Source organism: Kitasatospora sp. NPDC097691 (assembly GCF_040302665.1).
Lineage (GTDB): Bacteria > Actinomycetota > Actinomycetes > Streptomycetales > Streptomycetaceae > Kitasatospora.
This window is the reverse complement of record NZ_JBEORY010000012.1, coordinates 1-167,584: the sequence shown is the minus strand read 5'-3', so window position 1 is coordinate 167,584 and position 167,584 is coordinate 1. Positions and strand designations below refer to the sequence as shown.

Below are 167,584 nucleotides of genomic sequence, written 5' to 3'. Positions count from 1 at the left end.
TCCACCGTCCAGATGCACACCGGCTTCTCGACGGCCGCGACCCTCCACCTCGTGCCGCGCTTCGACGCGGAGGAGGTGGTGCGGCTGATGGACACCGAGGAGATCACCTTCTTCGCCGGCGTCCCGACCATGTGGTGGGCCCTGCTGGGGGCCCTCACCGACACCGTCGACGTGGACCGGATCGCCCGCAACCTGCGGATCGGTGTCTCCGGCGGCGCCCCGCTGCCGGTGGAGCTCCTCGGCCGGGTCGAGGAGCGGCTCCACATCCGGATCCTGGAGGGCTACGGCCTCTCCGAGACCTCACCGGTGGTCACCTTCTCCGACCCCGGGCGCGAGCCGCGCCCCGGCTCCATCGGCGTGCCGATCTGGGGCGTGGAGATCAAGCTGATCGACGCGGACTGGGCGGAGGTCACCGAGCCCGGTGCCGTCGGCGAGATCGTGGTCAAGGGCCACGGCGTCATGAAGGGCTACTTCAACCGGCCCGAGGCGACCGCCGCGGCGATCAGGGACGGCTGGTTCCGCACCGGCGACCTGGCCCGCAGGGACGAGGACGGCTTCTACTACATCGTCGACCGGGCCAAGGACATGATCATCCGGGGCGGCTTCAACGTGTACCCCCGCGAGGTCGAGGAGGTGCTGATGACGCACCCCGCGATCAGCCTGGCCGCGGTCGTCGGCGTGCCGCACGAGAGCCACGGCGAGGAGGTCAAGGCGTTCGTCATCCTCGAGCCCGGCGCCTCGGCCACCCCGGACGAACTGGTCGCCTGGAGCAGGGAACAGATGGCGGGCCACAAGTACCCGCGCATCGTGGAGGTCGTCGACAGCCTGCCGATGACCGCCACCGGCAAGATCCTCAAGCGCGAACTCAGCTGACCGGCAGGCAGGTTGACGGGCAGGAGGGCAGGCGGTCGGCCAGTCGGGCGGTCGGGCGCGGCGCCTACGCGGGGAAGCTGTCGATGAACGCCTCCCGGCCGCCGGCCAGGTCGAGGGGCGCCAGCTCCGCGTCGTAGTCGATCCACCACACCACCGGTACCGCGGGCGCCAGTTCGTGCAGTGCGGTGTAGATGACGGTGAGCGGCGCGGAGTGCGGCTCCCGGTCCTCGAAGGAGAAGGCGCCGTGCCGCAGGTTGTACGCCAGCTCCGCCCAGCGGCCGGGCTCGACCTCGGCGTGGATCTCCAGGAAGTTCTCGAAGGCGCCGCTCACCGTGGCGTCCGGCCAGTGGCGGCGGACGCAGTCCTTCAGCTGCTCGCCGGTGAAGGTCCACGGACCGGTCTGTTCCTGGTCGGCGCTGACGTAGAAGGTGGCTCCCACGGGGTGTTCTCGCTTCTCTCTCGGGGGCTGCGGGTCACTGTCACGGTAACGGGCACGGTCACGGTAACCGGCACGGTCACGGTACGACGCGGACGTTCCCGGTGACGCCCTTGGCGGTCATCAGGGCCTGGAAGTAGGAGCTGGCCTTGGCGTCGTTGGTGATGAGCTCCAGGTGGTTGACCTTGTTGCGGGGGTCGTTCAGCGCCGAGGCGTACTTGTCCAGCTTCTTCGCCTCGCCGTCCATGGTGTTCTCGTACGCGAACTCGAAGACGCCGTCGGCGTTGTTCAGCCGGAACGGGGACTTGCAGCTCTTCTGCTGGCCGATGTACTTGGCGTCGATCGCGGCGCCGTCCTCGGGGCGGACGCCGTCGGCGTCCATGCCCAGCTCGCGGCCGGTCTCCGGGTCGGTCACCGAGGTGTAGAGCCGGTACTCGGTCGATCCGGCGACCCGGACCTGGTAGGCCCGGCGCGCGTCGATCTTGGGGTCGCCCTTGGCGGAGGGGCCCAGGGCGGGGAAGGTCCGGCCGTCCTGCTGCATCTGCGTCATCCAGGCCCGGACGGCGGCCTGGTCCTGCGGCGACAGCAGCGGGAACGGGCTGTTCGGATCGCGGGGCAGCGGCGGCATCCCGGGGGTGACGGTGAACGGCGGCTTGGGCGCGGGGGCCGCGGCGGCGTCGGTCGCCCCGGCCAGCACGACGGCGGTGGTCGCCGCGGCGGTCAGCCCCGCGCCGACGGGGATCAGGCTCGCAGCGGCGGTGTCGACCACGGCCGCCGCCTCGGCCAGGACCGCGAGTTCCGCGCTGCCCTCGACCGCCGCGGTCATGGCAAGCGCCGCGGTGCCGGCTTCGGCGGCGATCGCGGCCTCGCCGCCGGCGGCCGCCACGTCGGACGCGCCGAGGGTGACGACGGTCAGCAGGAGGCCCGCCCCGGCGACGAGCCCGGCGGCGATCGCGAGGTCCTCCAGCGTGTCGCGCAGGTCCTCGATGTGCTGCGCGTACGACTCGCAGGCCTGGCCGAGCTTGTACGCCGCGTTGGTGAGGCTGTTCAGCAGCGGGCCCTCGGTGGCACAGCCGTCGTGCACCTTCGCCCAGTTCTGCGCGAAGGAGGTGACGGCGCCGGAGGTGCTGGAGGCGGTGACGCGCAGGACCCGCTTGTCGCCCTCGGCGCCGAGCTTGGAGACGAGCTCCGCGAAGCCCTTCCAGTCGCTCGCGGCCTGCCGGAGCTTGCCCGGATCGCCCTGCGGCCAGAACTTCTTGAGCAGGTCGTGGACGGCGCCGCTGTCGTTGTGCCCGACCGCGGAGCGGAGCTTGGCCTTGGCGACCTCCTCGTCGCACTCCGGGGCGCTCGACGCGGGGAGCTTCTGCGGGGCCATCATCGAGGCCGCGATGTCGGCGTCGGTCTTGAGGTAGTTGATCGCCATCGTGTACAGGCCGTTGGAGGTCTGGCCGAGCTGGCCGACCACCTGGGCCGTCGCGTCGACGAGCTTCTGCGCGGCCGGATCGTAGGCGGCGGCGAACTTGGTGCCGGCCTCGTCGTCGCCCGCCATGCCCGCCGTGGCGTCCATGGCGAACACCAGGCTCCGGTAGATCCGGGCGGCGGCGTTCTGCAGATCGGTGAACCCGGCGGACGACAGCAGCATGTCGGCCGGTTTGACGTGAAAGTCCGTCATGGCGTGCTCCCCCGATATTTCCGGACATTCACGGTAGCAAGCAATGCCGACCGTGGCTGCCCTCGGGGCGGACGGGAGCGGAGGCGGAAATGCGGATGTGGAAACGGAGGCGGCGGCGAAGACGGGAGCGCCGCCCGGCTCGGCCGACCCTGGGGCCGGGCGAGCCGGGCGGCGCGCCGCACAACAGTCGCGGGGCTGCGGCAGCGGTCAGCGCAGTCCGGCGAAGAGGTCGTTCTCGGGGACGGCCGCGCCGGTGGTGTCGCGGACCCGGACGAAGGTCTCCACGCCCCACAGGTCGTTGAAGCGCTCCTTGCCCATCCGCAGGAAGAAGATGTTCTCGCCCTGGCTGGCGTGCGCGGCGAGGGCGTCGAACTTCTGGTCGGCGAACTGGGTGGTGTCCACCCAGGTGCTGATCTCCTCGTCGGGGAGGCCGATCTCGGGCATCTCGCCGGCCTCGGTCTGCTCCGGCTCGTCGAAGTCCGCGCCGAACTCGCGCATGACCTCCCCGAACTTCCGCACCATCGAGTGCGGTGCGGTCGTCCAGTAGACCTTGGGCGTCATGCCGGTGAGTTCCAGCGCCGCCATCGTGATGCGGTGCGCCTGGATGTGGTCGGGGTGGCCGTAGAACCCGTTCTCGTCGTAGGTGACGACCACGTCGGGCTGGTACCGGCGCATCAGTTCGGCGAGCCGGGCGGCGCCGTCCTCGACCGGTGTCCGCCAGAAGGAGCCGGGCGCGTCATTGGTCGGCCAGCCCATCATCCCGGAGTCGGCGAAGTCCAGCAGCTCCAGGTGACTGACCTTCAGGACCTCACAGCTCGCCTCCAGTTCCTCGCGGCGCATCGCGGCGACGGCCGCCGGGTCGTGCCCGGGGTCGCCCGGCTTGACACCCCCGGGCCCGTCACCGCAACCGCCGTCGGTACACGTGACGAGGACCGTGCGGATGCCCTCCGCCGCGTACCGCGCGAGGACACCCCCCGTCCCGCTGGCCTCGTCGTCGGGGTGGGCGTGCACCGCCATCAGCGTCAACGGCCGGTCAACCATGAAAACCATCCTCCGGTCTGAAAGTGCTCGGTTCGAGTCTGCGGTACGGCGGCACGCAGCTGCCCGCATTATCGGTGCCGCCGGTGACAACCCCAAGGAATCGCTTGGGTATTCCAATGAATCCCGAGGATTGACTCGGAGTGCGGGCGGATTCGATCATCACTGCAGGGCCTGGCGGCAACCGGCTCGACCCCCGCGGCGGTGCGAACGCACGGCGGGGTCGCGCGGTGCCGACCCACGACGTGCCGAGAGGAAACCACCGTGTCCGTTCCGTCCGAGGAGCACCGCACCACCCCCGCCGAGCAGACCGACGCCGACCACCGCCGGACGGTGGCGGTGCTCGGCCCCGGGGGAGTCGGCGGCCTGCTGGCCGCCCTGCTGTCCCGCGCCGGTCACCGCGTGATCTGCCTGGCGGGTGAGCCGACCGTACGCGTCCTGCGCCGGGACGGCATCCGCGTCCGCAGCCCCCAGTACGGGGAGTTCACCGCACGGGTCGAGGCGCGCACCGACCTGCGCGAACCCGTCGACCTCTGCCTGGTGACGGTCAAGCAGACCGCCCTGACCCCGGCGGCCGAGCGGATCGCCCCCGAGGCGGTCGCCGACGGCGTGGTCGTGCCGCTGCTCAACGGGGTCGAGCACGCGGCCGAGCTGCGCCGGCGGTTCGGCGCGGAGCGGGTCGTCCCGGGGGTGGTGCGGGTCGAGTCGACCCGGGTCGCCCCCGGCGCCGTCGAGCACGGCAGCCCGTTCACCGAGATCGACCTGGCGGGCCCGGCCGAGCGGCTCGCGGACCTCGCCGGAATGCTCCGGGCCGCCGGCGTCCGGACCCGCGTGATCGAGGACGAGCCCACCGTGCTCTGGGGCAAGCTCGCCTTCCTGGCACCGTTCGCGCTGCTCACCACCCGCCACGGGCTGCCGATCGGCCCGATCAGGACCGGGCACCGGGCCGAGCTGACGGTCCTGGTCGCCGAGGCCGCCGCCGTCGGCCGGGCCTGCGGCGCAGTCGTCGACCCGGACCGCACCCTGGCGCTGTACGACGCCTTCCCGGCGGAGGCGAGGTCCTCGATGCAGCGGGACGCGGAGGCGGGCCGCGCGCTGGAGCTGGACGCGATCGGCGGTGCGCTGCTGCGGGCCGCCGACCGGCAGGGCGTCCCGGTGCCGCTCGCCGCCCGTCTGGTGGCGGAGCTGGCGGCGGGGGCCGCGACGCGCTCCTGAGCGGGGCGGCCGGGCGCCAGCTCGGTTGCCCGTAGCCCGCTCGGCCGGTCAGTCGGTCGGGTCCGGCGGGAAGGGCACCGGGTAGGCCTCGGCGAAGTCCGCGGAGCGGGAGACCTCGCGCCACGTGGTGTCGTCCGCGAGCAGCCGCCGGTCCATGGCGATGGAGCCCTCGGCCGCGTTGACCCCGAGGGGCAGGTGGTGGGGGATGTCGCGCCGCTTGGCCATCCGGACGAGGATCTCGGCGGCGCGGACGGGGTCGCCGGCGGCGCTCGCCCCGTCGCCGCCCTGCCGCAGCCGTCGGTGGACGGCGCCGACCGTCTCGGCGTAGGCCTCCGGGATGTCGTGGACGACCATCGAGGAGCCGGCCCAGTCGGTGCGGAAGCCGCTGGGTTCGACGACCAGCACCTGCACGCCGAACGGCGCGGTCTCGGCCCGCAGCACGCGGCTGAACCCGTCGATGGCGAACTTCGCCGCCTGGTAGGAGGCGATGCCGGGGGAGCCGCCGACCCTCCCGCCCACGGAGGAGAACTGGATGACCAGCCCGCCCTTCTGTTCGCGCAGCAGCGGGAGGGCCGCCTTGGTGACGTTGTAGACGCCCCAGAAGTTCGTCTCGAACTGGGCGCGGAAGTCGGCGTCCTCGGTGGTCTCGATCGGCGAGACGTTGGCGTAGCCGGCGTTGTTCACCAGCACGTCGATCCGGCCGAAGTGCGCGTGCGCCTCGGCGAGGGCCGCGCGGGCGGCCTCCGGGTCGGTGACGTCGAGCGGGATCGGTCGCACCCGGTCGCCGAACTCCTCGACGAGGTCCGCGAGTTGCTCGGGGCGGCGGGCGGTCGCGGCCACCCTGTCGCCGGCTTCGAGGGCGGCGCGGACGAGGGTGCGGCCGAAGCCGCGGGAGCTGCCGGTGATGAACCACGTCTGTTCCACGGTCTGTTCCATGCCCTTAGTAAAACACCGTTGCGGTAATAGCGCAACGCTGTTGCGGTAATACGGCAACGGTGTTGCTCTACGATGGCCGGGTGGAAGCAGCAGCAGCGGAGTTCCGGCGGGCGCGCTCGCCCGAGGCCAAGCGGCAGCGCGAGGCCTCGATCCTGGAGGCGGCCCGGGCGCTCGGCCGCGAGCGCGGCATCAGGGACGTCTCCCTGACCGACATCGCCGCCGCGGTGGGGATGCACAAGTCGGCGCTGCTGCGGTACTTCGAGACGCGCGAGGAGATCTTCCTGCGGCTGACCGCGGAGGGCTGGCGGGAGTGGTCGGACGCGCTGTCCGCCCTGCTGCGGGAGGCCGCGGACCCGGGCCCGGCGGCCGTGGCGCGGGCGTTCGCTCGCACGCTGGCGGCCCGCGGGCTGTTCTGCGACCTCCTCGCGCACGCGCCGCTCAACCTCGAACGCCACGTCTCGCTCGACGCTGTGCGCGACTTCAAGCTCGCCACGCTCGCCGCCCGCGAGCCGATCACCCAGGCCGTCCGGGGGCAGCTGCCCGCCCTGGGCGACGAGGGCGTCATCGACCTGATCGCCACCGCGGTCTCGCTCGCCGGGGCGATGTGGCAGATCGCGAACCCGGGCGCGGAGGTCGCGGCCCTCTACCGCAGCGACCCGCGCCTCGCCCACGCCGTCGTCGAGGTCGAACCCCGGCTGACCCGCATCCTGACCGCGACGATCACCGGGCTGGTCGCGGGGGCGGGTTCCGCGCAGGACTGACCGGCCCTCACGACCCTGCCGGGAGCCGACCACCGCTGGTCAGCACGGCACCTCTCGCGGATCCCGCGGGCCCGGCCGGACGGCCCGTGGAGCCGATCCTCACGATCGCTGGAGCCCGCTCGCCAGGGCTCCGGCGATGCGGTTCCCTGAATGCGGGCCGGAGAGCGCCACCGGGAGAAACCCCGCGGACCCGACCCCGTACCACCGCACTTCCAGCGGGCCCAGCCCCGCGTGAACAGCCTTCCAGGACTTTCCAGGACAGCGGATCAAGGGAGAACGCGCGTGAAGATCAGCCGGAAGCTCGTCGTCAGCGCCGTCGCCGGCGGCATCCTCGCCGGGACCGTCGCGCTCGCCGCGCCGGCCAGCGCCGAGGTCAAGCCGATCGACTGTGGTGCCGCCCAGGGCCGTGGGGTGACCGTCTACTCCGGTGGCCCGAACAACTACCACGCCGTGCGCTGCTTCGGCTTCACCGGCAGCGGCTCCCAGACGCTCAGCGTCTGGATGACCGGCACCTCCGCCGTGGGCTCGGGCGTGAACACGGGTTACACCAACTACTACACCAGCGGCGGCCGTGACACCGGTGCGCGCTTCAACCCGTGGAGCATCACGCCCTACATCGACATGAACTCGACCACGTACTCGGTCAACATCTGGTCCTAGTCTCCACCGCGGCGGGCGCCGGGTACGACCCCGGCGCCCGCCGCCGCTCCCAGGGACGGTTCGGAATGAACGCAATGCGCGGTACCACCCGACGTGCGGCCGGGCTGTTGGCCCTGGCGGTGTCGGTCTCGGTGTCGGCGGCGGCCGTCGCGGGGTGCGGGCCGGCCTCCGGCGGCGGCGCGGCGGCGGTGCCCGCCATCGGCCCCGTCACGACCGTCACGGCGGTGGAACAGATCGTCCGGCCCATCGACCGCTACCTGGTGACCCCGCAACAGGTCACCACCCTGCAGTCCGCCGCGAACGTCCTGAACGAGAGGTGCATGCGGGAGTTCGGACTGCCGCCCGTGGCCTCCGACCTCATCGGGTTCGACGAGCAGGCCCTGCGGTACGACCGCACGCACGCACCGCTGTACGGCTTCTTCGACCCGGAGCGGGCCGCCGTGAGCGGATACGACCGGGTCCCCGCGCAGTCCGGACCGGCTGCGTCCGCGCCCGCGGCCGCTCCGCCGTCGCCGTCGCCGGAGACGATGGCGGTGGAGCACGGGGTGGACCCGACCGGGAAGGCGGTGCCCGCGTACGCCGGCAGGACCGTTCCGGCCGGCGGCTGCAAGGGGGAGAGCACGCGGGGCGCCGGTGGCGCACTCCCGCTGCCGGACCCGCAGGCCCTGCCGGACCACGGCCCCGGGGTCCCCGTCGGTGATCCGCGCGTCCGCGCCGCCTTCGCCGCGTGGAGCGCGTGCATGCAGACCAAGGGCTACCGCTACCCGACGCCGCAGGACGTCCTCGCCGACACCGGACTGCTGCCGAAGACGGCCGAGGTGAACGGCGTGGTGTCCGTCGAGCACTCGGCGCGGGAGCTGAAGCAGGCCTCCGACGACGTGGCGTGCAAGCTGTCGACCAACCTGGTCGGCATCACGCTGGCCGTGCAGTCCGCCTACGACACGCGGTACGTCGAGAGCCACGGCCCGGCGCTGGCCGCCTACCGGCAGCGGATCGAGGACCGGGTCCGGGCGGCGGAGCGGATCCTCCAGGAGCAGGGCACGGCCTGATACCTCCTCGACAGCGGGCGGCCCCGGTCCCTGCGGATCGGGGCCGACCGCTCGGCGCGTGGCGGGCAGCCCGTTCAGCGCGCGTCGAGCAGCCCGGCCACCAGGGCGCGGAGCCCGTCCGGGTAGGTGTCCTCGGCGGTGATCGGCTCCCAGCGGTCCGCGACCTGCGCCAGTCGGGGCAGCTCCGCCGGGTCGAGCCCGGCGAAGACCTGCTCGCGGTAGGTCGGGCGGTCGTCCGCGGTGCGGCGACGGGCCGCCGTCGCCCGGACCACGATCTCGCCGGCGGTGTAGTACCAGATCGCCCGGTAGCCCTGCACGGCCCGGTCGAGCGGGAGTCCGCAGTCGACCAGGCCGTCGACGATCTGCTCGACGAACCACAGGGCGTGGGTGGACATCAGGTCGTCGGCCGTCAGCACCTCCACGATCCAGGGGCAGGCGGCGAGCGCCCCGTGGATCGCGGACGCCGCGGCGACGACCCGCTCACGCGGCTCGGCCGGCAGCCCGGTGGGCCGCAGGGTGCGGGCGGCGTGGTCGTCCAGCAGCAGGACGAGCAGCTCCTCCTTGTCGCGGACGTGGTGGTAGAGCGCCATCGGCGTGCTGCCGACCTCGGCGGCCAGGCGACGCATCGTCAGTTTCCCGACGCCCTCCTCGGTCACGATCCGGCGGGCCGCGTCGACGACCTCCTCGCGGGAGATGCGGGGCGGGCGGCCGGTGGCCTTGCGCGGTGCGGCGGGCTGCTGCGTCATGCCCTCCATCATCCCCTGGCGCTCGACAGCGGCGACCGGCCGGGGTAGTTTCCTTACATGTACAAAAACTCGTTACGCCCCGGCCGGGTGCTGGCGGCGGTGACCGTCGCGCAGTTCGTCTTCGCCCTGGACATGTCGGTGGTCAACGTCGCCCTGCCCGCGATCCGCACCGCCCTTGGATTCGCACCGCTCGACCTCTCCTGGGTCGTGCACGTCTACGCACTCACCTTCGGCGGACTCCTGCTGCTCGGCGGCCGCGCGTGCGACCTCTACGGCCGGCGGCGCCTGCTCGTCACCGGCCTGGCCGTCTTCGGACTCTGCTCCCTCGCAGGCGGACTCGCCCAGGAACCCTGGCAGTTGGTCGCCGCCCGCGCCGGACAGGGCGTCGGCGCTGCGGCCGCCGCCCCCGCCGCGCTCGCGATGCTCACCACCACCTTCACCGAGGGCCCCCGCCGGGTCCGCGCACTCGGCGTGTGGAGCGCGGCGAACGCGGCGGGCGGCGCCCTCGGCGTCCTCGCGGGCGGACTGCTCACCGAGTACGCGAGCTGGCGCTGGGTCATGCTCGTCAACCTGCCCGTCGTGGCGGCGGCCCTCGCGCTGCTCCCCGCGGCCGGGCCCGCCGAGGAGCGGCCCGCCCGGCGGGAACGGCAAGCCGCGCGGGAGCGGCCGGACGTGCTCGGCGCCGTCCTCGCGACCGGGGGAGTGGGCCTGCTGGTGTTCGGCGTCGTCCGGACCGAGGCCCGGGGGTGGACCGCGCCGGCCACCGTTGGCACGCTCGCCGCCGCGGCCGTGCTGCTGGCCGCCTTCGTCGTCACCGAAACCCGGGCGCCCGCACCGCTGTTGCGCCTCGGCCTGCTGCGCAGCCGCTGGGTCGCCGGGGCCAACCTGCTGGTGTTCCTGGCCGCCGCGGGGCAGTTCGCCGCCTTCTACTTCGTCTCCCTCTACCTGCAGCAGGTGCTGGGCCTGGGCGCCGCCGCCACCGGCGCCGCGTTCCTGCCCTTCTCGGCGGGGCTGGTCGCGGGCACCGTCGTCGCCACGCGCGTCACGGCGGCCCGCGGCCCGCGTGCCGCGCTCGTACCCGGCGCCGTCCTGGCCGCCGCGGGCCTGGCCTGGTTCGCCGGCATCAGGCCCGACGGCGGGTTCCTCACCGACGTCCTCGGTCCGTCCCTCGTGACCAGCATCGGCACCGGGCTGGTGCTCGCACCGGTCGCCGCCGCCGCGACCACCGGCATCGCCCCGCACGAGGCCGGCCGGGCCGCCGGGCTGCTCAACAGCTCGCGCCAACTCGGCGGCTGCGTCGGGCTGGCCGCCCTGGCCACCGTCGCCGCCCACCGCACCGGAACCTCCACCGACCCCGTCGCACTCGACGACGGCTACGCCCTGGGGCTGGCCGCTAGCGCCGTCCTCTTCGCCCTCGCGGCGGTCGTGGCGACCGTCGTGCTGCCCCGCCGCCGGCCGGACACCCCCGGCCCCCGACCCGCCACCCCGGCGGAGAAGCAACCGGAAGGAACCCCCGCATGACCACGACCCCGACCGCCGCGGTCGACCTGTTCGCCTCGGCCCTGCACATCCACCCCGACGGAAGCGTCCGGGCCGCCGGACGCCGGATGACCGGCGGCGACCCCGGCGCCTGGCAGATCGCCACCTTCCACGTCGAGACCGACGCCGACGTCCACGCCGACCACTGGGAGATGCACCCCGAGGCCGAGGAGGCGGTCTGCTGCCTGACCGGCGGCGTCCGCGTACACTTCCGCCCCACCGCGCCCGGGGACGCCGAGGAGACGGTACGGCTGACGGCCGGCCGCGCGGTCGTCGTCCCGCGCGGCCGCTGGCACCGCCTGGAGCTCGACGCCCCCAGCGACCTGATGTCGATCACCCTGCGCACCGGCACCCGCCTCGAACGGCGCAGCGACTCCCGCTGAACCCGGGACCGCCGGCCACACGGCCGCGGCTCCCCGGACGGCGCCGGGCCCGTGGTACCGCGGTACTACGGGCCCGCCGATGATCGGCCCCCGGTACCACGGTCCGGGCCGTCCCCGCCCCCTAGCGTGGAAGACCAGGGCGGTCGGGACGGCCCGGCCCCGGAGCACAGGGATGACCGATGATCGAGGCGCACCAGCTGACCAAGCGGTACGGCGAGAAGACGGCCGTGGACCGGCTGGACTTCACGGTCCGGCCGGGTACGGTGACCGGCTTCCTCGGGCCCAACGGGGCGGGCAAGTCCACCACCATGCGGATGATCGTCGGACTCGACGCCCCCACCGGCGGGACGGTCCGCGTCAACGGCCGCCGCTACGCCGAGCACGCGGCGCCCCTGCAGGAGGTCGGCGCGCTGCTGGAGGCCAAGTCGATCCACCCCGGACGCTCCGCCTTCAACCATCTGATGGCCCAGGCCCACACCCACGGCATCCCGCGCCGCCGGGTCGAGGAGGTCATCGAGATGACCGGGCTGCAGTCGGTGGCCCGCAAGCGCGCCGGGGCGTTCTCGCTCGGCATGGGCCAGCGGCTCGGCATCGCCTCGGCCCTGCTCGGCGACCCGGCCACCGTGATGCTGGACGAACCCGTCAACGGCCTCGACCCCGAGGGCGTCCTGTGGATCCGCAACCTCCTCACCGGGCTCGCCGCCGAGGGACGCACCGTCTTCGTGTCCTCGCACCTGATGAGCGAGATGGCCCTCGTCGCCGACCACCTGATCGTCGTCGGACGGGGCCGGCTGCTGGCCGACACCACCGTGCAGGACCTGGTCCGCGAGGCCGGCGGCGACGTGGTCAAGGTCGCCAGCGCCGACCCGGCCGGGCTGCGCACCGCGCTCGCCGGACCGGGAGTCGAGATCACCGGCCGGGCCGGTTCGGAGGAACTCCTCGTCAGCGGCCGCACGGCCCGCGAGATCGGCCTCGCCGCCGCCGAGCGCGGCATCGCGCTGTTCGAGCTCACCCCCCGGACGGTCTCCCTGGAGGAGGCGTTCATGGAGCTGACCCGCGACGCCGTCGAGTACCACGGCACCACCACCGCCACTGCTGCCACCACCGGCGGCACCGAGACCTCCAGGAGTGTGGCATGAGTACTGTCGCACCGAGCCCCTCGTCGTCCGCGTCCGCCGACCTCCGGCCCGCCGCCCGTCCCGCGTACAAGGTGACGGCGCTGCGCGTGCTGCGCTCCGAGTGGGCCAAGCTGTGGTCGCTGCGCTCCACCTGGATCACCCTCGGCCTGGCCCTGCTGTTCCTGGTCGCCTTCGGCCTGATCGCCGCGTCCCAGTTCAAGTCGCGGATCAGCGACGGCCGCCCGATGGACCGGGACTTCGCCGCCGCGAGCACGCTCAGCCTGTCGCTGTTCGGCACCAACTTCTCCCAGCTGGCACTCGGCGTCCTCGGCGTGCTGGTCGCCGCCGGCGAGTACTCGACCGGCATGATCCGCTCCACGCTCGCCGCCGTGCCGCGCCGCCTGCCGGTGCTGTGGTCCAAGGCCGCCGTGTTCGGGGTGATCGCGCTGCTGCTCGGCACCGTCGGCGCGTTCACCGCCTTCGTCGTCGACAGCCGGATCCTCGCGAGCACCCGTGCCGCGATGACCCTCTCCGACGCCGGGGTCGTGCGCGGCCTGCTCGGGGCCGGGCTCTACCTCGCGCTGGTCGGCGTGATCGGCGTCGCACTCGGCGCGCTGCTGCGCTCGGTGGCCGGCGGCATCGCCGTCCTGGTGGCCACCCTGATGCTGATCCCCGGCCTCACCGCGCTGCTGCCCAGCTCCTGGCAGGACCACATCGGCCCCTACCTGCCCAGCCACGCCGGCCAGGCGATGTTCGCCCTCCAGCACGACGCCGCCACGCTCTCGCCGACGGCCGGACTGGTCGTCTTCCTCGGCTGGACGGTGCTCGCCCTGGCGGGAGCCGCCGTGCGCCTGGTGCGCACCGACGCCTGACACACCCGCGGGGCCCGCGGCACCCGCGAGGCCTGAGAGACTCGGAGGGCGGCGCCGGCGAGGACCGGCGCCGCCTTCCACCATTCTTCGACGATTCCCTACCCGATCTCGAAGCGCGCGCAGACCACGGAGGTGCCACCGGTGAACGACCACGTCACCTCCACCGGCCCGTTCACCGGAGCCGAGGTCCTGTCCGGCCCGGTGTTCGCCCGCCTGGCCCGGATCGGCCAGCGGGTGCGCCAGGCCGACCGCGACCACCCGTGGGTGCTCGACGCCGCCGTGGTCGTCGCCGTCTTCGTCGTCTTCTGCCTGCCCGACCTGTTCCCCTGGCACGGTGACGGCGGCCCGCGCGAGCACCGGATCGTCCTCGCCCGGCCGCCGCTGCCCGCGATGCCGGCGCTGCAGGCTGGCCTCGTCGTCCCGCTGCTGTGGCGCCGCCGGCGGCCCACCGCGGCCTTCGTCGCGATCATGGCGGTGTTCGTCCTGCAGTGGTCGCTGGGCGTCGCCCTGCGCGCCGACGCCGCCCTGCTGGTCGCCCTCTACAGCCTGGCCCTGCAGGGCCGGCTGCGGCACCTGGCCTGGTCCTGCGGGGCCATGGTCGGCGCCATCGCCCTGGTCGCGGTGGCCGTCTCCGGCGGCGGGCTCCCCGTCGGGGACGCCCTGTTCTTCCTGTTCAGCGCCGCGACGGCGGCCGTCGCCCTCGGCATCGCGGTCCGCATCCGGCGCGCCCAGCTCGCCGGACTGCGCGAACGCGCGGCCCGCCTGGAGGTCGAACGCGACCAGCGCAGCCGGCTCGCCGCCGCCACCGAGCGCGCCCGGGTGGCCCGCGAGATGCACGACATCATCGGCCACAACCTGTCCGTCATCGTCACCCTCGCCGACGGCGGCGCCTACGCGGCCCAGGCCGCCCCCGAACGCGGCCGGGAGGCCCTGCTGCTGATCGGCGACACCAGCCGCCAGGCCCTCGGCGAACTGCGCCGGATGCTCGGCGTCCTACGGGACCAGGGCGAGGAGACCGCCGAGTTCACCCCGCAACCCGGCATCTCCGACCTCGACGGACTGTGCGCCCGCATCCGCGCGGCCGGCCCCCAGGTGGTCTACACGGCGGCCGGCGACCTCGGCCACCTCGACCGGGGCATGCAGCTGATGGCCTACCGCATCGTCCAGGAGTCGCTCACCAACGCCCTCAAGCACGCCGGACCCGACACCCTGGCCCACGTCACCCTGACCGCCGGCACCGACCGGCTGCGGGTCCGCGTCCAGGACAGCGGCCCGCCCCCCGGCGTGCGCACCCCCGGGCACCCCGGCGGCGAGGGCCACGGCCTCGCCGGCATCCGCGAACGCGCGGCGCTGTACGGCGGCAGCGTCACCGCGGGACCGGGCCCCGGTGCAGGATGGACCGTGGAGGCCGTACTCGACCTCACCCCCGACCCGACAGGCGGCCCGACGTGACCACCGTCCTCATCGTGGACGACCAGCCACTCCAGCGCTACGGCTTCCGCATGCTGCTGGAGAGCCAGCCCGACACCGAGGTGGTCGGCGAGGCCGCCCACGGCGCCGAGGCCGTCCGGCTGACCGCCGACCTGCGGCCCGACGTCGTGCTGATGGACATCCGGATGCCCGGCATGGACGGGATCGACGCCACCCGCCGGATCGTCGCCACCGGCGGCCGCTCCCGCATCCTCGTGCTGACCACCTTCGACCTCGACGAGTACGCCCACGCCGCGCTGCGCGCCGGCGCCAGCGGCTTCCTGCTCAAGGACGCCCGCCCCGAGGACCTGCTCTCCGGCATCCGCTCCGTCGCCGTGGGCGACGCCGTCGTCGCCCCCGCCATCACCCGCCGCCTGCTCGACACCTACGCGCACCACCTCCCGGTCCGCCCGCCCGGCGCGCCGCCCGCCGCCGACCCGCGGCTGGAGGCCCTGACCGAGCGCGAACGGGAGATCCTCGTCGCCATCGCCCAGGGCTGGACCAACGGCGAGATCGCCACCCGCCTCGTCCTCGCGGAGTCGACCGTCAAGACGCACGTCAGCCGGGTCCTGGCGAAGATCGGCGCCCGGGACCGGGTCCAGGCGGTGATCTTCGCGTACGACCGCGGGCTGACCCGGCCGCAGCCCCCGGTCTGAGCCCGCGCGGGCGCGCGCGTCGGTCAGGCGGGGGGTGGTCCGGCGGGCTCGTGGGTGTCCCGCGGCGGGGCGGTGGGCTGCAGCGGGCGCAGGACCACGGCTCCGAGGGCGAGCCATCCGGCGGCGAGGAGCCAGCCGCCGAGGACGTCCAGGGGCCAGTGCACCCCGAGGTAGATCCGGCTGAGGCCGACGGCGGCGGTGAACACGGCGGCCCACGCGACCGCAGCCCCGGCCGCCGCCGGGTGGGCCCGGGCGACGGCCAGGGCGAGCAGGCCGGAGCTGACGGCGGCCGTGAAGGAGTGGCCGGAGGGGAAGGAGAAACCGGACGCCTCCGTCGCCCACTCCGTCTGCGGCGGCCGGGGCCGTCCGCAGGCGTGCATCACGCCCAGCCGCAGGAACTGGCCCGCGATCAGCCACAGCACCGGCGCCGCCAGCTGCACGGCAGCCCGCCGGGCGGACCGCGGCGCGGGCGTGGCGCGGAGGTTGACGGCCCCGGCGGCCAGGGCGAGGAGGTAGGGCACCACGGCGCTGCCGAGCCGGGTGAGCGCGACGGCCACACTCCGGGCGGCCGCCGGGCGGTGGTCGGCGGCCCAGTCGACGGCCGCCCGTTCGAAGGGGAACGGCGCCCAGGCGCGGGTGGCCAGCAGCACGGCGAGGGCGGTGAACAGCACGCCGGCGACGGCCGCGACGAGGAGCCACCGTCGCCCGGCGCGGGCCTCCGGCTCGGCGGGCCGGGGCGGGCGCGCGGTCCTCGGCGATCGGTTCATCGGGCACGACGCCTTTCCTCGGGGCCGGGAGCCTGTCGCAGCCGCCGACCGGGCGGCGGCGCCGTCCCCATGGTCGCGTCGTGCACCGCCCTGCCGGGCGCAGCCACGCCACGGCCGCCGCGACGCCGACGGCGCCGGACGGCTCGTACCGCCGGCTACTCAGCCGGCCGGCGCGATGCCCGCGTGTCGTAGCGCGGAGCGCGCCGCGTGGATACCGCACCGGCCGTGGACGCCGGCGCCGGGTGGGGTGGCGGCGGAGCAGAGGTGGATGCCGGGGATGCCGGTGGCGTACGGGTCGAGGGCGGCGCGCGGACGCAGGACGGTCTGTCGGGCGGTGTTGGCGCCCGAGGAGATGTCGCCGCCGACGAGGTTGGCGTTGTGGTGCGGCAGGCGGAGGGTGGGGACGGTGGTGGTCGCCAGCACCCGCTCGCGGAACCCGGGCGCGAACCGTTCGAACTGGGCGAGGATCGCCGCGGAGGCGTCCCCGTCGTAGCCGTGCGGCACGTGGGCGTAGGCGTACACGGGGTGGACGTCGCCGCGGGAGCGGCCGGGGTCGGCGAGGTACTGCTGCGCCACCAGGACGAAGGGGCGTTCGGGCAGCCGGCCGCGGTCGGTCTCCCGTTCGGCGTGGGCGATCTCCTCCAGGGAGCCCCCGAGGTGGAGGGTGCCGGCCCGGCGGCAGTCCGGGTGGCGCCACGGGACGCCGCCCGCCACGGCGAAGTCCATCCGGAACGCCGCCGGTCCGTACCGCCAGCGTCGGTACGCGCGCCGGACCCGTGGGGGCAGGCGGTCGCCGCAGATGTCGGCGGCCGCGCCGGGGGCGACGTCCAGCAGGACGATCCGGCAGGGCGGCAGTTCGGCCAGCGAGCGCACCGGGTGCCCGGTCTCGATGCGCCCGCCGAGTTCGGTGAGCCGCGCCGCGAGGGCGGCGGTGATCCGGCCGGAGCCGCCCCGGGCGACCGGCCAGCCGCGGTGGTGCGCGGCGGCGAGGAGGAGCAGGCCGACGGCGGAGGTGAGGGGGCGGTCGAGCGGCCGGAAGGCGTGGGCGGCGGCGCCGGCGAACAGGGCCCGGGCCCGGTCGGTGCGCCAGGTGCGGGCGAGCAGTGTGGCGGGAAGGACGGCCCGTCGGCCGAAGTCGGCGAGCAGCAGCGGGTGTCGGGGGAGCCGCAGCAGGGGGCGCAGGACGTCCTCGGCGAGGGCGTCGACGTGCTCGCCGGGCCGGGCGAACACCCGTAGCCAGGCGTCGGCGTCGGGCCCGAACGCGCGGGCGGTGTCGCGGACCGACCGCACCGCCACGGCCGCCTTCCCGCCGTCCAGCGGGTGCGCCAGGTCGACCTCGGGCCAGGCCCACTCCAGCCCGTGCCGGGCGAGGTCGGGGGAGCGCAGCAGGGGGCTCGCCACGCCGAAGGGGTGCACCGCCGAGCAGTGGTCGTGCAGTAGACCGGGCAGGGTGCTCTCGCCGCTGCGGGCGCCGCCGCCGATCTCCTCGGCGGCCTCCAGCACGGTGACGGTGAGGCCGTGCTCGGCGAGCGTGACGGCGGCGGCCAGGCCGTTGGGCCCGGAGCCGACGACGACGGCATCGGTCATGTGCTGCCTCCCGACAGAAGCTCTTCCGGGACCCATGATGATCCCTGTGCGCCGGCTGGGCGGCGCGGCGCAGCGCCATGCCGGGCTGAGCCGCCGTCACTTCGCCTGCCGGGTGCCCCCCGTGTGCGTGCCGGGCCGACGGTCGACGCAGGACACGTTGTGTCCTATGGTGAACATCGTGTCCTCGCCGAGGCATGCCCGGCGGTCCCGCCGGCGCGGGGCGCCGCCGTGCGCCGCCCGCTCCGGCGCGCCTCCGTCCCGCCCCGCGGGGCCGACACCCCTGGGAAGTGAAGGAGAACCACGACATGGCCGACACGTTCGAAGCGGACAAGTCCGAGCTGGTGGACCTCGCCCACCGCCGGATGCAGGCCGCGATCCCCGACAGCGGCTGGACGGTGCGCCAGAAGCTCGCGCTGACCTGCCGCATCCTGTTCGACGCCGGGCACGACTCCGGCCTGGCCGGGCAGATCACCGCCCGGGCCGAACGCCCGGGCACCTACTACACCCAGCGCCTGGGGCTCGGCTTCGACGAGGTCACCGAGTCCAACCTGCTGCTGGTGGACGAGGACCTCAACGTCCTGGAGGGCGACGGGATGGCCAACCCGGCCAACCGGTTCCACAGCTGGGTCTACCGCGCCCGACCGGACGTCAACTGCGTCATCCACACCCACCCACTGCACATCTCCGCGCTGTCCATGCTCGAAACCCCGCTGGTCGTCTCGCACATGGACACCTGCCCGCTGTACGACGACTGCGCGTTCCTGGAGAAGTGGCCCGGCATCCCGGTCGGCAACGAGGAGGGCGAGATCATCACCGCCGCGCTCGGCGACAAGCGGGCGCTGCTGCTGGCCCACCACGGCCAGTTGGTCGCCACCGGGACCGTCGAGGAGGCCTGCACCCTGGCCCTGCTCTTCGAACGGGCGGCAAAGCTCCAGCTGCTGGCGAGCGCCGCCGGGAGGATCCAGGAGATTCCCGAGCTGCTGGCACAGGAGGCGCACGACTGGATCTCCACCCCCAAGCGCGGCCAGGCGAACTTCGCCTACTACGCCCGCCGCGCGCTGCGGTCCGGACACGGCGACGCCGTGGAGCACCTGCCCGCCGCCGCCCCCGCCCGGAAGGACTCCTGAGATGGCCGCGACCGTCCTCGACGGGATCATCGCCTACCCGGTGACCCCGTTCTCCCGCACCGACGGCAGCCCGGACCTCGCCCGACTCGCCGAGCTGATCGAGCGGTTGGTCGCCGCCGGCTGCCATGCGATCGCCCCGCTGGGGTCCACCGGCGAGAGCGCCTACCTCGACGACCGGGAGTGGTTCGACGTCACCGAGGCCTCGGTCGCCGCCGTCGCCGGCCGGGTGCCGACCGTGGTCGGCATCGCCGACCTCACCACCCGCAGCGCCGTCCGCCGGGCCCGGTACGCCGAACACGTCGGCGCCGACGTGGTGATGGTGCTGCCGCTGTCCTACTGGAGGCTGGACGAACGGGAGATCACCCGGCACTACGAGGAGATCGCCGGTGCGATCGGCATCCCGCTGATGGTCTACAACAACCCGGCCACCGCCGGGGTGGACCTCCCGCCGGAACTCCTGCACCGGCTGGTCGACCGGGTGGAGAACATCACCATGGTCAAGGAGAGCAGCGGCGACATCCAGCGGATGCACCGGCTCGCCCAACTCTCCGACGGCGCCCTGCCGTTCTACAACGGCTCCAACCCGATGGCGCTGGAGGCCTTCGCGGCCGGCGCGGCCGGCTGGTGCACGGCGGCGCCCTGCCTGATCCCCGAACTCGCCCTGGAGCTGTACCGGGCGGTGCGCGCCGGAGAGCTCGACACCGCCCGCCGGGTGTTCTACCGGCAGCTGCCGGTGCTGCAGTTCCTGACCGGCGGCGGCCTGCCGACCACGGTCAAGGCGGGCCTGGCGCTGCGCGGCCTGGACGTTGGCGAGCCCCGGCGGCCGCTGCTGCCGCTGGACGAGGAACGGACGGAGCGGCTGGTCACGCTGCTGGCCGAGGCGGGCACCGCCACGCCGGCGTGAGCCCGCCCACCCGCCGCGCGGCCGGGCGTGGGTGACGCAGGGCAGCGCGCGTCAGGGCAGCGTGGGCACCCGCTCGGACGGGCCGGCCGGGTCGTCGTGGATGACCACGAGGATCTCGGCCGGCTCCGCCCCGGTGCTCCGACAGCGGTGCGGCAGCGCGGAGTTGAAGTACACGCTGTCCCCTGGCCCGAGCCGTACGGTCCGCTCGGGGAACTCCAGCTCGGCGGTGCCCGCGTGGACGAACAGGAACTCCTCGCCCGCGTGGGACTTGTACGCCGAGCCGGTCGCGTCGGTCGGCGGGTACATCACGAACGGCACCATCTGCTTGCCGCTGAGGCCGGTCGCGATGCCCTCGTAGTGCGGGGTGCCCGGGCCTGCCCCGTCGGCGATCGGGGTGCGCTCGTCGGCGCGCACGACGGTCACCAGCTCGGGCTCCACCTCGTCGGAGAACAGCCGGCCGACATCGACGCCCAGGGCGCGGGCCAGCTTGAGCGCGGTCGAGATGGACGGGTCGCTGAGACCCCGCTCGACCTTGGAGAGGTAGCTCTTGGTGACGCCGACCTGCTCGGCGAGCGCCTCCAGACTGAGCCGGTTCTGCGTCCGCAGCACCCGCAGCCTGCTGCCCATGCGCCACCCCTCACCCGCGGAATCGTCCGGTCCATCATCCCATCGCGGACGCACGGGCCGTCGGGGTGGTCCCGGTGCCTCAGCCCTCGCGGGCGACGGCCGTGACCAGGGCGGTCAGGAGCAGCCAGGCGAGGGCGGGGATCACCAGGGTGATGACGAGCGGCCACTGGGCCAGGCACAGGATCACGCTCCCGAGGAGGGTGGCGAAGAAGATCAGGACGGCGGCGAAGGCCGGGACCGACACGGAGTCCTCGCGCGGCCAGGCGAGGCCGCACGCGGTCAGGGCCGATCCGAAGCCGACCAGCAGGGCCACCTTGAGGCAGGACAGCCAGGGGACGTCGGGCGTCGAGGCGCGGTGCCCGTGCCAGGAGACCTCGACCGGCCGGCCGTTCCAGATCTTCAGGTCCACGTCGGTGCCCACCTTCGCGTCCTTGTAGAAGGCCTCGCCGACGCTGAACACCTTGCCGGGCGCGGTCTCCCGCGTCACGGTCAGGTCGTAGCTGGTGGAGTCGCCGCTGTTGTCGACCTTCCGCGCCGTCACCCTGCCGGTCTCGTGGCGTACGCAGGGCGCGCCGGGCGCGGCGGCCGCCGTGCCGCAGTCAGGGGCGGCGCGGTAGGCCTCCACCGAGCGGTAGGCGTCCACGAACCAGCTGAAGGCGAGGGCGACGGTGGCCAGGCCCGCCAACAGGAGCAGGCTCCGGGCCAGGCCGCGGGCGATCGCTCGGTACACCCGGGGGCCCGGCGGCCTCGCGTCCTCGATCCGTGCGTTCATCGAACCCCCTCGATCCCGTCCCGGGCACCTCCCCGATGCCCAGCACGGATGATCCCAGGGAGGTTCCCGGCGGGGGAAGGCGATCCGACCTTCTTGTAACGCAGTTGTGGAATTTCTGCGGACGGGGACCGGTCGGCTCAGGCGAGCGACGCGGCGGTGGCGGTCAGGACCAGCCAGCCGAGGAGCGGTACGCCCAGGGTGACGGCGAGCGGCCACGGCGCCGGCAGGAGGAACTCGCCGCCGACGAAGGCGAAGTAGCCGATGACGAAGGCGCCGAGCGCGGGTGCCCCCCAGTCGGCGTCGCGCGACCGGGCCAGGCCGCGCGCGGTCAGGGCCGACCCCACAGCGACCACGGCGGCCACCTCCAGTGCGGGCAGCCGGCTGCTCCTCGGGTTCTCGGCCCGGTGCCCGTGGTAGGCGATCTCGGCCACCCTGCCCCGCCAGACCGTCACCTCCACGTTCGTGCCGGTCTCCACGTCGTCGTAGAAGTCCTGGTCGACGTCGTAGGTGCCCGTCGGTGCCGTCTCGCGCGCCACGGTCAGCCGGTAGCCGTCGTCGTCCTTCCGCGCCGTCACCCTGCCGCTCTCGTGCCGGGCGCAGTCCGTACCGGGCGTGGCGGCGGCCGTGCCGCAGACCGGTGCGGTGCGGTGGGCTCCCATCTCGTCGTGGACGTCGAGGAACAGCCGGAAGCCGACGGCGGTGACGGCCAGCCCCGCCAGGACGAGCAGGCTCCGCGCCAGCAGCCTGCCGGGCGCCACGGACGCCCGCCGGTAGCCGCCGGACGCCCCCGGGTCCCGCATCCACGTCTCCATCGCCACCCCCACGATCGCGTCCCGGGCACCTCCCCGGGCGCCCAGCGGGGATGATTCCAGGGCCGCCGGCCGGCGGGGAGCAACTCGGCGCCGTTGTGACGCAGTTGTGGAAGTCCGGTGACCGGACCTGCCGCACGGGCGGCGCGTTCGGGTCGGTACATTGCCGCCATGACGACCTCCGAACCGCTGAGTCCGGTGTCCCGCACCGCCCTGTCCGTCGCCCGGGTCCGGGCCTACGAGAGCTCCCGCCCCGACCCGCTCTTCGTCGACCCGTACGCCGAGGCGTTCGTCACGGCGGCCGACGTGCCGGCGCGGGCCTCCGGCCCGGGCAGTGACCTCGCCAAGGCCCTGGTCGCGCACGGCATCCTGCGCACCCGCTTCTACGACGACCGCCTGCTCGCCGCCGGGGCCGACCAGGTCGTGCTGCTCGCGGCCGGTCTCGACACCCGCGCCTACCGGCTGGACTGGCCCGCCGGAACCCGGGTGTTCGAGCTCGACCTGGCCCCGGTGCTGGCCTTCAAGGAGCGGGTCCTCGACGGGCTCGGCGCCGTGCCGAGCAGCGGGCGCACCACCCTGCCCGCCGACCTGCTGGACCGGGACTGGCCCGCCCGGCTGGTCGAGACCGGGTTCGACCCGGCGCGCCGCTCGGCCTGGCTGGCGGAGGGCCTGCTGGTCTACTTCACGGCCGAGGAGGCGGCCGCACTGCTCACGGCGGTCGCCGGCCTGGCCGCCCCCGGCAGCCGGCTGCTGCTGGAGAAGGGCGGGGACGTGACCGCCACCCCGCACGACCCGGCGCTCGCACGCATCACCGAGCTGTGGCGCGGCGGCCTCGGCCCCGACACCCACGGGTGGCTCGACCGGCACGGCTGGACCACCGCCCTCACCACCCTGGACGGCGTCGGCGAGACCTACGGCCGCCCGCTGTCGCGGCCCACCACCAGGGGCTTCATCGAGGCCGTACGGCGCGCGGCCGACTGAGCCCGCCCCGGGGCAGCCCCACCGCCGGGCCGCCCCCGAGAAGCCCCGCGCCGGGCGGGCGTCATGTCCATGCGCTGGTCGATCACCCAGTCCGGGCGCCCGCGCCTGGTGCGTGCGACCACTCGTTCCGCCTGGTCACGCGTTGCTTCAATCGCCGTGTCGATCAATCGAGGACGGTGACGGAACGTGGACCTGAACACGGTGGTGGAGCTGCGCGACGCGCGGCGGCGCGGGACCTGGCGCCAGGGGGACGCCTGGCTCGGCGGCGGGACGTACCTGTTCTCCGAGCCGCAGCCGCACATCCGCCGGCTGATCGACCTCAGCCGGATGGGCTGGGAACCGGTCCGGCTGACCCCCGAAGGCGACCTGGAGATCGCGGCCACCTGCACGATCGCCCAACTGTCGCGCTTCGCCAGGGCCCTGGACCGGCCGGCGGCCCCGCTCTTCGAGCAGTGCTGCCGGGCCTTCCTCGCCTCCTGGAAGATCTGGCACATGGCCACCGTCGGCGGCAACCTGTGCAACGGACTGCCCGCCGGGCCGATGATCTCCCTGACCGCCGCGCTGGACGGCGTCTGCACCCTGCTCGCCCAGGACGGCGCGGTGCGCGAGCTGCCCGTCGCGGACTTCGTCGTCGGCGCCGGCGCGAAGGACCTGCGCCCCGGCGAACTGCTCCGCTCGATCCGCCTGCCCGCCCGGGCCCTGGAACGGCGCACGGCCTTCCGACAGGCCTCCCTCTACGGGCTCGGCCGCTCCGGCGCGCTGCTCATCGGCACCCGCGACCCGCTCGACGGCGAGCTGGTGCTGACCGTCACCGCCTCCACCGTGCGCCCGATCCGGCTGCGCTTCCCGCTGCCGCCCAACGCGGCCGCGGTGCGCGAGGCGATCGCCTGCGGGATCGAGCCGCCGGAGTACTTCGACGACATCCACGGACACCCGGCCTGGCGGCGGCACATGACCTTCCGGCTGGCGGAGGAGATCCGCCGCGAGCTCGCCGAGGGGCACCGCACCGGTGAGGAGGACGGGCGATGAGCTTCTCCGTCCGGGTCAACGGCGAGGACTTCGACGCCGAGCCGCGCGCCGGCCAGTGCCTGCGCACCTACCTGCGCGAGCGCGGCTGGTTCGGGGTGAAGAAGGGCTGCGACGCCGGCGACTGCGGCGCCTGCACCGTCCAGGTGGACGGCGAGCCGGTGCACAGCTGCCTCTACCCGGCGCTGCGCGCCGAGGGCCGCGCCGTCACCACCGTGGAGGGCCTGGCCGAGGAGGGCGGGGAACTCCACCCGCTGCAGCAGAAGTTCCTGGACGCCCAGGGCTTCCAGTGCGGCTTCTGCACGGCCGGCATGCTGATGACGGCCTCGGCCTTCGACGAGGAGCAACTCGCCGACCTGCCGCGGGCGCTGAAGGGCAACCTGTGCCGCTGCACCGGGTACCGGGCGATCGAGGACGCCGTCCGCGGCGTCCGGCACACCGAACGGCCCTGCGCCGGCCAGGCGGTCGGCCGCAGCCTGGGCGCCCCCGCCGGGCCGCAGGTGGTGACCGGCACCGCCCGCTACACGTTCGACGTCGACATCGAGGGCCTGCTGCACATGAAGCTGCTGCGCTCGCCCCACCCGCACGCCCGGATCGTCGCCATCGACACCGCGGACGCGCTGCGCGTCCCCGGCGTGGTCGCGGTGTTCACCCACGAGGACGCGCCGGACACGCTGTACTCCTCGGCCCGCCACGAACACCCGACCGAGGACCCGGACGACACCCGGGTGCTGGACGACACCGTCCGCTTCGTCGGCCAGCGGGTGGCCGCCGTCGTCGCCGAGAGCGAGGGCGCCGCCGAGGAGGGCTGCCGGCGGATCGCCGTCACGTACGAGCAACTCCCGTACGTGCTCGACCCGGAGGAGGCGATGGGACCCGGCGCCCCGGTGATCCACCCCAAGGGCCCGGAGTCCCGGATCGCCCGCCCGCAGGACAACGTCTGCGGCGAGGCGCACGGCGAGCTGGGCGACGTCGAGCAGGGCTTCGCCGAGGCCGACGTGGTGTACGAGGAGACGTTCCGCACGCAGCGGGTGCAGCACGCCAGCCTGGAGACGCACGGCTGCGTCGCCTCCTTCGAGGAGCACGAGGAGACCGGCGAGGAGCGGATCGTGGTGCGCTCCTCCACCCAGGTGCCGTTCCTCACCCGGCGCGCCCTGTGCGACCTCTACGGCCTGCCGATGGACAGGGTCCGCGTGGTGGCGGGCCGGGTCGGCGGCGGGTTCGGCGGCAAGCAGGAGATGCTCACCGAGGACATCGCGGTACTGGCGGCGCTGCGCCTGCACCGGCCGGTCAAACTGGAGTTCACCCGCGCCGAGCAGTTCTACGGCGCCACGACGCGGCACCCGTTCACCATCACCGTCAAGCTCGGTGCCAGGCGCGACGGCACGCTGACGGCCCTGCAGTTCCGGGTGGTCGCCAACACGGGCGCCTACGGCAACCACGGGCCGGCGGTGATGTTCCACAGCATCGGCGAGTCGATGGGCGTCTACCGGGCGCCGCACAAGAAGGTCGACGCCTACTCCGTCTACACCAACGCGGTGCCCGCCGGCGCCTTCCGCGGCTACGGCCTCGGCCAGGTCACCTTCGCCGTGGAGTCGGCGATGGACGAACTCGCCCGCCGGCTGGGCGTCGACCCGCTGGTGCTCCGGGAGCGGAACGTCATCGGACCCGGCGAGCACATGGCGGGCCCGCTCGGCGAGGAGGAGGACCTGCACATCGCCTCGTACGGACTCGACCAGTGCCTGCGGGTGGTCCGCGACGCCCTCGCCGACGACACCAGCGCCGAACTCGCCCCCGAGGGCTGGCTGGTGGGCCAGGGCTTCGCCATGGCGGCCATCGCCTGCGGCCCGCCCGGCGGCCACCTCGCCGACGCCACGGTGAAGCTGCTGGCGGACGGCACCTACGACATCGCGGTGGGCACCGCGGAGTTCGGCAACGGCACCACCACGGTGCACAAGCAGATCACCGCGGGCGCGCTCGGCACCACCGTCGACCGGATCGCCATCCGGCAGTCCGACACCGACGTCGTCAGGCACGACACCGGCGCCTTCGGCTCGGCCGGCACGGTGGTCGCCGGCAAGGCGGTGATGAAGGCCGCCAACGCGCTCGCCGAGCGGATCCTGTCCTTCACCGCCGAGTACGCCCGCACCCCGCGCAGCCTGCTGCGGCTGACCGCCGAGGCGGTGGAGTGCGACGGGCGGACGGTGCCGCTCAAGGAGGTGTACGAGGCCGCGCACGGGCAGGGCGTGGAGCTCGCCGCCGACGGCCACTTCGGCGGCTCGCCGCGCTCGGTGGCCTTCAACTCCCAGTGGTTCCGGATCGCGGTGGACCCGGACACCGGCGAGATCCGGATCCTGCGCAGCGTCCACGGCGCCGACGCCGGCAAGGTGATGAACCCGCTGCAGTGCCGCGGCCAGGTCGAGGGCGGCGTCGCCCAGGCGCTCGGCGCGACGCTGTTCGAACAGGTCCTGGTCGACGACCGGGGCGAGGTCACCACGGCGGCGTTCCGCCGCTACCGGCTGCCGGCGTTCGCGGACGTGCCGCGCACCGAGGTGCACTTCAGCGAGACCTCCGACGCGATCGGACCGCTGGGCGCCAAGTCGATGTCGGAGAGCCCGTTCAACCCGGTGCCGCCCGCCTTCGCCAACGCCCTGCGGGACGCCACCGACATCCGTTTCACCGAGGCGCCGTTCCTGCGGGACAAGGTCTGGCGGGCCCTCGACGCGCGCCGGAGGCGGCCCGCGTCACCGTGAGCAGGGCCGGGTCGCGGGGTGCCGGGGCCGGGTCGCGGGGTGCCGGGGCCGGGCCGGCTGGTGCCGGGGCTGGTGCCGGGGGCCGGACCGGAGGCGGTCCACTGTCGGGACCACCGGACCGCGCCCCCGTCCGCCGCCCCGCCGTCAGGCGATCCCACAAGAGCCGAACCGCATCATCCGCCTTGTGTTTACGATGCCTGACACGCGTCAGCCATCGCATGTGCGAGACCCCACTCGTCCATGGCGTACAAGGAGCACAGCATGATCGTCGGAGACCTCCTGGAGCTGGACGACCTCCACATCGAGGTCGCCTGGGCCGGACCCCACCTGCTCGACCGCGAGGTGACCGGCGTGACCTCCACCGACCTGCAGGACCCGGCCCGCTACCTGCAGCGCGGCGAACTGGTCCTCTCCGGGCTGGTCTGGTGGCGGCCGGACGAGGGCCAGGGGGCGATGCGCTTCGCCAACGCGCTGCGCATCGCCGAGGTCGCCGCGCTCCTGGCCGGCGAGGGCACCCACGGCACCGTCCCCCCGGAGCTGGTCGAGGCCTGCCGCCGGCACGGCGTCCCCCTGCTGTCGGTGCCCGCCGGCACCAGCTTCCGCTCCGTCACCGACCGCGTCTACCTGCGGCTGTGGGGCGACCTGCAGGCGCACGCCGAGGGGCAGGCGGCGCTCCCGGCCGCCGCCCGGCGCGCCCTGACCCAGCTCCTGCGCGCGCAGGCCTCCCCGGACGAGCTCCTGGAGCGGGCCGTCGCCGACCTCGGACTGCCCGGGTGCTCCCTGACGACCGGCTCCGGGCGGGTGCTGGCCACGTCCGAGCAGGCCACGGCGCACACCCCGGCGTCCGCTGCGGCGCACGCCCCGGCCCCCCGCGCCCCGCGCCCTGCCGCCCGCCCTGCCGCGACGCCCGTCCCGGTCGGCCCGCCCGGAGACTCGCCGTTCGACGGCTGGCTGCTGCAACCCCACAGCGAGCCGGGCCCGACCGCCACCGCCCTGCTGCACGGCCTGGCCGAACTGCTCGCCCCGCTCGCCACCCGCGACCGGGCCACCGCCACCGCCCAGCGGCAGACCGGCACCCGGCTGATCGAACTGCTCGACTCCGGCGCCGACGACGAAGCCGAGGCGGACCGCGCGCTCGCCCTCTCCGGCCTGCCCCCGCACCAGCGGCTCACCCCGGTCGCCGCGCGGATCGACGGCGCACCCGCGACCTGGACGGCCGCGGCCCTCGCCGAAGCCCTCCACGACCTGCCCGCCCCCTTCGTCGCCGCCCCCGACGGCCGGGGCGGCGCGGCGGCCCTGTCCCCGGCCCCGGAGGCCCGGATCGCCGAGACCCTGCAGCGCGTCCTCCCGCGCCTGGAAGCCGCCCTGACCGGCGGAAGGCGGCTGCGCCTGGGCATCGGCGCCACCGTCGAACCGCTCGCCCCCGAGCTCCGGTCCGCGCTCGTCCAGGCCCGCTACGCGGTCGACGTCGAGCCGCCCGGCACCGTCGGCCGCTGCTCGCGGATCACCTCCCTCGAAGCGCTGCTGCGCGGCGTCCCGGCCGAGATCACCGCGGAGTTCCGCCGCCGGGTCCTCGCGCCGCTGATCGAGCACGACCGGGCCAACACCGTCTCCCTGCTGGACACCCTGGACGCCTTCCTCCGGCACAGCGCCTCCTGGTCCAGGACGGCGGAGGCGCTGCACCTGCACGTCAACACGGTGCACTACCGGATCAAACGGATCGAGGAGCTCACCGGCCGCAGCCTGCTGAAGCTGCAGGACCGCCTCGACCTGTGGGCGGCGCTGCGCTGCACACCGCCCGCCTGACGCCGGCGCGGGCCCCCGTCCGCCGGTCCGCTCAGGCGGCCACCGCCTCGACCACCGACAGCACCGTCGGCGTGGGGACCACCCGGGACAGCCGCAGCCCGGCCCGGGTGAAGAGCTCCGCGAAGTCGGCCTCGGTGCGCTCGCGGCCGGTGAGGGAGGCCATCATCATCAGGTCCAGCGTCTTCGCCTGGTGCGGCGCGTTGCCCGGCGGGACCACGGCGTCCAGGACGAGGACCCGGCCGCCCGGCCGCAGGGCGCGATGGCAGTGCCCGAGCAGGGTGACGCAGTCGTCGTCGTCCCAGTCGTGCGTGATCCGCTTGAGCAGGTGGACGTCGCCGTCGGGTACGGAGGCGAAGAAGTCGCCCTCCTGCGGCGTCCAGCGGTCCGCGATCTCCCCGTGCGCCGCCAACCGGTGCCCGGCGAGCACGTGGGCGCGGTCGTAGAGGACGCCCTCCAGGCCCGGGTTGCGGCGCAGCACCTCCAGCAGCAGGCCGCCGTGACCGCCCCCGATGTCCACGACCGTGCCGCTCGCCGGGAGCTCGCAGGCGGCCGCGATGAGCGCGTTCTCCGGGTCGGACATCGCGGCCATGCCGACGTGGAAGACGGCGGCCGTCCGCTCGTCCTTGGCGAAGTGGTCGAAGAACGGCATGCCGAAGAGGTTCTCGAAGGCCGTGGTGCCCTCGGTCAGACAGTGCGTCAGCTCTCCGGCGGGCCGCCACATGGTGCGGTCGGTGAGCATCAGGACGGCCGTCCGGACGGAGTACGGGACGTCGCCGCGCAGGGCCTGTCCGGCCGGGGCGAGGGCGAAGCGGCCCTGCGCGTCCTCCGTGACGACGCCCCGGGTGGCGAGCAGTCGCAGCACCCGGTACAGGTTCCGGTGGTCCGTACCGGTCGCGGCGGCGAGTTCGGCGGGGCTGCGGGGGCCGTCCGCGAGGTGGTCGGCGACCCCGACCTCGGCGGCGGCGCGGAGGGCGGCGGGGAAGAGGAAGCCGAGCGCCTCGTCGACCAGGAAGGCAGCGGACTGCCGCAGGCCCGCCTCGCGCCCGTCCGCCGTGGTCCCCGCCGCCGTCTCCGGTGTGGCCGCGGGGCGTGCCCCCGCGCCGTCCGCCGACCCTGCCGCCACCCGGTCGCCCGTCGTGCGGCCCTCGTCCTGACGCATGTCGTCCTCCTGCTCGATTCGGCCCCGCCGGGGGAGGCTGCCCAGGAGCGGTCGGACCGAAGCGCCCCGTCACCCGGCCGAGTGGTTCCGAACAGCCGCCGGTGCAACGACTTTGACGCATCGTCAATCCGCTGCGGGCTCCGGCGGCCAGGTGTCGGCCGCCAGGACGCCGGTGGCGTAGGCGCGGGCGACCAGGGCGGTGCGGTTGGGCACCCGCCAGCGCCGGGAGAGCCGGGCGAGGTGGTAGTTGACGCCGTCCGGGCTGAGCCCGATCTCCCGGGCGATCTGCGCGGTGGTGGCGCCCCGGGCGGCCGCGGCGAGGATCCGGCCCTCGACCGGGCTGACCTCGGTGCGCGGGCCCGGCGGTGGCACCACCCGGGGAGCCTCGACGGTGCGCAGCGACAGCAGCAGGGCGGGGGTCTGCTCCGGGGTGTCGCCGACCAGGTCGACGGTCATCTCGCCGTGCCGCTCGCCACCGCGCGCCGGGGTCCAGGAGACCCGGGCCGGGTACTGTGAGCGCCGGTGCATCCGGACGGCCTCGGCGAGCGCCTGCAGGGTGTCGCTGTCCCGGAGGGTGAAGAACTCCAGGATCTTCCGGTTGCGGAACTGCCCCGGCAGCAGGCCGAACTCGGCGGCCATCGCGCGGTTGACGATCAGGGTCCGGCCGCCGAACTCGACCACCGCGATCGGCAGCGGCACGTGGTCCAGCAGGCGCAGCGCCCGGTTGCGCCAGATCACCGCCGCGTCCGGCCGGCTCCCCGGTGCCGGGCCGCAGCCCTCGGTCGATCGCATCTCCGGTTCCTCCCCGTGGCGTTCGCGCGCCTTCGTCCAGCCGGTGGCACACGCGTGGCAGAGCTGACGCTTCGTCGGCAAGTCCGCGGATGTCCCGGGTACTACACAATCATGTAGTGATCACGCCCGGGACTCCCTCCCGGTGGGCCCAGAGTGGGGGGAGCCGAAAACATCTGCTGCGGGAGGGACCACCATGACCGAGACCATCACCGAAGCACGGGCCGACACCCGGCCCGAGGCCGGGGTCGAACCCGCCGTCGGGCCCGGGGCCGTCCCCCTGGTGGACATCTCCTTCGCGCCGCCGGTCGCCGCCCCGATGCTGCGGATCATGGAGCTGGCCAGAGAGCACGGCCCGGCCTTCGTCCAGCGGCTGCACGGCCGGGACACCCTGGTGGTCACCGGGCTGGAGCTGGTCGAGGAGCTGGCCGACGAGACCCGCTTCACCAAGTCGATCGGCCCGGGCCTGGAGAACGTCCGCCGGTTCACCGGCGACGGCCTGTTCACCGCGTACAACGACGAGCCCAACTGGGCCCGGGCGCACGACATCCTGATGCCCGCCTTCGCCCTCGGCTCGATGCGCACCTACCACCCGGTGATGCTGCGGGTGGCCCGCCGGCTGATCGACTCCTGGGACGGCCGGGAGGCCGCCGCCCTGCCGGTCGACGTGCCCGGCGACATGACCCGGATGACGCTGGACACCATCGGGCTGGCCGGTTTCGGCTTCGACTTCGGCTCCTTCGACCGGGACGAGCCGCACCCGTTCGTGGACGCGATGGTGCGCTGCCTGGAGTGGGCGATGACCAGGCTCACCCGCGACCCGGAGCAGGACCACGGCGAGCGCGACGCCGCCTTCCGGGCCGACGCCGACTACCTGGCCGACGTCGTCGACGAGGTGATCGCCGCCCGCGCGGGCGAGGACGCGCAGGGCCCGGCCGAGGACCTGCTGGGCCTGATGCTCGGCGCGGTGCGCCCCTCGGACGGCTCCCGGCTGGACGCCGAGAACATCCGCAACCAGGTGATCACCTTCCTGATCGCCGGTCACGAGACCACCTCGGGCGCGCTCTCCTTCGCGATGTACTACCTGGTCAAGAACCCGGCCGTGCTGCGCGAGGTGCAGCGGGAGGTGGACGCGCTCTGGGGCGACCAGGCTGACCCGCAGCCGTCCTACGAGGACGTCGGACGGCTGCGGTACACCCGGCAGGTGCTCAACGAGGCGCTGCGGCTGTGGCCCACCGCGCCCGCCTTCAGCCGCGAGGCGCGCGAGGACACGCTGCTCGGCGGGCGGATCCCGCTGCGCGCCGGGGAGACGGTCTTCGTGTCGACCCCGATGCTGCACCGCGACCCGGTGTGGGGCGACAACCCCGAGCTGTTCGACCCGTCCCGGTTCGACGCCGAACCCGAGGCGGCCCGCTCCCCGCACGCCTTCAAGCCCTTCGGCACCGGCGAACGCGCCTGCATCGGGCGCCAGTTCGCGCTGCACGAGGCCACCATGCTGCTCGGCATGCTGGTCCACCGCTACCGGCTGATCGACCACGCCGACTACCGGCTGACCATCAAGCAGACGCTCACCATCAAGCCCGACGAGTTCACCCTCGGCCTCGCCCGGCGCACGCCCGTGCCCACGGCCGCCGTCGAGCCGGCGGTCGACCCGGCCGCGCGCACCGGAGCCGCCGCCGCGCGCCCCGGCCGGGTCCGCCAGGGCACCGGGCTGCTGCTCCTGCACGGCTCCAACTACGGCGCCTGCCGCGCGTTCAGCCGGCAGCTCGCGGAGGCCGCCGCCGACCTCGGCTGCGGCACCGCGATCGCCCCGCTGGACGCGTACGCGGACGGGCTGCCCACCGACCGTCCGGTGGTGATCACGGCCGCCTCGTACAACGGGCAGCCGACCGACGACGCGGAGGTGTTCGTCCGCCGCCTCCAGGAGGACGGCGCGGCCGACGGCGTGCAGTACGCGGTGCTCGGCATCGGCGACCGCACCTACGCCGCCACCTACCAGCGCATCCCCGCCCTGATCGACGACCGGCTCGCCGACCTCGGCGCGACCCGGCTGTTCGACCGCGCCGAGGCCGACGCCTCCGGCGACCTGTCCGGCACCGTGCGACAGTTCACCGAGGACCTGCGCGTCGCCCTGCTGGAGCGGTACGGGGACGCCGACGCCCCCGCCGCACCGCGCCCGGAGGCCGCGTACACGGTGACCGAGGTGGCGGGCGGACCGCTGGCCGCGCTGGCCGCCCGGCACGACATGACCGAGCTGACCGTCACCGCCGTCGACAGCCTGACCGATCCCGGCCACCCCCGGGTCAAGCGGCTGGTCCGCCTCGCCCTGCCCGAGGGCACCGGCTACCGGACCGCCGACCACCTCACAGTGCTCCCGGCCAACGACCCGGCCCTGGTCGAGCGCGCCGCGAAGCTGTTCGGCGCCGATCCGCGGACGGTGCTCAACATCGTCGCCCACCGGCGCACCGGCCTGACCGTCGACCGCCCGCTGACGGTGCGCGAACTGCTCACCCAGCACGTCGAGTTGCAGGACCGGCCGAGCGCCGGGCAGCGTGCCGCCCTGGCCACGCTCAACCCCTGCCCGCCCGAGCAGGGCGCGCTGCGGGCCGTGCCCGAGGACGACCCGCGCACCCTCCTGGACCTGATCGAGGACCACCCGGCCCTCCAGGGCAGCCTGACCTGGCCGGTGCTGCTGGAACTGCTGCCGCCCATCCGGCCCCGGCACTACTCGATCTCCTCCTCGCCGACCGGCCGCCCGGACGAGGTGGACCTGATGGTCTCCGTGCTCAGCGCGCCGGCCCGCTCCGGGCGGGGCACCTTCCGGGGCACCGGCTCCGGCCACCTCGCCCGGGCGGCGGTCGGCGACACCGTGCTCGCCCGGGTCCGGCCCTGCCGGGAGGCGTTCCGGATCGGCCACCGCGCCCCGGTGATCATGATCGCGGCCGGCACCGGCCTGGCGCCCTTCCGCGGCGCCGTCGCCGACCGCCGTGCGCTGCTCGCCGACGGAGCCGAACTCGCCCCCGCGCTGCTGTACTTCGGCTGCGACGACGAGGCGGCGGACTACCTGCACCGGGCGGAGCTGGAGGCGGCCGAGCAGGTCGGCGCGGTCTCGATGCGGCCCGCCTTCAGCGAGCGGCCGCAGGACGGGCGGCGCTTCGTGCAGGACCGCCTCGCGGCGGAGGCCGCCGAGGTCTGGCAGCTGCTCGCGGCGGGCGCCGAGGTGTACGTCTGCGGCGACGGCGCGCGGATGGCGCCGGGCGTCCGGGCGGCGTTCCGGGAGCTGTACCGGGAGCGGACGCCGGGCGCCGACGAGCAGCGGGCGCAGGACTGGCTGCAGGGGCTGATCGAGGCCGGGCGGTACGTCGAGGACGTGTACGCGGGCTGAGTGCGCCCCTCCCCGGGACGGCCGTCGGCCCGCTGCGCGAGGCGGCGGGCCGACGGCCGGGCCCGGAGGGCCGGGGTGGGGGTCAGTACACGTGCACCCCGTACGCGGTCAGCGCCGCGTTCACCGGCTGGAAGAAGGTCGTCCCGCCCACGGTGCAGTTGCCGCTGCCGCCGGAGGTGAGGCCGAGCGCCTTGGTGCCGTCGAAGAGCGGGCCGCCCGAGTCGCCGGGCTCGGCGCAGACGTTGGTCTGGATCAGGCCGCGCACCGTGCTGCCGTCGCTGTAGCGCACGGTGGCGTTGAGCCCGGTGACCCTGCCGCTGTGGGTGCCGGTGGTCGAGCCGGTGCGCTTGACCGCCTCGCCGAGGAGCGCGTTCGGCGCGGAGGTGAAGCCGCCGGGGTGGCTCAGCGCGGAGTTGTCGTAGCGGACCAGCGCGTAGTCGTGGCCGGGGAAGACCGAGTTGACGGTCGGTCCGATCAGCGTGCTGTGCGAGGCGTTGGTGTACCACTGCGAGGCGACGTTCCCGCAGTGCCCGGCGGTGAGGAAGTAGTAGGTGCTGCCGCTCGCCACGTTGAAGCCGAGCGAGCAGCGGTACTGGCCGCCGTAGATGGCGTCGCCGGCGGCGACCAGCGGCCGGAGGGTGCCGGGGACGCGGCGGATGGTGAGGACGGCCGCGTCGCCGCCGGCGGCCTGCGTGATCCGGTTGAGCGCTTCCGTGGACACGGTGCTGTCGGCGGTCACCACGACGCGTCCGGCGGCCTCGTCGACGTACCACGCGGTGCCGTTGACCTGGGCGTTCAGGACGGCGTCGCTGATGGCGGCGAGCTGTTGGGGTTCGGGGGTGGGGGCGGCCGCTGCGCTCGGCACGGCGACCGCGGTGGCGGTCAGCAGGCCGAGGGCGACGGCGAGCAGGCGGGTGCGGCGTCGAGTGGTGCCGGGGCGGGGGGTCCCGCGCTTGGTCCTCACCGATCTCCTCCTGGGAGTGGGGCCCCTCCGGGGTCCGGGGGCCGTGAGGCGCGGTCAGACGGTGGGCGGGCTCCGGCGTGCTGTCCGGAAGCACGACGGATGATCTGCCCCTGACAGGCGCTGACCGGAAGTATCAGGAAACGGACAGTTCGGTACAAGCTTCCTGACCGGGTGTCGGCGGAGCCGTGCGCGGGCGGCCGAGCCTGCGCACGGCCGTTCGGAGGTCCGGGCCGGGCGGGCCGGGTGCGGGCGCGCGCCTCGGACCCCCGGCTCCCGCGGTGTCCGCCGCCGCGTTTTCCGGCGCCCTGACCGATCGTCGAACCGGCGCCGCGCGGGCCGATCCGGAGAAAGTGTTATCGGCGCGGCCCGCTGCGGTCTCCCAGGTACGGGAACGGACGCACGAAGCCGCGGGTGAGGGTCCGCGGCGGGGTTGCGGAGTTCGACAAGGGGCGCTCCGCGCGGAGGCGTGGCCTCCGCCGCGTCCGTTCCCGGTGCGCCGCCGGATCGTCCCGTCCGGCCGGGCGCGCCCGGCGGTCCGCCCGTTCCTCCCTGCGACGGCGGACCGCCGGGGTCACCGCCGGGCGTCGTCCGCAGCGGCCCGTGGACGGGAGAGCCGCCACACCTGCTCCTCGCCGCTCTCGGCCGGAGCGATCGCCTCGCAGGCGCGGCGCAGCCGGACGGTGAAGCCGAGGCGGGCCGGGACGGCGCCGCTGGCGCGGTTCGCCGGGTCGTGCACGATGTCGACGTGCGCCACCCCGGGGAGGTGGAAGGCCTGCTCCACCAGGGCCGCGGTGGCCCGGGTGGCCAGGCCGCGCCCGGTGGCGGCGGGGTGGAGCCAGTAGCCGATCTCGCGGACGTCGGCCGGGGAGTCGTCACGCCGGTACAGCCCGCAGGCGCCGACGATGGCGCCGTCCAGCACGACCGCGTAGGCGAAGTCGGTGCCGCTCGCCCAGCGCTCCGCCCGCTCGGCCAGGTACTCGGCGGTCCTGGCGCGGCTGTGCTCGGCGACCCACGGCATCCACGGCCGCAGGTGTTCCAACGAGTCCTCGATGACGGCGGCGTACTCGTCCAGGTCGGCGTCGCCGGCGAACCGGCGCAGCGTCAGCCCGCCGAGCTCGATGACCTGCTGCGGGGCCTCCGGGGGCGCCGGCTCGGCCAGGGGCTCCAGGGGTTCCATGGGTTCCATGGAGCGAGGATGGTCCGTGCCCGGCTCATCGGGCAACCGGATTCGGCGGCTGCGGGGGCTGCGGGGGCTGCGGGGGCTGCGGAGGCCACGGTGGGCGGCGGGTGGTGCGGGTGCGGGCGAGCCGGAGCGCGGCGCCGAGACCGGCCGCCGCGCCGGCGATGACGACCAGGGTGGCGTCGAGGAAGCCCACCACCTCCAGGTCGGCGTGGCCGCTGGTGGCGGCGTAAGTGAACGCGGGCTCGACCAGGCCGCCCGGGTCCTCGGTGACGCTGACGTGTTCGCCTGCGGTGTCCCCGGCGCCGCAGTCCACCGAGCCGCCGCGCCCCTGGGCGTCCTCGTAGCGCACGGCGCAGCGGTACGTGGTGGTCTTGCCGTGGATGACCCGCACCCCGGTGACCGTGCCCGGGTGGGCGACGCCGCGCATCCCCAGCACGGTGGCCTGCGCGGTGTTCATGCTCAGCAGCGGTACGCCGATCAGCGGGGCGAGCACCAGCGCCATCGCCGCGATCCGCAGCGGACCGGACCGGCAGAGGCTGAACAGGGCGTGGAGCAGGCCGACCAGCGCGGTGATGACCAGCACCAATGAGGGCACCAGTAGCCACGGGCCGAAGGCGCCGAGCGCCCCGCCGAGCGGCAGCAGGACGGCGGCGGCCGGGATCCACAGCGCCGTCAGCAGCGGGCGGCGCGGCCAGGGCGGGTCGTCCTTGCCCCGGGCACGCCGGCCGCGGTGGCCGGTGGACGGGGTCTCGCGTGGCGTCATGGGGAGAGATCCTGCCAGGCCGCCCGGGAGGCGGTGAATCCTCCTCAGGTTCCTTCCCCGGCTTCCACTCCGATTCGGGTCGGGACGGGCCGCGCCGGTCGACCTCCCAGCCGCAGCGGACTCCGACATCCTTGACGTCCGCGAGTCCGGGTGCCGTGATTGCCCCGCCCGGGGCGGGGCAGACGCCAGGTGTGGACGACCGACGGACGACGCCGCCCGCCGCCGCGATGCCGTGGCGGCCCGGGCCGGGCACGGCGGTGCGCGCGGCGCGCTACGGTGCGCGCGATGATGGTCATGACGGTGCCACGCCGTTCCGAACGGATCGGGAGCGAGCCATGCCACGGCCATCCGAGGAGCCCTGCGAGCCCAGCGGGGACCACGAATCCGGCGATCTGCGCGTCGAGGTGCTGGACCGGGGCCCGGTGCGGATCGTCACCCTCGCGGGGGAACTCGACCACGACACGGCGGACGGGCTGCGCGCCGCGCTCGCCCGGCCGTCGGTGCCCGGCGTCGAGCGGATCGTGGTCGACCTCGCGGACCTGCGCTTCTGTGACTCGACCGGGCTGAACATCCTGCTCCGGGCGCGCCTGGACGCGGAGGCGGCCGGGCACCTGCTGGAGCTGGCCGGCCCGAACGCTGTCGTGGCGCGGATCTTCGCGATCACCGGCGCCGACACCGTGCTGCGGATCCACCCCGACGTCGCCACGGCGATCGGGGCCCCCGGGCCCGGTTCCACCGGCCCGGCCCCGTCCGGACCCGCTCCGTCCGGACCGGCCTGAGGGGGCCGGCCGTGGACCGCCCCGGCATCGGTGGGCCGCCCGGCCCGGAGCAGACCAGGCGGCTGACGCTCGCGGGCAGCGCCGGCGCGGTGCAGCGCAGCCGCGAGTTCAGCCGGCAGGCGCTGCTGTCCTGGCACTGGCTGCCGACCGTCGACGAGGAGCGGCTGCTGGCCGTGGAGGACGTGCTGCTGATGGTCTCCGAGCTGGTCACCAACGCCTGTCTGCACGCGCCCGGCGGCCCGCGCGAGCTGCGGCTGCGGTGGGACGGCGCCCGGCTGAGGGTCGAGGTCGCGGACGCCAGCCCGGTACCGCCGAGACTGCGTCCGTACGCCGACCCGGGGCGGCCCGGCGGTCACGGCCTGCGGGTGGTGGACCGGCTCTCCCGGGCGTGGGGCTCGCAGCCCGAGGAGGGCGGGAAGCTGGTCTGGCTCGAGGTGCCGGCCCCGCCGGTCGGCTCCCGGGTCGACGGCCGCGCCCGAGGCCGCACGAACTGACCGCCGCCGCCCGGCCTGCCCTTTCCACGCTCGCGATTTTCCTCCCCCGGGGGCGTTTCCGGCCGCCCGTACGGGACAGTCGTGCTGTCGGAGGCACCGGAGGGTGCGAGGAGCACCGGGCTCGCGTCGGCGCACGGCCCGGACGGAACGAGAGGAGCCCACGGCCATGACACAGCGCCCGCAGACGTCCGCGGAGCCGACGGTCGAGCGGGCCGGGGGGCTCACCGTCGAAGCCCGGCCGTGGGCCCTGGGCACCGTGCTCGCCCTGTACGGCGAGCTGGACCTCGACTCGGCCGTCGGCCTGCGGGCCGCCGTCGACCGGGCCTGTGCCGGGCGGGCCGGCGTGCTCGTGATCGACTGCGCGGGGCTGGAGTTCTGCGACTCCACCGGGCTCAACGCCCTGCTCCAGGCGAGGGCCCGGGCCGCCGTCGCGGGCAGCCGGACCGAACTGGCCCGGCCCCGGCCGCTGATCCTGCGCATGCTCGAACTCACCGGGGCCACCGACGCCTTCCCCATCCGCGGGAGCGTGCCGGGCTGACACCAGGGTCGCGGCGCACCCGACCGCCGCCGCCGGGCCCGCGGTGGCACAGTGGGAGCAGGGCGGCGGACCGGCTGCCCGCGGATTCCGGGTGCCCGGACGGCGCACCCCGCCGCGCGAGTGGCGAATCCGTGTGTGGTGGATCCGCGTGAGTGGTGAATCCGGACGGTGGGACGGATGGACGAGCACCCCGTACCCGGCGGCGCCGCGGCCGACTCGGCCGAGCAGGCGCTGCGCGGGCTGCTCGCCGGGCTGACGGCCGTCCGCGACGGGGACTTCCGCACCCGGCTCACCCCGGGCCGGCCGGGGGTTCTCGGCGAGATCGCCGAGGTCTTCAACGGGATGGCCGACCAGTTGGCCCGGGTGACCTCCGAGGTCACCAGGGTGGCCCGGGAGGTCGGCACCGACGGCCGGCTCGGCGGCCAGGCGCAGGTGCCGGACGCGACCGGGACCTGGCTGGAGCTGACCGACGCGGTCAACGCGATGGCGGGCAACCTGACCTGGCAGGTGCGCAACATCGCCCAGGTGACCACGGCGGTGGCCCGTGGCGACCTCACCCAGAAGATCGAGGTGGACGCGCGCGGCGAGATCCTGGAGCTGAAGAACACCGTCAACACCATGGTGGACACGCTGTCCTCGTTCGCCGCCGAGGTGACCAGGGTGGCCCGGGAGGTCGGCACCGAGGGCCGGCTCGGCGGCCAGGCGCAGGTGCCGGGCGTCGCCGGGACGTGGCGCGACCTGACCGACTCGGTGAACGCGATGGCGGGCAACCTGACCTGGCAGGTGCGCAACATCGCCCAGGTCGCGACGGCCGTGGCCGAGGGCGACCTCACGCAGAAGATCTCGGTCGCCGCGCGCGGCGAGATCCTCGAACTCAAGACGACCATCAACACGATGGTCGACCAGCTGTCCTCGTTCGCGGACGAGGTGACCAGGGTGGCCCGGGAGGTCGGCACCGAGGGCCGGCTCGGCGGCCAGGCGGACGTCCGGGACGTCTCCGGCACGTGGAAGGCGCTCACCGAGTCCGTCAACGTCATGGCCGACAACCTCACCGCCCAGGTCCGCGCCATCGCCTCGGTCACCACCGCCGTCGCCGAGGGTGACCTCACCCAGAAGATCCGGGTCGACGCGCGCGGGGAGATCCTGGACCTGAAGGAGACCATCAACACGATGGTCGACCAGCTGTCCTCGTTCGCCGACGAGGTCACCCGGGTCGCCCGGGAGGTCGGCACCGCCGGGAACCTGGGCGGCCAGGCCACCGTGCGGGGCGTCTCCGGCACCTGGAAGGACCTCACCGACAACGTCAACGTGATGGCCTCCAACCTGACCGGCCAGGTCCGCTCGATGTCCGAGGTGGCGACCGCCGTGGCGCGCGGCGACCTGTCCAGGAAGATCACCGTCGAGTCCAAGGGTGAGGTCGCGGCGCTCGCCGACGCGATCAACACCATGGTCGACACCCTGTCCGTGTTCGCCGACGAGGTCACCCGGGTCGCCCGGGAGGTCGGCACCGAGGGCATCCTGGGCGGCCAGGCCCGGCTGCCCAACGTCGCCGGGACGTGGAAGGACCTCACCGACAACGTCAACTTCATGGCGCACAACCTGACCAGCCAGGTGCGCAACATCGCCTCGGTCACCACCGCCGTCGCCGAGGGCGACCTCACCCGCAAGATCGACGTCGACGCGCGCGGCGAGATCCTGGAGCTGAAGAACACCGTCAACACCATGGTCGACCAGCTGTCCGACTTCGCCGCCGAGGTGACCAGGGTGGCCCGCGAGGTCGGCAGCGAGGGCCGACTCGGCGGCCAGGCCCGGGTGGAGGGCGTCTCCGGCACCTGGAAACGGCTCACCGAGAACGTCAACGAACTGGCCGGGAACCTGACCCGGCAGGTCCGGGCCATCGCCGAGGTCACCGGCGCCGTCGCGTCCGGCGACCTCACCCGCTCGATCAGCGTGGACGCCTCCGGCGAGGTCGCCGACCTCAAGGACAACATCAACGCCATGGTCGGATCGCTGCGCGAGACCACCCTCGCCAACCAGGAACAGGACTGGCTTAAGACCAACCTGGCCCGCTTCTCCGCGGCCATCCAGGCCCGCCGGGACATCCGCTCCGTCGCCGGGATGATCACCGACGAGCTGACCCCGCTGGTCGGCGCCCAGTACGGCGCGTTCTTCCTCGCCGACGAGGGCGCGGCCGGCCCCGAACTGGTCCTCATCAGCGCCTACGGACGCCCGGCCGGGGACGAACTGCGGCTGCGGATGGGGGAGTCCCTGGTCGGCCAGGCCGCCCGGAGCCGACGCACCGTCACGCTGGACGACCTGCCGCCCGGCTACGCCACCGTCGCCTCGGGCACCGGCGCCGGCGACACCCGCTCGGTGGTCGTGCTGCCGATCGCGCTGGAGGAATGGCTGATCGGCGTCATGGAGTTCGCCTCCGTCCACCCCTTCACCCAGGTCCACCGGGACTTCCTGGACCAGTTCGCCGAGGCCTGCGGCGTCAACATCGGCACCCTGCTCGCCAACGCCCGTACCGACGAGCTGCTCGGCGAGTCCCAGCGGCTCACCGCCGAACTCCAGTCCCAGTCCGAGGAGTTGCAGGGCGGTCAGGAAGAACTGCGGCGCTCCAACGCCGAGTTGGAGGAGAAGGCTGACCTGCTGGCCCAGCGTAACCGGGACATCGAGGCGAAGAACCTGGAGATCGAGCAGGCCCGGCAGGAACTGGAGGAACGCGCCCGGGAGTTGACCCGGGCTTCGCTGTACAAGTCCGAGTTCCTGGCCAACATGAGCCACGAGCTGCGCACCCCGCTCAACAGCCTGCTCATCCTCGCCCAGCTGCTCGCCGAGAATGCGGGCGGCAACCTCACCAGCAAACAGGTCGAGTACGCGGGCGTGATCCACTCGGCCGGCACCGACCTGCTCCAGCTCATCAACGACATCCTCGACCTGTCCAAGGTGGAGGCCGGGAAGATGGAGCTGACGCCCGAACCCTTCGCGGTGCGCGAACTGCTGGAGTACGTCGAGTCCGGCTTCCGGCCGCTGGCCGACCAGAAGGGCCTCGGCTTCGAGCTGACCGTCGACCGGTCCGTACCGGAGCGGGTCGTCACCGACCAGGCCCGGCTGCGCCAGGTGCTGCGCAACCTGCTCTCCAACGCCGTCAAGTTCACCGACGACGGCCGGGTCGAACTGCGGATCGAACGCGTCGGGGGCACGGACCTGCCGCCCGAACTCGGCCGGGCCAGGGAGGCGGTGGCCTTCCACGTCGAGGACACCGGGATCGGCATCGACCCCGCCCACCTCGACACCATCTTCGGTGCCTTCCAGCAGGCCGACGGCTCCACCGCGCGGCGCTACGGCGGCACCGGCCTCGGGCTGTCCATCAGCCGGGAACTCGCCCGGCTGCTCGGCGGCACCATCACCGTCCGGTCCGACGCGGGGCAGGGCAGCCGCTTCACCCTCTACCTGCCGCTCGGCGAACCCGCGCGGCGGCCGGGCGACGAACCGCGGACCGCGCCGCACGTCCTGGTGGTCGAGCCGGACCCGCCGGCCCTGCTCTCCCAGCTCGCCCGCTCCGCCGCGGCCGAACCGGGCGGGCCGGCGCAGCAGGCACGGGTGGACGGGGCCGGGGACGAGACGGCGCTGCGGGCCGCCCTCGCGGACGGGCCGTACCGGTGCGTCCTGCTCGACCTCGCCCGCTCCGGCGACCTCGCGCCGGCCCTCGCCGCCACCGTGGCGGCGGGCACGCCCGTGCTCGGGTACGGCGGCGACGGCGACCCGCCGCCGGGAGTGGAACGCGCCGCGGGGCTGGACGACCTCCGCGGGCGGGTGATCCGGCTGCTCGGGCCCGGCGGAGACAGGGGCGGCGAGGCCGGACCCGAGGCCGGGCCCGCATCGGCACCCGCGCCCGTGCCCGCATCGGCACCCGCATCCGTGCCCGCACCCGGGCCCGAGGGCGACCCGCTCGCCGGGCGGACCGTCCTGATCGTCGACGACGACATCCGCAACGTCTTCGCGCTCACCGCCGCCCTGGAACAGCACGGGCTGATCGTCCGGCACGCCGACGACGGCCGCGCCGGGCTCGACCTGCTGCGCGCCCACCCCGAGACCGACCTCGTCCTGATGGACGTCATGATGCCCGGCCTGGACGGCTACGCCGCCATCGGGGCGATCCGCGCCGACGCCCGCTTCGACCGGCTGCCCGTCGTCACCGTCACGGCCAAGGCGATGCCCGGCGACCGGGACCGCAGCCTCGCGGCGGGCGCCGACGACCACGTCACCAAGCCGGTGGACACCGCCCGGCTGCTCGACCGGATGCGGGCCTGGCTGGACGCGTCATGACCACGAGCCGACCGGGCGCGTCATGACCACGAGCCGACCGGACCCGTCATGACCGCCGCGCCGGAGCCCACGGACCTCGCCGCCCGGGCCCTGGCCGAGGCCGTCCGGCGGCTGCAGGGGACCGCCGTGCGCACCCACGCCGAGGCGCGGACCAGGGCCGCCGTCGACCTCGCCACCGGCATCCTGGCCGAGCGGCTCGGCCTGCCGATCGCCGACGCCGCCGTGCACCTCGCCCGGTTGGCCCGGGACGCGGGAGTGCCGGTCGTCGCGCTGGCGGCGGACATCGCGGGACTGCCGGAGCCCGACGCGGAGGAGTTCGGCGCCCTCGAAGCGGAGCCCCCCGACACCGGTGCCCCGGCCGCCGGCCTGCCCGGCACCCGCCCGTCCGGCGGCCGCCTGCCCGACACCGGCCTGCCCGACACCGGGCCGCCCGTCGCGCCCGGGCTCGCCGCGACGGCCGACCTGCAGCGCGCCGTCGAGGCCGTGCTGGACCAGACCGGCGCGGCCCTCGGCGCCCGCGCCGTGGCCGTCTGGCTGCGGGTGCCCGGCGGCGCGCTCGCCCTCGCCGCGCACGCCGGGCTGTCCGCCGACGAGGCGGCCGGCTGGGACCGGGTGCCGCCCGGCGTGCTCACCCCGGCGCAGCGGGTCGTCGGCGACGGGGCGGAGCTGTGGCCGGGCGAGCCGGGCACCCACGCGCCCTCGGTGGGCACCGGTTCCGCCCGCGCCGTCCTCCCGCTGCTCGACCGGGGCCGCCGCCGGGGCGCCCTGGAGTTGGTGTGGTCCGGCCCGGCCCCGGACCTCGGCCGGCCCGAGCGCCGCCGGCTGTGCGCACTCGCCGACCTCTGCGCGACCCTGCTCGGCCCGCCCCGCGCGCCCGTGGCGCCGGAGGAGACCGCCGCGCTCCTGGAGGCGCTGCTCACCCCGGCCGTACTGCTGGAGCCCGTCGTCCGGGACGGCCGGGCCGTCGACTTCACCATCCGGCGGGTCAACGCCCGGTTCCGCGACCCGCTCGGCCGCGCCCGGGAGGCGCTGGAGGGCGCCTCGCTGCTGGAGACCTACCCGGTCGCCGGCGCGGCGGGCCTGTTCGAACGCCTGGTCCGCGCCCACGAGACGGGATCTCCACAGTCGGCCGAACAGGTCCGGCTCGCCTTCCGGGACATCGGGTCCGCCACCCCCGGGGCCGTCCCCACCGCGGTCCTGCTCGCGGTCGTCCCGCTCGGTGAGCGGCTCCTGGTGTGCTGGCAGCTGGACGACGAATGGGCCGCGGAGGACGAGCGCACCGCCCTGCTGCGCCAAGCCCAGCGGCTCGCCCGGGTGGCCGGATTCGAGGAACGGCCGGGCGGCGGCCGAATCCGCTGGAGCGAGGGGCTGCACGAGCTCTACGGGCTGCCGCCGGACGCGGAACCCGTGCCGCTGGCCCGGCTCGCGCGGCACGCTCACCCGGACGACGGGCCCGCGATCCGGCGCCTGCTGGACACCGTCCGGCACCGCCACCGCACCGCCTCGGCGGTCGTCCGCCTCGACCGGCCGGACGGCACCCACCGCTTCACCCGGGTGATCGCCGAGCCCGTCCTGGACGACCTCGGGCAGCTGACCGCGATCCGCGGCGCCTACCACGACGTCTCCGCCCAGCACTGGACGGAGGTCGCGCTCGGCGCCACCCGGGAGCGGCTCGCCGACAGCGAGCAGGAGTCCGCCGAACGCGAGCAACTGGCGCTCCGGCTCCAGCAGGCCATCCTGCCCGCCGCGCCACCCCCGCTGGGCGTCACCGGGGTGCACGCCGCCGTCCGCTACCGCCCCGCCGCCCAGCGCGACCGGGTCGGCGGCGACTGGTACGACGTGCTGCCGCTGCCCGACAAGCGGGTGCTGCTCGCCGTCGGCGACGTCGCCGGGCACGGCGTCGGGGCGGCCACCGGGATGGTCGCGCTGCGCCACGCCCTGCGCGGCCTCGCGGTGACCGGCGCCGGCCCGGGCCGGCTGCTGGAGTGGGCCAACACCGTCGCCCTGCGCGAACCCGGGCAGGTCACCGCGACCGCCGTCTGCGTGCTGCTCGACCCGGACGGCGGCGAACTGCACTGGGCCCGGGCCGGCCACCTGCCGCCGATCCGGCTCGGCGCGGCCGGCGCCGAGGTGCTGCCGCTGCCGCACGGGGTGCTGCTCGGCGCGCTGGACGACGCGGAGTACGAGGAGATCACCGCCCGGCTCGACCCAGGGGACGTCCTGCTGCTCTACACCGACGGGCTGGTCGAGCGTCGGGACCGGCCGGTCGAGGAGTCCGTCGAGCAGCTGATCCGCGCGGCCGGCGCCCCCGGCCCGGACCTGGAGCAGTACCTGGACCGGCTGCTCGAACTCAGCCCCGCAGACACCGACGACGACACCTGCCTGATCGCCGTCCAGACCCAGTAGCGGGGACCGCCCGGGACGACGGGACCGGGTCGCGGGCCGTTACGGACCGCGCGACCCGGGTAGGCGCGACCCGTCGGGGGACGGGAACGGCACGGAAGGGACGGATCCCCCATGGTGCTGCTGGGACTTCTTCTGATGGCGGCGTCCGGCGCGTTCGTCGGGCTGCTGATCGCGGACAACCTCTCCGGCGGGCCCGAGTACCAGGTGACGGTCCTGGGCAACGACCTCGTGAGGATGAACAGCCTGGGCGTCTTCCTCGCCGGCGTGGCCCTCGCGCTGATCTTCTGCCTCGGCCTCGCCCTGATGTGGTCGTCCCGGCGGCGGACCGTGCGCCCGGTCGCCGTGGCGCCGCCGACGCGGTCGGGGCGGCACCGGGCGGGCTACCGGGAGGCCGAACCCGTCGAGCCGGTACGGCGGTCCGCACCGGCGGAACGCGCCGCGCCGGGCTACGACACAGCCGCGCACGACACACCTGCCAGTGACACACGTGCCTACGACACACCCGCCGATGACGCACCCGTCCATGACGCACCCGTCCATGACACACCCGCCCGCGACATATCCGCCGCCCACGACGGCAGGGCCGACGGCGATCCGGACTCCACCGCGTCGGTCACCGCCGCTCCGGGCTCCGACGAGGCGCTCGCGCCGCCGGAGGAACGGGCCGCCGAACAAGGCGGCCGGGAGGAGCCGGCGCGACCGGGAGGCCGGATACGGCACCTGTTCGGATCCTGAGCACCGTCCGTCCCACCGGTACGGAGGAGGACTGATCGCATGTCGGGGGTACAGGCGCCGTCCGTCCTCCGGGCCGCGCAGGCGGTGCGCCTGCCGCTCGCGGGCCGGCCCGGAGCCGCGGCCGAGGCACGCGCCGTCACCGCCCGGTTCCTGGCCGACGTGGCCGACCGGGAGCTGGTCCGCGACGCCGTGCTGCTGGTCTCGGAACTGGTCGGCAACGCGCAGCGCCACACCGCGGGCCCCGGCGCGCTGCTGCTCGTCCGGGGCGACGGAGTGCTGCGGATCGAGGTCAGCGACCCGAGCCGCCGCCCGCCGGTGCCCCGGACGCCGTACACCGACAACGGATCGGGCGGCCTCGGACTGCACCTGGTGGCCCGGCTCAGCCGACGCTGGGGGTGGCGGCCACTCGGACCGGGCAAGACGGTCTGGTGCGAGCTACGGGTGCCGCCGTACCGGTGTCCGACGACCGTGGCCGGGTAGGTGCCCGAATGAGCCGCCACGTCACGGCCACCGCGACTCCCTCTCCGCCGGCCGGCACACCCTCGGGGGCAAGCAAGCCCATCGACCACGGGAGGCACCATGGACCTCGCGTTCCTCACCCCGCTGCTCGACCGACCAGGCCCCTGGGCCACCGTCTACCTCGACACCGACCGCGCCACCGAGGACGCCGCCCGGCGCCGCTCGCTGATCGACCGCGCCGCCGTGCACCGGCTGGCCGACGCCGGCACCGACGAGCGCACCTGCGCGGCCGTCCGCGACCACCTGGCCGCCGAGCCCGCCTCGGGCTCCCCGCCCGGGCGGGCACTGTTCGCGGCGGACGGCGAAGTGGCGCTGGACGTCCCGCTCGCCGCCTCCCCGCCCGACGTCACCGCGTGGTGGGCCCCGCTCCCGCACACCGGCCCGCTGGTCGGCCTGCTGGACGACGCCGTACCCGCCTGCCTGGTCGCCGCCGTCGACCGCACCGGTGCCGCGCTGGAACGCTACCGACTCGGCCGCGCCGCGCCGGCCGGCACGGTCGAGGTCCCGCAGTGGCAGGGCCGGGGGCACCGCGCCCCGCCCGCCGACCGCTACGAGTGGCACTACCGGCACCGGGTCGAGGACACCTGGGAAAGCACCGCCGGCATCATCGCCGACCACCTCGCCCACGCCTGGCCGCAGAGCGGCGCCCACCTGCTCGTCCTCACCGGCGACATCCGCGAACGCCGGGCCGTGGCCGACCGGCTGCCCGCGCAGCTGCGGCCCCTGACCGTCGAGCTGGACGGCGGCGGCCCGGCCGACGGGAGCGCCCGCGAGTCCTTCGACCGGCGCCTCGCCGAAGCCTGGAACGACCACCGCGCCCGGCACCTGGCCGAGGTGCTGGACACCTTCCGCACCGCCCTCGGCCGCCCCGGCGAGCACCGCACCGACGGCGCCGGCACCGAGACCGCGCCCGGACCGGCCGCCCAGGGCATCCCCGCGGTGGTCAGCGCGGCCCGGCAGCACCAGCTCGCCGCGCTGCTCCTCCAGTCGAGCGGTCACGACCCGGAATGCCCGGTGTGGACCGGCCCCGAGCCCGAGCACATCGGCGTCCACCGCGCCGACCTGCGCGGCATGGGCGTGGCCCACCCGGCACAGGCCCCCGCCGCCGACGCCCTGCTGCGCGCCGCCGCGGCCTGCGACGCCGAGGCCCTGCTCGTCCCGGACACCCTCCCCGGCCCGCCCGGCGGCCTCGGCGCGGTCCTGCGCTGGCCAGCCTGACGACCGTCCCACCTGACGACCGTCCGGGTGGCTGACGGTCGGCCCGGCCAGGCCTCGGCCCGCTACCGCTCGGAGCTGCCCGGCAGGACCGGCTTCACGTCCAGCACCGGGGTGCCGTCGATCGCCTCCAGGTCACTGACCCGCAGGCGCGGGCCCTCCACGGCCAGGACGGTGACCCGGTGCAGCCCGATCGGGTTCGGCCGGTCCGGCGAGCGGGTGGCGAACACCCCGGTCTCCGGCCGGTCACGCTCCCCGCGCGGGTGCACCGCCAGCACCTCCCGGTCGGCCCGGTCCAGCCAGGTCAGCAACAGCACGTCCTGCCCGACCGCCAGGTCCCGCAGCCCCCGCTCCACCGACGCGTCGAACACCACCCACGCGTCCGGCCCGCCCTCGTCCCCCTGCCGGGGCGCCTGCGCCCGCTCCACCAACGGCGACTCCACCCGCCCGATCGCCCGCACCTCGAAGCACCGCTCCCGCTCGCCCGGCCCCTCGGAACCCCGACCAGTCATCGCGCCCTCCGCACACCCGACACTCCGTCAGCAGGCACCGTACCGGGCCTGATCCACCACACGCCCGATCGCCCCGCCGCCCCCGACCGAGCCCGCCCCCGAGCCGCTTCCGGAGCACGGGAGTCGCCCGTCCCCGGGCCGGGCGGTGCCGTGGGGGAGACTCGCTGCACCAGGCGGGCCGGCGGGCCCGGCCGAGTGCGGAGGGCAGGGGTGCGGGATGGCGGGCGGCGAGGTGTCGGTCGAGGAGGTCCGGGAGCGGCTGGAGGCGGGGGAGTCGCCGGGTACGGTCTGCGGCGAACTCGCCGTGGGGAGGGCCCGTTGGTGGGAGGCGGCCCTGGTCGTCGGGCGGGCGCTGGGGCTCCCGGAAGCGGAGCTGGCCCGACGGGTGAGCAGCGATCCGGATTCGGCGCAGGCCGAACTCCGGCCGGGGGAGGAGGAATTCTACGGCGACCTCCTTGCGGCGATCGGCGTGTTCGACGTCCCCAAGCAGCTCGACGAGCGTGAGCAGGTCGTCATGGAGCACCTGCGGGCCGCCCTGGGGGCGATGGGCGGCATCGGCGGCGGCCACTACGTCGGACTGGCGCGTCGTTTGGTGCGCGGCGAGTCGGCGAGCGCCTTCCTCACGCTCGTACGCTTCGGCCCCCGGGCCGGTCGTGGTCGGCCGCAGGAGTTCTGGGCGGCGCTGCTGGCCGCCGGGGACCTCCTCGATCCGGCGGACGGCGACGAGCGCGGCACGGTCGCGGAGGCGCTCGTCAGCTGCCGCTCCCGGCTGTCGGAGTTCCCCCGCTGAGCCCGGTCAGCGCGGACCCGGGTCCCCGTCGTCGTCCGGCGCCGCCCTGCTCCACATGCGGGCGATCCTGCTGCGCCGGGCGGGTGGGGCGTCGATCGGGCAACTTGACCTGCCCCACCCTCGCCATACCCCAACCAACGAGGGCGCTAAGACAAAGTCACCGGCATTGGGCCTAGCGGGGCTCGGCGGGGCCGGCCGGTTCGGCCGACGGGCGGCAGCGATGGCCTGCCGGCGGCTTTGGCTCCCGGCCGTCCGACCAGGCATGATCGGGGCATGGTCGAACGGTTCATTGCAGCGTGTGACGGAGCAGCCAAGGGCAACCCCGGCCCGGCGGGCTGGGCGTACGTGGTGGCGGACGCCGCCGGGGCGCCCCAGCGCTGGGAGTCCGGGGCGCTCGGGCACAGCACCAACAACGTGGGCGAGCTGACGGCGTTGCAGCGGCTGCTGGCGGCGACCGACCCGGCCGTGCCGCTGGAGGTGCGGCTGGACAGCACCTACACCCGCGACTCGGTGACCAAGTGGCTGAAGGGCTGGAAGCGCAACGGCTGGAAGACGGCGGCCGGCAAGCCGGTCGCCAACCAGGAGCTGATCCAGGCGATCGACGCGCTGCTGGAGGGCCGGGACGTCACCTTCGTGTACGTTCCGGCCCACCAGGTGGACGGCGACCCGCTGAACGCCATCGCCGACAAGGCCGCCAGCGACGCCGCCCGCACCCAGCAGGACGCCTCCGGCACCGCCGCCGACCTGCCCGAGCCCGACCCGGCCGCCGCCTCGAAGCCCCGCACCGCCCGCGGCACCGGCACGGGCACCCGCTCCGGCGGGACCGGCACCGCCGCGAAGCGGACCTCCTCGGGCACCTCCCGCACCCTGGCCGCCCGCTACCCGGGGACGTGCCCGTGCAGCCGCCCGTACGCCAAGGGAGACAAGATCACCAAGGTGGGCAGCAGCTGGGGCCACCCGGAGTGCGTCGCCGCCCACGCCTGAACACCGCACACGTGGGTGCCGCCCACGCCTGAGCCCCTCCGGCGCCTGAGCACCGCGCATGCCTGAGCACCTGGGCCGCCTCGCTCGTACTACCCCATGAGCGGCCCGAGTGGCCCGAGCGGAACGGGAGGTGAGTGCGGTGATCGTCTCGGAGACGACGGAGTTCCATGTCGGGGACCAGGTGTGGGTCTACCGCGAGTCGTCCTACGCCGCGGTCGAGAGCGCCGTCGTCGTGGCGGCCCCGGCGGACGGCAGCCTGCGGCTGGAGTTCGCCGACGGCCACCGCAGCCATCTGCGCTCCGGCCGGGTCGAGGTGCCGGCCGGGTGCCCCGCCCGAGTGCCGTAGGGCCGGTACCGAAACACGACCGGCCGACCGCGGGTGCGGTCGGCCGGTCGTGGCGGAGTCGGGCAGGGGTCAGCCTTCCTGCGTGATCCCCTTGATGTCCTCGAAGCTCATCCCGATCGAGTTGAACGCGCGGGCCTGCGTCTCCGGGACGCCGAGCTTGGCGAGCTCCTTGAGCTGGGCGTCGGTCAGCGGCGCCACGGCGGTGGCCGGGCCGTTCTCGGGGTCGAGGCCGGCACCGGGGCCGCCGCCGGGGCCACCGGCGGCGAGGCCGAGCACCGCCTTCATCAGGTCCTCGGTGGTCATCTTGACCGCGTCGCCCGGGGCCTGGACGTTCGGCGCCGCCTTGTCGAAGGCCAGCTTCACCGGGAAGTTGACGCCCGGCTCGATCTTGTCCGCCAGCTGGGCGAGGTCGAAGGTGGCCGAGGAGAAGGCGCCGTCCTTCAGGTAGAGGTCGACACCGACCTTGCGGTCCGGCACGTCGCTCGGGGCCTGGCTCGGGAACTTCTTGAACTGCTGCGGGAACTTGTCCGCGACCGGCTTGACGGCCTTGAACATCTCGTCCACCAGCTGGCGGGCCGGGGCGCTCATCCAGATGTGCTCGGTGCCGTCCTTGCTGCCCTTGTCCTCGTACGTGACGGTGCGGCTGAGCACGTCCTTGAGCGAGTTGACGAGCTGCTTGGCGGCCTCCGGGTCGGCGGTGGGCGCGCCGTTCGGGGCGGCCTTCTTGCCGTCGTTCTTCTTCGCCTGGTCGGCGAGCTCCTGGAGGTCGAGCGCGATCCACTTGCCGGCCAGCACCTCCTTGACCGGGCCCATGTCCGGCGGCAGGTCCTTGCTGACGGCGTCCACCTGGGACGGGTCCTCGCCGACGAGCTTCACCAGGCCCTTGGCGTCGACGTGCAGGTACCCCTTGGCGTCGACCTGGCGGTACTCCAGCAGCGAGGTGCCGTTACGGTCGGAGAGCACGTAGGAGATGCGCACCGACTTGTCGAGCGTCAGGTCGCTGTTCGCGGCGGAGCCCTTGGCGTTCTTGAACGCCTCGATCTCCTTGAGCGGCTTGTCCGCGGAGACCGCGACGGCGAGGGAGAGCCCGGACATCGCCTTGGCGCTCTTCTCGTCCATCTCGCCGTCGGCGCCCTTCTCCCCGGTGGCCTTGGCGAAGGCGACGATCTGCTCGGGGGTGGCGTCGATGGAGAGCTTGAAGCCGGCCGACTTGCCGTCACCGACCTTGTTGAAGGCCTTCGACACCTTCTGGGCGGCGGAGAGCTGCTCGACGGTGCCGCAGGCGGTGAGACCGGTGGCGAGGACGGAAGCGGTGATGGCGACGGGCATCGCACCGCGGGCGGCCTTGCGGATGGCGGTGTTGATGGTGCAACTCCTGTGTGACTGGGCCCGATCGGACGACCGGGCCTTCCCTCCCCTGTGGTGTGAAGCGCCACAGCGCATACACATCTGATCACATTATCAGCAAGCCGTCACACCATTATTTGGCGCAGGCTTTAACCGATGTGGCCGGAAACATCCATGATGGCCGGATCTGCCCCCTGCCCGCCGGTGCTTCGCGCGGCACCGCGCCGGCCTGCCGAAAGCCGTCGAGACCTGTCGAGGCTCGCCGCGGCATGCCGAATGATGGCAAAACCTTTGCCGAGAAGGGGTGTTCGGGCCCTCAGTACCCCCTGTTAGCCTCAGCCGATTTCCCGCCGCACAGGTCGGCGGACAGACGGGGTATGAGGTACCGAAAGCATGGCAATACGCCGGGCGAAGCAGAAGGCCCAGGTCATCGAGAAGCTCTCGCAGGTGGCACCGCCGGGGGAGACCTTCATCGCGTGCGTGCACGTGGAGACCGGGCCCAGCCCGTGGCTCAACGCGGTCTTCGACGAGGTGCCGCTGCTCGGCCTGATCGTCGCACTGACCCGTCGGTTCTACTTCCTGACGCTCACCAACAGCTCGATCGTGGTCAACGCGGCCAGCCGCTGGACCAACCGCCCCGGGGACGTCGTCGCGGTCTTCCCGCGGCACGCCTTCCCGGTCAGCCGGGTCAAGCGGGCCTCGATCTGGAGCTCGATGTACGTGCAGCTGCCCACCGGCGGCAAGCCGACCCGGCTGAACATCCACCGCTACTGGCGGGCCGAGCTGGACCAGCTCAGCACGGCCTTCCCGCCCGGGTCGATCGACCCGTCCTCGCAGCCGTTCGAACTCGCGCCGCAGGGCATGCCGTACCCGGGGGCGCAGGGCCAGCCGTTCCCGCAGCAGCAGGCCCACCCGGCGCCAGCCGCGCAGCCGTACCCGCCGCAGCAGCCGTACCCGGCCCCGCAGGGCCAGCCGTACCCGCCCCAGCAGCCCTACCCGGCCCCGCCGGCGCAGCCGTACCCGCCGCAGCAGGGTCAGCCCTACCCGCCGCAGCCGCCCTACGGCGGCGGCCAGCCGGGCTACCCCGCGCAGCGGTGACCCCGCCCCCGGCGGGCTGAACACGCCCCGGCCCCGGTTCCCGTGCGGGAACCGGGGCCGGGGCGTTCCCGGTGATCGTGACGGCCGCGGTGGGGTCTGCGGTTGCCTACGACTGCTGCAGCGCGACGATGACGAAGACGACGACGATGATGACGAGCGCGAGGACGACACCCGCCACGGTGGGCGTCACGCGGTCCCGGAACTGCTTCGGCGGCTTCACCCGCTGGGTGGGGTGGGTGCTGTACTCCCACCAGTTCACCAGCCGCTGGAAGTTCGCCTGGAAGTCGGCGGCCGGGTAGATCCGGCTGGTCTGCAGGCCCGGCAGCGAGCGGCGGCGCCCGTCGGTCATGAAGATCCGCGCCGCGTACGACACCGAGCCGTTGCCCTTGGTCTCCCGCACGTCGACCCACCGGATCTCGTGCCACGGGTAGGTGCGGCCGCGCCCGAGGCCCCAGCAGACGGTGACGCCGTCGGCGCCGACCCGGCTCCAGGAGCGCCAGCTCAGGACGAAGGTCGGGACGCAGAACGCCAGGGTGAGGAGGACCATCCAGAACGTGCCCGTGGCGCCGAGATGCGACCCGCCGACGACCAACTGGGCCACGAGGACGAGGAGAAGCGGGAGGAGATTCGACCACGAGGGCCGGAACAGGTCTTTCCCCCGGAAGATCAGTTCGTTCACCCGGCGCACACTACGCCTGGGCCTCCGGGCCGGAACAGGGGGGTGCGAGTGTCTTGCCAGGCGGCCGGTCCCTCCCTACCGTCGAAGGGCGCAAGCTGACAGACCGTCTCACAAGACGTCGTGCCACCCGGTGAAGGAGCGACGATGCCACGGACAGGTCCCCGGCGCCGGCTCGGCGTCCGATCCCTCTGCACTCTCGCGGCCGCCCTCGGCCTGCTCGTCCCGGCTGCCGCCACCAGCAGCAGTGCCGCGCCCGGCGCGGCGCCGGCCCTGCGGGAGGTGATGTTCGTCGGCAACAACTGGGAGGGCACCGCCGACGTGATCGAGTCCTCCGGCGCCTTCGGCAAGGTCGGACGGATCGACGTCATCCCCGACAAGGACCAGCGGCTCGCCGAGATCTACCTCGACCCGGTGAAGCTCGCCTTCTTCCTCGGCGTCCGGCTCGGCCCCGGCGAGGGCCACGACCAGTTCGTCGACGACATGTACAGCACGCCGGACGGCACCGCCGTGGTCGTCTCCCGGCCCAGCTTCGCCGACGTCGTCTCCCTCGACCTCGCCACCGGACGGATCAAGTGGCGCTTCCCGGTGGCGGGTTACCGCGCCGACCACATGGCCCTCTCGCCGGACGGCACCCGGGTGGCGGTCTCCGCCTCCACCGCGAACACCGTCCACGTCCTGGACGTCCGCACCGGCACCGAGCTCGGCTCGTTCCACACCGGGGACAAGCCGCACGAGAACATCTTCACCGACGGTGGCCGGCAGCTGTGGAACATGTCCATCGGCAACGTCGAAACCGCCCTGGACGCACCGTGGCTGGACTGGACGAAGGGCGATCGGCACATCACCGTCGTCGACGCGGCCACCCTGGCCCCGATCCGGGTGATCGACATGCGCAAACGCCTCGACGACGCCGGGCTCGGCGGGTTGTCCAACGCCGTCCGGCCCGCCGTCTTCTCCCCGGACGGCTCCAAGCTCTACTTCCAGGTGTCGTTCTTCAACGGCTTCGTCGAGTACGACGTGGCCGCCGACCGGATCACCCGGGTGAAGACCCTGCCGGCCGCTCCGGCAGCCGGTACGGACCGCACCACCTGGCCCAACGACTCCCGCCACCACGGCCTGTCGATGAGCCCGTCGGGCGACCGGCTCTGCGTCGCCGGCACGGTGGACGACTACGCGACGGTGGTCGACCGCGCCACCCTCCAGGAGGGCCCGCTGGTGCCCGCGTCCAAGCCGTACTGGGCGACCGTGAGCGGCGACGGGAAGTCCTGCCTGATCTCGGAGAGCGGCGCGGACCGGGTCACCGCGATCGACTTCGCGACCGGGCTCAAGACCGCCTCGGTCGCGGTCGGCCGGCACCCGCAGCGGGTCCGGCTCGGCCACGTGCCCACCGGCTGGACCGGCCCCACGCCGCCCTGATCCTGCGGGTCCGGGTGTTCGGCACCCTGCCCGGCGGCCGCGGGGACGGCCTCGCCTGCGGCCGGCCGTCCCCGACTGCCGTCCCCGCCTGCCGCTCCTACCTGCGGCCCTTCCGGGCCGGGGTCGGCTCCCGGAGGGTGCGGCGGGCCGCGACCAGGGTGAGCAGGCCCCACAGGGCGGCGGCCGCGGCGGTGACGTAGACGCCGCTGCCGCGGAAGGAGAGGTCGTCGTCCAGTGGGGCCGGCGGGGCCCAACCCTCCGGGTCGACCAGCACGTTCATGGTGCTGCCGACATCGGACCTGCCCGAGCAGCCGAAGCCGCCGACCTGGCCGTGCGGCAGCGGCTGCCCGTCGGTCCGGCGGATGTCGCAGGTCCAGCTGACCTTCCCGCTCCGGTCCTTCGCGCTGTGGGCGCCGGTGACCACCACCTCGGTCTCCACCGCGCGGTGGGACAGGATCTGGGCGCGGATGCTCGCCGTCGGAAGCACCATCAGCAGCACACCGGCCAGGACGGCCGGCCAGATCACCCAGCCGCTGGGCCGGACGAACCCCAGGCCGATGATGCCCGCCGAGAGCACCAGGAACGCCGGGATCGTGCAGAGGACCTGGTAGTCCGGGTCGGTGGCGATCGCCAGCAGACCGACCATCAGCACGGGGGTGAGCAGCCCGACCAGCCACGCAGTCCGGCGGACCGCCCGTGGCGACAACTGCGGTGCCGGGCGCCTGCGGACCCGCTTCGGGGGCGGGACGACCCCGTCGGCGAGCGGTCTCTTCTGCTTCTTCTTCTTTCCCGCCATGGAGCCCCCGTTCGGTGGTGCCTGTTCCGTGCCGGCACAGGGCCGGTGCCGCTGCCCGCCACAGCGCCGGTACCTGCTACAGCGCCGGTGCCGGTGCCCGCCGCAGCGCCGACCCCGTGCCTGCGCCAGTGTGACCGCACCCCGCGGAGCCCGGAAGGGCGGGGGCCGGATCGCCGCGCCCGGTGCCCCGGGCAGGCCGTTCACGCGGGAGTTACCGGCGAGTTCACCCAAAGCTCGTCCGAAGTCTTGCGGTCCGTGCCGACAGACAAGTTGGATGCACAACATCCCGCGACCCGACGGGTCCACGACACGCCCCACGGAGCCCAGATGCCGCTGTCGTCCGTCCGCCGTGCCCTCGCCGCCGGTGCCGCCGCCACCGTGATCGCCACGCTCGGCGCCGCCCCCGCCTCGGCCGAGAGCGCACCCGTGACCGCGCCCCCGCTCGATGTGCTGACCTACAACGTGTTCCTGATGAGCACGTCGCTCTACCCCAACTGGGGCCAGCAGTACCGGGCGCAGGCGATCGCCTCGGCGGACTTCTTCCAGGGCCACGACGTGGTCGTGCTGGAGGAGGCCTTCGACAACGCGTCGTCCGACGCGCTCACCGCCAAGGCCTCGGCCGCCTACCCGTACCACACGCCCGTGGTCGGCCGCTCCACCAGTGGCTGGGACGCCACCTCCGGCAGCTACAGCTCCACCACCCCGGAGGACGGCGGGGTCACCCTGCTCAGCAAGTGGCCGATCCTGCACAAGGAGCAGTTCGTATTCAAAGACGCGTGCGGCTCCGACTGGTTCTCCAACAAGGGCTTCGTCTACGCCGTCCTGGACGTCAACGGCCGTCGCACCCACGTGGTCGGCACCCACCTGCAGTCCACCGACTCGGGCTGCACCAGCGGCCAGGCGGCGGACATCCGGGCCAGGCAGCTCACCGCGATGCGCGGCTTCCTGGACGCCAAGCGGATCCCGGCCGCCGAGCCGATCGTCCTCGCGGGTGACCTCAACATCGACTGGCACGGCTCCGAGTACCAGGCGCTGCTGGACAACGGCAACCTCGCGCCGGCCTCCGCGCGCACCGGCTGGCCGTACTCCTTCGACACCGCGGACAACTCCGTCGCCGCCTACCGCTACCCGGGCGATCCCAAGGAGGACCTCGACTACGTCCTCTACCGCGCCGACCACGCCCGCCCGCAGCAGTACACCAACCAGGTCCTCCGGGTGCACAGCACGCCCTGGACGGTGAGCAGTTGGGGCAAGAGCTACACCTACGGCGACCTCTCCGACCACTACCCGCTCGCCGCGCACTGACGCCGCGCGGGGCCCGGGGCCGGGCACCGGGTGTGGGATGCGTCACCGTCACGCCCCGGGGGCGGTTCGGCCCCTTACGATCCTGAACGCCGAGGTCAGGCGCCGTCGTACCCCGGCGGCGCCCGCCCGGCGCCCAGCGATCAGCCCCAGGAGAAGCGCTCGTGACCACCCCCACCGCCGCGCCCGACAGCTACTTCCAGCGCACCGGCGAGAACCGCTACAAGCCCACCGCCCATGCCCAGGGCGCCTGGCACGCCGACGAGCAGCACTTCAGCCCGCTCGCCGGCCTGATCGTCCACGCGATCGACCACCACCGCACCGATCCGGCGAGCACCGACCCGGGGCGGGCCGGTCGTCCCGGCACCAGCCTGGCGCTGACCCGGATCAGCTTCGACATACTCGGCCAGATCGCCCTCGACGAGGTCGAGGTCACGGTGGAGACCGTCCGGCCCGGGCGCACCATCGAGCTGGTCGAGGCCACCGTGGTGGCCGGGGAGCGTGCCGTGGTCCGGGCCCGCGCGTGGTTCCTCGCCGAACTCGACACCGCGGCCGTCGCCGGGACACACGACCGGCCGCTGCCCGGGCCCGAGGAGTTCGAGCCCTGGGCGATGAACGGGCTCTGGGGCGGCGGCTACATCGCCTCGATCGACGTCCGCCGACGGGAGTCGGCCCCGGGCCGTGCCGCCGCCTGGATCTCCACCCCGGTCGAGCTGGTCGCCGGTGAGCCCAGCAGCCCGTACGCCTCCTTCATCGCCCTGGTGGACACCGCCAACGGCATCGCCGCGCGGCAGGCCCCCACCGCGTGGATGTTCCCCAACACCGACCTGACGATCCACCTCCACCGCCGCCCCGAGGGCCCCTGGACCGGCCTGGACACCAGCGTCAGCTTCGGCCCGACCGGCCACGGCGTCACCAGCACCGTCCTGCACGATCGGCAGGGGCCGGTCGGCCGCGCCGAGCAGATCCTCACCGTCCGCCCGCAGCAACGCGGTTGACGGGAACGGCGCCGCCACCGATCGCGGCGCCGCCACCGACCGCGGCGCCGCCACCGATCGCGGTGGCGGCGCCGTCGGGGGAGCGGCTCGGGAGTGCGCTCAGCCGGGCAGCGAGTCCATGAAGGAGCTGACCGAGAAGACCGCCTTGCCCGGGCCGGCCGGCCCGTAGCCGGGCGGGGAGGAGAGGCCGAACTCCTCCAGGGTCGCGCGGTAGGTCTGCAGCAGGCGGATGTGGTACTCCAGCGGCGCGCCCTGCGGGTTGGCCTTGCCGAGCGGGGTGGTGGGCTCGGGGCACCAGGTGGTGAAGCGCGGGACCACGCCGTGGGACATGAAGTAGCGCAGGCCCTCCTCGGTGGAGGCGATCGCCTCGTCCACGGTGGTGAAGCCGAAGGGCTCGGCCATCTCCACGCCCGCGACGAAGTTGGGGATCACGTTCTGCGGGCCGAACACCTCGGTGGAGTCGAGGATCCGGCGGTGCCACTCGTCGCGGCCGACGTAGCGCTCCTTGCCCGGGCAGTAGAGCTCGAAGAGCCGCTTGTCCCACACCTCGAAGTTGGGGTGGTAGATCCGAACACCGTAGTCATGGAAGCGCTGGACGTCCTCGCGCGGCAGCGCCTGCGCCACCACCTTGCCGATCCAGCGGCCGGGGAAGCGCTCCTCGATGGCCTTGGCGTACTGCCCGTAGAAGTCGGCCTCGTCCCGGCCGCCGACGTGGGAGGTGATCGCCCCGCCGGTGAGGGTGTACGCCTGGGAGGCGCGGGCGGTGTCGTGCTCGTCGATCAGCGCCAGCGCCTCCAGGACCTCCTCGACCGGCTTGACGCCGGTGTACGGGCGCCCGGCGGCCTTGTGCTGGCGCCAGTTGTGGTTGATGTCGCAGTACTGGCACTCCTCCTTGGCGCCGAAGTACTGGCAGACCCGGAACACCGTGAGGTAGATCAGGTAACCCCACTGGATGGTCGGGGCGACCTCCATCACCGACTTCCCGTTGGCGAGCGTGTGCCGGTAGTAGTCCGGCATCGGCGGCAGGCCGACGTCGGCGATCCGCGCGCCGTCCAGGTAGAGGCCGAGCGTGCCGTCCTCCCCGGCGCCGACCCGGTACGGCGAGTCCGGGTTGACCCGCACCGACACCACCGTGCGGCGCAGCCCGTACGGCCCGCCGGTCAGCACGATCTCCTCCGGCGGCCGGTTGAGCGCCGCGGCGCCCAGCTCGGGCAGGGTGCGGTGGTCGAAGGAGAAGATGAAGTACGACTTCGGCTTGACCTCGCCGCCCCCGTCGACGCCGGCGCTGCCGCTGAGCGCGGACTCGTCGAAGGCCATGCCGCCGCGCAGCAGGTCCTCCTTGATCACCGCCTCCCGGGGCACGTCGGGATAGCGCTCCATGAGCCCCTCGACGAGTGCGGTGCGGCTGCGGGCCTGGCTCTCCATGCGCTGCTCTCCCTTCCTGGCCCCGATCCTCCACGGCGCCGTGCCCATTCTCGTCCCCCTTATGCGCCCGGTCCTGTCCGGCCACGCACGGGGAGGCCGCCCGGTCCCCGGTGGGGGCGAGGGGAAGGGGGCCCGTCGCCGGGCCCGGCCGCACCCGTCGGTCATTCGCCGTCGAACGGCCTTCGCCGGGACGGGCCCGACGCGGTCGTCGGGAGCGGGACACGGGGGTGGCGCCGCGTTGACGCGGCGCGCGGGCGGTTCGGGTCGACCGGTCCGGCGCCTGGGCGCCCAGGCGCCGGACCGGACCGATGCATGACAGGGCCGTCTCCAAACGCCGTCAGCCTGAACGTTCACCCTATCGGGTGTAGAAGATCGTCCGTTGCGTTCCGGAACGCGCCTTCGCGCCTACGGTTGGGAACCGAGCGAGACGGGGCCCGTCGCCCGGAGTCCTCTTCGCGGCGGGCGAGATGACGACTCGTCACATCGTGCGATCCATTCCAGAGGAGGCTCCATGCCCCTGCGTGTCAGACCGGACTCACCACCAGGGTCCGCCGCCGCTCCGGCGGTGGGCTCATGAGCTCCCCGGCGATCGAGCGCATCCTGCGCGGGCCCACCGGACTGGGCACCGCCGGGCTGCAGTTGAGGCCGCAGGCCCCGGCGGCGGAGGCTCCGGCCGCCGAAGCCCCGGCGGTCACGGTTCCGGCGGCCGGTGTCACGGTGCCCGAGGTGCCGGCCCCCGAGGTCTCGGCTGCGGAGGCCCCGGTCTCCGAGGCCCTGGTGGTCGAGGCGGTGGTGGCCGAGGCCGTGGTCCCCGATGTCCGGCTGCCGTCCGTCCCGTCCCCGTCCCTCCCCGCGATGTCCGTCCCGGCCCTGCCCGGCGTGGCCGCGTTCGGCATGGCCGCGCTCGGGGTGGCTCAGGCCGCCGAGGCGCCGAGCGGTGGCAAGCCCAGGACCGGCGACCCCATCCCCGGTCTGTACCACCACCCGATCGCCGAGCCCGACCCGGTGCGGGTGGAGGCGCTCAGCCTGAAGATCAAGGCCTGGGCGATCGACGAGATCGAGCTCTACCCGCCGGAGTGGGAGAAGGACTTCGACGGGTTCTCCACCGGGCGCTACATGGTGGCCTGCCACCCCGACGCGCCCAGCATCGACCACCTGATGCTCGCGGCCCGCCTGATGGTGGCCGAGAACGCGGTGGACGACTGCTACTGCGAGGACCTCGGCGGATCGCCGGTCGGCCTGGGCAGCCGCCTGCTGCTCGCGCACACGGCGCTCGACCCGCTGCACACCACGCCGGAGTACCACCCGGCCTGGGAGGCCTCGCTGTCCGAGGACGCGCCCCGGCGGGCGTACCACTCGGCGATGGAGTACTTCACCCGGGCCTCCACGCCCTCCCAGTCGGACCGGTTCCGGCACGACATGGCGCGGCTGCACATGGGGTACCTGGCCGAGGCCTCCTGGGCGGAGGCCGAGCACGTGCCGGAGGTGTGGGAGTACCTGGCCATGCGCCAGTTCAACAACTTCCGCCCCTGCCCGACGATCACCGACACCGTCGGCGGTTACGAGCTGCCCGCCGAGCTGCACGCGCTGCCCGCGATGCAGCGGGTGATCTCGCTGGCCGGCAACGCCACCACGATCGTCAACGACCTGTACTCGTACACCAAGGAGCTGTCCAGCCCCGGACTGCACCTGAACCTGCCGGTGGTGATCTCCGAGCGCGAGGGCGTCTCACGCAAGGAGGGCTACCTGAAGGCGGTCGAGGTCCACAACGACCTGATGCGCGCCTTCGAGTCCGAGTCGGCCGCACTGGCCGTGGCCTGCCCGGTGCCGACCCTCGTCCGGTTCCTGCGCGGGGTGGCCGTGTGGCTCGACGGCAACCACTACTGGCACCAGACCAACACCCACCGCTACACCCTGCCCGACTTCTGGTGACCGCCCCGGCGGCGACACCGTTCCTCGGTAACCCTTCGTAAGAACCTTTGGAGTTGACCCATGTCCCTGACCGACGACCTCACCACTTCCGGCAACGCCATCCCCGGCCCGGCGACTCCCTACCAGGGGGACATCGCACGCTACTGGGACCATGAGGCTCGCCCGGTCAACCTTCGTCTGGGCGACGTCGACGGCCTCTACCACCACCACTACGGCATCGGCGAGATCGACCGGGCGGCGATCGGCGACCCGACGGACAGCGAGCGCGAGAAGAAGGTGATCGCCGAGCTGCACCGGCTGGAGTCCGCCCAGGCCGACGTGCTGCTCGACCACCTCGGTGACATCTCGGCCGACGGCACCCTGGTCGACGCCGGCTGCGGGCGCGGCGGCTCGATGGTGATGGCCCACCAGCGCTTCGGCTGCCGGGTCGAGGGCCTGACCCTCTCCACCCAGCAGGCCGACTTCGGCAACAAGCGCGCCGCCGAGCTCGGCATCGGTGGGTTCGTCCGCTCCCGGGTCGCCAACATGCTGGACATGCCGTTCGAGACCGGCTCGGCCGCGGGCTCCTGGAACAACGAGTCCAGCATGTACGTCGACCTGCACGACCTGATGGCCGAGCACTCCCGGGTGCTCGGCGTCGGCGGCCGCTACGTGACCATCACCGGCTGCTGGAACCCGAAGTACGGCCAGCCGTCGAAGTGGGTCTCGCAGATCAACGCCCACTTCGAGTGCAACATCCACTCCCGCCGCGAGTACCTGCGGGCGATGGCCGACAACCGCCTGGTGCCCCAGGCCGTCATCGACCTGACCCCGGACACCCTGCCCTACTGGGAGCTGCGGGCCACCACCTCGCTGGTGACCGGCATCGAGGAGGCGTTCATCAACTCCTACAAGGACGGCTCGTTCCAGTACGTGCTGATCGCGGCCGACCGGGTCTGACCCGGTCCGAACCGGCTCCGGCATCCGGCCGGTACGGCTGACGGCGGCCTCCCCGCACCCGCGGGGAGGCCGCCGCCGCGCGTCCGCCGTGTCCGGTCCGCTACGCGCGCTCCGCTACGGCCGGGTGAAGGTGAGATGGGTGACGCCGCTGGGACCGGTCACCGCCTCGGTGTGGAAGCGCTGCTCCAGTCCTTCGAGTCCCGCCCAGAGCGACTCGCCCCGGCCGAGCACGATCGGCACCACGACCACGTGCAGGTGGTCGACCAGGTCGGCCTCCAGGAAGGCGCGGACCGTGCGGGGGCCGCCGCCGATCCGCACGTCCTGGCCGTCGGCCGCCTCGCGGGCCTGCCGCAGCGCCTCCTCGGGCGTCGCGTCGATGAAGTGGAAGGTCGTCCCGCCCTCCATCTCCAGCGTCGGGCGCGGGTGGTGGGTGAGCACGAAGACCGGGGTGTGGAACGGCGGGTTGGGACCCCACCAGCCCTTCCACTCCTCGTCCTGCCAGGCGCCGCGCTGCGGGCCGAACTTGTTGCGGCCCATGATCTCCGCTCCGATGCCGTCGCCCCAGGCGCGGGCCATCGCGTCGTCCACCCCGGTGCCGCCGCCCTCCTTGCCGTGCATCCGCTGGAACGTCCGGGTGCCGAAGAACCACTCGTGCAGCCGGTGGGACGCGTGGCCGAACGGCGCGTCGAGGCTCTGGCCCTCGCCCGTGCCGTAGCCGTCGAGGGAGATCGAGAAGTTGTGGACCCGGACCAGGGACATCGGCTTCCTCCGCCGCTCTGCGCCTCGGTGCGGGCGGGCCGCACCCCGTTCGCGCCACGCTAGCCCGGCGGCCCCGTTTCCCGAGGCTCCGTCACCGTCCCTGGCGTGGCGCGCCCGGACGGGACCGGACAGGACCGGAACGGATCGGACGGGAGCGGGCGGACGGGAACGGTCGGACGCGCGTGGGAGGTGTGCGCGAAGGGGAAGGACCGGGGGAGAAGCCGTGCACTCGTCACGCTATTGTCGTGCCTTCTTCACGCGGAGCACGCCCTGATCGGGGATGCTTCGTCAGGCTGCCCGGAGGAGGCGGCCGACACGTCGAACCTCGGGGGGTTCCCATGACCGTACGCCGCACCCTGGCCGGATGCCTGGCGGCCGGCCTGCTCGCCGCCGCCGGCGCGCTGACCGCCACCGCCCCGGCGGACGCCGCCCCGAGCGGGACGGGCGAGCTGCCGTTCGGCTCCGCCACCACCGTCGGCCTGCACAACACCTACGACCCGGCCGCCTTCCCGTACCTGGCCCAGGGGCTGGACACCGGCACCGGGATGATCGAGCTGGACCTCTGGCCGGACATCATCACCAAGGAGTGGAAGGTCAGCCACTCCAATCCGCTCGGCAACAGCAACAACTGCACCGCTGCGACCACGCCCGCCCAGCTCTACGGCGGCGGCACCAACAAGAACCTGGAGAACTGCCTCGACGACGTCCGGGTCTGGCTCGCCGCGCACCCGGCGGCCGGCCCGCTGGTCGTCAAGCTGGAGCTCAAGCCGGGCTTCTCCGCCAACCTCGGGATGGGCCCCGACCAGCTGGACGCACTGATCTCCCGGCACCTCGGCTCCGCCGTGCTGCGCCCCGCCGACCTGCTGGCCAAGCCCGGCGGCGGCTCGTACGCGAGCCTCGACGAGGCGGTCCGGGCCGGCAACTGGCCGAGCCGCTCGGCGCTGGCGGGGAAGGTGCTGCTGTACGCGATCCCGGGCACCGTCGAACTGGGCAACCCCTTCGACACCCTGCACACCGACGTCGAGTACGGGCGGCACCTGCGGGACCTCGCGGCGGCGGGCCGGATCGGCCAGGCCCAGCTGTTCCCGTCCGTGCTGGGCGCCGCGAGCGGCGACCCGCGCAGCCGGTACACCGGTGCGGACGCCTCGATCCGGCCGTGGTTCGTGGTCTTCGACGGCGACGCCGCCACGTACACCGGCGGCATCGACACCGCGTGGTACGACAAGGCGCACTACCTGCTGGTGATGACCGACGCCCACCTGGTCGCGCCGGCGATCAGCGGCACCGACCCGACGGCCGACCAGGCGCGGGCCCGCGCCCAGCAGTTGGCCAAGGCGCACGCGAGCATCGTGTCGAGCGACTGGCGCAAGCTGCCGGCGGTGCAGTCCCTGGTGGTGCCGCGCGGCTGACGGTCGCGGGCGCGGCCTCGGCGGCGGCCGGGCACGCCTCCGCTCCACCCTCCCACCGGGCCCCGGCGACGCACCCCGCGCCGGGGCCCGTCCCGTTGCGCGCGGGACGGACACCGGGCGGCGTCAGCGGTGGCGGTCCAGCCGGGCACGCACGGCGTCGGCGTCCCGGTGCTGCAGATCCTCCAGGATGGCGAGGCTCTGCCTCCAGGAGTGCCGGGCGGACTCGCCGTCGCCGAGCGCGAGGTGGGTGTCGCCGATGTGCGTGTGGATCTCGGCCTGGAGGAAGTAGTCGCCGATCACCTGGCGCAGCCGGAGCGACTCCTGGTACGCGGGCAGCGCCTCCGCGTACTCGTCGAGGCCGTGGTGGATGTAGCCGATGCTGTCCAGGATCGAGGACTGGGCGGGCAGGCTGCCGCACTCCCGGGCCAGGTCCAGGGCGCGCCGACAGGACGGAAGGGCCTCCCGGGGGCTGCCGAGGAGCGTCAGGTACCAGCCGATGTTGTTGAGCGCGAGGGCCTGCCCGTGCAGGTCGTCGATCGTCTCGAACACCTGCAGCGCCCGCCGGGACTCGGCCACCGCGTCGGCGTAGGCGTGCTCCTCGCCGTGGGTGATGGCGAGGTCGAGCTGGGTCTTGCCCTGCCGCTCGCGGTCCCCGAGTTCGGCGAACAGGTCGAGTGCCCGGCGCAGTTCGTGGTGCGCCCGGGGCTGGCGGTCCTGCGAGCGGTGCACCTGGCCGAGCCAGCGGTGCGCGTGCGCCCGGCGGGCGAGGTCCCCGGTGCGCTCGGCGGCGGCCAGGGCGGTCTCGCTGACCTGCTGCCACTGTTGCCACAGGCCCGACTTGAGCAGGTAGGACACCTGGGCGCCGGCGAGCTGCCAGACGTGGCCGTCCAGGCCCGCGCGCTGCGCACAGGCGACGACGCCCTCCAGGACCGGCTGCTCCTCCCGGTACCAGTCGAGCGCCTGCGGACGGCCGGGGAGGCTCTCCGGCGTCACCCCGGCGGCCGGCTCGGCGAGGTCGAGCGGCGGCCAGGAGGCGTCGTCGGCATAGGCGTGCAGGCCGGCGCCGTGGGCGGTGTGCAGGTAGTGGTCGAGCATGCGCAGCGTCGCGTCGGCCCGTTCCCGGGGGGAGTCGTGGCGGGCGGTCTGCTCGGCGGCGTAGGCGCGCAGCAGGTCGTGGAAGCTGTAGCGCTCGCGGTCCGGGGTGGTGATCAGATGGGCGCGGTGGAGTTCGTCCAGGACACGGCGCGCCTCGGCGGGCGGCAGACCCGCGAGGCTCGCGGCGGCGGCCGCGCTGATGTGCGGGCCGGGGTGCAGGCCGAGCAGACGGAACAGGCGGGCGGCCCGCGGGGCGAGGGCGTGGTAGGACCAGGAGAACACCGCCCGGACGTCGGCGTGGGCGTCGTCGACGGACAGCGCGTCCAGCCGGGCGCGGGTGTCGCGCAGTTCGTCCGCCCAGACGTCCAGCGGGGTGCCCGGGTGGTCCGCCGCGCGGGCGGCGGCGATGTTCAGGGCCAGCGGCAGCCGGGCGCACAGCTCGACCAGCTCGTCGGCCGCGGCCGGCCGGCCCAGCACGGTCTCGCTGCCCAGCCGGCGCGCCAGCAGTTCGAGCGCCTCTTCGCGGGAGAGCACGTCCAGGGCGAGCGGCACGGCGCCGTCGAGGGCGACCAGACCGGGCATCCGGTTCCGGCTGGTGACCAGCACCAGACAGCCGGCCGATCCGGGCAACAGCGGCCGCACCTGTTCCACCGCCCGGGCGTTGTCGAGCACGACCAACGTCCGGGTGTCGGCCAACCGGCTTCGGTAGAGCGCGAGTTGCCCCTCCGGGTCGGCGGGGATCCGGGTGGCCGGCACGCCCAGCGCCGCCAGGAAGCCGCGCGCCACACCCGCGGCGTCGACCGGGGGCCCGGCGGGGTCGAAACCCCGCAGGTTGGCGAAGAGCTGGCCGTCCGGGAAGTGGTCGGCCACCTGGTGGGCGAAGTGCACGGCCAGGGAGGTCTTGCCCACCCCGGCGGTGCCCGCGATCGCCGAGATCACGACCGCGCCGCAGTCGGGCACCCGGTCGCCCAGCAGCGCGTGGAGCTCCTTGAGTTCGCGGACCCGCCCGGTGAAGTGCCGGACGGCCGGAGGCAGCTGACGCGGCACCTCGGGCCCTTCGGGGACGGCCCGGCCCGGCGATGCCGACCGGTCTCGGGTCGCCGCCCGGTCCTGCGTCGCCACGTCGGGTGTGTCGGCCGCCGGCGTCGCGCGCAACTCGTCGCCGGCCCGGGCGATCTGCTGCCACCGCTCCCGCCACCGCGCCTCCTCCGCCGGTGCCACCCCGCAGGCCCGGACCAGGGCCAGGCAGACCTCCAGCCGCGGCAGTCGGCGCCGCCGCGGGTCGAGCGCGTCCGACAGCGTGCTGCGCGCGACGCCGCTGCGCCGCTGCAGCGCCTGCAGGGACGGCTGACCCGCCCGTACCTTCAGCGCACGCAGCTCGCGAATGTAGGCGGCCACACTCCCGGCCGGTTCGTCCGCCTGCCGACGTGGCTGTACTTCCGTCATGCCGCTCCCTCTGTGAGACCGGTGGCCCGCGCGGGGGCAACCGGGTTCGTCCGGACTTGACCGAGAACATTGTGGTGCCGGGGCCGCGATCCGCAGACTCCCTTGCAGACGAAAAGTCTCCGACGCGGCGCCGGGGGCGGAGAGGGGGATGTCATGCGGATCGTGCAGCGGCTCGCGAGCGGCACCGCCGGGACGCGGGTGACGTCGGGCGGCCGAGGGGCCTCCTGCGCGTACGGCGCGGCCTCCTCCGTCCGCTCCTGCGCGACCGAGTCGGGCCGCGCGACCGGCAGCGGGGCGGTCTCCTGACCCGGCGCGCCGACCGGTGACCGGATCCGCCGAGGGAGCGGTCCGTGGCGTCACCCGGGCCCCAGGAGCCGTCGCGAGCACCCCGGTTCGAGGGGGCGACGGACTCCGGGAGCCGGAAGGAACGGGGGTTCTTCCGGCTCGTGGGGTGTGGCCCGGGCATCGCCGAGGACTGCGCGGAGACCGGCACCGACGTCCCTCCCGGCACCCGACGGCGCAACGGCCGCGGCCGGTGGCAGGGACTGACGACGGGCGGCACCACCGACCCCACGGGGTGGTGCCGCCCGTCGTCGTACCCCGTCGTACCCCGTCGGCCCTTCCGGTGGAGGGCTCGCCCCGGGCGGATGGCACGCGGTAGCGTCGGCGCCGTACTGTTCGACTCCCCGGAGGTTCCCGTGCCGCAGATCCTGGTCGACCACTCGGCCGAACTCGACTTCGACCGGACGGCCTTCGCCGACGAGGTCCACAAGGCGATCACCGAGGTCATCGACACCACCGTGGACCACTGCAAGACGCTCTTCCGCCCCGCCGCCCACCACCGCGTCGGCGACGGCACGACCGGCGAGGCCGCCGTCCTGGTCGAGATCAAGATCCTGGCCGGCCGCACCGCCGAGCAGCGCGCCGAACTGACGGACCGGATCCTCACGATCCTGTGCTCCCGGATCACCCGGCCCGCCGCCCTCGGTGTCCAGGTCACCGAACTCGACCGCGACACCTACCGCTTCGTCCACCACCCCGGCACGCACTGACCGCGCTCCGCCGGGCGGGGCACGCCGGGCCGGGCCCGGACGGGCGCCGCGCCGCCGGGCGCGGTTCCGTCGGCCTCCGCACGGTGCCATGCTGGGGACATGACGGAAAGCAGCGCGGTCGTCCCGCTCCGTGAGCGGTCGGAAGTCGGCGGACGGCGGCGGGAGTTGGCCGCGGCCACGGTGGGGTCGGTGGTCGAGTCCTTCGACTGGAACGTCTACGCCGTCCTCGCGCCGTACTTCGCGGCGGACCTCTTCGGGCACGGCAAGCACGGGGTCGGCGGCGTGCTCGGCGCGTACGTGACCTTCGCGGTGGGCTTCGTGGCCCGGCCGGTCGGCTCGTACCTGATCGGGCGGCTCAGCGACACCCGGGGGCGGCGCTCCGCGTTGAGCCTCGGCATGGCGGTGATCGCCGTGGCGAGTCTGGGCATCGCGGCGGTGCCGGGCCAGCGCTCGATCGGGGTCTGGGCGGCGGTGCTGGCGGTGGTCGCGCGGGTGGTGCAGGGGCTCGCCTTCGGCGGGGAGGCGCCGAGCGTCGCCGCGTACGTGACCGAGACGGCCCCGCCGCGGCACCGGTTCGCATTCAGCTCGGTGTCGTACGGCGGGGTCATCCTCGGCTCGCTGCTCTCCTTCGGGGTGCTCACACTGCTGATCCACACCATCGGCAAGTCCGGCCTGGAGAACGGTGGTTGGCGCTGGGGCTTCGTGGTCGCCGCGCTTCTCGGGCTGGCCGCCGTCTGGGTGCGGCGGTGGGCGCCGGAGAGCGCGGAGTTCCACCGGGCCCGGCAGCGCGCCGCGCCCACCCGCCCGCCGTTCCTGCGGATGCTCCGCGAGCACCGGTGGGCGGCGTTCACCGTCTTCCTCAACACCCTGGGCGGGACGGTCGGTTACTACTTCGCCCTGGTCTACCTCCCGCAGTACGCCGCCGCCTACCACGTGATCGACAAGGAGTCGGCGGCCTCCTTCATGACCGTGGTGCTCGGTGTCGTGCTGGTGACCATGCTGCTCACCGGCGCCGCCGCCGACCGCTTCGGCCTGCTGCCGGTCGCCCGGATCGGGTTCGGCCTGCCGATCCCGCTGGTCGGGGTGCTGCTCGCCGGGCTGCGCGGGGGCTGGCTGCCGTTCCAGGTCGTCGCCGTGGTGCTGGGGATGCTGGTGGCGACGGTGCTCGGCACGCTCAACGTGTTCACCGGGCTGCTGTTCCCGACCGAGGTGCGGGCGGTCGGCCTCGGCGTGGTCAACGCGGCCACCATCGCCGCGTTCGGCGGCACCTTCCCGCTGCTCGCCGAGTGGCTGGGCGACCGGCACTGGCTCGGCGTGATCCCCTGGTACGTCACGGTGTGCACGATCGGCCCGGCCCTCGGGCTGATAACGGCGATGAAGGTGCCCTCCTTCGCGGCCTCCGTCCGGGGCGCCGCGCCCGTGGCCAGCCGTTCACCGGCGTCCACCTGACGGACGATCATCGACTGTGGTTGAGTGGTCCGGACATACGCCGAACGGGGAGGGCGAGCGTGGCCACCGACATACCGGACACCAACGAGCCGGACAGCGCAGCGGAGAGCAGCGGTTTCGACACCGACACGTCGGAGAGCTGGCTGACCGACGCCGGGTTCGAGGAACCGCCGCAGGTCGACCTGCGCACCGACCGGGCGCACTCCGCCCGGGTCTACGACTACCTGCTCGGGGGCAAGACGAACTTCCCGGCGGACCGCGAGGTCGGTGACCGCGTCATGGCCGACCTGCCGGGCGCCCGCGAGGGGGCCACCGCCGCCCGCGCGGTGATGCACCGGATGGTCCGCCGGCTCGCCGAGGTGCACGGCGTCCGCCAGTTCCTGGACGTCGGCACCGGCATCCCCACCGCGCCCAACCTGCACGAGATAGTCCAGTCGGTCGACCCGTCGTCCCGCGTGGTGTACGTGGACAACGACCCGATCGTGCTCGCCCACTCGCGCGCGCTGCTCACCAGCACCCCCGAGGGCCGCACCGCCTACGTCCAGGGCGACCTGCGCGAGCCGGAGAAGTTCCTCGCCGACCCGGCGGTGGCCGGCACCCTGGACCTGAACCAGCCGGTCGCGCTGACGCTGATCAATATCGTGCACTTCCTCAGTGACGAGGCCGCGCACCCGCCCGTCCGCACGCTCCTGGACGCCCTGCCCGTCGGCAGCTTCCTCGCGCTGACCGCCGGCACGGGCGACACCGCGCCCGACCGCGCCGAGATCGGCAGCCGCCGCTACGCGGAGGCCGGGATCGAGGTCCACATGCGGTCGCGCGAGGGCGTCGAGCGGTTCTTCGCGGGGCTCGAACTCGACGAGCCGGGTGTGGTGCTGATCAACCGTTGGCACCCCGAGCTGGGCGAGGCGCCGTCCCCGGGTCTGGCCGACGAGCAGGTCCCGGTGTACGGGGGAGTGGGCCGCAAGGTCTGACCGCCCGGGAGGCCGGGTGTGACCCGCGCCGCCCGCCACCGCCGATATTCCGTCAATTCGACGACCGTCGAACGGGAGCTTGCCGAAACGATCGCTCTTACGTGCACATGTCATTAAAGTGACTGCCTGTCGAACCCCCACTCGGCAAGCGGAGTCCCCATGACCATTGCACGCAGGTCCATCCTCAAAGGCACCTCGGCGGCCGGAGCCGCCCTGGTGGCAGCAGGCACGGCGGCGGCCGCGCAACCCGCGGCCGCCCAACCGGCCGACGACGCCCCCACCAGCCCACTCCTGCAGTCCACCCCGCACCGCAGCGGAGCAGCCGGCGTCATCGGCCTGCACCTGCAGTTCGGCAACGACCCCAGCGCGGAGATGACCGTCTCCTGGCTCACCCCGCAGTCCGTCCGACGCCCACAGGTCCGCTACGGCACGCCCGACGGCGGCCTCGGCCGGGTCGTCCAGGCCGAGACCCGGACGTACCGGGACTCGATCGACAAGGTCGAGGTGTACGTCCACCACGCCCGCCTCACCGGTCTGCGCCCGGGCACCACCTACCTCTACAGCGCCGGCCACGACGGCGCCAACCCCGAGACGGGCACCTTCACCACCGCCCCGCGCGGCCGGGCGCCCTTCACCTTCACCAGCTTCGGCGACCAGGCCGCGCCCAACCTCCGGCGCCTGGTCACGTTCCCCGAGGGCATGCCCTCGCCACTCGGCAAGTACCCGGTGTACATGAGCAGCCAGGTCGGCACCGCGGCCTCCGCCGACATCGTCGCCGCCGTCGAACGCATCGGGCCGCTGTTCAACCTGATCAACGGCGACCTCTGCTACTCCTCCTACGCCGGCCGTCACGGCCAGAGCCGCACCGCGACCTGGGCCGACTGGTTCATCAGCAACAGCCGCTCCACCCGGCTGCGCCCCTGGATGCCCTGCGTCGGCAACCACGAGAACGAGGGCGGCAACGGGCCGATCGGCGCGCTCGCCTACCAGGCCTACTTCTCCCTCCCCGACTCCACGGCCTCCTCCGACGAGGAGACCCGGGGCATGTGGTACGCCTTCACCGTCGGCTCGGTGCGCTTCATCAGCCTCGCCAACGACGACGTGGCCATCCAGAACTCCGGCGACCTCTACCTGCGGGGCTACTCCGGCGGTGCCCAACAGCGCTGGCTGGAACGCGAGTTGCGGGCGACACGGAGCAACCGGGCGATCGACTGGATCGTGGTGTGCATGCACCACCCGATGATCTCCAGCTCGATGCACGGTGCCGGCAGCGACCTCGGCATCCGCGAGACCTGGGGCAAGCTGTTCGACGCCTACGGGGTCGACCTGGTGGTGTGCGGGCACGAGCACTACTACGAGCGCTCCCACCCCGTCCGCGGCACCCTCCCCAACGACACCCGCACCCCGGTGCCGACCGACACCCGCACCGACATGATCGACACCGGGCGGGGAACCGTCCACATGATCATCGGCGCCGGCGGCAACGCCGCCACCACCCAGGACGACCTCTTCGAACAGCCCAAGGGCCGGGTGGTCGTCGGGCTGGAGGACCCGAAGCCGGGCGCGCCGTACCGGGAGTCGGTCTGGCTCACCGAGGACGCGCCGTGGGCCGCCGTCCAGGACCGCAAACACGCCCACGGCTTCGCGGCCTTCGAGGTCGACCCCGGCGACCGGCGCGGTGCCACCACCACCATGAAGGTCACCTACTACACCTTCGACGGGCCGCACGGCGACCTCACCCCGGTGGACACCTTCACCCTGTACCGGCGCCGGACGGACGGGCGCGACGGGCGCGACGGCTGAGGCGACGGCCGAGGCAGGGGCGCACCCGGCGGCGGGTGCGCCCCTGCCTTGCCTGCCTTGCCTGCCTTGCCTGCCTTGCCTGCCTTGCCTGCCTCGCCTGCCTCGCCTGCCTCGCCCGCCTTGCCCGCCTTGCCCGCCTCGCCCCTGTCTCAGCGGCGGAAGATGCCGGTCAGCAGGTCCCACCAGCTGCGCCGCTGAGCGGGGAGGGCCGGGGCCTCGGCCCCCACCCTCCCGGAGCTCTGCGCCGCCCGCTCCGCCTCGGCCGCCGCCTGCGCCGACTCGGCCCGCTCCGCCGCCGCCCGCTCGGCCTCGGCGACCGACTCCGGGTCCGGCTCGATGTCGCGCGGGGTGAACTCCACCGGCAGCGCCGTCAGATGACGGGAGATCCAGGCCGAGGTCCAGGTCAGGTCCTCCTCCTCCACGGCGAGCCGGAGGTCCGGGAGCAGGGTGAGCAGGATGTCGATGCCGGCCTCGGCGACGTGCCGCCCGATGTCCTGGCCGGGGCATTCGTGCGGCCCCGCGCCGAAGGAGAGGTGCGAGCGGTTGCCGTACAGCGGGGCGGCCAGGTCCGGGCGGACCACCGGGTCGACGTTACCGGCGGCGAGCCCGAGCAGCAGCAGGTCCCCGGCCTTGATCTGCTGTCCGCCCAGCTCGGTGTCGGCGGTGGCCCAGCGGCCGGCCACCAGGGACATCGGCGGGGAGTCCCACAGCACCTGGTCCAGCGCCTCGCCCAGGGTCATCTGGCCGCCGGAGAGGTGGGCCCGGAAGCGCGGGTCGGTGAGCACCATCTTCAGCGAGTCGGCGATCAGGTTGACGGTGGTCTCGTTGGCGGCGAGCAGCACCACCCGCAGGTGCTCCATCACCTCGTCGTCGGTCAGCCCGGCCGGGTGCTCCAGCAGGCGGCTGGTCAGGTCGTCGCCGGGTGCCTCGCGCTTGATCGCGATGGTCCGGCGCAGGCCGGCCACCACGTACTCGTTGCTGGCGATGGCCGTCTCGGTGCCCTTCATCAGGTCACGTGCGGCGTCGACCAGTTGTGGGCCGTACTCGTCGGGCATGCCGAGCAGCTTGGTCATCACCAGCATCGGCAGGTGCTCGGCGAACTGGGTGATCAGCTCGGCCCGGCCGGTCGGCCCGACCACCTGGACCAGGTCGGTGGTGAACCGCCGTACGTGGCGGCGGATGCCGCGCCGGTCGAAGCGGTTCAGGCCGTCCAGGACGGCGCCGCGCAGCCGGCGGTGCTCGTCGCCGTCCGCGAACACGCAGATCGGCTGCCAGGCGATCACCGGCAGCAGCGGGGAGTCCATCGGGAGTTCGCCGGAGCGGATCGCCGTCCACAGGCGGGAGTCGCGGGAGAAGAGCGACGGGGTGCGCATCGCGGTGATGTTGGCGCCGTGGCTGAGGACCAGCCAGGCCCGGTGGTCGCCGTGCAGCAGCACCGGGGCCACCTCGCCGTACTCGGCGCGCAGCTTCTCGTAGAGGCCCGCCGGATCGGCCTCGGCCTCCGGCCCGTAGAGGCGCCGCAGGCCGTCGGGGCCGATCGGGCCGGGCGTTCCCGTCGGGCCGGCCTCGGCCGGGGTCGTCTCGGACGGGGCGGCGGCGCGGCCGTGCGCCGGGCAGCCGGACGGCGGGGTGGGGACGGCGTCGTCGGGGAGCGGGGTGGTCACAGGATCTCCGGTCACGGGGGTCGGCCGAGGCGTTCGCCAACGGGTTCGGGACGAGCGGGCGTCGGTCGGGCGTCGGGTCGGCGCCGGCTGGGCCGACGCCGGTCGATCGGCGTCGGTCGAGCGGGCGTCGGTCGGGGCGGCGTCAGCGGACGGGCGGCGCGGCCAGCTCGTACAGGTAGTGCATCAGCGTCATCAGGGTGTCCCGGCTGGACTGGCGGCTGCGCGCGTCACAGGTGACGATCGGCACCTCGGCCGGCAGGTCGAGCGCGCCGCGCAGCTCCTCCAGGGGGAAGGCCGGTGCCTCGGGGAAGCCGTTGACGGCCACCACGAAGGGCACGCCGCGCTCCTCCAGCCGCCCGATCACCTCGAAGCTGACCTCCAGCCGGCGGGTGTCCACCAGCACGACCGCGCCCAGGGCGCCCTCGAACAGGCCGTTCCAGAGGAACCAGAACCGCTCCTGCCCGGGGGTGCCGAAGACGTACAGCACCAGCCGGTCGCTGATGCTGATCCGGCCGAAGTCCATGGCCACGGTGGTGGACGTCTTGGCCTCGACCCCGGTCGGGTCGTCCACGCCGACCCCGGCCTGGGTCATGGTCTCCTCGGTGGTCAGCGGGCGGATCTCGCTGACGGAGCCGACCAGCGTCGTCTTGCCGACGCCGAAGCCGCCCACGATCACCACCTTGACCGCCGTGCTGACGCTGTCCGGCAGCAGGTCCGCGCCGGCCGGCCCCACCATCGTGTCAGAGCCGCTGAAGTCCATGGATCACCGCCTCCAACAGGGCCCGGTCGGGTAGTTCCGCCGCCGGTACGGCGGCGCGGGCCTCGATCAGTTCGTCGTCGAGCAAGTCCGCCAGCAGGACGATGACCACGCTCGTGGGCAGCTCCAGGTAGGCGGAGACCTCCGCCACCGAGAGCGGGGAGCGGCAGAGCCGCAGGATGGCCGCGTGCTCGGGCTGCAGGGCGGGCGTCGGCTCCCCGCGGGAGACGATCAGGGTGACCAGGTCGAAGACGCCCGGCCCGGACGGACCGCTGCGGCCGCGGGTGATCACGTACAGGCGGTCGGGCTCGGGGCCGTCCCAGCCGCCCTGGTCTGCCGTCATGCAACCGCCTCACTGTGCTCGTTCATGTGTCCGTCCCGCCGCCGGGCCGGGCCGGCGGCCGGCTCACGCCACCACCTCGGGGTTGCGCGGCGGCGTCGACAGGTGCTCGCCGATCCGGGCCACCAGGTCGCGCATCTGGTGGCTCACCAGCCCGGCGTCCACGCCCTCGTCGGCGAGCACCGCGAGGTAGGCGCGGTCGCCGGCGGCCATCAGGTAGAAGTAGCCGCCGTCGACCTCGATCACCACCAGCCGCATCGAGCCGTCGCCGTGCGGGAACTCGTGCCCGACGGCGGCCGCCAGGCTCTGCAGCCCGGCGCAGGCGGCGGCGAGGCGGTCGGCGGTGTCCGGGTCGGCGCCGTACTGGGCGATCCGCAGCCCGTCCGCGGACAGCACGATGATGTGGCGTACGTACGGGACACTGTCCGCCAGGTCGTTGAGGATCCAGTCCATGTTGCTGCGGTGCGGAATCACTGCCAATCGCCCTTCCCTGCAGTCTCTTCACTGGTGTGTCCGGTCGGGCCCGTGGCCGGGCCGTCGCCGTCGGCGGACGTCCCGGTGCCCTTGTAGCCGTCCATGAACGCCTCCAGCCACAGGCCCGGCTGCTTCGGCTCCTTGGCCGGACGGGGTGCGCGGGCCGCCGGGCCCGCCATCGGTCCCGAGGTCGGACCGGCCGGCTGGGCGGCGGTGCGCGCCGGTCCGGCGAAGCCCGTACGGGGCACCTGCCGGTGGCGTCGGCGCTGCGGGAGCCCGTTGGCCGTCCGCTCGGTCACGACCACCTCGTCGTCCCCGGCGGGCGCCGCCGCGGTGGACGGTGACCCCCAAGGACTGGTCGAGCCGTAGGACGGGCCGACGCCGGCCGAGGTGGTCGGAGCGCCCCAGGGCCGGGCCGGAGCCGCGTGCCGGGGCGGGTTCGCCGGGAGCGGGCGCGGGCCGGAGAAGGCGCCGATGCCGTGCGCCCGCCCGGTCGGGGGAGCGGTGGTGAGCAGTTCCTGCGGCACGACCAGCACCGCGCGCACCCCGCCGTACGCGGAGCGGCGAAGCGACACCTGGAAGCCGTACGCCTGGCAGAGCCGGCCGACGATGGCGAAGCCCAGCCGGGGGGACTCGGTGAGGTCGTCGAAGTCCTTGGAGACCATGGCCTCGCGCATCGCCTGCTCGGCGCGGGCACGGGCCTCGTCCGTGAGGCCGAGGCCGCCGTCCTCGATCTCGATCGCCATCCCGCTCTGCACCTCGGACGCGCTCAGGTGCACGTGGGTGTGGGGCGGGGAGTAGCGGGTGGCGTTGTCGAGGAGCTCGGCGACGGCGTGGATCAGCGGCTCGACCGCCGGTCCGGTGACCGAGATCTGGGCCACCGGGTGCAGGTCCACCCGCTGGTACTCCAGGATCCGGGACATGCCGCCGCGCAGCACGCTGTACAGGGCGATCGGCCGGGTCCACTGGCGGCCTGGGCGGGCGCCGGACAGGACGGCGATGCTGTCGGCCAGGCGGCCGGTCAGCGCGTTGCCGTGGTCCAGGCGCAGCAGGTCGTCGAACACGGCCGGGTCGTTGCCGTGCCGGTCCTCCATCTCCCGCAGGTCCTTGGCCTGCCGGTGGATGATCGCCTGGACCCGGCGGGCGATGTTCACGAAGGCGCGCTCGGCGGAGTCGCGCCGGCTGACCTCGTCGTCGACGGCGACGGCGATGCCGTGCGCGACGGACACCAGGGACTTGCGAAACCTCGGCGAGACGGACGCGTCGCCCTGCTCGACCGGCTTCAGCAGGATGTCCATCGAGTACCCGTACCGGGACCCGGAGACGACCCGGCGCAGCTCGACCTCGGCCAGCCGCGCGAGCTCGTTCTCCTGCCCGGCCAGCCGGCGCTGCAGGTCCTCCGCCTGCCGGGCGCTGCGGTCCCGCAGCTCGGTCAACGCACGCCCCCGGCGCGCCGATTCGGCGGCCACCACGGCCACCAGCACGGTGCCCGTCGCCCCGCACCACAGCACCCCGGCCCGGGCCCCGGCGCCCACCAGCGCCGCGGCGACCGCGACGGCCGCCGCCATCACGGCCGTCGGCAGCAGCCAGCCGAGCAGGGGCGCGGGGCGCCGTCTGGTGGGTGACGATCCAGCTCGAAGCATTCAGCATCCTCAAACGATCGGAACAGTACGGGGACGGACGGCGACCGGCTCCGGAGGCGTGGTGCTGCAGCATAGCCAAGTTCAGGACAATCCTGACCAAGACTCAAAAATACTGTCTCTCAACCGACTTGTGGCAACTTGCCGGACATGACCGACATCTCGCACACCAGTCCCACGCCCGGCGGATCGCCGCCCCGCACCAGGCTTCTCGCCCCGCCGCCCCCGCACCGCCAACCCGGCCCGGATTCGCCCATGTGAAGGGTTTCCGGCCCAAGTCCCCCCGCGGCGACCCGAGTTCGTGCTAGGCGGGGTCGAAGTCGGCCCGTGATCACCCGTGCGAGTGAGTGTGCAGGGGCAAGGCAACAGATGTTGCTCATCAGGGCAACGGCCATTGACGGATGGCCGTCGTCGCCCCTACAGTGCGGCCCCATGGAGACGGACGATCTTGGGCGGCGGGTGGCGGAGGACGTGGCCGGTGGGGGCGGGGTGGAAGGGTTGCGGCGGTTGTCGGGGGTGATCGAGGCGTTGGAGGAGCGGCGGACCGAGCTGGTGGAGGAGTTGCGACGCGGGCGGGAGGCGACCTGGGAGGAGATCGGGCGGGCCTGCGGGATGACCCGGCAGGGGGCGACGCGGCGGTGGGCGGAGCGGCTGCGGGCGCGGTCGTTCGGGGTCGCGGCGGCCTCGTACCAGGCCGGGCGGCCGGGGTACCCGCAGGCGCTGATCGGATCGGCGGTGCCCCGGGAAGCCCGGCGGGTGCTCGATCTGGGCGCCGGCACCGGCAAGTCGACCCGGCTGCTGGTCGAGGCGGGCCTGGACGTGGTGGCGGTCGAGCCGGACGCGGGCATGCGGGCGCAGCTGGCCGCGGCGGTGCCGAAGGCGGCCGTCCGCGCGGGGTCGGCGGAGCGCATCCCGTTGCCGGACGGGAGCGTGGACGCCGTCGTTGTGGCGCAGGCCTGGCACTGGTTCGACCCGGCGGCCGCCGTCCCGGAGATCGCCCGGGTGCTCGCCCCCGGCGGAACGCTCGCGCTGGTGTGGAACGTGCGGGACGAGTCCGAGCCCTGGGCCGCCGAACTGGGCGCGCTGATGCACCGCTCGACCCGGCAGCGGATCGACACCCGGCCCGTCCTCCCGGCGCCCTTCGGGCCGCCCGAGCGGGTGGAGATCCGCTGGGAGCACGAGACGACGCGGGCCGGGATCGTCGACATGGTCGCCTCGCGCAGCTACGTCATCGCGCTGCCGGAGGCCGAACGCGCCCGTCTGCTGGCCGACGTCGGGCACCTGCTCGCCACCCACCCGGACCTGGCGGGCCGGGACGCCGTCGCCCTGCCGTACGTGACGAGGTGCACCCGTGTCCGCCTCGGCTGAGCCCCTCGGCGGGCGCGACCCGGGTCCCGTCACCGTCCGCCGACTGGGCCGTGCGGACGCCGAGCCGTACCGGGCGTTCAGGCTCACCGCGCTGCGGGAGACGCCGAGCGCCTTCACCTCCGGCTACGCCGAGGAGTGCGCCAAGCCGATGGCCGCGACGCTCCGGCGCCTGGCCGAGGCCGAGCACGGGCCGGGCGCACTGCTCGGGGCCTTCGACGGCGACGGCACCCTGGTCGGCACCGCCGGGCTCACGGTGGCGCCGCGGAGCCAGGAGCGGCACAAGGGCACGCTGTACGGCATGGCGGTGGCCCGCGGCGCGGCCGGCCGGGGGATCGGGCGGGCCCTGGTGCGCGAGGTGCTGCGGACCGCCGACGAGGACGGGCTGCTGCGGCAGGTGCTGCTGACCGTCTCGGAGGGCAACGAGGCGGCGCTGCGGCTCTACACCGCCTGCGGCTTCGAGGTGTGGGGCCGGGAGCCGAGGGCCGTCCTGGTGGACGGACTGGCCGTCGCCAAGCTGCACATGGTCCGGCTGCTGGACACCGGGCCGACGGGCGCCGGGCCGACGGATAGCGGGCCGACGGACGCGGGGGCCACGGCGGCCACCGGGTCCACCGCGGATCGGCAGACGGCGGACCGGCAGACGGCGGCCGGGCGCTGACAATTGTCATGGCGCACCGGTGCGCGAGCACACTGCCCCGCGCACCGGGCCCGCGCCCACGATGGGGCCATGACCTCCACCGACACCAGCCCCCGCACCCCGGCCGCCCCCGGACTGCATCACCCCGACACCCGCCGGGCGTTCCGCACCGTGCGGCGGTTCGTCCTCGCCTACCTCGGCCTCAGCGCGCTGACGCTCGTCGCGGCCTTCGTCCTGCGCGACCACCCCGCCCTCGTCACCTCGGCGGTCTGGGTCCGCGGCACCATCGTCGTGGCCGGCGCCGGCGTGACCATGCTGCTCACCGTCCGCGCGGCCCGCGGATCCCGGGGCGCCTTCCGGCGGCTGCGGATCGTCTCGGCCGTCATGCTCGCCGCGATCGTCACGGTCGTCGTCCTGCCGGGGATCCTCCCGGTGTGGATGAGGGTCGAGCAGGGCCTGTGCGGGCTCGCCCTGCTGGGTGTGGCCGTCCTGGTCAACGGACGGCACCTGCGTACCCTGTTCGCCAGGCTCTGAGGGAGGGGGAGCGAGGGTGACCGACCTCGACCGCGGGACCGCGCCGGGCTCCGCCCACCGCTGGGGGCAGGGCCGGCGGCGCCTCCTGCTGGGCGCCGGGATGCTGGTCTTCCCGGCGCTCACCGCCGTCGCCATGAGCGGCACCGTCAGCGGATGGGCCGCAGTTGCCGGGTACGCCGTGGTCGCCGTGTTCTGCCTCTGCTACGCCCTCACCGCCGTCGCTCTCGAACGCGGCCGACGGCACTGGATCAAGCCGCTGCTGGCGGCGATGACCGTCCTGTTCCTCGCGGCGCTGCCGTTCGCCCACGCGGACGCCTTCTTCCTCGCCACCGTGGTCGTCTCCGCGGTCGCGGTGCTGTGGCGCGAGCACGCCGCCAGGGTGGTGACCGCCGCCACCCTGGCCGCCCTCCTGGTGCCCTGGGCGGTGCGCCCCTGGCACAGCGGGCCCGGCGGATTCCAGGCGCTGGCCCTGCTGTTCACCGCGCTCACCTGCGGCGCCTTCGCCGAGATCGCCGCCACCAACCAGCAGCTGGTCGCCGCCCGCGCCGAGGTGGCCCGGCTGGCCTCCGAGGCCGAACGCGACCGGATCGCCCGCGACCTGCACGACCTGCTCGGCCACTCGCTGACCGCGATCACCGTCAAGTCCCGCCTGGCGCAACGGCTGGCCGACCGGGACCGGGACCACGCGGTGGCCGAGATGGCGGCCGTGGAGACGCTGTCCCGGCAGGCGCTGTCCGACGTCCGCGCCGCGGTCACCGGCTACCGCGAGGTCACCCTGGGCGGCGAGCTGGCCCGCGCCCGCGAACTGCTGCGCGCCGCCGGGGTGGTGGCCGACCTCCCGACGGCCGCGGACGCGGTCGGGCCGGAGCACCGGGAACTGTTCGGCTGGGTGCTGCGCGAGGGCATCACGAACGCCGTCCGGCACGCCCGGGCGGCCCGCTGCTCGGTGGAGCTCACCGCGACCTCGGTCGAGATCCGCGACGACGGCGTGGGCGGAACCGGTGACGGCAGTGCCGTCTCCCGTACGGGACGAGGCGGTACGGCAGACGGCAAGGGTCTCACCGGTCTGCGGGAACGCGTCGCGGCGGCGGGCGGTACGGTCGAGGCAGGCCCGCTCGCCCCGCGCGGCTGGCGGCTGCTGGTCACCGTCCCGCCGGGCCGCCCCGACACCCCTCACGAAGGGACGACATGACGATCCGCCTGCTGCTCGCCGAGGACCAGGAGCTGGTCCGCACAGCGCTGCGCGCCCTGCTCGACCTGGAGGACGACTTCGAGGTGGTCGCCGCCGTCGGCCGCGGGGACCAGGTCGCTCAGGCGGCCCGCGAGCACCGGCCGGACGTCGCCCTCCTCGACATCGAGATGCCCGGACTGGACGGGCTGGCGGCGGCCGCCGTCCTGGCCCAACAGGCTCCGGAGTGCCGGGTCGTCATCCTCACCACCTTCGGCCGGGCCGGCTATCTGCGCCGGGCGATGGAGGCCGGCGCGGTCGGCTTCGTGGTCAAGGACGCGCCCGCCGAGGTGCTGGCCGACGCCATCCGCCGGGTCGCGGCGGGCGAGCGGGTGGTGGACCCGGAACTGGCCGCCGCCACCCTCGCGGCGGGCACCTCCCCGCTCACCGCCCGCGAACGCGACGTGCTGAACGCCTCCCGCCCGGGCGCCGGGGTCGCCGAGATCGCCGCGAAGCTGTTCCTCTCCGAGGGCACCGTCCGCAACTACTTCTCCTCGGTCATCGCCAAGACCGGCACCCGCAACCGTACGGAGGCCCTGCGGGTCGCGGACGAGCGCGGCTGGCTCTGAACCCCTGGCGGCCCCGATCCTGCGGCGGGCCCGGCGGCGAATCCGGCGGCGGCCCCGGCGGCGACCCCCGGTGACCAGGCAGCCGGCGGGCCGTCAACGCAGGACATCCGCGCCGAGCAACGCCCGGGCCCGGGGCCCGGCGGGGCGATTGTCGGTGCGAGGGCATAGCTTTGGGGTCGTCGGCGGGCACGAACAGCCCCCGCGATCCATCTCCGTTGCCCGAAAGGGGACTCCGCCGTGTCCGTCGCCGTGGGAGAGCAGGTCACCTACCTCGAACTGTCCGAGGACGAGGGGAGTGCGCACAAGTTCTACGAGGTGCGGCTCGCCGGCGCGGTGGTGACCGTCCGGTACGGGCGGATCGGCGAGCCCGGGCAGAGCAAGGCCACCGGGTACCCGAGCGTCGAGAAGGCGTCCGCCGCGGCCGCGAAGAAGATCGGCGAGAAGGTCCGCAAGGGCTACGCCCCCGCGGTCCAGGGCGTGCGCCAGCGCCGCGAGGTGACCAGGCGGCAGATCGTCAGCACCCGCTCCACCGCCCGTCAGGCGCCGTTGCTGTGGCGGTTCCGCTCCGGTTCGCCCGCCTTCGGGATCTTCGTCGGCGAGGAGCACGCCTGGGTCGGCAACGAGCGCGGTGACGTCTACACCCTCACCCACGACGGCGAGGTCACCGCCCGCTACGGCCTGCCGGACGGCGTCAAGTGCATCGTCGCGGACGACTGGTGGATCTACGCCGGCTGCGACGATGGCAAGGTCTACGACCTGGGCGGCAAGGTCCCGCGGGTCGCGTACGAGATAGCCCAGGACGTCGACATCTACTGGCTCGACATCCACGACGGCGTGCTCGGCGTCGCCGACGAGCGCGGCGGCCTGACCACGGTGGACCACGAGGACGAGTTCCAGTGGCGCCGTCAGGCCGACGGCCGGGACGGCTGGATGGTGCGCTGCGACGCCGACGGCGTCTACCACGGCCACTCGCGGGGTGTCGCCCGCTACGACAACCGCAGCGGCGACCCGCGGTGGCACACCCCCACCAAGGGCGAGGTGCTGTTCGGCTGGCAGGAGGCCGATGAGGTGTTCGCCGGCACCGGGCGCGGCTGGGTGCACCGGCTGCGCAAGTCGGACGGCGCCGAGGTGGCCGCCTACCGCTGCGACGCCGCCGTCTTCTCCTGCGCGGCGTCCCCGGACGGCGAGTACGTCTTCGCCGGGGACAACCACTCGTCGGTGTACTGCTTCGCGGCCGACGGCACCCGGCTGTGGAAGCTCGCTACCGGCTGTGGCTCGGCGTACAGCATGCAGTACCGGGACGGCCGGCTGTACCTGGTGACCACCGACGGCTCGCTGGCCTGCCTGGACGCGAGCGAGCAGGCCGTCCGGGCGGCCGAGGACGGCACGCTGCCGAAGACCGCCGAGGTCGGGAGCGCGGGCTGGGAGCCGGTGCTGGCCGGCACGGCGCTGGAGACGGTCGTGGTGACCGCCGGGGCCGGCACCGGCGGCGGGATCGAGGTGGAGTGCGTCCAGGACGGCGCCCGGCTGCGGGTGCGGGTGCTCTCGCAGGGCTACGACCCGACGTGGCGGGTGCAGTTCCCGAAGGACATCCGGGTCCCCGGGGCGCGCTACCTGGTCGCCGAGGTACGGGAGTCCGCGTCCGGCGGCTTCTACCGGGCGCGCGGCGAGATCAAGCGCCTGCTCTGACTTGCGGGCCCCTGCCCGGGGCCTCGCTCCAGGGCCTCTGACCGGGGCCTCGCTCCCGGGCCTCTGATCGGGGCCTCGGGCGGCCGCCCGGGGGAAGCGGCCGCCCGAGGAGTCTGCTCGGGCGGAGCGGATCGGTCGAACCGGATCAGCCGGATCGGTTCGGCCGGAGCGGACCAGCCGGAGCGGATCAGCCGAGGCGGAGCACCAGCTTGCCGGTGTTCTCGCCGCGGAACAGCATCTGCAGGGTCTCCGGGAAGTCGTCCACGGTGCCTTCCACCACCTGCTCCTTCACCTTGATCCGGCCGTCGCCGATCCAGCCCGCGATCTCGGCGGCCGCCTCCGCGTACCGGCGGGCGTAGTCGAACACCACGAAGCCCTCCATCCGCGCCCGCCGCACCAGCAGCGACAGGTAGTTGGACGGGCCCTCGACGGCGGTCTCGTTGTTGTACTGGCTGATCGCCCCGCAGATCACCACCCGGGCGTGCATCGCGAGCCGGGTCAGTGCGGCGTCCAGGATGGGGCCGCCGACATTGTCGAAGTAGACGTCGATGCCGTCCGGGGCGTGTGTGCGCAGCGCCTTGCGGACGTCCTCGGCGCGGTAGTCGATCGCGGCGTCGAAGCCCAGTTCCTCGGTGAGCAGCGCGCACTTCTCGGGACCGCCGGCGATGCCGACGACCCGGCAGCCCTTGACCTTGGCGATCTGCCCGACCATGGTGCCGACCGCCCCGGCGGCGCCGGAGACCACCACGGTCTCGCCCTCCTTGAGCGCCCCGACGTCCAGCAGCCCGAAGTAGGCGGTCATGCCGGGCATCCCGAGGGCGCCGAGGTAGGTGGAGAGCGGCGCGAGCGCGGGATCGACCGTGATCGCGCCCTTGCCGTCCGACACCGCGTACTCCTGGACCCCGAAGGCCCCGACCACGTGGTCCCCGACCCGGAACTTCGGGTGGTTCGACGCGACGACCTCGACCACCGACCCCGCCCGCATCACCTCGCCCAGCCCCACCGGCGGCAGGTACGAGGGCCGGTCGTCCAGCCACCCCCGCATCGCCGGGTCCAGCGACACGTACCGCGTCCGCCCCAGGAACTCGCCGTCCCCGGGCACCGCGACCGGCTCGCTCCCGTGCGCCCAGTCCTCCGCCCGGACCTCCCCGACCGGCCGACGGGCGAGGCGGATCTGGCGGTTGACTCCGGTGTCTTCGGTCATGACGTCTCCTGGGTGCGTACTCGGCTCGGGAACTCGACGGGCCTGATTCTAAGCAAGCGCTTATTCATCTGGCCAGAGCCTGAGACCTTCCGAAGCCCCGCAACGGCCGCCGCCGTCGGCCGCACCGCAACGGCCACCGCCGCCGGCCGACATCCGGCGGCGTCAGTGGCGGTCAACCCGCCCCGAGCGCCCGGGTGTTGGACATGCCCAGCGGGTGGCAGGTCCAGTCGAGTCGGAGCGGGGCGCGCTCGGCCAGGAGGACCGCGTCGACGGCGGAGTGCTCCTCGCCCCAGGAACGCGCGAAGTGGCGGTGGCCGCCCGGGGGCTCGGTCCGGACCTCCAGCGGCGGCGGGCTGTCGGCGGGCCGACGCGGGGAAGGGTCCCAGGCCGGGCCGACGAGCAGCCCGGGCCGGTCGGCGGTGGCCTCCAGGCGGGTGTACAGCAGTCCGCCGACCCGCAGGACCCCGCTGTGCCAGACCCGGACGCCCTCCGGAGCACCGCCCGCCCGTTCGCCCGCCCCGCCGTCCCGCGACGGCTCCAGCAGGGCGGGTTCGGCGAGCAGGTCGGCCGCCGGGGAGGGCGTCACGGCGGCGTCGAGGAAGAGCCCCACCGACCGGGGCAGGAAGGCGTGGTGCATCACGAGCACCAGCCCCCGCCGCTCCGCCACCTGCCCGAACTGGCAGATCACCAACTGGACGCCGTACTCCTGGTCGTCGAGGAGCCGGGGCAGCGCCAGCGTGCCGTACGGGCGGCCGGGCATCGTGAGGTAGACCAGCCACGGCGACACGGCCCCGCCCTGCGGCGGCACCGGCCGGTGTTCGAGGGCGAGGACGGTGAGCAGGCCGGCCGGGGTGTCCAGGACGCCGCCGTGGCTGAGCCGGGTGCCGGGCGTGTCGAGGAGCGTCTCGGGCGGGCGCAGCAGCGGGAGGGTGGGACCGGTGGGGTGCATGGCGGCGAGGGTAGGCGACCTGCCGGTGCGGTCCCCGGTCGCCGCACCGGCAGGTCGACCGGTCGGCCGGTCAGCCGGACTCCGCAGCGGGGCGCCCGCCCGGCTGCCAGCCGAGCGCGGGCCCGAGCCGCGTCGCGAGGTCGGTGAGGATCTGCACGTAGTCCCGGTGTTCGAAGGTGAACGGCAGGGCGAAGGCGACCTCGTCGACCTCCCGGTACCCGGCGTGGGCGTGCAGCCGCTCGACGAGCTGCTCGGACGTGCCGACCAGGTCGGGGGCGAACAGCAGCCGGGCCGGTCCCTGCGGGGCGAGCGTGCGCGGGGCGCGGGTGAGGGCGTACGCCTCGTACCTGGCGCGCTGTTCGGGCGTGGCGCTGTCGGTGGGGATGACCACCAGCCCCTGGGAGACCCGGGCCCGCTCGCCGTCGGGGTGGCGCTCGCGGAAGGCCCGGATCTGTTCGGCCTGGATCGCGGCGAAGTCGAGCGGCCCGTCGTCCGTCCCGGCCTTCAGCACGCTGCTGGTGAGCAGGTTGATCCCCTGTTCGCCGGCCCAGCGGGCGGAGCGCAGGCTGCCGGCGCCGTACCAGAGCCGGGCGGCGAGGCCGGGGGAGTGCGGCTGGACTCTCCGGGAGTACACCTCGATGCCCTCGGTGCCGTCGAAGTCGGAGGCGTCCTCGCCGCGGACGAGGGCGAGCAGGCGCTCGGCGCGGCGGGGGCTGAAGTCCTCGTGCTCAGCGGTGTCGGGGTGGAGCGCGCCGCGTACGTGCTCGTAGTGGACGGGCGGGCCGACGGAGAAGCCCGGGTTGAGCCGGCCGTCGGACAGGATGTCGAGGGTGGCGAGGTCCTCGGCGAGGCGCAGTGGGTTCTCCCAGCCGAGTGGGGTGACGGCGGTGCCGAGGCCGATGCGGCTGGTGCGCTGGGAGGCGGCGGCGAGCACGGCGACGGGCGAGGAGATGCCGTACTGGAGGTGGCGGTGGCGCAGCCAGGCGTTGTCGAAGCCGAGCTGCTCGCCGAGGGTGATGAGGTCCAGGGTGGATTCGTGGCCCCGGCGCGGGTCCGCCTCGTCGAAGAGCCCGATGGTCAGGAAGCCGAGCTTCCGCAGAGGACGAGGGTCCGGCATGGTGGGCGGCTCCGCGAGGTGTGAGGCGGTCCCGGGGAGGGCCGCGGCGGTGGTGCCCTTCGAACGTAGGCGTCCTGGTCCCGGTCCGACAAGATCGGCGCGCCATCCGGACATCCGGCCGCAACGGGCCGCAACGGCGTGCAATGGACCGAAGCAGCGTGCAACACACCGAAACGGCGGCAATGGCGTGCGACAGACCGCAATGGCGCGCAACACGGCGTCATGCGTGCGGGGCCCGCGCCCGGTGCGGCGCGGGCCCCGTGTGCGGCCGCCGGTCAGCAGCTGCGCAGCTCCGGGCTCTGGTTGCGGATCTGGTTGTGCAGCGAGGTGAACTCGCGGTACGCGTCGCTGTCCTCGGCGCCGGGCCGGAAGGCGCCGACGCGGTGGCAGTTGACGAAGGCGAGCTTCACGCCGAAGTGGTCCTCCAGGCTCCCCCGGATGGCGTTGCTGGCGAGGGCGCGCAGCAGCTGGGCCCGCTGCTCGTCGCTGGGCGTGGTGTTGTCGGTGGTGAACTCGTCGTCGCCGGCGGCGAGTTCGGTGCTGAGCCCGGCGACGACCTGGTAGGCGTACGGGAGGGAGTCCCGGACGGTGGCGAGGAAGTCGGCCTGGTCGACGCGGCCCTCCCGGGCCTGGGCGAGGAGGGTGGGGGAGACGTCGAGCGACATGGGTGTCCTCTTTCGGGGGTGTGGGGCGTGCGTGGGCGTCGGTGGGCAGCAGCCACCGCCATGGTTATCGAAGATGAAAACCATTACGGGAAAGACTTGCGCCCACCCTGACGCCCTGTCAAGCACCGCCCCCCGAAGGACTGACGTCCGCCGTGGCCGGGAGCCGGCGGACCTTGATGACGAGCGTCGCGATGAGGACGGCCAGGGCGGCGAAGACCAGGCCCATCTGGAAGGCGCTGGCGATGCCGTGCACCAGGACCTGTGACGAGTAGGGCTCCGGGAGCCGCCCGGTCGCCTTGAAGCGCAGGGCCTCCTGCGGGGTGGCCTGCTGCAGGAACGCGCTGACCTGCTTGCCCGCCTCGTTGCGGCTGGCGGTGCCGTAGACCGTGACCAGGATCGACAGCCCGAGGGAGCCGCCGACCTGCTGGGTGGTGTTGAGCATGCCGGTGGCGGCCCCGGTCTCGTGCGGGGCGACCTTGGAGACGGCGGTGAGCATCACCGGGACGAAGATCGAGCCCATGCCGAAGCCGAAGAGCAGGGTCGGGCCGAGGATGCCGCCGACGTAGGTGGTGTTGACGTCGATCTGGGCCGCCCAGGCGACACCGGCCAGCACCAGGACGGAGCCGGTGACCAGGAACGGCTTGGGACCCCACCGCAGTTGGTTGCGCGCGGCGAACTGCGCGGCGGCGATGATGGCCACGCTGATCGGCAGGAAGGCGAAGCCGGCCCGCAGTGGGCTGAACCCGAGGATCTCCTGCACGAACAGGGTGATGAAGAAGAAGATGCTGAACATCGCCGCGGCCACGCAGAGCATCAGCCCGTACGCGCCGGAGCGGTTGCGGTCGCGGAACAGGTGCAGCGGGGTGATCGGCTGCGGCACGCGCCGCTCGTTGAGCAGGAAGGCGGCCAGCAGGGCGACGGCGAGGGCGAACGAGGTCAGCGTCACCGGGTCCGTCCAGCCGTGCTCGGAGGCGCGGATGAAGCCGTACACCAGGGAGACCATGCCCGCGGTGGCGGTGAACGCGCCGGTGAGGTCGAAGCGTCCGGGGTGCCGTTCGGACTCGTTGATGTAGAGCGGCGCCAGCAGGGCGATCGCGATGCCGATCGGCACGTTGACGAAGAACACCCAGCGCCAGGACAGCCAGGACGTCAGCATGCCGCCGAGCAGCAGCCCGATGGCGCCGCCCGCGCCCGCGACGGCGGAGAACACGCCGAAGGCCCGGTTGCGTTCCGGGCCCTCCTTGAAGTTGGTGGCGATCAGCGCGAGCGCGGTCGGCGAGGCGATCGCGCCGCCGAGGCCCTGCAGGGACCGCGCGGCGAGCAGCCAGGCGGAGGACTGCGCGACCCCGCCGAGCAGCGAGGCGAAGCTGAAGACCAGGACGCCGACCATGAACACCCGGCGCCGGCCGAGGATGTCGCCCGCCCGGCCGCCGAGCAGCAGCAGCCCGCCGAAGGTCAGCGTGTACGCGTTGATGACCCAGGACAGGTCGGTGGTGTTGAAGTTCAGCGCCTGCTGGATGTGCGGCAGCGCGATGTTCACGATCGTGATGTCCAGCACGACCATCAGCTGGGTGGCCGCGATGACGGTGAGGGCTATCCCTGGGTGCTGGCCCCGACGTGCGGTCGCGGGCGGAGCCGTGGCCAGGGCACGCGAGGTGACCATGGCAGGTTCCCCAATGACTCGGGGGTGAACGACGGGAGGGGACGGATTCGTTCACCTCCACCGACACTAGTCCCGGGAGATAGGGAACACAACCGTTCATTACGGACAAGCGGCGATTTCCGGACAACCGGGTCGAGCGGTCGGTAAGCGTTCGTCCCCGGTGTCCGGACGCCCCGGTCAGACCAGCCCCGCACCCCAGGCGCGGGCGCGGTCGAGTTCCCCGGCGCGCAGCGGGCCGTCGCCGTCCTCCACGATGAAGCCCTCGGGTTCGGCGACCACGTCGAAGTGGTGGTGGGCGAGCCGGTGGGCGATGCCCTCGGCCGCGCCGCCGGACCGGGCCATGTCGGCCCTGGTGTCGAACGCGGCCGCGTGGGTGCCCGGTTCGGTCTTCGGGAGGTCGTGGAACCAGGACCGCAGGCCCGGGCCCGCGGCGGTCTCCCGCGCCTCGGCGGCCGCCGCCTCGTGGCCCTCCTTGTGACCCTCGGCCATCGCGGCCATCCGGCGGCTGAGCCCGGAGGACATGCCGTGCATGTGGGTCGGGCCGCCGACCACCAGCAGGTCCGCGGACCGGGTCTGCTCGGCGTCGGCCTCGGCCACCGCGAGGCAGTCCACGGCCGCCCCGGGGTCGGCCTGGCGGACACCCTCGGCGATCGCCTCGGCGATCTCCCGGGTGTTGCCGTACATGCTCTCGTACACGATCACGGTGTGCATGGTCTCCACCTTTCGTCACCTCCAGCCTCGCGCCGGAGGCGTCCGGCGGGGGTGGGCCGTTCGGCCCGGATCGGGGCCGTCAGGCCCAACGGGGGAACGGGGGAACGGCGGGACGGCCCGGAAGGCCGAGCCGTGCGCAGCGGCCGCCCTCGTACAGCGGCCGCCCGCGCGCGACCGTCAGAGGTGGAAGCACCGGGCCTCGCCGGGCCGGATCGTCGCCTCGGTGCCGCGCAGGCGGACCCGGACCGGCTCCTGCCGGTCCTCGCGCAGGCTCACCGTGACCGTCCGCCGGTCGACGGCGACGACCAGGCCCCAGTGGCCCCGGTAGCGCAGGTCCAGCCGCAGGCTGCCGAGGGCGGAGGGCAGTCGGGGGTCGAGCCAGAGGGCGCCCTCGCGGATCTCCAGGCCGGTGTAGCAGCGCTGCAGCAGGTCCACCGCGCCCGCCATGGCGCCCAGGTGCACGCCCTCGGCCGTGGTGCCGTGCTGGCTGTCCCGCAGATCGGCCACCAGGGCCTCGCGGAAGTACCGCCAGGACGCGCGGCGGTCGGAGCGGGTGAGCACCCAGGCGTGCACCACCGAGCTGAGCGTCGAGCCGTGGACGGTGCGCCGCAGGTAGTAGTCGGTGGTGCGGCGCAGCAGCTCGTGGCCTGCCGGGTGGCCGAGACGCCGCAGCAGGTCACGCACCTCGCGGGCGGAGAACAGGTACCAGAGCATCAGCGCGTCGGCCTGCTTGGAGGCCTTGTAGCGGTTCACGGTGTCGCCCTCGGCCTCCAGGATCCGGTCGAGCCGGCGCAGGTCCGGGTAGTGGCGCCGGTAGCCCGCCCAGTCGAGCTCGGCGAGCCGTTCGTAGCCGTCGAACTGGCTGAGGACGCCGTCGTGGAAGGGCACGTGCAGGCGCCGGCCGACGTCCTGCCAGCGTTCCAGCTCCGCGGCGTCGAGGGCCAGGCGCTCGCGCAGCTCGTCGCTGCGGTAGCCGGGCAGGAGGTCCAGCGCGTCCCGGGCGCGGGCCAGGACCCAGGAGGCCAGCACGTTGGTGTAGGCGTTGTCGTCCAGGCCCGGCCGCGCCGCCCAGGGGTAGGCGTCGTGGTACTCGTCGGGGCCGAGCACCCCGCGGATCGACCAGCGCTCCCGGGTCCGGTCGTAGACGGCGGCGCAGGACCAGTAGCGGGCGATCTCCAGCAGCATCTCGGCGCCGGCCGTGGCGAGGAAGTCCCGGTCCCCGGTGGCCTGGTAGTACTGCCAGACGTTGTAGGCGACGGCCGAGCCTACGTGCCGCTGGAGGTGGCTGTGGTCGGGCAGCCAGCGGCCGGACAGCGGGTTGAGGTGCAGCTGCTGGGACTCCTCCCGGCCGTCGCCGGCGCTCTGCCACGGGTAGACCGCCCCCCGCAGTCCGAGCGCGCGGGCCTGCCGCCGGGCGGCGTCCAGGCGCCGGTGGCGGTGGCGCAGCACGGCGCGGGCGAGCTCGGGGAAGCGGAGGTCGAGCAGTTGCAGCACGAACAGCTCGTCCCAGAAGACGTGCCCCCGGTACGCCTCGCCGTGCAGCCCCCGGGCCGGGATGCCGACGTCCAGGTCGACGGAGTGCTCGGAGTACGTCTGGAGCAGGTGGAACAGGTTCAGGTGCAGTGGACCGGCGCCGTCGAAGTCGGCCTCGATCCCGCAGCGGCGCCACAACTCCGCCCAGCGCAGGGTGTGTTCGGCGAGCAGCTGCCCGAAGTCGCCGGCCTCGGCGGCGAGCAGGCGTGAGGCGTGCAGCGGGGTCTCGACCGCCCGGTCGCGGGAGGTGTGCACGGCGACCGTCTTCGTGACGGTGACGGACCGCCCCGCGGTGGCCTCCAGGGCGAGGAGGTGGGCCGCCCAGCCCTCGCGCTCCTCGGTCGCGGCGGTGTGCGCGCGGTCGGCGCCGGTGCGGGCGCACAGGGCGATCCGCAGCGGCGAGTCGACCGCCTCGGCTTCGAGCCGGATCAGCCCCGACTCGTCCGCCCCCTGGCCGGCCGGGACGAGATGGCGTTCGGCCAGACCCTGGTAGCGGGCGACCCCGGTGTTGGCGACGTTGCCGTCCAGTCCGGAGCGCACCTCCAGCAGGCCGGACCAGTTCTCCGGGGTGAAGGTGCTCTCCAGGGCCAGCAGGTGCGGCCGGGCCTGGCTGGCGAGACGGCGTTGCACCAGCCGGGTCCGCCGCCCGTGCCCGTCGACGACGAGGGCGGTGCGGGTGAGCAGTCCCCGACGCAGGTCCAGCTCCAGCGTCTGCTCGGCGGGCGGTCCGGTGAACCACGCCCCGCCCGCCGGCCGGAAGGTCAGCGGCAGCCAGTTCGGGCAGTTGACCAGGTCCTCGTTGGAGACCACACGGCCGGCGACGGCCGACGCCGCCCGGTGGTAGCAGCCCGCCAGGTACGTCCCCGGGTAGTGCACCCCGTCGGCCACCGCCTCCGGCGCGGCGCCCCGGCTGACCACGTACCCGTTGCCGACCGCGCACAGGGCCTCCCGCAGCCCCTCCTCGGCCGGGTCGTGGCCCCGGTACCGGAGCGTCCACGGGTCCGGCATGTCGGGATACCCCGCGGGTGGGTCTGCTGCCACGACGTGACCTCCGTGCCGACCGGTCTGCCTCCAGTCTGCGGACTCGACCTTCCTGCTGCCCGGCCGCCGGTCGGCGGCCCGCCGACGTGCTGCGCGGGGCGGCGCGGACGCGCAGAATCGGTGGTGTCACCGCCCGCGCACCCCCACGGAGCAGGCCATGGACACGCCCCGGCCCGTACGCGTCTTCCTGCTGGACGACCACGAGGTGGTCCGCCGGGGCGTCCGGGAGCTCCTGGAGACCGAGGCGGACATCGAGGTCGTCGGCGAGGCCGGCACCTGTGCGCAGGCCCTCGCCCGGGTGCCCGCGCTGCGCCCGGACGTCGCCGTGCTCGACGTGCGGCTCCCGGACGGCGACGGTGTGAGCGTCTGCCGGGAGCTGAGGGACGGGATGCCCGGCCTGGCCTGCCTGATGCTGACCTCCTTCGACGACGACGACGCCCTGCTCGACGCGATCATGGCCGGAGCGGCCGGCTACGTCCTCAAGGAGATCAAGGGCGCCGACCTGGTCGGCGCGGTCCGCACGGTGGCCTCCGGCCAGTCCATGCTCGACCCGGCCACCACCACCAAGCTGATGGAGAGCCTGCGCCACCACGAGGAGGAGAGCGCGAGTGACGCGGCACTCGCCGGCCTGACACCCCGCGAGCGGGAGATCCTCGTCCTGGTGGGGGAGGGCAAGACGAACCGGCAGATCGGCCGGGAGCTCTACCTGGCCGAGAAGACGGTGAAGAACCACGTGTCGCGCCTGCTCGCCAAGCTGGGCGTCGAGCGCCGCCTCCAGGCCGCCGTCCTCGCCGCCCACGCCGACCCCGAGCAGCAGCACCACCCGCGCCCGCACTGAGCCCGCCGGCTCCCCGGCCCGGCCCAGGACGGGGCCGGACGGCCCGCAGGCAGAGTCGAACGGCCCAAGCGGCACACCGCCCCCCGGCCGCATGGTGGAGGTGATCGATCCCCCTGGAGGCGGCCATGCCCACCCTCGCCCTCGACGCCGTCGCGCTGGAGAAGCTCGTCTCCGCGGCGGTGGCGGCGCCCTCGATCCACAACAGCCAGCCCTGGCGCTTCCGGCTCCAGCCGGACACCTCGACCCTGGAGGTCCGGGCCGACCGCAGCCGGGCCGTCCCGGCCGTCGACCCGCGGGGCCGGGCGCTGCACATCTCCGTCGGAGCGGCCGTCCTCAACCTGAGAGTCGCCGCCCGCCACCTCGGCTGGGCGCCGGAGGTGCGGCTGCTCCCCGACCCGGCCGAACCCGAGCTGTTGGCCGCCGTCGAGCTCGACACCCCGGCCGCCGCACCGGTACCGGGCACGGAGAAGCTGTACGAGGCGATCTGGCGCCGGCACTCCAGCCGCAGTCCGTTCACCGGCGTGCCCGTCCCCCCGGCCGTCCTCGACGAACTGGCCATCGCCGCAAGGTCCGAGGACGCCCTGCTCCACCTGCCCGACCACGAGGAGACCGCCCGACTGCTGCACCTCACCGCCGAGGCCGAACTCCGCAACACCACGGACGAAGCCCAGCGCACCGAGAGCCGCAGCTGGGTCCGCACCGGGGAGGCACCGCCGTACGGCATCCCGGTTGACGCACTCGGCCCCCAGGACGCGCTCGGCCACCTGCCGATGCGCGACTTCGCCGCCCTCCACGCCGCCGAGCACCGGGCCCCCGCCCACTTCGAGGTGGAGCCCCGGATCGCCGTCCTCGCCACCGAGCACGACACCCCCGAGGACTGGCTGCGCGCCGGCCTCGCCCTGGAGCACGTCCTGCTCGCCGCCACCGTCCACGGCGTCCGCGCGTCCCTGCTGCACCAGGCCATGGAATGGCCCTACCTGCGCTGGGAGGCCCGCGACCCGCACCACGGCCCCGGTCACGTCCAGATCCTGATCCGCCTCGGCTACGGCCCCGAGGGCGCCCCGACGCCCCGCCTGGCCCCGGGCGAGGTGCTGGACCGGCCCTGAACCCGTGGCTATCCGCCGGGGAGCGGAACCCGCCAGAGCAGCTCGGTGCCGCCCTCGGGGCGGGCGCGCGCGGTGAAGGAACCGCCCAGGGCGGCGGCCCGGTCGGCGAGGTTGGCGAGGCCGCTGCGGCGGCCGCCCCCGGGGAGGCCGACGCCGTCGTCGGTCACGGTGACGGTCACCTCCGAGTCGGCGACGATATTGGCCTCGACGCTGCTCGCCTTGGCATGGCGGGCCGCGTTGGACAGCGCCTCCTCCAGGACGGCGACGACCGCGTCCGCGACCTCGGCGGGCACCGTGACGTCGAGCAGACCGCTCATCCGCAGGGCCGGCGCGAAGCCGAGCGAGCCGGCGGCGCGCTCGACCACCTCGACGACGCGGCTGCGCAGCCCGTCCGCCGCCGGGCCGCGCTCGCGCAGCCGAAGCCCGAAGATGGTGGCGCGGATGATCCTGACGGTCTCGTCCAGGTCGTCGATCGCCCGCAGGACACGGGCGGCTGCCTCGGGGTGCTCGATGAAGCGCGTCGCGCCCTGCAGGGTCATCCCGGTGGCGAAGAGCCGCTGGATGGCAAGGTCGTGCAGGTCGCGCGCGATCCGGTCGCGTTCGCGCAACAGCGCGATCTGCTCGGAGTCCCGGCGGCGTTCGGCGAGCTCCATGGCCACCGCCGCCTGGCCCGCGAAGCCCACCAGGGGCCCGGTCTCGCCTCCGTCGAACAACGGCGCACCGGCGGCCCTGGCCAGCAGCAGCACCCCGCGGACGCCGCGGTCGGCGGTCCCGACGGGGACGGCGACCGCCGGGCCCAGGCCCGCCCAGCGCGGCGGCCCGACGGTGATCCTCGGGTCCTTCCGGACGTCGGGACTGACCACCAGCCCGCCGGTGCGTAGGGCGGCGCCGGCGAACGACCCCTCGACCGGCAGCACCAGACCGCGGTGCTCCTCCGCGCCCAGCCCGACGGCGATCCGCACCTCCAGCTCGCGGGCCTGCGGCAGCGGCGCGGCGAACACGGCGAGGTCCGCGCCCGCGATCTCGGCCGACCGGGCGAGCAGCAGGTCCAGCACCTCCTGCTCCGCACTGCCCGACAGCAGGCTGCTGGTCACCTCGGCGCTCGCCTCCAGCCAGCGCTGCCGCTGCCGGGCCCGGGCGTACAGCCGGGCGTTGTCGATGGCCACGCCGGCGGCGACGGCGAGGGTGGCGAGCACCGACTCGTCCTCGGCGTCGAAGTCGCCCCCGCCCCGCTTCTCGGTCAGGTAGAGGTTCCCGAACACCGTGCCGCGGATCCGGATCGGCACCCCCAGGAAGCTCCGCATCGGAGGGTGGTTCGGCGGGAAGCCGTATGAGGCCGGGTGGTCGGAGATCCGGCCGAGCCGCAGCGGCTCGGGGTGACGGATCAGCTCGCCGAGGATGCCGTGCCCGGACGGCAGGGCGCCGATCGCCTTCACCTGCTCGTCCGTGACCCCGACCGGGATGAACTGCGAGAGCCGCCGGTCCTCGCCGATCACCCCGAGCGCGCCGTACTCGGCGTCCACCAGGGTGACGGCCGCCTCCACGATGTGCTGCAGGGCCTGGGTCAGCTCCAGGTCGCGCCCGACCGCCAGCACCGCCTCCAGCAGGCTGTGGATGCGGTCGCGGGTGCCGCGGGCGACGTCCAAGCGGGCCTGGAGCTCGTCCAGGAGCTCGTCCAGCCGCAGCTTCGGTACGGGCGTACCCGTCTGCGGTGCACCCGCCTCCGACGAGCCCGCCTCCGACGAGCCCGCCTCCGACGCACCCGCCTCCGACGAGCCCGCCTCCGACGAGCCCGCCTCCGACACACCCGCCTCCGACGCACCCGCCTCCGATGCGCTGCTCTCCGACGCGCTGCCCAAGGGAACCTCCCCGGTTCGCCCCCGGTGCCCACTGACCAGCGTAGGCGCGCGACCCGGGCCACGTCGGGCGGAAAGGGGCCCAACGGCCCCATCGGAGCACCCCACCGGCCCCCTGGCTGCGGGCGCGGTCGCGCGGAACGCTGGAAGGGCGAGCGGGACCGCCAGGGTTCCGCCGTCCGAGAGGAGCGACCGCAGCATGAAAGCGCTCACCTACCACGGGCCCGGCCGCCGTACCTGGGGCGACGTCCCCGACCCGGTCGTCCGCGATCCCGAGGACGCCGTCGTCCGGGTGGACGCGGTCACCATCTGCGGCACCGACCTGCACATCCTCAAGGGCGACGTCCCGGAGGTCGAGGAGGGCCGCGTCCTGGGCCACGAGGCCGTCGGCACCGTCACCGAGACCGGACCGGCCGTCCGCACCATCGCGCCCGGCGACCGCGTCCTGGTCTCCTGCATCTCCGCCTGCGGCCGCTGCGCCTACTGCCGCGCCGCGAGCTACGGCCAGTGCACCGGGGGCGGAGGCTGGATCCTCGGGCACCTCGTCGACGGCTGCCAGGCCGAGTACGTCCGCACGCCCTTCGCGGACACCTCCCTCTACAAGCTGCCCGACGGCGTCCGGGACGAGGACGCCCTGCTGCTCGCCGACATCCTGCCCACCTCGTACGAGGTCGGCGTCCGCAACGGCCGGGTCGGGCCGGGCGACACCGTGGCGATCGTCGGCGCCGGGCCGATCGGGCTCGCCGCGATCCTCACCGCCCGGCTGTACAGCCCCGCCCGCATCATCGCGGTCGACCTCGCGCAGAGCCGCCTGGACGCCGCCAAGCGCTTCGGCGCCGACTCGACCCTGACCGTGGCCGAAGCCACCCCGGAGGCCGTCCGGGGCCTGAGCCGGGACGGGCTCGGCGTGGACGTCGCGATCGAGGCGGTCGGCGTGCCCGAGGCCTTCGAGCTCTGCACCCGCCTGGTGCGACCCGGCGGCCGGGTGGCCAACGTCGGCGTGCACGGCAAGCCCGCGGCGCTCCACCTGGAGGACCTCTGGATCCGCGACGTCACCATCACCACCGGCCTGGTCGACACCCACAGCACCCCGCTGCTGCTCGACATGCTGGCCGTCGGCCGGCTGGACGTCGGGGGCCTGGTCACGCACCGGTTCGGCCTCGGCGAGATGCAGGACGCGTACGACACGTTCGCGGACGCGGCCGGCACCGGGGCGCTCAAGGTCGCCCTCTTCCGGGCCTGACCCGCCGTGCTCGGAGGAATCGCCACCAGGACCGGCCGGCCCGGTCCCCGCGACATCGCCCGCCGGATCGTCCGGCACCGTGACGAACTCGGCATGAACGAGGGCACGCTGGCCGACCGGGCCGCCATGTCGCCCGCTTGTCTTCGCCGACTCCTGCGCTCGGGGCCCGAGTTCGACCCGCTCGGGTTCGACCGGGTCGCCGCCGTGCTCGGGCTGACCCGGGCGGACCTGCTGTCGGCCCGACACCCCGACACCCCGACGCCCCGCGGACACGTGCCGACACCGAACCCCGCCCCGGTCCCTCCGGCCGACCGCGCCGCAGTGCCGGGCGCGGACACGGCACTGCGGCGCCGCACCGGAAGCCCGTTCCGGCGCGGCGGCGCGAGACGCGAGGGGTGCGGTACTCAGCCCGTGATCGCCTTCACGGCGGCGGTCATCGTCGCGGCCATCCCGGAGGTGCCGTTGTAGGAGCCGACGGTGGCGTCGTTGAGGGCGTTGACGATGTCGTCCCCGGCGACCTGGTTGTTGTCGCCGATGATCACCGTCCCGTAGTTGCCGCCCGTGGCCTGGGCGGCCTCCATGGCGCCCGCGGCGACCCCGGCCGTCGTCCCGCTCGCGCCGTTGTGGGAGCCGACGGTGGCGTCGTGGCCCGCGTTGATGATGTCGTAGCCGGCGACCTGGTTGTCGTCGCCGACGATGACCGTCCCGTGGTTGCCGCCGGAGACGACCTCGGCGCTCGCGGCGGTCGGCACGGCGGCCACTCCGGCGGCGGTGAGCAGGATCAGCGTCCGGGTGAGGCGACGGTTCATGGGTGTTTCTCCGCTTCTGTCAGTGGATGTCCCCGTTCGGGGCGAAGGCGACAGTAGGCGTCGTGTCCCGGCGTGGCGGGCGATGGTCCGCCGCCCGTGGCGTGTCGGCTGGGGGCGACGGGACCCGTCGGAGTGAGCGCACCGGCCGCGGGCGGCCGGCCCCCGCGCCGTGGCCGCCGACCCGACCGGCGTTCACCCGTCCGGCTGGTCGACGGCGCGGCACGCGGGGGAGCGGCCGGGGCGCGGGGCTAGGGTCGGCGGGGCCGGTCCGCCCCACCACGGGAGAACGATGCCGCGGGTCCCCAGTCTCCGCTCACGATGGGCGAGTGCCGCCGCCGGGCTGGCCGTCGTCGCGTCCGTCCTGACGGGCTGCGGGAGCAGCGGGCAGAGCGGCCCGGTCACCCTCGACTGGTACAACTTCCCGGACGACTCGGGCGCCCTGCAGCAGGCCGCCGACCGCTGCGGGCAGCAGTCCGGCGGGCGCTACACGATCCGCTACAACAAGCTGCCCCGCGGCGCGGACGGCCAACGCCAGCAGCTGGTGCGCCGGATGGCGGCGCACGACACCGGCGTGGACATCCTGGGCCTCGACGTCACCTGGCCCGCCGAGTTCGCCGAGGCCGGCTGGATCCACGAATGGACCGGGCAACTACGCGACCGGGCCACCGCCGACACCCTCGACGCGGCCGTGCGCACCGCGACCTGGCAGGACCGGCTGTACGCCGCGCCGTACAACTCCAACACCCAACTGCTCTGGTACCGCGACGACCTGGTGCAGACCCCGCCCAGGACCTGGGCCGAGATGCTGGCCAAGGCGGACGAGCTGGCCCGCGCCGGCAAACCGCACTACGTGGAGATCCAGGGCGCCCAGTACGAGGGCCTCACCGTCTGGTTCAACACCCTGGTCACCAGCGCCGGAGGCTCGATCCTCACCCCCGACGCGCAGGCGCCCTCACTCGGGGCGCCCGCCGTCACCGCCGCCACCGTGATGCACGACCTGGCGACCTCGGCCGCCGCCGACCCCTCGCTGCCGAACCAGATGGAGGACCAGAACCGGCTCGCCATGGAGTCCGGCACGGCCGCCTTCGAACTCAACTACCCCTTCGTCTACCCCTCGATGAAGGCCAACCAGCCCCAGCTGTTCCCGCACTTCCGCTGGGCCCCGTACCCCGCCGTGACGCCCGACCGTCCCGCCAGCGTCACCATCGGCGGGATCGACCTCGCGGTGGGCGCCTACAGCCGGCACCCCGACCTCGCCTTCGAGGCCACCCTGTGCCTGCGCGATCGGGACAACCAGCTCACCAACGCGCTGAAGGGCGGCCTCCCGCCGTCCCTGCGCAGCCTCTACCAGGCGGCGGAACTCACCGAGAGCTACCCCTTCGCCGCGGACGTGCTCGCCGCCCTGGACTCCGCGAGCATCCGGCCGAAGACCCCGGCCTACCAGAACGTCTCCATCGCCGTCTCGCACACCCTCTCCCCGCCCGCCGACATCCGCCCGGAGAAGGACGTGGCCGACCTCCACGGGCAGATCCAGGACGCCCTCGGCTCGAAGGGGCTGATCCCGTGACACCGTCCACCGCCTCCCGCGCCCTGCCCGGCCGGGCCCCGGCCGGACCGTCCCGCGGCGCCCGCCAGGAACGCCGGCTCGGCCTGCTGCTGTGCGCCCCCGCGGTCATCGTGATGCTCGCCGTCACCGCCTACCCCATCGGCTACGCCGTCTACCTCTCGCTGCAGCGCTACGACCTGCGCTTCCCCGAGCAGGCGCACTGGGTCGGGCTCGCCAACTACGGCGCCGTGCTGACCTCACCGTTCTGGTGGCAGGCACTCGGCGTCACCGTGCTGATCACCGTCGTGTCGGTGGCCGTCGAGCTCGTCCTCGGCCTCGCCCTCGCCCTGGTGATGCACCGCGCCGTCTTCGGCCGCGGCACCGTCCGCACCGCCGTCCTGGTGCCGTACGGGATCGTGACCGTCGTCGCCGCCTACTCCTGGCAGTACGCCTGGACACCCGGCACCGGCTACCTCGCCGCCCTGCTGCCCGAGGGCAGCGCCCCGCTGACCGAACAGTGGCCCGCCATCGGCCTGATCATCCTTGCCGAGGTGTGGAAGACCACCCCGTTCATGGCCCTGCTCCTGCTCGCCGGCCTCGCGCTGGTGCCCGACGAGACCGTCCGGGCGGCGATGGTGGACGGCGCGAGCTTCGGGCAGCGGCTGCGCCTGGTGATCCTGCCGCTGATGAAGCCGGCGATCCTGGTCGCCCTGCTGTTCCGCACCCTGGACGCCTTCCGGATCTTCGACAACATCTACGTGCTGACCGGCGGCGCCAACGACACCGGCTCGGTGTCGATCCTCGGCTACGACAACCTCTTCACCGCGCTCAACCTGGGCATCGGCTCGGCGATCTCCGTCCTGATCTTCGTCTGCGTCGCGCTCATCGCCCTGGTCTTCGTCAAGCTGTTCGGCACGGCCACGCCGGGCGCGGAACCGGAGCGCCGATGAGCACCCGCCACGCCCGGACGCTGACCGGCTGGGGCCTCGCCAACCTGGTGGTCGTCCTGTACGCGCTCTTCCCGGTGTGGTGGATCGTGGCGCTCTCCTTCAAGGACCCCTCGACCCTCACCGACGGCAACTTCGTGCCGCGCAAGTGGACCTGGGCCAACTACCGCGGCATCTTCGAGACGTCGGAGTTCACCCGGGCCCTGGTGAACTCGATCGGGATCGCGGTGATCTCCACCGCCATCGCCGTCGTCCTCGGCACCATGGCGGCCTACGCGGTGGCCCGGCTGCGCTTCCCCGGCAAGCGGCTGCTGATCGGGATCTCCCTGCTGATCGCGATGTTCCCGCCGATCTCGCTGGTCTCGCCGCTGTTCGACATCGAGCGGGCGCTCGGCCTCTTCGACACCTGGGCCGGGCTCATCATCCCCTACATGACCTTCTCGCTGCCGCTCGCGATCTACACCCTCTCCGCGTTCTTCCGGGAGATCCCGTGGGACCTGGAGAAGGCGGCCAAGGTCGACGGCGCCACGCCCTGGCAGGCGTTCCGGCTGGTCATCGCGCCGCTCGCGGCACCCGGCGTGTTCACCACCGCGATCCTGGTCTTCATCTTCTGCTGGAACGACTTCCTGTTCGCGATCTCGCTGACCTCCACCACCTCGGCCCGGACGGTGCCGGCCGCCATCGCCTTCTTCACCGGGAGCTCCCAGTTCGAGCAGCCGACCGGCTCGATCGCGGCCGCCGCCGTGATCATCACGATCCCGATCGTGATCTTCGTGCTGCTGTTCCAACGCCGCATCGTCGCCGGGCTCACCGCCGGCGCAGTCAAGGGCTGAGACCCACACGACGAGACCGCCCCCACGGGGCGGACCAGGAAGGCGGACCGTGGCCGAGATCGTCCTCGACGGCATCACCAAGCGCTACCCCGACGGCGCCCTCGCCGTCCGCGACGTCAACCTCACCATCGCCGACGGCGAGTTCGTGATCCTGGTGGGCCCGTCCGGCTGCGGCAAGTCCACCACGCTCAACATGATCGCCGGGCTGGAGGACATCACCGACGGCACCCTGCGCATCGCCGGGGAGGTCGTCAACGACCGCGCGCCCAAGGACCGCGACATCGCGATGGTCTTCCAGAGCTACGCCCTCTACCCGCACATGAGCGTGCGCGACAACATGGGCTTCGCGCTGCGCCTGGCCAAGGCCGACAAGGCGACCATCGCCGCCAAGGTCGAGGAGGCCGCCCGGATCCTGGACCTCACCCGGCACCTGGACCGCAGGCCCGCCAACCTGTCCGGCGGCCAGCGCCAGCGGGTCGCGATGGGGCGGGCCATCGTCCGGGACCCCAAGGTCTTCCTGATGGACGAGCCGCTGTCCAACCTGGACGCCAAGCTCCGGGTCCAGATGCGCACCCAGATCGCCGCGCTCCAGCGCCGCCTGGGCACCACCACCGTCTACGTCACCCACGACCAGGTGGAGGCCATGACGCTCGGCGACCGGGTGGTCGTCATGCGGGCCGGCGTCGTCCAGCAGGTCGGCTCGCCGCAGCACCTGTACGACGAGCCGGTCAACCTGTTCGTCGCCGGGTTCATCGGCTCGCCCGGCATGAACTTCCTCGGCGCCGCGCTGGAGGAGAACGGGCTGCGCACCTCGCTGGGCGCGCTGCCGTTGGACGACCGCACCCGGCGCGCGCTGGAGCGGGCGGACGCGCCGCGCGAGCTGATCGTCGGCATCCGCCCCGAGGACTTCGAGGACGCCTCGCTGGCCGAGCACACCGGCGGCGTCACCTGCACCGTCACCGTCGAGGTCCGGGAGTCCGTGGGCTCCGACGTGTACGTCCACTTCGCGGAGGAGGGCGGGCCGGCGCAGACGGAGGAACTCGCCGAGCTCGCCGCGGACTCGGGCCGGGCCGACACGGGCATGCAGGAGCACCGCGTCGTCGCGCGGCTCAACACCGCGACCCGCGCCGCCGAGGGCCACCCGCTGGAGCTGTGGGTCGACACCGCCCGGATCCACGTCTTCGACCCCCGCGACGGAGCCAACCTGACCCACCCGGAGCGCCAGCCGGGGTGAGCCGGGCGGGGGCGGTCAGGGCGTTCCGCCCTCCTGGCGGCTCATGAACTCCATGATGGCCCGTTCGGTCACGGCGAGGTCGTCGGTCGGGCTGAACTGCAGCAGCTCGGTTCCGGCGTCGACGTACGGCCGGTGGCCCGGCGGCTGGTAGAACGCGTCGCCGGCCTCGTACACCTCCTCGTGGTCCTCGAAGACGTAGCGCATGCGTCCGGCGACGACGTAGCCCCAGTGCGGACACCGGCACATCCCGCCGGGCAGCGACTGCAGCGGCCCGTCCAGGTCGGCGTCGGCTCCGAAGGAGACGAACTCGACCGTGTAGCCGTCCATCTCCGCGCGGCGGTCGGTCACCGGCCCGAACTCCTGGACCTGCGGCGCCGACTGCTTGGATACCTTGGGCATCGGTACGGCTCCTCCCGGTGGCAACCCCGAGACTTCCCCTCGTATCGAGTCGACCACCCCGTGCCGCGCGGCGCATCCGGGCCGGACGCCGAAGCGCGCGCCGCCGGTCCGGAGCAGGTCCGGACCGGCGGTGCGCGCGGGGCGGCGGGTGTCAGCCCGCGGCCGGGGTGGCCGACGGGCGGCGGGACAGCGCGTCGGAGGCCTTGGCCGTGGCGTACAGGGAGACGGCGAGGGCGAGGACCAGGGCGGCGCCGGCGGCGAAGAGACTGCCGGAGGAGACGGCCTTGGCGCTGCCGGCCTCGGTACGGGCGGAGCCGGCGAGGAACGGCATGACGGCCAGAACGGCGACCCCGAGGGCGACCTCGCCCCAGACGACCTTCGGGAAGTGGCGCAGCGTGAGGTGGCGGAGGGAAGCGGTGTCGTCGGCGCGGCGGGCCCGGGCGATGCGCGGCATCAGCCAGAACTGGTTGAAGGCGCCGGCGGTGACCAGGGCGAGGACGAGGAGGACCTTGACGAGCAGGGCGAGGCCGTAGCCGGTCGTCCACAGCTGGGACACCGCGCCGACGTGCTTCCAGGTGAGCCACAGGCCGGAGACGACCACGGCGCCGACGCAGACCATGGCGACCAGGCTGAAACGGCGCCACAGGTCGGCCCACAGCGGGCCGGCGGCGTCGCCGAGGCGGCCCCGGGCGCCGGCCAGGGCGACGAGCAGGGCGAGGCCGCCGAGCCAGACGGTGCCGGAGACGATGTGGGTCTGGTCGAGCACGAGGTCGAGCCAGCGGTCGAGGTCGGCGGGGGCGGTGGTCGGGACGGCGGCGATCAGGGTGACGGCGAGGGCGGCCGGCAGGGCGGCGAGGGCGACGCGGTCGGTGTGGCGGCGGACGGCCGGGACGAACAGGGCGGTCATCGCGGCGGCCGTGGCGAGCAGGACGAGGTTCTGGACGAGGTAGACGGTGCCCTGGGCGATCCAGGCGCCCTTGGCGGCGGGGGCCCGGAGGAAGTCCAGGATCCGGTCGGGGGCCAGGGCGTCGCCGAAGGGCATGCCCTTGCCGGAGCGGGCGACGCGGGCGGCGAGCTGGAAGTAGCCGGCGACCAGCAGCACCACGCCCGCCCAGGCGAGGCAGGCCGCCGATCTGGATCTCAGGACGGCCGCGTCGTGCGTGCCGGCGGCGCCGCCGGTGCGTTCGGCGGTCCGCAGGGACGGGCGGACGGTGGCGGCGTAGGTGACGGTCGTGCCGATGGCGCCGCTGAGGCCGATGAAGTAGCCCGTCTTGGTGAGGATCCGCCAGAGCTGGGGCGTGGTGTATCCGGCCGTGTTCGCGGCCAGCAGCAGACTGTTCATGAGGGAAGGCTAACCTTATGAAGGTTAGCCTTCCCTCATTCTCGGGCGATTGACTGTCCTATCGTCACCAATCCGTGATGAACCCTCGGGAACCTGTGCGGGCCGAGGTGCGTACGGGCCGCCGGGGGCGTTTCGTGGAAGCAACGGGGCATTCGCGTCAGGACGAGCCGGCAAGGGAGCGGTGACATGGCTGTGGTGATGTCGATGCGGTGGGTCGGGGCAACTCCGGAGCAGTACGACACGGTGCGTGACGAGGTCCGCTGGGAGGAACTCGAACCGGCGGGTGCGCAACTGCACGTCGCCTGGTTCGACGCGCAGGGCCTGCACGTGACCGACGTGTGGGATTCCCAGCAGGCGTTCGAGACGTTCTTCGCCGAACGGCTGGCCCCGGCGGTCGAGAAGGCCGGCATCCCCGGTGCGCCGGAGACGACGTTCAGTCCGCTCCACCGGCGCTTCGTCGTCCCGGGCGTCAGCGGCGCCGCCTGACGGCACACGGCGGGTGCGGACGGCACACGGCGGGTGCGCCGGAGCCCGGCGCACCCGCGCGGGGGTCAGGGCCGGGCCTCCAGAAGGATGTTGAGCGGGGCGCTGTCCTCGGCGATCCGCCGTACGCGGGGGAGCCCGCCCGCCGCCAGGACCTCCCGCAGCCGGGCTTCGCCGGCCATCGTGCCGAGCGCGGCGGCGCCGGTCTGGGCCAGCGAGGACGGGGTGCACACCAGGGTGGAGATCGCGTAGCCGACGCGGGCGTAGGGATTGGCGAAGTCGTCGGCGAAGCGGTCGGCGGCCAGCGGCTCGACGACCAGGACGGCGCCGTCCGCCGCGAGGGCGGCCCGGGCGTGCGCGACGGCGGCGACCGGGTCGCCCATGTCGTGCAGCGAGTCGGTGAAGGTGATCAGGTCGTAGTCGTCACCGGCGTAGCCGGCGGCGTCGGCGACCTCGAAGACGGCCCGGCCGTCGAGCCCGGCCTCGGCGGCGGACGCCCGGGCGCGGGCGACGGCGGCGTCGTCGGGATCGAAGCCGACGACGGTGCTGCGCGGCCACCGCTGGGCGATCAGGATCGAGGAGAGGCCGTGGCCGCAGCCGACGTCGGCGACCCGGGCACCGGCTTCGAGCCTCGGCACGATGCCCTCGACGGCGGGGATCCAGGCGCCGATCAGGCCGTGCACGTACGCGGGGCGGGTGAAGCGCTCCTGCGCCAGGCCGAGGGCCGGGTGGTGCTCGCCCCAGCCCATGCCGCCGCCGGTGCGGAAGAAGCCCTCGACCCGGTCGAGGTCCGCCCAGAGCGCGGCGAGGCCGGGGAAGACGCCGATCAGCGCGGTCGGGGACCCGTCGTCGGCGAGGACGGCGGCGTACTCGTCGGTGAGGGTGAAGCCGTCCGTCGCCGCGTCGTACTCCAGGTAGCCGGCCACGGCGACGCCGCGCAGCCACTCCCGGACGTAGCGCTCCACCAGGCCGGTGCGGGCGGCCAGTTCGGCGGACGTGAGCGGGCCGGCGCCGGCCAGCGTGCGGAACAGGCCGAGCCGGTCGCCCAGCACGACCAGCGGCGCGGTGCAGTTGACGCCGAGCTCGCCGAAGACGTGGCCCACGGCGGCTTCGAGTCGGTCGGTGTCGACGGGCGGGGCCGTGCTTTCGGTCGACGTGGCGATGTCGGTCGGGGTCCGGGATTCGGTCGGGGTCGTGGTTTCGGTCGCGGGTGCCATCTCGATCACCTCTTCGGACGTGCTGTTGACCGAGAGGCGTGAGGAACGGCCTCACAACCTGTGGGACGGCCGTCCGCCGGGCCCGTTGGCCGCGGGACGGTGGTCACAGCTGCCAGCGCACCGGCTGCGCGGGGCGGTAGGCGCACGCCCGCCCGGTGGTGACCGAGGCGGCGAGGTGCCGGCCCAGCTCGGGGTGCTCGCGCTCGATGCGGCGCAGGGCGTCCCGGATCCGGGCGGTGACGGTGGTGCGCGCCCGTTCCCCGGCGTCGCCGAGGCGGCGCGGACGCCCGCCGAGGCCGTACGCGCCGCGCAACTCGGCGATCAGCACGTCGCGTTCCTCCTCGGCGCGGGCCAGCCGGGGGACGTCGTCGAGGTCGCGGGCCTCGGCGATCTCCTCGTCGAGGCGGTCCAGCCGGGCCCGGTAGGCGGCGCGCGCCCGTTCGTCCGCGCGCTCGTCGCTGCCGGAGGGCGGCTGGTCCGGGCCGCCCAGCAGCCGGGTGGCGGGGACCTCCCGGCCGGGGCAGGACAGCAGCAGCGCCAGGTCGTGCAGGCCCTTGGCGTCCCTGAGGACCACCGTGCGGCCGCGGTAGCCGAGTGTCCACAACTGCCCGTCCCGGTGGAACACGTGGTCGCTGTCCGCCCGCGCCAGCGTGGCCCGGGCGTCGTCGCGCAGCCAGTCCAGGCCCAGCTCCTCGGCGGCGGCCAGCGCCTGGGAGAGCAGGCTGCGACCGCGTTCGCCCGCCGGGTCGCGGGTCAGCAGCGCCCGGCCGAGTTCGAGCCGGGCCCGCACGGCGACCGGCCGGGCGCCGAGGCGGTCGGCGCCGTCCAGGGCGTCCGTCAGGTGCCGGACGGCCTCCGGCCCGGTGGCGGCCAGGCCCAGGTAGAGCGCCACCGGGCCGAGGACGGCGACACCGCCGCCGACCACGATGGTCTCCCGCTCGTACGGCAGCAGCCGCCGGTAGCGGTCCTCGCGCACTTCCGGCACGCCGGCCGCGACGGCGATCTCCACGTCGAACGCGAGGCCCGCCAGGGCCCGCCACCGGTAGCGGGACAGCACCTCGCCGGCGGGCAGCGCGCGCAGCACGGCGGCGGCCGCCCCGGGCTCGTCGGCCGCCAGGTGGTCGAAGCAGCGCCAGTGCGGCAGGAACTCCGGTGGCAGCCCGGCGTTGCCGCACTCCGCCAGCGTGGCGGAGATCCCGGCCGGACCCTCCCGGGCCAGCGCTCCGGCGATCCGCTGGGTGGCGCTCACCCCGGCGCCGTCCGGTTCACCGATCGTCTCGGCCAACTCGGCTGCCTCGGCGGACAGTTGATCGGCCTCCCGGTAGCGGCCGCGGAGCAGCGCCCAGGCGGCGTCGCGCGAGCGGACCAGGTAGCGGGCGCGCGGCAGCCGGGACCGCTCGGCCGCGTCCGCCGCCCGGCGCAGCGCGTCCGCCGCGGCCGGGTCGGCGAGTTCCAGCAGCGCCACGAAACGGCACATCGTGCCCTCGAACTCCAGCGCCGCGTCGTGCGCCGCCACCGCGGCCGCCACCAGGCCGTCGGCGAGGGCCAGCCGCTCCTGCGCGGTGCCCGGCGCCCAGGAGACGTCGTGCTGTGCGAAGAGCGCGGTGGCGAGGGCGTGCGGATCACCGGCGGCGCGGGCCCGCTCCGCGGCCCGCCGGGCGAGGTCCCGGGCCCGGGGGGTGTCCCGCTCCGGCCCGTCGGCCAGCTCCCGGGCCAGTGCCGCGAGCACCTCGGCGTGCCCGGCCGCGTGCGGCCCGCCGGCCAGGGCGGTCTCGGCGCGCTCCAGCCAACCGACCACCTCCCGGGGGGAGTCACCGCTGCGGACGCCCGCCTCGTGGAGCCCGAGCGCGGCAGCCGCCAGCAGCTCCGGCCGGTTCCCCGCCTCGGCGGCCCCGGCCACCTCGGCGAACCGGCGGGCGGCCGAATCCCTTGCCCCGGCCCGCAGTTCGGCCTCCGCCAGGGCGACGCGCAACCGCAGTGCCGCAGGATCGTCCGGGGCCGTGAGCCGCACCGCCTGCTGCCACCACCGGGCGGCCTCCTCGTACGCGAGCAGGGCCATGGCCTCCTCGCCGGCCCGTACGGCGTGCCGGACGGCCGGCTCGACCGGGCCGAACGGCAGGGCCTGGCCGTGGTGCCAGGCCAGCTCGGCCGGGCCGGCGGTGTCGGCCAGCGCCCGGGCGGCGGCGAGGTGGAGCTCGGCGCGGCGGGCCGGATCGAGCCGGTCCACCAGCTCCGTCCGGAAGAGGTCATGGACGAACCGGTAGCCGTCCGGGCCGTCGGGGGCGACGATCCGCGCGTGCACGGCGGGCTCCAGCAGGCCGGGGACCTCGGCCCGGGGCACGGCCGCGACGGCGGCGAGCCGGGCGGCGGTGAAGGCGCGGCCGAGCACCGCGGCGGTGCCCAGCGCCCGGGCCGTCCGGTCCGGCAGCCGGGCCAGGCGCCGGGCCACCGTCTGCCCGACGGCCGTGGGCACCGTCGGGTTGTCGCTGCCGGCCGGGTTGTCGGCGGCGGCGGCGCGCAGCCGGGCGACCTGCTGGACGAAGAACGGGTTGCCGCCGGTCCGCCGGTGCACCAGGGCCGCCGCCTCCGCCGTCGCGGGCGGTCCGTACCGCTCCAGCAGCGTCCCGACGCCCGTCGGGTCCAGACCGCCGAGCACCACCACCTCGGCGCCCGGCAGCGCGGGCAGGGGGTGGCCGTCGGGCAGCTCGACGTCCCGGTAGGTGCCGATCAGCAGCAGCGGCTCGTGCCGGGAGCGCCGGCCCAGGTGGCCGAGCAGCAGCACCGACGCCGGGTCCGCCCACTGCAGGTCGTCCAGGACCGCCACCAGCGGGCGGCCGTTCCGCAGGAGCAGGCCCGCGATCCGGTCGAACAGGGCCAGCCGGGAGTCCGCGCCGGCGGCGGGAGCCGCCGTGCGCGGTGCGGGCGGATCCTGCCCGTACGGCTCGTCCCCGGGTGGCTCCTCGCCGGGTGGCTCCCGGTCGGGCGGCTCGTTCCCGGGCGGCTGCGGGACGAACGGCTCGGCCCGTCCGGTGACCGCGCGCACGATCTGCTGCCAGGGCCACAGAGCGGGCGCCACACCCCCGTCCTCGCACAGGCCCCACACCGCCGTCACGCCGGTGCTCCGCGCGTGCCGCACGACCTCGGCGGCGAGCGCGGTCTTCCCGATCCCCGGCTCCCCGGCCAGCAGCACCAGCCCGCCGCGGCCCGCCGCGGCGCCGTCCACCGCGCGGCACAGCGACGTCAGCAGCGCGGCCCGGCCCACGAGGTCCGACTCAGCCGGCGAGCCCACACCGGCATTCTCCCACCGGGCCGACCCCGTCACCCCGTGCGGATCACTGCGCGCGGACGATGACCACCGGGCAGGTGGCGTGCTGCGCGCAGCGCGTGCTGACCGAGCCGAGCAGGGCCCGGGTGAATCCGCCGTGGCCCTGGCTGCCGACCACCAGGACCTCGGCGCCCTGCGACGCGTCGAGCAGCACGTCCGAGGCGTCGCCCATCACCAGTGACGGGCGGACCTCCACCGGGCGGTCCGTGCCGAGCACCGCGTGGAGCTCGTCGGCGAACTTCCGGTCGGCCACGTCCCGGTCCAGGGCCATGTCGACCACCGGCGCCGACCAGCCGAAGTGGCTCGGCGGCTCCCAGGCGCCCACCGCCTCCACGACCCCGCCGATCAGCGTGGCGTGCCGGATCGCCCAGCGCAGCGCGGCGTGCGACGACGGCGAGCCGTCGACGCCGACCACGACGCGGGGAGCGGATTCGTTCGCGTCCATGTGCACCGTCCTGTCGGTCGTCGCCCCTTCCACCACGGTGCGCGCCGCCCTCCGCCGCCGCCAGTACGGTCCGGCAGCCGGGTGACGGCGGCGGCGATGCCGCTGCCGGGCCGACGGCTCAGCCGGCCAGGCCCGGCAGCACCTCGGCGCCGGGCAGCCGGGCCAGCGCCCAGCCCGGCAGGATCAGCTTGCCCCGGCGCCGGCCGCTGCCGACCAGGACGTACGGGGCCGCGGCCACCGCCTCGTCGACGAGCAGCGGCCAGGCGGCGGGCAGGCCGACCGGGGTGATGCCGCCGTACTCCATGCCGGTCAGCTCGACCGCGGTGTCCATCGGGGCGAAGGACGCCTTCCGCGCCCCCAGGTGCGTCCGGACCACCCGGTTGACGTCCACCCGGGTCGTGGCCAGTGCGAGGCACGCGGCGTGGGTGACCTCACCGGCGCGCTTGGCGGCGACCACCACGCAGTTCGCGGAGAGCTCCGGCGGCGTGTCGTACGCGGCGCAGAAGACCGCGGTGTCCGCCTTCCCGGGGTCGGTGTCCACGTAGAGCACGGACGCGGCCGCGTCCCGGGCGTCCCAGTTCTTCAGGGCGTCGGCCACGGGGGCGGCCAGGTCGTCACACACCTCCAGGGCGGCGAAGGAAGTCGAGAAGCTGCCGAAGGGAGGGGTTACGGGTTCGCTCACGGGACGGACTGTAGCGCGGTCCGTCACCCCGCCCGGCTGTCCCCGGCCGGCTATCCCCAGTAGGCCGCGTGCACCGCGGCCGCCTCCTCGTACAGGTGCGGGCCCGACACCTCCACGGTGTCACCACCCGCGGCGAAGACCCGGCGGCACGGCAGGTCGAGCACCGGCTCCTCCGGGTCGGCCCCCGCGATGGCGATCAGCTCGGACGCGCCGAGCGCGTAGACGACCCGCCGGATGCCGCTCCAGTAGATCGCGCCGGCGCACATCGCGCAGGGTTCGGTGCTGCTGTACAGGGTGGCCACGGTCAGCTGCGCCGGGTCGAGGGTCCGGGAGGCCAGGCGCACCAGGTTGATCTCCGCGTGGGCGGTGACGTCGCGGTCCGTCAGCACGGTGTTCTCGGCGGTGAGCAGGACGGTCCCGGCGGGGTCGGTCAGCACCGCGCCGAAGGGGTGGTTGCCGTGCTCGCGCGCGCTGTGCGCGAGCCCGATGGCGGAGAGCAGGTGGGTGCGGGTGGGGTCGGCCATGGCGGGCTCCTCGGGGCAGGCGGTGGGTCGGGTGGTGGGTCGGGTGATGAGGTCAAACGTATGACGGCGGGCGTTCGGCGCAAGCGGCCCGGCAGCGGGCGCCCGGGTGACAGGATGCCCGGGTGAACGAGATCATGCGTGCCGCCGAACGCCTCCTGCACACCCGGTTGTCCGATCCCGTCGACCTGGGCGGGAGCAGCCGTACCACCGTGCTGCGCTGCCGGACGGCCGACGGGCGGAGCGTCGTCGTCAAGGCCTACACCGGCGGGCCGGACGCCCTGCGCGGCTTCACGGCGGAGGCGGCCGGGCTCTCGCTCGGTCTGGCCGGCCCGGAGGTGCTCGGGGTGGACCGCGACGTGCCGCTGCTGGTCCTGGCGGACCTCGGTGACGCGCCGACGCTCGCCGACCTGCTGCTGGCGGACGACCCGAAGGCCGCCGAGGAGGGCCTGCTGGCCTGGGCGGTCGGGCTCGGCCGGCTGGCGGCCCGGTCGGTGGACCGGCGCGCCGAACTCACCCGGCTGTGGGCGCGGTACGACACCGGCATGCCGACCTGGGCGGAGGACCCGTGGATCACCCGTGCCGCCGCCCGCCTGCCCGGCGTGCTGGAAACGGCCGGCGTCGCCGTACCGGACGGCCTCGGCGAGGAGCTGGCGCGGATCGGGACGGCGGGCCGGGAGGAGTACCCGGCCTTCACACCGGGGGACACCTGCCCGGACAACAACCTGCTCACCCCGGAGGGCCTCCGGCTGCTCGACTTCGAGGCCGCCGACTTCCAGTCGGTGTTCCTGACCGCGGCGTACTGCCGGATGCCGTTCTCCTCCTGCTGGTGCGTCTTCGCGCTGCCGGACGGGCTCGCCCGGCGGATCGAGGCGGCGTACCGGGCCGAGGTCGTCCCGGTCTACCCGGCGCTGGCCGAGGACGCGGTGTGGGAGGACGGGATGCGGCGGGCGGTGGCCGTGTGGACGGTGAACGCGACCGTGGGGCTGCTGCCGCGCGCCGCCGAGGACGGTCCGATGCACCGCACCCGGCGGCCGGTGCCCACCCGGCGCCAGGTGCTCCGGCACCGCTGGGAGACGGCGGCGCGGCTGGACGGGCTCCCCGCGTTCACGGAGACGATGCGGCGCCTGCTGCGGGAGGTCGCCGACGGCTGGCAGGTGGACCCGCTGCCCGGCTACCCCTGCTTCGGGCGCGGGGGCGCCGACCGCGACGGCTGACGGGCGGCGAGGGTTGACGGGCCGCGAGGGCCGGCGGGTCGCGACAGCTGACGGACCGCGCGGGTCGGCGGGTGGCGAGGGCTGTCGGGCCGCGAGGGCTGCCGGGCCGGCGTCCGTGGAGTCGGCCGGTCAGTCGTACGGGACGACGGCGACCGGGCAGTGGACGTGATGGATCGCGGCGTGCGCGACCGGGCCGAGGTGGTGGTGGCGCAGCGGCCTGTGGTGGCTGCGGCGGCCGACGACGAGCAGCCGGGCCGTTGCCGCCGCGTCCACGAGCTCGACGGCGGGCTTGCCCCGTACCAGGTCGGCCGTGACGGCCACCTCGGGGTGCCGGGCCCGCCAGGACTCCAGGGCCTCGGAGAGGTCGGCCCGCTCACCGGAGGACACCTCGCCCTCCAACCCGCCGATGGCGCCGTAGGACATGTGCTCGCTGCCGGCCGGCGGGGACCAGACGTGCACCACGCGCAACGGCGCGGCGCGGAGCGCGGCCGCCTCGAACGCGAAGGCCAGCACCGGATCGGCCGGGTGTGCCAGGTCGAGGCCGACCGTCACCGTGCCGTCCGGATCCTCCTCGCCCGCGCGGACGAGCACCACCGGGCAGGTAGCCCGGCGCAGCACCTCCTGGCTCACCGAGCCGACCAGGAAGCCGCGGACGGTGCTCAGCCCGCGTGAGCCGAGCACGAGGACGGTGGCGCTCTCGGCGGCGGCTTCCAGTGCCTCGGCGGGCTCGGCGGCCTCGGTGGCGGAGGAGACCGTCACCCCGGGCACCAGGGCGTGCAAGGCGGCCTCGCGGGCGGCGAGTTGTGACCGGGCCTGCCGGTAGCTCTCGTCGCTGCCGACCACGTCGTGCTTCGGCAGGGGCCACGCCTGGAGGACCCGGAGCGGCAGGCCCCGGCGCCGCGCCTCACGGGCGGCCCACTCGGTGGCGGCCAGGCTCTCCGGCGAGCCGTCGAAGCCGACGACCACGGATCCGGTCATGGCGTCCTCCTCGGTTCCGCGCTGGATCGGGGCGGCCGGGGCGGGGCCCGTCCGCCCGGGGCGGGGCCTTGGCGTGCGGCGCCGGCCGCCCCGGGTGTGGTGCCCGGCGGCCCCGGGTGCCGCCCCAGTATCGGCAGTGGGCGCGCCCGGCGCCTCCCGGGAGGTTCCGCCGGGTGTCGGCTCTGCGCTGCCGGAGCGGGGCGGCCGTCGGCCCGTACCGGCTGAGCAGCGGAAACGTCGCTCGGTGAGCGGATATCCTGATCACATGAGCGACAACCTTCCCGCCTGCCCGCAGTGCGGCGGCGAGTACACCTATGAGATGGACGCCCTCATGGTCTGCCCGGAGTGCGGCCACGAGTGGGCGCCCGCCGACGCCGGCGCGGCCGGTGCCGGGGGCGGGGAGCGGGTCGTCAAGGACTCGGTCGGCAACGTGCTGAACGACGGCGACACCGTGACCGTCGTGAAGGCCCTGAAGGTGAAGGGCAGCGCCTCCGGCATCAAGGCCGGCACCAAGGTGCGCAACATCCGCCTGGTCGACGGTGTCGACGGCCACGACATCGACTGCCGCATCGAGGGCTTCGGCGCCATGCAGCTCAAGTCCAGCGTGGTCAAGAAGGCCTGACCCGCCCCCGGAGTCCCGGCTCGTCCTCCGGCTCGTCCTTCGCCGGGGCCGGAGGACGAGCCCTCAGGCGCGGATCCGGCGGAACACGACCAGCAGGGCGACCGCGGTGAGCGCCAGCAGGATGCCGGCCTCGACGAGCTGGATCGGCACGAGGTGGTCGGCCGGGTGGTACCGGAGCCAGATGGCCGTGGCCCCGTCGCAGGGGGAGGCCTGGCACGTGCCGTCGGAGATGCGGCTGCCGTCGGCCAGGACGGAACCGCGGTCGACCAGCCACGCGTTGGTAGGCTGCCCGATGAAGGACTGCTTGGCGTCCATCGGGACCACCTCCTCCACGACGGGGTGGAAGTACGGGCGGACCCAGTGCATCAGGCCGTGGGCGCCCGCGACCAGCGCCCCGGTGAGGAACATCGCGGGCAGCGTCCGGCGCACCAGCCGGCCGACGAGGACGCCCAGCGCCAGCGCGAACAGCGACCAGGCGATCGGCGCGACCCCGAGGGCCGGGTAGGTGAAGAACTGGAACGGCGGGTCGAAGGCGACCGGCCCGTGCACGATGTCCGTCCACCACACCCAGGTCATCAGCGAGGCGAGCACGCCGCTGAAGACCAGCACCGCGAGGCCGGGCACCGCGAGCCGGGCGGCCAGCCAGCGCCCCGGGCTGACGGACTGCGCGCGGATCAGCCGGATGGTGCCGCGCTCGTACTCCTGGGCCAGCAGCGGCGCGCCGACGAAGACGCCGATCAGCAGCGGGACGGCGGTGACCGCGGGCTGGAGGATCTGGAGGTACCAGAAGGTCGGCCGGTCGATCGGCGAGAGCAGGGTCCAGCACCGGCTGTCGGACCAGCTCGGGGGGCTGTAGCAGCCGGTGCGCCGCAGGACGCCGATGGTGTGCCGGCTGGCGAGGTGGATCCAGAGGAGGTCGGCCGCCACCAGGACCAGCAGCGCGGCCAAGGTCCATAGTACCGCCCGGTTCTGACGGATCGTCAGCCAGAGGATCCCGCGCAGCGCGGGGGTCGCGGGGCGTCGGCTCGCCGGTGCGGTGGCGCGGTCGGGCAGGACATTCGTGCTCATGCGGCGACCCCGTCGTTGGTGCGCTCGTCGTTCGTGCGCTCGTCGTTCACGTGCTTGTCGGCCGGTCCGCGGAGGTAGCCGAGCAGCAGCTCCTCCAGGCTCGGCCGCTCGCTCTCCCAGGCGCCGCCCAACGGCTCACCGGTGCGCACCAGCGCGGTGGCCCGGCGTCCGCCGACGCGCTGCTCGACGACCAGGTCGGCCGGGAGCCCGGCGGACCCGGCCGGCCCGGTGACCAGCCGGTGCCCGTCCAGGATGTCCTCCAGGTCCCCGGCCAGCCGGATCCCTCCGCGCTGGACGAGCAGCAGGTGGTCGATGACGCCCTCCAGCTCGGGGAGGATGTGCGAGGAGACCACGATGGTGGTGCCGCGTTCGGCGGCGGCCGACATCAGGGTGCCCATGAGCTGGTGGCGGGCGAGCGGGTCGAGATCCGCCATCGGCTCGTCGAGCACCAGCAGGTCGGGGAGCTTGCCGAGGGCCAGCGCCAGGCAGACCCGGGTGCGCTGCCCGCCGGAGAGCGAGCCGATCCGGGCCTTCGGCCGCAACTCGCCCTGTTCGACGATGCGTTGGGCCGTGTCCTGGTCCCAGAGCGGATTGAGCTCGCGGCCCATCCGCAGCGTCTCGGCGACGCTGAGGCCCGGGTAGAGCGGCTTGTCCTGCGCCACGTACGCGACCCGGGCGCGCTGGTCCGGTGTGCCGGAGGCTTCGCCGAACACGCGCACCTCGCCCTCGCTCGGCGAGAGTTGGCGGGCGGCGAGGGAGAGCAGGGTGCTCTTGCCGGCCCCGTTGGGGCCCACCACGCCGCAGATCCGCCCGGTCGGGACGGTGAAGTCGCAGTCGCGCAGGGCCCATTCACCCCGGTATCGCCTGCCGAGGCCGACGGCCTCCAGCGCGGGCGTCATGGTCGTCGGGTCTTCCACCCGGTCCCCCCACTGTTCTCAGTTCGGTGTTGCCGGGGAGACCCCGGTGTCGAAACGCTGCTCCAGGACGGAGGCCATCAGCGCGGCGATGTCCTCGCGCTCCAGGCCGGCCTCCCGGGCCCGGTCCACCCAGCCGACCAGGTCCGCGCGCAGCGGGCCGTCGGCCGCCGCCTCCGGCCGGGCGAGTGAACGCCGGACGAAGGTGCCGAGCCCCGGGCGGGGCTCGACCAGCCCCTCACGTTCGAGTTCGCGGTAGGCCTTCAGCACGGTGTTGGGGTTGATCGCGGTCAGCTCCACCACTTCACGGGCGGTCGGCAGCTTGTCCCCGGGCTGCAGCAGTCCGAGCCGCAGGGCCTGCTTGGTCTGCTGCACGATCTGCTGGTAGGTGGAGACGCCGCTGCGCCGCTCGATGCGGTACTCGATCACCGACGTTCCGGCCTTTCACTAGTTCAATAGTGGAATGGTGGCGCACTGCGGCGCGAGGGTCAAGCCGGACCGGGGGAGGGGCGGGAGGAGCGGCCCGGTCAGGGGCGTTTGAGCAGGATCAGGCCGTCCTGGTCGACCAGCCGCCGGTAGCCCGACTCCTGGTAGACCGTCAGCATCCGGGCGGTGTCGGCGACGGCGCACGGGGCCCGCACACTCGGGTCGCGCAGGTCGACGGCCACCCACTCCGGACCGGGCCGGATCGGCTCCCGGCACACCAGGGTGACCTCGGTCCGGTCGGTGAGCTGGGCCGCCAGGCGGTTGGAGGCGGCCACCGTGGCGTCGTCCGGTATCAGCCGGAGCATCGCCCGGGTCTCGGTGAGCCTGGGCGAGGTGCGCCAGGCCTCCGGCATCACCACCTCGTGCAGCGGGTAGAGCGGCAGCGTCACGACCGTCACCAGGGCGCTGACGAGCAGTGCGCGCCGGGCGCGCAGGAGGAGCGGGGTGGGCGCGGTGTCGGCCCCGCCCGCGGTCGGGCGCGGGCGCCGGGAGCGGGCGACGGTGTCGACCAGGGCGGCGATCGCGATCGGCATCAGCACCGCGCTGTAGTGGTAACTGACGCCCCAGTAGTGGGGGTTGGCGGACAGCAGCCGCCAGGCCAGGGTGGGTACGCAGAGCAGGAACAGCGGTGAGCGCAGGCCGAGGAAGCCGGCCGTGGCGGCGAGCAGGAACAGCAGCAGCCACTTGACCGGCGGCCACCCGAGGAGCAGCGGCAGGGTCCACGGCGCGGGCTGCCCACCGCCGTCCAGCTGCTGCCAGTAGTCGAAGCCCCCGCCCGGGTTGAACGCGGGCAGCACCACCAGCACGGTCACCGCGGTCGCGGCGAGGCCGACGGCGGCGAGGGCGATCCCGGGTAGCGGGGTGCGACCGGTCTGCCGGGCCTGCCAGGCGATCAGCAGGCCGACGGCGGCGACGGTCAGGCCCAGGTCCTCCTTGACCAGCAGCAGTGGCAGCGACCAGAGCGCGGCGGCGAGCGGGCGGCGCCGGCCGAGCGCGGTGGCGGCGAAGGCGAGCAGCGGGACGGCGAACGCGATCTCGTGGAAGTCGTCGGCCGCGGCCCTGACGATCCCCCAGGAGGCGCCGGTGGCGCAGCCGACGACCAGGGCCACCCGCGGCCCGGCCACCTCGTGGGCCCAGCGGGTGAGCGGGACGACGGCCAGCGCCATGAGCAGCGCCTGGGCGACCACGAGGGTGAGCGGCGTCGGGAAGGCCCGGTACACGGGGGCGAGGGTGGCGATCAGCGGGTGGAAGTGGTCGCCGAGCAGGTGGTACCCGGGCCCCTTGAGCGGCACGATCGGCGGCCGCAGGTGCGCGTACGCCCGGATGGCCTGTTCGAAGATCCCCAGGTCGTAGGCCTTGGTGAGGCCACGCCGGTGCCGGTTGGCGGCGACGCAGACGTAGAGCGCGGCGAAGCCTGCCGCCAGGCCCCAGGCCAGTGCGGCGGGGTGGTGCAGGAGGCGAGGGAGGCGGGCGGCGCGTCGGGGCGGGGCCGTGGGCGGCCGGGGCCGGGGAGGGCTGTGCGGGGAGAGGGCCAGGGGCATCGGCATTGCACCCTTTCACTATTCGATTAGTGGAAGGGTGATGGAAGCTTGAGCGGGCGTCAAGTTCGGTTCGTCGGCGGTGCGCACCGCAGGTGACGGCGGTGCGGGTGGGCCGGTGGCCGGTACGGTGGCTGCTGCGGTCGGCGCGTGGAGTGCGGTCAGTGCACGCCCACGGCGGTCGGGTCGTGCCCGAGGGAGCCGCGGCCGAGCCCGTCGAGCACCTGGGCCGCACGGCGGTCGGCGGCCCAGGGCTCCCGGCGCACCGCCGGTTCACACCGCGGGGGCCCCGGCCTCCTGCAGCGTGCCGTCGGCCAGCCGCAGCCGGCGGTTCACCCCGATCTCGGCGAGGAACCGCTCGTCGTGGCTGACCACCAGGAACGCGCCCTGGTAGGCGTTGAGCGCGCTCTCCAACTGGCCCACGCCGACCAGGTCGAGGTTGTTGGTCGGCTCGTCGAGCAGCAGCAGGTGCGGGGCGGGCTCGGCGCACAGCACGCAGGCCAGGGTGGCGCGCAGCCGCTCGCCGCCGGAGAGCACCCGGACGGGCAGGTGCGCCCGGGCGCCACGGAACAGGAAGCGGGCGAGCAGGTTCATCCGCTCCGTCTCGGGCCGCTCGGGGGCGAAGGCGGCGAAGTTCTCCGCCACGGTGCGCTCCTCGTCCAGCAGGTCCAGCCGCTGCGAGAGGTGGGCGATCCGGCCGTCGTTGCGGGTGATCCGCCCGTCGTCCGGGGCGAGGTCGCCGGTGATCAGGCGCAGCAGTGTCGACTTGCCCGCGCCGTTGGGCCCGGTGAGCGCGATCCGCTCGGGGCCGCGGACGTTCAGGTCGACACCGCCGTCGGCGAACACGGCCCGGCCGCCGTGGCGGACCTGCAGCCCCTCGCCGAGGAAGAGGTTGCGCCCGGCGGGCACCTGGGTGTCGGGCAGTTCCAGGGAGAGGCGCTGCTCGTCGCGCAGGGCGCGGCCGGCCTCGTCCAGCCGGGCCTTGGCCTCGCTGACCCGGCCCGCGTGCATCTGGCCGGCCCGGCCCGCCGACTCCTGTGCGCCGCGCTTCATGTTTCCCGCGAAGATGCGGGGCAGACCGGCGTTCTTGAGGTTGCGGGCGGCGTTGCTCGCACGGCGCTCGGCGCGTTCACGGGCCTGCTGCATCTCGCGCTTCTCCCGCTTCAGCTCCTGCTCGGCGTTGCGGACGTTCTTCTCGGCGACCTCCTGCTCGGCCCGCACGGCCTCCTCGTACTCGGTGAAGTCGCCCCCGTAGTAGCGCAGTTCACCGCCGTCGAGTTCGGCGATGCCCTGCATGCGGTCGAGCAGCGCGCGGTCGTGGCTGACCAGCAGCAGGCAGCCGGTGAAGTCCGCCAGCACGTCGTAGAGCTTGCGCCGGGCGGCCAGGTCGAGGTTGTTGGTGGGCTCGTCGAGCAGCAGGACGTCGGGGCGCTTGAGGAGTTGGGCGGCGAGGCCGAGGGAGACGATCTGGCCGCCGCTGAGCGTGCTCAGGCTGCGGTCCAGGGCGAGGTGGCCCAGACCGAGACGGTCGAGCTGGGCGCGGGTGCGCTCCTCGATGTCCCAGTCGTCGCCGATGGTGGTGAAGTGCCGCTCGTCGACGTCGCCGGACTCCACGGCGTCGATGGCCCTGACGATCGCGGCGACGCCGAGCACCTCGGCGACGGTGAGGTCCCCGGTCAGGGGGAGGCTCTGGCTGAGGTGGCCCAGGGTGCCGCTCACCGTCACCGAGCCCGTAGTGGGCGTGAGTTCACCGGCGATCAGCTTGAGCAGGGTGCTCTTGCCGGAGCCGTTGGGGGCGACCAGGCCGGTCCGGCCGGTGGGCACGGTGAAGGACAGGTCGTGGAAGACCGGGGTGTCGTCCGGCCAGGCGAAGGAAAGGTTCGAGCAGACGACGGCGGCGTCGGACATGGAGGTGACCTCGAAGGAGAGTGCGGGCAGGCCTTGGAGCGCTGCCCTGGGCAGACACGGGAAAGGGGTACGACGAAACGGACCACTTCGGCTGCGGCGCTTCCGATGCGCCGGCCGGTGGCCGTCAGCTCCGGATCTCACCCGGAGATGTCGTCGTCACCCGCCACGTCTGCCACTCCTCGATCACACGAACGTCAGGTCACCCGGACCCTAGCAGGCGTTCCGCGTCGGCCGTCGGCATTTTCCACTGCTCCGGACATGCCGGACCGGCTGCGCCGACTCCGTTACCGCTTCGACCGGTGATGTGACGTCCCATCACCAGTCAAGGCGGTGACGCTGCGGTCGGCTACCCGCGCCGCACCAGGGCGTCGACCCGCACGGCCACGGACAGCAGCTCCCGGTCGGCCGTCCGACGCCCGATCAGCTGCAGGCCGACGGGCGGGGACGCGGTGACCGGAAGGGGCACCGTGACCGACGGGAGGCCAGCGACGGCGGCGGGGGAGGTGTTGCGGATCAGGGTGAAGAACGTGGGCACGGCCTGCCCGTTGAGGGGGAGGGAGTCCTCGAAACGGCGCAGCGGCCGGGCGCACACCGGGACGGCGGGGCTGAGGATCGCGTCCAGGCCGTTGGTCGTGAACAGGTCCTCGTAGGCGGCCTGCATCACCCGGCGCTGGGCGAGCGCCCCCTGGAGGGCGGCGGGCCCCGGGTACCCGGGGCCGGTGGGCAGGGCGGTGGCCTTGAGCATGTCGCCGATGACGGGGTCGCCGACCGCGTCGAGGACGTCGGCCGGGGTGAGCCCGGCGCGGTGTCCGTCGAGGTAGCGGCCGAGGGCGTCGGCGAACTCGCCGAAGACGAGCGGGAATCCGATCCGGGAGTCGAACTCGACCAGGTGCGCCGTGTCCACCGGGACCCAGGTGGTCCGGTCGGTGGTGAGCCGCTCGACGGCGTCCTGCCAGGCGGCCCGGACCGGGCCCTCCAGATCCTCGGTGAACACGTGCCTCGGCAGGCCGAACCGGAGCGGGCGCCCCGGGTCCTGCGGGCTACCGGTCTCGCCGGTGACGAGGGTGTCCAGCGTGCGGAGGCGGTCCAGGGTGTTCGCCATCGGCCCGGGTGTGTCCCGGGTGGGGCACAGCGGCGTGACGCCCGCCGAGGGGTAGCGTCCGGCGCTGGGGCGCAGGCCGTAGATCCCGTTGAGGGCCGCGGGGATGGTGATCGAGCCGCCGGTGTCGGTGCCGAGCCCGGCGTCGGCGACGCCCGCCGCCACCGCAGCGGCCGTACCGCCGCTGCTGCCGCCCGCGAAGAGGGTGGGGTCGGTGGCGTTCCCGACGGCGCCGAAGGCGTGGTTGCACGAGGTGGCGCCCAGGGCCAGCTCGTGCATGTTCGTCTTGCCGAGGACGATCGCCCCCGCGGCGCGCAGGGCCCGGACGACGGGCGCGTCCGTAGCGGGGACGAAGTCGGCGAGCGCCGGGGTGCCGGCGGTGTTGGGCAGGCCGGCGACGTGGATGTTGTCCTTGACGACGAGGCTCCAGGGGGCGGGCTTCTCCCCGGACCCGTCGGGGGCGTCGTGGCGGGCCGCGGTGGCGAGCGCGCCCTCGGCGTCGAGCGTGACGAACGCGTTGAGGTGCTCGGTCGCGGCGGCCCGGTCGAGCGCCGCCGCCACCGTCTCCTGCGCGCGGCCCCGGCCGGTCGTGTCCGGGTTGACCATGGGGGTGTCTCCTTGTGACGGTGCGGGTGAACGGCTCCGCCGTGGTCGCGGCCGGGCGGCACTGCCCGGGCGGGACCACGGCGGAAAGGGACACTAGCGGTGTCGTCAGGCCGGTACCACCAGGTAACTGGGCGTCGCCGTCGGGATGTTGGACCGGGCCGGCGAACCGGTGGCGGTCGTGCGGGCGATCCGTACGACCCGGAGGGCGCCTGGAGGTTCCACGACTGCCCGGCCGTCGACCCGGGGTCGTGGCTCCCGTCCGGCAGACCGCACGCCGCTGCCGCGCGGGCCCTCGGCGGACACCCGTCCGGGGTGCCGCGCCCCGTCGGGGCCGCTGCCTCATGTGCCCGGGACACCGGGTGCAGGAGACTGCTGCCATCCGGTGGGTCGTCGGAGAGGACGGGGTGCTCATGGCTGCGGAGAGTGCGGGGCGAGCCTGGTGGCGGCCCCGGTCCGGCCCGGCGGAGCGTCAACTGGCCATGGCGGGCGTGTGCGCCGTCGTCTGCCTGGTGGCCGGCGGCCTGTGGGTCGGCTACGTCCTGAGCCACCAGGGTGCCGCCGGCATCTCCCAGCCCGCCCACCACCTGGCGGTGCTGGGCTCCGGGCTCGCCTCGGTGGCCGGTGGGGTGCTGCTGCACGCCCACCGCCCGGGCACCCAGCTCGGCTGGGTGCTGCTCGTGTACGGGACGGCGCTGATCGTCCCGCTCGCCGTCCAGGCCCCGGTCTGGGTGGAGGTGAGCGACCCCCGGGTCGTCGGGGCCGTGGTGGTCCTGGTGTCGGTCGGGTACGCCATCACCGGCCCGCTGTGGCACGCACTGCCGCTGTGGCTGCCGTCCGGGACCCTGCCCGGCCGCCGGTGGTGGTACGCGATCGGCGCGCTGGCCCTGTGGATCCTGCCCCAGGCCTGCTACTACGTCTACCAGCCCACGGTGTTCGGCCGGCCCAACCCGCTGGCCGACACCGCCGTCGCCGGCTGGCTGCGGACGTTCAACGACCGGATGCACATCGCCCAGCTCGTCGTGTTCGTCGTGCTGACCGTCCTGGTGATCCTCGTCCCGCTCGCCCGCACCCGCGGGGTGTCCCGGCGGCGCCGGCAGAACGTCCTGATCGGTCTCGGCGTCTACCTGCTGTGGGACCTCGCCGAACTCGGCTACTACTTCGACGGCCAGGTCACGCCCTCGTACATCGCCTTCACCGTCGCCTCCGCACTGTGGACGCTCACCCTGGCCGCCGTCGTCGTCCGCGACGGCTCCTGGCGGCTCGACCGGGCGGCCCGGCGGGTCCTGGTCGGACTGCTGGTCGCGGCCGGGCTGGTCGTGGTGTTCGTGCTGGTGGCCTGCCTGCTCTCCACCATGCTGATGCCCGGCCGACGCGGCGCCGGGGCGCTGCTGCTGGTCGCCGCCGTCCTCCTGCTCGCGGCCGGCCTGCCCCGGGGCGTGCGCTGGGCCTCCGGCGTCGTCGACCGCTGGTACTACGGCGCGCGCGCCCAGCCGTACCAGGTGCTGCGCAGCCTGGCCGGACGCGTCAGCCAGACCGTCGACCCGCAGGACGTGCCCGCCGTGCTCTGCGCCACGGTCAGTGACGAACTCCGGCTCTCCGGCGTGGCGTTGACCGTCTCCACCCGCGGCGGCGAACGCCCGCTGGCGGCCGTCGGGGACCGCTCCGGCAGCGGCGAGGGCTTCGCCCTGGTGCACCGGGGCGCCGAGATCGGCCGGCTCACCGTCGCCCCGCGCTCCGGCCAGCAGACCCTCGACGACAGCGACCGCGACATCCTGCGCTCGCTCGCCGACCAGGCCGCGCCGGCCGTCGCCTCGCTGCAGCTGATGGAGGACCTGCGGGCCAGCCGCGAGCAGATCGTCGCGGCCCGCGAGGAGGAGCGCCGGCAGCTGCGCCGCGACATCCACGACGGGCTCGGCCCGATGCTGGCCGGCCTGCGGCTGCGGCTGCAGGGAGCGGCCGCGGTGGACGACCCGGCGATGTTCTCCGGCGCGCTGACGCGGGTCGCGGACGACCTCGCCACGGCGGTCCGGGAGGTGCGGCGGATCACCGACCGGCTCGGGCCCACCGCGCTGGGCGACTACGGGCTGTCGCGGGCGCTGGGCCGGCTCGCGGAGACCTTCAGCGACGACGACCTCGCCGTCACGGCCCGGCTGGAGCCCGACCCGCTGCCGGAGCTGCCCGCCGCCGTGGAGGTCGCCGTCTACCGGATCACCGCGGAGGCGCTGAACAACGTGCTGCGGCACGCCCGGGCGAGCAGTGCGACGGTGTCCGTGCGGGTGGACGGCGGCGAGCTGGAGCTCGTCGTCGACGACGACGGGCAGGGCCCCGGGCGCGGCGGACCGTCGCACCCCGGGGTGGGGCTGCGGTCGATGTCCGAGCGGGCCGCGGAGATCGGCGGCAGCTGCACCGTGGACGCGCTCGGGCGCGGCACCCGGGTGCACGCGGTGCTCCCGCGCCGGCCGGCGAGCGGCTGAGCGCGGTGGCCGAGTGTGGCGGCCCCGGTCCGGACCGGCGCCCGCCCCCGGCGCGACGGGCGCTCCGGGGGCGGGATCCACGAGCTGGTCGACGGACAGGAGGATCGATGGCGGCGTCAGTTGCAGTTCGGCGGGTTGGGGCACTTGTGTCTGGGGCCGCCGCCGGGCGCGTGCCCGATGTGCGGCCGGCGCCTCGCTCGGTGGCCGCCTTCGCCGTGCTCGACCGGGCACCTGCACGCCCGGGCCGCCGCGGCGACGCTGATGGCGGCGAAGAGCGCCGCGGCACCGGCCGCCACCAGCGCCGCACTGGCCGTTCTGTCGGTCATGGTGACCTCCACGGTGGGTTCCGCAGGCCGGTCGGGCCGGCCTGCTCCTCCATGCCACCGCCGGTCGCGCCCCGTCCGCATGGGGCGACGGTCCCGTCCCGGTCCCGCCGGGCGGGAGCGCGCTCACGGTTCGTGGCGCGGGCACCGGGGAGCCTCTGTTCGAAGCGTATCCGGGCGAACACTCCTCGCAAGTCGGCCGGTTGGCACCGGGTGCCAGTGGGCGCGGCGGGGGACGGCGCACCCGGCGCGCTCGGCGCGGGGGCGGCTTCCGCCCCTGGTCGGCCGGTCCGGGATAAACTTGACCGGCGGTCAGTTTCTTGCTCCGGGACCGTACCGGACCAGCGGTCCAGTTGTTCGCGAGGGAAGAGGACCCCATGAAGAGGACTCCATGACGGAAGGCCGACGCGAACGCGCCGATGCGACCCGGAACCGGCGCGCGATCCTGCGGGCGACCGAGGAACTGCTGGCGGGCCACCGGCCCGAGCAGATCTCGATGGAACAGGTCGCGGCCGCCGCCGGGGTGGGGAAGGGCACCGTCTTCCACCGCTTCGGAAGCCGGATGGGCCTGATGCGGGCGCTGATGCAGGAGCGGGCCTTCGACCTGGAGGAGGCGGTGCGCAGCGGGCCGCCGCCGCTGGGCCCCGGCGCCCCGGCCCGGGAGCGGCTGCTCGCCTTCCTGGACGCGGTGGTCGACGTCGTCTCCCGCAACAAGAGCCTGCTGGCCGCGCTCGGCCAGGCCGTCTCCGCGAACCCGCCGTCGTCCGACCAGGGGCCGCGCGAGGCGCACCCGGTCTACCGGGCGTGGCACGAGCACCTCGCCGCCCTGCTCGCCGAGCAGCGGCCGGAGCTGGACGCCGAACTCACCGCCCACATCCTGCTCGGCGCGCTGCACAGCGACCCGATCCTGCGCCTGCTGGAGCAGGGCGAGGGGGAGCGGCTGGCGGACGCGTTGCGGGAGCTGGCCGTGTCACTGCTCGGCTCCTGACGGCATCGGGTGACAAGGGTTGGGAGGGAACGGGTTCGTTCACTAACATCGTGAGTAGCCCCGGGACAGGGAAAACCCGCGTGAGAGGGAAAACCCGTGTGCGAGGGAAAGCCCGTTCGCCCGTGCGCCCCGGCCCCGGCCGTTTCCTTGTGCAGAGAAGCGGACGGCCGGAGAACCGCGGCGCGGGCGAATGCGTGTACCGATGGGATCGAGGAAGGACGACTGAAGAAGGTGCACAACCATGACCGCTGAAACGGATGCCGTGCGAGGACCGGTGGCGGGCGCCCCGCTGCGGCGACGCGGCGAGGCGTTGGAGAGCGCCATCTACGAGGCGGTCCTCCAGCAGCTCACCACCGACGGCTACGCCCGGCTGACCATGGAAGGTGTGGCCGCCGCCGCGCAGACCGGGAAGGCCGCGCTCTACCGGCGCTGGTCCTCGAAGGAGGACCTGGTGAAGGACGCGCTGAGGGCCAGCCTGCCGCCCGGCGCGTCGGCCCCCGACACCGGCAGTCTCCGCGGTGACCTGCTGGAAGTCGTGGCCAGGCTGCGCGAGGCGATGTTCAGCGAGCTGGGCGCCGCCGTCCGGGCGATCATGAGCGAACTCGACCACCAGCGGGCGCACGCCTTCGTGGAGATCGTCTTCGAGCGGGTGGTCGAGCCGACGACGGCGCTGATCGCCGAGGTGCTGGAGCGCGGGACCGCGCGCGGCGAGGTCCGCCCGGGGGCGGTCACCCCGCTGGTCACCGACGTGGTGCCGGCACTGATGCTGTACCGGATCAAGATGTGCGGCGGGGACGCGGTGCAGCTCGACCCGGAGGAGATCGTGGACGAGGTGCTGCTGCCGATCGTCCGCCCGTGACGGACGCGGTGCGGCGATCGGCGGCGACCCTCGGGAATTCCCCGCTCCGGAATCGGCCGAAATCCGGTCGGCGTGGCCCGGTGTCGGTTCAGTTGTCGGTTCCGGAGTCGGCTCCGCTGTCGGTTCCGGAGTCGGTTCCGTTGTCGGTTCCCGTGTCGCTTCCGGTGCCGGTTCCGGGGGAATTCCGGTGGTTTCCGGTGAAGGAGCGGGGAGCGCTCACGCCCCGCTGTGGCGGAGCATCTCCTCGCGCTCGACGACCTTGACCCGCTCGCGGCCCTCGGCCTCGCCGAGCGCGCGCTCGTGGGCGTCGAGCAGCTGCCAGCCCGCCCAGGTGGTGTACCGGACGCCCTGGCCGCGCAGGTGTTCCTCCACCGCCGCCGGATCGGGCTCGGTGGCGCCGGGCAGCCAGCCGGAGGCGTGGTCGTCCAGCAGGCAGGCGACGGTCTCGTTGGCGTCGCCCTTGGTGTGGCCGATCAGGCCGACCGGGCCGCGCTTGATCCAGCCGGTGACGTAGGTCGCGGTGCGGTGCGAGCCGTCGCCGTCCACGACCCGGCCGGCGGTGTGCGGGACGGTGCCGGAGACCGGGTCGAAGGGCAGCTTGGGCAGCTCGTCCGAGTAGTAGCCGACGGCCCGGTACACCGCCTGGACGTCCCAGTCGGTGAAGCGGCCGGTACCGCGCACATTGCCGGTGCCGTCCGGCTCGGTGCGCTCGGTGCGCAGCCCGACCACCCGGCCGTCCTCGCCGAGGATCTCCGCCGGGGACTCGAAGAAGTGCAGGAAGACCCGGTGCGGGCGGTCGCCGACGTCGCGGATCGCCCAGTTCTCCAACGTCGACGCGACCAGGTCGACGTGCTTGGCCGCGCGGCGCTCGGCGATCGAGCCGGCGTCGTACTCGATGTCCTCGGGGTTGACGATCACCTCGATGGTGGGGGAGTGGTCCAGCTCGCGCAGCTCCATCGGGCTGAACTTGGCCTGGGCCGGGCCGCGGCGGCCGAAGACGTGCACCTCGCGGGCGCGGTTGTGCTCGAGGCCCTCCTGGACGTTCCCGGGGATCTCGGTGGGCAGCAGCTCGTCGGCGGTCTTGGCGAGGATGCGGGCGACGTCCAGCGCGACGTTGCCGACGCCGAGCACCGCGACCTTCTCGGCGTCCAGCGGCCGGCTGCGGGGCACGTCGGGGTGGCCGTCGTACCAGGAGACGAAGTCGGCCGCGCCGTAGGAGCCGTCCAGGTCGATGCCGGGCAGGTCCAGCGGCCGGTCGGCGGTCGCGCCGGTGGCGAAGACCACGGCGTCGTAGAACCGGTGCAGGTCGTCGAGGGCGAGGTCGGTCGGGTAGTCGACGTTGCCGAACAGCCGGACCTGCGGCTTGTCGAGGACCTGGTGCAGGGCCGTCACGATGCCCTTGATGCGCGGGTGGTCGGGTGCGACGCCGTAGCGGATCAGGCCGAACGGGGCGGGCATCCGCTCGAACAGGTCGATCGAGACGCCCGGCGTCCGGGCGGCGTCGGACTTCAGCAGGGCGTCGGCGGCGTAGATGCCGGCGGGGCCGGCTCCGACGATCGCGACTCTGATCGGGCGAGGCATGACGGGCGGTCCTCCGGTCGGGCGCAGCGGGAGGTGGTCTGGACCCGTTCAGCCAACCCCGAGGTGGGGCGCGGATGTAGTCGGTTCGGATCTATGGGGCCATAGAGACGAGCTATGGGTACGCGGCCACTCGGAGCGGCCGGCCCGGGCGGGTGCCCGGGCGGCCGCGCGGGGTGGTCAGCTTCCGTCGGCCGGGGACTGCGCGGGTACGGCGGGCGGCTGGGTCGGGGCTGCGGCGGCCTTGCCGCTGTCGGCCGAGCCGTCCGCGATCCGGGCGGCGGAGGCCTCGAAGAAGCGCAGCAGCTCCACCGGGAACGGCAGCACCAGCGTCGAGTTCTTCTCCGCCGCGACCTCCACCACCGTCTGCAGCAGCCGCAGCTGCATCGCCGCCGGGGTCTCGGCCATCTTGACGGCCGCCTCGGCGAGCTTGGACGCGGCCTGGAACTCGCCGTCGGCGGTGATGATCCGGGCCCGACGCTCGCGGTCGGCCTCGGCCTGGCGGGCCATCGAGCGCTTCATCGAGTCGGGCAGGCTGACGTCCTTGATCTCCACCCGGTCGATGTGCACGCCCCAGCCGGTCGCCGGGCTCTCCAGCATGACCTCCAGCCCCTGGTGCAGGTTCTCCCGGCCGGAGAGCAGGTCGTCCAGCTCGCTCTTGCCGATGATCGAGCGCAGCGAGGTCTGGGCGACCTGCAGCATGGCGAAGGCGTAGTTCTGCACGTCCACGGTGGCCTTGATCGGGTCGATCACCCGGAAGTACAGCACCGCGTCGACGCTGACCGAGACGTTGTCCTTGGTGATGCCCTCCTGCGCGGGCACCGGCATGGTGATGACCTGGACGTTGACCTTGCGCATCCGGTCCAGCACCGGCAACAGCAGGGTGACGCCCGGCTCGCGGACCCGGCCGCGGACCCGCCCGACGCGGAACACCACGCCGCGTTCGTACTGCTGCACCACCCGCACGCCGGTCACCAGCCAGAGCAGGAGCACCACGGCGACGATCACGGCCACTGCCACGATTCCGACCTCCCCCGTCGCGGCGCAGCCGGGCCGGGTCCGGGTGGGCCCTGTCGCTCGGTGCGAGCCGCGCAGCACAGTATGCTCCCTGGTCGCCGGGCCGGACAGACACGTGCGGGGCGGTTTTGACGGATCTTTGGCAACCGCTTCACCGTCGGGCGCCGACGCCCCCGAGCCGACGCTCCCGAGCCGACGCCCCCGAGCCGACGCTCCCGAGCCGACGCCCCCGAGCAGGCGCCCCCGAGCAGGCGGCTCGTCAGCGGAGCGTTCCTCAGCGGGCGCCGACGCGCTCGGGCTGCGGCGCGTCCGGTGCCGCTTCGGCCCCGGCCCGGTGGCGCGGGCGGCCGGCCGTGGCGTTGATCGCCGCGACGGCCAGGCCCAGGCCGAGCGCGACCAGCCAGGCGCGCCGCTGGTCCAGGTGGGGTCCGGCCGCGACCGAGGCGAGCACGGCCACACCCAGGGTGTTGCCGAGCTGGCGGGAGGTGGTGGCGAGGGCGGAGGCCACGCCCGCCCGCTGCGGAGGCAGGCCCGTCACCGCGGTGTTGGTGATCGGCGGGTTGACCAGGCCGAACCCGAGCCCGAGCGCCAGGTACCCAGCGGCGTACGGCAGGTAGCCGTCGCCCCCGGCGGCCAGGGCGAGCAGTCCGGCGCCCAGCGCCAGCAGCAGGCCGGAGCCAACCAGCAGCCGGCGCGCGCCGACCACGTGGATCAGCCGCCCGCTCAGCGGCGACACCACGGCGATCGCCAGGGTCGCCGGGAGCAGCGCGAGTCCCGTCTCCAGGGCGGAGGCGTGCCGCTGCTGCTGCCAGTACACGCTGGACACGAACAGGAACCCGGCCAGGATCGCGAACACCAGCACCGCGCTGACGGTGGCGGCGGTGAAGGTCGGGCGGCGCAGCAGCGCGAGCGGGAACACCGGGTGCGCGCGGCGCCGTTCGACGGCGACGAACGCGGCGCCGCCGCCCAGCGCCAGCACCCCGCAGACGACCGTGGTGACGCCGCCGAAGCCGTGGTGGGCGCCGTCGATGAGCAGTTCGGTGGCGGCGAACACGGCGACCGCGCCCAGCGCCAGCCCGGCCGGGTCGAGCGGACGGGCCGTGGCGCCCCTGGTCTCCGGCATCCGCACCGACGCGCCCAGCGCCAGGGCGGCCACCGGCAGGTTCACCAGGAAGATCCACCGCCAGCCCAGGGCGTCGACGAGTGAGCCGCCGACGAGCGGTCCGACGGCGGCGGCCAGCCCGAAGATCCCCGCCCAGAAACCGATCGCGCGGGCCCGGCGGACCGGATCGTCGATCGCCGTGGTCAGGGTGGACAGTGCGTTCGGGCCGAGCAGCGCGGCGCCGCAGCCCTGGAGGACGCGGACCGCGATCAGCTGGTCGGCGCCGCCGACGAGTGCGCAGCCCAGCGAGCCGGCCCCGAAGACCAGCAGCCCGGCACGGAACATGGTGCGCCGGCCGAGCCGGTCCCCGAGCGCACCGGACAGGAGCAGCAGCACCGCGAGGGTCAGCGTGTAGGCGTCCACGATCCAGGCCAACTGCGAAGGGCCGGCGGACAGTTCTGTGCGCAGGGCGGGCAGCGCGACGTTCACCGCGGTGGAGTCCAGGCTGGTGATGAACATCGAGGCGCCGCAGACGACGGTCAGGCCGACGGGGCCGAGGACACGGCGTTCGCGCGGCGGTCGGTGGACGCGCCTGGGCAGGGCGGAGGGCATGCGGGACCCCTTCCGGGTCGTGGGCGGAAGCGGCGACGGACGGGGCGCCGCCCCGGCGCGGAGGGCCGGTCGGGCGGGTTGCGGTCGCTCTCCTTCGAACCTAGGCCGCCTCCAGGTTTGCGGCAATCGGCAAAACGGCAACTGCTAGTTTCACCTGGTGCAACTGTCCTCGGTCGACCTCAACCTGCTGGTGGTCCTCGACGCCCTCCTGGAGGAGGGATCCGTCACCCGGGCCGCCCACCGGCTCAACCTCTCCGTCCCGGCCACCAGCCGCGCCCTCGGCCGGCTGCGCCGCGCCTTCCAGGACCCGCTGCTGGTGCGCTCGGGCCGCGGGCTGCGACCCACCGCCGCCGCGGTGGACCTCCGCCCGCGGCTGCGGCTGTGGCTCGAACAGGCCGAGCAGCTCCTCGACCGTCAGGCCCGGCCGCTCGACCGGAGCCTGACCGTCGTCGCGCCGCAGGACCTGATCGTGACCCGGAGCGCCGACCTGCTCGCCCGCCTCGCCGGGTCCGCGCCCGCCGCCGAACTGCGCCTGCTGGCCTCGGACGGCGGGCGGGACGGCGCCGAGGCCGTCCGGGACGGCACCGCCGACCTCGCCGTCGTCGTCAACGCGGCCAAGTACCCGGACCTGCGCTCGCTCGGCCTGGTGCGGGCGGGGCTCACCGCCGCCGTCCGGACGGGCCACGGGCTCACCCGGGGCGCGATGACCGTCGAGCGCTTCGCCGCCGCCGAGCACGTCCTGGTCTCCCGCAGCGGACGGCCGGAGGAGGCGCTCGACCGGGAGTTGAAGGACGCCGGCCTGCCCCGCACCGTCCGCTGCGTCGTCCCCGGCTACCTCGCCGCGCTGCAGCTGGTCGGCCGGACGGACCTGGTCACCGTCGCCCCCGCCGCGCTGGTCCGGGAGCTGGGCGCGGCCCTCGGCGTGGTGCCGGTCGACGTTCCGGCCCGGCTTCGGCCGCTGCGGGTCACCCTCCTGTGGCACCCGCGCCGGGACCAGGACCCGCTGGTGCGGCTGCTGCGGGAGAGCCTGGGCGTGCTGGCCGCGGAGCTCACCGGGGAGGGTGACGAACCGCCGCACTGAGCCGGCGCATGAGCCGCCGTGCCGGGTCGAGGTGCCGGGTCGAGGCGCTGAGCCGCCGTGCTGAGCCGCCGCGCCGGGTCGAGGTAGTGGAGCCGGACCGCACCGGTGGCCCGTTCGGGCCGGTACCGTCACCGGGTGACCACGACGAGCAACTCCACGTCGCCGGAAGCCGGTTCCGACCGGCCGCCGCTGGTGACCCGGGCCCTGCTGCTGCGCTTCGTCTCGCTGTTCGGGTCCTCCGTCGGCTTCAACCTGCTGCTCTCCGCCGTCCCGCTGTACGCCCAGGAGTCCGGCGGCGGCGAGCACGCGGCGGGCCTGGCCACCGGAGCGCTGATGCTGGCCACCGTCGTGGGCGAACTGGCCACGCCCGCGCTGACCGCCCGGTACGGCTACCGGCCGGTGCTGGCCGCCGGGTTGGTGCTGCTGGGCGCGCCCGCGCTGGTGCTGGCCGCGACCGGTTCGATGGCGGCGGTGGTGGCGGTCTGCCTGCTGCGCGGGATCGGCTTCGCGATCGCGCTGGTGGCGGGCGGGGCGCTGACGGCCTCGCTGATCCCGGCCGAACGGCGCGGGGAGGGGCTCGCGCTGGTCGGGGTGGTCTCCGGAGTGCCGTCCGTGTGCGGCCTGCCGCTCGGCGTCTGGCTGGGCCAACACGTGGGCTGGGGCTGGGTGTTCGCGATCGGTGCGGTGGCCCCGCTGGCCGCCGTCGCCTCCGTCCCCGCCCTCCCGGACCGCACGGCGGCGGCCGGTCCGGCGGTGGGCCTGCGGGAGGGGCTGCGCAGCGCCGCCCTGCTGCGACCGGCCACGGTGTTCGGCGCCACGGCGCTGGCGGCGGGAGTCATCGTCACCTTCCTGCCGCTCGCCGTCCCGTCCGGCGGAACCGTCGCGGTCGCACTGCTGGTCCAGCCCGGGGCGGCGACGCTCGCCCGCTGGGTGGCCGGGCGGCACGGGGACCGGCGCGGCTCGGCCGGGCTGGTGCTGCCCGCCCTGCTGGCCTCGGGGGCCGGGGTGCTGCTGCTGACGTGGACGGACAGCGCGGTGGCGGTCGTCGCGGGGGCGGCGGTGTTCGGCGTCGGCTTCGGCATCGCGCAGAACGCGACGCTGGCGCTGATGTACACCCGGGTGCCGGCGTCCGGGTACGGCACCGTGACCGCGCTGTGGAACGTCGCCTACGACGGGGCGATGGGCGTCGGGGCGGTCGCGTTCGGGGCGGTCGCGGGCAGGACGGGCTACCCGTGGGCGTTCGCCCTCACGGCGGCGGTGATGCTCGCGGCGCTCGCCCCGGCCCGGTGGGACCGGGGGAGCGCCGCGGCGGGGTGAGGTCCGCGCCGGGGCGGGCGCGCCTTCCGCCGCGGGCGGCCGCGCCGTGAGGGGTGACCGCCCGTAGATATGACTGTCCGTCAGGCGCTGAAGACGGCCGCGTGCTCGGCGGCGAACTCGGCGAAGGAGCGGGCCGGACGACCGGTCAGCTTCTCCACGTCCGGGCTGACCGCCGAGGCGTGCCCGGCCGCGTACAGCCCGTACAACTCGACCATGCCCTCGGCCCGCCACGGGTCCCAGCCCGCGCCGACCATCCCGGCCAGGGCCTGCTCCGGCGCGAGCGCGGTGTACGCCACCTCGCGGCCCGCCACCGCGCCCAGCTGCTCGGCCAGCTCGCCGTGGGTGAGCCCGGCCGGGCCGGTCAGGGTGTAGACGGCACCCTCGTGGCCGTCGGTCGCCAGCACCTCGACGGCCGCCGCGGCGACGTCCCGGGCGTCCACGTACGACACCGCGCCCGTGCCGCCCGGCACGGCCAGGGTGCCGGCCTTCACCGACTCGGCCATGCCCAGGAAGTTCTGGTAGAAGCCGTTCGGCCCGAGGACCGTCCACGGCAGGCCGGAGGCGCGCAGGTGGTCCAGCCCGCTGACGTGCGAGCCGACGAAGCGCACGCCCTCCGGGCGGTGCTCGACGCCCGCCGCCGCGTGCAGCACGATCCGCGGGCGGCGCCCGGTGCGCACCGCGGCGTCGATCACGTTCCGCTCGTGCCCGGCCATCTCGGGGTGCACGGCCACCAGCAGGTAGACCACGTCGGCCCCCGCCAGGGCCGCGTCCAGCGAATCCGGGTCCGCGAAGTCCGCGGCCACCCGCTCGACCGCGTCGTCCCACTCGGCCGGCCCCGGGGACCCGGCGCGCACCAGCGCCCGCACCGCCGCACCGCGCTCCCGCAGCCCCACGACCACCTTGGACCCGACCGTACCGGTGGCACCCGTCACGACGATCACGGATGGCACTCCTCCCCGTTGTGAACCCGGACCTGATTCCGCGTCAGGCCGATGATCGCAGCCGGGTGGTGGGCGATCAAGGCCGGATTCCGGGCGCCGCGATCCCCGGCCGCCGCACCGGCGATGGTGCGTGCCGACACGGCCGACGGTGCGTGCCGACACCGCCGACGGTGCGTGCCGACACGCACGGGCCGGGCCGTTGCTCGACTTGCCGCAGGGCGGGCGCTTGGATGGGTCCGCCCTGGTCAACCCGACGGACCCGCAGCGGGCTGCGCCCGGCCCGCGGCCCGAACACCCCCGGCAAGCCGAGGAGTCACCACCGTGCACGACACCCCCGACCCCACCGTCGTGGCCCGCCGGATCGCCGAACGGCGGGAACAGCTGGGCCTCGGCGAGGAGGACCTGGCGCGCCGGGCGGCGATGGCGCCCCGCTACCTGCGGCACCTCCTCGAGGCCGGGCCCGGCTTCGACCCCGGGGGCTTCGTCCGGATCGCCGCCGCCCTCGGCAGCAGCCCCGACGAACTGCTGGCGGGCCGCGCCGACGCCCCGCCCGGACACGGCGGCCCCGGGCCGCGGCCGCGGTTGCAGAACCTCAGCGAGGCAGAGTGCTGGGAGCTCGTCGGCACCCACGGCATCGGCCGGATCGGCCTGTCGGTCGAGCCGGGGCCGGTGGTGCTGCCCGTCAACTACGTGGTCGACCGGGCCTCCTTCGCCTACCGGACCGGTGTGCGCCATGCCACCGCGCCGGAGGAGGGCGCGGCGGTCTCCTTCCAGGTCGACCACATCGACGAGTACCTCGGCCGGGGCTGGAGCGTGCTCGCCCTGGGCCCGGCCCACTACGTGGACGACCCGGGGGAGCTGGAACGCCTGGCCGGCCTCGCCGGTGCCGCGCCGTGGGCGGGCGGCGACCGGCCGCGCTGGGTCCGGATCCGGCCCGAGGAGATCAACGGCCGACGGCTGGTCACGGGCTGAGCCGTCCGTCGCTGCCCGTCGGAGGTCGGTGCCCGGCGACTGCGGCATCATGGCGGGAGTGGGCGGGCGAACGCCTCGTCGCCGTCGACGTCCCGCCCGACGTCGAGCCCGACGGACTGCTCGCCGTCACGGCGGCGCTGGTCGAGGCCGGACACGCCCGCCGGGAGTGGGCCGACGCGATGCCGTTCGCCGCCCGCGCCTCCTGACGCCTCCTCAGGGCGCCGCGCGGCGCCGCCGGGTGCGCGATGCGCGCGGCCGTGTCACTCCTCCTCTCGGTCGGACGACCGGTGTGCCCGACGCGCCGACACAGGGCCGTCAGTCGAGGTCGAGCAGCTCGCGGACGCGGTCGGCGACGAGTGCGGGCTGCTCGGCCTGGATGAAGTGGCCGGAGTCCACGCGCTCGTACCGACCGTCGGGAAGGGCCTCGGTCCAGCGGCGCTGGTGTTCCTGGAGGGCCGGGTGGGTGCGTTCGCCGCCCCGGCGGGGGCGGTCGGCGGACAGCAGGACGGTCGGGCAGGCCGGGGGCGTCGGGGGCTGGGCGCGCAGCCGGGGGACGGCGGCGGCCACGGCGCGGAACTCGCGCCGGGTCTGGCTGATGCCGGCCGGGACGAAGTCCTCGGCGAGCATGGTGGTGTACGTGTCGGGCGGGAAGACCCGGCGGACCTCTCCGCCGGCCAGGCGCGCGACCGCCCGGACCCGGAGCAGGGGCCCGACGACCGCGAGCGTCCGGTCGACCCGCCGGGCGATCTGCTCCATGGCGTCGTACGCCGGGGCGGTCTCCGGCGTGGGGTCGACCAGCAGCACCCCGCGCAGCCGGGGTGCCAGCCGCTCGGCGGCGAGGCGGGCGACGAGGCCGCCCATGCTGTGGGCGACCAGCACGAAGCGGCCGGGGACGGCGAGGTCCGCCAGGGCGACCAGGTCGGCCGCCAGGTCCTCGACGGTCAGCGGCGCGTCGCTGCGTGGGCTGCGGCCGAAGCCGGAGCGGTCGTACGCGACGAGTCGGGCGCGGTCGGCGAGCAGCGGCAGGACCGGGTCCCAGGAGGTGCGGCCGAGGCCCTGGCCCGCCTCGAAGAGGACGTGGTCGGTGCCCCGGCCGGACTCCTCGACGTACAGCGGCCGTCCGTTGACGGTCACTTCCCGCCCGCTCGTCCGACGTGCCTGCGGTGCCTGCGATACCTGTGGTGCCTGCGATGTCTGTGGTGCCTGTCGTGCCTGTCGTGAGTGCCGTTCCTGGCGCATGTGCCGGTCCCCCCGTTCCGCGCGCCCGGATCCGCTTTCCGGGCGCTGACTGTTTTCATCTTTGAGAATGGTAGCGGCTGTGAAATCGTGGAGCAATGGACCACGATCCCGCCGACCTCCTCCTCCACCCGGTGCGCCTGCGCGTGGTGCACGCCCTCGCCGGGGGCCGGGTGCTCACCACCACGCAACTGTGCGAACGCCTGTCGGGCGTGTCGAAGGTGACGGTGTACCGGCACGTCGCGCTGCTCGCCGAGGCGGGCTTCCTGGAGGTCGCGGCGGAGCAGCGGGTGCGCGGCGCGGTGGAACGGCACTACCGGCTGCGCGAGGACCGCCCGGCGGTGGACGGCGCCACCGCCGCCGGGATGTCGAGGGAGGACCACCGCCGGGGCTTCGCGGCCGCGATGGCCGTCCTGCTCGCCGAGTTCAACGCCTACCTCGATCGGGACGACGCCGACCCGACCGCCCAGGGCGTCTCCTACCGGCAGGGCACCTTCTGGCTCAGCCCGGAGGAAATCGCCGAACTGAGCGGGGAGTTGTTCGCGGTGCTGGCGCCGAGGCTGGCCAACGGCCCGGCGCCGGACCGGGATCCGTACCTGATCAGCCCGATCGTCTTCCCCGCCGCCGACTCCGCCGGGCCCGCCACTGACGAACCGTGAGCGAAACCGCCGGTCCGAAACCCGCCCCCGCTGCGCGGCCCGTGGACGCGCGCGCCGATGACTGGTATCCAGGCCACGGGGCAGCCGGACGGAGCCGCTGCCGCGCCGGGACGTACCACCAGGAGAGCAGGGGCGATGCGCAGAGTTCTGATCGTCGGTGCCGGGCAGGCCGGACTCCAACTGGCCCTCGGGCTGCAGGCCCACGGCTACGACGTGACGGTGCTGACGGACCGCAGCGCGGAGGAGGTGCGCGCCGGACGGGTGCTGTCCACCCAGTGCATGTTCGACTCCGCGCTGCGCACCGAGCGCGCCCTCGGCCTCGACCTGTGGGCCGACGAGGCGCCCCGGATCGAGGGCGTCGGGGTGTCGGTGGCCCTGCCGGAGGCGGCGCGGATGATCGACTGGGTGGGGCGGCTGGACGCCTACGCGCAGTCCGTCGACCAGCGGCTGAAGATGTCCACCTGGCTGGAGGCCTTCGCCGAGCGCGGCGGCCGGGTGGAGCTGCGCACGGTGACCGCCGCCGACCTGCAGCACCTGGTCGGCTCGTACGACCTGGTCCTGGTCGCCTCCGGCAAGGGCGTGCTGGGCTCGCTGTTCGAGCGTGACCACGCGCACTCGCCGCACGAGCGGCCGCAGCGCGCGCTGGCCGCCGCCTACGTGCACGGGCTCGCGCCGCGCCCCGAGCACGACTTCCCCGCGGTGCGCTGCAACGTGGTGCCCGGCATCGGCGAGTTCTTCGTGATGCCCGCCCTGACCATGTCGGGGCCCTGCGACATCCTGCTCTGGGAGGCCATGCCGGGCGGCCCGGCGGACGCCTTCGACGGGCTCCGCGACCCGGCCGAACACCTGCGGGTGACGCTGGAGTTGATGAAGACCTTCACGCCTTGGGAGTACGACCGGGCCCGCTCCGGCGTCGAACTCACCGACGCCGGCGCCACCCTGGCCGGGCGCTTCGCCCCGGTGGTGCGCCGCCCGGTCGGCGAACTGCCGGGCGGCGGGGCGGTGTTGGGTGTGGCGGATGTCGTCGTCACCAACGACCCGGTCACCGGGCAGGGGGCCAACAACGCCGCCAAGTGCGCGGCGGTCTACCTGGAGGCGATCCTCGCCCACGGCGACAAGCCCTTCGACCGCGACTTCCAGCAGGCCGCCTTCGACGGCTTCTGGGAGATCGCGGGCCCGGTCACCACCTGGTCCAACGCGATGCTCGCCCCGCCGCCGCCGCACGTCCTCGACCTGCTCGTCGCGGCCGGCGAACACCAGGCGGTGGCCGACCGCTTCGCCAACAACTTCAACGACCCGGCGGACGTGGCGCGGTGGTTCCTCGACCCGGCCAAGGCGGCCGCGTACCTGACCTCGGTCACGACCGGCAGCTGAAAGGTCAAAAGCTCCCCAAGTCGGGTGCGATCACGCGTCGATCATGGTGGGTTCGTGTCGCCCCCTCACCGAGGGGGACATTCGGCTCGGAACGCGAGCAGTACGGACATCCGGACAACAGGAGACAGTGGTGGCGGTCGACGGGGGCAACATGGCCCAGGCTGTGATCGATACGGCGTACAACGAGCGAAAGCGACTGCACACCGGCCGCAGCCGGACCACTACCATGATCGTGCTGGGCGTCCTGGCCGCGATAGGCCTGTTCCTGGCGCTGGTGGTCGGCAAGTCCGACCCCGACACCGCGCCGACCTGCGACGGCCACACCATGACCCGGGACAGCGAGTGCCGGATCTGGTCCAACCACGGCGGCGGGGGCACCTACTCCTACGACGAGATGATCGACCGCCGGGAGTCCTCCGACGGCGTGTGGCGGGTCATCGGCTTCGGCGGCGCCGGCCTCGCCGTCGTCCTGATGGCGGTCGCGTACACCAAGCTCGACCCGAACCGCCCCTGGGGCAAGCCGGTCAGTGCGGCCTGCCCGCGCTGCCGGGAACTCAACCTGCGGGAGAAGCTCACCGTCCACAGCATCACCAAGGGCCGCACCACCTACCGCTACAGCGGCATCGTCACCCTCTGCACCCCGGCCTGCGGCTTCTCCACGATCCGCCAGCGCTGACCGGTCCGGGGTGCCGGCCCGGGGCCGGCCCCTCCGGTCCCCGCCCCCGGGCCGGGACCGGAATAGGCCGTCGGGCTCCCACCCACTACGCTCGGCCCCGATCGAACAAACGATTGGGTGAACCGAGTGAGCAGGTGGGAGCGGGCGCTGGACGCGGCCGGCGTGCACGACCCCGGGCTGCGGGCCGATTACGGCCGACAGCGCCGACAGGTCGCCCGGTACAAGCGGGAGGTCACCCTGGCCGCCGGCCTGCTGCTCCCGGACCGCACCGTCCCGCACGTGATCGCGGCCGCCGCCTTCATGCACCGCACCGACACCCTGCTCGACAGCGGCCCGCTCGCCGAGCGCCGGGCGGCGTCCGCCCGGTGGCAGCGGGATGTCACCGGGAGCCTCGACGCCGACCGCACCGACGACCCCGAGCTGCGCCCGCTGCTGAACAGCGTCGCCGCGCACCCCGCCCTGCGCGGGCACGTCCTGGACTTCCTGGCCGCGGCCGACGCGGACCTCGACTTCACCGGGTTCGCCACCGAGGAGGAGTACCAGGCCTACGTGGACGGGTACTCGCTGCCCGGCTTCATGCTCGTCGCCGGACTGCTCGGCCCGGACGGCGACCAGGCGGCCTACCGCGCCGCCTGCCGCACCTACATCGACGCCGCCCAGCGGCTCGACTTCGTCAACGACCTCGCCGAGGACCTGGCCGAGGGCCGGCTGACCGTCCCCGCAGAGACCCTGCGCCGGCACGGCGTCACCCGGGCCGACCTGGAACAGGCCCGCGACCTGCCGGCCGTCCGGACGCTGCTCGGCGAACTGCTCGACCGCGCCGACCGCACCCTCGCCGAGGGCGGCGCCGTCGTCGAACTGGTGCCGGCCGCCCACCGGCCGATGGTCCGCTGCCTGCTCGGGGTGGACCGGCTCGTCAGCGCCGCCGCCCGCGCCGACCTGGGCGCGCTGCTGCGCCGCTCCGCGAGCCCCGCCAAGGGGGCCGCGCTGCGCCTGCTCGGCCGCGAGTACCTCCGGGCCCGCCGACTGCGCGGCTGAGGGGTCGAGCCGGGGCCGAGGGCTTGCGTTGTCCGCTCGCGCCACCGCTGAGGTTCCGTCAGATCCCGGTCCGGGTGCGTGAGTCGGCCCCGTAGGGCGGGCCGAGCCGGGATGCGGCGTCGGCGGGTCCGCTGCCACGGGTCCGCAGCCGACCTGCGGACTATACCCCAGCCGACACATCTTGAACGCATCAGCCCCAGGCGTCACTGCCAGGGCTCCTACGGTGTCCCGTCCGTGTTGAACCGCCGCAGAAGTCCCCGCCTGCCCCTGCCTGCACACTGTCATCGTCACTGATAGTCGCGACAGCGCCGCATTGCGTGTTCATGGCACCCCTTTCAGGTGATGGATGCGTTCAGGAAGATAACGAAAAGGCCCCGCCTTCTCTCGCCTTGGATTTACTTCTTGACTCCATCTGGCAGATGCGGGTTGACTCCCTCCCACTCCGCCGCACCGTCGCGGCGACGTCAGGGAGGCACCCCCACATGAACGCAATGATGCGTCGCGCCGTCATCGCCACCGCAGCCGTCTCGATGGCCCTGTCCATGGCCGCCTGCGGCAAGGCCGGCAGTGACAAGAAGGACTCCGCCGCGAGCGGTGACACCAAGTCCATCGGCCTGCTGCTGCCCGAGAACGCGTCCTCGACCCGCTACGAGTCCTTCGACCGGCCGTTCATCGAGGCCAAGGTCAAGGCGCTGTGTGCGGACTGCAAGGTGCTCTACAACAACGCCGAGGGCAGCGCAGCCAAGCAGAAGCAGCAGTTCGACACCCTGATCGCCCAGGGCGTGAAGGTCATCGTCCTGGACGCCTTCGACGCCACCTCCACCCAGTCCTGGGTCAAGGAGGCCGCCGCCAAGGGCGTCAAGGTCGTCGCCTACGACCGCCTGGCCACCGGCCCGGTCGCCGCCTACGCCTCCTTCGACAACGAGAAGGTCGGCGAGCTCCAGGGCCAGGCGCTGGTCGACGCGCTCGGCGCGCAGGCCGCCGACGCCAACGTCGTCATGATCAACGGTGACGACGCGGACCCGAACGCGGGCCAGTTCAAGGCCGGTGCGCACAAGGTGCTCGACGGCAAGGTGAAGAAGGTCGTCTACGAGCAGTCCGGCGAGTGGAAGCCCACCGTCGCCGGCCAGAAGATCGGTGCCGCGATCACCCAGCTCGGCAAGGACGGCTTCCAGGCCGTCTACTCCGCCAACGACGGCATGGCGGGCGCCATCATCACCCAGCTCCAGGGCGCGGGCATCAAGGTCCCGGTCGGCGGCCAGGACGCCGGCCTCGACGCCATCCAGCGGATCGTCAACGGCGACCAGGCCTACACCATCTACAAGGCCTACAAGCCGCTCGCCGACAGCGCCGCCGAGCTGGCCGTCGACCTCCTGCAGGGCAAGGACGTCAAGTCCGTTGCCACCGGGACCGTCGACAGCGCCACCGACAAGGGCATCCCGGCCAAGCTGCTCGACCCGAAGGTCGTCACCAAGGCCAACATCAGCGACACCGTCATCGCCGACGGCCTCTACAAGGCCGCCGACATCTGCACCGCGGACTACGCCGCCGCCTGCGCCACCGCCGGCCTGAAGTAGCACCGCCCGGGCGGAGCTCCCCGCCTCCCCGGGGAGCCCGCCCGCAGCTCGCGGCCGGCCCCGGCCCGCCCCGACAGCCCCTTTTCGACGTTCACCCGCCCGCTCCGCACGGCGCGCGGGCCACCCCGGCCGCCCACCCACCGTCACGGCGCGCACGGGAAGAAGGAGATGGTTCACGTGACAGGCGCACCCGTACTGGCGTTGCGCGGGGTCTCCAAGCGCTTCGGCGCCGTCCAGGCACTCACCGACGTGCACCTGGAGGTACACGCCGGCGAGGTGGTGGCCCTGGTGGGCGACAACGGCGCCGGAAAGTCCACGCTGGTGAAGACCATCGCGGGCGTCCACCCCATCGACGAGGGGACGATCGAGTGGGAGGGGCAGCCCGTCTCCATCGGCCGCCCGCACGACGCCCAGGCCCTCGGCGTCGCCACCGTCTACCAGGACCTCGCACTGTGCGACAACCTCGACGTGGTCGGCAACCTCTTCCTCGGCCGTGAGCTGAAGCGGTTCGGCACGCTCGACGAGGTCGCCATGGAGAAGCGCGCCCGCGAACTCCTCGACACGCTCTCCATCCGCATCCCGAGCGTGCGCATCCCCATCGCCGCCCTGTCCGGCGGCCAGCGCCAGGTGGTCGCCATCGCCCGCGCCCTGGTCGGCGACCCCAAGATCGTCATCCTGGACGAGCCCACCGCCGCCCTCGGCGTCGAGCAGACCGCCCAGGTCCTCGACCTCGTCGAGCGCCTGCGCGACCGCGGCCTCGGCGTCATCCTGATCAGCCACAACATGGCCGACGTCAAGGCCGTCGCCGACACCGTCGCCGTCCTGCGCCTGGGCCGGAACAACGGCGTCTTCGCGGTGGCGGACACCTCGCACGAGGAGATCATCTCCGCCATCACCGGCGCCACCGAGAACGCCGTCACCCGTCGTCAGGCCCGACTCGCGGAGGACGCGAAGTGAGCACCGAACAGACCACCCCCGCCCCGGCGGCCCCGGCTCCGGGCGCCCCCGCGGTCGACCCCCGACTGCTCGTCCGCGAGGCCGGCCTGGCCGGCTACCTCGCCGAGTTCAAGCGGAAGATGAAGAACGGCGACCTGGGCTCCGTGCCCGTCGTCCTCGGCCTGATCCTCATCGGCGCCATCTTCCAGGGCATCACCGGCGACTTCCTCAACGCCGACAACCTCACCAACATCACCAAGTGGATCGCCGGCCCCGGCCTGATCGCCGTCGGCATCGTCTTCGTGCTCCTCCTCGGCGAGATCGACCTCTCGCTCGGCTCCGTCGCCGGCGTCTCCGCCGCGATCGCCGCCGTGCTGTCCGTGCGCTCCGGGTACAACGAGTGGGTCGCCTGCCTCATCGCCATCGGCGCCGCCGTCGCCATCGGCGCCCTGCACGGCTTCTTCTTCGCCAAGATCGGCGTCCCGGCGTTCGTCGTCACCCTGGCCGGCCTGCTCGCCTGGAGCGGCCTGCAGCAGTACGTCCTCGGCGACAAGGGCACCGTCAACGTCGTCAACGACGGCGTCCTGGCCAACCTGGACACGTACTTCCTCGGCGACGGCGACATCGCCTACACCTGGGGCCTCGCCGTCCTCGGCATCGCGCTCTTCGCCGTCGGACAGATCCTGGACGCCCGCCGTCGCGCCGCCGCCGGCCTCGCCGCACGCCCGATGAGCGAGATCGCGCTGCGCACCGCCGTCCTTGCCGCCATCGCGCTGACCGCCGCCTACATGCTCAACCAGGACCGCGGCCTGCCGATGCCGCTGCTCGTCTTCCTGGCCGTCGTCGTCATCACCGACTTCGTCCTGCGCCGCACGAGCTACGGCCGGCAGATCTTCGCGGTCGGCGGCGGCGTGGAGGCCGCCCGGCGTGCGGGCATCAACGTCGCCTGGGTCCGGATCTCGGTCTTCATGATCTCCGCCGGCATGGCGGCCCTCGGCGGCCTGTTCATCGCCTCCCAGCAGGGTTCCGCCGACAAGATCCTCGGTGGCGGCAACGTCCTGATGAACTCCATCGCGGCGGCCGTCATCGGCGGCACCAGCCTGTTCGGCGGACGCGGCAAGACCTGGTCGGCCCTGCTCGGCATCCTGGTCATCCAGTCGATCATCACCGGGCTCGACCTGGTCCACGTCAACCAGGCCATCCAGTACATGATCACCGGCGCCGTCCTGCTCGCCGCCGTGGTCCTGGACTCGGTGTCCCGCCGTACCCGCAAGACCGCCGCGCGCTGACGCGGCGACACGTCCGGCACGGGCCGGCCCGGCACCCGAGGGATGGGTGCCGGGCCGGCCCGTGCCGTGTGCCTGAGGGCGGACGCATGCGGCGTCCACAAGCGGAACCGCCCTTTGTCGTAGGAGAGTTGCCAGGTCTGTCCGACCCCTGTGACGGCCTCGGGGGCGTGGCTGGCATGAGGTCTCCAGTCAGAGGTCCCAATGACCCGAATCACCGGGAGGATCCACATGAATGCACTGGTGACCGACATCCGCGACGCAGGCCCGCTGGACATCGACGAGGACGCCATCGCGTTCGAGGACGCGCTCGACGCGGACCTCACGCCGGTCGCGTGTCCCGCCGACCCGTGGGTCACGTACGTCCCGACCCGCTTCCCCAGCCAAGACTTCTGATCCCGGCGATCCGACCGGAACACAGCGGAACCGGGGGAGGGAACGGACCCTCGAGCACACCACCCGACCCCGACCCCGGCTCCGCCGACGGGCTGCGGCGCAGCGTCGAGACGCTCGCCGCAGCCGCAGCCGCAGCCGCAGCCGACCCGCGCGGACCGCTGCGCACCGACGGACAGTGGTGGTACCTCCGAGACCCGCGGATGCCGGAACTCGCCCACGGATGGAAACTGCACGTGTCCACCCGCCCGGGCCGACTGGCCGACCTGCTGGACGTGGTGGTCCCCATCCTGCTGCGCCACACCTGCGACGTGAAGTTCGCGCGGAGCGCGGCCGCACTCCCGGTGTTGCCACGTTCCTGCGGCGCGTGTCCCGGTGTGGTGGCCCGGTGCCGGGGTTGCTGCCGCAGCGCTGAGTGGTGCCACCGTGCCCGCCCGGCCCGCGTCGAGTGCGTTGGGACGCCTCCGAGGGCGGGCGCGGTTTGCGGTGCCCGCCCTTCTCTGCATGCCCCGAAAAGCCCGGTGCGAACGGGGCCGTTCGACCCCGGACGGCGGTGGCAGGTCGCAGACCGGTGGCGGATCGCTCAAGCGCCGCTGAAGAGGCGGTGGCGATGCGCCGTGGGGGCACGGACTACCGGCCAAACGCCTGGCCGACCATGTCGGCGGCGGGTTCCCGAGGCCTAGAGTCGACCTCGGGCGGCGCGAGAGCAGGGTTCGAGTGACCCTCGACCGACGCACCCACGGGGGGCCCGGCACATCCCACAGCACCCGCTTCGCAGACGCGTCCCGGATCGTCCGGCGCGCCTGCCACCTCAAGGGAGTCCGCCATGTCCGACATCGCTCTCGACCCTCAGGACCTCGACCTCAGCGAGCTGAACGTCACCTCGCTGCGCGACACCGTCGCGCTGCCGGAGAACGGCGCGTCCTGGGGCTCCTGCTCCTGCCAGGGCTCGTCCTCCTGCGCCCAGCCGGAGACGATGGTCGCCCCGCTTTCCTGACGATCCATCACATCACTGTCCTGCAAGTCTCGTTCGAGAACACGGGAGAACTCATGACCGACCACGCTCAGGGCACGCTCGCGCTCGATGACATCCTCGCCCTCGACGGCCTCGACCTGGGGGAGCTGACCGTCACCGCGCTGCGCGACACCGTCGCGCTGCCCGAGACCGGCGCCTCCGGCGGCCCCAGCTCGACCTCCTGCGGATCGTCGTCCTGCGGCGCGCCGCACCCGCCGGTCCTCGACACCTTCTGAGAACCGGCGCCACCGAACCACCCGGAACCACCCCGCACAACCCCGCACCACCAGCGCAGCAACCCTGAACCCGGCGCGTTCGCGCGGACGCGCCGGGTTCCTGCCGTGTACCGCCCAGGCCCGTCGGAGGGAGCCGCCATGCCGAACCGAGCCCTACCGCGACCCGTGCTCCGCCCGGTCCCCGCACCCGCACCCGTGCCGGCACCGGTCCCCGCACCCGCACCCGTGCCGGCACCGGTCCCCGCACCCGTGCCGGCACCGGTCGCCCACACCGCCCGCCACGCCCTGGTGCGCGCCACCGTGCTCGCCCGGCCCGCGCAGTCCGCGCCGTCGGCGGCCGTACGGAGCCTGCTCGCCGAACTCGGGGCCGTCGAAGCCGCGGAGGCGGCCCTGCGGACCGGCCTCTGTGACGACCTGTACGACAGCCGCACCGGGCACGACGAGGAGTTCCACCGCCGGATCGTGCTCCCGCTCCGCCGTGACCTGCACAACGGACGCCCGCCCCGCGCCGCACAGCTCGACCGGCTCGCCGACCTGCCGCAGCGCGTCCCCCGGCTCGCCGACTGGCTGGAACTGCGGCAGCGGCGCGCCCGGCTGCTCGCCGCGCTCGCCGACGCCGTCCCGCCTGCGCTCGCCGTCGAACGTGCCGCCCTCGCCGAACTCTGCCGCGCGTCCGCCTTCACCCGGGCCGTCGCCCTCACCAGTGCCGACCTGCTGCGTGCGGTCGCCAACACGGCCCGCGCGGCCGACTCGACGGGGGAGCGGCCGGCCCGCGCCCGCAAGGAGGAGGCCGCCGTCCTGCGCCACGCGCTGCGGGCCACCGCCAAGACCAGCCCGCTCTCCTGGTTCACCGCGGTCGGCTGGTCCTCGGGAGACGGGGAGGCGGACGGGCACACGGGTGACGGGACTCCGGGCCGGCGCACGGCAGACGCGACACCGGACGGGCCCGCCGGATCGCCGGTGCCCCCGTACGCGGTGGTCCGGGAGAACCGGACGCTGGTCGCCGCGCTCGTCCAGGCCCTGCTCGACGACCCCCGGCGCAGCCGCACCCTGCCGCACCGGATGACCGGAGCCGCCCGCGTCGCCGACGGCCGCGCCCACTACGCCCGCAGCGAGGTGGTGTTCGCGGGCGGCCGCTACCTCGTCACCCGCGAGGAGGAGGTCGAGCTGGCCGACCGGCCCGAACTGGCGCTGCTCGCCTCGCTCGCCGACACGCCGGACACCCCGGATCGGCTCGCCGCCCGCCTCGCCGCCGCCCTGCGGCGCCCGGGGGACGACCCCGTCGTGCACCGCTTCGTCGGCCAACTCCGCACCGCCCGCCTGCTGGTGCCCACCGACCCGGTCGACCCGCAGGACCCGCAGCCGCTGCGCAGTCTCGCCCACTGGCTCCGGCAGTGGCCGCAGGACGCCGCGATCGTCGCCCTGGTCGACCACCTGGCGGACCGGACGGCCGAGTTGGCGGACGCACCGGGCGAGCGCCGCCCCGCGCTGCTCACCGCGCTCGCCGACGCCTGGCACCGGGTGCTCGCCGCCGCCGGCCGACCCGTCCCCGCCGAGGCCGCCCCGCTCACCGTCCTCAGCGAGGACGTCCACGCGCCCGCCCCGCCGCAGCGCCGACCGAACCGGGCCGACCGCGTCGCGCTCGCCGAACTCACCGCGCTCGCAGAGCTGTTCGACCACGGCCACCTGATGCGACGGGCCGCCCGCGACCGGTTCGTCGCCCGCTACGGCACCGGCGGGGTCTGCGGCACGCCGTGGGAGTTCGCCGCCGATGCCGCCCAGGCCTGGGCCGCCATCGCCGTGCCGGACGAACTGGCCGCCCTGCGCGCCGAGTTCGCGGCCGTACCGGAGACCGAGGGTGAACTCGTCCTCCCCGCCGAGCGGGTCCGGGCGCTGGCCGCCCGACTGCCCGACTGGACCGCGGCCCGACCGCTCAGCTACTCGTGGTTCGTCCAATCCGACCCCGCCGACGGCCTGTTGTGCGTCAACCACGTCTACGGAGGCTGGGGGCGCTTCGCCAGCCGGTTCCTCGACGCCACCACACCGCGGGCCGCCGCCGACGTCACCCGGCAGATCCGCCGCGGCCTCGGCGAGGGCGCCCGCGCCGCCCAGATCCGGCCGGTCGGCGGCTTCAACGCCAACCTCCACCCCCTGCTGCTCGCCGACGAGATCGGCCCCGACCGCCGGTGGGCCAACCTCGTCGAAGCCGACCTCGACCTCGTCCACGACCCCGCCACCGACCAGCTCCGCTTCCGCCTGCGGAGCACCGGCGAACTGCTGGACGTCCTCTACCTCGGCTTCCTCGCGCCGGTCATGCTGCCCCAGCGGCTCGCCCCGCTGCTCGCCGACCACCCGAACGGCGTCGTCGACTTCCGCCCGCTGCTGCCCCGCACCGCCCTCCGCGCACCCGGCGGCACCGTCACCGGCACCCCGCGCCTGCGCCACCGCCACGTCGTCCTCGCCCGCCGCCGCTGGCACCTGCCGCCGGCCGTCCTCGACGCCCTGCGCGCCGACCTCGCCGCGGACCCGGGCTCCGACGGAGTCCCGGCCGGGGCCACCGCCCGCTGGCGCGCCCTGCTCGGCCTCCCCGAACAGCTCTTCCTCCACCCCGTACCGGCCACCCCCACCACCACGGGCACGCCCGCCGACGCCTTCGTGGCCCACCTGCGGGCGCCGAAGCCCCACCCCGTCGACCTCGGCAACCCCCTGCACCTGTGCCACCTCGCCAAGTGGCTGACCCGGTACCCGAACGGGGTGGTGCTGGAGGAGGCACTGCCCGCCATCGCTGGCGCGGCGGAGCCGACCCGGACGGTCGAGCTGGTGGTGGAGACCTACCGGCCCGGACGGGCGGGCGCCGCAGGGCGCGAGGAGGCAGCCCGATGACGCGGGCGCCGTCGTACGGGAGCGGGCCGGCCGTCCTGCGGGCGAGGTGTCCCAGCGTGCCGCGCGAGCCGGCGCCCGTCGGCCCGTCGGCCGGCCCCGCAGGCGGCCGGCCCCCGGGCCCGCGTCCGTTCGTCAGTCCTACCTTCCGTCCCGCTCCGCACTGCCGAGGAGGCGTCCGATGAGTGACCTGGCCGACGGCCCGGAGGCCGTGACCGCTCGCGATGTGGTCCTGACCTACTACCAGCCCGTCAAGGCCCGCGCGCTGCGCGAAGCCGTGCTGCCGCACGCCCGGCAGGCGGCGGCCGACGGGCTGGACGCGCACGTCGAGCGGCACTGGCGGTTCGGGCCGCACCTGCGGCTGCGCCTGCGCGGTCCGGGTACACGGGTGGCCGCCGCGGCCGAGCGGGCCGCCGAGGGGCTGCGGGCCTGGACGGCGGCGCACCCGTCCGTCGCCGACCGGACCGACGAGCAGCTGCTGGCCGAGGCCGCCGTCGCCGGACGGATCGAGCTGATCGCGCCGCCGTACGGGCCGCTGGTGCCGGACAACACCGTCCGCGTGCTGCCCGTCGACCCGGCCGCCGAGGACGCGCTGAACGCCCTGCTGGGCGCCGAATCCGCCGCGCTGCGCGACGAGTTGCTGCGGCTCGGACTGCCCGCCCTCGGCGCCGGGTGCGACTTCCTCGGCGCGCACGGCGACGCGTCCGAGGCGCGCGTCCAGTTGGTGGTGTCGGCGCTCGCGGCCCACGCCGCCGCGCACCCGGAGGGGCTGATCGGCGGGCACTACTCGATGCTGTCGCACCTGGAGGACTTCCTCGTCCACGAGGACCCGGACGGCAGTCTGCGGGCCGCCTTCGACCGGCGCTGGGACCGCGTCGGCGGCGCCGTCACCGCGCTGGTGGGCCGGATCACCGACGGCGGCGCGCGCGGCTGGGAGCGGGACTGGGCGCACTGGTCGGCGACCGCCTGGGCGCTGGCGGAGCGGCGCCACGCGGCCGGGGCCGACCTCGGCGGCAGCCGCGAGGAGTACCGGGCACGCGCGGCCGCGATCGGAGACCCGGAGACCGCCGCCCGCTGGGACTTCGACCTGCGCACCCGCTACAGCGACTTCCACTGGCTGCTGCACCGCTCCGACCCCGGCGGCACGATGTGGACCCGCCCGGACTACCTGATCTACCGGGCCTGCACCAACGGCCTGTACCGGCTGCTCGCGATCTGCGACGTCCGGCCGGTGGAGCGCTACCTCGCCGCCCACCTGGTGGTCCGCAGCGTGCCCGAGCTCACCGGGCACCGCTGGCAGGACCGGGTGGACGAGGTCATCGCCGCGGTGGAGGGTGCCGCATGACCGGCCCGGAACGGGGTGCCGTACGGCCCCACCTGCGCCCGGGCGTGGCGGTGACCCGGCTCCGGGACGGCCTGCACCTGCGCGGGCGCGGCACCAGCCTCACCCTGGAGGGCAGCAGCGCGCTCCCGGTGCTGTGGAAGCTGCTCGCCGCCCGGCTCGCCCCCGGTGCGGAGCCGGCGACGGCGCCCGAACCCGAGCCGAAGGTGGCGGCCGCGCTGGCCACCGTCACCGCCCGGCTGCGCGAGCACGACCTGATCGTGGACCACCCGAGCGGCGCCCGACTGCCGCTCTGGCCGGGCTCGGTGGCGGCGGAGCCGGGCGACGCGGCAGCCGCCCTCGCGGCCGCCCGCCCGATGGTGGCCGCCGCCGATCCGGACGGCCCGTTGGCCCGCGCGGTGGCCCGCGCCCTCGCCCGGGGCGGCACGGCCGCACCGGCGGTGGTCGCCGAGGCCGGGCTGCCGGCCGGGCGGGTGGTGGTCTCGACGGGATCCCCGCCGGTGGCGGTCGCGGTGCAGTGCGACGCGGACGGCGGGTTCGTCACGGAGCCCGCCGACCCGGCCCGCACCCGGGCGGACGCCACCGCCCTCGCGGCCCGACTGGGTACCGGCACCGGCACCGGCCCTGGCACCGGCCCTGGCCCCGGCACCGGCACAGGAGACCCGGCCACGCTGCCCGTCCTGCTCGCCGCCGCGGCTGCCCAGCGGCTGCTGTGCGCGGTCGCCGGCCTGCCGGACCCGGGTGAGCCGGGCGGCGATCCGCGCCTGCTCGCCGGTCGCCCCGCCGTCCTGCTTGCCGAAGCCCACCCGCCGCGTGCCCGGCACCACGCGTGGGCGGCGGGCGCGGGTGCCGCCGCCGAACCGCCCGCGGACCTCGTCGAGGCCCTCCGTCGGGTGACCGCCCTGGGCGATCCACGGCTGGGCGTCCTCGACGCGCCGTCGCCCGGCGACCTTCCCCAGCTGCCCGTCGCCCTGGTCTCCTGCGGCACACCGTCCGGTTCCCTGGTGGCCGGCGCGGCCCGGACGGACCTCGCCCGGCTGGCCGCGGCCTGTCGGTCCGTCGAACTGCACCTGGCCGCCCTCGACCGGGGAGCGGCCCCGGTGGTGGGCGCCGACCCGGACCACGCTCTCGGTCGGGCCCTGCGTGCCGCGGCCCTCGACCGTGCCGCACCGGACGGGCCCGGGCTGCCGGAGCCGGCCTGGCGGGAGCACCCGCAGGCCGCGCACTGGTGGGCCGCGCTGGCCCGGTGCCTCGGTCGTTCACCAGAGTTGATGATCCGTCAACTCCAATACGGTGTACCGGTGTTCCTGGCCGAGGTCGAAGGGAGCCGAGTCGTCGAGGCCACCCCCGCCGATGCCGTCGCCCACGCCGCCCTGGCCGCCCTCACCCGCCTCCTCGCCCGGCGGAGCGGCCTGGCCGCCGCCCACCACACCGCCCCGACCGGCGCGGCCGCCCCGCTCGCCGCCGCCGGCCGCCACCCGGCCGCCTGGACGGACGACGGCTGGACCGACCGCTGGCTCACCGGACTCGCCGACCGCGAGGCCGACCTGCGCGCCGCCCTGCACCGCCTGACCGGCCTGCGCACCGCCCCCTGGCGGCCCACCAGCCCCGCCGCCCGCCCGCTCGCCGACGCCCTGGACGGCTGCGGGTTCACGGCACTCGTACGCGCAGGAGACGGCCGATGAGCGAACTCCCCGTCCTCACCCCGGCGCAGGCCCTGGCCACCACCGACGGCACCGCCGTCGTCCACCTCACCGAGTGGACCCTCGGCCTCGCCGCCCGCCTCAGCCGCCACGCCCTGACCCACCCCGTCCGCCTGGTGCCGGTGCGCGAGGACGGCGCGCTGACCCTGGTCGGCCCCGTCCTGCACCCCGGCGCCCCCGCCTGCCTCGGCTGCACCGAGTACCAGCGGCTCGCGACCGCCGGCGGCCGGGTGCCCTGGCAGAGCCCCGACCTGGCGCTCGCGGGCACCGGCACCCCGGCCTTCGGCGACGCGGTGGCCGCGCTCGCCGCCGAGCTGGCCGCAGCCGCACCGGACCCCGGCGCACCCGCCACCGGAGCACCGGCCCCCGCCGCACCAGCCCCCGCCCCCGCCGGAGAACCGGCCCCCGCCGCAGCCGCACCGGCCCGCGCCGACAGCGGCCACGCCACCGTCCACCTGGTGAACGGTGCCCGCGCCACCTGGTCCACCCACCGGGTCCGCCCCGTCGGCGGCTGCCCCGTCTGCCGCCCGCTGCCCGCCGACACCGCGGAGGCCGCCCGGCTGCCCGTGACGCCCCGCCCGCTGCCCGACCCGGCCGTGCTGCGCGGCCCCAACGAACGTACGGGCGCCGAGCAGTTGCGTGCCGAGCTGCACGACGAGCGCTTCGGCCCCGTCCGCCGGCTGTTCCGCACCGAGGACTCGGCGTTCGCCCTCACCACCGCCTGGGCGACCGACGGCCGGGCGATCGACGACGGCGGCTACGGGCGGGCGGAGGACTTCCGTTCCAGCGAGCGGGTGGCGCTGTTCGAGGCCGTGGAGCGCCACGCCGGGATGCGGCCGCTCGGCCGCCGGACCGCCCTGCGCGCCTCCTTCGCCGACCTGGCACGCGACCTCGGCCCCGACGCCGTCCTCGACCCCGCCCGGCTCGGCCTGCCCGACCCCGCCCACCACGGACACCCCGCCGCCACCACCGTCCCGTACACCCCGGATCTGGAACTCGACTGGGTCCACGGCTGGTCGCTCACCCGCTGCCGCCCGGTCGCCGTCCCCGAGCACGTCGCCTACTGGGACCTGCCGGGCCGCGACCGCCCCCGCGTGGTCTACGAGTCCTCGAACGGCTGCGGACTCGGCAACAGCCCCCAGGAGGCCGCGCTCTACGGCCTGTTCGAGGTCGCCGAGCGCGACGCCTTCCTGATGGCCTGGTACGCGGGCACCCCGCTGCCCGGCGTCGCCGTCCCCACCGAGGACCGGCAGGTCGCCGACCTCGCCGCCCGGGCCCGGCTGCTCGGCTACCGGCTGACCCTCCTCGACGCCACCAACGACCTCGGCATCCCCGCCGTGATCGCCCTCTGCCGCCACCGCGGCGGCCACCCGGACGCGCCGCGCACCTTCCTCGCGGCGGGCGCCCACCACGACCCGCTGGCGGCGATCCGCTCCGCCGTCGCCGAGGTGGTCACCAACGTCCAGGAGGCCCCGCACCGCTCCACCGCCCCCGGCGGCCCGCGCGATGCGCACCGGCTGCGGCAGCTGCTGGACCGGCCCGACCTGGTCGTCACCCTGGACGACCACGTCGGCCTCAACGCCCTGCCCGAGGCGCAGCCCCGGCTGGACTTCCTCTTCGCCGGCCCGCCCCCGGTGCCCCGCACCGAGCGCTGGCCCGGCGCCCCCGCACCGGTCACCGACCTGACCGAGCTGCTGGAGCGCACCGTGGCCCGGCTCGCCGACGAGGGCCTGGAGGTCCTCGTGGTCACCCAGGACGAGCCCGGCGTCCGCGACCGGCTCGGCCTGCACTGCGCCAAGGTGATCGTGCCCGGCACGCTGCCGATGACCTTCGGCCACGTCAACCGCCGCACCCGAGGCCTGCCCCGGCTGCTGGAGGTCCCGTACCGGCTCGGCCGCACCCCGGGCCCGCTGCGCCACGACGAACTGCCGCTCCACCCGCACCCGTTCCCCTAGCCGTCCTCCACCCGCACCCGTTCCCCTAGCCGTCCTCCACCCGCACCCGTTCCCCTAGCCGTCCTCCACCCGCACCCGTTCCCCTAGCCGTCCGGCCCGTCCGGAAAGGACCCGATGACCATGCAGGACGCGACGACCATCCGCCGGCCGCCGAGCGGCCCCGCCACGCCGACAGCCGGCTGGCACAGCCTGCACCTCGCGCTGCCGCTGCCCGCCCACGAGGCGGACGCCTTCGTCACCACCGACCTCGCCCCGCTGATGGACGGGCTCGCCGACACCGACTGGTTCTTCATCCGCTACGGCGAAGGCGGCCCCCACCTGCGGATCCGCCTCCGCGCGCCGGGCGGCGCGCCGCCCGTGTCGCTCGCCGCCGAGCTCACCCGGCTCGCCACCCGCCGCACCCCCCTCGACGGGCCCTGGACGGCACGGCACGGCGAGGTGACCGAGGTGCCGTACGTGCCCGAGACCGGGCGCTACGGCGGCCCGGCCCTGCTGCCGATCGCCGAGGAGCTGTTCACCCGCTCCACCCGCACCGCCGTCCACGCCCTGCGCGCCCTGGACGCGGCCCCCGACTCCCGCCTGCCGCTCGCCCTCGACCTGGCCCACACCACCGCGCACGCGCTCGGCCTCGACGAACTCGCCGCCTCGCGCTGGCTGCGCCGCCACGCCGCCTCCTGGCGCTGGGTCACCGAGTACCGGGCGCTGCCCGGTGCGGCCGTCCACACCCGGGTCAACACGGTGTTCGCCCGGCAGCGCCGGGCCCTGGCCGGGCGTGCCCGGGCCCTGCGCGCGGCCCTCGACGCGGGGACGGCGGCGCCCTGGCTGGGCGACTGGGCCGCCGAGGTCGCCGGCGCCGCCGCCCGGATGCGGGCCGCCGCGGCCCCGGACGCCGCCGAACGCCTGGCCTGGGTCTGGGCCTCCCAGCTGCACATGCTGTTCAACCGGCTCGGCGTCGGCCCGGACGAGGAGCGCGCGGTCTGCCGCCTCGCAGCCCGGACGCTGCTCGAGACCGAGCAGCCGTTCACCTTCTTCCCCGCCGACCACCACGCGCCGGACCACCAGTACCTGGAACGCAGCAAGTTCCAGGTCGGCCGCACCGAGGACACCACCCTGCGCGACCTGCCGCCCGTCCCGGCCCCGCGGCCCCGGCCCGGCGACGTCCCGCTGCCCGCCGCCCCCCTGCCGCCCGTCACCCTCGCCGACGCGCTGCACACCCGCCGCTCCACCCGCGGCCCGCTGACCGGCCCGCTCACCGCCGCCACCCTCGGCGGCCTGCTGTGGCCGGCCTTCGCCGATGGCGAGGACACCGGCCACCGCCCGTACCCCAGCGCGGGCGCCCTGCACACCGTGCGCCTGCGCCTGGTCGCCCTCGCCGTCGACGGCCTGCCCGCTGGCACCTACCAGTGCCTCCCGGAGCACCGCAGCCTGCGCCCGATCGGCCCGCCGCCCGCCGTCGACGAGCTCAAGGCCCTCTCCTCCTACCTCTCCCGCCCGGCCACCGACCCGGCGGCGATCGACATCGAGGACGCCCCCGCCGTCCTCGCCGTCTACCTCGACCTCGCCCTCCTGCGCCGCCGCTACGGCCTGCGCGCCCTGCGCCTCGGCCTCCTCGAAGCCGGCCACCTCACCCAGAACCTCCTGCTCACCGCCGCCGCCCACGGCCTCGGCACCACCCCCCTCGGCGGCCTCCACGACGACCTCGCGCACGAACTCCTCGGCCTGGACGACATCGAGGAGCCCGTCCAGTACCTGCTCCCGCTGGGACGGCCGGCTCCCGTGCCCGGGCCCGCCGACGTGCTAGCTGCTGTAGACGCCGACCTCGTGCAGTGAGTAGCCCCACTGGGTGCCGCGCTGCTCGCCGTGGACGCGGACGTAGCGGGCCGGGACGCCGGTGAACCGTGCGGTGTCCAGGCCGCCGTCCCCGGTGGTGGTGGACCACACCGACCGCCAGGTGCTCCCGTCGGTGGAGACCTCGATGCGGTACGCCCGCCCGTAGGCGCGTTCCCAGTCCAGCGTGACGCGACCGACCAGGCCGGTGGAGCCGAGGTCGACCTGGAGCCACTGGTCGTCGGTCCACTCGCTGGCCCAGCGGGTGCCCGGGTCGCCGTCCACCGCCCGGCCGGGCGCGTAGCTGACGAACGGGTTCCACCACTCGGTGGTGCTGGCGGTGGCCGGGCGGTTCGCGGCCAGGTTCACCGTGGCCCGGTGCTGCTCCGTCGCCCCCCAGGTGGTGAGGTAGGACTCGGCGCCGCGGAAGAGGTCGTCCACCACGTCCTGGCCGCCGACCTGCCGGATGTCCTCCAGCCAGTCCGGTACCAGGCCGTAGTGCGCGGCGCCGTCCGTGTTGATGTCCCAGGTGCGGGAGCCGGTGGTCTGACGGTCGATCAGGGAGCCGCCGTCGGCGCTGCGGAACGGGTAGCGCACCGGGTTGGCGGTGTCCGCCCCGCGCGGGCCGGGCCAGCCGCCGACGCCGTTCATGTCGGTGCCGTAGCCGTACCCGACGTGGTACTTGTCGCGCAGCGCGTCGGTGCGCTTCGCCTCCGCGCTGAACCCCTCGGCGCCGTTCATGTACTGGGCGACGAAACCGCCGAGCTTGTAGACCCGCTCGATCCAGTCGAGGTCCATCCAGCTGTGCGAGGAGAGCACGCCCGGGTAGGACTCGGACTCCAGGATGTCGAACGAGCGCGCGGCCGCCTTGACGCTCATGTGGTCGACTTCGAGCATCATCTTGCGTTTCATCATCCCGCGCACCGCGTACTCGCCGAGCTCGGTCAGCCCGCGGGTGTTGCACTGCGCGTCGCCGGCGTAGGCCGGCACCGCCACCCCCGCCGGGAGCTGCTGCTGCGCCTCGGGTGCCGGGGCGAGGCCGATCGGGTTGTCGTGCTGCGGCCCGGCGCACTTCTCGGTCTGCCAGAAGGTGCCGGTCGAGAGGAACTGGCCGACGTTGATCGCCGTGCCGAGGGCGCCCTCGTCGAAGCGCACCCCGCAGAGCGCGTTGTCGAACTTGTGGCAGAGGAACATGCTGCGCACGCCCAGCCCGTACAGCTCGTCCAGGCCGCGGTCGATGTCGGCCTTGCTGCACTGGGCGACGTCGAGGATCTGCTTGCAGCCGAACGGCTCGGAGGTCTCCACGCCGAGGACGACGGCCAGTTTGCCCTGCTCGATCACCTGGCGGGCCTGCGCGCTGTCGGTGACGATCCGGAACCAGCCCTTGCCCGGCCCGCCGTACATCGTGTCGACGTAGGCCTGCAGCTCGTACGTCTTCTGCGCCTGGAGGCGGATGGAGGTCATCTCGTCGCAGCTGCGGTCCTTGAAGAAGTAGACCGAGCAGATCACCCCGTTGGTGACCAGGTCGTTGACCAGGACCCGCTGGCCGCCGCGCCAGGCCCGTTCGATCCAGGCGTAGTAGTTCTGCTGGTGGGTGAGCGAGTCGTGGGCCGGCCAGTCCTTGAAGGTCGGCCAGCCGACCGGGTCGTGCTTGCCGTCGCCGCCCTTGGTGATGAAGTCGAAGATGGCGAGCGAGCCGTCGGGGTAGTGCTCGGGGCAGTCCTTCAGCGCGTCCGCGATCCCGGCTTCGGAGAAGGACTTGCCGCAGATCAGCCGCCCGCCGAACGCCTCGTTGGCCATGATGTGGTCGTGCGCGTCGACGAAGCCCCGGACCCGGCCCTGGGCGTCGGTCCCGCGGAACGGCTCGCCGGTGACGCCGATCTGCGAGTCGGGTGCGGGTCGCGCAGTCGGGTTCCACCAGCCCGTCTCGCCCGACGCCGCGGGCGCCGGAGCGGCGACCACCATGGCGGCCAGGGTGAGGAGTGCGGCCAGCAGTGCGACGAATCCGCGCCTGCCGTGGGGGAGTTGGTGCATGGTCACCACCCGTGTCCGAGGTGAGGGGGTGGCGCGGCCACGCAAGGGGCCCGTCCGGGGCGCGGACCGACCCTTCCGGGCCGGCTGTCATGGACCGCGCACTCGGTGTGATGAGAATCGCCACTGTTGGACTGGGAGTCAATAGCCGTGCGCGGATTCCGGCCCGGATTCCGGCCCGGACTCCAGGCGGATTCCAGGGCGGGCTCCGGGGCGGAGTCCACCGGTGCTCGACGAGCCGATCGCATCCGGTTCTGTCACGCTGATGGAGCGGTGCCGAGCGGCACCGCCGCGCGCGAGGAGGTCCGTACGGATGTCTGAGCGAGAACCGGGGCGCCGGCCGGAGCCGGCCGACCGCCGGGCCCACACTGCGGCGATCCGGGCGGCGGAGGCCCGCCGGGAACGGCGCCGGCGGCTGCTGGTGCGCGGCACGATCGGCCTGGTCGCCCTGGCGGTGGTCGGCGGGATCGCCGCCGTGATCGCGACGAACCAGGGCTCGCCCGGTTCCTCGCACGGGATCCCGGCGCTGCCGCGGACCACGGCCGAAGGCCGCACCACCCTGCCGCCGTGGGACGCGCCGAGCGACGTCGCGGCCGCCGTGGCGGCGGCCGGGCTGCCGCTGCTCGGCACGGAGGGCTCGGTGCTGCACATCCACACCCACCTGGACGTCCTGGCGGACGGCAAGCCCGTCGAGGTGCCGGCGCTGATCGGCGTGGACGAGAGCACCCAGCAGATCAGCCCGCTGCACACCCATGACGCCACCGGCATCATCCACGTCGAGTCGCCGGTGCACGCCGACTTCAGCCTCGGGCAGTTCCTCACCGAATGGCAGGTCTCCGCCTCCGCCGACCACCTCGGCGGCCTGAAGACCGACGCCACCCACGCGTTGAAGACCTACGTCAACGGCAAGCAGGCCGAGGGCGATCCGGCCGCGATCCTGCTGCACGACCACGACGAGATCGCCCTGGTCTACGGCACGGCCGCCGAGAACGCCGCCGTCCAGGTGCCGAGCGGCTACACGTGGCCGAGCGGGCTGTAGGGACGGTCATGGCGTACGAGCCCGAGAGCCCCTTCCGGTCGCCCATCGTGGGTGACCTCAACCTGTCCCCGCCCGGGCCACCGCCCGGGAGCGGGCCCGGCTCCCCGCCCGGGATCATGCTCAGGGCGGTCGAGGAGGTCGACCCGGAGCAGCAGGTGCCGATGCTGATCGAGCTGAACCTGCGCTACCCCGGCGGGCTGCAGGCGGTCCGTGACGAGTTCTACGCGCTCTGGGAGCGCTACGCGGGGCGTTCCCGCGGGCAGTGGCCCGACGAGGTCACGTCGGGGAGCCACGTGCAGCCCGAGGTGCCGCCGGGGCTCGCCCTGGTCGCGCCGAAGCTGTACCAGACCGTCCTCTCCCGCGGGGACCTGAGCGAGCTGGTGGAGGACGACCGCCGGTCCGCCGCCCGGACCGGGCGACCGCCGACCGTCTTCCGGGTGTGGCCGGACTACCTGCTGCTCCCGCAGATCGACCGCTCGGCACCCACGGTGAAGGCCAACGCCGCCTGGCGCGCCTACGACGCGCGCGGGAGCGGGGTCGTGTGGGCGGTCATCGACAGCGGCATCGACGCGACCCACCCGCACTTCTCCGGATTGGAGCTCGCGGCCGAGGGGCGGGGCGAGGACTTACCGCAGGGGCGGACCAGCGGTCTGCACCGGGACTTCAGCTTCCTGGTGAACCCGGACGACCCCGCGGCACAGCCACCCGGCGCAGCGGCCGACCGGGCCCCGGCGTCGCCGCTCGTGGACGACAGCGGGCACGGCACGCACGTCGCCGGCATCATCGCGGGCTGCACCCCGGACGGCATGACGCCGCGGGTGGCGACGCCGGACGAGCCCGGGGACGGCGGGTTCGTCGCCAGGGCGGGAGCGGAGCGGCTGTCGGGGATGGCGCCGGCCTGCGAACTGGTCAGCATCAAGGTCATGCGGCTCAGCAGCCAGGGCACCTACGTGACCTCCTCCAGCGCGGTCATCCGCGCGCTCACCTACCTGCGGACCGAGGTCAACGTGGACCCGGCGGTCCTGCGCGTGCACGGCGTCAACATGAGCCTCGGTTGCGAGTGGAGGCCCGACCAGTACGCCGCGGGCCAGTCGCCGCTCTGCCAGGCGGTGGGCCAGGTGGTCGCCTCCGGCGTGGTCGTGGTGGTCTCCGCCGGCAACTTCGGCGCCCGGAGCACACCCCGGGACACCGCCAACACCTCGGCCGTCATGGGCTCGATCACCGAACCGGCGCACACCGAGGACTGCATCGCGGTCGGCTCCACCCATCGGGAGGCTCCGCACGCGTTCGGCGTCACGTGGACCTCGGGCAAGGGCCCGACGCTCGACGGGCGGATGAAACCCGACGTCGTGGCGCCCGGCGAGTGGATCGCCTCGGCGGCCAGCGGCAAGGTCCGGGCCACCGCCGGGCTGACCCCAGCCCCGGGCGCCCCTGTCCCGGAGAGCCTGCTGACGTACGCCGAGCAGTCCGGCACGTCGATGGCGGCGCCGCACGTCTCCGGTGTGATCGCGGCCTTCCTCTCCGCCCGCCCGGAGTTCATCGGCCGACCGCAGCAGGTCAAGAGCCTGCTCACCGCCTCCGCCACCGACCTCGGCCGGGAGCGGTACGCCCAGGGGGCGGGTCTGGTGGACTTGATGCGGATGCTGGCGAATGTCTGACGGACGGATGAACGACGACCCGAAAGGTCACGTGCGATGAGACGACTGCCGACGAACGAGCCCGTGTGGGACGTCACCTTCGACGCGCAGGGGGCGCTGACCACGCCCGCGGCGGGCGACTTCCTCGACGAGGTGACGGCCGAGGGGGTGCAGGACCTGTTCGTCTTCAGCCACGGATGGGGCACGGCCGAACAGAGCGCCCGCGAGCTCTACGACGCGATGTTCCCGCTGATCCGGGAGGCCGTGAGCGGCGTGGCGGGCCTCGGCACGGTGGGATTCGCGGGGGTCTACTGGCCCTCGCTCTGGTTCCCGCCCACGCCGGCCACCCCGCCGGCCGCGGCCGCCTCGCCCCAGGCCGGGGACGGTGCCGTGGTGGACCTCAGCGCCGGAACGGCGGCCGTCTCCGGGGCCGACATCGCCGCGTCGCTGGTCAAGGGCTTCGCCGACCCGGCGCAGCAGCAGACGGTGACGGAGCTCGGCCGGCAGATCGACGAGGGCGTCGCGGCGGTCGGCTCGGGCGAGACCGACGCGGCCAAGGAGCAACGGCTGGTGAGCATCCACCAGTTGATCCGGTCCCTGGTCCCGCCGCCCGCGCCCGACGGCGCGTTCGAGGACTCGGGCGAGCGGGCGCTGCTGCAGGACGCCGACCCGAAGACGGCCTACCAGGCCGCCGCCGAGGCCTTCGGCAGCGCGCCGCCCGGCTCGTCCACGCAGGGCATCGGCGACTGGTTCCGGCACGCCGTGAACGGGGCAAAGGACGCGCTGCGGGTGCTCTCGTACTCGATCATGAAGGCTCGGGCCGGCGACATCGGCCGGACCGGCCTGGGGCCGCTGCTCGCCGCCCTGCACGGCCGCTCGCCCGGCCTGCGGGTGCACCTGATCGGCCACAGCTTCGGTGCCCGGCTGGTCTCCTTCGCCCTGGCCGGCGTCGGCACGCCCGCCGACAGCCCGGTCACCTCCCTGCTGCTGATCCAGGGGGCGTTCTCGCACTGGTCCTTCGCCCACGCCCAGGACAACCCCTTCGGCAGCGCGGGCGCGCTGAACGCCTTCGCGGACCGGGTGCACGGCCCGCTCGTCTCCACCTTCAGCGTCCACGACTGGGCGGTCGGCGTGTGGTACCCGAAGGCCTCGTTCCTCGCCCGCCAGGACTCGGAGGCCGACGTCGCCGGGCGCTGGGACGGCATGGGCGCGGACGGGTACCAGGCCGTGGCGCCGGCCGAGGACCGGGTGATGCCGGCCGACGGCGGCGCCGACTACGGCTTCGTGCCCGGAGCCTTCTACCGGGTGAACGCCGCCGCCGTCATCAACGACGTGGACGGCGAGCCGTTCTCCGGTGCGCACTCCGACATCCGCAAGCCCCCGGTGGCCGCGCTCGCGGCGGCCGCCGCCGCGGCGCACGGGTAGCAGGGGCACGGGCAGCGGCAGGGACGGCCGACCGCGGTTGCCCGCAGCCGCTACCGACCGGGCGCGGCCGTCGGTGGAGTGTCCAGCACCCGGAAGGAGAGTCCCGCCGCGACCAGCCGGTCGATCAGCGGCCGACCCATCGCCACCGCCGTGGTCAGCTGCCCCGCCACCGGCGGCAGGTCGTCGTACGCCAGGCACAGCGCCGACTCGGCCAGCATCTTCGCGGTCTCCTGGTAGCCGGGATCGCCGCCGGACACCTCGGTGAGGACCGTCCGCCCGCCCTCCGCCCGGGCCACGAACCGGACGGCGAACCAGGACCGCGCCCGCTGCTCCGCGCTCGGCCCGGCGCCGGGCTCGCGCAGCCGCCCGAGGGCCCGGCGCAGCAGCGGCAGCTGGGCGGCGAGGGCGAGCGCCGCCACCGCGGCGACACCGCCGACGGCGACCGGCAGCCGTCGCACCGCCGCGTAGTGCGCGTAGCCGAAGTCCGGGCCGTACTCGTCCAGTGCGGCGGCCGAGCGGGCCACCACCTGCGGGTCGATCGTGGGCATCGGTACCGCCCAGGCGCGGGCCGCCCGCGACCGGTGCGGTCGGCCCGCCGGGGTGCGGACCAGCCGTCCCTTCGGCCGGGGCTCGACCGCGCGGCGCTCCCGGGCGGCCCGGGCCATCGCCCGCGGTCGGGAGAAGGCCGTCATCGCGGAGGCGAAGGTGCCGCCGGAGATGGTGCCGCCGGCGCGGACGAAGCCCTCGACCGAGACCCGGGCCGCCGGTCCGCCGCGGCGCAGCAGCTCCTCGACGGTGAACAGCACGCCGAGGTCGTGCGGCACCGAGTCGAAGCCGCAGGCGTGCACCAGCCGCGCGCCGGTGGCCACCGCCCGCTCGTGGTGCCGGAGGTACATCCGGTCGACGAACTCCGGCTCGCCGGTGAGGTCCACGTAGTCGGTGCCGCTGTCCGCGCAGGCCGCGACCAGCGGCTCGCCGTGCCGCAGGTAGGGGCCGACGGTGGAGACCACCACCCGGGCCGAGGCGGCCACGTCGCGCAGCGCCGCGCGGTCCGCGGCGTCCGCGACCAGCAGCGGGAGGTCGGCGCAGCGCGGGTCGATCGTCGCCAGCCTCGTCCGGACGGCGGCGAGCCTGCGCCCGTCCCGCCCGGCGAGTGCCCAGCGGCAGCCCTCGGGCGCGGTTCGGGCCAGGTACTCGGCGGTGAGCCCGCCGGTGAACCCGGTGGCACCGAACAGGACGAGGTCGTACGGGCGGGTCTCGGCCATCAACAGTCCCTACGTGCAGGAGTCCCTACCGGCTGGTAATCGACTGCGTCACGCTAGGAGCCCGGCGTGGCACTGTCAACGGCTCCGGCTCCGGCTCCGGCCCGGGGCGCCGCACGCCCGGCGCGTGGCGCGTGGCGCGCGACGCGCACCGGCCCTCGTCGGGGACGAGGGCCGGTGTGTGACGGGGCGGCATGCATGCTCCGCGGTCATGCGTGCTTCGCGGCTACGGGCACTTCTCGTCGATCCGGTACTGCAGAGCCCGCGGGTAGTCGTGCCGGCTGAGCCGGACGCGGGCCAGGATCGGTGCGTGGTTGATGTCGTTGCCGGCATCGGCGAGGTCCAGCAGGAGCGAGTCGAGCTCGGCGTGGGTGGAGAGTTCGCGACCGTGCATCCGGTCCTTCTCCGTGCCGAACACCTCGGCGAGCATCTCGTAGCGCCACGGGTGCAGCACGTTGTAGAAGTCGGCCCCGTTGGAGGGCTTCTCCTTGTAGTAGCAGGGGCTGACCAGCATCTGCTCGATGCCGTAGAAGCCTTCGTTGTCCAGGACGAAGACCACCGGCCGCAGGTGGTGGCGCACCTGGGTGGACAGCTCCTGGCAGATCTCCTGGAAGGAGCCGTCCCCGACGAACACCATCGGACGCTTCATCGGCTGCTGGCGGCCCAGGGCCACGCCGGTGGCGGCGCCGACGGAGTAGCCGATGGACAGCCAGCTGTTCTGGGCCAGGAAGCCGGCCCGCTCGGTGATCCGCAGGTTCATCGAGCCGAGGAGCGCGAAGGCGGCGTCCGAGACCACCGTGAAGGGCGACGGGGCCTCCGGGTCCCCGCCGGTGGCCTGGTGCTCCAGGAAGAAGTTGACGTGCTCGAAGAAGCTGTCGTAGGTCAGCTCCGTCGGGTACCGGTCGGTGCTCAGCGAGTCCAGGAAGTCGGCGGTGCTGGCCGGGACGTCCAGGCCCGCCGCGTGCGCCAGCGCGAAGTGGTCGGCGGGGAAGGTCTTTCCGTTCAGTGCGTCGCGCAACGCGCCGATGAACCGGCCGAGTTGGACCTCGGGGAAGTACTTGGCGCCGACGCTGACGCCGTCGCGGGCCGCCACGATCCAGTCGTCGCCGATCGACTGCTCGCCGCCGAGGTTCTTGGACGTGGACCAGGTGCCCAGGCCGATCCGGCACCCGGCGTTCTTGAAGGTCGTCCGGATCTCCGGCAGGCTCGCCTTGCCGTTGTAGACGCCGGCGAACAGCGGGTGCCGTTCGGACACCACGGACTTCGCGCCGACCGTGGTGCAGAACTGCATTCGGGTGGCCTGCACGAAGTCCAGCAGCTCGTCCTCCAGCCGCTTGCGGACCAGTTCCTCGCCGGCCCACACGATCGGCGTGCCGAACTCGGTGATCAGGTCCACCGCGGCCGCGACCGCCTTCTCCAGCATCTCCTCGTTCCGCTTGGTGAACGGACGCTCGTGGGCCCGGAGTTCGCCCTGCGGAGGCGCGCACGGCGCGTGCCAGAGGTCCTCCATCACCTCGAGGTAGACCGGCTTGCGCTCGGTCAGGCACGCGGTGATGGCGCTGTCGATCTGCGAGGGCGCCAGCCCCGGGTTGGAGAGCACCTGTGCGTCCACCGTGACCTGCCGGTAGACCTCCAGGTTGCTCTCCCGGCGCGGGCTCATGTGCGAGGTGAGCAGGCCGACGGCCTGCTGGTTGAGCCACTGCTCGTAGGAGGGCGCGGCGTTGATCGCGATCAGCGGTACGTCCTCGACGTACGCGCCGCCGACGGTGTTGAGCAGGCTGAACGCACCCACCCCGTAGGTCACCGCGACGGCGCCGACGCCCTGTTCGCCGGTGTCCGGGTCGATGTCGGCGGCCCGCACCCGGGCGTAGGCGTCGGCTGCGTAGCCGCCGCCCATCTCGGTGGGGGTGCCGATCCAGCGTACGCCGGTGGTGGCCTGCATGATCGTCAGGAACGGGCCGAGGAAGTCCCCCGGCACGCCGAACAGGTACGTGATGCCCAGCTGCTCCAGCCGGGTGGCCAGGTAGCGGGCCACCGTCCATTCGTCGCCGCTCATCCGCGCACTGCCTCCTGTCGGATCTCCGGCCGGCTTTCCTGCCTGGGCCGGGCCTCGGGCCGGACCTCCGGTTCCGCCTGGGCCGGCGGCGGCGGAGCCTCGTGCACCGCGATGGCCGCCCGGACGGCGGTCTCCACCGCGCCCTCGATCCAGGCGTGCTTGAGCGAGACGTGCTCGCCGGCGAAGTGCACCGGGCCCTCCGGCTTCATCACGTCGAGATGGAAGCTGGTCATCTGGTGCGGGGTGTACACCGCCGCCTCGCCGAAGGCGTACGGGTCGCGCAGCCAGCTCTGGGTCTGCCCGTAGCCGGTGTAGAACACCTCGATCCGGCGGCCGTGCACCGACTGGAGGTTGCGCAACGCGTACACGTACCGCTCGTCGTCCTCCATGGAGTCCCAGCGCACCGCGTCGTCCGACCAGCTGTAGCTGGCCAGCACCACGCCGCCGCCGTCGCTCTCGGGCACCGGGTGCGAGGGGTAGTACATGAAGCGGTTCGGGTTGTCGGTGGTCGAGCCGCCGCCGAAGCAGTCGGTGGCGGGGCGCACGCTCGCCCGGAGCAGCGGCGTGTTCCGGTAGACCTCCCGCTGGCCCTGGCCGATCCGGCGCTCGTCCACGCTCGCGTGGGCGCCGAGCAGCATCTCCGGCAGGTTGCGCGGGGGCCGGTGGCCGTTGTGGGCGGCGGCGACGGCCGCCTCGGCGTCGTCCTCGCCCGCCCGCTGGTAGTACTCGTACAGGCCGGGGGCGATGGAGTCGAGTTCGACCTTCCAGTCCGCCTCGGTGAACTCCCACCACCGGCGGGAGAACTCCAGCAGCACCTTGGTGGCCTGGTCGTAGTGGGTCTCGATGATCGCCCGGCGCTTCTTGTAGGAGAACGGGGGCGTCACCTGGACGAACCGCAGGGCGGAGAACGGGACGGTGACGATCGCGATGTCGGCCTTCCAGACGGTGGGTTCGGCCTCCGGGTCGTCCTCGGGAACGGTGCTGACGGCGACCTGCGGCCCGACCGGGCCCACCTCCCGGGCCCCTCCGCCGTCCCGGCGCGAGTCCCAGTACTCCATCCGGATCATCCGCCGGCCCATCCGCAGTTCGTCCCGGAGCTCGTCGGCGAGCGCTTCGGGCAGGTTCCAGCTGCCGCCCTCGATCTCCCAGTAGGTGGCGTTCGGGTTGATGTCGCTGCGGCCCAGGAAGGTGTGGAAGAAGGCCAGGTGCAGCCGCGAGGTCATGTTCTCGATCGTGCCGATCGCCTCGATGGCCTCGTCGCTGAAGCCCGCGTACTCGCGCAGGAAGCGGCCCATCGAGTAGCCGTCGAAGTCGCGGATCACCCGGGCCCAGCCGTCCAGCCACTCGGCGAACGGCTTGTTCACCCGCTTGCCGTCCTTGATCACCGAGTAGTAGTCGCGGACCGGCTCCAGGGCCTGGTGGACCATGTCGGCGGCGGTGATCCGCACCTCGTCGCCGGTGAGGTGGAAGCCCTCGTTGATGCAGCTGGGGTCGGCGGCGTACTCCTTGCGGCGGGCCTGGATCCGGTTCGTGCGGATCCAGGAGTCGAAGCGTTTGGCCGGTTCGCGGAAGTCCGGGCTGTCCGCGCCGTACTTCCAGACCTTGCCGGGCTCGAAGGACTCGTAGACCACCGGCGGGACGGGCGCGTTCTGGTTGCCGGTGTCCGGATCGACGTCGACGTTGAAGAACAGCTGCCGCTCCAGACCGAGGCTGTCGACCAGCGCCAGCGTGAGCGGATGGAAGCTGGGCAGCCGCATCGCCCCGGCCTCCGCGTACTGCTTCGGGTCGTAGAACGGCCCGTCGAGATCGTCGTCGGCGGAACGGAAGGTCTTGATCCGCCCGCCGGTCCGGTTGGCGTTGGCCTCCAGGATGGTGACGTTGTGTCCGGCGTCCTTGAGCAGCTTCCCGGCGACCAGTCCGGCGATGCCCGCGCCGACGATCAGCACGTCCTTGGGCTCGTCCGTCGCCGGGATGCCGTCCTTGATCAGGACGTCGAGGTAGCGCAGCTTCAGGTCCTTGTCGTCCGGACCGACCAGCAGCAGTTCGCGCGCCAGCTGTCGGCAGGTCTGCCAGCGGGCGCGGTCGCCGGCGGTGCCTTCGATGACGGGGTTCTCCATGGTCTTCCTCGGGAAGTGGGCAGCGAGATGATCACGATGAGTAATGTGCTTGCCACTCAAAGTAGCTTCGTCGTCGAAGGTCCTGTCAACCGGAGGTCGCTCCTTCGACGGGATCACGCAGCGTCACCGGGCCGGGGCCTGCCGGGACGGTGTACGGCGTGCGGGGAGCGGGCCCGCGCCGACCGGGAACCCGTAGAGTCCTCCGCATGTCGGATGACGAGGTGCGGCGGATCAACACCTTCCTGGCCGGGTTCGCGCGTCGGCGGGCCGAGCGCACGGTCGAACTCCCGGGCGGGTTCGCGGTGTTCGACGACCGCTTCGCGGGCTCGTGGTCGAACAACCAGGTCTTCGTGGACCGGACCGACGCGGAGCCGGCCGCCCTGCCCGGCGTCGTCGACGAGGTGATGGGCGAGCGGCCGTTCCGACTCGTGTCCGTCCTGGACGGGGACTTCGGCGAGGCGTGCGTCGAGCCCTTCGAGCGGGCCGGGTACCGGCACAGCACCTACCTGGTGATGCTGCACACCGGGCCGGTCCCTGCCGCCGACGGTCGCACCGTCGAGGAGGTCGGCCTGGCGGCGCTCCGCGAGCCGCTCGCGGCGAGTTGGCGGAGGTCGCTGCCGGAAGCCGACGAGGAGGTGATCGACCTGCTGGTCGACCGGCGCGTGACGAGCGGCCGGGGAGCCGAACGCGTCCGCTTCCTCGGCTCGCGCGCGGAGAACGGCGAGGTGGCCGCCTGGAGCGACCTCTACCTCGAACCCGCCATCGGGATCGCCCAGATCGAGGACCTGATGACCGCCGAGGAGCACCGCCGGCACGGCCACGCCGACGCCGTCCTGGCCGCCGGGCTGCGCCGCGCGGTGGACGCGGGCTGCGCCACGCGCTTCCTGATCGCGGAGTCCGACGACTGGCCGCGGGACTGGTACGCCCGCCGGGGCTTCGAGGTCATCGGCCACACCCACGGCTTCGAACGCACCTGAGGCGCGGCGGAGGTGCGGCTGAGGCGCGGGCGGGGTGTGGGCGGGGTGTGGGCGGAGACTCGTCACGCTCCGGGAACGGCGCCGCCGGACGGGACGATCACCCGGGGCTCACCGCTCCTCGGCCGCCGCGCTCGGCCAGTCCCCGCGTCCAGCCAGGTCCAGGACCAGCGCGGCGATGTTCCACGCGTCGTCGTCGCCCCGGTGGG

General features: G+C 74.3%; 144 protein-coding genes and 1 pseudogene. 84 read left to right on the top strand and 61 right to left on the bottom strand.

What is annotated here, in order from left to right:
• Positions 1-873: AMP-binding protein (locus ABTY56_RS11920; RefSeq protein ID WP_350628485.1), on the top strand; the 873-nt coding region annotated here is incomplete at its 5' end.
• 64 nt (positions 874-937) lie between these two features.
• On the opposite strand, the gene ABTY56_RS11915 is transcribed toward ABTY56_RS11920, so the two are convergent.
• The 3 genes from ABTY56_RS11915 to ABTY56_RS11905 form a co-directional block, all read right to left on the bottom strand.
• Entirely contained in the window at positions 938-1,312 is a 375-nt protein-coding gene (locus ABTY56_RS11915; RefSeq protein WP_350628483.1) for a hypothetical protein, read from the bottom strand.
• Positions 1,313-1,388: 76 nt separating this feature from the next.
• Positions 1,389-2,981 carry a restriction endonuclease fold toxin-2 domain-containing protein gene (locus ABTY56_RS11910; protein ID WP_350628481.1) on the bottom strand — a complete coding sequence of 531 codons (1,593 nt, stop codon included), beginning with the start codon at positions 2,979-2,981 and terminating at the stop codon, positions 1,389-1,391.
• Between the two features lie 207 nt (positions 2,982-3,188).
• Positions 3,189-4,022, bottom strand: coding sequence for a PIG-L family deacetylase (locus ABTY56_RS11905; protein WP_350628479.1), 834 nt, complete (start codon positions 4,020-4,022; stop codon positions 3,189-3,191).
• 261 nt (positions 4,023-4,283) lie between these two features.
• Here ABTY56_RS11905 and ABTY56_RS11900 point away from each other — a divergent pair, with 261 nt between their 5' ends.
• Positions 4,284-5,234, top strand: coding sequence for a ketopantoate reductase family protein (locus ABTY56_RS11900; RefSeq protein WP_350628477.1), 951 nt, complete (start codon positions 4,284-4,286; stop codon positions 5,232-5,234).
• A 48-nt stretch (positions 5,235-5,282) separates the two neighbouring features.
• Here the strand turns inward: ABTY56_RS11900 and ABTY56_RS11895 are convergent, their stop codons facing one another.
• Positions 5,283-6,170, bottom strand: coding sequence for an SDR family NAD(P)-dependent oxidoreductase (locus ABTY56_RS11895; protein WP_350628475.1), 888 nt, complete (start codon positions 6,168-6,170; stop codon positions 5,283-5,285).
• A gap of 80 nt (positions 6,171-6,250) precedes the next feature.
• Between ABTY56_RS11895 and ABTY56_RS11890 the strand changes: the two genes are divergently transcribed.
• The 3 genes from ABTY56_RS11890 (at position 6,251) to ABTY56_RS11880 (ending at position 8,640) form a co-directional block, all read left to right on the top strand.
• Positions 6,251-6,931 carry a TetR/AcrR family transcriptional regulator gene (locus tag ABTY56_RS11890; RefSeq protein WP_350628473.1) on the top strand — a complete coding sequence of 227 codons (681 nt, stop codon included), beginning with the start codon at positions 6,251-6,253 and terminating at the stop codon, positions 6,929-6,931.
• Between the two features lie 282 nt (positions 6,932-7,213).
• Positions 7,214-7,591 (top strand): hypothetical protein, encoded by a 378-nt coding sequence (locus tag ABTY56_RS11885; protein ID WP_350628471.1) that lies wholly within the window; start codon positions 7,214-7,216, stop codon positions 7,589-7,591.
• Between the two features lie 74 nt (positions 7,592-7,665).
• Positions 7,666-8,640 (top strand): hypothetical protein, encoded by a 975-nt coding sequence (locus ABTY56_RS11880; RefSeq protein ID WP_350628469.1) that lies wholly within the window; start codon positions 7,666-7,668, stop codon positions 8,638-8,640.
• A gap of 74 nt (positions 8,641-8,714) precedes the next feature.
• Here ABTY56_RS11880 and ABTY56_RS11875 read toward each other — a convergent pair whose 3' ends face one another.
• Complete coding sequence (locus ABTY56_RS11875; RefSeq protein ID WP_350628467.1) at positions 8,715-9,386, bottom strand: TetR/AcrR family transcriptional regulator; 672 nt, start codon at positions 9,384-9,386, stop codon at positions 8,715-8,717.
• Positions 9,387-9,443: 57 nt separating this feature from the next.
• Here ABTY56_RS11875 and ABTY56_RS11870 point away from each other — a divergent pair, with 57 nt between their 5' ends.
• The 6 genes from ABTY56_RS11870 to ABTY56_RS11845 all read left to right on the top strand — a co-directional run bounded on the left by ABTY56_RS11870 (position 9,444) and on the right by ABTY56_RS11845 (position 15,424).
• Complete coding sequence (locus tag ABTY56_RS11870) at positions 9,444-10,907, top strand: MFS transporter (RefSeq protein ID WP_350628465.1); 1,464 nt, start codon at positions 9,444-9,446, stop codon at positions 10,905-10,907.
• A complete protein-coding gene (locus tag ABTY56_RS11865) occupies positions 10,904-11,308 on the top strand; it encodes a cupin domain-containing protein (RefSeq protein ID WP_350628463.1) in 405 nt (134 codons plus the stop codon). The genes ABTY56_RS11870 and ABTY56_RS11865 overlap by 4 nt, the downstream gene beginning before the upstream one ends.
• Before the next feature lie 179 nt (positions 11,309-11,487).
• Positions 11,488-12,447, top strand: a complete 960-nt coding sequence (locus ABTY56_RS11860) for an ABC transporter ATP-binding protein (protein WP_350628461.1) — start codon at positions 11,488-11,490, stop codon at positions 12,445-12,447.
• The gene (locus ABTY56_RS11855) at positions 12,444-13,298 is read left to right on the top strand and encodes an ABC transporter permease (RefSeq protein WP_350628459.1); all 855 of its coding nucleotides are present in this window, start codon (positions 12,444-12,446) and stop codon (positions 13,296-13,298) included. The genes ABTY56_RS11860 and ABTY56_RS11855 overlap by 4 nt, the downstream gene beginning before the upstream one ends.
• 141 nt (positions 13,299-13,439) lie before the next feature.
• Entirely contained in the window at positions 13,440-14,750 is a 1,311-nt protein-coding gene (locus tag ABTY56_RS11850; RefSeq protein WP_350628457.1) for a sensor histidine kinase, read from the top strand.
• A complete protein-coding gene (locus ABTY56_RS11845; RefSeq protein ID WP_350628455.1) occupies positions 14,747-15,424 on the top strand; it encodes a response regulator in 678 nt (225 codons plus the stop codon). Before ABTY56_RS11850 ends, ABTY56_RS11845 begins: the two co-directional genes overlap by 4 nt.
• A gap of 23 nt (positions 15,425-15,447) precedes the next feature.
• Here ABTY56_RS11845 and ABTY56_RS11840 read toward each other — a convergent pair whose 3' ends face one another.
• A complete protein-coding gene (locus ABTY56_RS11840; RefSeq protein WP_350628454.1) occupies positions 15,448-16,191 on the bottom strand; it encodes a phosphatase PAP2 family protein in 744 nt (247 codons plus the stop codon).
• Between the two features lie 159 nt (positions 16,192-16,350).
• Positions 16,351-17,778 (bottom strand): phytoene desaturase family protein, encoded by a 1,428-nt coding sequence (locus ABTY56_RS11835; RefSeq protein WP_350628452.1) that lies wholly within the window; start codon positions 17,776-17,778, stop codon positions 16,351-16,353.
• Between the two features lie 305 nt (positions 17,779-18,083).
• Here ABTY56_RS11835 and ABTY56_RS11830 point away from each other — a divergent pair, with 305 nt between their 5' ends.
• Positions 18,084-18,905, top strand: coding sequence for an aldolase (locus ABTY56_RS11830; RefSeq protein ID WP_350628451.1), 822 nt, complete (start codon positions 18,084-18,086; stop codon positions 18,903-18,905).
• Between the two features lies 1 nt (position 18,906).
• Positions 18,907-19,809 (top strand): dihydrodipicolinate synthase family protein, encoded by a 903-nt coding sequence (locus ABTY56_RS11825; RefSeq protein ID WP_350628449.1) that lies wholly within the window; start codon positions 18,907-18,909, stop codon positions 19,807-19,809.
• Between the two features lie 51 nt (positions 19,810-19,860).
• Here the strand turns inward: ABTY56_RS11825 and ABTY56_RS11820 are convergent, their stop codons facing one another.
• The 3 genes from ABTY56_RS11820 to ABTY56_RS11810 form a co-directional block, all read right to left on the bottom strand.
• Complete coding sequence (locus ABTY56_RS11820; RefSeq protein WP_350628447.1) at positions 19,861-20,436, bottom strand: helix-turn-helix domain-containing protein; 576 nt, start codon at positions 20,434-20,436, stop codon at positions 19,861-19,863.
• Positions 20,437-20,515: 79 nt separating this feature from the next.
• A complete protein-coding gene (locus tag ABTY56_RS11815) occupies positions 20,516-21,208 on the bottom strand; it encodes a hypothetical protein (protein WP_350628445.1) in 693 nt (230 codons plus the stop codon).
• Between the two features lie 137 nt (positions 21,209-21,345).
• On the bottom strand, positions 21,346-22,008 hold the full coding sequence (locus ABTY56_RS11810) for a hypothetical protein (RefSeq protein WP_350628444.1): 663 nt from the start codon (positions 22,006-22,008) through the stop codon (positions 21,346-21,348).
• A 180-nt stretch (positions 22,009-22,188) separates the two neighbouring features.
• On the opposite strand from ABTY56_RS11810, the gene ABTY56_RS11805 reads away from it, so the two are divergent.
• From ABTY56_RS11805 to ABTY56_RS11790, 4 genes are all read left to right on the top strand, one after another.
• Entirely contained in the window at positions 22,189-22,998 is an 810-nt protein-coding gene (locus ABTY56_RS11805) for an SAM-dependent methyltransferase (protein WP_350628443.1), read from the top strand.
• 186 nt (positions 22,999-23,184) lie between these two features.
• The gene (locus tag ABTY56_RS11800) at positions 23,185-24,027 is read left to right on the top strand and encodes an FAD binding domain-containing protein (RefSeq protein WP_350628442.1); all 843 of its coding nucleotides are present in this window, start codon (positions 23,185-23,187) and stop codon (positions 24,025-24,027) included.
• Complete coding sequence (locus ABTY56_RS11795; protein ID WP_350628441.1) at positions 24,024-26,777, top strand: molybdopterin-dependent oxidoreductase; 2,754 nt, start codon at positions 24,024-24,026, stop codon at positions 26,775-26,777. Before ABTY56_RS11800 ends, ABTY56_RS11795 begins: the two co-directional genes overlap by 4 nt.
• 261 nt (positions 26,778-27,038) lie before the next feature.
• Positions 27,039-28,583 carry a PucR family transcriptional regulator gene (locus tag ABTY56_RS11790; protein ID WP_350628440.1) on the top strand — a complete coding sequence of 515 codons (1,545 nt, stop codon included), beginning with the start codon at positions 27,039-27,041 and terminating at the stop codon, positions 28,581-28,583.
• Positions 28,584-28,614: 31 nt separating this feature from the next.
• Here ABTY56_RS11790 and ABTY56_RS11785 read toward each other — a convergent pair whose 3' ends face one another.
• Positions 28,615-29,742 carry a methyltransferase gene (locus tag ABTY56_RS11785; protein WP_350628439.1) on the bottom strand — a complete coding sequence of 376 codons (1,128 nt, stop codon included), beginning with the start codon at positions 29,740-29,742 and terminating at the stop codon, positions 28,615-28,617.
• A gap of 123 nt (positions 29,743-29,865) precedes the next feature.
• The gene (locus tag ABTY56_RS11780) at positions 29,866-30,534 is read right to left on the bottom strand and encodes a LuxR C-terminal-related transcriptional regulator (protein WP_350628438.1); all 669 of its coding nucleotides are present in this window, start codon (positions 30,532-30,534) and stop codon (positions 29,866-29,868) included.
• A 193-nt stretch (positions 30,535-30,727) separates the two neighbouring features.
• Here ABTY56_RS11780 and ABTY56_RS11775 point away from each other — a divergent pair, with 193 nt between their 5' ends.
• Entirely contained in the window at positions 30,728-33,916 is a 3,189-nt protein-coding gene (locus ABTY56_RS11775) for a bifunctional cytochrome P450/NADPH--P450 reductase (protein ID WP_350628437.1), read from the top strand.
• Positions 33,917-33,998: 82 nt separating this feature from the next.
• Here ABTY56_RS11775 and ABTY56_RS11770 read toward each other — a convergent pair whose 3' ends face one another.
• The 3 genes from ABTY56_RS11770 to ABTY56_RS11760 all read right to left on the bottom strand — a co-directional run bounded on the left by ABTY56_RS11770 (position 33,999) and on the right by ABTY56_RS11760 (position 36,826).
• Entirely contained in the window at positions 33,999-34,880 is an 882-nt protein-coding gene (locus ABTY56_RS11770; RefSeq protein WP_350628436.1) for a S1 family peptidase, read from the bottom strand.
• Between the two features lie 571 nt (positions 34,881-35,451).
• Positions 35,452-36,066 (bottom strand): GNAT family N-acetyltransferase, encoded by a 615-nt coding sequence (locus ABTY56_RS11765; protein WP_350628435.1) that lies wholly within the window; start codon positions 36,064-36,066, stop codon positions 35,452-35,454.
• Positions 36,067-36,091: 25 nt separating this feature from the next.
• Positions 36,092-36,826, bottom strand: coding sequence for a hypothetical protein (locus ABTY56_RS11760; RefSeq protein ID WP_350628434.1), 735 nt, complete (start codon positions 36,824-36,826; stop codon positions 36,092-36,094).
• A 335-nt stretch (positions 36,827-37,161) separates the two neighbouring features.
• Between ABTY56_RS11760 and ABTY56_RS11755 the strand changes: the two genes are divergently transcribed.
• The 8 genes from ABTY56_RS11755 to ABTY56_RS11720 all read left to right on the top strand — a co-directional run bounded on the left by ABTY56_RS11755 (position 37,162) and on the right by ABTY56_RS11720 (position 47,847).
• On the top strand, positions 37,162-37,605 hold the full coding sequence (locus ABTY56_RS11755; protein WP_350628433.1) for an STAS domain-containing protein: 444 nt from the start codon (positions 37,162-37,164) through the stop codon (positions 37,603-37,605).
• A gap of 11 nt (positions 37,606-37,616) precedes the next feature.
• Positions 37,617-38,099 carry an ATP-binding protein gene (locus ABTY56_RS11750; RefSeq protein WP_350628432.1) on the top strand — a complete coding sequence of 161 codons (483 nt, stop codon included), beginning with the start codon at positions 37,617-37,619 and terminating at the stop codon, positions 38,097-38,099.
• Between the two features lie 166 nt (positions 38,100-38,265).
• Positions 38,266-38,637: an STAS domain-containing protein gene (locus tag ABTY56_RS11745; protein ID WP_350628431.1), complete on the top strand. Its 372-nt coding sequence runs from the start codon at positions 38,266-38,268 to the stop codon at positions 38,635-38,637.
• 177 nt (positions 38,638-38,814) lie between these two features.
• Positions 38,815-42,969: a HAMP domain-containing hybrid sensor histidine kinase/response regulator gene (locus ABTY56_RS11740; protein ID WP_350628430.1), complete on the top strand. Its 4,155-nt coding sequence runs from the start codon at positions 38,815-38,817 to the stop codon at positions 42,967-42,969.
• 48 nt (positions 42,970-43,017) lie between these two features.
• Complete coding sequence (locus tag ABTY56_RS11735) at positions 43,018-45,375, top strand: SpoIIE family protein phosphatase (RefSeq protein ID WP_350628429.1); 2,358 nt, start codon at positions 43,018-43,020, stop codon at positions 45,373-45,375.
• A 111-nt stretch (positions 45,376-45,486) separates the two neighbouring features.
• Positions 45,487-46,110, top strand: coding sequence for a hypothetical protein (locus tag ABTY56_RS11730; RefSeq protein ID WP_350628428.1), 624 nt, complete (start codon positions 45,487-45,489; stop codon positions 46,108-46,110).
• 39 nt (positions 46,111-46,149) lie between these two features.
• On the top strand, positions 46,150-46,590 hold the full coding sequence (locus tag ABTY56_RS11725; protein ID WP_350628427.1) for an ATP-binding protein: 441 nt from the start codon (positions 46,150-46,152) through the stop codon (positions 46,588-46,590).
• 99 nt (positions 46,591-46,689) lie between these two features.
• The gene (locus tag ABTY56_RS11720) at positions 46,690-47,847 is read left to right on the top strand and encodes a baeRF2 domain-containing protein (RefSeq protein ID WP_350628426.1); all 1,158 of its coding nucleotides are present in this window, start codon (positions 46,690-46,692) and stop codon (positions 47,845-47,847) included.
• A 62-nt stretch (positions 47,848-47,909) separates the two neighbouring features.
• Here the strand turns inward: ABTY56_RS11720 and tsaA are convergent, their stop codons facing one another.
• Complete coding sequence (tsaA, locus tag ABTY56_RS11715) at positions 47,910-48,356, bottom strand: tRNA (N6-threonylcarbamoyladenosine(37)-N6)-methyltransferase TrmO (RefSeq protein ID WP_350628424.1); 447 nt, start codon at positions 48,354-48,356, stop codon at positions 47,910-47,912.
• A gap of 217 nt (positions 48,357-48,573) precedes the next feature.
• Between tsaA and ABTY56_RS11710 the strand changes: the two genes are divergently transcribed.
• The 3 genes from ABTY56_RS11710 to ABTY56_RS11700 all read left to right on the top strand — a co-directional run bounded on the left by ABTY56_RS11710 (position 48,574) and on the right by ABTY56_RS11700 (position 50,476).
• The gene (locus tag ABTY56_RS11710) at positions 48,574-49,146 is read left to right on the top strand and encodes a hypothetical protein (protein WP_350628423.1); all 573 of its coding nucleotides are present in this window, start codon (positions 48,574-48,576) and stop codon (positions 49,144-49,146) included.
• Positions 49,147-49,419: 273 nt separating this feature from the next.
• Positions 49,420-50,130 (top strand): ribonuclease H family protein, encoded by a 711-nt coding sequence (locus ABTY56_RS11705; RefSeq protein ID WP_350628422.1) that lies wholly within the window; start codon positions 49,420-49,422, stop codon positions 50,128-50,130.
• Positions 50,131-50,260: 130 nt separating this feature from the next.
• A complete protein-coding gene (locus ABTY56_RS11700) occupies positions 50,261-50,476 on the top strand; it encodes a hypothetical protein (RefSeq protein ID WP_350628421.1) in 216 nt (71 codons plus the stop codon).
• Positions 50,477-50,545: 69 nt separating this feature from the next.
• Here the strand turns inward: ABTY56_RS11700 and ABTY56_RS11695 are convergent, their stop codons facing one another.
• Entirely contained in the window at positions 50,546-51,805 is a 1,260-nt protein-coding gene (locus ABTY56_RS11695) for a hypothetical protein (RefSeq protein ID WP_350628420.1), read from the bottom strand.
• 411 nt (positions 51,806-52,216) lie between these two features.
• Here ABTY56_RS11695 and ABTY56_RS11690 point away from each other — a divergent pair, with 411 nt between their 5' ends.
• Entirely contained in the window at positions 52,217-52,921 is a 705-nt protein-coding gene (locus ABTY56_RS11690) for a hypothetical protein (RefSeq protein WP_350628419.1), read from the top strand.
• Between the two features lie 106 nt (positions 52,922-53,027).
• Here the strand turns inward: ABTY56_RS11690 and ABTY56_RS11685 are convergent, their stop codons facing one another.
• Entirely contained in the window at positions 53,028-53,600 is a 573-nt protein-coding gene (locus ABTY56_RS11685) for a hypothetical protein (RefSeq protein ID WP_350628418.1), read from the bottom strand.
• Between the two features lie 144 nt (positions 53,601-53,744).
• On the opposite strand from ABTY56_RS11685, the gene ABTY56_RS11680 reads away from it, so the two are divergent.
• Complete coding sequence (locus ABTY56_RS11680) at positions 53,745-55,016, top strand: YncE family protein (protein WP_350628417.1); 1,272 nt, start codon at positions 53,745-53,747, stop codon at positions 55,014-55,016.
• Between the two features lie 97 nt (positions 55,017-55,113).
• On the opposite strand, the gene ABTY56_RS11675 is transcribed toward ABTY56_RS11680, so the two are convergent.
• Positions 55,114-55,812 (bottom strand): hypothetical protein, encoded by a 699-nt coding sequence (locus tag ABTY56_RS11675; RefSeq protein WP_350628416.1) that lies wholly within the window; start codon positions 55,810-55,812, stop codon positions 55,114-55,116.
• Positions 55,813-56,139: 327 nt separating this feature from the next.
• On the opposite strand from ABTY56_RS11675, the gene sph reads away from it, so the two are divergent.
• Both sph and ABTY56_RS11665 read left to right on the top strand, forming a co-directional pair.
• Entirely contained in the window at positions 56,140-57,117 is a 978-nt protein-coding gene (gene sph, locus ABTY56_RS11670; RefSeq protein ID WP_350628415.1) for a sphingomyelin phosphodiesterase, read from the top strand.
• Between the two features lie 161 nt (positions 57,118-57,278).
• Entirely contained in the window at positions 57,279-58,112 is an 834-nt protein-coding gene (locus tag ABTY56_RS11665; protein ID WP_350628414.1) for a thioesterase family protein, read from the top strand.
• Positions 58,113-58,211: 99 nt separating this feature from the next.
• On the opposite strand, the gene ABTY56_RS11660 is transcribed toward ABTY56_RS11665, so the two are convergent.
• Positions 58,212-59,537 (bottom strand): radical SAM protein, encoded by a 1,326-nt coding sequence (locus tag ABTY56_RS11660; RefSeq protein WP_350628413.1) that lies wholly within the window; start codon positions 59,535-59,537, stop codon positions 58,212-58,214.
• 573 nt (positions 59,538-60,110) lie between these two features.
• Here ABTY56_RS11660 and ABTY56_RS11655 point away from each other — a divergent pair.
• Both ABTY56_RS11655 and ABTY56_RS11650 read left to right on the top strand, forming a co-directional pair.
• Entirely contained in the window at positions 60,111-61,469 is a 1,359-nt protein-coding gene (locus ABTY56_RS11655) for a family 2 encapsulin nanocompartment cargo protein terpene cyclase (protein WP_350628412.1), read from the top strand.
• Between the two features lie 60 nt (positions 61,470-61,529).
• On the top strand, positions 61,530-62,408 hold the full coding sequence (locus tag ABTY56_RS11650) for a geranyl diphosphate 2-C-methyltransferase (RefSeq protein WP_350628411.1): 879 nt from the start codon (positions 61,530-61,532) through the stop codon (positions 62,406-62,408).
• Positions 62,409-62,522: 114 nt separating this feature from the next.
• Here the strand turns inward: ABTY56_RS11650 and ABTY56_RS11645 are convergent, their stop codons facing one another.
• The gene (locus ABTY56_RS11645) at positions 62,523-63,167 is read right to left on the bottom strand and encodes a dihydrofolate reductase family protein (protein ID WP_350628410.1); all 645 of its coding nucleotides are present in this window, start codon (positions 63,165-63,167) and stop codon (positions 62,523-62,525) included.
• Positions 63,168-63,505: 338 nt separating this feature from the next.
• Between ABTY56_RS11645 and ABTY56_RS11640 the strand changes: the two genes are divergently transcribed.
• The gene (locus ABTY56_RS11640) at positions 63,506-64,576 is read left to right on the top strand and encodes a phosphatidylinositol-specific phospholipase C domain-containing protein (protein ID WP_350628409.1); all 1,071 of its coding nucleotides are present in this window, start codon (positions 63,506-63,508) and stop codon (positions 64,574-64,576) included.
• A gap of 123 nt (positions 64,577-64,699) precedes the next feature.
• Here the strand turns inward: ABTY56_RS11640 and ABTY56_RS11635 are convergent, their stop codons facing one another.
• A complete protein-coding gene (locus tag ABTY56_RS11635; RefSeq protein WP_350628408.1) occupies positions 64,700-67,117 on the bottom strand; it encodes an ATP-binding protein in 2,418 nt (805 codons plus the stop codon).
• Positions 67,118-67,270: 153 nt separating this feature from the next.
• Between ABTY56_RS11635 and ABTY56_RS11630 the strand changes: the two genes are divergently transcribed.
• The 5 genes from ABTY56_RS11630 (at position 67,271) to ABTY56_RS11610 (ending at position 72,392) form a co-directional block, all read left to right on the top strand.
• On the top strand, positions 67,271-67,423 hold the full coding sequence (locus ABTY56_RS11630) for a hypothetical protein (protein ID WP_350628407.1): 153 nt from the start codon (positions 67,271-67,273) through the stop codon (positions 67,421-67,423).
• Between the two features lie 341 nt (positions 67,424-67,764).
• Positions 67,765-68,169 (top strand): 5-carboxymethyl-2-hydroxymuconate Delta-isomerase, encoded by a 405-nt coding sequence (locus ABTY56_RS11625; RefSeq protein WP_350628406.1) that lies wholly within the window; start codon positions 67,765-67,767, stop codon positions 68,167-68,169.
• 99 nt (positions 68,170-68,268) lie between these two features.
• Positions 68,269-69,618: an MFS transporter gene (locus ABTY56_RS11620; protein WP_350628405.1), complete on the top strand. Its 1,350-nt coding sequence runs from the start codon at positions 68,269-68,271 to the stop codon at positions 69,616-69,618.
• 143 nt (positions 69,619-69,761) lie between these two features.
• Complete coding sequence (locus ABTY56_RS11615; RefSeq protein WP_502893090.1) at positions 69,762-70,589, top strand: SAM-dependent methyltransferase; 828 nt, start codon at positions 69,762-69,764, stop codon at positions 70,587-70,589.
• A gap of 159 nt (positions 70,590-70,748) precedes the next feature.
• The gene (locus ABTY56_RS11610) at positions 70,749-72,392 is read left to right on the top strand and encodes a purple acid phosphatase family protein (protein WP_350628403.1); all 1,644 of its coding nucleotides are present in this window, start codon (positions 70,749-70,751) and stop codon (positions 72,390-72,392) included.
• A gap of 149 nt (positions 72,393-72,541) precedes the next feature.
• Here ABTY56_RS11610 and ABTY56_RS11605 read toward each other — a convergent pair whose 3' ends face one another.
• The 5 genes from ABTY56_RS11605 to ABTY56_RS11585 form a co-directional block, all read right to left on the bottom strand.
• Positions 72,542-74,056 (bottom strand): cytochrome P450 family protein, encoded by a 1,515-nt coding sequence (locus ABTY56_RS11605; RefSeq protein WP_350628401.1) that lies wholly within the window; start codon positions 74,054-74,056, stop codon positions 72,542-72,544.
• A 142-nt stretch (positions 74,057-74,198) separates the two neighbouring features.
• Positions 74,199-74,816, bottom strand: a complete 618-nt coding sequence (locus tag ABTY56_RS11600) for a GTP-binding protein (protein ID WP_350628400.1) — start codon at positions 74,814-74,816, stop codon at positions 74,199-74,201.
• Complete coding sequence (locus tag ABTY56_RS11595) at positions 74,797-75,156, bottom strand: DUF742 domain-containing protein (protein ID WP_350523174.1); 360 nt, start codon at positions 75,154-75,156, stop codon at positions 74,797-74,799. Before ABTY56_RS11595 ends, ABTY56_RS11600 begins: the two co-directional genes overlap by 20 nt.
• Before the next feature lie 63 nt (positions 75,157-75,219).
• Positions 75,220-75,606, bottom strand: a complete 387-nt coding sequence (locus ABTY56_RS11590; protein ID WP_396545994.1) for a roadblock/LC7 domain-containing protein — start codon at positions 75,604-75,606, stop codon at positions 75,220-75,222.
• A 17-nt stretch (positions 75,607-75,623) separates the two neighbouring features.
• Positions 75,624-77,270 (bottom strand): ATP-binding protein, encoded by a 1,647-nt coding sequence (locus tag ABTY56_RS11585; protein WP_350628398.1) that lies wholly within the window; start codon positions 77,268-77,270, stop codon positions 75,624-75,626.
• Between the two features lie 429 nt (positions 77,271-77,699).
• Between ABTY56_RS11585 and ABTY56_RS11580 the strand changes: the two genes are divergently transcribed.
• The 6 genes from ABTY56_RS11580 (at position 77,700) to ABTY56_RS11555 (ending at position 83,292) form a co-directional block, all read left to right on the top strand.
• Positions 77,700-78,635 carry a class I SAM-dependent methyltransferase gene (locus tag ABTY56_RS11580; RefSeq protein ID WP_350628396.1) on the top strand — a complete coding sequence of 312 codons (936 nt, stop codon included), beginning with the start codon at positions 77,700-77,702 and terminating at the stop codon, positions 78,633-78,635.
• A complete protein-coding gene (locus ABTY56_RS11575; protein ID WP_350628394.1) occupies positions 78,619-79,293 on the top strand; it encodes a GNAT family N-acetyltransferase in 675 nt (224 codons plus the stop codon). The genes ABTY56_RS11580 and ABTY56_RS11575 overlap by 17 nt, the downstream gene beginning before the upstream one ends.
• Positions 79,294-79,362: 69 nt before the next feature.
• Complete coding sequence (locus ABTY56_RS11570; RefSeq protein ID WP_350628392.1) at positions 79,363-79,806, top strand: hypothetical protein; 444 nt, start codon at positions 79,363-79,365, stop codon at positions 79,804-79,806.
• 16 nt (positions 79,807-79,822) lie between these two features.
• A complete protein-coding gene (locus ABTY56_RS11565) occupies positions 79,823-80,998 on the top strand; it encodes a sensor histidine kinase (protein ID WP_350628391.1) in 1,176 nt (391 codons plus the stop codon).
• Positions 80,995-81,603: a response regulator transcription factor gene (locus ABTY56_RS11560; RefSeq protein WP_350628389.1), complete on the top strand. Its 609-nt coding sequence runs from the start codon at positions 80,995-80,997 to the stop codon at positions 81,601-81,603. The genes ABTY56_RS11565 and ABTY56_RS11560 overlap by 4 nt, the downstream gene beginning before the upstream one ends.
• A gap of 237 nt (positions 81,604-81,840) precedes the next feature.
• Positions 81,841-83,292: a WGR domain-containing protein gene (locus tag ABTY56_RS11555; RefSeq protein ID WP_350628387.1), complete on the top strand. Its 1,452-nt coding sequence runs from the start codon at positions 81,841-81,843 to the stop codon at positions 83,290-83,292.
• A 187-nt stretch (positions 83,293-83,479) separates the two neighbouring features.
• Here the strand turns inward: ABTY56_RS11555 and ABTY56_RS11550 are convergent, their stop codons facing one another.
• The 7 genes from ABTY56_RS11550 to ABTY56_RS11520 all read right to left on the bottom strand — a co-directional run bounded on the left by ABTY56_RS11550 (position 83,480) and on the right by ABTY56_RS11520 (position 92,142).
• Positions 83,480-84,496 carry an NADP-dependent oxidoreductase gene (locus ABTY56_RS11550; protein ID WP_350628385.1) on the bottom strand — a complete coding sequence of 339 codons (1,017 nt, stop codon included), beginning with the start codon at positions 84,494-84,496 and terminating at the stop codon, positions 83,480-83,482.
• 172 nt (positions 84,497-84,668) lie between these two features.
• A complete protein-coding gene (locus tag ABTY56_RS11545) occupies positions 84,669-85,445 on the bottom strand; it encodes a hypothetical protein (RefSeq protein WP_350628383.1) in 777 nt (258 codons plus the stop codon).
• A gap of 70 nt (positions 85,446-85,515) precedes the next feature.
• Complete coding sequence (locus tag ABTY56_RS11540) at positions 85,516-86,562, bottom strand: LLM class flavin-dependent oxidoreductase (protein ID WP_350628382.1); 1,047 nt, start codon at positions 86,560-86,562, stop codon at positions 85,516-85,518.
• 275 nt (positions 86,563-86,837) lie between these two features.
• Entirely contained in the window at positions 86,838-87,227 is a 390-nt protein-coding gene (locus ABTY56_RS11535) for an SCO5389 family protein (RefSeq protein WP_350628381.1), read from the bottom strand.
• A 118-nt stretch (positions 87,228-87,345) separates the two neighbouring features.
• Positions 87,346-88,890: an MFS transporter gene (locus tag ABTY56_RS11530; RefSeq protein ID WP_350628380.1), complete on the bottom strand. Its 1,545-nt coding sequence runs from the start codon at positions 88,888-88,890 to the stop codon at positions 87,346-87,348.
• A 177-nt stretch (positions 88,891-89,067) separates the two neighbouring features.
• Positions 89,068-89,601 carry a flavodoxin family protein gene (locus tag ABTY56_RS11525; protein WP_350628379.1) on the bottom strand — a complete coding sequence of 178 codons (534 nt, stop codon included), beginning with the start codon at positions 89,599-89,601 and terminating at the stop codon, positions 89,068-89,070.
• A 177-nt stretch (positions 89,602-89,778) separates the two neighbouring features.
• Positions 89,779-92,142 carry a glycoside hydrolase family 65 protein gene (locus ABTY56_RS11520; RefSeq protein WP_350628378.1) on the bottom strand — a complete coding sequence of 788 codons (2,364 nt, stop codon included), beginning with the start codon at positions 92,140-92,142 and terminating at the stop codon, positions 89,779-89,781.
• Positions 92,143-92,332: 190 nt separating this feature from the next.
• Between ABTY56_RS11520 and ABTY56_RS11515 the strand changes: the two genes are divergently transcribed.
• Positions 92,333-93,013 carry a response regulator gene (locus ABTY56_RS11515; RefSeq protein WP_350628377.1) on the top strand — a complete coding sequence of 227 codons (681 nt, stop codon included), beginning with the start codon at positions 92,333-92,335 and terminating at the stop codon, positions 93,011-93,013.
• 125 nt (positions 93,014-93,138) lie between these two features.
• The gene (locus ABTY56_RS11510; RefSeq protein ID WP_350628376.1) at positions 93,139-94,119 is read left to right on the top strand and encodes an Acg family FMN-binding oxidoreductase; all 981 of its coding nucleotides are present in this window, start codon (positions 93,139-93,141) and stop codon (positions 94,117-94,119) included.
• Between the two features lie 8 nt (positions 94,120-94,127).
• Here the strand turns inward: ABTY56_RS11510 and ABTY56_RS11505 are convergent, their stop codons facing one another.
• Positions 94,128-95,804, bottom strand: coding sequence for a sensor histidine kinase (locus ABTY56_RS11505; protein ID WP_350628491.1), 1,677 nt, complete (start codon positions 95,802-95,804; stop codon positions 94,128-94,130).
• On the opposite strand from ABTY56_RS11505, the gene ABTY56_RS11495 reads away from it, so the two are divergent.
• Together ABTY56_RS11495 and ABTY56_RS11490 are read left to right on the top strand one after the other, a co-directional pair.
• Positions 95,730-97,301: a pentapeptide repeat-containing protein gene (locus tag ABTY56_RS11495; RefSeq protein WP_502893089.1), complete on the top strand. Its 1,572-nt coding sequence runs from the start codon at positions 95,730-95,732 to the stop codon at positions 97,299-97,301. The genes ABTY56_RS11505 and ABTY56_RS11495 overlap by 75 nt on opposite strands.
• Positions 97,225-97,686, top strand: coding sequence for a hypothetical protein (locus tag ABTY56_RS11490; RefSeq protein WP_350628374.1), 462 nt, complete (start codon positions 97,225-97,227; stop codon positions 97,684-97,686). The genes ABTY56_RS11495 and ABTY56_RS11490 overlap by 77 nt, the downstream gene beginning before the upstream one ends.
• Here the strand turns inward: ABTY56_RS11490 and ABTY56_RS11485 are convergent.
• Complete coding sequence (locus ABTY56_RS11485) at positions 97,623-98,027, bottom strand: hypothetical protein (RefSeq protein WP_350628373.1); 405 nt, start codon at positions 98,025-98,027, stop codon at positions 97,623-97,625. The genes ABTY56_RS11490 and ABTY56_RS11485 overlap by 64 nt on opposite strands.
• A 289-nt stretch (positions 98,028-98,316) precedes the next feature.
• On the opposite strand from ABTY56_RS11485, the gene ABTY56_RS11480 reads away from it, so the two are divergent.
• From ABTY56_RS11480 to ABTY56_RS11465, 4 genes are read left to right on the top strand one after another with little or no spacing between them, the layout of a single operon-like run.
• Positions 98,317-99,594 carry an ABC transporter substrate-binding protein gene (locus tag ABTY56_RS11480; RefSeq protein ID WP_350628372.1) on the top strand — a complete coding sequence of 426 codons (1,278 nt, stop codon included), beginning with the start codon at positions 98,317-98,319 and terminating at the stop codon, positions 99,592-99,594.
• A complete protein-coding gene (locus ABTY56_RS11475) occupies positions 99,591-100,523 on the top strand; it encodes a carbohydrate ABC transporter permease (protein ID WP_350628371.1) in 933 nt (310 codons plus the stop codon). The genes ABTY56_RS11480 and ABTY56_RS11475 overlap by 4 nt, the downstream gene beginning before the upstream one ends.
• Entirely contained in the window at positions 100,520-101,353 is an 834-nt protein-coding gene (locus ABTY56_RS11470) for a carbohydrate ABC transporter permease (RefSeq protein WP_350628370.1), read from the top strand. The genes ABTY56_RS11475 and ABTY56_RS11470 overlap by 4 nt, the downstream gene beginning before the upstream one ends.
• 49 nt (positions 101,354-101,402) lie before the next feature.
• Positions 101,403-102,587, top strand: a complete 1,185-nt coding sequence (locus ABTY56_RS11465; RefSeq protein ID WP_350628369.1) for an ABC transporter ATP-binding protein — start codon at positions 101,403-101,405, stop codon at positions 102,585-102,587.
• A 15-nt stretch (positions 102,588-102,602) separates the two neighbouring features.
• Here the strand turns inward: ABTY56_RS11465 and ABTY56_RS11460 are convergent, their stop codons facing one another.
• Together ABTY56_RS11460 and ABTY56_RS11455 are read right to left on the bottom strand one after the other, a co-directional pair.
• Entirely contained in the window at positions 102,603-102,986 is a 384-nt protein-coding gene (locus ABTY56_RS11460; protein ID WP_350628368.1) for a hypothetical protein, read from the bottom strand.
• A gap of 151 nt (positions 102,987-103,137) precedes the next feature.
• Positions 103,138-104,328, bottom strand: coding sequence for a CopD family protein (locus ABTY56_RS11455; RefSeq protein ID WP_350628367.1), 1,191 nt, complete (start codon positions 104,326-104,328; stop codon positions 103,138-103,140).
• Between the two features lie 186 nt (positions 104,329-104,514).
• On the opposite strand from ABTY56_RS11455, the gene ABTY56_RS11450 reads away from it, so the two are divergent.
• The gene (locus ABTY56_RS11450; RefSeq protein ID WP_350523140.1) at positions 104,515-104,814 is read left to right on the top strand and encodes a hypothetical protein; all 300 of its coding nucleotides are present in this window, start codon (positions 104,515-104,517) and stop codon (positions 104,812-104,814) included.
• Between the two features lie 65 nt (positions 104,815-104,879).
• Here ABTY56_RS11450 and ABTY56_RS11445 read toward each other — a convergent pair whose 3' ends face one another.
• The 5 genes from ABTY56_RS11445 to ABTY56_RS11425 form a co-directional block, all read right to left on the bottom strand.
• On the bottom strand, positions 104,880-106,028 hold the full coding sequence (locus ABTY56_RS11445) for a methyltransferase domain-containing protein (protein ID WP_350628366.1): 1,149 nt from the start codon (positions 106,026-106,028) through the stop codon (positions 104,880-104,882).
• A gap of 103 nt (positions 106,029-106,131) precedes the next feature.
• Positions 106,132-109,317 carry an ATP-binding protein gene (locus tag ABTY56_RS11440; protein ID WP_350628365.1) on the bottom strand — a complete coding sequence of 1,062 codons (3,186 nt, stop codon included), beginning with the start codon at positions 109,315-109,317 and terminating at the stop codon, positions 106,132-106,134.
• Positions 109,318-109,360: 43 nt separating this feature from the next.
• Positions 109,361-109,798: a universal stress protein gene (locus ABTY56_RS11435; protein ID WP_350628364.1), complete on the bottom strand. Its 438-nt coding sequence runs from the start codon at positions 109,796-109,798 to the stop codon at positions 109,361-109,363.
• 118 nt (positions 109,799-109,916) lie between these two features.
• Complete coding sequence (locus tag ABTY56_RS11430; RefSeq protein ID WP_502893087.1) at positions 109,917-110,480, bottom strand: YbaK/EbsC family protein; 564 nt, start codon at positions 110,478-110,480, stop codon at positions 109,917-109,919.
• A gap of 50 nt (positions 110,481-110,530) precedes the next feature.
• Positions 110,531-111,004 (bottom strand): nucleoside deaminase, encoded by a 474-nt coding sequence (locus tag ABTY56_RS11425; protein ID WP_350628363.1) that lies wholly within the window; start codon positions 111,002-111,004, stop codon positions 110,531-110,533.
• A 122-nt stretch (positions 111,005-111,126) separates the two neighbouring features.
• Here ABTY56_RS11425 and ABTY56_RS11420 point away from each other — a divergent pair, with 122 nt between their 5' ends.
• A complete protein-coding gene (locus ABTY56_RS11420; RefSeq protein ID WP_350628362.1) occupies positions 111,127-112,218 on the top strand; it encodes a hypothetical protein in 1,092 nt (363 codons plus the stop codon).
• A 129-nt stretch (positions 112,219-112,347) separates the two neighbouring features.
• Here the strand turns inward: ABTY56_RS11420 and ABTY56_RS11415 are convergent, their stop codons facing one another.
• The gene (locus ABTY56_RS11415; protein ID WP_350628361.1) at positions 112,348-113,196 is read right to left on the bottom strand and encodes a universal stress protein; all 849 of its coding nucleotides are present in this window, start codon (positions 113,194-113,196) and stop codon (positions 112,348-112,350) included.
• 265 nt (positions 113,197-113,461) lie between these two features.
• Between ABTY56_RS11415 and ABTY56_RS11410 the strand changes: the two genes are divergently transcribed.
• Positions 113,462-113,818, top strand: coding sequence for a zinc ribbon domain-containing protein YjdM (locus tag ABTY56_RS11410; protein ID WP_350628360.1), 357 nt, complete (start codon positions 113,462-113,464; stop codon positions 113,816-113,818).
• A 63-nt stretch (positions 113,819-113,881) separates the two neighbouring features.
• Here the strand turns inward: ABTY56_RS11410 and ABTY56_RS11405 are convergent, their stop codons facing one another.
• From ABTY56_RS11405 to ABTY56_RS11380, 6 genes are all read right to left on the bottom strand, one after another.
• Positions 113,882-114,886, bottom strand: a complete 1,005-nt coding sequence (locus ABTY56_RS11405; RefSeq protein WP_350628359.1) for an ABC-2 membrane transporter-related protein — start codon at positions 114,884-114,886, stop codon at positions 113,882-113,884.
• Positions 114,883-115,803: an ABC transporter ATP-binding protein gene (locus ABTY56_RS11400; protein ID WP_350628358.1), complete on the bottom strand. Its 921-nt coding sequence runs from the start codon at positions 115,801-115,803 to the stop codon at positions 114,883-114,885. The genes ABTY56_RS11405 and ABTY56_RS11400 overlap by 4 nt, the downstream gene beginning before the upstream one ends.
• Positions 115,804-115,821: 18 nt before the next feature.
• Positions 115,822-116,229 carry a GntR family transcriptional regulator gene (locus ABTY56_RS11395; protein WP_350523129.1) on the bottom strand — a complete coding sequence of 136 codons (408 nt, stop codon included), beginning with the start codon at positions 116,227-116,229 and terminating at the stop codon, positions 115,822-115,824.
• A 98-nt stretch (positions 116,230-116,327) separates the two neighbouring features.
• A complete protein-coding gene (locus tag ABTY56_RS11390) occupies positions 116,328-117,833 on the bottom strand; it encodes a DUF2079 domain-containing protein (protein WP_350628356.1) in 1,506 nt (501 codons plus the stop codon).
• A gap of 264 nt (positions 117,834-118,097) precedes the next feature.
• The gene (abc-f, locus tag ABTY56_RS11385; protein WP_350628354.1) at positions 118,098-119,732 is read right to left on the bottom strand and encodes a ribosomal protection-like ABC-F family protein; all 1,635 of its coding nucleotides are present in this window, start codon (positions 119,730-119,732) and stop codon (positions 118,098-118,100) included.
• A gap of 346 nt (positions 119,733-120,078) precedes the next feature.
• On the bottom strand, positions 120,079-121,437 hold the full coding sequence (locus ABTY56_RS11380) for an amidase family protein (protein WP_350628352.1): 1,359 nt from the start codon (positions 121,435-121,437) through the stop codon (positions 120,079-120,081).
• 410 nt (positions 121,438-121,847) lie between these two features.
• Between ABTY56_RS11380 and ABTY56_RS11375 the strand changes: the two genes are divergently transcribed.
• Positions 121,848-123,911: a sensor histidine kinase gene (locus tag ABTY56_RS11375; RefSeq protein ID WP_350628350.1), complete on the top strand. Its 2,064-nt coding sequence runs from the start codon at positions 121,848-121,850 to the stop codon at positions 123,909-123,911.
• A gap of 116 nt (positions 123,912-124,027) precedes the next feature.
• Here ABTY56_RS11375 and ABTY56_RS11370 read toward each other — a convergent pair whose 3' ends face one another.
• Positions 124,028-124,237 (bottom strand): hypothetical protein, encoded by a 210-nt coding sequence (locus ABTY56_RS11370; RefSeq protein WP_350628348.1) that lies wholly within the window; start codon positions 124,235-124,237, stop codon positions 124,028-124,030.
• 388 nt (positions 124,238-124,625) lie between these two features.
• On the opposite strand from ABTY56_RS11370, the gene ABTY56_RS11365 reads away from it, so the two are divergent.
• Together ABTY56_RS11365 and ABTY56_RS11360 are read left to right on the top strand one after the other, a co-directional pair.
• Entirely contained in the window at positions 124,626-125,222 is a 597-nt protein-coding gene (locus tag ABTY56_RS11365; RefSeq protein WP_350628346.1) for a TetR/AcrR family transcriptional regulator, read from the top strand.
• A 241-nt stretch (positions 125,223-125,463) separates the two neighbouring features.
• Positions 125,464-126,081, top strand: a complete 618-nt coding sequence (locus ABTY56_RS11360) for a TetR-like C-terminal domain-containing protein (protein WP_350628344.1) — start codon at positions 125,464-125,466, stop codon at positions 126,079-126,081.
• Positions 126,082-126,297: 216 nt separating this feature from the next.
• Here ABTY56_RS11360 and ABTY56_RS11355 read toward each other — a convergent pair whose 3' ends face one another.
• The 3 genes from ABTY56_RS11355 to ABTY56_RS11345 all read right to left on the bottom strand — a co-directional run bounded on the left by ABTY56_RS11355 (position 126,298) and on the right by ABTY56_RS11345 (position 130,390).
• Complete coding sequence (locus ABTY56_RS11355; protein ID WP_350628342.1) at positions 126,298-127,662, bottom strand: FAD-dependent oxidoreductase; 1,365 nt, start codon at positions 127,660-127,662, stop codon at positions 126,298-126,300.
• A gap of 177 nt (positions 127,663-127,839) precedes the next feature.
• Positions 127,840-128,679 carry a slipin family protein gene (locus tag ABTY56_RS11350; RefSeq protein ID WP_502893086.1) on the bottom strand — a complete coding sequence of 280 codons (840 nt, stop codon included), beginning with the start codon at positions 128,677-128,679 and terminating at the stop codon, positions 127,840-127,842.
• A gap of 271 nt (positions 128,680-128,950) precedes the next feature.
• Complete coding sequence (locus tag ABTY56_RS11345) at positions 128,951-130,390, bottom strand: MFS transporter (RefSeq protein WP_350628340.1); 1,440 nt, start codon at positions 130,388-130,390, stop codon at positions 128,951-128,953.
• Between the two features lie 157 nt (positions 130,391-130,547).
• Between ABTY56_RS11345 and ABTY56_RS11340 the strand changes: the two genes are divergently transcribed.
• Both ABTY56_RS11340 and ABTY56_RS11335 read left to right on the top strand, forming a co-directional pair.
• Positions 130,548-131,471: a LysR family transcriptional regulator gene (locus ABTY56_RS11340; RefSeq protein WP_350628338.1), complete on the top strand. Its 924-nt coding sequence runs from the start codon at positions 130,548-130,550 to the stop codon at positions 131,469-131,471.
• A gap of 135 nt (positions 131,472-131,606) precedes the next feature.
• On the top strand, positions 131,607-132,788 hold the full coding sequence (locus tag ABTY56_RS11335; RefSeq protein WP_350628337.1) for an MFS transporter: 1,182 nt from the start codon (positions 131,607-131,609) through the stop codon (positions 132,786-132,788).
• Positions 132,789-132,868: 80 nt separating this feature from the next.
• Here the strand turns inward: ABTY56_RS11335 and ABTY56_RS11330 are convergent, their stop codons facing one another.
• Complete coding sequence (locus ABTY56_RS11330) at positions 132,869-133,729, bottom strand: NAD(P)H-binding protein (RefSeq protein ID WP_350628336.1); 861 nt, start codon at positions 133,727-133,729, stop codon at positions 132,869-132,871.
• Positions 133,730-134,050: 321 nt separating this feature from the next.
• Between ABTY56_RS11330 and ABTY56_RS11325 the strand changes: the two genes are divergently transcribed.
• On the top strand, positions 134,051-134,701 hold the full coding sequence (locus tag ABTY56_RS11325; protein WP_350628334.1) for a helix-turn-helix domain-containing protein: 651 nt from the start codon (positions 134,051-134,053) through the stop codon (positions 134,699-134,701).
• A gap of 315 nt (positions 134,702-135,016) precedes the next feature.
• Here ABTY56_RS11325 and ABTY56_RS11320 read toward each other — a convergent pair whose 3' ends face one another.
• On the bottom strand, positions 135,017-135,835 hold the full coding sequence (locus tag ABTY56_RS11320; RefSeq protein ID WP_350628332.1) for an alpha/beta fold hydrolase: 819 nt from the start codon (positions 135,833-135,835) through the stop codon (positions 135,017-135,019).
• Positions 135,836-136,035: 200 nt separating this feature from the next.
• On the opposite strand from ABTY56_RS11320, the gene ABTY56_RS11315 reads away from it, so the two are divergent.
• The 16 genes from ABTY56_RS11315 (at position 136,036) to ABTY56_RS11245 (ending at position 154,837) form a co-directional block, all read left to right on the top strand.
• Positions 136,036-136,596 carry a helix-turn-helix domain-containing protein gene (locus tag ABTY56_RS11315; RefSeq protein WP_350628330.1) on the top strand — a complete coding sequence of 187 codons (561 nt, stop codon included), beginning with the start codon at positions 136,036-136,038 and terminating at the stop codon, positions 136,594-136,596.
• A 135-nt stretch (positions 136,597-136,731) separates the two neighbouring features.
• Positions 136,732-137,970: a styrene monooxygenase/indole monooxygenase family protein gene (locus tag ABTY56_RS11310; RefSeq protein WP_350628328.1), complete on the top strand. Its 1,239-nt coding sequence runs from the start codon at positions 136,732-136,734 to the stop codon at positions 137,968-137,970.
• Positions 137,971-138,100: 130 nt separating this feature from the next.
• A complete protein-coding gene (locus ABTY56_RS11305) occupies positions 138,101-138,646 on the top strand; it encodes a hypothetical protein (RefSeq protein ID WP_350628327.1) in 546 nt (181 codons plus the stop codon).
• A gap of 117 nt (positions 138,647-138,763) precedes the next feature.
• Complete coding sequence (locus ABTY56_RS11300; protein ID WP_350628325.1) at positions 138,764-139,684, top strand: phytoene/squalene synthase family protein; 921 nt, start codon at positions 138,764-138,766, stop codon at positions 139,682-139,684.
• 482 nt (positions 139,685-140,166) lie between these two features.
• Positions 140,167-141,261: a sugar ABC transporter substrate-binding protein gene (locus tag ABTY56_RS11295; protein ID WP_350628324.1), complete on the top strand. Its 1,095-nt coding sequence runs from the start codon at positions 140,167-140,169 to the stop codon at positions 141,259-141,261.
• A gap of 168 nt (positions 141,262-141,429) precedes the next feature.
• A complete protein-coding gene (locus tag ABTY56_RS11290; RefSeq protein ID WP_350628322.1) occupies positions 141,430-142,218 on the top strand; it encodes an ATP-binding cassette domain-containing protein in 789 nt (262 codons plus the stop codon).
• Positions 142,215-143,486 (top strand): sugar ABC transporter permease, encoded by a 1,272-nt coding sequence (locus ABTY56_RS11285; RefSeq protein ID WP_350628320.1) that lies wholly within the window; start codon positions 142,215-142,217, stop codon positions 143,484-143,486. Before ABTY56_RS11290 ends, ABTY56_RS11285 begins: the two co-directional genes overlap by 4 nt.
• 228 nt (positions 143,487-143,714) lie before the next feature.
• Entirely contained in the window at positions 143,715-143,879 is a 165-nt protein-coding gene (locus ABTY56_RS11280) for an SflA family class IV lanthipeptide (RefSeq protein WP_350628318.1), read from the top strand.
• On the top strand, positions 143,819-144,559 hold the full coding sequence (locus tag ABTY56_RS38825) for a class III lanthionine synthetase LanKC N-terminal domain-containing protein (RefSeq protein WP_502893085.1): 741 nt from the start codon (positions 143,819-143,821) through the stop codon (positions 144,557-144,559). The genes ABTY56_RS11280 and ABTY56_RS38825 overlap by 61 nt, the downstream gene beginning before the upstream one ends.
• 143 nt (positions 144,560-144,702) lie before the next feature.
• Positions 144,703-144,873 carry a thiazolylpeptide-type bacteriocin gene (locus ABTY56_RS11275; RefSeq protein ID WP_350628316.1) on the top strand — a complete coding sequence of 57 codons (171 nt, stop codon included), beginning with the start codon at positions 144,703-144,705 and terminating at the stop codon, positions 144,871-144,873.
• A gap of 53 nt (positions 144,874-144,926) precedes the next feature.
• Positions 144,927-145,127: a thiazolylpeptide-type bacteriocin gene (locus ABTY56_RS11270; protein WP_350628314.1), complete on the top strand. Its 201-nt coding sequence runs from the start codon at positions 144,927-144,929 to the stop codon at positions 145,125-145,127.
• A gap of 249 nt (positions 145,128-145,376) precedes the next feature.
• Positions 145,377-148,010, top strand: a complete 2,634-nt coding sequence (locus ABTY56_RS11265) for a lantibiotic dehydratase (RefSeq protein ID WP_350628312.1) — start codon at positions 145,377-145,379, stop codon at positions 148,008-148,010.
• A 178-nt stretch (positions 148,011-148,188) separates the two neighbouring features.
• A complete protein-coding gene (locus ABTY56_RS11260) occupies positions 148,189-149,352 on the top strand; it encodes a hypothetical protein (protein WP_350628311.1) in 1,164 nt (387 codons plus the stop codon).
• Positions 149,349-151,034 (top strand): hypothetical protein, encoded by a 1,686-nt coding sequence (locus ABTY56_RS11255; protein ID WP_350628309.1) that lies wholly within the window; start codon positions 149,349-149,351, stop codon positions 151,032-151,034. Before ABTY56_RS11260 ends, ABTY56_RS11255 begins: the two co-directional genes overlap by 4 nt.
• On the top strand, positions 151,031-153,007 hold the full coding sequence (locus tag ABTY56_RS11250) for a TOMM precursor leader peptide-binding protein (protein WP_350628307.1): 1,977 nt from the start codon (positions 151,031-151,033) through the stop codon (positions 153,005-153,007). Before ABTY56_RS11255 ends, ABTY56_RS11250 begins: the two co-directional genes overlap by 4 nt.
• Before the next feature lie 114 nt (positions 153,008-153,121).
• The gene (locus ABTY56_RS11245; RefSeq protein ID WP_350628305.1) at positions 153,122-154,837 is read left to right on the top strand and encodes a thiopeptide-type bacteriocin biosynthesis protein; all 1,716 of its coding nucleotides are present in this window, start codon (positions 153,122-153,124) and stop codon (positions 154,835-154,837) included.
• Here ABTY56_RS11245 and ABTY56_RS11240 read toward each other — a convergent pair.
• Positions 154,805-156,799, bottom strand: a complete 1,995-nt coding sequence (locus ABTY56_RS11240) for a galactose-binding domain-containing protein (protein ID WP_502893088.1) — start codon at positions 156,797-156,799, stop codon at positions 154,805-154,807. The two genes, ABTY56_RS11245 and ABTY56_RS11240, sit on opposite strands and share 33 nt — an antisense overlap.
• Before the next feature lie 379 nt (positions 156,800-157,178).
• Between ABTY56_RS11240 and ABTY56_RS11235 the strand changes: the two genes are divergently transcribed.
• From ABTY56_RS11235 to ABTY56_RS11225, 3 genes are read left to right on the top strand one after another with little or no spacing between them, the layout of a single operon-like run.
• A complete protein-coding gene (locus ABTY56_RS11235) occupies positions 157,179-157,904 on the top strand; it encodes a hypothetical protein (protein WP_350628302.1) in 726 nt (241 codons plus the stop codon).
• Between the two features lie 8 nt (positions 157,905-157,912).
• Positions 157,913-159,562 carry a S8 family serine peptidase gene (locus ABTY56_RS11230; protein WP_350628300.1) on the top strand — a complete coding sequence of 550 codons (1,650 nt, stop codon included), beginning with the start codon at positions 157,913-157,915 and terminating at the stop codon, positions 159,560-159,562.
• Between the two features lie 36 nt (positions 159,563-159,598).
• Positions 159,599-160,966, top strand: a complete 1,368-nt coding sequence (locus ABTY56_RS11225; protein ID WP_350628298.1) for a hypothetical protein — start codon at positions 159,599-159,601, stop codon at positions 160,964-160,966.
• 50 nt (positions 160,967-161,016) lie between these two features.
• On the opposite strand, the gene ABTY56_RS11220 is transcribed toward ABTY56_RS11225, so the two are convergent.
• The 3 genes from ABTY56_RS11220 to ABTY56_RS11210 all read right to left on the bottom strand — a co-directional run bounded on the left by ABTY56_RS11220 (position 161,017) and on the right by ABTY56_RS11210 (position 166,401).
• Positions 161,017-162,231, bottom strand: a complete 1,215-nt coding sequence (locus ABTY56_RS11220; RefSeq protein ID WP_350628297.1) for a saccharopine dehydrogenase family protein — start codon at positions 162,229-162,231, stop codon at positions 161,017-161,019.
• 223 nt (positions 162,232-162,454) lie between these two features.
• Positions 162,455-164,284, bottom strand: a complete 1,830-nt coding sequence (locus tag ABTY56_RS11215) for an alpha-keto acid decarboxylase family protein (protein ID WP_350628295.1) — start codon at positions 164,282-164,284, stop codon at positions 162,455-162,457.
• Entirely contained in the window at positions 164,281-166,401 is a 2,121-nt protein-coding gene (locus ABTY56_RS11210; RefSeq protein ID WP_350628293.1) for a flavin monoamine oxidase family protein, read from the bottom strand. Before ABTY56_RS11210 ends, ABTY56_RS11215 begins: the two co-directional genes overlap by 4 nt.
• A gap of 206 nt (positions 166,402-166,607) precedes the next feature.
• Between ABTY56_RS11210 and ABTY56_RS11205 the strand changes: the two genes are divergently transcribed.
• A complete protein-coding gene (locus tag ABTY56_RS11205; protein WP_350628291.1) occupies positions 166,608-167,378 on the top strand; it encodes a GNAT family N-acetyltransferase in 771 nt (256 codons plus the stop codon).
• Positions 167,379-167,486: 108 nt separating this feature from the next.
• Here ABTY56_RS11205 and ABTY56_RS11200 read toward each other — a convergent pair.
• Positions 167,487-167,584, bottom strand: a pseudogene (locus tag ABTY56_RS11200) (DNA polymerase III); the annotation flags it as partial.

Excerpts from the sequence above, each read along its gene's own strand:
- ABTY56_RS11910 (WP_350628481.1), bottom strand. The coding sequence starts at position 2,981 with ATGACGGACTTTCACGTCAAACCGGCCGACATGCTGCTGTCGTCCGCC.
- ABTY56_RS11905 (WP_350628479.1), bottom strand. The coding sequence starts at position 4,022 with ATGGTTGACCGGCCGTTGACGCTGATGGCGGTGCACGCCCACCCCGAC.
- ABTY56_RS11895 (WP_350628475.1), bottom strand. The coding sequence starts at position 6,170 with ATGGAACAGACCGTGGAACAGACGTGGTTCATCACCGGCAGCTCCCGC.
- ABTY56_RS11880 (WP_350628469.1), top strand. The coding sequence starts at position 7,666 with ATGCGCGGTACCACCCGACGTGCGGCCGGGCTGTTGGCCCTGGCGGTG.
- ABTY56_RS11875 (WP_350628467.1), bottom strand. The coding sequence starts at position 9,386 with ATGACGCAGCAGCCCGCCGCACCGCGCAAGGCCACCGGCCGCCCGCCC.
- ABTY56_RS11870 (WP_350628465.1), top strand. The coding sequence starts at position 9,444 with ATGTACAAAAACTCGTTACGCCCCGGCCGGGTGCTGGCGGCGGTGACC.
- ABTY56_RS11865 (WP_350628463.1), top strand. The coding sequence starts at position 10,904 with ATGACCACGACCCCGACCGCCGCGGTCGACCTGTTCGCCTCGGCCCTG.
- ABTY56_RS11860 (WP_350628461.1), top strand. The coding sequence starts at position 11,488 with ATGATCGAGGCGCACCAGCTGACCAAGCGGTACGGCGAGAAGACGGCC.
- ABTY56_RS11855 (WP_350628459.1), top strand. The coding sequence starts at position 12,444 with ATGAGTACTGTCGCACCGAGCCCCTCGTCGTCCGCGTCCGCCGACCTC.
- ABTY56_RS11840 (WP_350628454.1), bottom strand. The coding sequence starts at position 16,191 with ATGAACCGATCGCCGAGGACCGCGCGCCCGCCCCGGCCCGCCGAGCCG.
- ABTY56_RS11835 (WP_350628452.1), bottom strand. The coding sequence starts at position 17,778 with ATGACCGATGCCGTCGTCGTCGGCTCCGGGCCCAACGGCCTGGCCGCC.
- ABTY56_RS11830 (WP_350628451.1), top strand. The coding sequence starts at position 18,084 with ATGGCCGACACGTTCGAAGCGGACAAGTCCGAGCTGGTGGACCTCGCC.
- ABTY56_RS11825 (WP_350628449.1), top strand. The coding sequence starts at position 18,907 with ATGGCCGCGACCGTCCTCGACGGGATCATCGCCTACCCGGTGACCCCG.
- ABTY56_RS11820 (WP_350628447.1), bottom strand. The coding sequence starts at position 20,436 with ATGGGCAGCAGGCTGCGGGTGCTGCGGACGCAGAACCGGCTCAGTCTG.
- ABTY56_RS11815 (WP_350628445.1), bottom strand. The coding sequence starts at position 21,208 with ATGAACGCACGGATCGAGGACGCGAGGCCGCCGGGCCCCCGGGTGTAC.
- ABTY56_RS11810 (WP_350628444.1), bottom strand. The coding sequence starts at position 22,008 with ATGCGGGACCCGGGGGCGTCCGGCGGCTACCGGCGGGCGTCCGTGGCG.
- ABTY56_RS11805 (WP_350628443.1), top strand. The coding sequence starts at position 22,189 with ATGACGACCTCCGAACCGCTGAGTCCGGTGTCCCGCACCGCCCTGTCC.
- ABTY56_RS11795 (WP_350628441.1), top strand. The coding sequence starts at position 24,024 with ATGAGCTTCTCCGTCCGGGTCAACGGCGAGGACTTCGACGCCGAGCCG.
- ABTY56_RS11790 (WP_350628440.1), top strand. The coding sequence starts at position 27,039 with ATGATCGTCGGAGACCTCCTGGAGCTGGACGACCTCCACATCGAGGTC.
- ABTY56_RS11785 (WP_350628439.1), bottom strand. The coding sequence starts at position 29,742 with ATGCGTCAGGACGAGGGCCGCACGACGGGCGACCGGGTGGCGGCAGGG.
- ABTY56_RS11780 (WP_350628438.1), bottom strand. The coding sequence starts at position 30,534 with ATGCGATCGACCGAGGGCTGCGGCCCGGCACCGGGGAGCCGGCCGGAC.
- ABTY56_RS11775 (WP_350628437.1), top strand. The coding sequence starts at position 30,728 with ATGACCGAGACCATCACCGAAGCACGGGCCGACACCCGGCCCGAGGCC.
- ABTY56_RS11765 (WP_350628435.1), bottom strand. The coding sequence starts at position 36,066 with ATGGAACCCATGGAACCCCTGGAGCCCCTGGCCGAGCCGGCGCCCCCG.
- ABTY56_RS11760 (WP_350628434.1), bottom strand. The coding sequence starts at position 36,826 with ATGACGCCACGCGAGACCCCGTCCACCGGCCACCGCGGCCGGCGTGCC.
- ABTY56_RS11755 (WP_350628433.1), top strand. The coding sequence starts at position 37,162 with ATGCCACGGCCATCCGAGGAGCCCTGCGAGCCCAGCGGGGACCACGAA.
- ABTY56_RS11745 (WP_350628431.1), top strand. The coding sequence starts at position 38,266 with ATGACACAGCGCCCGCAGACGTCCGCGGAGCCGACGGTCGAGCGGGCC.
- ABTY56_RS11740 (WP_350628430.1), top strand. The coding sequence starts at position 38,815 with ATGGACGAGCACCCCGTACCCGGCGGCGCCGCGGCCGACTCGGCCGAG.
- ABTY56_RS11735 (WP_350628429.1), top strand. The coding sequence starts at position 43,018 with ATGACCGCCGCGCCGGAGCCCACGGACCTCGCCGCCCGGGCCCTGGCC.
- ABTY56_RS11730 (WP_350628428.1), top strand. The coding sequence starts at position 45,487 with ATGGTGCTGCTGGGACTTCTTCTGATGGCGGCGTCCGGCGCGTTCGTC.
- ABTY56_RS11725 (WP_350628427.1), top strand. The coding sequence starts at position 46,150 with ATGTCGGGGGTACAGGCGCCGTCCGTCCTCCGGGCCGCGCAGGCGGTG.
- ABTY56_RS11720 (WP_350628426.1), top strand. The coding sequence starts at position 46,690 with ATGGACCTCGCGTTCCTCACCCCGCTGCTCGACCGACCAGGCCCCTGG.
- tsaA (WP_350628424.1), bottom strand. The coding sequence starts at position 48,356 with ATGACTGGTCGGGGTTCCGAGGGGCCGGGCGAGCGGGAGCGGTGCTTC.
- ABTY56_RS11710 (WP_350628423.1), top strand. The coding sequence starts at position 48,574 with ATGGCGGGCGGCGAGGTGTCGGTCGAGGAGGTCCGGGAGCGGCTGGAG.
- ABTY56_RS11705 (WP_350628422.1), top strand. The coding sequence starts at position 49,420 with ATGGTCGAACGGTTCATTGCAGCGTGTGACGGAGCAGCCAAGGGCAAC.
- ABTY56_RS11695 (WP_350628420.1), bottom strand. The coding sequence starts at position 51,805 with ATGCCCGTCGCCATCACCGCTTCCGTCCTCGCCACCGGTCTCACCGCC.
- ABTY56_RS11690 (WP_350628419.1), top strand. The coding sequence starts at position 52,217 with ATGGCAATACGCCGGGCGAAGCAGAAGGCCCAGGTCATCGAGAAGCTC.
- ABTY56_RS11680 (WP_350628417.1), top strand. The coding sequence starts at position 53,745 with ATGCCACGGACAGGTCCCCGGCGCCGGCTCGGCGTCCGATCCCTCTGC.
- ABTY56_RS11675 (WP_350628416.1), bottom strand. The coding sequence starts at position 55,812 with ATGGCGGGAAAGAAGAAGAAGCAGAAGAGACCGCTCGCCGACGGGGTC.
- sph (WP_350628415.1), top strand. The coding sequence starts at position 56,140 with ATGCCGCTGTCGTCCGTCCGCCGTGCCCTCGCCGCCGGTGCCGCCGCC.
- ABTY56_RS11660 (WP_350628413.1), bottom strand. The coding sequence starts at position 59,537 with ATGGAGAGCCAGGCCCGCAGCCGCACCGCACTCGTCGAGGGGCTCATG.
- ABTY56_RS11655 (WP_350628412.1), top strand. The coding sequence starts at position 60,111 with ATGAGCTCCCCGGCGATCGAGCGCATCCTGCGCGGGCCCACCGGACTG.
- ABTY56_RS11650 (WP_350628411.1), top strand. The coding sequence starts at position 61,530 with ATGTCCCTGACCGACGACCTCACCACTTCCGGCAACGCCATCCCCGGC.
- ABTY56_RS11645 (WP_350628410.1), bottom strand. The coding sequence starts at position 63,167 with ATGTCCCTGGTCCGGGTCCACAACTTCTCGATCTCCCTCGACGGCTAC.
- ABTY56_RS11640 (WP_350628409.1), top strand. The coding sequence starts at position 63,506 with ATGACCGTACGCCGCACCCTGGCCGGATGCCTGGCGGCCGGCCTGCTC.
- ABTY56_RS11635 (WP_350628408.1), bottom strand. The coding sequence starts at position 67,117 with ATGACGGAAGTACAGCCACGTCGGCAGGCGGACGAACCGGCCGGGAGT.
- ABTY56_RS11630 (WP_350628407.1), top strand. The coding sequence starts at position 67,271 with ATGCGGATCGTGCAGCGGCTCGCGAGCGGCACCGCCGGGACGCGGGTG.
- ABTY56_RS11625 (WP_350628406.1), top strand. The coding sequence starts at position 67,765 with ATGGCACGCGGTAGCGTCGGCGCCGTACTGTTCGACTCCCCGGAGGTT.
- ABTY56_RS11620 (WP_350628405.1), top strand. The coding sequence starts at position 68,269 with ATGACGGAAAGCAGCGCGGTCGTCCCGCTCCGTGAGCGGTCGGAAGTC.
- ABTY56_RS11610 (WP_350628403.1), top strand. The coding sequence starts at position 70,749 with ATGACCATTGCACGCAGGTCCATCCTCAAAGGCACCTCGGCGGCCGGA.
- ABTY56_RS11600 (WP_350628400.1), bottom strand. The coding sequence starts at position 74,816 with ATGGACTTCAGCGGCTCTGACACGATGGTGGGGCCGGCCGGCGCGGAC.
- ABTY56_RS11595 (WP_350523174.1), bottom strand. The coding sequence starts at position 75,156 with ATGACGGCAGACCAGGGCGGCTGGGACGGCCCCGAGCCCGACCGCCTG.
- ABTY56_RS11590 (WP_396545994.1), bottom strand. The coding sequence starts at position 75,606 with ATGGACTGGATCCTCAACGACCTGGCGGACAGTGTCCCGTACGTACGC.
- ABTY56_RS11585 (WP_350628398.1), bottom strand. The coding sequence starts at position 77,270 with ATGCTTCGAGCTGGATCGTCACCCACCAGACGGCGCCCCGCGCCCCTG.
- ABTY56_RS11580 (WP_350628396.1), top strand. The coding sequence starts at position 77,700 with ATGGAGACGGACGATCTTGGGCGGCGGGTGGCGGAGGACGTGGCCGGT.
- ABTY56_RS11570 (WP_350628392.1), top strand. The coding sequence starts at position 79,363 with ATGACCTCCACCGACACCAGCCCCCGCACCCCGGCCGCCCCCGGACTG.
- ABTY56_RS11560 (WP_350628389.1), top strand. The coding sequence starts at position 80,995 with ATGACGATCCGCCTGCTGCTCGCCGAGGACCAGGAGCTGGTCCGCACA.
- ABTY56_RS11550 (WP_350628385.1), bottom strand. The coding sequence starts at position 84,496 with ATGACCGAAGACACCGGAGTCAACCGCCAGATCCGCCTCGCCCGTCGG.
- ABTY56_RS11545 (WP_350628383.1), bottom strand. The coding sequence starts at position 85,445 with ATGCACCCCACCGGTCCCACCCTCCCGCTGCTGCGCCCGCCCGAGACG.
- ABTY56_RS11540 (WP_350628382.1), bottom strand. The coding sequence starts at position 86,562 with ATGCCGGACCCTCGTCCTCTGCGGAAGCTCGGCTTCCTGACCATCGGG.
- ABTY56_RS11535 (WP_350628381.1), bottom strand. The coding sequence starts at position 87,227 with ATGTCGCTCGACGTCTCCCCCACCCTCCTCGCCCAGGCCCGGGAGGGC.
- ABTY56_RS11530 (WP_350628380.1), bottom strand. The coding sequence starts at position 88,890 with ATGGTCACCTCGCGTGCCCTGGCCACGGCTCCGCCCGCGACCGCACGT.
- ABTY56_RS11525 (WP_350628379.1), bottom strand. The coding sequence starts at position 89,601 with ATGCACACCGTGATCGTGTACGAGAGCATGTACGGCAACACCCGGGAG.
- ABTY56_RS11520 (WP_350628378.1), bottom strand. The coding sequence starts at position 92,142 with ATGCCGGACCCGTGGACGCTCCGGTACCGGGGCCACGACCCGGCCGAG.
- ABTY56_RS11515 (WP_350628377.1), top strand. The coding sequence starts at position 92,333 with ATGGACACGCCCCGGCCCGTACGCGTCTTCCTGCTGGACGACCACGAG.
- ABTY56_RS11510 (WP_350628376.1), top strand. The coding sequence starts at position 93,139 with ATGCCCACCCTCGCCCTCGACGCCGTCGCGCTGGAGAAGCTCGTCTCC.
- ABTY56_RS11485 (WP_350628373.1), bottom strand. The coding sequence starts at position 98,027 with ATGAACCGTCGCCTCACCCGGACGCTGATCCTGCTCACCGCCGCCGGA.
- ABTY56_RS11480 (WP_350628372.1), top strand. The coding sequence starts at position 98,317 with ATGCCGCGGGTCCCCAGTCTCCGCTCACGATGGGCGAGTGCCGCCGCC.
- ABTY56_RS11470 (WP_350628370.1), top strand. The coding sequence starts at position 100,520 with ATGAGCACCCGCCACGCCCGGACGCTGACCGGCTGGGGCCTCGCCAAC.
- ABTY56_RS11460 (WP_350628368.1), bottom strand. The coding sequence starts at position 102,986 with ATGCCCAAGGTATCCAAGCAGTCGGCGCCGCAGGTCCAGGAGTTCGGG.
- ABTY56_RS11455 (WP_350628367.1), bottom strand. The coding sequence starts at position 104,328 with ATGAACAGTCTGCTGCTGGCCGCGAACACGGCCGGATACACCACGCCC.
- ABTY56_RS11450 (WP_350523140.1), top strand. The coding sequence starts at position 104,515 with ATGGCTGTGGTGATGTCGATGCGGTGGGTCGGGGCAACTCCGGAGCAG.
- ABTY56_RS11445 (WP_350628366.1), bottom strand. The coding sequence starts at position 106,028 with ATGGCACCCGCGACCGAAACCACGACCCCGACCGAATCCCGGACCCCG.
- ABTY56_RS11435 (WP_350628364.1), bottom strand. The coding sequence starts at position 109,798 with ATGGACGCGAACGAATCCGCTCCCCGCGTCGTGGTCGGCGTCGACGGC.
- ABTY56_RS11425 (WP_350628363.1), bottom strand. The coding sequence starts at position 111,004 with ATGGCCGACCCCACCCGCACCCACCTGCTCTCCGCCATCGGGCTCGCG.
- ABTY56_RS11415 (WP_350628361.1), bottom strand. The coding sequence starts at position 113,196 with ATGACCGGATCCGTGGTCGTCGGCTTCGACGGCTCGCCGGAGAGCCTG.
- ABTY56_RS11410 (WP_350628360.1), top strand. The coding sequence starts at position 113,462 with ATGAGCGACAACCTTCCCGCCTGCCCGCAGTGCGGCGGCGAGTACACC.
- ABTY56_RS11405 (WP_350628359.1), bottom strand. The coding sequence starts at position 114,886 with ATGAGCACGAATGTCCTGCCCGACCGCGCCACCGCACCGGCGAGCCGA.
- ABTY56_RS11390 (WP_350628356.1), bottom strand. The coding sequence starts at position 117,833 with ATGCCGATGCCCCTGGCCCTCTCCCCGCACAGCCCTCCCCGGCCCCGG.
- abc-f (WP_350628354.1), bottom strand. The coding sequence starts at position 119,732 with ATGTCCGACGCCGCCGTCGTCTGCTCGAACCTTTCCTTCGCCTGGCCG.
- ABTY56_RS11380 (WP_350628352.1), bottom strand. The coding sequence starts at position 121,437 with ATGGTCAACCCGGACACGACCGGCCGGGGCCGCGCGCAGGAGACGGTG.
- ABTY56_RS11375 (WP_350628350.1), top strand. The coding sequence starts at position 121,848 with ATGGCTGCGGAGAGTGCGGGGCGAGCCTGGTGGCGGCCCCGGTCCGGC.
- ABTY56_RS11370 (WP_350628348.1), bottom strand. The coding sequence starts at position 124,237 with ATGACCGACAGAACGGCCAGTGCGGCGCTGGTGGCGGCCGGTGCCGCG.
- ABTY56_RS11365 (WP_350628346.1), top strand. The coding sequence starts at position 124,626 with ATGACGGAAGGCCGACGCGAACGCGCCGATGCGACCCGGAACCGGCGC.
- ABTY56_RS11360 (WP_350628344.1), top strand. The coding sequence starts at position 125,464 with ATGACCGCTGAAACGGATGCCGTGCGAGGACCGGTGGCGGGCGCCCCG.
- ABTY56_RS11355 (WP_350628342.1), bottom strand. The coding sequence starts at position 127,662 with ATGCCTCGCCCGATCAGAGTCGCGATCGTCGGAGCCGGCCCCGCCGGC.
- ABTY56_RS11345 (WP_350628340.1), bottom strand. The coding sequence starts at position 130,390 with ATGCCCTCCGCCCTGCCCAGGCGCGTCCACCGACCGCCGCGCGAACGC.
- ABTY56_RS11315 (WP_350628330.1), top strand. The coding sequence starts at position 136,036 with ATGGACCACGATCCCGCCGACCTCCTCCTCCACCCGGTGCGCCTGCGC.
- ABTY56_RS11310 (WP_350628328.1), top strand. The coding sequence starts at position 136,732 with ATGCGCAGAGTTCTGATCGTCGGTGCCGGGCAGGCCGGACTCCAACTG.
- ABTY56_RS11295 (WP_350628324.1), top strand. The coding sequence starts at position 140,167 with ATGAACGCAATGATGCGTCGCGCCGTCATCGCCACCGCAGCCGTCTCG.
- ABTY56_RS11290 (WP_350628322.1), top strand. The coding sequence starts at position 141,430 with ATGGTTCACGTGACAGGCGCACCCGTACTGGCGTTGCGCGGGGTCTCC.
- ABTY56_RS11280 (WP_350628318.1), top strand. The coding sequence starts at position 143,715 with ATGAATGCACTGGTGACCGACATCCGCGACGCAGGCCCGCTGGACATC.
- ABTY56_RS11275 (WP_350628316.1), top strand. The coding sequence starts at position 144,703 with ATGTCCGACATCGCTCTCGACCCTCAGGACCTCGACCTCAGCGAGCTG.
- ABTY56_RS11270 (WP_350628314.1), top strand. The coding sequence starts at position 144,927 with ATGACCGACCACGCTCAGGGCACGCTCGCGCTCGATGACATCCTCGCC.
- ABTY56_RS11260 (WP_350628311.1), top strand. The coding sequence starts at position 148,189 with ATGAGTGACCTGGCCGACGGCCCGGAGGCCGTGACCGCTCGCGATGTG.
- ABTY56_RS11255 (WP_350628309.1), top strand. The coding sequence starts at position 149,349 with ATGACCGGCCCGGAACGGGGTGCCGTACGGCCCCACCTGCGCCCGGGC.
- ABTY56_RS11250 (WP_350628307.1), top strand. The coding sequence starts at position 151,031 with ATGAGCGAACTCCCCGTCCTCACCCCGGCGCAGGCCCTGGCCACCACC.
- ABTY56_RS11245 (WP_350628305.1), top strand. The coding sequence starts at position 153,122 with ATGACCATGCAGGACGCGACGACCATCCGCCGGCCGCCGAGCGGCCCC.
- ABTY56_RS11240 (WP_502893088.1), bottom strand. The coding sequence starts at position 156,799 with ATGGTGGTCGCCGCTCCGGCGCCCGCGGCGTCGGGCGAGACGGGCTGG.
- ABTY56_RS11235 (WP_350628302.1), top strand. The coding sequence starts at position 157,179 with ATGTCTGAGCGAGAACCGGGGCGCCGGCCGGAGCCGGCCGACCGCCGG.
- ABTY56_RS11230 (WP_350628300.1), top strand. The coding sequence starts at position 157,913 with ATGGCGTACGAGCCCGAGAGCCCCTTCCGGTCGCCCATCGTGGGTGAC.
- ABTY56_RS11225 (WP_350628298.1), top strand. The coding sequence starts at position 159,599 with ATGAGACGACTGCCGACGAACGAGCCCGTGTGGGACGTCACCTTCGAC.
- ABTY56_RS11220 (WP_350628297.1), bottom strand. The coding sequence starts at position 162,231 with ATGGCCGAGACCCGCCCGTACGACCTCGTCCTGTTCGGTGCCACCGGG.
- ABTY56_RS11215 (WP_350628295.1), bottom strand. The coding sequence starts at position 164,284 with ATGAGCGGCGACGAATGGACGGTGGCCCGCTACCTGGCCACCCGGCTG.
- ABTY56_RS11210 (WP_350628293.1), bottom strand. The coding sequence starts at position 166,401 with ATGGAGAACCCCGTCATCGAAGGCACCGCCGGCGACCGCGCCCGCTGG.
- ABTY56_RS11205 (WP_350628291.1), top strand. The coding sequence starts at position 166,608 with ATGTCGGATGACGAGGTGCGGCGGATCAACACCTTCCTGGCCGGGTTC.